The organism is Allocatelliglobosispora scoriae, from assembly GCF_014204945.1.
Taxonomy (GTDB): domain Bacteria; phylum Actinomycetota; class Actinomycetes; order Mycobacteriales; family Micromonosporaceae; genus Allocatelliglobosispora; species Allocatelliglobosispora scoriae.
Genome location: NZ_JACHMN010000002.1, coordinates 685,313 through 915,998 on the forward strand (window position 1 = coordinate 685,313; position 230,686 = coordinate 915,998).

Below are 230,686 nucleotides of genomic sequence, written 5' to 3' on the forward strand. Positions count from 1 at the left end.
GTCGCGCGGCCGGCGTTGAGGATTTCGTCGATGGCGGCGAGCAGTTCGGCCTGCGTGTGGGCGTGGGCGATGTCGCCGGATTCGATCATCGCGAGCAGCGTGTCGAGCATGCCGTTCTTGGTCGCGATCCAGTCGCCGAACAGGTCCATCCAGCGTCGTAGCGCCGCGGGCGGGGAAAGCCGGACGAGGAGCTCGCGGGCGCCGGTGGTGAGCCGCGCGACCTGGTCGTGGTAGACCGCGTCGACGAGGGATTCACGGGTGGGGAAGTGCCGGTAGAGCGTGGCGATGCCGACCCCGGCTTCGCGTGCGATCGCACGCATGGAGGGTTCGGTATCGGCGGACACGAACACACGGGTCGCGACTTCGAGGAGTTGGTCGCGGTTGCGGGTCGCGTCCGCTCGCAGTCTGCGCGCGTCTGACTCCACCAAAACGGATCACGCTCCGATTGTGCTACGTTGGCTCTTGGAAACGGAGCATAGTCCACTTCCGCTCCTTCCATCCACGGTCAGAGGGGACCGCACAGCATGCAAGAAGCCAGCGCCCACACCTCCGGGGTCATGAGCAGGGCGGTCCTGCTCGAGTCGTTCGGCGGCTCCGAGGTTCTCGATCTCCACGAGGTACCCACACCACAGGCAGGCCCGGGGCAGATCCGCGTGCGAGTCACCGCAGCCGGACTGAACCCGATGGACTGGTTCATGACCTCCGACCCGGACACCGCCGGCCGCTTCGGCCTGAGCCTGCCGTCCGGATTCGGAACCGACTACGCCGGGATCGTCGACCAGGTCGGTGCCGGCGTGACCGGGTTCGCAGCCGGCGACCGGGTGTTCGGCGGAGCGCTCTCCCGCGCGGTCGCCGACTACGTGGTGATCGACGCGGCAGGGACCATCGCGGTGGGCGGCGACGCGCACCACACCCCTGACGGCGTCGACGACCGCACCGCCGCCGCGCTGACCATAGCCGGGTGCACGGCCGCCGCAGCCCTCGTCGTCGTCAACCCCGGCCCGGGCGACACCCTGCTCATCGGTGGTGCGGGCGGCGGAGTCGGCGTGTTCACCGTGCAGCTCGCCCGGCTCACCGGCGCGCGGGTGATCGGAACCGGATCGGCGACCTCGGCCGACGCCCTGCGAGCCCTCGGCGCCGAGCCGGTCGTCTACGGGGACGGCCTGGCCGACCGGCTCCGAGCCCTGGCTCCCGGCGGCATCACCGCGGCGATCGACCTGTTCGGCACCGACACGGTGCGGGTGGCACGGGAACTCGGCGTGCCCGACGAGCGCATCACCACCATCGCCGCCCAGGTCGACGGGATCACCCCGGCGAACGGAGCCAACGCCGCCCCGGGCGCCATCGAGGAGATCGCGCACCTGGTCGCCGCAGGCCGGCTGCGCGTACCCATCGCGGCGACCTTCCCCGTCGAGCAGATCCGCGCCGCAGTCGACCTCCAAGCCGGCCGCCACGTACACGGCAAGATCGTCATCGACCTGTAGCTCCCGCCCACCGAGACGCCAGGGATGTGGCGTTCCGGTGGCCCGGCGCCGACCTGTCCTTTCGGAAAGGTCGGGCTTCCCCTGCGGCATGAGTCTTCTCGCCAGGCCGCGACTTGTGCCGAGCCCATCGACGTTCAAGCATTTGCCTATGAAAAAATGGGCAATCCTTTCAGCGGCGGCGGTCCTGGCCGGCGTAGCGATCCAGAGCCCGGCCGAAGCGGTTGCGGGCATCCAGTACGTGACGTCGGCGAGCGCGACCGACAGCTCGGCGGCGAAGACCGTGGTCCTCTACTGCCCGACCGGCACCGTCTCGATCGGAGGCGGGGCGTACCTGACCGGAGCGACCGGGCAGGCCACGATCCGGCAGATCGCACCGACCACGGTCCTCGGCCGCAACGCCCTGGTCGTGATCGGCGCCGAGGACTCCGACGGCTACTCCGGCACATGGAACATCACCGCCACCAACGTGTGCATCCCGACCCCGGCCGGCTTCCGCTATGTCCGGGTCACCGTCAGCGACCCGTCGCTCGTCTGGGCCACCGCCGACTGCACGGGCCAGCGGGTCATCGGTAGCGGATACACCGTCTCCTCGACGGCCAAGGCGATGGCCACCGGCATCGAGATCGACACCCGCAACCGCGCGTACCTGAGCGTCGAGCCCAGCAGCGTCCCCGGCGCCGTCACACCCATCACCGGTACGGTCACCGCCGCCTGCGCCGACGCCCAGCTGCCCGGGACCGTGCAGACCTCGGCGAGTACGCCGCAGGACTCCTCCAACCCGCAGACCGTGACCGTCACCTGCCCGACCGGTACACAGATCGTCCACATCGGCGGCGACCTGTGGCGCGTACGCGGGCACTCGGTCATCGACGACTTCCGGATCATCCAGCCGAACATGATCACCGTGACCGGATACGAGGACGAGCTCGGCAACCCCGACATCTGGGCCACCGAGGCGTACGCCACCTGCGCCGCATAGACCACGACACCCTCGGTGCCGCCAGGCGCACGCAGCCCTGGCGGCATCAAGCCCGAGGTCGCCAGATGGTGGAGTTCGGCACGGTGTCGCGGGAGCCGAGCCCCGGCGGGATCGTCAACCGCCTCATCGTCGCGGGCGGATGACGCACGGGCGGGCAGCTCGACCTTCGGGCAGCGTCCGACCGTCCCATCAGGCCATTGACGGGCATAATCACCGCTGGTGAAGTTGCCGGGTGCATACTCGACACCGCCGCAATCACCGATCCGTCGCCATCCGAGCCGCCAGCCTGGCCGGTGCCGCCCTCCTCCTGCTGCCGCTGGCAGCGTGCGTGAAGAAGGCCTCGACGGCCCAGCCGACGGCGACGCCGACCACCACCACCGATGTCAGCCCCGGCGACACCGGCCCCAGCCCGGTCCCGCGCTCCTCGATCTACGCCTTCGCGGGCACGAAGGCGTTCGGGGTCGGCGAGGCCGGCAAAGTGCTCTACCAGGCGACCTCCGGGACCTGGAGCGAGCCGCAGTGGACGCAGAAGGGCCGCTACGCCGCCGCCGTCTCCCGGACCCTCAACGCCAAGGACGCCCGGCTGGCCGTCATCGACAGCCAGACCGGCAAGGTGATCAACATCCGCTGCGGCTGCGGCTCGGTGGCGCTCGTCGGCGACTCCATCGCCGTCTGGGCCGACGAGAAGGGGCAGCTCTTCCAGCTCGACATCACCAGCGCCGGCGTCGCCCGGAAGTTGAACGTCTCGCTGCCGCAGGGCACGCCCCGGCTCGCCGCCGCCGGGACCAACGACACGTTTCTGCTCATCGCGTCGGACGCACCCGACGGCGACAACGGCAAAGGCGCTGCCTACTCGGTGAAGCTCGACGGGAGCAAGACGCTCGTCCGGGATCTACCGGAGGTGAGCACGCTGCAGTTCGCCGCGGCACGTGCCGGTGGTGGCGAGGGGGCGCGGTGGGCGTACCAGGTGATTGAATCTCAGGGCGATTGCGCGCACCCGGGGCCGATCCTGGTCGTGGACGACGCGGGAGCGGCGACCACACCCGACGTGACGGACCTCCTCGGCGGTAAGACCGCCGAGGAGGTCGACGTCGCTGTGCTCTCCGCCTGGTGGGAGCCGGACGGCAGGCTCTTCGCGGTGATGCAGAGCTGGATCTGCGACCCCTCGGGCGGCACCCCGGTGGTCAAGGCGAGCCTGTGGCGGCTCGACGGCGGGAAGTGGCTCGCGGTGGAGCAGCCGGCGCTGCGGCTCGAGCACGACCTCGCCGCGGACACGAAGATCGTCCTGACCGACGACGACAAGCTGACCCTGGAGACCTCCTCGGGCAGCACCCCGATCGCGGCCGACGTGCTCTCGGTGGTCCTGCCGCCCGTCGTGCCGTAGGCGGCTGTAGCGTCCTGCGATATGGCGGACCAGGAGTTCCTGCAGGATCAGCCGCATCGTGCGGTGGTGCGGGTCGGCGACACGGTACGCCGGCCCGCACTCCCCTGGACGCCGACGGTCCACGAGCTGCTGCGCCACCTGGAGTCGGTCGGCTTCGAGGCCGCGCCGAGGGCGCTGGGCATCGACGAGCAGGGCCGCGAGGTCCTGACCTATCTGGAGGGCGACTCCGGCGGCGACGGCTGGGACCGGGTCGCCGACGAGGCCGGGCTGGTCGCGATGGCCCGGCTGCTGCGCGACTACCACCAGGCCGTGGCGGGATTCCGGCCGACCGCCGAGGCCGGCTGGGCGACGCATCCCGGTCCCGTCGCCGCGGGTGAGCTGGTCTGCCACGGCGACTTCGGGCCGTGGAACCTCGTCTGGCACGGCACGCGGCCCGTCGGCATCCTGGACTGGGACCTCGCCTGGCCCGCCGAACCGCTGCACGACGTCGCCTACGCCCTGGAGTACGTGACCCCGTTTCGCGACGATGCCGAATGCCTGCGCTGGCTGCGGTACCCGTCGCCGCCGGAGCGGCGCCGCCGGATGGAGCTGTTCGCCGACGCCTACGGACTGACCTCGATCGACGGCCTGGTCGACAAGGTGATCGAGCAGCAGGAGGTCGTGCTGGACCGGGCCCGCCGGCTCGCCGCGCAGGGCGTCCAGCCGCAGCTGTCGTGGCTGGCGAGCGGCGCTCTCGACGAGGTGGCGGCGCGGATCCGGTGGAGCCGTGACCACCGGCACCTGATCCAGGAGCCGTGACCGGCGGCGGGTTAGATTTCTCCTCGTGATGATCGAGGAACGGGCCGAGGACGACGCCGAGCTGACCGTGCTGCTGGACGCGGCCTTCGCGGAGCTGGTGCGCCGCTACGGGCTGGAGGGCCGCTCGCACGTCAAGGGCGGCGCCCGGTTCCTGGTGGCGGTCCTTGACGGTCGGGCCGTCGGCTGCGGCGCACTGCAGGCGACCGAGGATCCGCAGGTCGGAGAGCTCAAGCGGATGTACGTCCAGCCGGATGCCCGCGGCCAGGGGGTCGCCGCAGCGGTCCTGGCCGGGGTGGAGGCCCTCGGTCGGGAGCTCGGCTACCGGTCGATCCGGCTCGCGACCGGGCTGCGGCAGCCGGAGGCGATGGCGCTCTACGAGAAGCACGGGTACCGGCCGATGGAGCCCTACGGCAAGTACGTCCACCAGGAGCTCATCCGCTGCTACGACAAGCAGCTCGACCGGTAGCCTGGACAGACGCAGATCTTGGGAGTGCCGCATGCCGTACAGCCTGGACAACCGTCTGGTGGTCGGCATCGCGTCGAGCGCCCTGTTCGACCTCGCCGCCGCAGACGACGTCTTCCGCAACCACGGCGAGCAGGCCTACCGGAAATACCAGGAGGACAAGCTCACCGAGCCGCTGGGCCCCGGGGTCGCCTTCCCCTTCATCAAGCGGCTGCTGTCCCTCAACGACCTCAGCGGCGGCGACGGCCCGCTGGTGGAGGTTGTGATCCTGTCCCGCAACGACCCCGACACCGGGTTGCGGGTGATGAGATCCGTCGAACACCACAACCTCGCCATCACCAGGGCGATCTTCATGCAGGGCAAGTCGCCCTACAAGTTCATGCCCGTGCTGCACATGGCGCTGTTCCTGTCCGCGAACCGGGCCGACGTCCATGAGGCGACGAGCCGGGGCCTGCCGGCCGGGCTGGTCCTGCCCTCCGACTATGTCGACGACACCGACGACGCGGATCTGCGGATCGCCTTCGACTTCGACGGTGTCCTCGCCGACGACGCCTCCGAGCGGGTGATGCAGGCCGGTGGGCTGGAGGAGTTCCACGCGCACGAGCGCGCCAACACGGTGACCCCGCATTCGCCGGGGCCGCTGGCCGGGTTCCTGCGGGAGATCAACCGGATCCAGCGCCGCGAGGAGGACCGGCGGCTCGAGGATCCGACCTACCGGATCCGGCTCCACGTCGCCATCGTGACCGCACGCAGCGCGCCGTCACACGAGCGGCCGATATCCAGCCTGAAGGCGTGGGGCGTGACCGTGAACGACGTGTTCTTCCTCGGCGGCGTCGACAAGGGGCCCGTCATCGGGGTGCTGAGGCCGCACATCTTCTTCGACGACCAGCAGGCGAACCTGACCTCCACCTCGCCGATGGCGCCGAGCGTCCACATCCCCTACGGAGTGGTCAACCTGCCGTCAGGCGCGGGAGAGGCGGCGGGCGGCGAGCCAGCCCCGCACGCCGAGCACGCCGGCGGTCGTACCGATGACCAGTGAAGCTGCGATGAGCAGCGCGTGCACCCAGAGGAACGACGTCGCCGCGCCCTCGCCGGGGTGACCGGAGACCCAGGCGCGCGGGTCGTCCCAGATCGCCACGCCGAAGCGCGGCCAGATCACCCAGGTCCAGACACCCACACCTACCAGGAACAGCGACCACCCGCGCGTCAGCACCATGATTGCGGAGTATGCCAGGGCCGCTATCTGCGCTGCCGCGCGGTCGCGGGATGATTAGGAAGTCGCGCTGCTATACCAGGTTGTGCAGGTCGCCAGCACGACGGGACCGCAGTCGGGACCGCCCGCGGTGCCCGCGAGCAGAACGGACCCTGACCGACAGGTCGAGGAGACAGCGGTCGTGTCTAACATCCAACGATCATTGGTGCCATTCGATCATTCACCTTCGGCCTGCTCGCCTTTCGGTGGGATCTCATCCGCCATACGTGTTCTATTACCCGGCCATAGCGCACCCGACAACCTGATTCACGTGCCGATTAATCCCACTTCTTGGCCCTGACCAGGGCCAGGCGTCTGTCCGTGGATAGGCGACAGGACGATACCCGCCAACTCATCGACGTTGATACGTTGCGGACTTGCCTGCCGATGAGGGGTGCTCGTGTCCAGCAACCTTTCCAGCCTGACCTGCTACGCACTCATCCGTGCCATCGAGCATGATCTGAGAACGCTGCTGTCGACCTTCTGCGGAGAGCATCCCGTCGAGCAGGTGTTCGACGCGGCGATGCTCGCCAAAACAATCGAACGCAGGCTCAACGACCGGCGCAAGCAGACGGATCACACCAGCCTGACCGCGCTACTTCCCTATGTCGACTTCGGGGACGCGCTCGCGTTGATGAACAAGCTGCGCCCCTTCTTCCCGGAGGACACGCGGGAAGGGCTGGTGTCGCTGCGCAAAGCATTGGAAGGAGCTATTCCGGTACGCAATCGGGTAGCGCACTCGCGTCCCTTGGAATTGGGCGATCTCCCGAAAATAGTGGACCTGGCGGAGGAGCTGAGCGGAGTGGCCGGATTCCCCTGGCCGGAGCTCAACAGCACTCAGCGCCAACTTGCCGAAAACCCTGCCTTTGTCATTAGCCTGCGTCCCGACCTGCGCAAGGACAGGCAGAGCGCGGTGTCGCACAATCTCCCGGACGCCGATTTCGACGAAACAGGCCTATTAGGCCGGAGAGTCAACCGCGCCGAACTGCTCGATGAGCTGCTTCACGGTCCCTGGCCTGTAGTGTCGCTGCTCGGCGAGGGAGGGATCGGCAAGACCGCGCTGGCACTGCAGGTAGCCTATGACCTTGTTGATCACCCTGAATGCCCCTTCGAGATAGTGGTGTGGACAACCGCGAAGTCAGAGGTACTGACAACATCGGAGATCAAGCGCATCCCGGGAGCGATTCAGGACTCCATGGGGGTCTTCGAACGGACGGCCACACAACTGGCCGGCCCCGCCGGAGCGGAAAACCCGATCGCCGAGGTACGGACCTATCTGTCGGAGTTCCGCACCCTGCTGATCCTCGACAATCTCGAAACGGTGATGGACGAGCGGGTCCTCGACTTCATTGTCCGGGTACCGCGCGGCTCGAAGGTACTGATCACCAGTCGCTTCGGGGTGAAAGACCAGCGAGGGATCAACTTGGCGCCACTGGATGAGAAGGAGGCCACCCATCTGCTGCGCTCGCTGGCTCGCGCACGGAGGGTGTCGTCGCTGGCCAGCTTGACCGGTGAGGAAGCCTCCCACTACGTGCAGCGCATGAACCGCCACCCTGGTTTCATCAAGTGGTTCGTCGCCGGAGTAGAGCTGGGCAGGGAGTCGCCCGAGCAGTTGCTGCGGAAGGAGGATCTTGTTCTGGACTTCTGCATGCGCAACGTCTTCGACCAGCTCAGCGCAGATGCTCGGACGCTGCTCCAGTCCCTGCTGATCGCCACGGGCAGTCACACGCGGGCCGAGCTTGCCTTCCTCAACGGATTTGACGCCGCACGTACTGAGACCGCCGCCTACGAACTACTACGAACGAACTTCGTCACCCAGATGGCGGCCGGTGTGCACCGCGACGCGTTAGCACTCAGCGACTTCGCGCGAAAATACATGCGGAAGAATCATCCGCCGACACTCGACCAGCAACGCCACATCTCCGCGCGCCAGCGCGAACTGATCAAGATCGGTGGCGAGCTGCAGTACGCACATAGCCGGAACCCGTACGCGCCGGACACCCTGGAGATCCGCGATCCCGGCGACTTCCACGCGGCCGGTCAGCTGCGCATCGCCTTAGACGATGCGGCGGCCGGACAGTTCAGCGACTCCATCGAACGCTGTATACAGGCACGGGCTCTGGCCCCCGGATATCCAGAGCCGCACCGGGTCATGGGTTACATCTTCGACCTCGCCAACAATCTCAGCGAGGCGCAGAACTCCTACCAGAATGCCGTCGAGATGTCGTCGACGAGTCCCTACGTGCGCTACTTCTACGGCAGATTCCTCGTAACCAACCAGCTCAACCCATACGAAGGGTTGCGGATGCTGCAGGAGGCGCACGAGCTGGATCCAGACAGTCTGCTGGTGGAGGTCGGAATCGCTCAGGCTCATCTCGAGCTGGAAGCCTATAACGAGGCAACCCAATTGGCGATGGATCTCCTCAAACGACCGGACATCACATACAATGCAGAGTGGGATTGTATATGCGTGTTACTTGGTGCAGTCGAGGCCCTTGTCCGACGCGCCGAGAGCCCTGCATCTCACGACTCTGCCGCCCGCATGATAGCCAGATTGGTCGAAGCGGTGGAGTTGGTGAATGTGGCAGTCCTTGATGCCTATGTCCTGGACATGTGCCTGTTCTTCGAACACTGGGCACGCAGAACCGCGCGGAGCAACGTCTCATCGAGCGCAGCGCAGGCCTACGCTGCTGCAGCTTCACGGCTGCGGGAACGTCGACGCCAGGCAGACCCGAACCATATGGAACGTCTTGTCGGAACCATCAAGTCCAAGCCCCTCGACAAGACGTTCGGATTCATCGTCGCTGACAGCCAGGAGTACTTCCTGCATGAGAAGGCGATGGACGATCCAAACCATTTCTACGAGATCGACATCAACTCGACTGTGGCCTTCTACCCGGGGCAGCACACCGCCGGCAACCGCCCGCCCGCTCGGAATGTGCGGTGGCTGCTCTGAACCGCGCGTGCCGTACTCAGGCGGGGTAGGCGCGGGTCTCCGTCGCCTTCACCGCAGCCCAGACCACCTGTCCCGGCATCAGGTTCAGGTGGGCTGCGGCATTCGGCGTGATGTCCGCCGCCGCGTCCACCGCCCCCGCCAACTGCACCCGCAGGTTGTCCCCGTGCCGCTGGATCCCGGTAATCGTCGCCGGCCACGTGTTGCGCGGGCTCCCCTCCGGCTGCCGGGGGTGCAGCGCCACCGCCGTCGGCGCGAACGCCACGAACACGTCCCCCTCCAGCGCCTCGGCGAGCGCCAGCGAGAAGCCTCCACTCAGGACGGCGGTGTGGCCGTGAGCCCGAGCGCGGTAGAGGTTCAGCCCGACCAGCCGGGCCACGTAGTCCGTCCGGGGCTGCGCGGTGATCGTCGCCGCGTCCCCCTCCTGCACGATCCGCCCGTCCTCGATGATGACGAGGCGGTCGGCGAGCACCAGCGCGTCCAACGGATCGTGGGTCACCAGCAGCGTCGCCCCCGGCTGCTCCCCCAGGTGCCGGTGCAGCTCGGCCCGGGTCTCCAGCCGCGTACGCGCGTCCAGCGCCGCCAGCGGCTCATCCAGCAGCAGCAGCACCGGATCGACGGCGAGTGCCCGGGCCAGCGCCACCCGCTGCGCCTGCCCACCGGAGAGCTGCCGGGGCTTGCGCCGGGCCTGCTCGATCAGCCCCACCCGTTCCAGCAGGGCGGCGGCGCGCAGCCGGGCAGCGGTCTTGCCCACGCCGTGGCGGCGTGGCCCGAACGCCACATTGTCCAGCGCACTGAGGTGGGGGAACAGCAGGTAGTCCTGGAAGACGACCCCCACGGGCCGCCGATCGGCGGGCACGAAGACCCCGCGGGAGGGTTCGTCGAGAGTCTGACCGCCCAGCACCACCTGCCCGGCGTCAACGGGCAGCAGCCCGGCGAGGGCGCGCAGTGCCGTGGTCTTGCCCGCCCCGTTGGGCCCGAGCAGGGCGACGACCTCCCCCGCCCCGATCGTCAGGGCGATGTCGAGCCGGAAGGCACCGCGCTGCACGACGAGGTGGGAGTCGAGGACCGCGCTCATGGGCTGCCGATCCACTTGTCGCGCAGGCTCGCCAGGATCGCCACCGAGACCGTCAGCAGGATCAGGCTGAGCACGATCGCCGACTCCAGGTCGGTCTCGAGCGCGAGGTAGACGGCGAGCGGCATCGTCTGCGTACGCCCGGGGAAGTTGCCCGCGAAGGTGATCGTCGCGCCGAACTCGCCCAGTGCCCGCGCCCAGCAGAGCACGGCACCGGCGGCGATGCCCGGGGCGACGAGCGGCAGCGTGACGTGCCGGAACGCCGCCCACCGGTTGGCGCCGAGGGTCGCCGCGGCCTCCTCGTAGCGGGAGTCCGCGCCGCGCAGCGCCCCCTCGACGGCGATGACGAGGAACGGCATCGCGACGAACGCCTCGGCGATGACGACCCCGGTCGTGGTGAAGGGCAGCGTGATGCCGAAGGTGCTGTCGAGCCAGGACCCGATGAGGCCGCGGCGGCCGAAGACGAGCAGCAGCGCGACGCCGCCGACGACGGGCGGCAGGACGAGCGGCACGGTGACCAGCGCCCGGACGACGCGACGCCCGCGGAACTCGACGCGGGCCAGCAGCCAGGCCAGCGGTACGCCGAGCAGCACGCACACGACCGTCGCGAGGGTCGCGGTGACGAGGGACAGCCGCAGGGCGGTCAGGATGCCGGGTTCGGTGAGCCGCTGCGGCAGGGTGGCCCAGGGTGCCCGGATCAGCAGCCCGGCGAGCGGCAGCACCAGGAACGCCAGGCCCAGCCCGGCGGGCAGGAGCAGGCCGATCGGGATCCGTCCGCGCACACGCCGCCGGGGCAGCGGTGATGCTGCCTCGGCGGCGGTGCGGGTCTGGGTCACGGTTACGGCGCCAGGAATCCGGCCTTGCTCAGCACGGCCTTGCCCTTGTCGGACAGGACCCAGGCGAGGAAGGCCTGCGCCGCGGTCTTGTTGGGGGCGCCCTTGAGCACGATGATCGGGTAGTCGTTGAACGCCTTGGCCGACTCGGGGAACTCGATGCCCTGGATGTCGGCGGCGGCGGCGATCGTGTCGGTGCGGTAGACGAGCGCCGCGTCGACCTCGCCGAGCTTCACCTTGGCGAGTGCGGCCTTGACGTCCTGCTCCAGGGTGACCGGGGTGATCTTGAGCCCGGCCGCGTCGATCGCCTTCTTCGCGGCGGCACCGCACGGGACCTGCTCGGCGCAGAGCGCCACCTTCAGATCGGACTTGGTGAGGTTCTCCAGCGTGTTGATGCCCTTCGGGTTGCCCTTGGGCACCGCGATGACGAGCTGGTTCTTGACGAAGACGACCGGGGTGCCCTCGCCGTCCCCGGCGTCGGTGACGGTCTTCATCGTGGCCGGGCTCGCGGCGGCGAACAGGTCGGCGGGGGCGCCCTGGGTGATCTGGGTGGCGAGCGCGGAGCTCCCGGCGAAGTTGAAGGTCACCTTCGCGCCCGGGTTGGCCGCCTCGAAGTCCTTGCCGATCTGGGTGAACGACTCGGTGAGCGATGCCGCGGCGAAGACGGTGACGCTGCCGGTCACCCCCGGCGACGTCGTCGGGGCCTTCGGCGTCTCGTCCGAGCAGGCACCCATCATCATCGCCGCGGCCGCCGTGACACCGGCGACCGCCGTGCGCATCCACGAAACCCTCACGTGCTGCTCCTCCCCTTGCTGACAGCGGATGTCTGCGGCCTCTCGACGACCACCGTGGTCGACTTGATCACCGCGACCGCGACGGAACCGACCTGGAGGTCGAGATCGTCGGCGGCCTCCCTGCTCATCAACGACACGACCCGGAACGGGCCGGCCTGGATGTCGACCTGTGCCATCACCGTGTCGCGGATGATGGCGGTGACGATGCCCCGCATCCGGTTGCGCGCCGACGACTGCTCGGAGCCCTCCGGGTCGCCGCCCATGGTGCGGGCGAAGGCGGCGAGATCCTCCCCCGCGATGACCCGGTGCCCGTGCTCGTCACGGCCGGCCGGCAGCCGCCCGGCATCGACCCAGCGGCGCACGGTGTCCGAACTGACCGCGAAGAGCTCGGCGGCTTCGCCGATGCGAAATGACGTCACCCGGTCAGCCTATCGGTCGCAGATGCAAGGGTGTAACCCCATCAGGGCTATCGGTTACCCAAGCGATAGCGTCATCTTCCATGCATCTGCATGATAGTGAGATGATGAGCGCGAGCGCCCGCTGGGACGAGGTCCTCTCCTGCCTGACCGAGGCGATCGGGCCCGGCCCGAGACGTGTCGTCATCGACGGCTATCAGCACGCGGACTGGTTCGCCGACCGGCTCTCGGCCGCCCTGCCACCCGGTGGTCACGAGATCGCCGTCGCCGACGGGACGGGGCCTCCCGAGGGCGGCATCGTGGTCTGGCTGCGGACCCCGCCGCCGCAGCACGCGCCGCACGGGCACCACCGGCGCGACGCGGCGATCGTGGTGGACCTGCACGACACGGGGTGGCCCGTCATCCGCCACATCGATCCGGCGCTCGCCCACCACGACTCGTGGTACCTCGCCGAGACGAGGGCGTTCTTCGCCGCCCGGGCAGCGGTGTGGGACATCCGCTTCGGCGACGACCACCCCGCCTACGCACGGGCGGTGGCCGATCTCGGCGTACCGGCCGGGGGTGTGGTCGTCGACGTGGGGTGCGGGACCGGCCGCGCCCTGCCCGCGCTGCGCGGCGCCGCCGGACCGACCGGGACCGTCATCGGCCTGGACGTGACCGCGGAGATGCTCGCCACCGCACGCGGGCAGGGCCGCGACCGCGACGCGCACCTGGTCCTCGGCGACGCGCGGCGGCTGCCGCTGCGCGCCGGGAGCGTCGACGCGGTCTTCGCCGCCGGGCTCATCACCCACCTGCCCGACGCCGCGGCCGGGCTCGCCGAGCTGGCGAGGGTGACCGCCGGCGGTGGACGGCTGGCGCTGTTCCACCCGTCCGGCCGCGCCGCCCTGGCCGCACGGCACGGCCGGGCACTCGAACCGGACGAACCGCTCGCCGAGCACCGGCTGCGCGACGCGCTCGAGCGCACCGGGTGGTCGCTGGAGACCTACGACGACCCGCCGGAGCGGTTCTTCGCGCTCGCCACCCGCCGCTCCTCACGACCGGCCGACTGATCATGAGAGGACGATGTCCCCGGCCCGACACGGTGGCGTGTCGGCGGCGAAACCAACGCGGCCTGTGATGGGCTCATGCCCATCGCCTTGACCAGCGCCTCCGTCCCCATCGCACCCGCACGGCACGACCTGCCCTGGCGGCGGGCGCGCGAGCTCGCGGCCGCCGCCGCGGGCCCGCTCGCGGCGGAGCAGGTCACGCTCGGCGCGGCGATCGGCCGGGTGCTCGCCGTCGAGCTCCGCTCGGCCGTCACCCTCCCCGGCGGGGACACGGCGGCCATGGACGGGTACGCCGTAGCCGGTCCCCCGCCGTGGCAGGTCACCGGCCAGGTGCTCCCCGGGCAGCCCGCGACCTCCCCGCTGCTCCCCGGCACCGCATGGGAGATCGCCACCGGGGCACTCGTCCCGCCGGGCACCGAGTCCGTCGTCATGTACGAGTCCTGTGAGCGGATCGCCGGCCTCGTCACCGCGCCGCTGCGACCCAAACGCCACATCCGCACGGCAGGCGAGGACCTGCGCCCCGGCGACCTGCTCGCCGAGCGCGGACGGCAGGTGACGGCGGCGCTGATCGGGCTCGCCGCCCACGCCGGGCTGGACACGATCGCGGTCCGCGCCCGCCCCCGCGTCCGGGTGCTGATCACCGGCGACGAGGTGGTCGGGCACGGGCTCCCCGCTCTCGGGCAGGTACGCGACGCGCTGGGCCCGTTGCTGACCGCCCTCGTCGAGGATGCCGGTGCCACCGTGGCCGGAGTGCACCACCTCGCCGACGGCGCCGAGCAGCTGCGCCGGGCGCTGCTCGCCGAGGCCGACCTCGTGCTCGTCACCGGTTCGTCGTCCAAGGGCGCCAGCGACCACCTGCACGCCGTGCTCGACGGCCTCGGCGCGCAGCTGCTCGTGGACGGCGTCGCCTGCAAGCCGGGGCACCCGCAGATCCTGGCCCGCTTCGGCCCGCGCTGGGTCGCCGGCCTGCCGGGCAATCCCTACGCCGCGCTGATCGGCTGGCTGACGGTGGCGCAGCCGCTCCTCGCCGCGATGCTGGGCCGGGCACCGTCGCCGGCGCGGGTGCTGCCGGTGACCGGCAACGTGCAGGCGCTGGACGAAGCGGTGCGGCTCGTCCCGGTGCGGTGCCACGGCGACGGCGCGACGGTGGTGGCGGGTGCCCGACCGGCGAGCCTGCTCGCCGCCGCCGGTGCCGACGCCATCGCGGTCATCGAGCCGCAGTGGAAGCCCGGCGGACCGGCCGAGCTGCTGCCGCTGGGCTGACGGCGATCAGACCCGGTCGAGCACGACGACCGGGATCTCCCGATCGGTCTTCTTCTGGTAGTCGTCGTAGGCCGGCCACACCGACGCCATCTTCTGCCACATCGCGGGCTTCTCCTCCGGCGTCGCGACGCGGGCCCGGGCCGGGAACTTCTCGCCCCAGATCTGCACCTCGACGTCGGGATTGGCCTGCAGGTTGCGGAACCACTCCGGCGGCGCGTCGGCACCGCCCTTGGACGCGACCACCAGGGTGGCGTCACCGTCGCTCTGGTAGATGAGCGGTGTGACGTAGTGCTTGCCGGACTTGCGGCCCGTCGTCGTCAGCAGCAGCGCCGGCACGCCGGGCCGCCACTCGTGACCTTCCTGGCCGTCGGTCTCGATGTAACGACGCACATGTTCCTCGCCATAGAGCATGCAGTCAGTATTGCCTGCTCAGCGGCCGTTCGCGGAGCAAATCGGCCAGGCAGGCGTTTCACCTCGTCCAGGCCCGGGTATCGGACGCTCATGAGTGAAACCGTGCAGACCCGGGGCGATGGCCACGATGAGATCCTCGCCCTCGACACCAACGGCGACGGCAAGCCCGACCTGTGGGCCATCGACACCGACGGGGACGGCAAGGCCGACCTCTTCCAGGCCGACACCAACGGCGACGGCGAGATCAACCTCACCATGGTGGACCTGACCCAGGACGGCAAGATGGACATCATCGTCGACGGCGACGGTGGCATCCCGCTCGTCGAATCGTGACGCCATCACGCTGATCGGACGTTCTGCGGGACGTCCGATCAGCGGTTCTCCTGTCCGCACCCGGCGAGCGGCATAGCCTGCGAGCATGATCCCAGCCGATCGCCTCGACACCCTGCACGAGCTCTACCGCGACCTGCACGAGCACCCCGAGCTCTCCTTCGCCGAGACGCGGACCGCCGCGATCGCGGCCCGCGAGCTGCACCGCATCGGCTTCGAGGTGACCGAGGGCGTCGGGCGGACCGGCGTCGTCGGGGTTCTGCGCAACGGCGCGGGCCCCACCGTCCTGCTGCGGGCCGACTTCGACGCGCTGCCGGTCGCCGAACGCACCGGACTGCCCTACGCGAGCCGGGCCCGAGGCATCGATCCCGACGGCAACGACATACCGGTCATGCACGCCTGCGGGCACGACGTCCACCTGACCTGCCTGCTCGGCGCCCTGGAGGTGCTGGCGTCGGACCGGGACACGTGGCGTGGCACGATCCTGGCGGTCTGCCAGCCGGCCGAGGAGCTCGGCGCCGGAGCGCAGGCGATGATCGACGACGGACTCTTCGAACGGTTCGGACGGCCCGACATCGTGCTCGGGCAGCACGTCGCCCCCGCGCCCGCCGGCATGCTCGGCATCCACCCCGGGCCGGCGTTCGCCGCCACCGACAGCCTGCGCGTCGTCCTGCATAGACGCGGCGGTCACGGCTCCCGCCCCGAGACCACGGTGGACCCCGTGGTGATGGCCGCATACGCGGTCACCCGGCTGCAGACCGTCGTCTCCCGCGAGGTCGCCGGCGGCGAGACCGCCGTCGTCACCGTCGGCTCCCTCGTCAGCGGCACCAAGGACAACATCATCCCCGACGACGCCGTGCTGCAGATCAACGTCAGGACCTACACCCCGGCGGTACGCGACCGGGTGCTCACCGGCATCCGCCGCATCCTCGAGGCGGCGTTCGCCGACCACTTCGGTGCCGGTCGAATCCTGTCCCCGGGACCGGTCACCGGCAGCGAGGACTGCGGCCTCTTCGCGACCGCCGCCGGTGTGCCGTGCTGCTACTGGCTGTTCGGCGGCCTGGATCCCGCGCTCTTCGCCGACGGCATCGAGGCCGGAATGGCCCGGGCGCCCGCCAACCACTCACCGCTGTTCGCACCCGTCGTCGAACCGACGATCTCCGTTGGCGTGGAAGCGATGGTGATCGCCGCGCACACCTGGCTCGCCGACTTCCGCTAGGGTCCTGCGGGTGACTGAAGCGCCTTTCCTCAGCGACACCCGGGCGGCCTACGACATCCTCGCCGCCACCTGCGCCGACCTGTGGCGCCACGAGCTGGACGCACGGCCGGTGGACCGGAGCATGCTCACCGCCTTCGCCGAGCTCGTGCTCGCCGCGGATCTGGGGCCGGTCGCCGACATCGGCTGCGGACCGGGCCGGGTCACCGGTCACCTGCGGTCGCTGGGCCTGGTGAACGCCTTCGGCATCGACCTCTCGCCCGCGATGATCGAGATCGCCCGCCACGACCACCCGGAGCTGCGCTTCGAGGTCGGCTCGATGCTCGACCTGGAGATCGCCGACGGCGCCCTCGGCGGGGTGCTGGGCTGGTATTCCCTGATCCACATCGTCCCCGAGCTCGTCCCGACGGCGCTCGCCGAGTTCGAGCGGGTGCTCGCACCCGGCGGCTACCTGCTGCTCGGCTTCCAGGTCGGCGCGGATGTGAGCGTGCGGACCGAGGCGTTCGGCCACGAGTTCCCACCGCTGCACTTCCACCGGCTCCTGCCCGACCGGCTCGCCGAGCAGCTCGGCGACGCCGGGTTCGTCGTCAGCGCCCGGCTGCAGCGCGAGCGCATCGGCGAGGACAAGACCGAGCAGGCCTTCATCCTGGCCCGCAAGCCGACCGCCCCGGAGCCGGAGCTCGCCGACGAGGCGGAGCAGGCCCGATGACCGACAACCTCATCGAGGCCGTCGGCCTCACCAAGACCTACGCCAAAGCCGGCAGCAGCGGTTTCACCGCCGTCGACGGGATCGACCTCCAGGTCCGCCGCGGCGAGTCCTTCGGCGTCCTGGGCGCCAACGGCGCGGGCAAGTCCTCGGCGATGCGCATGATCGCGTGCGTCTCCCCCATCACCGGCGGCACGCTGCGCATCCTCGGCCGCGACGCCGCCACCGACGGTGCGGAGATCCGGGCCAGGCTCGGTGTCGTGCCGCAGGACGACACCGTCGACACCGACCTCACCGTCCGGGAGAACCTGCTCATCTACGGCCGCTACTTCGGGCTGCCGTGGAAGCTGCTGCGGGCGCGCAGCGACGAGCTGCTGGAGTTCGCCCGGCTCACCGAGAAGGCCGACGAGCCGGTCAGCGCGCTCTCCGGCGGCATGCGGCGACGGCTCACCATCGCCCGCGCCCTCATCAACGAGCCCGAGATCGTGCTGCTCGACGAACCCACCACCGGCCTGGACCCGCAGGCCCGGCACCTGCTGTGGGAGCGGTTGTTCCAGCTCAAGCAGGACGGCGTCACGCTGCTGCTCACGACGCACTACATGGACGAGGCCGAGCAGCTCTGCGACCGGCTCGTCGTCATGGACGCCGGGAAGATCGTCGCCGAGGGCACCCCGACCGAGCTGATCGAGCGCTACACCACCCGCGAGGTGCTCGAACTGCGCTTTCCCGCCGCCGAACGCGAGGTCGCCGCGGAGAAGCTGCGCGGGCTCGCCGAGCGGATGGACGTGCTCGCCGACCGGGTGCTGCTCTACACCGCCGGCGGCGAGCAGACGCTCGCCGCGGTGCACGGCCGCGACGTCACCCCGATCACCGCTCTCGTCCGCCGGGCCACCCTCGAGGACGTCTTCCTCACTCTCACCGGCCGCTCCCTCATCGACTAGGAACCTCATGTCCACGGGCACCCCCCTGTCCGCCCCGGCACTGCGCGAGCTGCGCTACTGGCTCTTCCGCTATCGCCGCACCTGGCGCGGCACGATCGTCATCAACGTCGTCAACCCGCTGCTCTTCCTCACCGCGATCGGCATCGGGCTCGGCCGGCTCATCACCGGCGGCGACGCCCTTCCCGGCTACTCCTACCTGGAGTTCGTGGTGCCGGGGCTGCTGGTGGCGGCGGCGATGCAGACCACCTACATCGAAGCGGCCGGGCCGGTCTTCCAGTCGGTGCGGGGACGCAAGAACTACCTCGCCGCAGCGGCCACGCCGATGAGCCCCTCGGACATCCTCTACGGGCACCTGCTCTACATCGTCATCAGGGTCGCGACGACCGCGCTGGCCTTCGGTGCGGTCGCCGCGGCCATGGGCGCCCTGCCGGTGGGGCGAGGCGTGCTGGTGGTGCTCTCCGGCGTACTCGTCGGCGCTGCCTTCGCGACCACCGTCGCGGCCCTGGCCGTGACGGTGAAGCGGGCCTCCACCATGCAGGCGATCTTCCGCTTCGTCATCATGTCGATGTACATGCTCTCCGGCACGTTCTTCCCGCTGGACGACCTCACGCCCGCGCTGCGCTGGCTCGCCCAGCTCACGCCACTGTGGCACGGGGTGGAGCTGGCCCGGGGCTTCGCGCTCGGCACCGCGACCGCCGGCGGCGTCGCGGTCCACACCGCCTACCTGCTGGTGATGGCGCTGGTCGGGCTGCTGATCGCCCGCCGCACCTTCCGCAAGAACCTCTATGTCTAGTCCGGCGAGGAGCCGACGATGAGTGTCCTGACCGCCACCCCGGCGACCACGCCGCGACTGCGGGGCGGCCGTGCCCGCACGATGGTCGAGCGCAACCTGATGATCTACCGCCACACCTGGATCGTCCTGGTGGCAGAGATCTTCGAGCCGCTGCTCTACCTCGTCGCCTTCGGTGTGGGCATCGGCATGCTCGTCGGCGACGTGCCGGGGCTGCACGACGCGACCATCACCTATCCGCAGTTCGTCGCACCGGCCCTGCTGGCGACCGCCGCGATGAACGGTGCGATGAACGAGACCACCTTCAACATGTACAGCAAGCTCACCACCGACCACACCTACGAGTCGATCCTCACCACGCCGATGACGGTGCGGTCGGTGGCGCTCGGCGAGATCTGCTGGGCGCTGCTGCGTGGGTTCGGGGTCTCCGGCGCCTTCCTCGGCGTCGTCGCGGCGTTCGGGCTGGTCCACTCGCCGTGGGCGCTGCTCGCGCTGCCCGGTGCGCTGCTCATCGGCTTCGCCTTCGCCGCGATCGGGCTGCTGACCGTGACGTTCCTGCGGTCCTACCACGACTTCCAGCTCATCCAGCTGGTGATGCTGCCGATGTTCCTCTTCGCGACGACGTTCTACCCGCTGGGCGTCTATCCCCGGCCGATCCAGATCATCGTCGAGTTCCTGCCGCTCTACCACGCCATCGAGCTGGTGCGGGACCCGTTCCTCGGCGCACCGAGCACCGACATGCTGATCGCCGCCGCCTATCTGGCGGTCCTCGGTGTCGCCGCGCTGCTGCTGGCGATCCGCCGCCTCGGCAGCACGCTGCGCCGGTAGCCGTTGCACCAACTCTTCAAGAGCTGGTGCTGTCCGTGGATGGAAGGCCGACCGCGGCGAGGCTCGCCTCCCACAGGCGGGCGGCGCGGTCGGGGTCGGTGGAGCGGGGCGTCGCGGGGAAGGGCGAGCGGTAGGCGAAGTAGCCGCCCGACATGAGCCCCTCCTCGCCGTCGGCGAGCCAGACCAGGGTGTCCGCGCCACCGGCCGTCGAGCGGATCAGACCCGGGATCACCCGCGCGATGGTGAACAGCACGCTGGTCCGGCCGAAGCGCGACTGCACCAGGCCGGGGAAGAAGCTGGTCGCGGCGATGCCGTCGCCGCCCCACCTGCGGGCCGCCTCGACGGTGAACAGGATGTTCGCCTGCTTGCTGGCACCGTAGGCCAGCCACCGGCTGCGAAACCGCAGCGGGCTCGCGCCGGGCCGGTCCACGTCGAGCCAGCCCCAGGCCTCCGCGAGCGAGGCCGTCGTGATCACCCTGGCCGGCGCGCCGGCCCTGAGCAGGTCGAGCACCAGGTGCGTCAGCAGGAATCCGGCCAGGTGGTTCACCTGCATCGTCAGATCGAGACCATCGGCGGTACGCCGGGTGAGCGGCACCAGCGCACCGGCGTTGTTGGCCAGCACGTCGATGCGGTCGAGGTCGGCGTTGAGGCGTTCTCCGAGCGCCCGCACCTCGTCGAGGACCGCGAAGTCGGCCCGGTAGCTGCGCGGCGTCCGCCCGCCGGCCTCCCGGACCCGCTCGACGGCCTTCGCCAGCCGCTGCGGGTGTCGGCCGATGAGCACCACCTCGTCGCCCTGCGCGGCGAACCGGCGTGCGGCGGCGAGCCCGATGCCGGAGCTGCCCCCGGTGATGACGATCGTTCTCGGGCTGGTCACACCGCATCCTATGCCCCGGCGGGCTCCACGGCGCCGGGACGGAAGCGGCGGGCCAGCCCACCGAGCCCGATCAGGGCCAGCCCCAGCAGGAAGAAGAGCACCGCGAAGACGAGCGAGCTGATGGTGACCCCGAGGTAGCCCAGCTCACCGGCGTCGAGGAACGGGTAGGGGTACTTGTGCACGACGGCGCCTCGGATGAGCGCGAAGGCGAGATAGGCGAGCGGGTAGGCGAGCCAGCTTCCGGCGTACCACCAGGGGGTCTTGTCTCTGTTGAGGAGCAGCCAGTCGACGGCCGCGAGCAATGGTGTGAGCGTGTGGAGCAGGAAGTTGTGCACCGTGTGCGCGCCCGGGTCGACGGTGAAGAACGGGCTCCCCGGGTTCGTCAGCACCAGGTGGTAGACGGTGCCGGTGATGACGATGTAGAGGGTGGCCGCGCCGCGGATCGAGACCGGCACCCGGCCGAGCGCGGCGAGGGCGAAGACGACCGCGACCAGCGCGTTGCTCTGCACCGTGAAGTAGATCAGCGACGCCGGATCGCCGCCGGTGTGGATCAGCAGGAGCACGATCCCGGCGAGGGCGGACAGGGCGGTGAGCCCTCGAAACGAGGCGGCGGCACGCATGCGCGGCAATCTACCGACCGGTAGCACCGGCGACAATAGGCGACCGAGGAACGCCCGTCCCCGACCGTCGTTGATCACTGGAAGTCGAATGGGAATCAACGGGGTGAAGTGATGGCACGACGGGCGAGAACGCTGTTGCACGCGCTGGCGGCGCTGACGATCGCGGTCTCGGCGGGCCTGGTGCTGGAGTCGCCGGCCTGGGCGGCGGCGTTCCCGATCGACGAGCCCTTCAGCGGTGCCACGACCAATAACCCCGACTGGGTCTTCACCGACAAGGCACGCCTCACCGACGAGGGCGACGGCTGGCTGCACCTCACCGGCACCGGCACGTTCGAGGCGGGCACCGCGGTCCTCAACGACGCCTTCTCCACCGAACTCGGTGTCAACGTGGAGTTCGAGTACGCCACCTGGGGCGGCATCGACCTCGGCGGGCACCGCGCCGACGGCTTCTCGTTCTTCCTCATGGACGGCACCTTCCCGCCCTCGATCGGGCAGTCCGGCGGCGGCCTCGGCTACACCGGCATCCAGGGCGGATACGTCGGTGTCGGCTTCGACGAGTTCGGCAACTTCTCCGGCGGCCTCGGCGGACCCGGCCAGCAGCCCGACACGATCGCGATCCGCGGCTCCTACGCCGCCAGCCCCAACTGGGCGTGGCTGACGAACGCGCCGGGGCCCAACGGCAGCGTCGAGACCGGCGACCGGGCCGGGTTCCGCAAGGTACGCATCACGATCACGCCCAACGCACCCGGCCAGACGATGCTGTCGATCTTCTCCGACAGCGGTCCCGGCACGGCCATGGTGCCGGTGATCAGCGACTACAACGTGGCGACCGCGCCGGGCCAGCCCGTGCTGCCGGACACCTTCAAGCTCGGCTTCAGCGGCTCCACCGGCGGCGGCACCAACAACCACGAGATCCGCAACCTCGTCGTCACCGTCCCGACCGACCTCTCCGTCACCAAGACGGGGACCGCCACCGTCGACCCCCGCGGCCAGGTCACCTACACCGTGATCGCGCGCAACGACTACATGAACCCGGTCTCCGGCGCCGTCATCACCGACACCGTCCCGGCCGGGCTCACCGACGTCACCTGGACGTGCAGCGGCGGCGCGGGCGCCTCGTGCGGGCAGCCATCGGGCACGGGCAACGACATCAGCGTCACCGCGGCGATGGAGTCCAACACCGGGGTCACCCTCACCATCACCGGCACCGCGGCCGACGCGGCGGCGGGCACGACCATCACCAACACGGCGGTCGTCACGGCACCGGCCGACCGGACGGACCTCGACCCGACCAACAACACCGCGAGCACGGACACCGCGGTCAACCAGTTCATGGACCTCGTCGTCGAGAAGAAGCTGACGAGCGCGTCACCGCTCGTCTTCGGGCAGGACGCGACCTATGACATCACGGTCACCAACAACGGCCCCGCCGCCGCTTCCGGAGTTGTCCTGACGGACACGATCCCGGCCGCGTTCGACCCGGCGACCGTCACCGCACCCGGCTGCACCGTCTCGGGCACCACACTGACCTGCGCACTCGGCAACCTGCCAGCGGGTGCCACGCGGGTCGTCCACCTCACCGCGACCGTCGGCGGCGACGCGACCGCCTGTGCGGAGCGCGACGTCACGCAGAGCGCGTCGGCGTCCGGGACCAACGCCGACCGGACCCCCGACGACGCCAGCGACACCGTCACCACCCCCTGCGAGGTACCGGTGTCGCTCGCCGTGACGAAGACCGGCGCGGCGTCCGTGACCGCCGGCGGATCTCTCGTCTACACCGTGACGGTGACCAACACCGGCAGCTTCGCGGCACCGGCGACGGCGATCACCGACACGGTGCCGGGCTCGCTGATCGATGTGGTCTGGACCTGCCCGGCCTGCACACCCGCGAGCGGGAGCGGCAACGCGATCAGCACGACGGCCGCAGTTCCGGCGGGCGGCTCGACGGTTCTCACCATCACCGGGACGCCGACGCAGCCCGGGTCCGTGACCAACACCGCCTCGGTGACGCCCTGCGCGCGGTGTGCCGCCCAAGGGGTCGGGCCGCTCTCCGCCAGCGTCACCACCGAGGTCGGCGGGGAGCCGATCCCGATCACGGGTGTGCCGGTGGGCACCATCGCGCTCAGCGGCGCGGGACTGCTCATCGCGGGCACCGCCACCGTCCTGATCACCCGCCGCCGCCGCTCCAGCTGATCCTCCGGTCCGATCCGCTACCGCGCCACCCGCCCCGCGCCGCGCCGCCCGGCCCGCGCCGCCCGCTGGCACCGCAGTGGCGCGGCGCCGCATGCCAAGATCGCCGCAACTCTTGAAGAGTTGGTCCTAAGGGGCGACGGGTGTGGCGGGGTTCAGGGCTCGACGACGAGGGAGCTGGGTGCGGCTCGGAGTGGTTGGCCCGCCCCCGCTTCTTCCCTGGTGATCACGTCCAATTAGGGGAAAGCGACGTGATCACCGCCCATGATCACGTCTGGTTCGGGGAAGGTGACGTGACCGCCGAGCGCCGCGCGCTGCGCCTTCACTGATCACACCGTTTCCCGAAAGAAGGTGCGATCAAGGGCCTTGATCGCACCTTCTTTCGGGAAACGGTGTGATCAACCGCCGTCGCGGTCGGACTGTCCAGGATCTCCAACCGCTCGCGGAAGGCGGCGAGCGCCGGTTCGTCGTGGACGGCCTGGTCGACTGGGGTCCGTCGTCAGCGACGAACCCGGCCGTACGAGCCGGTCGGCCCCTGAACTTAATGCTGGATCGACGGCGTGTCGGAAACGATCCTGACGGTGGTGACGGATTTCGCGGCGTGTCCAGCATTAAAATTCAGGGCAGGCCGGGCCCGAGGTTTGCCACGCCCGCCCCGGCGGGCATGCTTCCATCACTGGCCGCGACAGACGCGGGCAGCCGGTGTGCGAGGAGAAGCCATGTCACGCGAGGCCTGGATCGCGGTCGCCATCGTCGTGGCGATCATCGCAGCCGTCACCATCTTCGGCGCGGTGAAGCTGGCGCGGCGGCTGTGGAAGACGAAAAAGACCCTCAACGAGCTGGGCGCGGGCGGCAACTGGGTGTTCTGGGGAGCGATGGCCTACACGATCTTCCCGATCGACATCCTGCCGGACCCGATCTACCTGGACGACATGGGGGTTCTCGGCGCCGCGCTCATCTACCTCACCCGCCTGGTCCAGAAGAAACGCGCGGCCGGCGCGTTTCCGCACGCCCGCACCGAGACGCGCCAGGTCGAGCAGCGCCGACGCTGACCTACGCCGCGCAGGGCCCGACCGGGATGGTCGAGCCCTGCGCGTCCGAATCAGGAGAGCGTGATCCGTGCGGTTCCGCCGGTGGTGTTGCTGATGAAGCCGAACATCCACCGCTGGCACGAGCCGATGGTCGGGTTGTTGGAGCAGCCCGGTGCGGTGTGGTCCACCCCGACGATCTGGATGCGGTGGTTCGACACGCTCGGGGAGTAGGTGAACGGTGAGCCCACCACCGGGCAGCTGCCGCCGACACCGCTCCACTGCGAGTTGACCACACCGAGGTTGACCCAGGAGCCGCCCGCGTCCATGTCGTTGACCCACATGTTCAGCGGCCGGTAGTCACGGTGGCAGTTGTAGGCGATGACCGTCTTCACCCCGGTCGCCCCCGATCCCGGCGGGGTGACCACGGCGTCGCCGAGCCAGATCAGGTTGACGCCCCAGAACCGGCTGCCGTAGACGACGTAGTCATTGCGGGTCCGGTTGTACAGGGCCTGGCCGGTGGCGGTGGTGATCAGGTTCCACTCGTAGACGGGGGTCGACGACCAGCCGAGGTCGATGCCCCACTCCTGCGGACTCCAGCGCAGGTAGCCGCCGCCAGGCACCTTGATCGCCACGTTGGTGGTGTCGGTGATCGAGCCGTTGGTCGGCAGCCCCTGGCCGTAGACCTCCCACTTGGAGTTGGGCCAGTCGGTCCAGTTGAGGTTGATGCCGTAGTCGCGGACGGCGTACCGCAGCGCCTTGAGTCCGTTGCTCTGGTTGCGCATCGGGCCGTAGCCGGCGCTCCAGGTGGGCAGGCCCTCCCAGTCGACGGCGGCGACGGGCGGGGCAGCCTGCACGGAAGGCGGCGGAGCGGCGGTGGCGGGTGAGCCACTCGCCACCGTGGTGAAGACGACCGCTGCGGCCAGCGCCAGCAGGGATAGCTTCCTGGACATGTATTCCTCCGGAATCGAGGTGTCGATGGACACCCCAAGGGCGTTCCGGACCGTGCCATGCCGTTCCATCCCGTTCCGGCCTGCGGTCAGTAGGCCGCTCCCACCTCGGACGGGATGGTCCGGGCGACCCCCGCGAGCAACTCCAGGCTGCGCCGCAGGGCGACCGGATCGGGTGAGGAGAGCGAGAGCCGCACGGCCTCCGGCGCCGGCGCTACGGCGAAGTCCGAGGCGGGGCTGATCACGATGCCGAGCCGGGCCGCGGCCGAGGTGAAGGCGTCCGAGGTCCACTTCCCGGGCAGCCGCCACCAGACGTGGTAGGCGCGCGGGTCCGACTGCAGATCGAACTCGGCGAGGACCTCACCGGCGATCGCGTGGCGGAAGACGGCGTCTCGCTGCTTGAGCCGGATGATCCGCTCGGCGGTGCCGTCGGCGAGGACGGTGACCGCGCAGGCGAGGGCGAGTCCGGGTGCCGTCCAGGTCCAGGAGCGGATCGCGGCGGCGAGCGGCTCGGTGAGGCGGGCCGGGCCGTGGACGAAGCCCAGGTTGAGGCCCGCCCCGACCCGCTTGGAGAGGCTGTCGACGCCGATCGTCTGCTGCGGGGCGTACGCGGCGAGCGGCAGCGCCTCGTCGTCGAGGAAGGAGTTGATCCCGTCCTCGATCGCGACGAGTCCGAGGTCGGCGAGGCAGGCGCCGAGCTCGGCGCGCCGCTGAGCCGGCATGGTGGTGCCGAGCGGGTTGTGCAGGGTGGGCTGGACGTAGACGGCGGCGAGGGGTGTGTGCCGGTGCGTCTCGGCCAGCGCCGACGGGCTCAGCCCGTGCTCGTCCATCTCGATCGGCACGAGGGTCACCCCGTGTCTGGCCGCGATCGACTTGACCACCGGATAGGTCAGCTCCTCCACGCCGAGACGCTGGCCGGGCCGGGCGAGGGTGACGAGGGCCGCCGCGATGGACTGCCGTCCGCTGCCGGTGAACAGCATCCGGTCGGCCTCGGGCTGCCAGCCGCCCCGGCCGAGGAACCCGGCACCGACGGCGCGGGCCTCGGCTGTCGCGTACACGGGCACCGGGTTGAGAACCGCGGTCAGCGCGGAGGGCTCCAGAACGCGGGCGATCGAGCGGGCGAGCATCGGCACCTGCTCGGCCAAAACGGGGAAGTTGGCCTCCAGGTCGATCATCGCGGGTCCGTGCTCGACGGTCGGCGGCCCGGCCTCGCCGAGGACGAAGGTGCCCCGGCCGATCTCGCCTGCGGTCAGGCCGCGCCGGGTGAGCTCCTGGTAGACCCGGGCGGCGGTGGAGACGGCCATCCCGCGGCGGCGGGCGAACTCCCGCTGCGGCAGCAGGCGCTCACCGGGGCGCAGCCTGCCGGACCGGATGTCGGCCTCGACGTCATCGGCGACGAGTCGGAAGTCGTCCATCAGGTGGCCTTTCGCCCGGGGTCGCAAGTGCTCGCCGCATCGTGCGCCGCGCCCCACGCTCCTGTCAATTGATCCGAGGTAGTGAATAATTGCACCGATCATTTTCGGAGTGGCGTCCATCACATCCGGCAGTGCACACGAGTGACCTGGGCCCGCGTGACCGTCAGATTTCCGCACCATGGCAACCATTGACTCCGCTCTCTCCCCCGGTGCAATACTCCGGTCAATAGCTGAGCTAGCTCGGTGCATTGGGGGATGAGATGGGTCCGACACCATGGCGGGAATCGGTGCGGCTGGAGCCCGGCGGACTCCTGCGCGGCGGCACCCAGGCACTGTGGACGGACGGCGACCTCGCCCTGAGCCGGGACCACTTCGACGCCGCCTACCGCGCCGCCGAGGCGACGGGCGACGGCGAGGCGCTCGCGCTCGCCGCCGCCGGCCTCGGCGGGCTCTGGGTACACGAGCACCGCGGCGTCCAGGTCGCCACCCTCACCCGCGACCGGCTCCGCCGGGCCGTCGCCGCGACCGAACCCGCCTCACCGCTCGGCATCCGGCTGCGCGCCCGGCTCGCCGCCGAGCACGAGTACAGCATCGGCGAGCACGCGGCGACCCTCGCGCTCGTCGACGAGGCCCGCCGCTGCGGCGACCAGATCGCGATCTTCGACACGGCGAGCCTCGCCTTCCACTGCGCACTCGGACCTGGCCTCGGCGAGCTGCGCCGCTCGCTCAGCGACGAGATCATCAGCGCCGCCATCGCCAACGGGTGCCGCAGCGACCTGCTGATGGGGCTGCTGTGGCGGGTCGTCGGTCTCCTGCTCGACGGCGACGCACTGGCCGACCGTGCCCTCACCGAACTGCGTGCGGAGCTCGCCGACCGGGACCACCTCGCGGTCGCCTTCGTGGTCCAGGCGATCGAGGTGATGCTCCGCATCCGAGCGGGCCGGTTCGCCGAGGCGCGGAGCCTCGCCGCCGACTGCGCCGACCTCGGCAGATCGGCCGGCGACGTCGACGCCCTCGGCTGGCACGGCGCCCAGCTCGTCGCGATCGCCTGGTTCGAGGGGCGCCTCACCGACCTGCTGCCGATGCTGCGGGAGCTCGCCGCCTCGCCGACGTTGAGCGCCAGCGACTACTCCTATGTGGCCGCGCTCGCCGTCGCCTGCGCGCAGGCGGGCCAGCGGCGGGAGGCGATGTCCGCGCTGGCGAAGCTGCACGGGCCGGGCCTGGCCACACTGCCCCGCTCCAGCAGCTGGCTCGTCATGATCTACGGGCTGATCGAGGCGGCCGCCCTGCTCGCCGACGGTGAGCTCGCGACGGAGGCCTACAACCTGCTCCTCCCCCACGCCGACCAGCCGATGCTGGCGAGCATGGGCGTCGCCTGCTTCGGATCGGCCCAGCACGCGCTGGGGGTCGCCTCGCTCGCGGCCGGGGAGACCGATCGGGCCGTCACGCACCTGCGGGCCGCCGTCCGCGACAACCTCAAGCTCGGCCACTTCCCCGCCGCGGCGATGTCCCGGGCCCGCCTGGCGCAGGCGCTGCGGCAGCGGTCCGGCGCGGACGACCGCGCCGAGGCCGACCGGCAGCTCGGCATCGCCACCAGCGACGCCGCCGAGCTGGGCGTCGCGCTCCCCGCGGCTCCCGCTCCGCCGCCCGCTCGCGGCGTCCGCCGCCGCCAGCCCGTCGCCTGCCGCCGTCGGGGCCGCGACTGGGAATTCAGCCTCGGTCACCGGGTCGCGGTCGTCGACGACAGCGTGGGTACGCGATACCTGGCCGCCCTCGTCGCCAACCCCGGCTACGAGATCGCCGCAGTGGAGCTCGCCGTCGGCCCGGACCCGGCGTCGAGCATCGCTGCGGCCACCACCACCGGCCAGCCGGTGCTGGACGAGGCGGCGAAGCGCTCCTACCGCCGACGCCTCACCGAGCTCACCGACGAGGTCGAGGAGGCGGAGGCCCGCCACGACCCCGCCCGGGCCGAACGGGCCAGGTCCGAGCGGCAGTGGCTCATCGACGAGCTGGCGGCACGGACGGGGCTGGGCGGCCGGGACAGGACCTTCGCGGGCAACACCGAGCGGGCCAGGATCTCGGTCGGCAAGGCGATCCGCCGGGCCCTGGCGCATATCGCCACCGCCGACCCGGTGATCGGCGAGGAGCTGCGAACCGCGGTACGCACCGGCGTGCGCTGCTGCTACCAGCCGCTCTGACTCGCAGGATCCTCTCAGGGAAGACGGAGTTTGCCGCGAGGGCAAGCAGGGCAAGACCTTTCGCACACCGCAGATCGCTTTCGAAGGAGCCATCATGACGATCACCCTGGACCGGCCGCTGAGCACCGACATCGGCGAGATGCTGCACGACCGGCACCGTGAGGCGGTCGAGCAGCACGCCGCCCAGATCCGCGAGATCGAGGCGAGCCGCCGCAGCGTCCAGGACGTCGGCGACGTGGTGGACCTGGGCAGCCGGGCTGCGGAGACGAGCGAGACCGACATGGTGGCCGAGGCCCTGCACCAACAGGTGCTGCGGTTGGAGGCGGCGATCGCCCGCCACGAGGCCGGCGGCTTCGGCGTCTGTGCGAGCTGCGACGGGGAGATCCCGGCCGGGCGGCTGGAGATCATGCCATGGGCGACCCACTGCGTCCCCTGTGGCCAGTCGGCGGACCGCCGCCGTTAGGCGGCTCGGTCCTTGCGGTAGATCCGGTAGTGCAGGATCAGGAACGGCAGGCCGAAGACCCGGAAGGCGTGCTCCGCGCGCAGCGTGCCGCCTTCGGCGTAGACGTCGAGGCGCTCGGCGAAACCGGGGATCACCAGTGCCGTGAGCCGCCGGGACTTCTCGTCCACGTAGGTCAGATAGTGTCCCGGCTGGTCGAGGTCGCTCTCGCTGGTGAGGATCAGGCCGCCACCGGGACGGGGCTGCGGCGTGAGCGTCGCGGTGAAGCTCGACTGCGGCAGCGGGAAGCCGACGCTGACATAGCCCCGCCCGTCGCGGCGGTAGGTGGTGTAGATCCCGACGTAGATCGGCTCGTCGGTGTCGGCGAAGGACCGGATCCAGCCCCGGACGCCGACCGCACCGGCGGCGTCGCTGATCGTGTCGATGCGGCTGCGGATGCCGCGCTGCGCCTCGCGCTGGTTCATCGGCACGCTCGCCTGGCCGAGGCGCCGGGCGACGAGGTTGCGGTAGAGCAGGTAGCCGGGACGGACCCAGGTCCGCCACTCGGGCACGATGTCGAGTTTGAAACGGGTCGTGTGCTCGTAGAACTCGCGGACCAGCGGGTCCACGGTGCCGGGATCGAGCTCCGGTCCGGCGAGGTCGTCGAGCGAGGCGACGATCCCCACATCGGGCGCGTCATGCCGGTAGCGCCCGCCGAGCGACTCGGCCAACTCCTTCACATAGCCCGTGCCGACATAGGAGCCGCTCGCCGCGAGCGGCACGACGAAGGGCAGGTCGTCGGCGTCGACCTCCTCGGCGAGCAGGCGCACCTGCGGCGACCGGAACACCAGCGCCGCGACGCTCCGCCCGACGACCACCGTGGTGCAGGCGACGATCGCCGCCGGGATGCCCGACCAGACCGCGCCGAGCGTCCAGCCGACCGCCGCGCCGAGCACCGGCCCGAGGATCACCTTCTGCGGGCGGATGCCGAGCAGCCCGACGACCGTGCCGAAGACGAGGCCGACGACGACCGGCGACGCGCCCGTGAGCCCGAGCAGCCAGCCGGCCGGGGCGGCGAGGGTGCCGCTCATGACGATGCGCGACCACAGCGCCGGGATCTCCCCGGGGCGCTGCCGCGCCCGGGCGAGCACCGTCGCGGCGGTGACGACGGCGGCGCCGCAGACCGCACCGACCACGACGGCGAGCGCGCCCCAACGGCCGGCCAGCGCGGCACCGGCGACCGCGCCGCAGATCAGGGGCAGGCCGAGCGAGTCTCGGCGGGGCTGGCGCGGGGTTGGCTCGGCGGTCACGAGCCGAAATCTACCCGGACGGTACGACGGGTGGGTGCCGCCATCGCAGCCGGCGGCACCCACCCGCAGGTTACCTAGCCGGGCCGCGGTTGGCCCGCCTCCGATGGCGTCACCGGCTGGAAAGCTCCGGTCGCCGGGTCGAGCATGTGCACCTCGCTGGTGTCGAGGTCGAAGTACATCCCGACGAGGTGCAGGCTGCCCTGTCCCTCCCTGCGCGCCACCACGGGATGCGTACGCAGGTTGTCCAGCTGCTGGATCACGTTGTGCTGCGCGGACGTCTTCGTGCACGTGGTGCCCGTGTTCGCCCGGCCCGGACGGCGGATGTGGTCCAGCCACCGGTGCAGGGTGATCGTGTGCGCACCGCCCCCGTGCGCGGCGGCGACCGCACCGCAGTGCGAGTGGCCGCAGATGGTGATCGTGGTGACCTCCAGTACTCCGAGCGCGTAGTCCAGCGCCGCCTGCATGGACGGGTCGGCTGCCGGGCGCCCGTGGCGGGCGACGACGTTGCCGATGTTGCGCACGGTGAACAGGTCACCGGGCACGGTGGAGGTGAACAGGTTCGGCACGAGCCGGGAGTCGGCACAGGTGACGAAGAGGTGCCCGGGTTTCTGCCCGGCGTCGGCGAGGTCGGCCAGCATCGGCGCCACGTGGTCCCGGGTATGCCGGTGGAACGACTGTGCGCCACGTTTGAGCTGCTCACGCGTACCGAGGAAGGGTATTCGGCGGACGCCCCAGGGCACCGGCTGGCTGACGGACTCGGGCATCTCGCGCCCATGGATCGCGTCGTGGTACCAGCTGTGGTGGATCTCGTGGATCTCCACGGTGCCACCGGTGCGCTCATGGGCGAGCTGCCAGTCGTGCAGCGCCGACGCCGCCGCGTGATCCATGTAGAGGTTGCTCAGGTCTATCTGGACCGTCGCCTGGTCGGGAATGCGCCGCAGCGTGCGGGTGAGCGTCGGCACAGCGAGGAAGGTCAGCAGGCCGCTGACCGTGACCTGCTCCTGCTCGGCGTGCGATTCGACCGTGATGCGGATGCGGGTGACCCGCCACAGGGCGAGCAGGATGGCCCCGGCGATGCCGATGGCGACCCCCTCCAGGAGCCCGAGCACGACGACCCCCGCGGCCGTCGCGACGTAGATGGCCGTCTCGCGATGCTTGCGGACCTGCCGGGCGTGCGCGATGTCGATCATGCGGATGCCGGTGTAGACGAGCAGCGCCGCCAGCGCCGGCAGCGGGATCAGCTCCATCACCGGGCTCGCCACGCTGACCAGCACCAGGATCCAGCAGCCGTGGAAGATCGTCGACCAGTGCGTACGCGCACCGGCGGCGACGTTCGTCGTCGACCGCACGATCACCCCGGCGACCGGCAGGCCGCCGGCGAGGCCGGAGACGATGTTGGCCGTGCCCTGCCCGACGAGCTCCCGGTGCAGGTTGGCCCGGGGACCGGAGTGCGACCGGTCGACGGCGACCGCGCACATCAGCGTCTCCACGCTGGCGATCAGCGCGATGCTGAGCGCCGCGAGCCCGGCACCGATCACGTCTCCGGGCAGCTCCGGCAGGCCGAAGGAGAACAGCGAGCCGGACAGGCTCACGTAGCGCACGTCCCAGTCCACTGCGACCGTGACGAGGGTCGCCAGGCACACCGCGACGAGCGGCGCGGGCAGGACGGTCCCCACCCTGGGCACCCGGCGCCAGAAGCACAGCACGGCGAGAGTGAGCACCCCGACGTAGAAGGCGTGGCTGTGGTGCTCCAGCACCTTCGCGGGCAGCTCGCGGATGTTGTCGAGCGCCGAGGCCTGCGGCGCGCCGCCGAGCAGGACGTGCAGCTGGGCGAGCACGATCACGACGCCGACACCGGCGAGCATGCCGTGCACGACGGCGGGCGAGACCATCATCGCCACCGGTGCCACTCGAGCGATGCCGAGCACCACCTGCATGACACCGGCGACGGCGACGATCACGCAGGTCGCCCGCCAGCCGAAGGTGGCGATGGTCGTCGCGACGATCACGGTCAGCCCGGCGGCGGGGCCGCTGACTTGGACGGCCGACCCGCCGAGCGCACCGGCGACGATCCCGCCGACGACGGCGGCGATCAGGCCGGCGGCCGGCGGCGCGCCCGAGGCGAGCGCGATGCCGAGCGAGAGCGGCACCGCGACGAGGACGACGACGAGCGAGGCCGGCAGGTCGGACCGCCACACGGGGCCCGGACGGGGGTTCATGGCGGCTCGGAGCCGCTTCAGGTTTGCGTACACCCCTGTTCTAACGATCTCTCCCTGGAAAATCGCTGGCAGAGATCGCGCAGTTGAAGTCTCACGTTTGGACGGCCGGGATCTGCAGGTCGCCCAGCGGCTTCGCCCGCTCGATCCGGTGGTAGAGCAGGACCGCGCCGACCATCACGACGGGGATCGTGACCAGCCGCAGCGGCGTGAACGGGACGGCGAGGATCAGGATCGAGGTGATGCCGTAACCGGTGACGAAGGACCGGTTGCGCCAGGCGTAGCGCAGGTGGTCGCGGAACCGGCGGACGCCCCGGTGGTGCAGCGGGATCGCGAGCACGACCAGCCCGAGCAGGAAGCCGTTGAGCAGCAGCACCAGCGCCGGTGCGATCGCCACGTTGATCGCCGGGATCAGCACGAACGGCAGCGCCAGCAGCCAGCCGAAGGTGGCGAGCAGGGTGACCCGGGATCGTCTGCAGCAGGGTGAAGCCGGTCGCCCGAAGCCAGCCCGGCCGGTGCTCCGGCACGTGGCCGAGCCGCCGGTCCAGCCGCCGCACCAGCAGCAGGTAGAACGGCGCGCCGAGCACGATCGAGGCGGGCAGCGAGATGAATCCGATCACCACGTCGGCGACCCGGTGCATCCCGAACTCCAGCCCGAAGTGCAGTCCGCTGTGGATGAAGCCCGGCCAGCCCGAGGTGAACCCGACGATCCACTCGGTGATCAGGTCGGTGATCGCCATCGCGCCGGCCTCCACGCCCGCGAGCAGCAGCGCGACGAGGACCGCGGGGATCGCCACGATCACCCACAGGACCGGGCTGCGCAGGAACCGGAACGCGGCGAGGAAGAAGTAGCCGATGCCGGTCATGAAGGCGACGAACCCGTGCAGCGTGCTCTTCGCGGCCCGGGTCGCCTGCCGGGCGGCGCCCTGCGCCACGCTCAGCGTCGCGTCCCCGGCGCCTCGGACCACCGTCGCCGATCGCGCCGCCGTCGCCCGGGCCGCAGCCGACGACTGCTCAGCCGCCGACCGGCCCAGCACCGTGGCCTGCTCGGAGGCGACGCGGGCCACCACGCTCGCCTGCTCGGCCGCGACCTTCGCCGTCTCGGCCGTGCGGCTCGCCGCCGACCGGGCCGCCCTCGCCGCCGTCTCTGCGAGCCGCTGCGCCTCGGGCGAGAGCTCCACCCGCTCGGCGACGCCGTCGCGCAACCGCACCGCGGCCGAGGTCACCCGGCGCAGCCGGGAGGGCGTGGCCGGGAGGGCGTGGCCTGGTCGGGCACAAGTTCCATCGACGGGTACGCCGCATCAGGCACCTGCGGCGGCGACGGTTCCTCGATCTCCTCGGTGGTCACGCCTGCCATCCTGGACCGCCCACCGATGCCCAGACATCACCTATTCGGACATCCACTATGCACCGGCGACGAACCTCGCAAGCCGGTCAGTAGGGCGAGACGAGCAGTTGGTCCACGGGCGCGAAAGAGTCGGTCAGCACTCGGGCACGGCCGATGAACGCGTCGAGCTCCGCACCGCTGATGACGATGACCGGCTCGGGCAGCGCGGCGAGCCGTTCGGCGATGCGGGCCAGCGGCAGCGGGTCCGGCCCGGCGACGATGAGGAAGTTCGCGCCGTCGTCCCCGGCGAGCGCCCGGGGCGGTGCGATCAGGGCGACGTGCGGGAAGACCGCGGCGACGGTCGCCGTCTCGGCCCGGATGAAGCGCAGCGGCGGGTAGTCGATGACGTTCTGGACGTAGATCCCGCCCGGCCGGACCACCCGGCGGACCTCGGCGGCCATCTCCCTGGTGGCGAGGTGCCACGGCACGGCGAGGTCGCCGAACGCGTCACCGACGACGAGGTCGGCCGAGGCGTCGGCCCGGTCGGCGATGAGCATCCGGGCGTCGCCGACGACCGGTCGCAGCCCGGGCCCGGGGCGCAGACCGAGCGACCTCTCGGCGAGCTCGACGAGGCGGCCGTCGATCTCGAACACGACGCTGTCGCTGCCCGGCCGGGTCGCGGCGAGGTAGGCGGGCACGGTGAACCCGCCGCCGCCCAGGTGCAGCGCGTCGATCGCCTCCCCCGGCGGCGCGGCCAGGTCGGCGACCGCGCCGATCCACTGGGTGTAGGCGAACTCCAGGTGCCGGGGATCGTCGAGGTCCACGTAGGAGTGCTGGGCGGAGTTCAGGTAGAGCACCCGCCCGCCGGCCCGCTCCGGATCGACCTCGACCGCGGCGCAGCTGTAGGCGGTCTCCACATCGCACGGGGTCGGCGCGACGGCGGAGAGCCCGGCGCCGGCGATGCCGATCACGGCGAGCGTCGCCTTGGCCCGCTGCGACAGGGGCAGGCCGGGCCGGGCCCGATCGCGGTGCAGGTAGCTTCCGACGGCGAGCCCGACCACGCCGAGCGACACCGCCAGACTCACCATGATCACGTTGCTCGGCAGGGCCGCGACCAGCACGAATCCGGTGACGAGGGTGGCGGTGACCGCGCCGAGCGTACCGATGCTGGACAGGCGGCCGACCACCTGGCCGGTGCGGTTCAGGTCGGCGAGCTGGAGCTTGACGACGATCGGCGGCACCGCGGAGAGCAGCAGCGCGGGGATGAAGACCGTGATCGCGGTGACGAGCAGGATCGCCGGTACCGCACCGCCGCGCAACGCCTCCCCGGCGTAGCGCACCAGCGGCAGCGTGAGACCGGTGGCGATGCCCGCGAGGACCAGCGCCGGCGCGATCAGCGTGCGGGGATCGCGCTGGTCGGCGAACCAGCCGCCGAGCCACGCGCCGTAGGCGATCGCGCCCAGCGACACCGCGATCACCGAGCTGGTGACCTGGAGCGAGACGCCGACATAGGGTCCGACCATGCGCAACGCGACGGTCTCCAGCACGAGCACCGCCCCGCTGGCGAAGAAGACGAGGAAGGCGGCGAGCCTGCCGGGCAGCGGGCGGCGTGATGAGTCGCTCATCGCCGCGATGCTACGCGGAAGCCCGCCGCGCCGATGGCGGCCGACCCGGTCAGCCGCCATCATGTCGTGCCGAGGTTTACACGATCAGCACTGGTCGGAGTTCGACGTGCCACTCTCGATGGTGTAGAGCGAGGAGATCCAGCCCTGCTGGGAGGTGCCGCTGCGCCGACCGAACCACCAGACGTTGGAGCCCTGCTGCCCGTTGCTCACGTAGGAGCCGTAGGTGTAGCACCAGAGGTAGAGGTAGTAGCCGCTGCTCTGGTTCCAGGTGCCCAGCGAGGTGCAGGTGTTGTGGTCCGGGCCCGTCCGGTAGTTGATGCCGGTGCCGATGAGCGAGGCCGTGCCGCTGCTCTTGTTGGAGTAGGCGGTCTCACCGGTGCAGTTGCGCAGGGCCGCGTGGGCCGGTGCGGCGGTCACGGTGACGGTGCCTGCGGCGATGGCCGCGGCGGTGGCCAATAAAGCGAGATATTTACGCATGTGGGCAGTCAATCACCGGGCCGCCGCGACCAGCGTCCATCTCACGGTGGAACCTTCACATATGGGTAAACCTGCGGCGTAGCCGTAACGGTGCCATGGGGTCCGGCGCCGTCAGCTCGTAGGCTGACGACGCCGGACCTCAACGCCCCTTCACAGGCGGTCTCAGCCGAAGACCCGCAGCTCGTAGATACGAGCCGCCGCATCGGTCGTCTGGGTCGGCGTGTTGATCGTCAGCCGCACGTAGCGGCCGGAGACGGCGACGGTGTGGCTGGTGTTGGCCGCGGTGTTGGCGGTGACGCTCGCCGCCGGCGACCAGGTGGTCCCGTCGTTGGAGACCTCGATGGTGTAGGCCCTGGTGTTGTAGGCGGCCTGCTCACCGCCCGCTTCCGCGTGCGCGACCTCGAAGCGGACGATGTTGCGCGTCGAGCCGAGGTCGACCCGCAGCCAGGCACCGGCGGCACCGGAGCAGAACTTGTCCGAGTTGCCGCCGCTGACGCTGCCGTTGACCGCCTTCTCCGGCCCCTCCGTCGTGCCGCAGGGGGCGCTGCTGGTGGTGGGCTGGTTGAGGGCGAGGTTGGACGGTGCCGTGCCGGATCCGTAGACCTCGAACTCGTAGATGCGGGTGGCGGTGTCGGTGGTCTGGGTGGCGGTGGTGGTGTTGAGGCGGACGTACCGGGCACCCGTCGTGGCGATGCTGTGCGCCGTGGCGCCGACCTCGTTGTTCGTCACGGTCACCGGGGTGGTCCAGGTGCTCCCGTCGGTGGAGAGCTGGATGTTGAAGGCCCTGGTGTTGAAGGTCGCGCCCTCGTTGCCCGACCCGGCGTGCTTCACCACGAAGCGGTTGACCTGCTGCGTGGAGCCGAGGTCCACCTGCAGCCAGCCCGGTGCGGCGAGCGAGCAGAACTTGTCGGGGTTGCCGCCGGCGACGCTGCCGTTGACCGCCTTCGCCGGGCCCTCGTCGGCGGCGCACGCCGCCGAGCCGGTGGCCGGCTTGTTCAGCGCCAGGTTGACCGGTGCCGCGGGCGGGGTGGTGTGGTTGGACGACGGCGGGGTGTCGCCCGCACCGGTCCCCCAGGACCCGGCGGTGCCGGTCACGGTGTAGTTCAGGGTGGCGCCCTTGGCGATCTCCGCCTGCGACAGCCAGGTCTTGGTGAACCCGGTGCCGTTCAGCGTCGCGGTGCCGATGTAGCGGTTGGCGTCGCTCACTCCCGGCGCGGCGATGTTGAGCGTGCCGCCCTGCTGGGTGCCGTAGGCGCCGATCGTGACCTTCGCGGTCGGGAACTGCGGTGTGGTGACGCCGTAGAAGTTGGCGCCGTTCATCAGCGGGTAGAGGCCCAGCGACGAGAAGACGTACCAGGCCGACATCGTCCCGAGGTCGTCGTTGCCCGTGACGCCGTTGGGCCCGTTGGTGAACAGGGTGTACGCCGCCCGCAGCACCGTCGCCGTCTTGGCGGGCTGCCCGGTCCACAGGTACGTGTAGGGCGCCAGCAGGTCCGGCTCGTTGTTCGGGTTGTAGGTGGTGAAGCTGTAGTAGTCGTATGCGCCGTTGACCCACTTGTCCCGGGCGGTGCCCGACGGGTTGGTCAGCAGGTCGCTGTAGGCGAAGAACTGGTCCAGCCGGGTGTTCGCCGCCGCCTTGCCCCCGAGCAGGCTCACCAGCCCGTCCGGGTCCTGCGGCACGAGCCACTGGTACTGGTAGGCCCCGGCCTCGTGGAACTTGTGCCCGCCGTCGGTCGGCGCGTAGGGGGCGGCCCAGGTGCCGTTGGCGTTGCGGGGCCGGAAGAACCCGATCGACGGGTCGAAGATGTTGCGGTAGTTCTGCCCGCGCGCGTTGAGCAGGTCCGCGTCGGCGGTGTAGCCCAGCGCCCGCGCCATGATCGCCAGTGCCGAGTCGGCCGCCGCGTACTCCAGGGTCGCCGACGCCGGGTACTGGCAGTCGTTGTCGAACGACGCGGTCGGGGTGCAGGTCACCCCGGTCGGGAGGTAGCCGATCGTCGTGTAGTACGGGTTGCCGTTGCGGGCGTTGAGACCGGTGGCGGCGGGCGGCGTACCCAGCGCGTTCTTGCGCAGCGCGGTGTAGAACTGCTGCTCGTAGCCGTTGAGCAGCCCGCGGGCCCACAGGTCGACCAGGAACGGGGTGACCGGGTCGCCGGTCATCGTGTTGGTCTCGGTGTTCATCATCGACCAGCGGGGTAGCCAGCCGAGCTCCCGGTCGACGGCGAGCAGCGACAACGCCGAGTCCCGGGCCACCTGGGGCTCCAGCAGCGCGACGAGCTGGTTCTGCGCTCGATAGGTGTCCCAGAGTGAGAAGGTCTGGTAGGGCGTGTAGCCCGACGCCGTCCGGACCACGTTGTCGAAGCCCCGGTAGGAGCCGTCCACGTCGCCGGCGAGGTTGGGGTGCAGCAGCGAGTGGTAGAGCGAGGTGTAGAAGGCGACCTGGCGGTCGGCGGTGCCGCCGTCGACCTCGGCCTTGTGCAGCTTCGCGTTCCAGGTGTCGCGGGCGGCGTTGCGGACGGTGTCGAAGTTGAACCCCGCCGCGCTCGTCTCGGACGTGAGGTTGTTGCGCGCCCCGGCGAGCCCGGTGTAGGAAAGGCCCAGCTTCACGGTGACGACGCGGTCGGTGCTGGTGTCGAATCGTACCCAGCCGCCGGTCGCGCCGGTGCCGCTCGACGTCCGGCTGCCGCCGGTGAAGGTGCCCCCGGACCAGGTGCCGAAGGAGGCGAACGCGCGGCTGAACTTCGCCGAGAAGTAGACGGTGTGCGCGGGCGAGGTGTTGCAGAAGCCGCTGGAGGTCACCGACCCTTCGACGGTGTCGCTGTTGACGATGGAGATCGACGAGGAGACGGCATTGCCGTTGTCGCCCTTGACCTCGGCGGTGTTGAACAGGATGTTCGCCTGGGTGCTGGCCGGGAAGGTGTGGCGCTGCCAACCGGTCCGCAGGGTCGCGGTCAGCTCGGTGGTGACGCCGTTGGGCATCGCGACCCGGTAGAACCCGGCGCTCGCCTGCTCCTGCGCGTGGTTGAGCGCCTGGCCGTAGGAGTTGGGGTCGCTGGAGTTGACCGCGCCGATCGTCGGCATCAGCGGGATGTCGGTGCCGGAGGCGCAGCCGACCCCGGAGAGGTGGGTCTGGGAGAAGCCCCAGATCTTCGGCCGGTCGTAGTTGTAGCCGGTGCCGTGACCGGTGTCGGGGCTGACCTGCACCATGCCGAAGGGCAGGGCCGCGCCCGGGAAGGTGTTGCCTTCCTTCTGGGTGCCGATCAGAGGGTTGACCAATGTGGTCAGGTCGGCCGGGACGGCGGCCTGGGCGGGTGATCCGGGTACGCCGACGACCACCATGGACGCGGTGACGGCGAAACCCAGCACCACCCGCAATGACCTGGACATTCGTGCTCCCACGGCAACTCCTTCGCTCAGAAGACAACGTTGTCATGTTTCGCTGAAGTTTCGAGTCCATCGATGCACTTGTCAAGTCCAGTCCCGCGGTAGCCCCTGTCACGTTTTGCAGCAAGCGCTGGCACGAGGAGTGAAGGAGCGCAGCGACTGAGCCCCGCAGGACGTGCCAGAAACGCCGTGGCCTCGCTTCGCGATTTGGCCACGCTTTGCTGCAAAACGTGACGGCAGACGTGACGCCGGGCGCTCCCATCAGCGAGAGCGCCCGGCGTCAGAGGGTGCGCGTCAGGCGTACACCTCGACCTCGTAGATCCGAGCGGCACCACCGGTGCCCTGCTCGGCGGTGATCACGTTGAGCCGCACGTAGCGCGTGCTCGCCGTGAGCGTGTGCGTCGTGACGCTCGCGGTGTTGCCGCGGGCCTGGACCACCGTGGTCCAGTTCGTCCCGTCGGTGGAGACCTGCAGGTCGAAGTCGCGGGTGTTCCAGCTCGTCGACTCACCGCCCGCACCGGCGTGCCGGACGGTGACCGTCTTGATCGCCGTCGTGGCGCCGAGGTCGACCCGCCACCACTTGCTCGCGCCGGTGGAGCACCACTTGTCGCTGGTGCCGCCGTTGACCGTGCCGTTGACCGCCTTCGCCGACGACTCGTTGGTGTTGCAGTTGGAGTCCGAGGTCGTCGGCTTGTTGAGCGCGAGGTTCGTGGCGGCGGGCGCGCCGTTGAACGACGGCGGCGCGTCGGCTGCCGCCGAGCCCCAGCCGGTGTTCGCCGTCGTGCCGAGCGTGAAGTCGACGGTGCCGCCGCCGGTGACGAAGGACTCCGGCAGCCAGGCCTTGGTGCTGGTGGCGCCGTTGACCTTCAGGCTCTGCACATAGGGCGAGTTCGTCGCCGCGCCGACGCCGTTGATGGTGAGGTTCTGGCCGCTGGACCGGTGGACCACCGCCGAGGTGAACAGCGGGCTGCCCAGCAGCAGCTCGGCCCGGCCCGGGGTGAGCGGGTAGACACCGAGCGCCGCCCAGACGTACCAGGCCGACATGGCGCCCAGGTCGTCCTGGCCGGGGATGCCGCCGGTCCCCGAGTTCCACAGCGTGTTGACGACCTGCCGGACCGTCTGCTGCGTCTTGTACGGCTGCCCGGCGAAGTTGTAGAGCCACGGCACGCCGATCGACGGTTCGTTGGCGAGGTCGGACTTCGTGCCGCCCCCGCCGGACAGGGACCAGGAGCCGTCGGAGTTGTGGAAGAACGAGTCCAACCGGCTCACCGCCGACGCGTTGCCGCCCATCGCGTCGAAGAGCCCGCGCGCGTTGAACGGGATCATCCACGTGTACTGCGCGGAGCTGCCCTCGGCGAAGCCGCTGTCGCCGGCCGGGTCACCGGCGGGCCAGGAGCCGTCGGAGTTGCGGTCCTGGATGTAGAGGCGGGTCGGGTGGAAAACGTTGCGCCAATTCTGCGCCCGCTGCAGGAACGTGCTCGCCGCACCGGTGTTGCCCAGGCGCTGCGCGAGCTGCGACAGGGCGAAGTCGGCCGACACGTCCTCCAGGGTCTCCCCCGCACCGCCCCAGGCGTTGCCGTTGGTCGGCACATACCCCTTCGACAGGTACTGATCGAGAGAGGGGCGTTCGCCGACGACCATCACGTTCCAGCCGTTGCGGCTCAGGTCGTCGGCGGTGACCGTCGTCGCGGCATTGAGCATCGAGGTCAGCGCCGCCGAGGAGTTGAAAGCGGTGCCGCCGAATGCGTAGATGCTCGGCAGCGCGGCGTGGGCCGGGTCGCCGGTCATCACGTGGGTGCCGCCCTGGTTGTGTGTCCAGCGGTCCCAGACGCCGTTGTTCTGGTTGGCCTGGTTGAGCAGCGACTGCGCGATGTCCGACCCGATGTCCGGACGCAGCAGCGTGACGAGCTGCAGCTGGCTGCGGTAGACGTCCCAGCCGGAGAAGTTGGCGTACTGCGCGGACTGGCCCGACGAGACCTGGTGCACCGCCTGGTCCATGCCCGTGTACTGCCCGTTGACGTCGCTGAAGACGTTGGGGTGCAGCAGCGAGTGGTAGAGCGCGGTGTAGAAGGTGGTGTTCTGCGCCGCGGTGCCGCCGCTGATCTCGATCCGGTTCAGCGCCGCGTTCCAGGCGTCCTTGGCCCGGGTACGCATCGTGTCGAAGCTCGTTCCCGCCGGGTTCTCGGAGGTCAGGTTGGCCTGGGCGTTGGCCGCGCTGACATAGGAGATGCCGACCCGGGCGGTGACGGTCGTGCCGCCGCTGGTGTCGAAGGTGACGTACCCGCCCGACCCCTGGCCGCGGACCGGCCAGCCGTCGGTGCCGTAGGTCGTGCCGCCGCTCGACGAGGTGCTGCCGCCGGTGACCGTACCGTTCTTCCAGGTGCCGGTGCTCGTGAACGCCTTGTCGAAGACCGCGTGGAAGTAGAGCGTGTAGTAGCTGCGGCGGCCGATCTGGTTGATGTAGCCGCAGAAGTTGCCGCTCGTCACCGAGCCGCTGATGGTGCGGTTGGCCGCGTCGATCGTGGTCGTCGCCGCGCTGCTGCCGACCTCCGAGTTGGAGGTGCGCACCAGCATCGTCGCCGCCTGGCCGGTCGGGTAGGTGAACCGGCCCGAGCCCGTCCGGGTCGAGGCGGTGAGCTCGACGTTGACCCCGGAGGCGAGGCCGACGCGGTAGTAGCCCGCCGTTGCGGTCTCGTTGGCGTGGGAGAAGTTGCTGGCGTAGGTCGCGTCCGTCGTGTCCGAGGTCGGCGAGGAGGTGACGGTGCCGGGGATCGGCAGGAAGGGCACGTCGCCGGAGGCGCCGGCGCAGCCCGTACCCGACAGGTGGGTGAGGCTGAAGCCTCTGATCCTGGCCGCGTCATAGGCGTAACCACCCGGCTCGGGCGTGCGGGCCTGGTCCCCGCGGGTGTTCTCCGGGCTCCACGCGACCATGCCGAAGGGGGCGACGGCACCCGGGAAGGTCTCGCCGCTGTTGCTGGAGCCGATCAGGGTGTTGACGGTCGAGGCGGGGTCCGGCACGGCCGCGGCGGCCGGGTCGGCCGCGACGAGCCCGGTCGTGAGGACGAGCAGGAGGCCGAGGGCGGCGGGCAGGCCGCGGGCCGATGGTCGGGACATGGGCATTCACCAACTTCGTGTGATGGGAGTGGCATCGCGCCCGACGCTATTTACGCTATTTACCGGTGTAAATGATTGAAATTTCGATCGGCGCCCTATCCCTTGCCTAGGAGTAGGATGCGCCGCGCGAGGAGGCGCACCATGGCCCACCCACTGAGCTCCGATTCCGATGCCGAGTTCACCGTCACCCTCGGCCTCGGCCCCTTTCACGACGCGCTGCGCGAGGCGATCAGGCGACGCGGCCTGCCGCTGGACCGCCTGCGGGACCGGCTCGCCCGCCGCGGCATCCAGGTCGCCCTCTCCAGCCTCAGCGGCTGGCAGAACGGACGCAGCGTGCCGACCGGCAGCCGGTCGGTCCGCGCCGTCGCCGCGCTGGAGGAGATCCTCGCGCTCCCCCAGGCGTCGCTCAGCACGCTGCTCGCGACCCCGCCCTCCGCACTGGACGAGCACCGCGGACCGCTCGGCGAGCTCCTCGACAGCGTCCCCGGCTCCCGCAGCCGCGACCTCGACGTGCTCAGCCACGACCAGACGCTGATGATCGGCGCGTCCCGGCACTCCGAGGGGCTGCGGTCGCGCTCGATCGTGCGGGCCCGCCGCGACGGCGTCGACCGCTACGTCGCGCGCTCCTTCGGCGAGCCCGGCCAGCGGCCCGACGAGATGAGCCTGCCCCGGGCGCTGCGCAACTGCCGGCTCGGCCGCTTCCAGCAGCACCCCACCCACCCCGTCATGATCTTCGAGCTGCTCTTCACCCAGGTGCTCACGGCCGGTGCGACCTGGGTCTTCGAGTGGGAGACGGTCGCGGCGTCGGACGCCGAGTGCACGGACTTCGCCTACGCCTTCCGCAACCGGGTCGACGTCTGCGTCCTGGAGGTGCGCTTCGACCCGGCCGCCCTGCCCGCGGCGCCGCACGCCTATACCCGGCCCGGCCTCTACGGCGACCGCACGCGCGGTGGCGGGCTCGCGCTCAGCGACTACCACGCGCTGCACCTGTGCGTCTCGGACCAGGACTCCGGCGTCGCCGGCATCGGCTGGGAGTGGCCCCCCTAAACCCCCAAACAATCCGGGGGTACGCCGACCGCCACCCAGCTCGCCGCAACGCTTCACGAGTTGCTCCCACGGCGTTGCGGGTAGCCTGCCCAGGTGATCCTTTCGCTGCCTCCGGGCGAGTTCGGCGCCTACCTCTTCGACTGCGACGGCACCATCGCCGACTCGATGCCGCTGCACCACGTCGCCTGGACGCAGGCCCTGGGTGAGTGGGGCTGCGAGTTCCCCGAGGAGCTCTTCTACGCCTGGGGCGGCCGGACGGTCGCTGACATCATCGCCGACCTCAACGACCGGCAGGGGCTCACGATGCCGGTGGAGGCCGTCGCGCAGCGCCGGGAGGAGCTCTTCGTCCAGCTCCTGCCGCAGATCAACGCCGTACCGGGGGTGCTGGAGCAGATCGAGGACGCCCACGGGCGGATCCCCATCGCCGTCGTCTCCGGCAGCACCCGCGAATCCGTGACCGCCTCGCTCACCGCACTCGGGCTGCTGGACCGGTTCGACGTGCTGGTCTGTGCCGGGGAGTACGCCAGGCCCAAACCCGACCCAGCGGGCTTCCTCCTCGCGGCGCAGCTCCTCGGTGTCGCGCCGCAGTCGTGCCTGGTCTTCGAGGACACAGCGCTGGGCGTCCAGGCCGCGACGGCGGCGGGCATGGCGTCCGTGCTGATCCCGCCGCCCTGGGACCGCTGAAGCTAATCGCGTCAGCCGCGGGTCTCGGTCAGAACCCGGTCCATCAGGGCGACGAACTCGGCGGGCTTCTCGAACATCGAGCGGTGCCCCGCGTCCGGGAAGATCACCCGTTCCTTGTACGGGGCCTGGAGAGCGTCGAACCACGGCTGCATGAGCGCGAGCCGACCAGGCACGTCGTGCGCACCGTCGACGAAGTAGGACGGCACGTCCAGCCTGGTGACCATGGTCCGCAGGTCGATGTCGCGCTCCCGGGGGTAGAGCACGCCGAAGGTGTCGAGGAAGCCGCTGAAGACGTGCACCTTGTCCAGGAGCGAGTGCTCGGGTACCTCGAAGTTCTCGGCCTGCCCGCTGCCGGTGTCGATCGCTCCCGGGTAGGCGAAGGCTCCGCCCTCGTTGAGCAGCATCGGGGCGTACGAGTGGATGTCGCGGTAGGGCGGTGGTCCCAGTGCCGTGAGCTGGTCGGCGAGCGCAGTGTCGCCCTTGGCGCGCGCCCAGGCGAGCGTGTCGGCGTACTGGGACCTGTCGCTCGCGGTCAGGTCGACGGCCTGCGCGGCGCTGACGTAGGCGTGGAAGAGCTCGGGGTGGCGCTGGACGGCGAAGACGCCGGGCAGGGTGCTGCCCGACTGCGCGAGCAGGTAGATCTTGTCCTTGCCGAAGCGTTTCCGCAGGTAGTCGGTGAGCGTGAGGATGCTGGCCGTCTCGTCGTCGAGCGTCAGGGTGCCGGTCGGGTCGAGGCCGCCGTAGGATTTCCCGCCGCCGCGCCGGTCGGCCGTGGCCACGACGAAGTGCTGCTCCAGCCCGGACAGGTGCAGCCGCATCGCACCGAGCTCCGAGCCGCCCGGCGGACCGGCCATGAAGAGCAGCACCGGCGCGTCGGGGTGGACCCCGCGGATCATCAGGCCCAGCTTGCCGACCATGGTCAGCTCCGCGATGCCGCCGGGGATCGCGGCGGTCCCCGCCGGGACAGCGACCCCGACCGCGACCAGTGCGGTCGCGGCGGCGAGCACTCCGACCGTGCCCCGGCCGAGGTAGCGCCGTAACCTGCGGCCCCGGACGGGCTCTCCCCGGCGCGCCAGACCCGCGCCGTAGGCTGCGCCGACCAGCAGCGGGAGCAGGGCGAGCAGCCCGTGGACGCCGCGACCGACGAGCAGCGCGAGGATGCCGAGCGGGTCGAGGTGCGGGAAGTCGACGGTCGGACCGGCATAGCCGACGCGGACCAGCTCGACCGCCGCGGCGAAGGCCACTGGAGCCAGCAGCATGGACCAGCGGGACCTGGTGAGCCGGCCGGCGCCGAGGCCCACGACGAGGCTGACGCCGATCGAGGCGAGCGCCTGTGCGGCGGTCACCGGCCCCCGCGGCGTCCATAGCCCGGCGATGACGCCCCAGACGACGGGGATCAGCAGTCCCCCGATGCGCAGGGTGGAGGCGCGTGGTGCCGATTCCCGGTGGTCCGGTTCCTGGTGGTCCGCTTCCCGCAGCGACATCGCGCAAGTCTATCGATACGACACCGGGCCGGGTCGGCACCGCACGCAGGCGGCGCACGACCCGGCACAGTGGACTGTCGCTATCCCCTGGAGCGCCCGTGGGCAGCGGGCAGGGCGCACGGGGCCGGGGTTTCGTCGTAGGCGTTGGTGCCGGACACGACGAGCGTCGCGGCGGCGATCAGGGCAAGCAGAAGGCGTCGATGGGTACGCATGGCCGATCCCTTCAAGGGATAGAGGATGCAACTGGAGAGTGGCGACTCCCTGGCCCCGAAACGTCGCGACGGACGGGATGCGGCTGGCCTGGCCTTCAGGGGGACGCCGTTCCTTAATGTCAGCTTGACATTAATAAGCTAAGCCCCCACGCACTTTAATGTCAAGCTGACATTAAAGTATGCTGGCACCGTGACCGACCGAGAGCATCTCTACCTGCGACTGACCGTCGATCTCGTGATCCTGACGGTGCGCGCGAACGACCTGCACGTCCTGCTGATCGAGCGCGACAACGAGCCGTTCCGCTTCCGCCCCGCACTACCAGGCGGGTTCCTGCGCGGCGGCGAGGACCTGCGCCAGGCCGCCGAACGCGAACTCGCCGAGGAGACCGGTCTACAGGGGACATCGCTGCATCTGGAGCAGCTGGCCGTCTACGACTCGCCGGACCGTGACCCGCGCGGACCGATCTTCAGCGTCGCCTACCTGGCCCTCGCACCCGACCTGCCCATCCCCACGGCGGGGTCGGACGCCCGCCAGGCGCAGTGGGCGCGGGTCGACGACGTCGCTGGAGAGCTCGCCTTCGACCATGACCGGATCCTCGCCGACGCGGTGGAGCGCGCCCGGACCCGGCTGGAGTTCACGACGCTGGCGACGGCCTTCTGCGGACCCTGCTTCACCATCGGCGACCTGCGCAACGTCTACGAGGTGGTCTGGGGCACGGAGTTGGACCCCCGCAATTTCAGCCGGAAGGTCCTCAGCACCGAGGGCTTCATCGAGCCGACGGGCGGCAAGCGGGTGCAGGAGGTCGGGCGGCCGGCGGCGCTCTACCACCGCGGGCCCGCGCTCACCCTGCACCCGCCGATCCTGCGCACGACCGCCGGCACGGAGTAGCCGACGGCGCCCGACATCGAGCAGTCCGTCAGTCCCTTGAGGCCGCACCCGCTGCCGCCGCAGGACTCGGTCGATCGACAAGGGCGAAACGACATGAACGAGCTCGTCAATGCCGTCACCGGTGTGGTCTGCAACCTGGTGATCATCATCGCCGTCCTGGGGGTGGGACCGTTCCTGCTGAAGGTCTTCCTGCCGTCCATCGGCGAACCGCTGTGGCGCGCGTACCTGCAGGCGGTGGTGTGGGCACTGAAGGCGCCGTTCCGCCTCGTGGCCTACCTCGTCCGGCTGGCGCGCAAGGGCTAGGAGGCATGCTATTTGAACACGTTCAACTCTGCGGTAGGGTGAGCTCAACCCCGACCCCGAGGAGAGCACCATGCGCGGCATCAGCTGGTTCGTCGCATGGTGCCTGGTGGGTACGGCGTACGCGCTGGCGGCGGCCGGTGCGCTCACCATCGGGATCTTCGTCCTGCCGGTGGCGATCGCCGCGACTGTCGCCCTGGCACTGGTCCGCCGCTCGTGGATCGGGCTGCCCGGGCTGATCGCCGGGCCGGCCGTGCTGCTGGGGTACCTCGCCTACCTCAACCGCGGCGGTCCCGGCGACGTCTGCGTGTCCGACGCGGTCAGCCGGTCCTGCACCGAGCAGTACAGCCCGTGGCCGTTCGCGGTCATCGGCTCGGCCCTCGCGATCGGTTCGCTCGCCCTTTTCGCCCTGGTCGGCCGGAAGCCTCGCGACGCGCGGTGACTCCCGCGCCGTTCGGCCGCCCGCCAGACGCTTCATCACCTACCGTGCCAGGTATGGCAACAGTCCTGGACGACTATCTCGACAGCCTCGACGAGCCCGCGCGGGCCGCATTCGAGCACGTCCGCAGGCTCGCTACCGCCTTGGCTCCCGACGCCGAGCAGGGTGTCAGCTACGGCATGGCGGCGCTGCGGTACCGGGGCAAGCCGCTGCTGGGGTTCCGGGCGGCCAAGGAGCACCTGAGCATCTTCCCGTTCAGCCCGGCCGCCATCGACGCGGTGCGTGAGCGGCTGACCGGTTACGAACTGTCCAAGGGCACGGTGCGGTTCACCGCCGCCACACCGCTGCCCGACGACGTCGTACTCGACATCGTCCGCCACCGCATGGGCGAGATCACCGCGCCCTGACAGCGGACCGGGAGGCCACGGCCAGGTCGCCGGTTCCGTGCCGCATCGGATCGACAGGCGTGCGCGGGTCCGGCAGGATCACGGCATGAGCGCGAAACAGCGGCTGCTCGCCGCGCTGGTCCTGCCGCTGCTCGCGGCGTGCGGATCGGCATCCGGACCGGCGGCGCCGACAGTCGCTCCGGGCTCTACCGTCACCGTCGACCTCGACGGCCGACCGTTCCAGCTGCATGTGCCGCGCGCATACGACCCGACGACCAGGCTCCCGCTGGTGGTGCTCCTGCACGGCTACGAGTCCAGCGCCGCCCTGCACGAGGAGTATTTCAAGCTGGCGGGCGAGTCCGAGCGCCGCGGGTTCCTCTACGCCATGCCCGACGGGACCACCGACCGCAGCGGAAAGAGGTTCTGGAACGCGACCGCGGCCTGCTGCGACTTCTATGGCACCGGGGTCGACGACTCGGCGTACCTGAGCCGGCTGCTCGACACCATCGCAGCGTCGTACTCCGTCGATAGCAGGCGCGTCTACCTGATCGGCCACTCCAACGGCGGCTTCATGGCCTACCGGATGGCCTGCGAGCACGCGAAGCAGATCACCGCGATCGCCTCTCTCGCCGGGATGGCCACCGACGATCCCGGGCAGTGCCGGCCGGAACGGCCCGTGAGCATCCTGCACATCCACGGCACGGCAGATCAAACGATCAAATACGGCGGCGGTACGAACGTGGGCGATCCCTACCCCTCCGTGGACACCACGGTCTCGGGGTGGCGCCGCCGCGACGGCTGCGATGACCGCCCCGAAACCTCAGCCGCCCCGCTCGACCTGGACTCCGACCGGCCCGGCCCGGAGACCGCCGTGACGGTCTACGCCGCGGGCTGCCGTGACGGCACCCGGGTGGCGGTGTGGTCGATCGAGGACGGCGGGCACATGCCGAGGCTCACCGCGTCCTTCACACCCGCTGTCCTGGACTTCCTGCTCGCCCAGGTGTCCCCGGCATAGCCGAGTCCATCAGCAGCACGAGCTTCCCCCGCACATGACCGTCCTCGCCGACGCGGTGCGCCTGCGCCACCTCGGCGAGCGGGAAGGTCTGCGCCACCGGAAGCGCGAAGCGCCCGGCCTCGACCAGCTCACCGATCTCGCCGAGCGCGTAGACGGCGCGGCCGGCGTCGCCGCTGCTGAAACGCACTCCGTGCTCGTGGGCGCCGACGAAGTCGGCGATCGTCACGACATGCTCCCGGCTGCCCGCGAGCCCGATCAGTTCGGGCAGAACGCCGCTGCCGGCGACGTCGAGAGCGGCGTCGACGCCGTCGGGAGCAAGCGCTCGGACCCGCTCGACGAGGCCCTCGCCGTAGGCGACGGGCTCGGCCCCCAGGGAGCGCAGATAGTCATGGTTGGCGGGGCCGGCGGTCCCGATCACCCGCGCGCCGCGCGCCACGGCGAGCTGGACGGCGGCACTCCCGACGCTCCCGGATGCCCCGTTGATGAGCACAGTTCCACCGCCGGCGACGCCGAGCTGGTCGAGCGCGCGTGTCGCCGTCTCGACGGCGGCCGGCAATGCGGCGGCACCGGCGAAATCGAGCGACGGCGGGATCGGCGCGTAGAAGGACAGCACCGCGAGCTCCGCCTGGGCCGCGCCCTCGGCGGAGAGGCCGAACACCCGCTCACCGACGGACGTGTCCGTGACTCCGGCGCCCAGTTCGTCGACGACGCCCGCGGCCTCGTAGCCCAGGGTCTGCGGGAGTCCGCTGTCCATCAGGCCCCTGCGCTTCTTCCAGTCGCTCGGGTTGACCCCGGCGGCGTGCACCGCGATCCGCACCTGTCCGGGGCCGGGGTGCGGATCGGGGAGATCCACGATCTCCAGGACCTCCGGGCCGCCGAACCGGCGGAAGAGTGCTGCCCTCATCGTCTGCTCCGATCTGAGCCGCGGGCCTGATGCCTTCCCCGCCTGGTCATGGGCTTGGATCAGCGTACGGTCCCAAGCCCATGACCTGCTCGTTTTCCGTCTCAGTTGAAGCGGGCGAAGGGCTGTTCCGCGACAAGGCCCGTAACGGCTGCGGCACCGACGAACACGCCGATCACGTCGACGAGCACATCCGTCTCACCGGCGTCGTTGTAGATCCAGTACCTGCCGACGGTGCCGCCGTAGGTGCCGAGCGGCGTGACGGCGGCGTTGGCGACGGTCTGGCCGGCGGCGGGATTGAGGTTGGAGGCGATCGACGTGTCCCCACCCTGCCAGACCTTCAGGTAAGTGCTCCTCGTCGGAGCCACCGCGGTCACGTTCACCGCGATCGCCGCCGTGGTTTCGTCGGCCCAGAACGAGAAGTAGTAGGCATCCTTGGGAGTGAACGTGGGCCAGCCGCCGAGGCCGGTGCGGGTGTCGACGACGCGAGCCGGTTCCCGGGGTACGAACCGCGAGCCCTGGAGCGACCCCGTGAGCCTCGTGTAGACGCCGACGACGTCGACGATGACGTGCGTCGCGCCCGAGGATCCGTTGTAGACGTAGAACAGCGGGTGCTCGGGGCACCCGATGCCGTTGCAGAATCCGGTCGGGACGATCGCGAAGTTCGGCACCACCGCGCCCGGCTTGAAGTTGAGCGTGGAGGTGGTCGGCGTACCGACGCCGTTGTCGTCCCATGCTCCCGTGGCCAGGTAGCCGTTCTTCTCCGGTGACACCGCGGTCACCGTCACGGCGTACGACGTGATGTTGAAGTTGTTCGCGCCGAACTCCACGCCGAGCACGACCGCACGCCCCGCAGCCAGCTTCGAGCCGGTCCGGCTGTCCAGCAAGCGGATCGGGGCGGTCAGCGGGACGAAGGACGACGCCGAGTAGGACGGTGTGCCGGTGGCGCTGAGGTAGTACCCCACGACGTCCGCGATGACCTCGACGGTTCCGGCGGCGTTGAAGATCACCACGTGCCCGTCGGTGCCGACGGTGACCGTCACCGAGTTGGCACCGGTCCAGCCCGCGGCGAAGTTGACGGACGACGAGTTCGGCCGGGTCGTCCCGCTGGGGTAGACGGTGAGGTATCCGCTCACCGAGGGCGCGGTGACCGTCACGTTGAGGACGACGGTGGAGACGCCCGAGGCGGGCACCCCGCCCTGGCCCAGGACCTGGAGCTGAAGGGTGCCGGCGGGGCCGATCGGCGCATCGGGGGCGCCGAGACCCGAGCGGGTGTCGAGAATCCGGGTCGGCTGCACCGACTGGTAGGCGCCCGCGGCGTCGATGTGCACCGGCAGCGCGGCGCCCAGCGGGCTGCCGGCTGCGCTCGCCGGGCCGACGAGGGCAGCGGCGGTGAGGGTGATGGCGCAGAAAAGAGCGGTGTGGATGGTACGCACGAACTCCTCCAATCGCGTGGGCGGATGTGCGAGACGATCCACCGTAGGAGGCGCGCGCAGCGCATATCAAGATGTGCCGATGCCTCAGACCCGAACGGGCGACAACGGCGACCGTCCAGTCACGCCACCTGAAGAACCGTCCCGGCGGGTTCTCAGCCCAGCTCCTCGGCGAGCCCGAGGATGATCCCGCTCGGCCCGCGCAGGTAGCAGAGCAGGAAGCTGTCCTCGTAGCGCGTCACCTCGCCGACGAGTTCGGCGCCGTGCGGCCGGAGCCGGGCCAGGGTGTCCTCGATGTCGTCGACGGTGAACATCACGCGGTGCAGGCCCAGCGTGTTCGGCGGGCTGATCTCCGGCTCGGCGACGATCGCCTTCGGGGAGTGGTAGGTCACCAGCTCGAGCCGACCCGCAGCGCCCGGGATCCGCATCATCGCGACCTCGCTTCGCAGGTCGGCGAGCCCGACGACCTTGCCCGCCCAACTTCCCTCGATCGGCGCCCTGCCCTCCAGCTCCATGCCGAGCTCGGTGAAGAAGGCGACGGCGGCGTCGAGGTCGTCGACGACGATGCCGACGTTGTCCATGCGCTGAATCGTCATGCCCCCGAGACTATGGGGCGGCGTCAGCAGGCGCTCGGCACCGCCTCGATGTCATCGAGGTGCTCCTCGGCCCAGGTGCGCAGGGCCGCGAGCGGAGCGACCAGGGTCTCGCCGAGTTCGGTCAGCGAATACTCCACGTGGGGCGGCACCGCCGGATAGACCGTGCGGTTGATCAGGTGGTTGCTCTCGAGGCGCTTGAGGGTTGCGGTCAGGACCTTGGGGGTCACGCCCTGCAACCGCTTCTGGATGACGCCGAACCGCTGCGGCCCGTCCTCGATCGCGCCGATCACCAGCGTCGACCACTTGTTGGCGATGAGGTCGAGGATGTCGCGGCAGGGGCACAGGCGACCGTAGACGTCGTGGTCGTCATGGACTGCTGTGCGGCACGTGATTGTCATAGCGGACCTCCCAAGCTTGATACTATCCGTAGGATAGCAATATCCCTTGACGGTAACTATGTCCCCGGGGATAGCGTCGCTTCGTCGGCACGGCCGTGCCGACGAAGCGAGAGGATATGACCATGACCAAGCTTGCCGGGGGTGCCCGATGAGCACGATGCAGGCAGTCGTCGCAGTCGGCGGCGACCTCGTCGACGCCACCGTCGACGTTCCGCAACCGGGTCCGCACGACCTCCTGGTCGAGGTGCGGGCGGTGTCGGTGAACCCCGTCGACACCAAGGTCCGCGCGGGTGGCGGCACCGACCGGATCCTCGGTTTCGACGCCGCCGGCATCGTGGTGTCGACCGGCAGCGAAGCCACCCGCTTCCGCGTCGGCGATGAGGTCTACTACGCCGGGGACATCACCCGGCCGGGATCCAACGCGCAGTTCCAGGCGGTGGACGAGCGCATCGTCGGGCGCAAACCGGCCGCCCTGACCTTCGCCGAGGCTGCCGCCATGCCGCTGACCACGATCACGGCGTGGGAGTCGCTGTTCGACCACCTTCGCGCCGCGAAGGACACGACCGGCTCGCTGGTCGTCGTCGGCGCGGCAGGCGGCGTCGGCTCGATCCTGGTTCAGCTCGCCCGCGCGCTGACCGGGCTGCGGGTCATCGGAACCGCGTCGCGGCTCGCGTCGGCCGACTGGGTACGCGCGATGGGCGCGCACGACGTCGTCGATCACCGCGAACTGGCGACCGCGGCCGGACGGCTCGTCCCGGACGGCGTGGACTACCTGTTCACGTCCTACTCCAAGGACCAGATCGGCGTCTACGCCGACATCATGCGGCCGTTCGGGCAGATCGTCGCCATCGACGACGCGCGGCAGGACCTCTACCCGCTGAAGTCGAAGAGCATCACCTGGCACTGGGAGTTCATGTTCGCCCGGTCCATGCACCACGCGGCCGACCTGGACCAGCAGGGCCGGCTGCTCGACGCGGCCGCCGAGCTGCTCGACACCGCGACGCTGCGGCACACCATGACGACCGCCATCGGCGACTTCAGCGCGGCCGGCATACATCGGGCACACCAGCTGGTCGACGGCGGCCAGGCCGTGGGCAAGGTCGTCGTCCACCGCTGATCTCCGCACGGCCGGCCGAGGCAGCACGGACCGCGCACTACGCTGAGATCATGGATGACTTCGACGAACAGCGCTTCGCGGGGACGTGGTTCGTGGTGGCGTCCACGTTCCCGCTGTGGCTCAAGGGCAAGCGCCACTCGCCGCGCTTCCAGTACGGCGTGCTGGCACCGGGCCGACTCAGCGACCGTGTCATGTATCGCCGCGACGGCCGCGAGCAGGTCCTCGACGGCGTCGACACCCGGCTCCCCGGCGCGACGCCCGCGTTCCGCTGGCGGGGCACCGGTCTCCTGCGCCTGGTCAAGAGCGATTGGCAGGTCACCCACCGGGACCCGCAGTACCGGTGGGCGGTGATCGGCTTCACCCGGTCGCTGCTGACACCGGCCGGCGTCGACATCATCGCGCGCACGCCCGGCATTCCCGCCGGGATCCCGGCCGACGTGCTCGCCCAGCCCGGCCTCACCGCGATCCCCCATGCGCAGTAACTCCAACAGATGTCGATCTATCAATCTAATGTGGTAGGGTCGTCGGCATGCGTATCAGGATTCTGGCCGTGGCGACAGCCGCCGCCCTCGGTGTGAGCACACTGCTGGCCGGTCCGGCTGCCGCCCAGGGGAACGCGCCGGACTGCATCTCGGGCCAGTGGTCGTACGTGTGCGACGCCGACAGCACCGGTCCGACGACCTGGACGGTGGCCGAGGTCGGCAAACCGGTGCAGACCTTCGTCTCGGGCTCCGCCATCGGCGGAAGCTGCCGCTACATGCTGAAGATCAGCTACAGCTACGTGGAGTGGGACGGGTCCACGGTGAACAGCGCGGTGGCCACCGTCTACTGCCGCAGCGGCATGTGGCCGGCACCCACCGAGCGCTGAACGAGGCTGTACCACCGGCAGGCCGACGGTCAGACTCCCGAGCTCCTGGTTCCGCTCAGGATTGGGTGACTTGATAGGAGACTTGGTCGGAGATGATGCGGGTGTCAGTCGGCAGCCGATCAGTGAACCCGTCCCGTCCCAACGCCTCCTGAAGCACTGCGGACCCTTGGGCGCCGGCCTCCACGACCACCAGCTGCCAGGCGCCTCGGCTGCCGAGACTCGTCGTCACGGTGTCGCTGGCGGAGACAGACTGCTTGGGGTGGAACTCACCGTCGGTGACGGCGCACAGCCAATAGATGCGTCCTGGTGGCGGCGGAAGGCTGCCGGTGATCGTGACCACCACATTGGGACTGCCGGCAGTTTCGCCAGGCCCGGCCTCGACCGATGCGATACGCAGCGGGCTGCCGACGAGCCGGGCGACATCGATCTGAGTGGAGGCTCTGCGGCACGCCTCCTGCCCGGTACCCGCTCCGGACGCCACAGCAAGCGCGGTCATAGGAGACGACGACTTCAGGCTCGCTGGTACGACCCACGGCAGCGAGAATTTTCCGCCGCCGTCTGCCCTCGCGGTTCCCGCGGTAGCCACCGCTGCTGCTGCCGGATCGGACGAGGCGTACAGGTCTATCGCCACGGCGCTGTTCGGGGGGAACCCGTCGCCCTGGAACACCAGGCGGTCCGGCGCTGCGGCAGCGAACACCGCGAGCGTGGGGGCGGACCCGTTCGCGCACACCGGGTCGACGGCGCTCCTGGTCGCTGCCGGGCTTGCGGTCGGCGCGGCTGTTCGGCCGCCCGAGCCGTCGCGGAACGGGATCACATCATTGGCCAACTGCAGGGTGGCGACGAGCAGTGCTGCACCGCCGAGGATGGTCGCCGCCTTGGCGCCGGTATCGAGCCTGCGCCACAGGCCGCGCATACCGCCCGCGCCGGACGCGGACCGAGCTCGGCTCGGCTCGGGTTCCGTCGGCTGAAGCCCGCCCTCTGTGCCAATACCCATCGGCCCATCCTTCACAGCGATGGATCTGCAGACTTGCATCAACGCCATCCACGATATCCATGACACGCACCAGCGCTGCGGGTAACCACCCTCCCCCGTCTATACGATCTTCGTATCCACCGGCCGCAACGCCGAAGGGCTGCGCTCGAACCGGACCTCTGCGGACCCGCCCTGGTCCGACGCGCCACCCCGTTGACGGACCTCGCCCACGGCTCCGTCCCGGGCTGCGGTGAGCGCCCGCACCGGCCCGATGACGCCGAGGTCCCTGGTGAGCGGCGCCCCACCGGCACCCGATGTGCCTGGTGAGCCGGACCGGCTCGGCGGCGACCAGGTCCCCGGCGAAGACGAACATCCGGTCCCGGGTACCGTCGCCGGCGCTGATGTCGCCTGAGCTGGTGCAGCTCACGCTCCGGTAACACGCTGCGTGATGGAGTGGGCGGCAGTGACCGGCAGCGAGCGAGGACGATGATGACGCAGGTGGATGCGGCGGAGACCGGGCAGAGCGGCGGCGCGGAGACCCGCTCCGACGGCGGGCGCCCGGGCACCCGCGGGCAGGTCGGAGCCGGGACCCGGCGCACGGGGATCCGCGAGGCGATCCGCGCCGTCTCCCGGCCTGGCCTGCGGAAACGCGGCCTGGTGCTCACGGCCCTGGCGCTGCTGCTGGGCCTGCTCATGGCGCTGCACGCGAAGATCCCGAACGAGAGCGGCAACCTCGGCAGCCTGGTGGAGAGTTTCCTGCCGTGGTTCGGCCTGTTCGTCCCGGCGCTGCTCGTCGGGGCGCTGTGGCGCCGCTCCGCCGCTGCGGTGGCCGCACTGCTGCTACCTGTCATGGTATGGCTGAACCTCTTCGGCGGGCTGCTCATCGACAAGTCCCACCCGGGCGGCGACCTCACCGTGGCCGAGCACAACGTCGGCGCCGACAATCCCGACCCGGCCGGCACCGCCCGCGCCCTAGCCGCTTCCGGGGCGGACGTGCTGGCCCTGGTGGAGCTGACCGAGCAGGACCGAGGCGTCTACGAGGAGGGGCTGGCCAAGGCGTACCCGCACCACACGGTGCAGGGGACGGTCGGGCTGTGGAGCCGGCTGCCGCTGTCGGACACGCAGCCGGTCGACCTCGAGCTGGACGCCGGGCCGTTGGCGGCCACCATCCCGGCCGACGTCAAGTTGGCCTACAACAGGGGGCTGCGCGCCACCGTGGCCACGGACCGGGGTCCGCTCGCGGTGTACGTGGCCCACCTGGGGTCCGCCCGGGTGACTCCGCGAGGCTTCTCGACCAGGCAGCGGGACCGGGGCGCGCAGGTGCTCGGCGAGGCCGTCGCGGCGGAGCGCAACGAGCGGGTGGTGCTGCTCGGCGACCTGAACGGCACCACGGACGACCGCGCGTTCGCCGGCCTCACCGCGCGGCTGCGCTCGGCCCAGGACGCGGCCGGGGACGGTTTCGGCTTCAGCTGGCCGGCGGCGTTTCCGGTGGTGCGGATCGACCAGATCCTGGTCAGAGGCGTGGAGCCGAAGAGCTCATGGGTGCTGCCGGCGACCAGCAGCGACCACCTGCCGGTCGCGGCCGCCATCAGCTGGTGACCTCCGCGGACCTCAGAAGTAGGTCCGTAGCAGGTCGGTGACGGTGTAGTCCTCGGCGACGACCGGGATCACCCGCCACTTGTCGAAGGCCGTGCAGGGGTGGGAGATGCCGAAGCAGATCAGGTCGCCGGGGCTCACTCGGGCCTCAGGCGGCACCTCGACGTACGCGTGGTGGTCGTTGAGCTTGGCGACGCGCCAGCCGCGCAGCTCGTGGGTGACGCCGTCGGCGGTGCGGTGGCGCAAGGGCACCGGCATGCCCTCGTCGATCGGCGCGTCGCGCTTGCCCAGACCCGCGATCACCAGGCCCGGTTCGGGGGTGGAGCCGACCTGTGCCCAGATCTCCAGCGCCGGGCTCAGCGAGCCCTCCTCGGGCACCCGCAGAAACGGCGTGCGGTCGTGATAGAAACCGTGGTCGTGGCTGAGGTAGGCGCCGCTGCGCAGGACGGTCCGGACCTCGTGCCCGGGAAGCCAGTCGCCGCCGAGCGCCTCGGCCACCACGTCGAAGTAGGTGCTGCCGCCCGCGCTCACGATGACGTGCGGCGGCAGCAGCCCGCGCCGCGAGAGCTCCACCACCGACTCGCGCAGGGCGGTGAGGTAGGCGGCGGCCGCTCCCGGCCCGGGCAATCCGCCCTCGTAGCCCGCGACGCCGACCAGCTCGACCCGCGGCGCCGCGTCGGCCGCCGCGGCGACCTCGGCCAGCTGGTCGACCGTCCGGCAGCCGGCCCGGCCGCCGGCGAAGCCCCACTCCGCGAAGACCTGCATCGACCGGCCGCCGGGCACCTGCTCCATCGCGCGGGCGATGGCCTGCACTCCGGCCACGCTGTCCACGAAGCACAGGAAATCGAAACCCCGCGCGATCTCGCCGCCGATCCAGCGCAGCGCGGTCGAGTCGAGCAGCTCGTTGGCCAACAACACGCGGGGTAGGCCGAACGAGCGGCACGCCAGCACCTGGTTGGCCGTGGCCACCGTGATCGCCCACGCGCCCGCCTCCAGCTGCGCCTGGAACAGCGACGGCGACATGGTCGTCTTGCCGTGCGGGGCGAAGTCGAAGCCGTGCCGGCGGCAGAAGCCCGCAAGCGCCGCGAGGTTGTGCTCCACCGCGGTAGCCCTGAGCACCATCACCGGCCAGGTGAACGCCCCGTCGAAGAGGCCGGTCCGGCCGGCGGCGAACTCCGCGAACGGCACCCCCGCACCGGGCTGCCAGGCTCCCTTGGTCCGCCAGTCCAGCCTGTCCTCGGTCACGTCTTCTCCCAGCCGGTTCGGAAAGCGGGTCTGGCCTGACCGCACCTTATCGGGCGGTACCATTACGAGCCACCGCGCCGAGGTCGGAGTTCGCATGAAACCGTGGGACCTGCTGCTGGCCGGGGGTCGCGTGGTCGACCCCGGCGGCGGGCACATCGGCCGATTCGACGTCGCCGTCCGCGACGGCCGGGTCGCCGCCGTCGCAGCGGGACTCGCCCGCGACGACGCTCACGAGGTGGTGGACGCCGCGGGCCGGTTGGTGACCGCGGGCCTGGTCGATCTGCACACCCACGTGTATCCGGGCGTCACCTACTGGGGCATCGACCCCGACCCCGTCGCCTGGCACAGCGGGGTGACGACGTGGGTCGACGCCGGGTCGGCCGGGGCCTACTCGTTCCCCGCCTTCGACGCGGCGGCCGCACGCATGCGGGTGCGCGTGCCGGCGCTGTTGAACATCTCGGCGGTCGGTCTGATCGCGCCGGTCGGCGAGTCGCGCGACCTGGCCCACTGCGACGTCGGTCTGGCCGTGGCGACCGTGCTGGCACACCGCGACCGGCTCCGCGGCATCAAGGTGCGGATGGACCGGCACAACATCGGCGCGCACGGTCTGGAGCCGCTGCGCAGAGCGGTGGCGGCGGCCGAGGAGTGCGGGCTGCCGGTGATGGTCCACATCGGAGCGGCTCCGCCGACCGTGGGCGACATGCTGCCGCTGCTGCGGCCGGGCGACATCATCACGCACTGCGCCAGCGGCATCGCCGGGTTCACGGCGGACACCGGGCGCGCGCACGACGCCGGCGTCCTGTTCGACATCGGGCACGGCTCCGGCGGCTTCGCCTTCGACGTGCTCGAAGCGCAGCTCGACGCGGGCCTGCCACCGCACACCGTCTCCACCGACCTGCACGCCCGATCGGTGCACGGACCCGCTTTCGATCTGCCCACCACGATGGCGAAGCTGCTCGCGGTGGGGCTCCCGCTCGAGCAGGTGATCGCCGCCGCCACGATCGGACCGGCCCGCGCCCTCGGCCTCACCGCCGGGACCCTCGCCGTCGGCGTGCCCGCCGACATCGCGGTCTTCACCGTCGACGAGGACGGCTGCGAGGTGGCCGACGTGCACGGCCAGCGACGGCACTCCCCGCTGCGGCTGATCAACGAGGCTACCTACGTGGGCGGGAGGGTCCTCACCCCGCAAGCGCCGCCGCCCCCGGCACCGTGGGTGCCGCTCACCGGACCCCAGAACGACGCGCTGCGCCGGCGCCAGCAGGCGGTACGGGCGCTGCTCGGCACACCGCTGGTCGGCCCGGACGGGCTGGCCGAACAGTTCCCACGACACGGAGGTTGACCGCCATGCCCAAGAAAGTGATCTTCGCTGCGGACGCCGCCCCGCCGGGAGGCCCGTACTCGCACGCCGTCGTCGCGGGCGACCACGTCTACCTGTCCGGCGCCTGCCCCGTGCTGGCGGACGGCACCTGGGTCAAGGGCCCGTTCGCCGACCAGGCGCGGGCCGCCTTCACCAACCTGGCGCGGGTCGCGGCGGCGGCGGGGGCCGACCTGAGCCAGGCCGTTAAGGTCGGTGTGTACCTTCGCGACTTCGCCGACTTCCCGGCGATGAACGAGATCTACGTCGAGTTCTTCGGTACCGAGAACCTCCCGGTGCGCACCACGATCCCGGTGGCGCTGGACGGCTTCGACATCGAGATCGACGCGATCCTCTACACCGGGGCCTGACGGTTCCGCTTCGAGCGCCGCCGGCGGTCCGACAACCGCGGCGGCGTTTCGGCGTACTCAGGAGGGATTGTCGACCCGCCGCGCCTGCGGCGCGGGAGCCTCGATCCGGCGCTGCGCCGGACCCGAGACGGCCTGGTCGGTGATCTCGTTGAGGACCGTCTGCACCCGGTCGATGCCGGGGACCGAGCGCAGGACCGACTGGCCCCGCTCGCTGGCGGACTCGATGGTCATCGTGCCGCAGCCGAACATGCGGTCCACGACGGTCTGGCTGGTGGAGTGGTCGTTGATGCGGTTGAGCGGGATGTCGCGGCGATCCCGCGTGGCGATCCCGGAGCGCAGCATCACCCGCTCGTTGGTGAACACGTAATGGGTGCTGCGCCACACGAACCACGGCCAGACCGCCAGCCAGAGCACCGCCACCACGGCGACGATGACTCCGATGCCGACCGCGAGCTGGTTGCCGGTCCAGAGCGTGACGGCGAGGACGACCACCACCGCCAGCAGGGCGAGCAGGAGCCGTCCGATCAGCACCCGCCAGTGCGGGCGCAGGTGCAGCACGACGTGCTCGTCCGCCGTGAGTTGGTCGTCCGGGAACGCCACAGCCACTCCTCCACCTCAGGGACGGCGACGTTCCGCCGCTGACCGAATTCTCCCGTCTCAAGCAGGGATAAATGTCGGAAATGCGAGAAAGACCGCTTCGCGGCCGGAGCCCGCGCTCACAGCGCAGGCCATTTTGCGCGTAGCGTGCGTCTGCGCGGACGCGACGAGAGGGACACGCGATGACATTCACGAAGCGGCGCACGATCGCCGGGCTGGCGATCGCCTTCGCCCTCGGCCTGATCTCCGTCGGCGTCTTCCTCGTCGGCGAGCAGCAGCGGACACGCATCGTCGACCAGGGCCACCAGACCCGGGCCATCGTCACCTCCGACCACGACGACGAATTCGACCACTGGTACACCGTGAGCTACACGGCGCAGGAGCAGAACCGCACCGCCGATCTGCGGTACCCGTGGGTGATCGACAAGATTCCGGTGGGGCGGGCCCTCACCGTCTACGTCGACGCGGACGACCCGGAGCTGATCGCCACCGCCGACGGGTACTCCACCCCGCTGTGGACCTCCGCGCCCGGCTGGTTCGCCGTCCTGGCGGTCTTCGCCGCCTTCATCTCCGTCGTCGACCGGCTGACCTCGTCCCGCAGACAGAAGCCGGAAAACGGGTAGGCACAATCGGCGCGACCCTGTCGTGTCGGGAAGTGGAGGCGCCCTCGCATGTCAGATCTTGATCGCCACATAGGGATACTCATGGCCTTCCACGGCCGTGCGGCCGGCTCGGGCGCCACGTACGGGCCGCCCGCCGGTGCGCAGGACTTCGCGGACTACCGGGCGGCGTTCGGTGAAGACGTCCCGGCCGGCCTGGCGCAGGTGTACGCGGTGATCGGCAGCGGTCCGGTGATGGACAACGATCTCTTCAGCATCGCCCACCTCATCCGGGAACGGCGGCTGTGGGACGGGATCATCGCCGACTCGGACGACCCGGACGACGAATCCCACGGCGTCATCACCTCACTGGACCCCGACGCCGTGTCGGCCAGGTACTGGAAACTCGGCTGGGTCCCGTTCACCAGGGACGGCGGCGGGAACGGCTACGCGGTGGACCTGGTCCCGGAGCCCGGGGGCACGGTGGGCCAGGTGATCAACATAGGACCCGACGAGCAATTCCGTGCCGTAGTCGCGGTGTCCGTGGCCGACTTCTTCGCCCGGGTCGCAGAGCTGATCGGTTCGGGACGGGTCAGCATCTCCGACTCCGGGGATGTGGAGGTGGACGACAACAAGATGCTGCTGACGGCACTCATCGAGGATCCGGACCCCGAAGATCCGGACCGCGATGCGGGGTCTGCGAGCGGCGGACCGCACGGTGTACCGGCCGCACCGAAGCCCACCGGTGGCCGGATCGATCTGCCTGACGAACTGGTGCCGTTGTTGACTGGTTCCATGCACCTCAACGTGTTCGGCCCGACCCCGCCGTGGGTGCCGGCCGACGGGTGGCTCGAGGACACGCGTACCCGCCTGATGGCCATCGCGTCTCGCGCCGAGCTGTCCGACCGGCCCGCCAGCCTGACCAGGCTCAAGCCCGGAACGTCGATGGCGGTGGAGGAAGTGAAGTGGCTGGCGCAGGGGGCGCTGGGCGCGTGCACGTCGGTTTCGGGGCCGCTGGCGCGGATCGGCGACCTGCTCCTGGCCGACCATCTGACAGCGCCGCTCGGACCCACAGCCGATCCGGAGGAGACCTGGCAGACGCTGATCGGGCCGTCCATCCCCGGCAGCCTCGTCGCGGACTCCGACAGCCCGCAGCGGCGGGACGACATCATCCGCTTCTACCGCGACTGCCTCGACGTGCTCGTCGAGGCCCCGCCGTTCGCTGAGCGCGGCCGCGCGCTGGCCGCGCTCTTCACCCGGATCTCCGAGGACCCGGCACTGCTGCAGCAGTACCGGTCGAGCTCGCGGCAGCAGCTCGCGGGCTCGTGGAGATCGAGCATTCTCAACGACGCAGCCCGATCTGCGCTGCCCGACTACGCCGGCCCGACCCACCACCTTTCCTGGGCCCTGACCGGTTTGCGGGCCGCCCACCAGCGGCTCACCGGGACCGCAGGCGCCGGTCCAGGCACTTTCGACGAGTGTGTCGCCGCCATGCTGCTCAAGCTCGACAGAACCGTGCCCACCGCCATCGCCGCCACCGCGCTGGGCCCCGACGGCTACGAGGCGATCGTCCGCGCGTCCGAGGCGCTGCGGCCCAGGTTCGACCACGCCCGCTGGAGCGCCCGGGTGTTCGAGTGGCTGGACCGCGCGATCATCGTCGGCGACGCGGCGACAGCACGGATCTGGGTGGGGTTGGAGTGGACGTCCGCGACCGCGCTGAACGGTTCGCCGGACCTGCACAAGGACGTGAAGAGCGGGCTGTTCTTCTGCCAGGGCTACCTGCGCAGCCTGCGGAAGCTCGGCCAGCCGCAGTTCACCGTCGTCAACCCGCTGGTGTCGGTACTCGCCGACTCCCCGGTGCCGTCCCGGTCGGTGCCCGCCGTGCGGCGAACGGGCGGCTCGCTGGTGGAGGAGACGGTGTCGACCGCCATGCGCCGGCTCGACGAGCTGATCGGCCTGTCCCCGATCAGGCAGCGCGTCGCCCAGATCAACGCCGAGGCCGGCGTCGAGGCGGTACGCCGCGAGTCCGGGCTGCCACCGGCGCGAAGCCGCCGGCACATGGTGTTCGCCGGCAACCCGGGCACGGGCAAGACCACTGTCGCCGCGATCGTCGGCCAGATCTACGCGGCACACGGCGTACTGGCATCCGGTCACCTGGTCGAGGTGGCCAGGGCGGAGTTGCGCGACGGAGCCAAGGTGGCGGCTGCCCTCCACAACGCGCTCGGCGGCATCCTGATGATCAATGTCGGTCGGGTGGTCCAGGGCAGCACCACGTCGGGCGAGGCGCTCGCGACATTGACCAGAATGATGGAGGAGCGCCGCGAGGAACTGGTCGTCATCGTCGCCGGTCAGCCCAGGGACGTGGCGGAGTTCCTGTCGAGCGAGGTCGGACTGGCGGCCAGATTCCCCCGGACCTTCAACTTCGTCGACTTCACCGATGACGAGCTGGTGCAGCTGTTCCAGCAGGCGGCGGCCGAGTCGGGATTCACACCCGCCGACGGGGCGGCCGACCGGGTCCGGAGCCTGGTCGCGCGTATGCCGCGCGCTGCCGGCTTCGACAACGCCTGGGTGATCCGCAACCTCGTCGACGAGTCCGCGTCACAGCAGGCGCTGCGGATCAGTCAGTCGGCGACGCCCACCGTCGAACGGCTGACCGAGCTGCTGGTCGACGACATCACCACGCCGGCATCCATCGTGCTCGCCCCGCCCCGCAACGGCGATCCGATGGCGGAGCTGGCCACGCTGGTCGGGTTGGACGACGTCAAGGCCCAGGTACGGCTGCTGGCCGCCGAGGCCCAGGCGCGAGTCCTGCGGGCCAGGGCCGGGCTGAGGGACGGCGGTCGGTCCCGGCACATGGTGTTCGTCGGCAACCCCGGCACCGCCAAGACCACCATGGCGCGGCTGATCGCCCGGATATACGCCAACCTCGGGCTGCTCGGCTCCGGTCATCTGGTCGAGGTCACCAGGGCCGACCTGATCGGCCAGTACATCGGGCAGACGGCTCCGCGTGTGCACGCGGCGTTCGAACGGGCCCTCGGCGGTGTCCTGTTCATCGATGAGGCGTACTCGCTGTCGATGTCCGACTCGCCGCGGGACTACGGCCATGAGGCGATCGCCACCCTGGTCAAGCTCATGGACGACCACCGCGACGACCTGGTGGTGATCGCCGCCGGCTACCGCGATGAGATGCAGCGCTTTCTCACAGTGAACAGCGGCCTGGCCTCCCGATTCCCGACGATCCTCGAGTTCCCCGACTACAGCGGCGACGAACTGGTGCAGATATTCGCCGTCCTCGCCGAGGACGCCGGATATCGACTCGCCGACGGCGTCGCCGAGCGGGTGCGTTCGCTCCTGGCCGGCATCTCACACGGGTCGTCGTTCGGCAACGGCCGCACGGTCCGCAACCTGCTCGAGGCGACGGTCGCCAATCAGGCGGCGCGCATCATCGAACTGGTCGACGCGCCGGCGAAGGTGATCGGGGAACTGCGCGCCGAGGATCTGCCGATGAGGTTCGGCGACCGCGACGAGACGCTCGCGACCGGCCAATACCTTTGACAGCCGCGATGACGCGCACCCTATTGCCTTTCCGCCCGGCGGAACAACGCCTTGCCCGCGCTGAACCGCCCTTGCAGGCTGGGTCGACCGAGGCACCGTCCATCAGCGTTCCCACACCCCTCGGTATCGACCCTTCGACCTCGCCGCAGTCAACGCAGGGAGGTGACTGCCCGCGGTAGAAGGTGAGTGCGAGGAGAGCGGTGAACCAGCGAAGAGCCCCCGACTCCGTCCGGACCCCGGACTCGGACGTTGCGCACGCCGCGGCAGTGCCCCGGCACATCGCCTTCATGCCCGACGGCAATCGCCGCTGGGCCCGCCGCCGTCAGCTGTCCGTCGGCGAAGGCCATCTGCGCGGCTTCACCCACGTGGCCGATGTCGCCGCCTGGTCCGCGCAGGCCGGGATCGAGTCGATCACCTTCTTCCTGATCTCCGACGAGAACATCCGCCACCGCACGACCGGCGAAATAGCCGGCCTGGCGACGGCCTGCCATGCGCTGCTGTCGCTCCTGGCGGCGGGCCCCTACCGTGTCCGCCACCTCGGCGATCCGGCACTGCTGCCCCCGGATGTGGCCGCCGCCATCCGGAAGGTCACGGCTGGGACGGCAGGACGGGAAGGCCCGCGAGTGAACCTCGCCGTCGGTTACGGCGGCCGCGCTGACATCCTGCAAGCCGCACGTGCCCTCATCAACCGCGCCAGGCTGCACTCCGATGTGCGGGCCGAGCTCACGGAGGACGAGTTCGGTGCGCTGCTCGCCACGGGAGGATCGCCGGATCCGGACCTGGTCGTCCGCACCTCCGGCGAAGTTCGCACATCCGGCTTCCTGGCCTGGCAGGCGGCGTACTCGGAATGGCATTTCTCGCCGCGGCTGTGGCCGGACTTCTCGCAGGACGACCTGCATCAGGCACTGGCCGACTACGGCCGACGGCATCGGCGGCTCGGCTCGTGACCGGGCCCGCAGCGCACGCGCCGATCGCGTTGCTCGATCTCGACGGGACGCTGTTCGACGGCGTGGTCGGCCAGCAGTATGTGCGCAGGCTCGGCGCGCGCAGCGTTCATTCCAGGAGCGTGGCTGCGCGGGCCAATGCCGCAGTCAGCCGATATGTGGCGTCCGGCCAGCGATTCCACCAGATGGCCGAGCATGTCTACAGCCTCTACGGCCGGCTCATCGCCGGACTGCCGACCGCCGACGCTGCCGTGCTGGCCGCCGAGGCGTGGGCGGAGATCCGGACCGGTTTCCTGCCCTGCACCACGGGAATCATGAAGATCCTGCGGCGACACGGTTACCGACCGCTGATCATCTCCGGCAGTCCGAACGAGATCGTGCAGCTGGCCGCCGCAGAGCTCCAGGTCGAGGAGGCGATCGGCGCGGTCGCCCAGCAGCGCGACGGGCTGATGACGGGTCGACTCGACCTGGCGCCCGGCCTGCCCGGCGGCAAGGTCGCCGCGCTGAGGACTCTTGTCGGCCGCACCGAACCCGCCTGGCTCGGTTCGCTGGCGATCGGCAACTCGCCCTCCGACGCCGAACTGTTCGACCTCGTCGGACACCCCATCGCCTTCGAACCCGACGAGGCATTGGCGCGGTTGGCCACGGCCCGGGGCTGGGCGATCGCCAACCGCCGCAACGTGGAAGACCTCGTCGAACACGTCGTCGGCCGGAGCCAGTGATCCCGGGAGCCGACCCTCCAGACGACAGAAGGGAAGATCATGAAGAAGTCATCCACCCGCATCCGTGCCATCCCCGCGCTCGCCCTCGCGATCGTTCTCGGGGCGGTGGGGCTGCCCGCTGCACCCGCCGCGGCATCCCCGACCCTGGTCACCTGCGTCGGCACCGACACGGCGCACTACACGCCAGGCCTCACACACACCACGCAGACGGTCACCGTGACCGGGCAGAACGCCGCGTCCTGCACGAGCCTGACGCATCCGAACCTGCGCTCGGTCGCAGATCCGTACGCGGCGACCTTTCCATCGTCCTGCGAGAATCTGACCACCAACGCCAGCGGCACCGATCAGCTTTACTGGAACGGCGTTCCCGCTCAGAGCAGCACGTGGAACTACACCCTCAACGTCGTGACGGTGGACGGCACGCTGCTGTCGACCTTCTCGGGCCCGATCACCGCCGGAGTCCTCGCCGGATCGACCCTGACCATCGTCACGGCGGAGCCGACCATCGATCTGCTGGCCTGCGGGCACCCCGCCGGGCTGATAGACGTCGGCGGACCATCGAGCTGGACCATCACCGGGCTGTCGTAGGACACCTCCTGGTACAGCAGTCCCGGCTCCTTCCCTGAGGAAGGGAAGGGCGGGTGGCCCGGTCGGCCACCCGCCCTTCGCGGAGCGGAGGTCAGATCTTCTGGCTCTCGTAGAGGGCCATGACGCCGCCTTCGGTCATGGCGCCCTGGTAGACGCGGACGTCGTCGAGGGCACCGGTGAACCAGTCGTTGGGACCGGTCGGAGTCGTGCCCCGGCCCAGGACCAGCGGACCGGACGCCTGCCACGGCTGCCACCCCGAGTAGAGCGGCATCGTCGCGGCGAGAGCACCGTCGACATACAGCCGGATCTCCCGCTTACCGACATCGGTGACACCGACCAGGTGGTGCCACGCGGTGGGGTTGGTCGCGGCGGCGACGGCGAGGGTGGCGTGCGAACTGGCACCGTCGGTCTGTCCCGCGACCATCTTGAAGACCCACTGCCCCCCGTTGCTGTCGCGGTAGTAGAAGTAGTACCCGCTGTGGCCGGTCGAGTCCTGCGAGGCGAAGACCTGCCAGCCGGTGGTCTTGCCGAGCTTCACCCAGGTGGAGACGGTGAAGGACCCATCGGTCCGCAGCACCGGGCTGTCACCCCAGACCGGGGTGCCGAGGGTGCCGGTGTTGCGCTGCGAGCGGCCGTACTCCTGGGTGGTGAGGTTGTAGTAGGGGTCGGCCGGGTCGTCGATCCAGTGCTTGTCGTCGAAGTAGACCGCCTGCCCGTTGCCGTGGCCGAGGTCCACCCACGAACCCTGGCTCAACGCCATCCGCCGACCCCACGCCGCGCCGTCGGGCGCCTCGCACGTGCCGGGATTGCCGACCGCGTAGCACGGGGTGGCGGCCTCCATGTCCCAGCGGCCGACCTCGATCGGAGCGAACATGCCCGGCTCGTCGAAGCCGCCGGAGAGCGGGTCGGATTTGCGCTGGCCGGTGAAGTCGTTGGCGACGAGGACCCGGTTGAACAGCTGCACATCGGCGATGTCGCCGGCCCAGAAGTCCGACCCGCTGTCGTAGTACTGCCAGCGCCCGATCACGACCGGACCGGCCGCCGACCACGCCGTCGCATCGGCCACCTCCGGACCGGCGAGGACGCCGTTGACATAGATCCGCAGCTTTCCGCCGTTGCCCGCCTCCCAGACCCCGGCGACGTGGGCCCACACGTTGAGCTGCGCGGGCGCGGTGGCGCAGGTGTAGGTCGGGTAATCGTAGTCGTCCTGGTTGGGACGCGAGCCGATGCAGTAGTAGCCGTCCCGGGTGACGAGCTCGAACCGGCCCATGCTGTTGCCCTGTTGGGTGGCGATGGCGTGGTAGCCGGTCAGGCTGGTCGGCCGCACCCACGCGGCGACGCTGAAGGACTTCGTCGTGTCGAGCACGGGTCCGGCGGTCTTGAGGTAGCCGGTGGTGCCGTCGAAACGCACCGCCGCACCGTCCGTCAGCCGGGTGCCGGCCGGCCAGGTGACGCCGCCGACAGCCGTCAGCGGCGTGTTGCCCGCCAGGCTGGGTTGCTGGTCCGCCAACGCCATCGTGGTGGTGGTGCCGGGGTAGGTCTCCAGGCCCCATCTGGCCACGGCCGGGCTGGGTCGGGCGATGGCCAGTGAGTATGAGGAGTCGTTGCCTTTGTTGCCGGTGGCGTCGATGGCGTAGACGTAGAGGATGTTCTGCCCGTACTTCGGCACGGTCACCGAGATCGTGGCGGTCTTGGTGGTGGTGCCGGTGGCGGTCGCCTCCAGCAGCGGCGGGCTGGACCACCCGTACCGGAACTTCACCACATCCGAATCGGCCGGCAGTTGGGTGCTGAGGGTGAAGGCGCCGCTGGTGCCGGGCCCGGTGGGCAGTGTGGTCGGGGTGATCGCGACGACACCGGGGACGGTGTTGTCGGTCGTGAACTCGCACCACGCCGACCACGGGCTGACCAGGTTGTACGGTGCCGGGTCGGTGTGCCTGACCCGGTAGGCGTACTTCTTCCCGCTCACCATCCCGCTCAGCGCCGCGGTGGTGCCCCTGGTGTTCGCGGGTGCGGAGACGGCCGGTGGCGCGGTCTTGCGGGGGGTGGTGTCGTTGTAGACGCCGTTGGCGGGGACCTCCAGCCACTCGAACGCCGCGCTCATCGTCTGGCTGCCGTCGGCGTCGGGGAACACGGCGGACAGGGTCGGCGTGAGAGTGCCGATCGACATGACCCCGCTTCCCGGACACGCGACCCCGGCGACCTGCATCCCGGTCGGCTGGCCCGGGTAGGAGCTGTAGTCCACGACCAGCACCGCGTTGCCCGGCAGCCAGCGCTTCCACCGGTTCTGGATCGCCTCCCAGGTGGCGTTGGCACCGGCGACGAACCCGATGGTGATGTTGGTGGCGCTGACTGCGGCGTGGGCCTGGATCGTGCTGGTCACGTTGGGGCCGGTGAAGTTCTTGTCCTGGTCGGGCTGCGGGGAGTCCGAGCAGCCGCCGGCCTCGTTGGCGTGCGACATCGTCGAGGAGAGCCAACTGTTGAGCGACGTCGAGGTCCACGACGTCTTCATCGTCGCGGTGATGCCCTGCGCGTGGTACATGTCGTTCTCGGTGTCGCCGCACGACCACGAGTGGGTCAGCTTCATCGCCACGTACGCGTCGTGGACGTACTTGCCCGCGAGCGCCCCGACGGGGAAGTCGAAGAAGGACCGGAACAGCGCTCCGGTGTCGGGGTTGAGACCGACGCGGGCGACGCTGTAGTCGGTGTTGCTGGAGCCGTTGTTGGTGGCGTAGGCCCACCGGGACTTGACCGTCGACCAGGGCGGGTCGATGAACACCGGGAACGCCGACGCGGGCGCGGCGAGCAGCTTCGCGTCGGGCGTCAGGACGACCTCGCGGGAACTGCTGCGGTGCACCCCGACCGGCGCCTCCCGTGCCGTGTCTCCGGGTGCTCCGTGGGTGGACTTGACGCCCTTGAACACCGGCTTCTCACCGGTCCGGGCGGCGATCTCGGCGTCCGGGCCGGTGACGACCTCGGTGGAGTCCCACATCGAGGCCGGTCCGGCAGTCGCGACGACCCGGGAGCGGATCTTGGCGAGCATGCCGCCGTCAGGGGTCGCCTGGACGGTGGCGTCGCCGCCGATCGCGAAGCGGATCTCCTTGAGCGCCGGGTTCGCCGCCGCCTGCGGTGTCTTCACCACCAGGACATGGGTGAACCCGGTCCGGGTGGCGCGCACGACGAGGTCGACACCCGGCAGCACCTCCGGATACGTCGCCGCATCGTCGACGACGGTCGGCGCGGGCAGCACACCCGGCCACGACATCGTCATTGTCCCGCCCGGCTCGACCAGCGTGACGAGCGGACCACTGCCGCCGGCGGAGAACCGCACATCGGCCACCGACGCACCCGGACGCAGCAGACCCGTCTTGTCCTTACGCAGGGCCAGGTCCACTTGCTTCCACGAACCGTCGGCCTGACGAGCACGCTGCGGCAGGACCGCCGACTCGAACCGCAACCGACCCGACGGCTCCGCATACACCTGCGTCAGCTCGGTGACCTTGCCCGCGACCGTCACCCGCCGGGCACACGAGACCGCCACCGCGATCGCCGCCTCCTCCGACGCGGCCGTGTCCACACACGACGGCTTCGCCACCGCCGCCACCGCGGGCGAACCCGCCGCCACGACCGGGAGCAAACCCGCCAGCAGTACACCTACCAACGGAACAGACCACCGGCGAACCGGCACCCCGCCGCTCGTCAACACATCTCGCATCGCCACTCCCAATGTCACTGGAAACCCGGGACGGAGAATGGACGAGCGGACTTTCAACCCGGTATCAGCCCGGTATCAACCTCGGCCGCGCAGACTCTCGCCGGCCTGGAGGACGTCACCCCGCTGACGACCGGTGGCCGGAACGTGTTGCCGGTCCAGGTGTTCGCCTGGACCGGTCCGCGCCCGTTGCCTTCGTCACCGGTCGCCGGTGGATGTCGGCTCGCTCTGTTCGACCTGCTGGATGAGGTGTTTGAGGTGGGTGATCTCGTCGCGCAGGGCGGCCTGCCCAGCGGCGGTGAGGGTGACCCAGGTACGGGGGCGCTTGCCCTCGTAGCCCTTCTCGATCTGGATCAGCTCGGCCTTCTCCAGGACGGTCAGGTGCTGTCCGAGGTTGCCCGCGGTCAACTGCAGGGTGGTCCGCAGGAAGCCGAACTCCACCTGGCGGGCCTGGTGCGCGATGGCCATGATGCCGAGCCGGACGCGCTGGTGGACGACGTCGTCGAGGCTGTTGGCGGGGTGGTCGGTCATCACGCCGGACCCTTGGTGCTCGGCCGCAGCAGGGCGAAGGCTGCGGCACCCAGCAGCAGGATCCCCGCGGGGACGAGGAGGTAGGGCAGGAAGAACCACGGCGAGGTCGATTGGATGGCCTTGCCGCCCATGGCCAGCCCGATCGCCAGGTAGGCGAGGCTGTAGACCAGCAATGCCCCGTGGCGTTCGACCCAGGCGAGCACGAGCAGCGCCAGCCCGATCACCGCCAGGGGCGAGGTGAGTCCGAGGATGAGCAGTTCGGCTGTTCCGGAGTCGATCGGGTCGGTGGAGAAGGGGTCCGCCGGGAGGGGGACGAGCGGGTGGAACGTCCACCACACCGACGCGGCGGCCATCAGCACGGCGAGCGCTATGCCGGCGACGACGTAGGGGCGGACGGGGGTGCCGACGCCGCGTTGGCGGGCCTGCCTGATGTAGAAGCCGGCGATCGCCGCGTAGGCGAGCATGAGCGCGACTGTCCAGTAGCCGAGCTCCGTCGGGTTGGGAGTCCGGCAGACGGTGTGGTCTGCGCTCGATCGGCAGGTGTCGAAGAGGTCGACGTAGGGGGCGTACCGGTAGACGGGTATCGCGACCAGCGTGACCACCGCGAAGACCAGCAACGGGAACCAGGTCCCGCGCTGGGCGACGCGGACCTGGCGCGTCAGGTCGCGCACGGTCGCCAGCAGCTCCTGCGGGGTATCCGCCTGGGGTACGGATTCGTGTGTCATGCAGTTAGCTTTGCATTACAGACCTATCCGCGCAAGAGACCAATTTGATTTCCATGAAGATCGTTTGCCGCTGCGCGCCCTGAAAGCAGCGGCAGGCCCGGAGGCCCCGCCTTCTCTCCGCACGCCGCGTTGCGGCAAGGCGCCGATTCGCCGGCACGAGCACCCCGGGTCACAGCTCTATCGGATTCCGCCGGGACGGTGGCCTGATGACCGGCTTCGCTCATTTCCGCATCGCCTTCCTTACCCCTTTTATCGAAGCACCGGATTGCTTAGGTTCAGCTTGGAGGTAAACATGTCTGAGCCAGTCGAGCGTCCCGCTATTCATGTCGAGGTCACGGCGGACGGACCCCGGGCGACATTGCCCGGTCAACTCGCCAAGCGTGCGACTGAGATCGTCACGCTCAGCGAGGAGGTACTTGGCAGCAATCTGGCGGTCTTCCTGGAAGAGATGGGCAAGGTGTTGTCCGCCATGCCGCATACGGTGGGGGACTTCGTCGTCGACGAGCTCGAGATCGGCCTGAGTTTCGCCGCAAGCGGAGAGGTCAGGCTTGTCGCTGGCGCATCAGCCAGCGGCAACGCGTCGATCATTGCGCGGCTACGGAGGGTCCAGGCTGATGAGCAGCGCTGAACAGCTGTATGCCCGGCTGCGGGCGGGACACGGATGGCGCGAGCATCCGCCACTGACAGACGCCGACGCTGCGGAACTGAGGCGTCGGCTGGCGGTTGCCGTCGGTGGGTCGGTCGACGCCGTGCGCCTGCCCGTAGCAGGTGAGTCGCGGCGAGGAGGTATCGAGACCATGCTGCAGGCGGATGCCCGCCGCTTGACCGGACTTGGCGCAGAGCAGGGCACAGCCGATCATGTCGATCTAGAGAACATGATCGTGCGAGTCCTGGACGTCGCGGACCTCAATGCCCTTTCATGGCTCTGCGACGACGGCTCCAGTTTGATCGTGGTCAACGACGCACTGATCACACTGCTCTACGATGTCGCGCGGATTCTTGCTGCCCGGAGCAGGCTTGGCGACGCGGTCACCGACTGCGACCTCACCCATGACGCGGCAGCCCGACACCTTCGGGACGCGTTCGAGTGGCTGGTGCAGATCGGCTCGCCCGGGATCCAGGGCTTCGCGATCAGAGACGACACGGCCCATCTGGCAGGAGCCCTAGCAGCGCATGCCGAGCGGTTCCTCGTCGCGCATGAGGTGGCCCATGTACTGCTGGGCCACCACGGGTGCGGCCGAACTCGCGGGTTGCTCGTGGAGCTTGGGATCACCGATGAGGACGAGCAATTCAATCTGCAGGAAGAAGAGTTGGAAGCCGATGGCACCGGGCTTGCGTTGATGCTCGTCGACGCGCAGCGATCCCGCCAGCCGACGTCACTGCCGTTGATCGGCGCGTTCCTGTTCATAGCGGTGTTTCATGAGCTACAGGTCCGGGAGTGGATCCCCAGCATGTCCGGATCCGCGTATCCGTCCATGGAGGAGCGTATGGACGTGCTGCGATTCACCCTGCAGGAATTAGCGGGCGACGACAACGCCGCCGCGATGGAAGCGGCAGCCGCTGGACCCTTGCAGCTGTTTCGGGACCTACTGGACCACCGGGATCACGCCCCTGATCGGTTAGGTGAGGCGATCTGGGACGAGCTTGGCCGCCATTCCACCAGCCCCTTTCCGGACTACATCGGTTTTCGCCAGGCGATGGGCGAGCTCAGTGCAGGCAACCCGATCTTCGAGTTCATGACCGAGTTGGCCCGGGCATTCATAGTGCTGGAGAACCGGATCGCCGAGATGGCGACCCGTCCGCCGGATGGGGATGGCATGACCAGTTTCTCGATGCTGAAACTCATCATCAGCTCGGTAGGGCAGTTCGACCGCATCCTGCGAGCCGGCTTCTGCAGTCGCTACCTCGAGCTGGGAGGCACAAAGCGGGACATAGGCGCGTTGTTCCAGGTCACTGATGACCAGCTCCGATCGGCGTGGGACTAGCCGGGTTCGCCGCGGTCGGCTCGTACCGCCTCCGCCCGCACGTCCGCCAGGTGACATTGTCGTGCGTTCTCGCCGTCAGGAGAGCACGGGGAGGACGAGTTGGCAGACCGGCGCCACTGCGGTCGAGGGGTCGAGGGCGTTGAGGACGAGGCGGATGGCGATGGGGTCGTAGGCCGAACCGAGGTGGTCGACGAGATCCAGGGCGCACAGGTTCTGCAGGAGGATGTTGGTCACCGAGGGCCCGCTGAGGTACTGGTTCTGGTAGGGGGTGACCACTTCGTCGTACTGGCTGACGATCGTGGTGTAGGCGACGCCGGCCACGGTGTCGCCGCCGGAGTCCAGGATGGCGTTGGTGTCGGAGCCCGCCGCCTGCTGCGCCAGGGCCGGTCCGGTGAAGGTCCCGAGCGGGTTCATGAGTTGCAGGGCTGACAGCACGTAGGTGAGGCCGAGAACGTTGGTGCCGTGGTTGGACGGCGAGATGCCGACGAGCCGGTTGACCTTCGCAGCGCCGCCGTTGAACTTGAGGTACCAGCGGGGCATGATGCCGCCGCCCTGCGAGTGTCCGACGAGGTCCACCTTCGCCGCGCCGGTGCTGGTGCGGACCTGGTCGACGAAGGCGCCGAGCGCGGCGGCCGAGGTGGGTATGTCCCCCATGCCCTTCACCGCGTTTCCGGTGGTGGCGCCGAAGTTGACCGCGAACACGCAGTATCCGGCCAGCTTGAGCTTCGGCGACAGCGCCTGCCAGTTGGCGTAGGCGTTCTCGGCCGTGCCGTGGATCAGGACGACGGGGCGAGGATGCGCCGCCGACGGCACACAGCTCCAGTCGTTGGCACCCGGCGGCGACGCTTCGGGCATGGCCAGCGATGCGGCGTACGCGGCCAGCACGCCCGGCGGATCAGCCGCGGCGGGCTGCGCCGGGATCAGGAACGCGGCAACGAGCGCTGCGACACCTGCTGCGGTGGTCAACCGAGGAACACTCAGTCTCATTGCTTCTCCTTATGCGAGGAAGGCGAACCGATTGCCCACGACAGGGCGCGGCAAGCGGCGGTCGGCCTCGGCGACCCGCCTGACGAGAACCGGCTCGGGCGGACGAGGCCCCGTAAGTCTGAAATTCCGCAGTTCAGACGGCAAGCCGGTGTTCCGCCGGCCGGAAACCTCGTTCGCCGGTACGGCGACGGCAGCGTGATCCCGTCCGGGTCGGGCGCGGCAGCACGCGGCCGGGTCCTTCGCAGTCACTCCCTCGTAGGTTGCCGCGTCGGGATGTTCCAGCACATGGAACGGGAGCTTGTTGCTGCGGCCGTGAGCGTTCCACACTCGCAGCAGTTCAGCCCTGTCAGCCGTGCCGCGCCAGCGGATGTCGACGCCTTTGCGGCGGAAGCGAGGTGACGAGAGCACCACCGAACCATGAAGTGATCTACCGGCTCGACGACCCCGCCGCGGCCCTTCCCCGTCCGCCCCCCGGTCGCCGGTCTCCCCGTCGATCGCCACGCCGCCCGCACCGCGGCTCCCCTTGTTGCGCATCAGCCAACAACCAGGACACAGCCGCATTCACCATGCTCCTCGCACACGGCGGGCAGCGGACGGCCGTGTCGGCAGATCGGAGCTTTGATGAACTTTCCAGATCATGTCGTCGGACTCTTCCCCGGTCAGGGCGCCTACGTCCCGGGGCTGCTCAAGCAGCAGTGGACCGAGGGCGTACCCGAGGTGGCAGAGGTCTACAGCGTGGTGGACGCGGTCGCCGAGCGGCGCCTGGGAAGCACGGCGACCGCGGTGGTCTTCGCGCAGGATCCGCCCAGTCTGGAGACCCTCCTGCGGGAGGAGCCGGAGTATCTGCAGCTGGCGATCATGAGTACCTCGGTGATCGCCTTCCGGCGGGCGCGCGGTTCGGGGACGGACTTCTCGGTGCTGCTGGGCCACAGCCTGGGTGAGATCGCGGCCCTGGTCAGTGCGGGCGTGTGGAGCATCGAAGACGGGGCGTCGATCGTCTGCGACCGGGTCGGGGCGTTGCGCGAGCACGCACCGCAGGGCGGGTTGCTGGCCCTGGCCTGTCCGGCGCGGTCGGCACGGAAGATCGTCGACCTGTTCGAGGACGGAGTCCTGGCGCTGGCGGTGGACAACTCCACAACGCAGTGCGTGGTGTCCGGGCCGGCGGAGTCACTGCACCGGATCCGCGGGATAGCCGATCTCCTCGGCATCGCCGCGACCCCCGTCGCCTCGCCGTACGGGTTCCACCATCCCGCTCTGGCGGGTGCCGCGCGCGAGCTCGCCGCCAGAGCGGCGTCCTATCCGGCCGGGCGGCCGGCCCTGCCGGTCTACTCCCCCATCCTCGGCCGGTTCTACCGCGACCACGACGACTTCGCGGACCTGCTGGGCAGGCACCTGGTGCACCCCGTGGGCTTCCGCGACGCCGTCGCGGGCCTGTGGGACGGCGGTGCCCGGATCTTCACCGAGGTCGGGGCCGGCCGGATTCTGACCGGGTTGATCCGCCGGGACTACCCGCTGGCCGTCACCTCCGGCGTATTCGACGAGGCGCGAGCCCGGCCGACCAGGTCGGCCCCGCCGACCCCCGCGGTGCCCGTACCGGTGGCGCCCGCGCAGCGGGAGGCCGCGCCCGCACAGCAGGCAACCGCGCAACAGGAGGCCGCGCCCGCACAGCAGGCAACCGCGCAACAGGAGGCCGCGCCCGCACAGCAGGAAACCGCGCCGGCGCAGGACGGTACCGGTGTGCCGGTCCGGGCAGAGCTGCTGCGGCAGCTGCAGGAGCTGTACGCCGACGAGCTGGAGTACCCCGTCGAGGTGCTGGAGGAGTCCTCGTCGCTGGAGGGGGAGCTCGGGGTGGACTCGATGCGCCAGGTCCAGCTGCTGGCCAAGGTGCGGGCCGTGTTCGACCTCGGTGCCCCGCCGGCGGGATTCCGCACCGCCGACTACCCGAACCTGAGCACGATCACGGACTTCGTGCTGGTGAAGCTCTCGGCAGACGATGCGGGTGCCGGCCATGGCGGATGATCCCATCGCCATCGTGGGTATGGGCCTGGCGGTGCCGGGCGCGAACTCGCCGGAGCAGTTCTGGGAGGTCCTGCGCGACGGGCCCGACCTGTTCGTCGAGGCGCCCGCCGGCCGCTGGCGGACCAACGCCTTCGCCCCGGGGCGGGTCAACGTGGCGGACAAGGGATACCAGCCGCGCATCGGCATGATCGCGGACTTCCAACCCCACCCGCGGCTGGCGGCCGAAGGCGCCGACCGGATGCGCGACCTGGACTTCAACGCGCTGTGGCTGCGCCACTGCCTGTATCAGGCACTCGACGGTGTGGCCCGGCTGCCCGGCGACCGGTTCGCGTTCTGCGTCGGGCTGACCGCCGACGGCAGCCAGCGCCTGATCGAACACCAGCTCGTCGCAGCGGTTCGCGACGGCCTGGACGCCACCGCCCTGGACGCGGAGCAGCGCGCGGCGGCCCTCGAGGCCCTGTTGGACCGGTTCCCCCTGGCCCGCGGGCCGCTGGAAGGCTGCCTGCCCCAGAGCATCGCCGACAGCGCCTGCTCGGGGCTCCTCCCGCCCGGGACACCCGTTCACGTGGTCGACACGGCGTGCTCGTCAGCGCTGTACGCCGTGGACCGCGGCATCTGGGAGATCCGGTCAGGCCGTGCCGAGATGGCGGTCTGCGGCGGCGCCCACACCGAGCAGGTCACCAGCGCGGTGCTGTTCGCCCAGCTCGACGGGTTGACGCACAACGGCACGGTCCGCGCTCTGGATGCCGACGCCGACGGAACCCTGTTCGCCGACGGGGCCTCGCTGGTCGTCCTCAAACCCCTGGCCCGCGCGGTGGCCGACGGCGACCGGATCCTCGGTGTGGTCAGCGGGGTCGGGTTGTCCTCCGACGGCAAGGGCAAGGGCATCAACGCTCCCTCCTCATCCGGGCAGACCGCCGCGTTCGAGGCTGCGCTGCGCGATGCGGGCGTCGGCCCCACGGCGATCGACGTGGTGATCGCGCACGCCACCGGTACCCGCGCCGGCGACGGCGTCGAACTCGTCTCCATCGCCGAGGTGTTCGGACGCGACGACGGCGACCGGGTGATCGTGGCCGCCAACAAGAACGTCGTCGGCCACACCGGATGGGCGGCCGGGACGGTCTCGCTGATCCACCTTCTGCTGTGCCTGCGCCATGCCCGGATCCCCCGCCAGCACCGGTTCGTCGAGGTGCCACCGCAGGTCCGGGCGGCAGCCGGCCGGCTCAGGATCCTGCTGCGGGAGCAGGACTGGCCGACCGCGCCCGGTTCGAGGCCGCGCGCAGGGGTGGTGACCGCGTTCGGGTTCGGCGGGACCAACGCCGCCCTCGTGGTGTGCTCCTACGAACCGGGCCACCGCTACGGCCGGGACGACCCGCCGCCCCGGACGGCCCCGGACGATCCGATCGTCGTCGTCGCGCGGTCGTCGATCGAGCCGGGACCGCAGAGCGGCCTTGGCTTCGGCGTCCACTACCCGTTGCCGTCGCGGCACCAGCTGCTGGTGCCGCCGTCGATGGCCCGCAACATCGATCGAAGCCAGCTCATGGCCGTCGACTGCATGCACCGGCTGCCCGACGTGGTCAAGCGGCTCTGCCGCCTGCGGCCAGGTGCGGTGGGCGTGTTCGCCGCCGTGTTCGGCCCGACGCGGATGATGCAGGCGGCTTCCCTGCGGATCCACTTCGACGACATCGCCGAGGCACTGCAGCCGCTGGCCGCGGCGCAACCGCACCTGCGCGATTTCCTGACCGGCCTGCGACGGCACCTCGACGACACCTCGCCGGTCACCAACCCCTACACCTACCCCGGGGCGATGCCGAATCTCATCGCGGCGCGGATCACCAACTACTTCGACCTGCGGGGGCCCAACCTCGCCATCGAGGGCGGGGAGGCGGCGCTGCTGAAGGCGTTCGACGCCGCGGCCGTCTTCCTGCATACCGGTCGGCTGGAGCTGGCCCTGGTGCTCGGCGTCAGCTCTAACACCCTGCCGGGCTGGACGGCGTCGGTGCGGCCCCTGCTCAGCGGGGCGCACGCCGCCCGGATCGGCGAAGGCGCCTTCCTGTTCGCCGTCACGCGCAGGTCCACCGCCCGGCACGCCGGGCTGCCCATCCTGGCCTACCTGGAAGCCAGCGGCCTGGATCCCGCAGCCACGGCGCAGGTGCCCGCATGACGTCCACGCCCGAGAAGCCAGAGCCGCGGTCCGACCGGCACCTGCTCGCCGCCGAGGGCGCGCACGAGATCATGGCGCTGCTCTCCGGGCAGCAGAGCAGCCTGGAGATCCGCCGCCGCGCCAGCGCCACCCAGCCGTACTCGCTGCTGCGGATGACCCGCACAGCACCCGCCCCGCCGGAGCCCGGCCCCGCACCGCCGGCGGCGAAGGACCCCGACGCCATGCGGCGGCACCTCTACCGCTACGTCCCCGCCCCGGGTGCCGACGGCGGCGAGGGTACGGAGTTCGCCGCACCGGGCACCCTGGTCGTGCTGGGGGCCGGCATCGACGCCGCGGCCCTGCCCCTGCGGGAAGACACCGGGCTGCTCATCGCGGGCACCGGCGGCTGGACGCTCAACGGGCGACCCGTCACCGCCGAGCAGACCGACCTGCGCAACGTACTGACCGGCCTCGGCTACCGGCACGTACGCGCGGTGGTCGACCTCGGCGATGCCGGCAGCTGGCTCGCCGAGGGTCCCGCCGGCGTCCTCGCCGTCCACGACGCGATGCTGCCGGCCGCCCAGGGCGCCGCGGCGGCACTGGCCGACGGCGGCACCTTCCACGTGCTGGCCCTGCGGGGAGCCGACCGCCACGGCGTGCCACACCCCTACGCGGGCCTGTTCACCGGATTCGTCAAGGCGCTGGAGGTCGAGCCGTCGGTCACGGCGTCGGACACCCGTCCCGGCATCGGCTGTATCGCCCTGCTGACCAGCGCGGCCGACCTGCCCACGGCGCTCGCGCAGCTGCGGCACGAGTCCGGCCGCGACCGGGTCCTGCCCGCCGTGATGTACGCCGGCGACCAGCGGCGGATCCCGTCGCTGCTGCTCAGCCCCGCGCATCCGGGGCCGCAGGACGGACTGTCGGAGTCGTCGGTGGTGGTCGGTGCCGGTGCCAGCCGGGGCATCGGCATGGCGATGCTGCGGGGCATCGCCGAGCGGCACCGCCCGCAGATCCACGTCATCGGATCCAACGACCTGTCGGCCTACGATCCCGCGGCGCTCACCGAGCCGCCGGAGGCGTTCCGGCTGCGGCGCACCGCCCACCTGCGCCAGGCCGGGCCCGGGCGGACGGTCGCCGAGCTCAACGCCGACATGAACCGGCTGGCGCAGGCGCGGCGGGTCCACGCGGACATGCTGGCGCTGCGGGAGCTGTGCGGCCACGACCGGGTGCACTACCACGTCTGCGACGTGACCGACGGCGCGGCGGTCCAGGCCGCCGCCGAACGGATCCTGCGGGCTGCGGGCGGCTCGGTCGACCTGCTGCTCAACGTCGCCGGCGTCTTCCGCCCCGCCGAGCTGTCCGGCGCCGGCATCGAGGGCTTCCGCACCACCAGGGACATCAAGGTCGCCGCCTACCGCCACCTCAAGAACGCCTTCGGTCCGCAGGTGCGGCGCTGGATCAACACCAGTTCGATCTCCGCGGTGTACGGCCTGCCGGGCGAGACGGCGTACAGTTCGGCGAACGACTTCCTGCTCACCGCCGGCGCCCACGCGCACCATCACGGCGGCGGACGCGAAACCAGCATCGGCTGGGGCCTGTGGAGCGAGGCCGGCATCGGGGCGGACCCGACCGTGGCGGCGACGCTGGCGGGCAACGGCGATCTGACGCCCATGCTTACCGCCGAAGGGCTGCGGCACCTGTTCGCCGAACTCGCGCAGGACCCCGCCGCGGTGTCGCCGGTGCTGGTCGGCGGCGGCGAGACCCAGGCGATGTCGCGGTACCGCCCGCGGATCGCGGACCTGTGGGCGAGGCAGCCGGACGGCTTCTTCCTGGACGAACCGGCGGAGGTCACCGAGACACGGCTGGTGGCCTACCGCGAGTTCAGCGGCGACCGCGACGGCTACCTCCACGACCACACCATCAACGGGCACCCGACGCTGCCGGGCCTGATGTACCTGGAGATCGGCGCGCAGGCGGCCTGCCGCCTGGTGGCCGCGCGGGTTCCGGTCGCGGTCGAGGACCTGGTCCTGGCACGGTTCCTGCGGCTCTACGACGGCGGCGGGCCCCAGCGGAAGAAGATCACGGCCGAGCTGCTGCGCCACGACCCGTCCCCGCACGGCGAGTCCGAAGTGCTCGTGACGGTCACCACCGATCTGATCACGCCCAACGGGACGGTGCTCGGCCGGGACCGCCTCCACGCCCGGCTGCGCGTCCTGCTGCGCGACCGGCCCCGCCACCCGTCGCGGCTGCCGGCCGGCCACCGCCCGCGCGGCGGCCGCCAGGTACGCAACCCGTACCAGATCGACAGCCCGTTCGCCCGCCTCGACGGGGTGTTCGGGGCCGCCGCGCAGGTGGACGTCGGCCCCCACGGCAACACCGCGGCCATGCGCCTGGACGCCGACCGCACCGCCCGGTGGTTCCACGACGGCCGGACCCCGGCGATCGCGTGCGATGCCGCCGCCCAGATCTCCATCGCCGGCGACGAGGACGGTTGGAGCACCGTGGCCGTCCCGCTGCGGATCGCGCGCGTCGACTTCTACGGCGGCGCCACCGACGGACGGCTCGCCGACGCGCGTACCGAGCTGACGCTCCTCTCGGAGCCCGCCCGGCGCGACCGCAACCGGATCCGCGTCCCGTGGTCGGCGGTCGTCGGCGACGACGGCCGGCTGGCGGCCCGCATCAGCGGCCTGACCGCCGAGATCATCGGATACGTCCACCAGAGCACCGGGCAGTTCCGCGAAGCCGAACCCGACCCCGCCGACGACGCCCCGTCCGCGCAGCAGCCGACCGGCGGGCCCGAGGACGAGCCGGCCGTGCGCGCGCACCTGGTCTGCTACGCGACCGCCGACTACACGCGGCCGGTGGACCGGTTCGCCGTCTTCGCCGAGCCGGCCGCGCTGCCGCCGACGGCCGGCGAGTACCTGCCAGGCAGGGCGGTCCTGCTCATCGGGGCGCACCCGCCGCTGCTGGCGAAGGTCGGGCGACGGCTCACCGAAGCGGGGGTGGCGGTGACGACGGCCGCGACCGTCCGACAGCTCGACGGCGTCGCCGCCACCGCCGCGGCATGGGACGCGATCATCGATCTGAACCTGACCGGCCTCGCCGACTACACCCTCGGCGACCCGTCATGGGAAAGGGCCCTGGAGCTGACCACCTCGGCACTGCAGCTCGTCTACCCCGCCTGGGCCGCGGAGACGGACTTCCACCGCCGCTGCTACCTCGTCGTCACCTGCAGGGACGGCATGCTCGGCCGCAGCGGCGAAGGACGGTCCGGCACGCGCCAGCCGCTGGCCGGAGCCTGGAGCGGGCTGGCGAAGACCGTGCCGATGGAGCTGCCCGCGGCCGCTTCGAAGGTCATCGACCTCGACACGCACGACGACGCGTTCGTCACCCAGACGCTGCTCGCCGAAGCCGGGCAGTGGGACGATCAGGAGGTCGGGTACCGGCACCGGCGGCGCTACCGCTTCCCGCTGCGCCGCCACCCGCTCCCGCCGCCCGTGGACGGCCCGGGAATCGGGCCCGGCGACTGCGTCCTCATCTCCGGCGGCGGGCGCGGCATCGGCTGGAGACTGGCCACAGCCCTCGCCCGTACCGGAGCGAAGGTCGTCGTCACCGGACGCCAGCGCCTGCCCGCCGGGCCGGACGCACCGCCGTGGCTGTCGATGACCGCCGAGCAGTTCCTCGCCTGGCGCGCGCAACACCTCCGCGACGGCGCCGCCGCCGGCGCCGTCAAGGACGCGCTGACCGAGGCGGCGCGAGCCGAGGAGGTCCGCGCGCTGCGGGCGAACCTGGCCGAAGCCGCCGCCGCCGGCCTCGACCTGCGGTACCACGCCTGCGACATCACCGACCCGCGGCAGGTCGCCGACCTCGCCCAAGCCCTCACCACCTCGCCGACCGTGCTGGTGCACAACGCCGGCGTCTACCGCGGGGCCCGCTTGTCCGCCTACACCCCCGACGAGGTCCGGCGCACGGTGGCCGTGAAGGTGACGGGCCTGGCGCATCTGCTGGCGGCCTTCCGCGACGGTCCGGACGGCCGGCCGTCGCTGCGGATGCTGTGCAACGTCAGCTCGATGTCGGCGAAGGTGGGCGGCATGGTCGGCCAGGCGGCGTACGCCGCGGCCAACGAGGCGCTCGGCCAGCTCGGGGCCTGGGCCGCCCGCCGGTACCGGCTCCCGGTGCACACCGTCTGCTGGAACACCTGGGAACGCACCGGCAACATCGTCAACTACATCGGCGCCGCCCAGTACGGCTCGACCATCGATCCCGCCGAGGGCATCCGACGCTGGACGGCCGAGCTCGCCGCACTGGCAGCGCGCGCGCACCCCGCCGGCGGGGCGCAGCCCCCGCGGGCGACGGAGTCGGTCTACTACGGCAGGTTCGGCGTCGTGGCCCCGCCGGGCTGGCTCGCCGCCCTTCCCTGGCCCCCCGACCACCGCGATACCCGCCGTCTGCGCGACCTGCTGGCGATGGCCGGCCAGGTCCGCGAGTTCTCCTCCCATCGACGCCTCGCCTTCGAACACCGCTTCTCACATGATCAGGAACCGACCGCCGGGCAGTCCGAGGTCTCCCTGCCGGTCATGCTGGAGTACGCGCTCGGAGCCGGCGACTGGCTGCCGCCGGAGGGCCGTCCACGCCAGCACCTGCTCGACATCACGGAGATCTCCTGCGACCCCGGAGCGCTCGGACTCGGACCCGGCCGCGATCTCCGCCTGACCTTCCACGCCACCGGGCGGTGGGAGGAGCGCGACCGCGGGTCCGGCGACTGCTGGAACGTCCGTGTCGTGGCCCGGGGCGAGGACGGGCGCGCCGCGCTGTCGTGCGTACTGCGGTACGCCTCGGCACCACCCGACCTGCCGCGGCCCGCGAACGCGACAGCCGCCCAAGCGGTGGCGCGCCATCACGACGCCGAACTGTGGGACAGCGGCCACGCACCGCGGATGTGCCTGCCGCACCCCGGTCTCGACGCGCTGCTGGCCGCCGCCCGGACCGGCCCGCGCGACCGCGGGCGGTGGCTCATCTCCCGCCTGGCCGCCCGCCCCGGCTGCCTCGCCGCAGACCGGCTGCTCACCCTCTGCGGCAGCGGCGGCGACTACGCGCTCGCCGCGGGCTCCGAGGTCGTGCTGGTCGCCGAGAGCGTCCGGTGGAACGAATCCGCTGAGCAAGGAGACGAGAGCATTGCGTGAACACCTCAGAACGGAACTGGCGCAGGTGCTGGGAATCGCACCGCAGGAGATCGCGGGCGACGAGAGCTTCGAGGACCTGGGCCTCGACTCGGTCCTGGAGATTGCCTTCGTCCACAGCCTCAACATGGCCTACGGGCTGTCCGAGCGACGCCACATCGTCGACAGGTACCCGACGCTGGACAGGCTCGCCGACTACCTCGCCACCGTCGTGCCGGGCCGGACTCCGTGACCGCGGACGCCCTGCCGACCGTTTCGCGGACCGTGCGGGTGACGCCGAGCATGTGCGGGGACAACAACATGTTCTACGCCAGAGTGGGCGACTGGACGTGGGAGACCGTCGCCGACCTCTGCGCCGTCGACGTCCTGCGCGCCCAGGGACCAGACGGCCGCCCCACCTACCTGTCCTTCTTCTACTACCGGGTCCGCGGCAGCCGCCTGGCCAACGTCCAGGTGCTCGCCTTCGGCGACGTGCTGGACGTGGCGTCGACGTCTTTCGGTTTCGGCAGCGAAGCCGTTCTCACGCTGCACCGCATCGCCGTCAACCCCGCCGGCGAACCGGCGGCGCTGACCCTGCGCGAATTCTACGAAGCGCCGGACCCGGGATGCCTGTACGTCGAGACCATGAACCGATGGGTCAGCCGCGCCGGCGCCGACAGCAACGAAGGCCTCGTCCTGTCGAGCCCGCCCGATTTCCGGTACACCCAGCTGCCGCTGCTGCCACGCCGGCACTCCCCGCAGGCCGCCTGCACCGCCGCCCGCAAGGACTGCTCGTTCCACGCCAACAGCCTCGCCGGATACGACCTGGTCCTTCCCGACATCCACCAGGTCCGCCCCGTCGACATCACCCGCGACATCAACGGCGCCGGCCTGGTCTACTTCGCGTCCTTCTTCGCCTACCTCGACGGCGCGGTCCTCGCCGCCTGGTCCGAGATCGGCCGCCGGCCCTCCGACTACCAGCGGCGCAGAGTCCTCGACACGCGCCTGTGCTACTTCGGCAACCTCGATCATCACCAGTCGATCCACATCGCCGCGCGCCTGTGGCGGTCGCAGGTCCAGCCGGAGCGGGAGACCGTCGAGGTCGTCCTGCGGGAGGCGGAGACCATGCGGCTGCTCGCCGTGGCCTCCGTCGACATCCTCGTCCCGACGCAGCCGGCCGCGCTTCCCCCCAGGCCGGCCGGGGACCCGCACGGCTGCGGGTGAACGCCGGCTGCGGCGGGTCAGGGCCGCATACGGTCCGGGATCAGCCGCCGCTCGGCCGTCCCGCAGGCCGGTGGGCCGCGACCGGCTTTGCCGCGGTCACCCGGACATGCCCGATACATCCACCCGCCACGCGGTGCCGGGCAGCGGCCGCCCGTTCAGGATCGCCGCCAGGATCTCCGCCCCATCGACTATGCGCGGCCCGGGCCGGTTGAAGTAGGCCGGGCCGTCCACGATCCACACCTGACCCGACCGCACGGCGGGCAGGTCAGCCCAGCCGGGCAGGCCCGCCAGGAGAGGCAGTTCAGCGCGGGTGCGCTCCGGCGGGAAGCCGCACGGTCCGAGAACCACCACCTCGGGACGCAGGGCCGCCGCGGCCTCCCACAGGTGCGGGCTGCTGTGCTGTCCGGCGGTGGTGAGCAGGGACGTGCCGCCGGCGGCGGCGATCTGCTCGGGCACCCAGTGCCCGCCGGGCATCAGCGGGTCGAGCCACTCGATGAACAGCACCGCCGGTCCGTCCGGCCGAGGTCCGGGCAGGGCCGCCAGCCGGGTACGGGCGTCGGCGATCACCCGGTCCGCTTGCCGCCCGGCACCGATCGCGTCGCCGACGGTGCGGATGGTCTGCAGCACGGCGTCGATCGTCGCCGGCTGCAGCGACATCACCGTGGAGTCGAGCTCCATGACCCGGACCGCGTCGTTGACCGACCGGTAGGACACCGCGCACACGTCGCACAGGTCCTGGGTCAGGATCAGGTCCGGCCGCAGCGCGTCCAGCGCGGCGTGGTCGAGGTGGTAGATCGACGAGCCGCGGTGCGGTGCGCCGGTGACGGCGGCGGAGATCTCGCGGCTGCTCAGGCCGTCGGGCAGGGTGGTCGCGGTCACCACCGGGATGCTCTCGACCTGCCCGGGCGGCCAGTCGCACTCGTGGGTGCGGCCGACCAGCTGCGGCAGGGCGCCGAGCGCGGCGACGATGTCCGTAGCGGCGGGCAGCAGCGACACGATCCGCACCGCGCCTCCTCACGTCGACCTACTGCTCAGAGGTTACGGGTCCGTGCCGCAGCGCCGGACACAGCCCGCTCCGATGCCGCGCGGCGTCGACCTCCGCCCCCGCTCGGGTGTGGGGCATGCGCATGGACCACCCCTTTACCGCGGCCTGCGCCGGCGAACAGCCGTGCCCGCCAGCAGGACCAGTCCGGACAGGACGGCCGCCACCCCGGTGGCGGTGATCGGCAGCAGCGACGCCCCGGTCCGGGGCAGTTCGCCGCCGTCTGCCGTGGGGCTCGGCACGGGCGGGGGCGGCGGGGGCGGCGCGACGAAGGTGTTGGTGACGGCGGCGGTGGCCGGTGCCGCGGTGGCGTCCCAGGGAATGATGATCGTCAGCGGGTCGCTCTCGGGGTGGTCGGTGGCGCCGCCGCGCGGGTCGGTCTCGTAGATGACGCAGGTCGCGTGGGCCGGCACCCCGTCGAGTTCCCACGGCTGGTCCGGTCCGAACTCCGCGGTGCCGGTGCGCACCTGGACCGGGTCACCGGTGTCGGGTGTGACGGTGCAGGTGTAGGCGAGCTCGTACGAGCCGGTCGGCACCGTCGCGCCGGGTTCTGCGGTCACGGTCTTGATGATGCGTACGCCGCCGAAGACGAGGCCGATGCCGGCCTTCTGAGGTTCGACCGCGCCGAGCTGCCGGGGTGTCCCGGGGGTGTCGATGAGCTCGGTGTGGCCGAAGGAGTTCCAGGCGATCGACGGGCTGACCGGCTGGTCGAGGTCGGTGGGCGAGGTCATCTGCCAGGTGAGGTCGAAGGCCGCCCCGGGTGCGAGGCCCGGTGCGGGGAACTGCGCGTAGGCCTGCACGCCGGTCGCGGCCGGGTCGAAGCCCGGCACCCACGCGCCTGCGGGGCAGGCGGCGGGCGGGGACAGGTCGTCGGTGCAGGGCGGGCTGGCGGTGGAGTAGGTGAGCTGGGTGTCGATGGTGCTGCCCGGCGTGGGTGTGACGGTCGGCGGGGCGACGAGCTGCGGCGGGACGTCCCACATCGTGCCCCGGTCGCTGGGGTCGATGACGCCGGTGTCGCCGGGTGCGGGCAGCACGTCGACGACGCGGGCGTCGAGGGCGGCGAAGGTGCCGTTGTTGGTCATGCGGGCCAGGAAGGTGAAGTTCTGCCCCGGGTAGACCAGCGGGATGCACGGGTAGCGGGTGAAGACGACGCCGGCGCGGGTCAGGTGGGGGCAGAGCGGGTCGTCGAGAGGGGTGAACTTCGCCCGTACGTTGTCGTAGAGGCCGAGGTCGGGGTTGCCCGCCGACCATTTGCTCGCGCTGAAGGAGGCACCGGCGGTGGTGGTCAGGCTCGCCGGGGAGGTGCAGTTGCGGCCGGGCAGGAACGGGTCGCCGGTGACGGTGCCGTCGGGCGGGCTGCCGCTGCAGTCGAACTGGTTGGTGCTCGACGATCCGGCACCCATGGTGTTGGTGGCGGTCGTCCCCGCGGCGGTGCCGGGGGCCATGCGCATGCCGATGCGGATGACCAGGACACTCGTGGGTGCGAACAGGCCGGGGAACTTCCAGACCAGCCGGGTGACCCGGCCGTCGGCGTCGCGTTGCGGGGTGAACTGCTCCGGTCCGGGCGGCGTGGTACCGGCGGGGACGTCGAGGCGCTGGATGGCGTAGGGCTGGCCGTTCACGCCGGTCTCGTCGAACTCCAGCTCGGCCGGTATCGGGTCGGAGACCTCCAGGTCCGGCAGCGCGGCGGTGCCGGTGCTGGTGACGGTGAGGTCGAAGATCCCGGTCTGGCCCGGCGCGATGCTGGCCTGGCCGACGACCGCCTTGTCGACGTCGATGGCGGGCCGGCCCTCGGTCACTGTCAGGTCGGCGGTGACGGCGGGGATGTCGAAGTCGCCGCCGATGGTGGAGTTGGCCTGCCCGTGGCCGTCAGCGGTGTCGGTGTAGGTGCCCAGGACCGGCTCGCCGGTCTCGCGGTCGGTCGCCCGCGGCGTGACCGTGAAGCACACCGAGGCCTGGACGCAGGGCCCGGTGGTCGGGAAGTTCTCCCCCGGTGTCAGGTTGAAACCGCCGTGGGCGGGGTCCGACGAGGTGAACGTGACCCGGATCCCCCGCACGTCGGCGGGGGACGCGCCACCGGGCAGCGGCGGCGGGTTCGCGGCGGTCGGCGTGCCCGCGATCCAGGTTCCGGCGGCGCAGCCGGTGGTGCACGCGTCGAACTGGACCAGGTCGGCGCCGGGCGGGAACGACACCCCCTGCATGGCGACGTAGTCGAAGGAGCGGAAGAAGTCGGAGCCGGCGCCGTCGTCGTCGGAGTCGGTGACCGTCAGCGATTTCAGGTGGGTGTTGCCGGTGTTGGCGACGCGCAGCTTGACCGCGGCCGCAGGCGGGTCGAGGCCCGGCGTCGGTCGGGGCACGTCGGCGGGTTCGATGAACTTCTGCAGGCTGGCGGCGCTGCGCGGCGGGCTGGTGACCACGGCGGGCGCGCAGTCGGTGGAGTCCTGGATGCTGCCGTTGATCGCCGGGCCGCCACCGGCGAGGACCAGGTAGCAGTTGGTGATGGTGACGCTGTCGGTGATGCCGGGTCGGCGCTCGACCTCGATCTGGAGGTTGCAGTCCGCGCCGGCGGGCAGCGGGTCGGCTCGGACGAAGAAGCCCCGGGCGGCGTCGAGGTCGGCGGCGGTGGCCGTGGCGTAGGGCACCTGCCGCGCCGGGTTGGGCGTATCGGGGATGAGCAGGACGATGTCGGCGGGGCTGGTCGGACAGGACCCGGTGATCGAGTTGATCCGCGCGGTCGCGAACGGCTGGGTGTCCTCGGTGAGGTCCTCCACGTTCGGCGGGTCGACCAGGGCGAAGTCGTTGAGGTCGCCGCCGTCGTTGTGGAAGGTGATCGTGTAGTCGATCGGGGTGTCCTCGGGCAGTTCCTGCTGGCTGACGGTCTTGGTGCCGGGACCGGACGGTCCGGTTCCCGCGGTGACGGTCAGCAGGCCGCAGGCGCTCGCGGTGGCCGAGGTGGAGCCGTTGCCGGTGTTGACGGCGGTGGCGTCGGCGCAGTTGTTGTAGGGCGAGTTCCCCGGGACGGCGTTGTTGTCGAGGGTGCCGTGGAAGTCCAGCCCGGCGGTGGCGTTGGTGTCGATCGCGGCGGTGCCGGGCGGGCTGGCGTAGACGACCTCGATCGAGGTGACCTTCATGCCCGGATCGTCCGGGCCGACGGCCGGGCAGGTGAAGTCGGCGGGGCGGTTGAGCACCGCGGTCGCCGGCGGCGCGGCGATGTCCTTGACCACTGTGGACCCGTCCGCGCAGGTGACCGTCACGTGCGCGGTGGCGGCGCCGTCGGGGAACCGCAGCCGGATCTGGGTCACGTCGACCACCGTCAGCCCGCTCTCCGGGTCGGTCGTCGAGGGCTCGCGGACCGTCATCGTCTCGACCGGGAACGGCGAGGTGTTGGTGGCGGTCACGACCGCCGACACCGGCCAGCGGCGCTGCGCCGGGGCGCTGGGCGGGTTGTCGGGCTGGAAGTCGCCGTCGGCGTCGGCGAACCAGCTCTTGGACATGTCGATCGAGGCGATGTTGGGCACGATCTGGTAGGTGTCGGTGGCCGGGTCGCCGTCGGTGGTGCCGCCGGCGTTGGTGACCGACGGCGTGGCGGAGTCGGTGATCGTCTGCGTCTGGGTCGGCTCGATCGGCGTGGTGCCGTCGACGCGTTCGGTGTCGCGCAGCTTCAGCGTGAACGCGACGCTGCCGGAGGCGTCGTTGGGGATCGGGCCGCCGGTCGAGCTGGAGAACACGAACCGCACGCCCGTCACCGCGGCCAGGTCCACCCCGGCGTCGGCCTGGATCGGCGATCCGGTCTGCACCGCACCTGCCGTCCACCCGCCGCAGGCCTGCGGGTACGGCAGGGTGCAGTACTGGATCTGCACCTGGTCGGCGCCGGCCGGGTAGGTGACCGCGCCGAAGCCGGTCAGGTCGAAGTAGTTCCACGGGTCCGTCGCCGGGTTCCCGTTGGTCTGGTCCGTGAGCGTCATGCTGGTCACTGCCGCCGCACCGGCCGACGCGTTCGTGATCCCGAGCGTGACCGTGCTGGCCTCCCCCGACCCCGCAAGCGCCGACCCGTCGGCCCAGTCCTTCGTCGCCCGGACATCGGGAACCACCGGAACGTTGACCTCGACGTTCACGCTGTCGCTGGCCGGCGGCGCGTTGTCCGCGGAGACCGTCGCCGTGTTGGGGACGACCGTGCCGTCGGGCACCGTCGTGTCGGCCGGCAGTGTCATGCCGACCTGCACCGAGGTCGACGTGCCCGCCGGGACGGAGGCGACGGTGAAGGTCAGGTCTCCCGTCGTCGCGTCATAGGTATAGGTGTAGGCGGGCACGCCCGGGAAGACGGTTCCGCCGGGCGGCACCGTCTCGGGGCCGCCCGACCAGGTGAACGCACCGGGCACGATGTCCGCCGTGAACTCGGCCGGCAGGGTGTCGGTCACGGTGACGTTCTGGCAGTCCTCCGACAGCGACGTGCAGTCCACCCGGATCGCATACGTGAAGGATCCGCCCGGCTCAAGACCGTCCGCGGGTACGCCGATCGTCGACTTGTCGATCCCCAGCACCGCCGCGAACGCCGGAACCGCAGGCAGCAGCACACCGGCGGCGGCCAGCACCAATGCCGCGAGCACCGTGGCGGGACGGCGGAACCGGGTAGACACTCGCGGCACGGCGACACTCCGACGTAAAGGAATAATTCGGATATTTATCCAATCTTGCCTCATCAGCTCCTCTACCCTCGGTAGTGACACGGCTTCGTATGGTGACGCTGTTCTGTCGGGATTGGAGGAACGATCGTGGTGCGGTCCGTCGACGCCGACGCCGTCACACGCATGACCGGCAGCCTGTTCATCGAACGTTCCTGGACCAGCCGCAGCTCCACCCGGTTCTGGGTGCTGCTCGCCCTCGCCGCGGTCATCGCCTCCGCCGGCGTCGTCGCCGACTCCACCGCCACGGTCATCGGTGCCATGATCGTCGCGCCCCTGATGACGCCCATCCTCGGCAGCGCCCTCGCCCTGGTCCTCGTCGACCGCCGCCCGCTGCTGCACAGCGCCCTGCTGGTCCTGGCCGGCGCCACCGCAGTCGTCGCCATCGGATTCCTTCTCGGCGCCATCGCCGCCCCACCCGACGACTTCGCCAGCAACAGCCAGGTCGCGGCCCGCATCAGCCCCCGCCTCATCGATCTCATCGCCGCGCTCGCCACCGGCACCGTCGGCGCTTTCGCCCTGGTCCGCTCCGACATCTCCGACGCCCTGCCCGGCGTCGCCATCGCCATCTCGCTCGTCCCGCCACTCGCCGTCACCGGACTGCTGCTCCAGGTCCACCGCTACCACGACGCAGGGCAGTCCGCCCTGCTGTTCGCCACCAACGTCGCCGCCATCATCGCCACCGGCACCCTGGTCTTCCTCCTCTACCGCGTACGCGCCGCCGCCCGAACCGCCGGGCACCACGTCGGGCGCCTGCGCGGGACGACCCTCGCCGTCGTCGCCGGGCTCGTCCTGCTCGTCGCCGTCCCGCTGACCGTCGGCACCCTCGCCGTAGCCCGCGACGAGCAACTCGCCGCCTCGACCCGGCCCCTCGCCGCCCAGTGGGCCGCCGACGCCCACTGGCAGATCGCCGCGGTCGCAGCCAAGAACGGCGTCGTCACCGTGACCGCCGTCGGCCTGCCCCCGGACCTCGACCCGCTCGCACTGCGCCGCATGCTCAACGACGCCGGCCTGACCGGAAACGACCTGCGCGTGCACCTCGTCGGCGGCAACTCCCGGCTCTGCCCCGCCGACGGCACCGCCTGCACTGTCACCCCCGGCGGATGATCGAAGCGATCCGCTGACTCGGCTGTCGGCACGAGCAGCCGCCGGCCGGCGTACCCATCCGATACTCCGCCGGAGCGGACGCGAGGCTGGGTCTGTGGGCAGGAGCGCGGGCGGCGGCGGCGATCTCCGCCGCCGGGTGACGGACACCGGCCGGCTCGCCGCCTGCGGCTTCGGACCTATGTCGACCGGTACCGTGGCACGGTGACCCGCGGTCCACCACCGCCCGAGCGAAGGCGTGCAACCTTGCCGACACAGCAGTACACGACCACAGCCGCGTCGGCGCCCAACGGCCGTCTGCTCATCCCGGTGCCGTTCGACCCGGACACCGTGTGGGGCGCCAAACCCCGCCACCACATCGCGGGCACCGTCAACGGCGTACGCGTCCGCGGCGTCATCGAGAAAGCGCGCGGCGGGTTCGGATTCACCCTCGGACCCGCGTGGCTGCGCGACTGCGGCCTGCGCGCCGGCGACACCGTGACCGTCGACATCACCGCCGAAGGACCGCAACGCGGCGACCTCGCCGAAGACATCGCCGCCGCCCTCGACGCCAGCCCTTCCGCTGGCGCCTTCTTCGACTCCCTGGCCCAGTTCTACCGCCGCGCCTACCTCACCTGGATCGACGCCACCAAACGCCGCCCCGAACAGCGACCGCAACGCATCGCCGAGATGATCCGCCTCCTGGAGGCCGGGCACAGACGACGCCCCCAGCCCTGACCGGACGGACGGGTCGGCGGCGCCGCAGCACGATCACGGCAGTGGGACTCGGCCTCAGTCCTCCCGACGCGCCCGCCCCGCCGAGCGCAGCAGCATCTCGAACCGGACGGCGATGTACACGAAGAAGACCGCGAACCCTATCGCCGCGATCCGGAAGAGCGGGTCGTCGTCCGGCAGGCCCCAACCACCGACCGCGCACGCCACGACGAACAGCACCAGCAGCCAGCCGAGCACCCGCCACAGCACCGACACCACCAGGGCCTGCCGGCCGACCTTCCGAAGTGGACGCATGACCACCATGATGCCGCCACGACGCCGCCGACGGTAGAGCACCGATGGCCGCGCGGTCCGTCGATGGCCTTCACGCCGGGCCGCGGTGATACTGATGCGTGGGCGATCGTCCGGTCTGGCGGCCGGCGCCGGCTGGAGGTCGGGTTCTGTGAATCGGGACGAGCTCATCCAGGCACTAAGGTTCCGCATCAGCCAGGTCAGTGCCCCGTACCGCACCGCCGAGGGCGTGCTGGACCCGGCCGGGCTGGTCGAGGCGGCAGAGCTCGCACGAACCGCCGGCCCGGACGACCGCGACGTGTTCTCCACCCTCGGCATGTACCACTGGATTCGGTACCGCCTCCTGCCGGCCGACGAGGCGGAGCCGGACCGCAGCGCGGCCGTACGCTGGTACGCGCGGATCTTCCCCGCAAGCCCCCACGACGTCCCCACCGACCTGTACGCCTGGGTCGCCCCGATGGCCGAGCCGAATGGCGACGCCCCCGAGGACTGGAGCAACGAGGCGGCCGACCTCATGTCGGATCCCCGGACGTCATCGCACCCGCAGGTCGTCGCCCGAGCGGTAAGCCTGCTCGAGCGTACGGTCGCGGCCGTCGCACCGGACCATCCGTACCGCGGCGAGTATCTGGCGAATCTGTGCATGTCGGCGCGCAGCCTCTTCGAGCGCACCGGCGACCGGGACGCCGTCGACCGAGCTGTCGCCGCCGGACGAGCCTCCCTCGGCCTCGCCGCCACGCCGGACGTCCGAGCCCGCTTCCTGTCCAATCTGGTGCACGCCCTCCAGCTCCGATACGAAGCAGGCGACGCCCCCGCCGACCTGGAGGAGGCCCTGCAGGCAGCCCGGGAGGCGGTCGCGCTTACCTCCGGTGCGGGGCCAGTCCAGGCGGTCCCGCTCGTGCGGCTCAGCGGCGTCCTCCAGCAGCGATTCCTGCTACGACATGAGCCGGCCGACGTGGATGAAGCCGTCGACACCGCCGAGCGTGCCGTCCAGGCGGCCTCGGCCGAGGACCCGCGGATCATCGACTACCTGACGAACCTGAGCCGGGCAATGGCACGGCGATTCGCCGAAACGCACGATCAGGAGGACATCGACACCGCGGCCGACCTCACCGCGCTCATCATCGAGACGGCCCACGCCGACGACGCGGCGCGGGCCGACCTGCTGGCGAACCGGGCAATGATCCTGCACGGTCGGTTCGAGGACAGCCACGACCCCGCCGACATCGCCGAGGCGGTGGACCTCTACCGCGAGACGCTGACGCTGGTCGCTCTCGGCGAGCCGAAGGCGGCCGACTACCTGCGCGGTCTGGGTACCTGCCTGCGGGAGCGGGCGAGGTACGGCGGCGGCCACGCCGGTGATGATGTCGATGAATCGCTCCATGTCTGGCGGCTGCTGGTCGACGAGGATCGCACCGACGAACACCTGCTCCAACTCGGTCTGACCCTCTACGAGGCTTTCGAGCGAACCGACGACGCCGACAGGCTGGCCGAGGCCATCGACGTCCTGCGGGAGGCGACTGCAGGCGCGGCCCCGGAATTGGGCGCCCTCGGCCTTCTCGCGGGCGCGCTGGGCGAGCGCTTCCGGCGTACCGGTCTGGCAGAAGACCGCCAGGCGGGCCTGGCGGCCGCTCACCGCGCCGTCGAGCTGGCGGGCCCCGACTCCCGGCGGCGGGCCGACGCCCTGGACTCCCTCTCGATCTGCTTGAGGTACGTCTTCGGACGGGCCGGCGACGCCGCTGACATCGATGCCGCGGTGCTGGCCAGTAGGGAGGCCGTCGCCCTGGCGCCCGAGCGCGCGACCTACCTGTCGCACCTGAGCCTCAGCCTGAGCATGCGCTTCGGCCGAACCGGCGACCTGGCCGACATCGACGCCGCCGTGGAAGCCGGCCGGCGGGCGGTGGCGGCTGTCGGCGCACGCGACTTCCGCCGGGCCGGCCACCTGACCAACCTGTGCACCGCATTGGCGATGCGGCACGACCAGCGGGGCGGATTGCCTGATCTAGACGAGGCGGTCTCGGCGGCCCGCGCGGCAGCCGAGCTGACCCCGGTCGACCACCGTGATCACGCCATCCACCTGCACAACCTGGGCGACGTTCTGGACCGGCGCTTCCTTCAGACGGGGGCGAGCGAAGACCTGGAGGAGGCAGTCCGGGCGGCTCACCAGACGATGGTGTTCACCGCACGCGACCATCCAGAGCGCGAGGCACGCCTATCGGTACTCAGCTCGGTCCTGCTCGAGCGCTCTGAACACCAGGGCGACCCCGATGACCTCGACGATGCGATCCTGGCTCTGCGGCTCGCCGTCGAGTCGACGACGCCAGCGCACCCTCGGCATCGGCTGCGCCTGGTCAGCCTGGGCGCGACACTGCTCGCCCGTTACGGCCGAACCGGGACCGGATCTGACCTCGACGAGGCCATCCAGCTCACGGCGGCCGCGCACGGGGAAACGGAGGCGAGCGACCCCAACCTCCCGATGTACACCGGCATCCTCGCCAACTGCTTCGACTTCCGATTCATGCAGAACCGTCGGCGGGAGGACCTCGACGAGGCCATCCGCTTCGGCCGCGAAGCGACGAGCACGCTCGGCGAAGATCACCCGAAGCGAGCCGCCCTCCTCTACAACCTCGGCAGCCGACTGGTCGACCGCATCGCCGCCGAGGTCCATCCCGAGCTCAAGGCGCAGGACGCCGACGAGGCGGTCGGCGCCTTCCGCGCCGGGACCCGCGCAGGCGGATCGACGCCGGCGTCGCGCGTCCGCTGCGGACGGTCCTGGGCGGAGCTCGCGCCGACAGTCGACGGCTGGCCCGAGGCGGGCGGTGCCTGGCAGGAGGTGCTGGAACTGTTGCCCCTGCTCGTCCAGCACGGTCTTGGTCGAGCCGACCGCCAGCGCCACCTCGGCCTGGTCAGCGGGGCAGCCGCCGAAGCGGCCGCGGCCGCGATGGAACTCGGCGACACAGCCCTTGCCTGGTCGGCGCTGGAGCAGGCCCGCGGCGTGCTGCTGAGCCAGGCACTGGAGACGCGGACGGACACCGCGGAGCTGCACCAGACCCATCCGGAGCTGGCCGCCGAGGTCGACCGGCTCCGCGTGGTTCTCAACATGAGCGACCGCGAAGACCGGCCGGCGGCGGCGACGCGGCCGACTCGGCGCGACGCCGCCCGGGACTGGCAGCGGTTGCTGGCAGAGGTCCGCGAGCGGCCGGGCTTCGAGCGGTTCGCGCTGCCGCCGACGATCGCAGAACTCAGCGAGGCCGTCGGCGACGGCGTGGTCGTGGCCGTCAACGTCGCACGCAGACGGTCCGACGCCCTCGTCCTCAGCCGGACAAAGGCCACGACGATCCCGCTGCCCGGCCTGTCGTACGCCGACGCCGCTGACTTCGCCGCCCGATTCATGTCGGCGGCACATGCACCGACGATGCCGGCCGGGCCGCACCTGTCCGCAGTGCTGGCCTGGATGTGGGACACCATCGCCGAGCCGGTCCTCGACCACCTGGGCTGGAGCGCTCCGCCACGTCCCGGTGACCCGCCGCGCCGCGTCTGGTGGATACCGACCGGCCCGCTCGCGGCGCTACCGTTGCACGCCGCAGGCCACCACGATCCGCGGCAGCCCGATTCCGCCGGGCGGACGGTGCTGGATCGTGTCGTCTCCTCGTACGCACCGACTGTTCGCGCCGTCCACCGCGCCGCCCGTGCCCGCGTCGACCGGCCCGGAGAGACGCTCGTCGTCGGGATCGACACGGTGCCCGGGCACCGGCCGCTGACGAAGGCGGTCGAGGAAGGGCGGCTGGTGCACCGGACGCTCCGAGGCGGCCCTGCCCCGCTGTTCAACGAGGCCGCCAGCCGTGATGCCGTACTGGACGCGTTACCGCGCACCGATCTCGCGCACTTCGCATGCCATGCTGCGGCGGGCGAGGACCCCGCGGACAGCCATCTGGTTCTGCACGACGGGCCGTTGACCGTGCGGGAGCTGTCCGGGCTGCAGCTCCCGACGGGGCACCTGGCGTACCTGTCGGCGTGCACGACCGCCTTCGGCGGCGTCGAGCTGGCCGACGAGTCCATCCACATCGCCTCGGCCTTCCAGCTGGCAGGATTCCGCCACGTCGTCGGTACGTTATGGCCCATCGCCGACACCGTCGCCCTCGACTTCGCTCGGCACATCTACGGGGGCCTGCACCGACCCGACGACGCGGCGCATGCCGTCCACGCGGCGGTCCATGCCGTCCGGGCGGCGTACCCGGCGCATCCGCAGTTGTGGGCTTCGCACGTCCACATAGGTCCGTGACCGTCGGAGCGACGCAGGTCCGAGTCACGTCCACGGGCTCGATCCGGTCTTCGGGACCCGATACGGCGATGGCCGCACGTCGACCGTTGAGCCGACTGGGTCAACCGCAACCCATACCGCCGATCCCAGGACGTGCGCTCGTCCGGTTCGCTCGGCACATCTACGGGGGCCTGCACCGACCCGACGACGCGGCGCATGCCGTCCACGCGGCGGTCCATGCCGTCCGGGCGGCGTACCCGGCGCATCCGCAGTTGTGGGCTTCGCACGTCCACATAGGTCCGTGACCGTCGGAGCGACGCAGGTCCGAGTCACGTCCACGGGCTCGATCCGGTCTTCGGGACCCGATACGGCGATGGCCGCACGTCGACCGTTGAGCCGACTGGGTCAACCGCAACCCATACCGCCGATCCCAGGACGTGCGCTCGTCCGGCAAGTCACATCGCCTAAGCCATCCTAGGATAGATGGCTGCTTGCTCGCGGAGACCGCCTGCCTCGGCGCCGTACGCCGAGGCAGGCGGGCGTGGCTCAGTCGAAGATCGCGATGTCCAGGTCGGTGAGCTGCTGCGGGTCGGCGGTGAGGTGGATGCCGGTGATCCGGCCGTCGGCGACGGTGAAGGAGAGCGCGACACGGACCTTGCCGCGGGGGGCCCAGACGGCGCCGACGATGCCGTCGAGCAGCGCGACGCGGGCATCGCGGGCCTTGCCGTTCCAGTAGTCGGCGAGCGTCGACGCGCCGTGGATCTCGGCGGCCGAGCCCAGCCGCACCGCGGCGGCGTCGGAACGCATCACCACGTCCGGGTCGAGCACGGTCAGCAGCGCCTCGAAGCGGCCTTCACGGGCGGCCGACAGGAACGCCTCGACGACCTCGCGGCGGCGGGCCTGGTCCTCGACGGCACCGTCGGGTGCCTGGCCCTGAACCCGGCGGCGGGCGCGGCTGGCCAACTGCCGGGCGGCGTCGGGCGACTTGCCGATGACGGGCGCCACCTCGTCGAACGGCACCGCGAACATGTCGTGCAGCACGAACGCCAGCCGCTCGGCGGGAGACAGGGTGTCCAGCACGACCATCAGGGCCAGCCCCACCGAGTCGGCCAGCAGCGTCTCCTGCTCGGGATCGGTCCCCGCGACCGTGGCTGCGGGTGCGAGGCCGTCGTCCACCCGGTCGTCGAGGAAGTCCTCGCGCCGGGTGCTGCGCGAACGCAGCATGTCCAGGCAGATCCGGCCGACGACGGTGGTCAGCCAGCCGCTGAGGTTGCCGACCTCGGCGACGTCGGTCCGGCTCAGCCGCAGCCAGGCCTCCTGCACGGCGTCGTCGGCCTCGGCCGACGAGCCGAGCATGCGCAGCGCCACCGCGCGCAGCCGTCCACGGTCCTGCTCGAAGCGCTCGGCCAGCCCGTCCTGATCCCGCATACCTCTCCTACCTCCCCGAATCACCATCAAATGTGATGCAGGCCACATCTGTCACATCTCTTGGAAGCGGCCCGTCATACCGATGACGAACGAGATCGGGCCGATGTGACAGGCCCGGTGAATCCCAAGATCCTAATGGAGGATGCCGTGCAGGCACGCATGAACAACCCCGCAGCTCTGCTCCCCGAGGCCGTGAAGGGCATCAACCTGCTCTACAAGGCCGCGCACTCGGCCGGGCTGGCCAAGTCGACACTGGAGCTGGTCCACCTGCGCGCCAGCCAGATCAACGGCTGCAGCGCCTGCGTCGACTCCGGCGCCCGGTCGATGCGCGCCTCCGGCGAGACCGACGAGCGCCTGTTCGCCGTCGCCGCCTGGCGCGAGACCGACTACTTCACCGACGCCGAACGGGCCGCACTCGAACTCGCCGAGGCCGCCACCCGCCTGGCCGACCGGCCGGACCCGGTGCCCGACCACATCTGGGAGGCCGCGGCCAAGCACTTCAGCGAGTCCGAGCTCGCGGCGCTGGTGCTGTGGATCGCGACGACCAACTTCTTCAACCGCATCAACGCCACCACCCGGCAGCCCGCCGGGCAGAACTGAGGCTGACCGGCGGCGGGCCCGCCGTCAGGGCGGGCCCGGCCGGAAACCGGGCCGCCGTCGGCAGTCGGCCCGCAGGCCCGCGCGCCGCGGCGGCCGCCTGTACGCGCGGCCACGGCTACGCAGGCGGTTCGCCGGGCAGGGCGTTCGCGGCCGGGATCAGCCGAGGACGACGCCGCCGATGTCGGCGCCGGGCGGCAGGTCGCGGATCTGCCGATGCAGCTGGCCGGTGATGTTGACGGCCAGGACGAAGTCGTAGACCTCGATCGCGCCGACGCTGACGCGGCCGGTGAAGATGGGCGGCGGAAGGAACGTGTAGACCTGGCCGGGACCGAGGATCAGGCCGCGGTCGGCGGCTGCCTGCGCGAGCGGCCCGGCGAGGTAGCGGTTCTCGCCTGCCGGGGTGCCCAGTTCGGCGGCGAGCGCAGCGGGGCGGTCCCAGAGCATGCCGAGGGAGCCCTCGACGGTGTCGAGGAACCAGCAGCCGTCGGCGGACTGGAGGAAGACGTCACCGAAGAGGTTGGTGAACAGCGGCGTCTTGCCGGTCAGGTCGAGGAAGGTCCACGAGTCGAGGGCCCGGGCATAGGCATCGTCGGAGAACGTCGCGGTCAGCGGCAGCACCGCGCCAGTATGCGCCCCGACGGCGGGGACGGTGGAACCCGCTGCTAAACCCGTCCGAGCCCGCTCCGGCTACCACCAGGCCAGAAGCCGCGGCTCCGGTTCCGCCTCCAGCCGCGAGGTGAGGTACCGGCGGAGCGCCCGCAGCCCGGCGGTGTCGGGCAGACCCATCCGGTCGAAGGCGGCCAGCACCGAGGCGAGCTCCACCGTCACGCCGCTGTCGCCGTCGAGGATCCGGCAGTACGCCGTCCCGCGCCTGGCCAACGCCGACTCCAACGGGCTCTTCGCCGCCTCCGCGCGTGCGTCAGAGCCTCCTGGAAAGCGGCGCGGGCGGCCGCCACGGAGCCCCTGGCGAGGTGGACCGCGCCGAGGTTGCTGTGGACCTCGGCCTGTCCGAGCGCGTACCCGGCCGCCCGGTGGAGGGCGAGCGCCGCGTGCGGGCCTGCGCCGCCGCCGCGTGATCGCCGGTCCGCAGGTGCAGTGTGCCGAGGAAGTTGTGGGCGTTTGCCGCGCCGGGCTGGTAGCCGGCGTCCCTGGTGCAGGTCCAGGGCCGCGCTCAGCGACACGGCTGCCCGGTCGAAGTGGCCGGTGCGCTGGTCGACGTCACCGGCACATGTGTGGGCGACGACCCTTCCCGCATCGACAGCGTGGACTACCAGCGCGGCATCAGCCAGGGCCAGGCACGCCAGTTCGAGGCCGACCTCATCTTCCAGGCGATACGCCGCGGTGATCTGTGCTTGTCCTGCGGCGGCTCCGAAGCATCGATCGGCCATGCCTCCGACTGCTGGTACGACCAGCCCCCACCGGTTCCCCGCGACTTCGACGAGCCACTGGCACCGCCCACGCGGTAGCGCCGAGGTGGACGGACCGGTGGTGGAGCCGGCGTCGACGTCGCGGTCAGTTCGGGTAGACGTGGCAGGCGACGCCCTCGTCCACGTATCCGAGCCTGGCGACCGCAGTGTCCCGCTCGGCTGCCGAGGCGGTGTAGAAATGGTCCATGCTGCTCGGGTTGTACACGCGCAGCAGCGGCGCGGTGCCCGCCCCGGCCGTCGCGAACACATGGCAGGCGATGCCCTCGTCCACGTAGCCGAACCTGGCGACCGCGGTGTCCCGCTCGGTGACCGAGGCAGTGTAGAGGTGGTCCCCGGAGTCCGGGTTGTACAACCGCAGCAGCGGTGTGGTGCCCGTGGCCGCCGTCGCGGACACGTGGCCCGCGACGCCCTCGTCCGTGTAGCCGAACCTGGCGACCGCGGTATCCCGCTCGGTGACTGAGGTGGTGTAGAGGTGGTCCCCGGAGTCCGGGTTGTACAACCGCAGCAGTGCCGTCGAGGTGGCTCTCGTCGCCGGTGGTGCGCCGTGGGGCGACGCCTGAGTGTCAGCGGCGGCCGGCTCCCCGGACGGTTCAGACCCCATCGCCGAGCTCACGCGTGGCTTCGACGGATACGGCACCGAGGGCATGACTTCTCCTCCACATCGCACTGCATTCACCGTCATACATACGCGAGTGGCCGGGTACCGGCAACGGCTCCCCGGTTCGAATCTGCTGCCGTGCGGCGGCCGAGTCGTCCGCGGCCCTGGGACCCGAGCACCAACCCGGCGCGTATGCGGGCGGTGTAGCTTGCTGGTGCGTACGGTGACGGCCGTCCTGGGAGGCCACATGCAGCGACCCGCGATCTTCTCCGCGCTCGACCCGTGCCGGCGTGTCCTGATCGCGGGCGCGGGCGGCGGCTTCGACGTCTACGCCGGCCTCCCCCTCGCCCTCGCCCTGATGAGCGGCGACAGGCAGGTGTACCTGGCCAACCTGTCGTTCTCCGAACTGCACCTTCTCGACCTCGACGTCTGGCTCGACCAGGACATCGCCGCGATCACGCCGGCCACCACCGGCCTGGACGGCTACTTCCCGGAACGCTCCCTCGCCGTCTGGCTCGCCGCCCACGACCTACCAGCCACCGTGTACGCGTTCCCGCAGACCGGCGTGCAACCACTGCGCACCGCGTACCGGACCCTGACCGGCAGCCTCGGCATCGACGCCGTCGTGCTCGTCGACGGCGGCACCGACATCCTCATGCGCGGCGACGAATCCGGCCTCGGCACGCCCGTCGAGGACATGACCAGCCTCGCCGCAGTCGCCGGACTCCCCCACATCCCCGTACGGCTCGTCGCCTGCCTCGGCTTCGGCATCGACGCCTACCACGGCGTCAACCACGTTCAGGTACTCGAGAACATCGCCGACCTCGACCGCGAAGGCGCCTACCTCGGAGCCTTCTCCATCCCGAGCCGCTCGCAGGAGGCCGAGCTCTACCGCGACGCCGTCGCGCACGCCCAGGCCGCGACGCCGCTACGGCCGAGCATCGTCAACGGGCAGATCGCCGCCGCGCTCGACGGACGCCACGGCGACATCCGCTTCACCCGCCGCACCGCCGACAGCAAGCTGTTCGTCAACCCGCTCATGGGCCTGTACTTCACCTTCGACCTCGCCGGCCTCGCCCAGCAGAACCTCTACCTCGACCTGATCGACGACACGATCGGCATGAACCAGGTCGCCGGCCGCATCGAAGCGTTCCGCCACCAGACATCCACCCGCGTGCCCCGCGCCTACCCGCACTGAGCCGGCGACCCGGGCGGCTACCGCACGCCCGAACGCCTCAGCCGCGGCGGCGGCTCGCGGTCCTCGACGAGGTGATCGTCGTAGGCGCGTCCTCGTGCCGTTCCAGCCCGGCACCACGTCGCCAGACCTGCTACCGCCGAGCCGGTGAGCTGCTGGGAGCATGAGGACCTCAGCCCTGGATGTTTGGAGGCGCAACGATGGAGTACCGCACCTTGGGCGGCACCGGCACGGTGGTGTCCGCACAGTGCCTGGGCACGATGACGTTCGGCAAGGAGAGCAGCGAGGAGGTGTCGCATGCTCAGCTCGATCGGTTCATCGAGCGAGGGGGGAACTTCATCGACACGGCCGACGTGTACTCCCGTGGTCTGTCGGAGGAGATCGTCGGTCGCTGGCTGGCCGCCCGGCAGGGCGTGCGGGATCAGATCGTCGTCGCGACGAAGGGGCGTTTCCCGATGGGAGACGGACCCAATGACGCCGGCCTGACCCGCACCAGCCTGTCCCGGGCGCTGGACGCGAGCCTGCGCCGGCTCGGCGTCGAGACCATCGACCTCTACCAGGCCCACGCCTGGGATCCCCTGACACCGATCGAGGAGACTCTGCGGTTCTTCGACGACGCGGTGCGCGCCGGCAAGATCCGATACGCGGGCGTCAGCAACTTCCTCGGCTGGCAGCTGCAGAAAGCCGCACTGACGGCCCAGTTCCGGGGGCTTGTGCCCGTCGTGACGCTGCAGCCCCAGTACAACCTGCTGGTACGCGATATCGAGTTCGAGCTGGTCGATGTGTGCCGCAATGAGAGCATCGGGATTCTGCCGTGGTCACCGCTGGCAGGCGGCTGGCTGACGGGGAAGTACGCCCGTGATCACACCCCGACGGGCGCGACCCGACTCGGCGAGGATCCGCAGCGCGGCATGGAGGCCTATGCACCGCGCAACGCGCAGGAGCGCACGTGGCAGGTCATCGACGCGGTGCGGCAGGTCGCCGACGGTCGCGGCGTGTCCATGTCGCAGGTGGCGCTGGCCTGGGTCGCGGGCAGGCCGGCGATCACCTCGGTGATCCTCGGCGCACGAACGCTCGAACAGCTCGACGACAACCTCGGCGCCGCCGAGTTGCGCCTGTCCGAGCAGGAGAGGGGTCTGCTCACCGAGGTCAGCTCGCCGATCGTGTCCGACTATCCGTACGGCACGCCGGGCGCTCAGCAGCGCTCGCGCGCCCTGCCTCCGTCAATCGGAGGCTGACCAGAGAACTTCGAGTGCACCAGACCTCTCGCCGCGGCCTGGCTTCGTGACCGGGTCAGGCTGTGGATGCCGTGTCGACGACGCGCCGGACCGCAGTTCCGGCGCGTCGTAGCCCAGCACCTCCACGACGTCAGAGCTGTTGACGGTCAGTTACATTCGGTTGACATCTAATTCACGATGAGTAACTACCGTGAATTCTGTTTAATTTCAACGAGATATATAAATAGATCTATGGTCAGGGTTCGCTCACCGATCACGAAGGAGTTCAGCATCCATGTTGCGCAAGATCGGCTTGATGATCGCGCTGTCCGCCACCCTCATCGGCTCTATGGCGGGGCCGGCCACTGCCGCCCCGGCCTCCCCGCCGGCTGCCGTCGCCGCCGGTGACGGTGCCACAATCCAGTCCCTCCACTACGTCTGCGCACAGGACCTCTTGCTGCGCACGCAGCCCGGAGGCTCGACGTATATCGGCACGCTGCACTACGGGTGGTGGGTCGACTACTCCTACTCCGTCACCGGATGGTCCTACGTGTACTCGTACGACTACAGCCGCTGGGGCTGGGTCCAGAGCGGCTGGCTCGACCCCTGCTGAGTTGATCATCGTTCGGGGCCGCATCGACATAGGTGCGGCCCCCCAACCGGCGGAGCGCCGACAGCGCTGAAGGAGGCGCCACCCGGCCTGCAGGCCGGGTGGCGCCTCCTTCATGCACCGCGCACGCTGCGTATTAGCACTTGTACGGGCTGCCGTTGCTGTAGAGGTGGTCGTCGAAGATCCAGCCGTAGAGGTTCTGACCCCGGACCTTCACATAGGTCCAGGTGTGGTCGTAGGAGTTGGTGACATAGCAGTAGTAGTCCAGCGCCGTCGACCCGGGCAGGGTCTTGAGCGACGTGCAGGACTCGTACGGTCCGGTGCGCAGCGGCGAGGAATCCAGGGTGGGGTCTGCTGCACCGATAGGTGACATTCGAGATGGCTTGCCCTGTGGGCAGGCTGGAAGGATGTCGCTGTGCCCAAGCCCTACCCCCGTGAGTTCCGTGACGATGTCGTGCGGGTCGCGCAAAACCGTGATGCCGGCGTGACGGTTGAGCAGATCGCCAATGACTTCGGCGTGCATCCGATGACGTTGTTCAAGTGGCTGCGCGCCGCCGACGTCGACGCCGGGACCAGACCCGGCGTGAGCAGCACCGAGTCTGCAGAGCTCCGCGAGGCGCGCAAGCGGATCAGGCTCCTCGAACAGGAGAACGAGGTCCTGCGCCGGGCTGCGGCCTACCTGTCGCAGGCGCACCTGCCGGGAAAAGGATCTACCCGCTCGTGAAGGATCTGGCCGCCGACGGCATCCCCGTCGCGGTGACGTGCCGGGTACTGAAGATCTCCCGCCAGCACTACTACCGGTGGCTTGCCGAACCGGTCACCCTGGCTGAGTACACGCAGGCGTGGCGAGCCGACGCGCTGTTCGACGCTCACCGCGACGATCCGGAGTTCGGGTACCGGTTCCTGGCCGACGAGGCCGCCGCGGCCGGGCAGCCGATGGCCGACAGGACCGCGTGGAAGATCTGCTCCAGCGGTGGCTGGTTCAGCGCCTTCGCCCGCAAACGGCGTGGCAAGGGCCGCAAGGTCGGTCCGCCGGTCCACGACGACCTCGTGCGCCGGGACTTCACCGCCGCCGGGCCGAACCGGCTGTGGCTTGCCGACATCACCGAACATCGCACCGGCGAGGGCAAGCTGTACCTGTGCGCGGTCAAGGACGTCTGGTCCAACCGGATCGTCGGCTACTCGATCGACTCGCGCATGAAGTCCCGGCTGGCCGTGAACGCGCTGAACAACGCCGTCGCCCGCCGCAACGGCGTGGCCGGATGCGTTCTGCACACCGACCGCGGCAGCCAATTCCGATCAAGGAAGTTCGTCGGCGCGCTGCACCGGCACCGGATGCTCGGCTCGATGGGCCGGGTCGGAGCCGCCGGCGACAACGCGGCCATGGAGTCGTTCTTCGGCCTGCTGCAGAACAACGTCCTGGACCGCCGCACCTGGGCCACCCGTGAACAGCTGCGCACCGCGATCGTGACCTGGATCGAGCGCACCTACCACCGCCGTCGACGCCAGCGCCCGCTAGGCAAGTTGACCCCTATCGAGTTCGAGACCATCATGACCCCACAGGCCAGTCAGGCCGCGTGACTACACCTGTCACCTATCGGTGCAGCAGACCCGTGTACTCGCCGGCACCAGACGGGTCCTTGTTGGTCCCAGCGCTGCCGCAGCCGGCAGCGCTGGCCGGTGAGCCGACGGCGAACACGCCGGCGGCGACGGTGACCGCCACCACGGCCAAGCCCGCGCGGGCTTTGTTGATGAGCATCGCTCCTCCTCGTCAGGTCGTGCGTACCCCGACAAGGCTTGCGGTTGGCTCTATATACGGCCTACATGCAAGATACATATGGGCATGTGTGATGCATGCATCCGTCGTCGGGGAGGGAATCGCTCTTGTCCGGGCTGCGCTTTCGGATTCTCGGACCGACGGCGGCATGCCGGGATGGAGTCGATCTCGACCTGGGCAGCCCCAAGCAGCGAACGCTCCTCGTCGCCCTGCTGCTGGAGCCCGGCCGCGTCCTGCCGATGCGGCGCCTGCTGGAGCTTCTCTGGGGCGATCCGCCGGCATCGGCGACCGCCAACACCCGCACCTATGCCCATGGACTCCGGAAGGTGCTGGGTCCGGTCCTGCATGCGCGCGACGGCGGCTACGTCCTCGACGTGCCGGCCGCCGATTCCGACCTGGGGCAGTTCACCGCTGAGGTCGCGGCGGCCCGGCTGGGCCGGTCTGCCGGTGATCTCGCCGAAGCCGGGCGCCACTACGAGAAGGCGCTGGGGATGTGGCGCGGCGCCTGCGGCGAGGACCTGCCGGACGACACTCCACTCTCCTTTCAGCTCGCATCGGTCACAGACCGGCGCGCGATCGTGATGGAGGAGTACGCCGACCTGCGGCTGTGCCGGGGTCCCGATCCGGGGCTGGCCGAGGAGCTGCACCGGATGGTGGCCGAACACCCGACCCGGGAGAGTCTGTGGGCGCTGCTGATGCGGACGCTGGCGGCCACCGGAGACACGGCGGGTGCGCTGGAGGCGTACCACCGGGCTCGGGAGGTGCTGGCCGAGCGCCTCGGCGTCGACCCCGGTGCGGAACTGGTCGACCTGCAACGGTCGATCCTCGCGCGGGAGTCCGCGGTCCTCGCCCCTCCCCCGGCTCCGTCCCAGCCTGCCGTTCCGCACGAGCTGCCCGCCCGGCCGGCGGTCTTCGTCGGGCGCACGGAAGACGTCGAGGCGCTGCTGCTGGCGGCCGAGAAGCACGACCGCCGCTGCCCGCTGGTGCTGGCGATCGACGGTCCGGGCGGTATCGGCAAGTCGGCTCTCGCCGTCGAACTCGCCCACCGGCTCAGCGAGGGCAGCGGCGAGCAGGCCGACGGCGAGATCTACGTCGACCTGCAGGGCGGGCGCAGCGGGCTGAGGACGCCCACCCCGGACGAGGTCCTGCTCCGGCTGCTGCGGTCGCTGGGCGAGTCGGAGCTGGGCCAGCAGGAGGTGGAGGGCTTGTCGGCCCGCTGGCGCAGCCTCACCCACGCCCGCAGCCTGGTGGTCGTGCTCGACAACGTCCTCGATGCGGAGCAGGTCCGACCGCTGCTGCCCAACGGCGCCGCTTGCACGGTCGTCATCACCTCCCGGCGGCGCCTGGTCGACCTGGACCTGACCGCCCGCCGGACCCTGCCGACCTTGGACGCCGACGACGCGCTCGAGCTGCTCAGAGCACTCATCGACGCCGGGGAGGGCCCACTGCGGCAGATCGCGGAGCTGTGCGGCGGGCTGCCGCTGGCCCTGCGGATGGCGGCCGCACGCCTGGCCAGCCGCACCGACCTGACCGTCGAGGACCTCGCCCTGCGGCTAGGCGACGACCGGCTGCGGTTGAACGAGCTCGGCTATCGCGACACCGGGGTCCGTGCGACGTTCATGTCGAGCTTCGTCGCCCTGTCCGGCAGCGACGACCCGGTGGACCGCGACGCCGCGACCCTGTTCTGCCTGCTGGGCCTGCTGCCCGTGTCGGTATGCGCCGTCGAAGCCGCCTACGCGCTCATCGACACCGGCAGCGACGACGCCTGCGTGGGCCGCCTGGTCGAGCTCCAGCTCGTGACCAGCGACCAGGGGTGCCTGCGGCTGCATGACCTGCTGCGCCTGTTCGCCCGGGAACTCGCCGCCGAGCTGCCCCCGGCCGAGACCGAGGCGGCGATCTACCGGGCCGCCTGGTTCTACGCCGAGTCGGCGCGGCTGGCCTGGCAGCGCGTACGCCCCCTGATCGGGCGGCCGCTGCCGCCCAGCCCGCTGAAGCGGGCGACGGCTGTCGATCCGCCGTCGCGGGCCGACGGGCTGCGCTGGCTGGCCGACACGTCCGGGTCGATGCGGGAGCTGCTGTTCGCGCTGCCCACGCTTCCGGCCGTTCCGGCAGCGGTCGGCGTGGCGATGCTGCGTACCCTCACCAGCCACGACGGCATCGCCGGGACCTTCCGCGACACCGTGGCGGTGGCGGGCCGGGTGGTCGAGCACGCCAGAGACCGCCACGATCCGATGGCCGAGCTGATAGCGCGGCGGCTCGTCGCGATCAACCTCCAGCGGCTGCGCCGGTATCCGGAGGCGCGTGCCTGCATCGAGCCGGCGATCGAGCTGCTGCCCATGGTGAGCGATCCCGTGGAGCGCATCACGACACTGAACACCTTCGGCATCTTCCGGACCGAGTGGGGCGACCTCGACGCCGCCGAGGAGTCATTGCGGGCCGGGCTCGACCTCGCCCGCGAGTACGGCGATCCGCCCTGGACCGCGTTGCTGCTGCACAGCCTCGGCATGCACCAGCGGGTCCGGGGTGAGCTGGCCGAGGCGATCGAGCTGCTGCGGGAGGCTTTCGACCTCCGGCTGGACCTGGCCGATGAGATCGGCGAGACCTATACCCGGATGCAGCTCGGCAAGGCCCTGTCCGCGTTCGGCGGATTGGCCGAAGGGCTGGGGCATCTGGACCACGCGCTGCGGGCGGCGGAGCGGATGAACTCCGCGGAGCTCGCCCGCGAGATCAGGATCGACCGGATGGAGGTGCTGTCGAAGGCCGGCCGGGTCGGCGAGGCGACCGGAGAGCTCCGGGCTGCCTTGGAGATCTGCCATCGGATGGACGACGAAGGGCTCAAGGCCGAGGTCCTTCGCGAGGCCGAGCGGCTGCGAGTGCCGGCCTGAGGCGGAATCCTGGAAGTGCCGAATTCGTGACAAGCCCTGCCCTGCCCTGCCGGTGCTCGTGAAGTGACGCCCCGCTTCCACGCGCACCGTGCGACTCTTTTTGCGCGCTTCGCGTCTTCAATCGACAGCGACTCCATGACGCTGAAGTGCACCCGATCCGGACTCCAATAGCGGGCCGCTACCGCCCTGCCCTGACACACGGCCGACGAGCGCAACGGGTGATCGACGCGCTCGCCGAACCGACCGAAGCCCGCACGCAGCTGGGACAGCCTCGGCTACATCCACCACTTCCATGACCGTGGACGCGCCGTGGCCTGCGACGAACACGCGATCCGCCTGTTCCGAGAGAACGGCAACCGGTACCACGAAGCCGAAACCCTCACCCACCTCGGCGGCACTCACCGCGTCGCAGGCGTCCCGACGCCGTCCGCACCGCCTGGCACCCGGCCCGCGACATCCTCGACGACCTGCACCATCCCGACAACAGACGAGTCCATGCTCTGCTCAAGAGGCTTTACGCCCACAATTCGCCTCGGTAGCGGCTCGGCACTGCACCGCCTCACCCGATCTTGACTCTGGCCGGGCCGGGACGCCGGTCATGCGGGCCGCAGCATCGGCGGGTGCAGCAGCTGGGCGGACCCGCGCCGGAAGAGCTGAGCGGGCCGTCCCCGGTCCGCGGTGACCGACCGGCCGACCGGTTCGACGAAGCCGGGCGTGGTGGTCACCTTGCGGTGGAAGTTGCGCGGGTCCAGGTGCGCGTCCCAGACGGTCTGATAGACCTCGCGCAGCTCGGTGACGGTGAACTCGGCCGGGCAGAACGCCGTGGCCAGCGGCGTGTACTCCAGCTTGGCGCGGGCACGCTCCACACCGTCGGCGAGGATCCGCCCGTGGTCGAAGGCAAGCTCCGGGGCCGGCAGCGCGAGCCAGGCCGCGGAGGCCGCGTCGCCGCCGGCCACCGGGACCGGCTGGTCGGGCAGCAGGGCGAGGTAGGCAACGGTCACCACCCGGCCGCGCGGGTCGCGGTCGGGCGCGCCGTAGCTGGCCAGCTGCTCCAGGTGCCCCAGCGGCGCGGTCAGTCCGGTCTCCTCGCGCAGCTCGCGGGCTGCGGCACCGTCGAGGTCCTCGTCCGGCCGCACGAAGCCGCCGGGTAGCGCCCATCCGTCCAGGTACGGTGCCACGCCGCGCCGGACCAGCAGGACGTGCAGCCGATCGGACCGCACGGTGAGCATCACAAGGTCAACGGTGACGGAGAACACGGGGTATTCGGACATCTTATTTATCACCACCTTGACGAGAATCTATCACGCCGTTTATCGTCGACATGACGAAAAATGGATCTGGGGTTTAGCGAGAGGAACGATCACCATGGCCGACGTTTCGAGACGGCTCTTCCTGCGCCACCTGCGCAGCAACCCGACCAGCTGGGTGCGCCACAGCGTCAAGGGCACAGCCCAGCGGGAGGGCGTCGGCCTCGCCTTCTGGTACCGGCCGCTCACCGCAGTACTGAGCGAGGTGCCCGTCGACGACCGCGAGCTGCCGCTGCTCTTCCACGCCCGCACCAGCGACTTCACCGACGTCACCGTGCAGGCCACCGTGACCTACCGGGTCGCCGAGCCGGCGCTGGCCGTCGCCCGGCTCGACTTCTCCATCGACCCCTACCAGGGTGCCGCCCGGGGACGGCCGCTCGACCAGATCGCCACCCTGCTGGCCGAGCTCGCCCAGCAGCCCGCACTGGACCTGCTGGCCCGGCTGCCGCTGGCTGAGGCGCTGACCGAGGTCGCAGCCGTCCGCGAGGCGGTGTCATCGGCGCTGAGCGGCGAGCCACGCCTGACCGACCTCGGCGTACAGGTCGTCAGCGCCAGGGTCGTCGCGATCCGGCCCGAACCCGAGCTGGAGCGGGCCCTGCAGACCCCCACCCGTGAAGCCGTGCAGGCCGAGGCGGACCGGGCCACCTTCGCCCGGCGCGCCCAGGCCGTCGAGCAGGAGCGCGGCATCGCCGAGAACGAGCTGCAGAACAAGATCGAGCTTGCCCGGCGCGAGCAGCAGCTCGTCGAGCAGAACGGTGCCAACGCGCGCCGCGCTGCAGAACTCGATGCCAACGCCCAGCTCGCCGCCACCCAGGGCAAGGCCGAACGCGGCCGGCTTCTCACCGCCGCCGAGGCGGAGAAGGACCAGCTCCTGGCCGAGGCGAAGGCCGCCGGGGTCCGGGCGCTCGGCGTCGCGCAGGGCGAGGCCGAGGCCGCGAAGCTCGCTGCCTACCGGGAAATTCCGCCGGCCGTGCTGCACGCCCTGGCGCTGCGCGAACTGGCCGGTCAACTGCCCCAGATCGGCCAGCTGACGGTCACGCCGGACGTGGTCACCGGACTACTGGCCCGGTTCGGGGCGGAGAACCCCGGACGATGAGCGCGACACTGGCTCCGAGGGCCGTCGTGGTGTCCCGGCGCAGCGAGCTCGACGAGCTGCTCGGGCGCCACGGCACCCGCGCCGCGGCGGCCTACTTCCTGCACCAGCGGGGCCGCGACATCGCCGAGGTCGATCAGCGGCACGCCGCACTGCACCAGGCCCTCAACGCGGTCGGCGCCGCCCTGCCGTCAGGCTGGCGGCGCGGCCACGTCGACCGCGACGACCTGTCCCGGTTCCTCTTCGCGCGGGAGGACATCGTCATCACCGTCGGGCAGGACGGCCTCGTCGCCAACGCGGCCAAATACCTCGACGGGCAGCCCGTCATCGGGGTCGACCCCGAGCCGTCGCGCAACCCCGGCGTGCTGGCCCGCTTCCCGGCGGCGGCGATGGCGAAACTGCTGCCCTCCGTCGCCTCCGGGACCGCTGGCACGCAACTGCGGGCGATGGCGGTCGCCACTCTCGACGACGGCCAGCGGCTCGCCGGACTCAACGAGATCTACATCGGACATGAGACCCACCAGTCGGCCCGCTACGTCGTGTCCACCCCGGACGGGCGGCGGGAGCGGCACTCCTCGTCCGGCGTACTCGTCGGGACGGGGACCGGGGCGAGCGGCTGGTGCGCGTCGGTGGCCCTGGGCCGCGGCCTGGCCGCGAACCTCCCCGCACCACAGGCCGGCGAGCTGTGCTGGTTCGTCCGGGAGGCCTGGCCCTCCCCCGCGACCGGCGCGGAGCTGACCGCGGGGCGCCTCGGTGCGGGCGAGCAGCTCACCCTGACCAGCGAAAGCGAGCGGCTGGTGGTCTTCGCCGACGGTGTCGAGGCCGACCACCTGGTGCTCGCGTGGGGGCAGCGGGTCACCGTCGGCATCGGACCCAGGCAGTTGCGGCTGGTCACGGACTGAGCAGGAAAGCGACAGAGCCCCGGCACGCGGGAATTCGCGAATGTACCCCCTACCAGGTCACTGACTTCTCCACGAACCGGCCCGCGATCTCGCCCCGGTAGGCGGTCACCCGGATCGGGTAGGTCTTGCCGGCGCCGCAGGTCTGGTTCGTCAATTTCCTGGTGCCGTTGGCGGTGTCGGGAAAGGTGTTTCCGTTGACGAGGATGCGTACGCCGCTAGCGCCCTGTGATTTCCATGCCACCGTGATGTCGCCGAGGCCGATGACGCAGCTGCCTCGGGTCACAGTAAGCGCCGTGGTTCGGGGCAAGTTAGGCCATTTGCCGTGGTAGTCGCGTCGCGTGCCTGACGTTGCCCCTTTCTGCGGGACAGCACTGATGAGGAACGACGTATTCGGCTCGCAGGTGAGCTGGAAGGTGGCGGAGATGCTGCTGGCAGCGTCGTAGCCGCCGAGGAAGTCGGCGGACTTCGGGCCGTAGAGCTGAACGTTGTCGCCGCGGGCGATGCTCCACTTGACGTCGACGTAGCCGATCCAGCCGCCGGCGTCGGTTGACTCGTCGCACCGAATGTTGGTCACCGCCAGGGTGGTGACGGTCGGCCCGGCCGTCGGTGAGGGCAGCGTCTTGACGGTCGGCTGCGGCGAGGCGACAGCCGGGGTCTGCGTGGATGCCGGTACCTCGTCGGGTGCGGCGGAGGGGTCGAGCGTGGTCTGCACCTGGGAACTCCTCGCCACCGGGGCATTGACGCTCCTATATCTGTCAAGTTATGGCTGTGGTGGTGGTGTTCGTGCTGCGTAGGGGGCGCAGGAGTGCCCAGATTTCGCGAGCGAGTAGGCGTTTTAGGCAGCGGATGATCTCTGCTTTGGTCTTGCCTTCGCTGGTTCGGCGGGTGACGTAGGCGCGGGTGGGCTGGTGGTGTTGCATGCGGACGATGACGGAGCGGTAGAGCGCGGCGTTGGCCTGGCGGTGGCCGCCGCGGTTGAGTCGGTGGCGGGTGGTCAGGCCGGACGAGGCCGGGATCGGTGCGACGCCGCAGAGTCGGGCCCATGCTGCTTCGGAGCGAACGCGGTCGATGTTGTCGCCGGCGACGATGAGTAGCTCTGCGGCGGTGTCCGCGCCGACGCCGAACGCGGCGACGAGTTGCGGAACGAGCTGGGTGGTGAGCTCGGTCAGGAGTTTCTCGTGGGTTTTGATCTCGTCGTTGAGCTGCTGCCAGCGGCGTGCGATCGACCGCAGCGTGTGCTTGGTCGCCGCTGCTACGGTGGTGATGCTGCCGGGGCGCAGGGCTGCGCATCGGTTGATCAGGGCCATCTTCGACAAGGGCTGCAGCTGTTCGCGGAGTTCGGGTGCGGCGGTGACGATCACCGCTTTGAGAGTGATCATGGCTGAGGTCCGGGCCTTGACAGCGACGTCTTTGGCGACCTTGATCTGGCGGATCATCTCGACGGTGCCGTCGTTGGTCTTGGGGACCGAGGTGGCGTTGCCAGACAGGGCTGCGCGGGCGGCGTTCTCGGCGTCGAGGGTGTCGCTCTTGCCGCGTAGGCGCCGGTCGCGGCGGTCTGTCCGCAGGACCTCGACCACGCCGATGCCGCGCCTGCGCACGGCCGAGGTCAGCCCGACGCCGTAGGAGCCGGTCCCTTCGATCGCGAAGATCAGTCTGCGGGCGCCGAGGTCGGCCGCCCAGTCGATGAGCTGTTCGTATCCTGCCCGGTCGGCGGGGAAGGAGCGGTCGTCCAGGCGGCCGCCGATGTCGTCGAGGGCGACCGCGACGTGGACGTACTTGTGGGTGTCGACGCCGATGACGACTCGACGCAGTCGCGGGTCGGGGTTCATGCTTGTCACAGCTACCTCCAGCTCAGGCCTGGGCGCGGGTGGCGACGCTGGCCGGCCGGGTGGACGGGACTGTGACGAGACTGAGTTGCCTTCAGGCTCCTATGAGGTCACTGCCCGCCCGGCCAGCACCGCGGGGTGGTGCGCCGGCAGGCGGACGACAGATCAACAGCAAGGACACCCAGACTGCGGGGTCAGTCGTAAGCAAGAGTCAGGCCGCCTACCGGCAACCACCAGTCTCACAGTCGAGGGCGTCGCCGACCGTTCCGATGGAGGCGTCGATGCCGGCGGTGACGAGGTGGGTGGTGAAGCGGAAACTGGTGTATTGCGACCCGGCGTCGCTGTGATGTATCAGTCCTGTCGGACGGTGCGGCCGTCGCGGTCGCGTCGCCACAGGCCCATGTCGAGGGCGTCGAGGACGAGCGGGGTGCGTTTGTTCGTCGCCGCCGACCAGCCCACGATCGCCCGGGAGTACACGTCGACGACGAACGCGACGTAGACGACCCCGGCGAACGTGGCGACGTGGGTGAAGTCCGCGACCCAGCAGCGGTTCGGCCGCTGCGCGGTGAAGTCCCGGGCGACGAGGTCCCTCGCCCGTTCGTGGCCCGCCCTGGACCCGTTGCGCGCCATCGACGGCGACGATCCGGCCGCCGTGCTGCTGGCGTCTTTCCTGCTGATCGCTCATCGCCTAGCCGAAGCCGTGGCCGTCGAGGTCGACAAACGCGTCCGCAGTGCCTACGCCCGCGCGCACCGGCCCGCGCCGGAGGTTCGCCTGATCCAGTTACGGCCCACCGCCAGGCCACACGATTCCGCATCGCCCACGGACGGGAGCCAGCCGTCGGCCCGCCGCGAGCCCGATCACCGCTGGTGGGTGTCACCGTTCACCCGTCTCCAGCCGTGCGGGCCTGGCCGCTCTCAGCGTGAGACCGTCCTGATCCTCCCGTTCGTCAACGGGCCGCGCGGCAAACCGCTTCGCGCCAGCACCACGGTGGGGCTTCTCGCCGCACCGAAATCTACGACCCCGTCAGGAAATCCGATCGCTCAGTCGCATGTGGACGGTGAGCAGTGATGGAAGCCTTCGACCGATACGGCGAACTGATTATCTCCGGCCCCTACGTTCCAGACCTCCTCGCCCGATGTGTCGCGTGCCACCAGAACGTCGAATTCGATCCCCGCCGAGGCACCTACCTCACCGCCTGGCGGCAGCGCTGCACCCCCGAAGCCCGCCGACCACGGTGTGTCTGGGAAGGCGTGCAGCAGTTCGGGCTCAACCCCCGCTACTACCCAGGCCACCACCTGATGTGCCAGTGCCAGACCACCATCAGCCGCGACGTGCGCGGCAGCCGCCCCTATCCGTTCCCGCAGCGCGTACCCTGGCACTGCCGCCAGCCGGCTCAGCTCGCCCGCGATCGGTGGCTGTGCTGATCGCGGCATTGCCGATGGCAGGTACCTGTCGGGCCCACCGGTGCACCGCAACCCGAGGCAGGCCGCCCATGACCGCCAGCGTCTTCCTCTCGGTCGGCATGGGTCTGTACCAATTTGGGAGTGTTGTGACAGGCTACTTATGTCGGTCATGGTTGGATCACGAGTTGTGACGGCACGTGGCGGGCCTGCCTGTCTGCCGGCTGCATTGGCGGGAACCCGATCATCGTTCACTTTGGAGTGGTGACGATCCGGTGCTCCTCGACCTGGCACCGATTCATATCTTTGCCGATCAGCGCGAGGAGTTTCTAGTCCGCTTGATCTGCTAGAGCACGTTACATGAATTTCGCGATATTTGCCCAGTTCTACTCACTGCCGATCAGTGCCACCAATCCGCGACCCAGAAACGGGAGAACGGTGTCTTGTCAGAATTGCCGCCGCGATGGCCTTCACCACCGAACGCCAGCTCCTGACCATTGAGGAGGCGGAAGCAGCTGTCACGGCATACGTTGGGCCATACGCCGCCGAAGGCGATCACCTCATCTGGCAAGAGTTTCAATACAATCTTGCCTTCGGCGTGGTTCTGGTTGGGGTTGACCAGACCTTCCGGGGACTCGGGGTCGGGGATGAAGAAGTTGTCCGCTCCTTCATCCTGCTCATAGGGGACGAATTCTTCACCCTCGCGCAGATTCCCCTTCCAAGAAGGAGGCGCGGAAGTCCCAAAGCCATTGATGGCGATAAGGGTTCTCGAAGTACGGGTCCGTTTGTTGAACACTCCCACGACGACGGTGGCGCCATTCTTGTCCGCGTTGGGATAGTCGTTGCGGATGGCTTGCAGTTCTTCGGCCCGGTCCTGTGCCAAAATGCCGTCATACTCGGACGGTCCGCTGGGGTCTTGGAAAAAGGGTGCCGCGGATTGACCGGCCGTCGGCTGTGCCAGTCCGTCGACGATGGTGAACCCGGTGATGATGCGTTTCTCACGGCCCACCACCACGTAGGCTCGGCCGCCGTCGCTGATGGTGTCGATGAACGCCTTCTGCTCCGGCGTCAGCACATTTTGGGGATCTCGGACGAGTAGCGCCTGATAGGTTTTGTCGTCGTTGCGGGCGGTGCCATCGACCTTCAAGCTGGGCGGGAGGATCCCTGCCTTATCCGTGGGAACCTTGGACAAGGCATCAGGAGAGAGCTTGATCTCGAACTGCCGTTTGTCGATCTCACGATGGGTCTGCTGTTGATAACGGGCAAGAGCAGCACGGCGGGGGGAGCTGGAAACGGGATCACCACCATCCACAGCGGAGCCCGGCCCTGTTGGGCTTGACATCCGCGGGGCATCTCCGCCGGACGCTGAGGCAATCGCGGACATCGCCCGCACGAGATCGTCAGGAACTGCTGCTATTAGCTGCCCCAGATGCCGGCGCTCGGTGGACAACTCTTCGCTCTCACGATCCAATGTGTCGACTTTCCCTTGGATCTCCTGCTGTTGGTCGGCAATTGCCTGCGCTTCCTGCTGGACCGCTTCAGCCTGGGCAAACAGTCGCTGCTTCTCGGCGTTGAGTTGGTCGGCTTCGGCATTGAGCCGGGCCGCGACCGTGGGCGGCGCACCGTTGGGATAGCCCGCTACCACCGCGTTGTGCGCATCGATCTTCTGCTTGTTGGCGTCGAGCTGCGAACGCACGCTCTGTCCTCGCTCGTCATAGGCGTCACGCCGTCGGACAACCGCTGCCTTCTTCGCATCGACCGCAGCCTGGCTGCGCCCATGCGCCGCCAGCCGCTGATCAAACGAAGCGATCTTTGCGTTGAGCGCAGCGCCATAGGTACTTCTGGGTTCCAAAGGTGCTAGCTCACCGCCTGCCGCAGGATTAGCCACGGCCATCGCTGGATAGGCAAGGACCGACAGACTGAGCGTCGTCGCCAGGATCCTCTGTGACATCTTCACCGCTCTACCCCTTGACCTTGTCGGCGAACCGGGCAGCAATCTTCGCTGTGGCCGATGTCGCATCGCCGGCCTCGCACACCACCGCTTGCAGGACTGCGACACCTTTCACTTGTGCATGCCGGTAGCAGGTCCAGCCGTCGCCGCCGTCTTGGATCGCCTTCCAGGCCAACACGTCAGATGTTGCCGAGTCGACCTCGTAGCTCCATTGTGAGTTGGTACCGTTCGCATCCTTGCGCACCGCGTGGGTGCATGCCTTTATGCCATTGGTCAGGATGCCAAACGCCCTACCGGCCAGGTCATTGCTCGCGTACAGGGCGACAACCTGTGTGACCACGTGATCAGCTACCTCCGTCGTATCCTGATGGCTAACCGCCAGAAACGCGGTCCAGGATCGTCCGTACACGGTCCGTGTGGCAGACCCAACAGCTACCGAACAACTGGGGGGGTCCGCCGCCAACGCAGGCGGAGGTTCGTTCGAGCGGGCCTCAGCATTGAGAGTCACGCCAATCAATCTGCTGACCTCATCAGAGCTCAACACCATGGCCTGCACCGTTCCCGGTACCACTCGCGGCTGGGCATTCGGCCATATCCACCACAACACACCGGCCACCAAGACCAGTGTGGTCCCCACCGCACCGGCCCAAATCCATCGCCTTGACCATCGCGCAGAGATCAGCGACCTTAACCGCCGGGCCACCTCTAACGCGTTGATCAGGCCCTTATGTCTGGCCTCCAGTCCCCGGATCGCTGAGCTCCACTGCGCACGCAGCGTGAGGAAGGCGCTAGTCAGCGTGAGTCGATTCCAGGAGAATCTCCGGGCAGAGACCGCTAGGTGGGGTGTAGGGGCTGGCTGCGGCAATAGTGCCGCGCTTTGCGTGGGCTCGGTCCCTACAAGCGGCGGTGGCGTTTGGTCCATCGATGGCACCTCCAGGAATAACGACGGTGATTACACGTGCGGCGCTGCATGTGCACGCTGTGAGAACGGCGGTGTGGGTATCGCTGGCCGGGCTGCGAGAGGCGGGGGTTTGGTCGTCGTTACGGCTACCGTGCGGCCCGCGTTAGACCACCGCCTGGCGAGCACCTGGGACAAATGGGGTGTGGCTCGGTTAACGGCGACACAGCGCCACGAGAACGAGCAGCACAATCACTGCACCGATCACCTTCAGGCAGCCGTTGCCGGTATCGAGACTGGGGCTCGGGCTCTCCTGGCCGATCTCGACCTGTCCCCCGGGCGGAATCCCGGGGTGCCGCTGGGCGTAGTGATAGAGCTGATGCTGCGCGCCTTGAAACTCGGTGAGCCACGCTGTCTTGAACTCGCACTCTCCACACCGGTAGCGGTATGCCACTTTCTGCCTCCTGAAGGTTCCGCTCACCAGTTGCCGGACCTCTCCCGCCCTGCGGCCAAGGCCCGACAGGTGCCAAATCGGCTGGGCCGAAACCCTGATCTCGCCGTCGGCTGACCGCGGTTGCTGCACTTGATGGTGTGCTTGTGCCCCTTGCCGGGACAGGCCAACGCACCGGCCATATATGGCCGGGCGTCAGATAGGCTCCATCGACGGTGGTAAAGCCAGGGGAGGGCGCCGACGTGCCGGATCAACTCGGTGTTCTCTTGCGACGGCTGCGGGATCAGGCGGGGGCGACGCAGGAAGAGCTAGCGCAGCGGTCCGGGGTAAGCGTTCGTACCATCCGTCGCCTGGAGAGCGGGAAGTCCGCCGATTTCCGGCTAGGAACGATGAAGCTGCTGGCGGATGCGCTAGAAGTCGGCCCCGATGACCACCAACTGCTGGTAGCCATGTTGACCAAAACTATGCCTCCTGCGGCAACGCCCGAGCCGGCTGCCGTACCGACTGTGGCACCGCCACGAGTGCAGGGTGTGTTAGCCGAGGCTGCCGGGGAGCTGGCGCGGGAAGTCAGGCGCCGCTGGCAGCACGAGGAGGAGCAGCGCCGCGTTCATGACCCGTTTCCGCTGCCCGTGCGATGGAATCAGGTACCGGCGTCCCTCACGGATCACCCGGACAGCATTCTGAGGCTGGGACCAGGGGCTGCCTCGCCACCTGTGGACCTCAGCGGCGACCTGCGCAGCGTGGCCGAGGTCTACCGGCGAATCCCATCCGGGCGGCTAGTGATTCTCGGCAGGGCAGGTTCGGGTAAGTTGTCAACGCTTCGGGAAAGTTGAGCAGTCCTGAGTCCGGGAAAATTGACCCCCTGCGGGTGGTCAGTTGTTGGTGGCGCGGTTTTCTTTGGCGAGGAGTTCGCGGCGTTGGCGGGTGCGGTAGGAGTCGCCGGTCAGGGTGAGGACTTCGGCGTGGTGGACGAGTCGGTCGATCATGGCTGCGGCGACGACGTCGTCGGAGAATGTTTCTCCCCAGCGGCCGAAGGGGAGGTTCGAGGTGACCATGACGGAGCCGGTTTCGTAGCGTGAGGCGATGAGCTGGAAGAACAGGTTCGCGGCGTCCTGGTCGAAGGGGATGTATCCGACTTCGTCGATGATGATGAGTCGGTAGCGGCGGATCTTCTTGAGTTCGGCTTCGAGGCGGTTCTGCTGGTGGGCGGCGGCGAGGCGGGCGATCCAGTTGCTGGCGGTGTCGAACAGGACGGAGTAGCCGGACTGGCAGGCCTTCATTCCGAGGCCGATGGCGAGGTGTGTTTTGCCGAGGCCGGGCGGGCCGAGCAGGATCACGTTCTCGGCTTTGGCGACGAAGGTGCTGGTGGCGAGGTGGGCCAGGACGTCGCGGCGCAGGGACGGGAGGTGGTCGAGGTTGAAGTCTTCGAGGGTTTTGAGTTGGGGGAAGTGGGCGGTGCGCACGCGCATGACGGTGCCTTTGGACTCCCGGTCGGCGACTTGGCGCTGCAGGAGTGCGGCGAGGTATTCCTCGTGGGACCAGTTCTGATCGCGTGCCTGCTCGGCCAGCTCCTCCCAGAACGCGTTGATGGTGGGGGTCTTCAGGACCCGGGTCAGGTAGGCGATCATGGACGGCATGCCGTCCTTGGTTCCGCCTGCTGGTGGTTTCGGTTTGACGGCTGTGCTCATTCGTTGCTCACTTTCATCGATGGGCTGGTGAAGTCGACGCCGAACAGGGCGTCGTAGTCCGGCAGCGCCCGCATGGCGACGGGGTGCCCGTCGTGGTGGTGGCGGGTGGCTGCCTGACGGCGTTGGCGGTCCTCGGCCAGGGCCTGGCGCATGCGTTCGGCGGTGGCCTTGTGGGCCGGGTCGGTGACCAGGCCTTGCTTGGCCCAGGACCGGTCGTGGCGGGCGGCGACCTGCCCGTCGCAGAACACCGTCACCGTGTTCAGGGACGCGGTGACGTCGACGAACCGGCCGATCATGCGCGGGTCGACGGAGTAGTCGACGGTGTCGACCCGCACGTAGTAATCGCGGCTCAGCCGGATCCGGGTGTTGAGCCCGATCGGCGGGTCGACCGGCGGCAGCGGGACCATCGCCTGGTAGTCGGTCTCCAGCAGGTCCACCGGCCGGCCCTGGACCGACCGGACCGTCCGCGTGTTGGCGCGCGCGAGCCAGTCGGCCAGCTGGGCGTTGAAGTCGGCCGGAGACGTGAACAGCCGGCCGGGCAGGAACGACGTCTCCAGGAACCCGTTGGCGCGTTCGACCATCCCCTTGAACTCCGGATCCCGGCGCGGTGCAAGGCGGATCTGGGTGGCCAGGGTTCCGGCGAACGCCGCCGCCGGCGCCGATACCCGCCCCGTGCCGCCGATCGCGGACTCCCGGTCCCAGACCAGGGTCCGGGGCACCCGCCCGATCCCGCTGACCAGCTGCCACATCCCGGACAGGATGTCGCCGGCCTGCCGCGACGGGATCATCACCGCGGACATGAACCGGGAGAACCCCAACGTCATGACGAGGACCGGCAGCTTCGACCGCGACTGGCCCGACCCGACCGGGACCTTCACCCCGTCCTCGGGGAACCACAGGTCGCACTGGGCGATCTGCCCGGGCTCGTAGACCGTCCGGTCCACCGGATCGATCCCCACGTACTCCGGCCGGATGACCGCCAGCCGCTTACGCAACGGCGCGATCGAGTACGGCCACCTGATCCGCTCCGCGACCACCGGACCCGGCATCCGCGGCCACTCCGCCAGCAAAGCCCGGATCTGCGGCTCGAACGGATCCACCACCGACCCACGCGGCGCACGCTCGTACTTCGGCGGCCGGTCCGACGACAACGCCGCCCGCACCGTGTTCCGAGCGATCCCCAACCGCCGGGCGATCTCCTTGATCGGCACACCCTCCGCCCGACGCAGACGGCGGATCTCAGCCCAGTCCTCCACTTTCAGCACCCTCCAAGATCAGCAGAGGGTCAATTTTCAGCGACTCTCAGGGGGTTAGCTTTCCCGAAGCGGCGACATAAGTCGATCCTGACGATCCGGTTCCTACTCGACGTGCTGGACGCCCCTGCCCTATCGCCCCGAGTTCCGGTGATCGTCGGCCTCGGACCGTGGGATCCCACGGTCACTGCATTGCGTGACTGGCTGGTCGATCGCCTCTTGGTCGATCATCCATACCTTGCCCGCAAAGTCCTCAGTGGTACGACGATGGCTGGCGCTCTGCTCGACTCTGACCTTATTCTGCCGGTCCTGGACGGGTTCGACGAGATCGCAGAAGGCCTCAGGTGCGCAGCACTTGAGGCCATCAACGACACTGCATTTCCGTTGGTGATGACTAGCCGCCGTGACGAGTTCGCCGAGGCGGTACAGGCGTCCGGCTCGCCGCTGGCCTGGGCTGCTGGTATCGAACTGATCGACCTAACCTTGGATGATCTGCAGGCTTACCTGCCGCGCACCGTCCGCACGCCCGTTCGCAACGCGACAGCAACGGTATGGGATGCAGTCCTGCGCGGGCTTCAAACCCAGGAGACCCCAGCCAGCGTGAGTCTGGCCGGGGTCCTGACTACCCCGCTGATGGTTGTTCTGGCGCGCACGATGTACAGCGAAGCCCGCGATAGGGATCCGGCGGAGCTGCTGGACGCTGTGCGGTTTCCTGACGAGCATGCTCTGGAAGAGCATCTTCTAGCGGGTTTCGTACCGGCCGTCTACCGGCGTCGCGTTCGCGAGCGGATCGCCGTAGGCCACCAGCAGCGGCACCACTGGGATGCGACACACGCGCAGCGCTGGCTCGGCTATCTTGCCCACCACCTGGCTCAGGCGGACCACAGTCGTCAGGACCTGGCCTGGTGGCAGATCTGCGGCTCGCTGCCGCGCTCGACGCGCATCATGACGGTGGCGATAGCATCCGCACTGTGTATCGGCGGGTCCAACTGGCTCATCGCTCTGCTCGTATCTGACCTGGCGATCGGTGCGATCTTCATGCAGTGCGCACTGATTGCGGCAGCCGCCGGAATTGCCTTCGGATCCGTGTACGCGATGATGACTGCATTTGGCGGCGGGGTCTTCGAGCCGTCCCGCGTCCGGTTAAGCCTGCCCGGCAGACACAGCATGGGGCGCCAGGCTATCCGGGCTTTCACCACCAGGTTTGCCGTGGTGATGCTGGGCGGTTTCGTCATGGGAGCCGGTTGCGCGTGCGCCCTCGCCCTCCAACATGTGCTGTACCAAGGGACCTCGCTCACCAACCCTGACTTGATCCAAGACGTGCTCATCAACGTGCTGGCCTTCGGCTTGATCTTCGGCTCGGCAGTCGGGCCAGTATTCGGGCTCATGGCTGCACTCGAAGCACCGTTAGATGTCGCCTCCGCGGCAACCCCTGCCGCCCTTCTCGCCTCCAACCGTGCCACCGTGCGCCGACAGATCCTTATCGTCGCGCCGACGATCACTCTCGCAATCGCATTCGGCGGCCCTCTGATCGTCGGCTTGCTGCATGGGTCCATCGGCCCGATGGCCTGGCCGCTGACCGACGGGCTAGCTATCGCTGCGGTAGGCGGGATCGGCTGCGCCCTAGCCTACGCGTTCGGCTTCACCGCATGGGGAAACTGGGTCATCCAATCACGCATCTGGATGCCACTGACCGGCAAACTCCCCTGGAACATGATCAATTTCCTAGACGACGCATACAAGCGGGGAGTGCTACGCCAAAACGGCGCCGTCTACCAATTCCGCCACGCCCGACTGCAGCACCACCTGGGTTATACATTCCGCCAGCGGCAAGCTACATATGTACCAGCCCAATTCGCCACATCCACCTCCACACTCGTCATTTCGGCAACTCAAGACACCTCAGACTGATGGCCGAGCGGGCCGCAATGTCGGAGGCGTTCCACGTCCACCTGATCCTGTTGGCCCGTTATGAAACATGCGCGGGACAGAGCAATGGTTCTGCCACTGCACCCACGCTGCCGGTCATCTACCGCTAACGCCTCGCCGAACGACAGAAACAAGCCAGCTTTGTCGACAAACGGGACCGCCTTCAGTTTGCGGTAGTTCGCGGGCAGCCGGTCGGGGTGCCCGGCCGGCGCCCACCCGGACCCGGGCTGCGGGCGGATGACCAGGGGTCCGAACTCGTCGAACGCGAACACCCGCCACGGCATCGTGGCGGTGACGTACTCGATCCGGGCGAGTTTGGCGTCGCGGTCGGGGTCGGTGGACTCCTTCCACGTCTTGGTCCGCTGGAACGTGATCCGGTGCCGGTGCAGGATCTGCCGCAGCCGTTCCCTGCCCACGCGCACCCGCCGGGCGGAGTGCGTCAGCAGGTGGTCGGCGAGCTTGCGGATACTCCACCGGGTGAAGGGGCGCCCCAGCTTCTCGGGGCGGGTCGTGGCCGTCGCGACGATGAACTGCTCGTCGTCGGTACTGATCAGGCGGGGACGCCCCACCCGCCCACCGAGGGTCCAGGCTGGCCATCCCCATCTGATTGAACCGGTGGATGACCTGCCGGACCGTGTCCTCGTCAGCGGCCACGAGCCGGGCGATCGCCGGGACCGTGTTCCCGCCGGCCGAGGCCAGGACGACAATCGCCCGCCGTAATCGGATCGCCGAACCGGTCCCCCGGCGGGTTATCCGCAGCAGCTGCTGACCCTCCACGTCGCTGAGCCGCCGCACGCGTACAAGATCTGCCACCGCCACAGCATGCCCGCCACAACACCACCCGACCGACAAGACAGACGGCGAGTCATCCAACACCGTGAACGTTCATGGCCACAGCACTAGCTGCCGGCGGGCTCAACCGGTGGTTGCAACAGTCATTAGCTGGGCCATCTTCTCACCAGGGGTGGCCCAGCCGAGTGTCTGGCGTGGTCGGCCGTTGAGTTCGTCGGCGACGGTGTTCAGGTCGGTCTGGGTGGTGGTGCGGAAGTCGTGGGTGCCTTTGGGGAAGTACTGGCGTAGCAGGCCGTTGGTGTTTTCGTTGCTGCCGCGCTGCCATGGGCTGTGGGGGTCGCAGAAGTAGACCGGGCAGTGCGTGGCGAGGCTGAACTCGGCGTGCTGGGCCATCTCGGTGCCCTGGTCCCAGGTCAGCGACCGGCGCAGGTGTGCCGGAAGCCCGGCCATCGCGGTAGTGAGCTGGGCGATGACGTGCTCGCTGACCCGGCTGTCGGGCAACGCGACCAAGACCACGAACCGGGTGGCGCGCTCGACCAGGGTCGCTATCGCCGACCCGCCCCGCGCCCCGATCAGCAGATCGCCTTCCCAGTGCCCCGGTACCGCCCGGTCGGCGGCCTCGGCCGGGCGCTGGCTGATCCTCAACCCCAGCCACGGCCTGCTAGAACGGACCGCCCCGGCCGCCGCCGCCCGCGCCCGCCGGTGCAACCGCCCGCTGCGCAACGCCTTCTGCTCGGCCAGCTCCGCCCGCAGGTTCCCCCGCGACTGCAGATACACCGCCTGATAGATCGTCTCGTGCGACACCCGCAACTCCGGTCGGTCGGCGTACTCCACGGCCAGCCGCCCCGCGATCTGCCGCGGCGACCACCGCGACCGCAGCAGATCCACCACCAACGACCGCAACGGCCCCGCCACCGCCAACCGCGCGACCCGCCCAGGCCGATTGGGCCGCAGAAACGACGCCCACTGCGCATCCGAAGGCCGATAACGCTGCCCGTAACGCTCGAACCGACCCGCCTCCCGACTCACCGTCGAAGGCGACCGACCCAACCGCCGCGCAATCGACCGAAACGACTCACCCGCCGCCCTACCCAAACCGATCTCTTCCCGCTCCAGCGGGCTCAACCTCAACGCCACAACACCCCAACGAAGACCAACAACAAGGGGTGTTGCAACCACCGGTTGAGCCCGCCGCCGGATGTCGTCGAGACAAAGATCGAATACTCGCTGACTCTTCCAGCGCTACTGCTGGCAGGTGAACGGACGTCGTTCGACAAGGCACTGCCGATCTGGATGGAGGACAACGACCGGATGCGTCCTTCACCGTCCAGCGGGACGACCGGCTCCGCGACGCGTTGACTAGGGCGACAGCACCGCACCTATGAGGAGTCCTGACTGTTGTTCAGACAGCCAGGACTCCTCTACTGGTCGAATAGTGCTAGACCTTGAACGTCTATCGCGTCAGCTTAAGGTCGTGCTTTCGCGGAGGTTCCCGATCGAGTATCCGCGCCAATCCGTCGGCGAGTTCAGTGAACTCCCGATCAGATATTTGCAGAGGGAACGATATTCGGGACTCTCTGACCTCAAATATCTGAGCAGCGATCTCCGAAAACGACAGCAGAAGGCGATCGCGATTTAGAAAACATTCGACGACGCCGCCGGTGCTTGTCCTATGTCCCTCATCGGTGACGCTATAGATGTAGTCGTCACCTTCGTCGGGCAACGCGTCGGTAAGGATTCCGAAGATGACCGAACGCCCGCCTCCATCCGAATTCTCGGCGATTCCGACAGAGAACGAATAGCCGCCGGACTCATCGACTACGCCGACGCATTTTACTTCGAAGGGCGTCATCTCAACCTGCCAGTTTGAGTGTAAGTTTTCGCACCTAGATGAACCAGGCCGACGACGCAACGGATTGCGCAATGGTGCCCGCATCGTACTCGGTACCGATCATGTGAATCGTGTTATCGGCGCCTGGCCCGTCGATCTGTAGTTGAAAATCCTTTGACGTTGTCGCTATCCACTCGGCTAGCGCATCTCCTATTTTCGGGCAATCGTCGATCGAGTCAAGTCCAAGAACTATACGGGAAGCATCGCTGTCTGCATTTCTGATTAGATGGCCCGCGCCGTGCAATGTCATCAGGTCAAATATGGCCTGTTCAAACACTGCCGAGCCTCCTGTCAGTGTCACCGTTACGACTATTTCGCCCATCTCATCCGCTCCTGGGTTGACTATCTCGGGTTGGCCTGGCGGTTGATCAGTCGGGCCAGTTTCGCGCCGCTGGCTCGTGGTGCCGCCATCCAGATCCGCCCGTCCCATCTGTATACGATGACGCGGTTTCCCCTCTGGGCTGCTTGGCGCATGTCACTTTTGCAGCTTGTGCAGGGGTCGTAGCTGCCTTCGATGACGATGTAGGCCGCGTTCTGCGGAACTACCCTAACCGCACGCGTCTCCGTATGGGTGATGAGGGTGTTCTGTGGGAACTTCAGCCCTAGCGCCCTCTCTTGCGCTGTGATGTTACCGCTCTTGATCGTCCTCGACAGAATGACGTTGCCATTTTTGTCGAAGTAGGTCACAACCGCGGTGTGGGGCGGCTTTCCTGGAGTTCCGAATTGCTGGTATCCAACGTTTCCGACCCCGGCAACAAGGATACCCATACTGATTTCAGGGTTTTTGCACCATGACGGATGGTTATCGCAAACCTCATGATAAATAGTTGATTCAACAAGGTCGCCGGTCTTGGGGCAGGTGCCGCCGCAGTATTTGTCGACAGCGGCTTGCAGGGCTTCTTTGAGCTCCTCCTCGCTCGGGGCCGCGATAAACGAGCCGCCGAGGATGATGAGGTAGGTCGGCTTGGCCTTCTCGCAGAATTCGGTCCGGCCGGTGCTGCAGTAGGTGGTCTGGCTTCCAGGCGCGTTGTCGTCTGAGCCGCCCCCGTCGTCCTTGGGCTTGGGACCTGGGTCGTAGTCGCCGGGGTCGCCCTTGCATGACTTCTGGCCGTCTTCGAGCATGCAGGTGCCGGTGGCGTCGCTGCCTGTAGTCGGGCTGTTGTTGGCGTATGCGTACCCGTTCCAGGACTGCGGGTCTTCGGCCATGAAGACGGGGTCGACGCTGATGAAGCGGCCGGTGGCGGGGTCGTATTCGCGGGCGCCGAGGTGGATCAGGCCGGTCGGGTCTGTGGTGCCCCCGACGAACCCCTTGGTACCGAACCCGGTGGGCTGCGCGCCCCGTTCCTGGCCGTAGGGCAGGCTCCGCCGGCGTTGGCACACCATGGTGCCTGCGTCGATGGTGACGGTTCCTGTGGCGTGGTGGTCGCTGATCGTCCAGGTGAGTTTATTGCCGTTGGTCGGGTTGCCCGCGCCGTCGGTGTTGACGGCTCGGACCGCTGTTCCGGCGTAGTACCGGATTCCGGCTACGGCTCCGGTGGAGTTGGCTCGTAGTTCGGTGCCGTCGGGGAGGGTGAGAGTTGCCCAGGAGCCGGGGTCTTTGCGGAGGAGCCGAGCGCCGCCGGCGTCGTAGATGAAGGTGGTGACGTTGCCGTTGACGGTGGCCTTGTCGAGGTGGCCTTCGGTGTCCCAGTCGAGGTTTTGCGTGCCCGTCACTGGCGCGGGGCGGGTCTTGGTGTTTCCGGCCGCGTCGTAGGTGTATGACGCGGTTCCAGCACCGGCACCGGTGGTGGTGACCTGGCCCAGGGTGTGTGGTCCGGCTCCGGGTGCGGGGTAGGTGTAGGTGGACTTGGAGTATTCGGTGCCGTTGGTGTTGTAGGTGGTCTGCGACTTGCGGTTGCCGGTGACGTCGAAGGACCAAGCCATCCAGTACGGGTCAGCGCCGGTCTTCTGCGGCGTGGTGCAGGCCCCGGATACCTGAGTCCAGGCCTTGTCGAGCCGCCGCAGGTGGTCGTAGCCGAAGCACTCTTCTTGGTCCGCCGTCCCGTTCGTCTTGCCAGCGATCGATTTAAGGTTCCCGGCGAGGTCGAAGCTGTAGTCGTCGGTGGTCTGGTTCACCCAGGCACCGGGACTGGACTGATCCTCGGTCTCGAGCTGCGATCTCGAAAGACGCCTCGACGCCGCCTCATAGGTGAACGTCTGACGGACGGACTTGCCGGCGTTGCCGAGGATTCTCTGGTACGCCTGCCCGTCATATTCGTAGGTCGTGTCAGCCGCGTACGTCTGCGATCCGCCGACCCAGGTGCTGGCCATCGATTTCTGCTGGCCGACAGCGTTGTAGATGTAGGTGATCGTTTCGGCTGGGAGGCCGCCGACCGCCGGAAGCACCGTTGTTGCCGGCGCACCGTTGACCTTGTATGTGGCCGAGGAGAGGTAGGTTCCGGCGAGTGCGTTCTCCGCTGTGGTTCCACCGAAGATCGTGGGAATGGTCAGCTCGGTCGACAGCGGCAGGTACGAATCGTCGTATGCGGTGACTCTGCTTGTGTATGCCGCACCCGCCGCACCTCCCACATAGCGTGTCGATGTGGCGAGCTGGCCTTTCGCACCGACGGGGTCGTAGGTGTACCCCGTGAGCTGGTTGGCAGGCGCCAACGACCCGGCATAGGTACCCTTCGTGCGGCCCAGCACGTCGTAGTCGCTGACGACGACCTGGGTCAGGCTGTCCTTGGTAGATACCACCTGTCCTGCATTGTCGTATTCGGTTGTCGAAGTGCCCGAGTCCGGGTCGACCGTCGTCGTGTTGCGGCCGAGCAGGTCATATGTGTAGTCCCAGTGGTTGCCGGCTGCGTCGGTGATCTTCGTTCGCTGGCCGAGCTCGTCGTAGTCGTACGTGGTGGTGTCGGCGGGACCGGTCGGAGCGGTGCCCTGATACTGCAGAGTGCTTGTGGTCCTGCCGAGGGCATCGACGATCACGGTCGTATCTGTGCCTCCGGTAGGTTGGTCGGCCGTGACGCGGTCACCGTCGAAGGTGTTGGAGGTCCTGGACTGCTCAATGTTGAGCGACCACAGTTGCTCGGTGAGTTGCCGACCGGTTCCGTCGTAGGTGAACCGCTGTTGGATCTCGATCGTCGTATCCGCTGCCGCCGTGGCGAGCGTTGAGGACGGTGCGGACGCCGAGTTGGGGTAGGCGGACGATTTGACCACCAGGCCGCGTCCGTCGTAACTGGTCTCGGTGACGACCCGCTTGCCGTTAAGGGTCGGGTTGGGTGACTGGGTCTGGCGGGACCGTAGTAGGCCATCGAGGATCTCGTAGGAGGAGATCTGTTGCCCATCAGGGCCCAGCGCCTTGGTGAGGATGTATGGTGCAGCGGCTCCCCCGGCAACCCCGTAGGCGTATTCGACGTCGGGCGTACCGGAGGTCAGGTGGCCCGGCTGCCAGACTTTCAGCAGCCGGCCCAGGGCGTCGTACTGGCCGGTGGTGACCTTGCCGTTGGGGTCTGTGACGGTTACTGGCAGCGATCGTCCTGGGTTCAGTACCGACGTGACTCGGTGGGAAACACCCAGAGCGTTGTCGACCTCAAGTTTCGTCGTCAAGCCGGATGTCTCTGTGTAGGTCATCTTGGTCGAGTGGTCCAGAGCGTCCTTGACCTCGGTGGACCTGCCGAAGGCGTCGTAGCTGAAGACCGTGCCAGTCTTGATCCAGTTCGGGGTGAGGCCTGTGTAGTCACGGACCTGGTCGGTCTGCGTCACTACCCCCTTCGTCGGCGCAGTGGCTAGGACCGGGCTTGCTGCTCCCGCCTGGTCGTAGTAGTACCGGGTGTCGGCGCGGGCGTCAGCGGGATACGCCGGGGTGGTGGTGCAGGCGACGCCTAAGGTTTCGGCTCGCTGCGGGAACGAGACCAGGTAGTACGCGGCCCCGCCATATGTGCTGCCAGTGGTCTTATGGTTGTAGGTGGTCTTCAGGCAGGAGTCGTCGCTGGCGGTGGAGATGTCACCGAGGCGGTCTTGGGAGGTGATGTTGCCATACTGGTCGTAGGTGTACTGGGTCGCAGCGGTCCGCCACGATGCTGACCCGGCCAACCAGGTCAGGTTGCGTTCTTGTGAGGTGTCGACCATGTACGCGGCCTTGGGGTATGACACCGCCCATGCTGTGGTCAGCGTACGGGTACCGGTCTGTACGGCCACCGGGTCGAAGATCGTTTTGCTGAGAATGGTGTCGGTGTTGCCGTCGTAGGTCAGCTTCTCCCTTGTCCGACCGCCGGACCAGGCCGAGTCGGTCGAGACAGTGCCGAGGCTGTCGGTGATGCTTGCTGTACGGGTGTTGTCGCCGGAATCTGTGCGCCCGCCGTGCAGACCGCGGAAGTACAGGGTGCGGACCTTGGACTGAGTACCGCCGACAGGGCCGGTGACCTCGGTGACTACGGGGTAGCCGCGCCACTCCGACCAGGAGCGGTAGGCAGTTGCCCCGCCGAATGCGTTAAGCCCGTAATGCCACAGGATGTCCTGTGAAGTGCCGCTGGTCGTACCACCAACGGTCTGGCCGGCGGTGGTGACCCGTACGGCGTAATCGTAGGAGTGCAGGATGTCCGGGCTGCCACCGACAAGGTCCTTCTCCACGACGCTGGTCACGAGATACTTGTGCCACCAGGACCAGCCCGCCGGGGCTTGCTGCGGGCTGTAGTACTGCGGGAAGCAGCGCCGGGTGTTGTTGTCAGGGTCGGGAAAGGATCCGCCGAACTGGCAGTTGGCATCCTGCGCGCTGTAGGTGACGTCGATCTGGCCACCGGTCTCCGTGGCGATGTGGTCGATGCGGTACTTGCGGGGTGCAGCCATCCCGCCGTTGGGATCATAGTCGGCGCGGTTCATCTTGTAGGTGCCGGTGAACGACACCGCAGGCAGAGTGATGTTTGCCCCGGTGACGCCGACGCCTGTACCCGATCCGGTCCGGGTGATCCCAGTCAGCCACAACACCGGTTTCGTGCCGTTGTTCGTGGTCGGGAACTGCCCGCCCAGTGCCCAAGAGTCGACGGTGTTGTAGGTGGTGCCGGTCCCGGACCAGATCTGGGCTGAGATAGTCGCCAGCCGCTTCTTCGTCCAGAAGGTGGGATTCGGGTTGTTGGGGCAGGTGGTTCCTGACTGGCAGTCAAGGTCCCACGGTGTGTCCGGCCAGTTCGTCCCGTCGTGGGTGCCGCAGGAGGCGGTAAAGCAACGGTCGCCCATGCCGAAGACGATCTTCGCTGGCGGAGTCGCATTGGCCAGCTCAGTTCCGGCGCGCATGCCGTACTCGATGTGGTCGAGCCAGCCTCCGTGGTCGTACCACGTCTTCGTGGCGTTGTTACGCAGACCGGTATATCCCTGGTCCTTGGTGTAGAAATACGCCATCGAGTTACCGTGGCGATCCACTACGTAGTCGAGGTTCCAGCGCCAGATCTGCGAGCACCAGGAGGACGTCCAGGTCGTGGCGTTGAAGCACGGCTCGCCGGTGTGGTTCGCGAAGACCGGCACGCCCCACGCTGATTGGGTTTCCCGCTTCCCCGACGTCCAGCCCGGCAGTTGGTTCAACCCGAAGTAGTACTGTGTGCCGTCCTGCGTCGTGACCCGCCAGTACTCCTTGTCATTGTCATAGTTGGTGCGGCCATCTGTGAGCTTCAGCCACTCCACCCGCACACCGGGATCGTTTGCGAGGTGCCACACCGTCGGGTTGGCCGAATTCGGGGCAGCGCTGGCATCGTCTGGTACAAGGTCCGTCGCGACGCCATTCCACACGATCGACGCGTTCGGCAGCCGCCAGCAATTGTCGAAGAGCGGATCCATCTGGGTGGCCCACGCAGGTGAGTTCGCGGTGTCATCGTTGCATGGCCGGTAGGTCCGTTCAATGAACCCCGGCTCGTACGACCAACCCTCGCCGATGGCGCCCGGTTGCACGTTCTTACCGGCAGTCTGCCCATCGACAGAGCCCGAGCTGTAATCCAGACTCACCGCAGGTGCAAGGCCGCCAGGAACTGGCGGTGCCAGGATGGGGTACGACCAGCTGAAGTCACCGCCCGATCCACCCGCCTGCCACGAGAACGACTGCGACAGCGGCGTCTGACGGAAATCCCCGGAGTCGGACGCCCCTGCTGCGGCCAAGGCCACTATCAGTCCGAGATCATCGAACTCCGGGTTCTCGCTTACCGATGCATCGGCAGGCTGTACGGAGGTGGCCGAGGTCCGAATTCCGGCAGCATCGATGTAGACATCAGCCGACACCGTTCCGGTGTCCGCCCGGTTCACCGACGACAACCACGTCCGTTGCTGGCACTCGGCAAGTTCAGGTGTAGTCGCAACACATGAAGGCAGCAGCACGAGCCCGAGGCGGTTGTCCCAGTCTGCTCCGTAGGCGTCGCGGAATGCGTTGTAGTCCAGCGTCACCCGTACCTGACCTGCCTCAGGCTCACCATCGGCACGAGCCAGGCGCACGGCCACCGCCGCTCCAGCCGCTGTGAACAATCGACGGTTGAGCACGTCCACTCGGACGCTCGCCGGCTTCGTAAGCTTTGCTGCCGCAGAAGTCTTACTCGCGCGCTCCTGATCGGCATCGACGGACAGCTCCACCGTCACCGGCAAGCCTCCGACCCGAACCGTTGCGGCCCGCCTAGCACCGCTACCGATCGCAGATGGCACAGCTATCGTTGCCGACGCAGGCATCGGCCAGACTACCGGCCGGGCTTTCCAATCCGGGGCATGCTTCCCGCTTGCGGGTTTAGGTTTCACTGCCTTCATCGGCACCGAGCTGTCACGTGCGGCAGCGGCACTCACCCCCACCGGTGGTGCCGCTGCGGCGGCCTGTACCCAGCCCAGCAACGGCGTGATCAGTGCGACCGAAAGCAACCCGATCCAGGGCAGCCTGCGGCTATGGCTGGTTTTGGCTAAAACAGCGGCGTTGGCCGATGTTCGATTCACGAGGTCCCCCAACTCTGACGTGCAATGTTCCACGGACAGTAGAGATCCACATATGCGGAGCACAAGAGATTTGCATACATATTCGAACGTACGTTCGATGGATTGCGTGTGGATGTATCCCGCCAGCTAGACGCCGACCACGCTCTGACGATCGAAGCTTGGACTCATTCGGACGCCCGCTCGATGATCAAGGCTCGGCTGGCCCACTGGCGCACCGTGCAGGGGAACGGCGCCAGGAACGAGTGTGCGCACTTGCATCCCTCACAGAAGCCGGTGCCGTCGTCCACATGGAGCAGAAGAGTGGCGCGGGTGTGGCCAATAGCCGGCGACTCGATCGGATTGGTTGGCTCGGTCCTCTCCGGATGCGCGCCCACGCCTACGCCAACGACCGACGGCTGCCTACGTAGCCGCGGACGTCGTCGCCCGCCGACTCATACTCGACCCTGACCCGCAGCAGCCGTGAACGACGACCTGAACCAATCCGGAAACGGAAGTAGACAGCCATGACCACGGTATCCCCGCAATGGCTCGCGAAGGTGTTCGTCGAGATCGCCGACACCCTCGTCGGCGGGTTCGACCTGATCTAGTTCCTCCAGCTGCTCGCCGGCCGCATCGCAGACCTCCTCGACGACTCACCCGTCGGTCCGCTCCTATCCGACCACCAAGGCCGCCTGGAGTTCATGGCCGCGTCGGACGAGAACGTCAAACTGCTGAAGCTGCTCCAGGTCCAGAACCAGGAAGGGCCCTGCACGGGCGCGTTCCGCACCGGCATCCCGGTCGTCAATGCCGACCTGCGACACGCCGCCGACCGGTGGCCGCTGTTCGCGCCCCGCGCGGGGGCGGCTACGGCGGGGTCATCCTGCTCCGGCGCGGCGCGGCGGCAGGAGCGGGCATCCCGCCCAACCCGCCAATGGGTCAACCCGTACCCGCCGCACCTCGCGTGCCGGGGGTACCCAAGCAGTCCGACTTCGTTCTGGTGAGCTGAGTGTCAACCAATAAGGTGGTCGAAGTGAGTGAAGAAAACCTTGACCTGCCGAATCTCGACGCCCTTGAGCAAGTACCCGCAGGCCCTATAGCCAAGACCGTGGCTTCAGTGTTCTTCGGCTCCATGGTGATCGAACGATTCGGACCGGCCCAGATCTCCGTCTGCGTCGACGACTCTCAGGTCGAAGCCGACATCGTCTACTGGCAAGGTCCCGGACTCGCCGCGACCCCTGAAATCTTCTGGGTCTGGTCCACAGTCGGAGCCGACGGCTCACACTGGGGGCAGGGACTCGACCTCGACCATCAGCTCAAGGTCGCAGAAGTCGATCCCCTAGCCCAGGGGCGCCGTGCGGTGCCCGGGCCACCCCTCGACGCGTCATTTGCCGGTGCGAACCTGGTACTGATGAGCGATGTCGTCGTCATCGAAAGCCGTGAGCCTGGAATCGTTACCTTCCAGTCCTACCACCTCGATGAAAAACCGGGCTCGGAATCTGTTAGAAGCATCCGCTTGAACGACCGTGCGACGGCGGCACGGTGAGCCGTCGGGATAGCCAACGCCTCATCCCATGCCGTTCGTGAGAACACTAGACCGTAGAACCAACAGCGGTATGCGCGAAATGGATTGATCGCGCATACCGCTGGCTACTGTTTGTCCGAGTGCAGGATCTGGCTTCACGGCATTTGGGGCTTGCTGCCTCTGACTCGGAGTTGCGAACGGCACGCGCCGGCTACATCGAACGCCGATACGTGAGCTGCCGGGACGACCAGGCGGGTACGCACAACAACACCATCAAGACCGGCGATCAGTGCTGGCGCTCCGACAACGCCACCCTGAGCATGAGCGGCCAGGGCGGTGAAATGGTCTTCGAGACGGGCAAGGGCTGGCACCTGCGCAACGACAACGGCTCCCGCATCGAGAAGACCACCTGCACCGGCAACGGCGACGGCGACGGCGACGCTGAGTGCTGGAAGCTCATCGGGACCGACGGCACCCAGTACTTCTTCGGCCTCAACACCCTGCCCGGGCAGGTGCCCGCGACAGATGCCGTGCGGCGGCGAACGGGGCACAACTCCCACGTGGCCCAACGGCAAGGGCTTCGGCGGCGGTGACATCGACCCCACCGGGCTCGTCCATGTCGGCGCCCGTGAGTACGACCCGGCCACTGGTCGGTTCATCTCCGTGGGCCCGATCTTCGATCTGAAGAACTGCCAGACTTGGAACGCGTATACCTACTCGAACTCCAGCCCGGTCACCCACAGCGACCCGTCGGGGTTGAAGATGGTCGACCCTGATGACGGCCGCCTACCAGGCAAGACCCTCGTGCACATCACCGCCGTCGCATTGCGCATGCACGCCCTCAAGATGACCTGCCCGGGCGCGCACATCACCGGGGAGATGTGGGGCAACGCAGGCGGCCCCGACCTCGTGGGCTGGAACTGCTCAGCCATCGCAGGCGGACCCGATGTCGTCTGGGTCTGGGAGGTCAAAGCCATCGGAAGGGTCACACAGCCGGCCCAGAAGATCGCCGCGGCGACCGAGATCGCCAAGCACGTCGCTCAGGTCAACGCCGATCCCCGAGCCGAGGGCCGCGCACCGCTGTCGCCAATCCATCGGAGATGGTCCTCGTGGCCAGCTCACCCGACGTCCCCGGCCTCGAGATCTACGGGGTGGAGAATCAGGACAAGAAGTCGGCGAAGCCAAGATGAACAAGCAGTACACCTACACTGCCGTCGACGGGGCCGACGACATGAACAAGTACTCGGAGCGCCAGGCTCAACTATCTGCGCAACCCGACCTCGGACGCCGTGTACGCGGAACCGGGAGGCGAAGACCCGATCACCTGGGTCGTCGTCGCTGTCATCTCCGGCGGAGCCGGTATACGGTGGCTGCTCCGACGCCGTGCGGTGCTGTACACGCCCTCGGGCCGGGCGCGCCCATCCGTTACAAGTGTGACTACGCGCTGTGCGCTAGCTCGGCAATCCGAAGGGAAGAAGTGGATGACCGACGACCACCACGATGTCGACCTGACATCGCTCGGCCCGCGCGTTGACGGCGGCGACATGGCCAAGATCACCGCGGCGATCCTGTTCGGCTCCGCGGTGCTCGCACGATACGAGGGTTCCCTCGTGTCGGTGCGCACGAACCCGGAGGTGGACGAACCCGACGTGGTCTGCTGGGACGGCTCGTCAAGGTCCGGCGGCCATGACGTGATCTGGGTCTGGCGTGTCCAACCCCAGCACGGGTCCCATAACTGGAGCCCTCCGCTGGAACAGCAGATCCGGATGGCCGAACTCGACGTGCTGGCTCACGGTCGAACGGCGGTTCCGGGACCGCCGGTCCCCGGCACGCCGGCAGGAGTGAACATCGCCATACCCTCGCAGGTGGTACTCGTGGAATCGCCCGCACCGGGAACCGTCACGTTCGAATCATTCGAATGCGACAAGAAGTCCCCGGCGGGCACGAGATTCAAGAAGACCTCTGACGAGGCGACCTACGCGGTATCCGACGCCGCCGACCTGGTCAGTGCCAGCCGTCAGGCGTCCGGACGATGATCGCTCCGCTGGCCGCCTGATCGGCGAGACCGACTGGCGAACTGCGTAATCGAATGGGAGCGGCACTACCTGCCGCTCCCACTCACAGCGTGATCCTTGCCATCAGTCATGGTGCTCCTCTTGGGCAGGTCGTGGCTGGTGATTTGACCGGCGCGCCGAGCGGCAGTGGACAGAGCGCTGCTGCCGATGTCCGGGTGCAGGCGCGGCGACCGGCTCCGTAATCACCTTTCGGTGACGTTCTGGCATCCTGGCGAACCGACCGCCTGACCGGATCGCAGCGACGGAGGGACATTATGGGCCTGCTAGATGACGTAGCAGCGGCATTACCGCAACGGTTGGACGGTATGCCCATCATGCCGACAGAAGAGGCGACTAATCGTTAATGGAGAACGCGGCGACTGTATCGTCGTCGGCTTGCAGCGTTCTACTGGCAGCACAAAAGAACGCTCGGCCTTCTTCGTCAATATCACTCTCAACCCGGTTCCGTGGGTTGCCTGGACTCGGCGGACATCATTATCCGAAGTCCGGGCAACCCCGCCGGCTGAGAACGAAGGCGTGTGGGATGGGCGACTGGCCTCGACGTCGAACTGGCATGGGGTGTGGGAGGTGACGGCGGCGACGCTGGACGACGTCTGCGAGCAGCTGGCAGGCGCACTGCGAACGGAGCTGGCCGAGAAGTGGATTCCGCTGCTGCCGAGAGACGCTTTCAGGGCACTCCTGCGGGAACGCCGGAATGCTCCCGGCATTGTGGGAAGCCCTCGTATCGCAGATCTTCTATGCAGGATTGAGGATGTCAGCGAGGCGGACCGCAAAGAACTCATCTCCCTGTTCGAGCGCCGAGGTCGAGAAGGCGACCAAACACTGGGGGAGCTCGCAGAATGGATGCGAAGGGCGTTTTGAACATGGCGGACGGATACTTGATCAACGATCTGCCTGTCCGAGGTCCGAAGGAAGATCGCTATTTTGTTCCCCATGCGTCGCGTCGGGATAGTCGTGGTGGCCCGCGGCGGTTTGGCTTGCGGGTTGTGACTTGGTCACGCCTGCCGGGCCAAACGGCGTACTGATCGAGAGTGCATCCGCACTCGGCGCTGGGCTGCTGCCCGCTGGAGAGGTGGATCTCGTCGATCGCCGTCGTCCTCGGAGAAACCGGACCGTGATCGTTGCGCCGCCGATCAGGATTCGGGTCTGTGGTTCATGGAGACGCCCAGTGCGCCCGACCAGGAGTGGCAGCGGATGCTTGGAACGGGGGCATCGCCGCAGGGTAGAGCCGCGGTATTGAATCGAGTCCGAGACGCTAGGTTCGTCAAATGTTGTGGATGTCAAGGTGACGCGCCAGGCGCAGGACCACCTGCCGACCGTTGCGGCCGAGTTCGAGTTCCTGGTAGCTGAATACGGCTACACCGCAGGCGATCAGCGGCGCGAACTCGGTGGATTCACGCTGTACTACTCTCGCGGCGAGGTGGGCGTCGCGGTCGACTGGCACCCCCGAGATCCGCTGTCGGTATGGCTCGTCAGACTGGTTGACGGGGCGTTCCCTCCAAAGGGTCAGACCGTCATGCGCGCGGACGCGACGCTCCACTACTTCGACCTGGGTCACCTTGAGGCTTTCTCCGGGGATGCGAAAACAGGGCAGCTCGGGCCGCACTCGCCCAGCGTCGAGAACGCCCAGCTTCTCGCGCGCAGCCTACGAACCTGCGGCGCCGCTATCCTGTCGGGATACACCGGGCATTTCGACGCCCTGCAGGAATACACCAAGGAACGCGCTCGCCAGGTGACGATCGCTCGCTACGGGGCGGAGTACGCCAGAACCCTCGGGTGGTGACCTCGCTGAGCACCGTGCCGTGCGCGATGATCCGTCGCAGCGGCCACGAGCGTGGTCCTCGGCGACCTCGCGCCGACCCGCAGCGACGACCTCGCTTCGGTGGACGCCCCTACTCGTGAAGCAGGCGGGGATGTGTGCCAGGCGAAGGGCACTGGGCCCGCTGCCGGCACGAGCACCCCGCGGCCACCGAGGTGTGAAGCGGCATCACCGCGATGCCCGCGGCGGCATAGCGCAACGCTAACCACCAAACCCTTATCCATGACCGATTCCACCGCCCTCCTCCCACCGAATTCTTGCCTCGGCGGGGCCGGAGCGGAACCCAAATACGACATGTGTCCGTGGCGGCCCTACTACTCCTTGCGGACGTGGTAGCGCAGATGGGTGACCTCCGTACCCTGGACCACGGTGAAGGGCCCCGCGAGCTGTGCGGGGACGGCGCCGAGGCCGGCGAAGAGCGGCGTACCCGAGCCCAGCAGGACCGGGGCCAGATCGATGCCGACCTCGTCGAGCAGCCAGGCCTCCAGGCACTGTCGGGCGATCTGACCGCCGTTGAACACTACGTTCTTCTCACCGGCGATCTGCCTGGCTTTGGCGACGGCCGCTTCGATGCCGTCGGTGACGAACACGAAGTCGTCATCGTCGTCGGGCCGGTCGACGGGGCGCTGGTGGGTGAGGACTACGGTCGTGACGTCCAGCGGGTGGTGGCCGCCCCAGGCGTTGGTGAGGTCGTAGAGGTGCCGGCCGACCACCAGGCAGCCGATCGAGGCGTACTCCCTGGTGACCAGTTCGGCGCTGGCGGCCGAGACGTGGCTCGGCGGGACGGTGGGGCTCGCCGACGGCAGCTCGACTCCGCCGTTGCCGTACCACTGGAACAGCAGGTCGAATCCGCTTTCGTTCGGTCCGGCAATGTAGCCGTCCAGCGACATGGTGGCGCCGGTGATGACCTTGCCCATGATGTTCCCTTCGCTCGGACTTGCTTACCTGTGCGTCGAACGCAGAGCCGCCGGTTCGACAGAAGCCCTGCAGGATTCTTCCACCGTCGTGCGAGGGTAGGGCGGCAATCGCGATCATGGCCCACGTCGCTCACAGCAGGCGGCGGACGCATCTTCCCCGCCGTGAAGTGACCGATCCCTGACAGAGTGTCAACAGCCCTGGTGACAAGCGTTCGCCGTGACCGTACGATCGTGGGTTCGGTCGGCGGCGGGGAGGTATGCGTGGAGTTCGACGATCTGGAGGCACTCCACCGCAACAGTGCGGCGTGGCGGCTCCTGCGCGCAGACAACGCGCCCATGATCTTGTCGTTCCTCGCCTCGGTGTTCCTGGACACCAATACCGGAGCCGTCGCAGCCCCGGAGATCACCGGCCGCCTCGACGACACGCTGGCCGTGCTCAACGAGCGCCACCCCGTCGCCCGCTACCCGCGTACCGCCAAGGAGTACCTGGACGAGTGGTCCAAACCGGAGGTCGGCTGGCTGCGTCGCTACTACCCGCCCGGCTCCGACGTCGTTCACTTCGATGCCACACCGGCCGTCGTCAAGGCGTTGGGCTGGGCGTCGTCGCTGGTCGCTCAGCCGTTCGTCGGTACCGAGTCCCGGCTCTACATCGCCGTGGACCTGCTGCGGCAGATGGCGTTCGGCGCGGAGGAGGACGCCGAGGCCCGGCTCGGGGAGCTGTACCGGCGGCGCTCCGAGATCGACGCGGAGATCGCCCGGGTCCAGTCCGGCGATATCGCCGTCATGGACCCCGCCGCGCAGCGCGACCGCTACCAGCAGTTCTCCACCACCGCGCGCGGCCTGCTCGTGGACTTCCGCGAGGTCGAGGCGAACTTCCGCGCCCTGGACCGGCAGTTGCGCGAGCGGGTCGCGCTGTGGGACGGGTCGAAGGGCGCCCTGCTCGACGAGGTGCTGGGGGACCGGTCGTCGATCGCGGACTCCGACGAGGGGCGCAGCTTCCACGCCTTCTACGACTTCCTGCTGTCCGAGCGCCGCCAGCGCGAGTTCGCGGAGCTCCTGGCCGCGGTGCAGGCGCTGCCGGCGATCGCCGAAACCGATCCGCGGATGCGCCGCGTGCACTACGACTGGCTCGACGCGGCCGCCCGCACCCAGGCGACGGTGCGGCAGCTGTCGGAACAGCTGCGCCGCTTCCTCGACGACCAGGTGTGGCTGGAGAACCGGCGGGTAATGGACATCCTGCGCAGCATCGAAACCCATGCCCTGCGCCTGCGCGGCCGCAGCGATGTCGATATCGTCACGGCGATCGACGGGGTGGTTCCGGCGATCGCGCTGCCGATGGAGCGGCCTCTGTACCGGCTGCGGGCCAAGGCCGCCCTGGACAGCACGCCGACCGGCACCGGCGGTGCCGACGTCGACGTGTCGGCGCTGTTCGAACAGGTCTACGTCGACCCGGCGCCGCTGCGCGAGCACGTGGTGCGGGCTTTGGCCCGCCGGTCGCAGGTGATGCTGGGCGATCTGCTCGCCGAGCGTCCGGTCGAACGCGGCCTGGCCGAGCTCGTCGCGTACCTGTCGCTGCACGGCCCGGAGTTCGAGATCGTCTTCGACGAGGCCTACCAGGAGCACGTCGAGTGGGTGGACGAGGGCGGGGTCCGGCGGCTGGCGACCCTGCCCAGGGTGACGTTCCTGCGCAGCGCCGAGCTGGCGGCCCGGTGAGCGCCCGCCCGCACGAGACCGCCCCGGACCTCTCGGTGGCGGTGACGCAGCTGATGAAGGGCGTCGTCTACCGCGACACGCACGAGGTGGCGTGGCGGCACCTGCTGGCGCTGCAGCCGCAGGTCCGCGACCACGTCGCGGTGGTCGGGCTGCAGGTCGTCGTCGACGATGCGGAGGGGTACGCGTTCCTGCGCTCGCGGCCTGACAGCGGCGACGGCGACGAGCCCGCGATTCCCCGGCTGATCGCCCGCCGTCAGCTGTCGCTGCACCTGAGCATCCTGCTGGCCCTGCTGCGCAAGCGCCTGGCCGAGTTCGACGCCCGGGCCGCCGACACCCGGCTGGTGCTCACCCGGGCACAGATCATCGACACGGTGACGGTGTTCATGTCGAACACGAAGTCCGACGCCCGCGTCGTCGACCAGATCGATGCCAACATCGCCAAGGCGGTGGATCTGGGTTTCCTGCGCCGGATGGGCGACGCCGAGGGCTCGGTCGAGGTGCGGCGCATCCTCAAGGCGTTCGTCGACGCGCAGTGGCTGTCGGACTTCGACGCCCGGCTGGCCGCGTACGCGCAGGAGTTCGCGGACCCGGACGGAGGCGGCGGGAATGAGTAGCGGCGTCGAGCCGGCAGACCGGCAGCTCGGGTGGCGGCTGCACCGCCTGGAGGTGCGCAACTGGGGGACGTTCGACGAGCGGGTCTGGTCGCTGGCCCTCGACGGCGCCAGCGGCCTGCTGACCGGGGACATCGGGTCGGGCAAGTCGACCCTCGTCGACGCGGTCACCACCCTGCTGCTCCCGGCGCACCGGATCTCCTATAACAAGGCCGCCGGGGCCGAGACCCGCGAGCGCAACCTTCGCTCGTATGTGCTGGGCTTCCATAAGTCCGAGCGCAACGAAGACACCGGGACGTCGCGGCCGGTGGCGCTGCGCAGGGCCAGCACCTTCTCGGTGATCCTGGGGGTGTTCGCGCGGGGCGGGGCCTCGGTGTCGGTGGCGCAGGTGTTCTGGCTGCACGACGGCAACACCGGCCAGCCTGACCGGCTCTACCTGGTGGCTGACCGGCCGCTGGGCATCGAGGCCGACTTCATGGAGTTCGGCACGGACATCGGTGCCCTCCGCAAGCGCCTGCGGGCGGGCGGGGCGCGGGTCCACGACCACTTCCCCGACTACGGCCGCGACTACCGCAAACGCCTGGGCATCGCCTCGGAGCAGGCGATGGAGCTGTTCCACCAGACGGTGTCGATGAAGGCGGTGGAGAACCTCAACGAGTTCGTGCGCAGCCACATGCTCGAGCCGTTCGATTCCGACAGCTGGATCCGGCAGCTCATCGACCACTTCGACGACTTGAGCCGGGCCCATGAGGCGGTCGTCGCGGCTCGCGCCCAGCTGGAGGCGCTGCAACCGCTGCTGCGGCTATGTGCCGACTACGACAAGCACGGCGACCTGGTCGCGCGGGCCGAGCGTCGCCTGGCCGCGCTGCCGTATTTCTGCGCGCAGGGCCGGGCGCAGGCGTGGTCGGGGCTGATCGGCGGCCACCGCCAGGACCTGGAGGCTGCGCAGGCGCGGTTGGGGGAGGTGGCAGCGGAGCTGGTGGCGCTGCGTACGGAGCAGCGGCGGCTCGATCTGGAACGCGCCGGGCACGGCGGGAACCGCCTGGCCGAGATCGACCGCGAGGTCGTCGACGCCGAGCAGTCGCGCCAGGAGCGCCGCCGGTCCTTCGACCGGTACCACACGCTCCTGAAGGAGGTCGAGCTGGCGGCGGTGGGCTCGAGCGAAGCGTTCGCCGCGCGCCGACGGCAGATCGACGACTACGGCCGGGCGGTGGAGGCCGGCCTCGCCGAGAACGCGGCCCGGCAGGGCGATGCGGTTGGTGCTTTGAAGGAGGTAGAGGGCGAGATCAAGGAGGTCAACGCCGACCTGATGAGCCTGCGGGCCAGGCCGACCAACCTCCCGCGGCAGAGCCTGGAGCTACGCGGACGCTTGTGCGCGGAGTTGAAACTGGACGAGGACCTGCTGCCGTTCGTGGGGGAGCTGATCCAGGTACGGCCCGACGCGCTGGAGTGGGAGGGCGCCGCCGAGCGGGTCCTGGGCGGGTTCGCCCTGTCGATGCTGGTGCCGCAGGCGCACTACGGCGCGGTCTCCGACTGGATCGACAGCCGCCACCTGGGCGGCCGGCTGGTGTACTACCGGATCCCGCCCCGGGTCAGCACCGTACCCGCCGTTCCCGCCGACCCGCGGCTACTGCTGGCTAAGCTTGACCTGCGCGAGGGCCCGATGCGGGACTGGCTGTCGGCGGAACTCGGCCGGTGGGCGACCTACGAGTGCGTCGACTCGATGGAGGAGTTCCGGCGGGCCGAGCGCGCGGTCACCCGCGCCGGCCAGGTCAAAGGCGACCGGGGCCGCCATGTGAAGGACGACCGGCGCCGCATCGACGACCGCAGCACCTTCGTGCTCGGGTGGACCAACCAGCAGAAGATCGACCTCCTGCTGGCGCGAGCGGTACGGCTCACCGAGGAGGTGAAGACCGCCCGGGCGGAAGCGGTTCGGCTGGCGGAGGTCGGCCGGCAGCTGGTCGGCCGCAGCAACCAGGTCGCCCGGCTCCAGGAGTACGGCGATTTCACCGCACTGGACTGGCAGTCCATGGTGAACCGGATCAACGACCTGGAAGCCGAACGTGCCGCCCTCGTCGCCAAGGACGGCGAACTGCGACGGCTGTCGGACCGCCTCGACGAGATCGGAGCCAAGATCACCGAGTGCGAACAGGAGAAGAGCCGCTGCGACCGTGCCCGCGGCTCCGCCGGACAGGCCCTGGCGCAGGCCGAGCAGGCCCTCGCCCGGGAACAGGAACTCCTCGCCGATCCTGTGTCCGCCACCGCGCAGGACACCTTCGCCGACCTGGCGGAGCTCACGGACGGCGACCCAGCGACGGTTGAGGACTTCACCCGCCTCGAAACCCACCTGCGCGATCTCCTCAGCCGGGCCAGGGACACCGCAGCCAGAGCCCGCAGCAGCGCCGAGACCAGAGCCGTCACCGCCATGACCCGGTTCCGCGCCGCCTACCCACTGCTGACCAGGGACGTCGACGACGACATCGAATCGGCCGCCGAGTACCGCACGCTGCACAGCCGGCTCACCGCCGACGACCTGCCCCGGTTCGAACGCGAGTTCAAGCAGTACCTCAACACCAACACCATCCGCGACATCGCCACGTTCCACTCCAAGCTCAACGAGCAGCGTGACCTCATCCGCGACCGCATCGACGTCATCAACACCTCCCTCGTCGACATCGACTACAGCCCCGGCCGCTACATCCGCTTGCAATGCGACCCCAGTCCCAGCACTGACATCCGCGACTTCCGCACCGACCTGCGAGCCTGCACCGACGGTGCCCTGCAGCCCGACGACAGCGACACCTACTCCGAACAGAAGTTCCTCCAGGTCAAAGCCCTCATCGAACGCTTCCGGGGGCGAGAGGGGTTCAGTGAGGCCGACCGGGCCTGGTCGCGCAAGGTCACCGACGTCCGCAACTGGTTCGTGTTCACCGCCTCCGAGCGCTACCGCGAGGACGACACCGAGTACGAGACCTACAGCGACTCCGGTGGAAAATCCGGCGGCCAGAAGGAGAAACTCGCCTACACGATCCTCGCCGCTTCGCTGGCGTACCAGTTCCGCCTCGACAGCGGCCCCCGCCGGCGAAGACACGTTCCGCTTCGTCGTCATCGACGAAGCGTTCGGCCGCGGCTCGGAAGAATCCGCACGGTTCGCCCTGCGGCTGTTCCAACGCCTCGGCATGCAGATGCTCATCGTCACCCCTCTGCAGAAGATCCACGTCATCGAGCCGTTCGTCGCCGCCGTCGGATTCGTCGACAACCCCGACGGGTCCAGCTCTCGCCTGCAGAGCCTCACCATCGAGCAGTACCACGCCCGGCGCATCGCCCACCAGCAGACCCGCCACATCGCCGACCAGGTCCTCACATGAGCGCCACCCGGCAGTGGACGACCTACAGCGACGTCGTCGCTGCCCTGCGCAAACGGTGGACCACAGGAGACCTGTTGCGGCGCATCGCCGAAGGTACCCCGTGGGAGGCTGTCTGCATCCCTGTGCGCGGACCGTCGGCGGCTGAAATCGGCGCCGACTTCAGCCGAGCCCAGGACTGGGTCGCGCGGTGGGCCGCCAACCAGCGCCAGCTTCGGGTCGAATACCGCGCCGTGGGCGGACGCGCCATCGGCACCAACCGCATACCGCACCAAGCCTGGATCGACACACCCGAACAGGCATGGGCACTGCTCGACGTGGCCCGCCAAGCCGACCGGTTCCAGGAACTCGTCGAACTCACCGCCCGGCGGGCGCCCGCACTGGTCGCCCGGATGTCGGCCCACCCTCACCGGGTGCTCGACAACGAGCGGTGGTGGGCCCAACTGCTCGATACCGCCACCTGGATCAGCGAGCACGGCACACCTGACACCTACCCGCGGCAGGTCGACGTGCCCGGCGTCGACACCAAGTTCATCGAAGCCCACCGCACGGTGCTGTGCGACCTGCTCGACGCGTACCTGCCCGCCGACCGGGTCGACACGAGCCGGCCCCCGGCCGACTTCGCCGGACGCTACCGGCTGCGCCGCAAACCCTCCTACGTCCGGCTGCGCTACCTCGACCCGCGCCATCCTGGTCCGTACACCGAGATGACCGTCCGACTCGATGAACTCGCCGCCCACCCGCCGACCCAGATTCGGGTGTTCGTGGTGGAGAACGAGACCACCTACCTCGCCTTCCCCGCCGTCGGCGACGCGATAGCCGTCCTCGGTGGCGGATACGCGGCGTCAACCCTGCGCGCCCTCACATGGCTGCGCGACCGTGAACTGATCTACTGGGGCGACATCGACACCCACGGAATGCGAATCCTCCACCGGGTACGTGAGATCTTCCCGCACAGCCGGTCCATGCTCATGGACCGGGCCACGCTGCTCGCGCACCGCGATCACTGGGTCGTCGAGGACGTTCCGACGGCAGAGGCACTGCCGCATCTTGACGGCGACGAGGCGCGCCTCTATCAGGATCTTGTCGAGGATGCGTTCGGCGCGTCGATACGGCTGGAACAGGAACGAGTACGGTACTCAGCTCTCGCGGCAGCGGTCCGTCAGTGACGGATGTCGCCGCGCGCGTGGTATTTCACCGGTGTAGCTGGCCGCCCGCTACGAATACGTCGTCTCCGTTGCTTCGTCCGGCCGGTGCCGTCGCATGATGCTGCCTGGACCAGATCGGAGCATGCCACTATGGCAATAGTGTGGGGGGAATGCGAAGTTCGCGCCCTGGGCTCTGGTTCTATCCAAGTCTGACTTCTATTGTCGAGCGGTGCCGTCTGACCTGGGCCGTGACGGGTCGTGAAGTACCTATCGTCTCGGGGCATACGCGGGCTGTGGAGTTGCGGCATGATCGTCACCGTGATGCGACCCGCCGCCGACGATGCCGAACGACTCGAACTCCTGGCCCTGCGGGTTTGCGGGACAGCGCAGACCGCAGCATTGCCCCCTGATCTCCGGGTCGCGATCGCTGACCTGGCAGCGTTCCTGGCGCAAAACGACCAAGCTGCATCACCGCAGGTAGATCTGCCCGACAGGGTCAGTATCGACCTGCTCTTCGAAGCCGCGATGCGGACACCGGACCTGCTGCGCAGCTCCGCCCTTGCCCCCCTGCTGCCTTACTCGACTCCGCAGCAAGTCGCCGATCTGCTGGATCATGCGCGAGGGCTCGCCGATACCGACGCGCGTAGCCGGCTCCTCAGCGTTCTGGCGCCGTACCTCGACGCAGATCAGGCAGGCCAAGGGCTCGCTATGACCGCCGACATCGTCGTCCGCGGACAGCTCATCCACTGTTTGACGGCTCTCCTGCCCCGCCTGGCACCCGCACCCAGGTCGGAGGCGATGGCCAGAATGCTGCATCTCCTGAGCGAACTGCTACACCTGATGAGAGAAGTCGGAACCCACGACTCGCAGCTGTTCTGGACACTCGCACCCCACCTGCGCTTGCCGGAGATGGAGGCGGCACTGGTCGTCGTCCACGACATGACCACACCGGTTGAGCGGGTGTCGATGCTGGCCCTGGTCGGAGAGCACCTCACCCCGGCGCAGCGCGACCACGTACTTTCCGACATGAACCACGTCGACGACGGCAACCTGATCGCACATAGGCTGTCCAGCTTGGCCCCATGGCTCGACGAGCGTCAGATGACCACAGCCCGCAGCATCGCCGAAGGAATCAGCGACCCCGGCTGCCGGGTGAGAGCACTGACAGGGTTGGTCCCGCACCTTCCACCGCAGCAGCAGTCAGGCGCCATCGCGTCGGCCGCTGCCGCAGCCCGGACGGCTGGCGCCGACGACAGCATCGCCATCATCGCGTTGCCGCAGCTGGTGGAGATGCTCGATCACGAGCAGCTGGGAGTGCTGTTGTCCGCCGTTCCCTCTGCCCGCTGGGAGAACACCCAGGCTTACCAGATCGGGCTGCTCGCGCCGCATCTGGCGCCCCGGCAACTCGACACCGCGCTCGCCATCGCAGGAGGCCTCGGCGATCCTTCGTGCCGGGTCACAGCGTTGGCCAGCCTGCTGCCGCACCTGGCAGCCGAACACCGCGAGCCGGCCGCAGCTGCGGCCCTCGCTGCGGTGACAGCGGTCTCCTTCCCATGGGACTCCCTCATCGGCATCGCGGCCTGGCTCACCCGAGACCAACTCGACACCGCCACCGACATCGTTGCGGGCATGGACGACGCGTACCGCGGCACCGCGCTCGCCGGACTCATCGCGCACCTGGACGCTGCGCAATCGGACAGGGCGCTCGGCATGGCGATGAGTATCAACGATGAACACTCCCGGGCTGAGGCCTTCGTCGCCCTCGCGGGACACGTTCATTCCGATTCTCTGGTCCTGATCACAGCAGCGGCTGCCGAACTCGAGGACCTGGAGCTGCGAATCGACACCACCATCGCGATAGCGCCTCACATCGCGCCGGCCGCGCGGGACGAGGCTATATCCAGCGCCGTCAGCTGGGCGCGCACCGTCAACGATCCGGGTACGCGGGCCAAGGCCCTCATCCTGCTGGCAGAGCACCTTCGCGACGATCACCGGCGAACGACTCTCGTCGACGCGTTCGTCACGGCGGACGCCGTTGAGGAAGATCTTGAGCGCTTGATGCTGCTCAAGGGGATCATTCCGCGAGTCCTCACGGACTGAGGTGAGTAGGGTCGTGCGGCGGTAGTGCATATGTGCCCGGGGCGTGTCGGGCGATCGGGCAACCGCTGCCACACATGGAATCGACCGTGACGTAGACGGCCTGTGGCTGCTGCAGCCCCATGGGCCCGTCGCCGACCCGGGCGGTAGGTGTGCGCCGAGGTAGGCGATGGGGCACCACAAATCGAACGTGCGTACGAATCAAGCCGAATTGCTCTTGCGGCGAACCGTAGTGGATCACTAGCGTACGTGCCGCGGAGCCACCACCTGCTCCGAGTCGAGTCCGATGTGGCTTCCTGTCGCCTCGGTTAGCGGGGAGAACCATTTCATGGATTTTGCGCTGCGCCATGCCCTTTTTCAGGCTCCGTGGTCTCTGTTAGGTGGCTCGTTGTAGCTAACCTCGGTGTCTCGATCTTGCTCTTGCCGGGTCTACCTTGTCGGCACGGGGAGTTTGGGTGTCTGGTCGTCTTACTACTGCGCGTCGTGTGCTTTCTGGCCACCGTGTGGTTGTGTCGTTTGTCGCGGTGGCGCTCCTGGCCGGTGTGGTGCGGAGGAGGGCCTGAACATAGGCAAGAGCGTCCTTGGTGCAGCGGGAGTGAATTTCGGATGAGCGGCTTTCGTGAACTAGTCGAGACTGACCTAGCGTCGCTCGTGGCATGGCTTAATTCTGATTGTGCTCAAGTTGCCCAGTTCCAGCCAAGTCAATGGCTTGCACTGGTGGAGCTGGTTACTGCGAAAATGACAGATGTAGTAGTGCATCCCGATGTCGATTGGCGTCACCTATCTGATGCCTACTATCGTAGTCTTTCCATGGCGAAGGAATCGGGCGTTTTAAGTGACTCTGATTCGGTAGTCAGATCGCTGAATTTGACTTCAGTTCTACTGAGGCGAGCGGGTGCCGAAGAATCCGTGCGAATTCTCAATCCGAAAACGGCCATCGAGTTGTTCTTCCAATATGTTCCTCTAACCTTGGTCGAGGCAAGGAGATTGGCAGATGATTGGCGAGGAATAGACATGCAGTATATTCGCGTTCTCAGGGTGGTGAAGAATCTGCTGACCCCCACTTTGAGAATCCGGCTCTTCGTCGGCGATGAACAAGTCCTTTCCGTGTTGAGTGACTGGGAAGCCGTATATCTAAAGCTCCCGTAAGATCGGTTTTGCTTCCTTTCACATACCCGCCCGTGCCATCATGGTTGGTTGATTCACCTAAATGTATGACAGCGACATCGGCAACTGGTTCCCTATCTTGCAGGATGTGTGAGTCGAAGGAGATTAGTTCGGTATGAGCGAAGGTTACGTGCCGCCCATTCGCCTTGGCCCCGACGTCGCGCGGGCGTGGAGCTTGGGGCCGACTGGTGATGCAATCTGGGATGAGTTCCCCGAGGTGCGTCCCGCGATGAAACAGCTCATCTGCGAGGGAATCGAATATTCAATCAATGCCAATAAGGCGTTGGCACCAGTGGAACCGTATGCGTTCTTAGTCCACTGTTTGGGGCCCTATCTGGATTCGCATACTGGTGGGCCGTCCTATTGGGGAGCTCTCGCGCGGATGCTCTGGCGATGTCTTCGATACGAGGGGCCGGCAAACGAGTCGGAACGTTATAACATGCAGGTGTATGTGCTTGATCGGTTTGACCCGGGAGTGCTGCGTGAGAATCTGAGAAAGGTTGATCCTGCAGTGGCGGACTACGTCGATTACATCTTCCCAGAATGGTGGACCGCAGAGTAAAGGACAACCAACTACGGGGTCATGCGGTTGTGGCGGCCTGAAGTGGGCTTAATGCTCTGCCTGCGAAGGCCGCGCAGAGGCGTGCATCGGCTGACGTTGTGTAGCCGGGTGGTGATGAGGTGGGAGCGGATGCGGGAGCGTCGTTCAGGAGTCGAAATTCCGAACTGATGACTCCAGCAGCTGCAGGGTCAGCAGCAGGGTGGGGACGCTCTTGCCCGCGCAGGGTGCGTCGAGGACTCGTCCCGCCACTGCTGCCCCATGGCGGAGGCCAACCGGTCGAGCAGCGGACCAGGCGGGCTTCGCCGATTTCGACGGGGTTCTGCGTCCGTAGACGCCGGTACTCGGCGAGTTCGACCACCATGATCGGAACGGCCAGCACCGGCGCGGTCAAACACCCAGCCGCGGACCTCAACCCATGAACGTCGGTAGGTGCCAGCACCGATGTCGTCGCGACCTTGGCTGCCTAGAGTTCGGCATGCCGATGAGGGGCGTAGGGGAGTGCAGATGAGACCGCGGTACGATCGGCGGCTACGGCCGGGGTGTGATGTGGCCGGATCCCGGCCGGGCAACCGAGACGTCACGTCCGGGCCGCGTCGGCTCGGTCCGCTGGAACTCGTCTCGGCCGCCGTGCTGACGCTGATGCTCGGCGCCTGCTCCGACTGTGAGACTGGTGGTTGCCGGTAGGCGGCCTGACTCTTGCTTACGACTGACCCCGCAGTCTGGGTGTCCTTGCTGTTGATCTGTCGTCCGCCTGCCGGCGCACCACCCCGCGGTGCTGGCCGGGCGGGCAGTGACCTCATAGGAGCCTGAAGGCAACTCAGTCTCGTCACAGTCCCGTCCACCCGGCCGGCCAGCGTCGCCACCCGCGCCCAGGCCTGAGCTGGAGGTAGCTGTGACAAGCATGAACCCCGACCCGCGACTGCGTCGAGTCGTCATCGGCGTCGACACCCACAAGTACGTCCACGTCGCGGTCGCCCTCGACGACATCGGCGGCCGCCTGGACGACCGCTCCTTCCCCGCCGACCGGGCAGGATACGAACAGCTCATCGACTGGGCGGCCGACCTCGGCGCCCGCAGACTGATCTTCGCGATCGAAGGGACCGGCTCCTACGGCGTCGGGCTGACCTCGGCCGTGCGCAGGCGCGGCATCGGCGTGGTCGAGGTCCTGCGGACAGACCGCCGCGACCGGCGCCTACGCGGCAAGAGCGACACCCTCGACGCCGAGAACGCCGCCCGCGCAGCCCTGTCTGGCAACGCCACCTCGGTCCCCAAGACCAACGACGGCACCGTCGAGATGATCCGCCAGATCAAGGTCGCCAAAGACGTCGCTGTCAAGGCCCGGACCTCAGCCATGATCACTCTCAAAGCGGTGATCGTCACCGCCGCACCCGAACTCCGCGAACAGCTGCAGCCCTTGTCGAAGATGGCCCTGATCAACCGATGCGCAGCCCTGCGCCCCGGCAGCATCACCACCGTAGCAGCGGCGACCAAGCACACGCTGCGGTCGATCGCACGCCGCTGGCAGCAGCTCAACGACGAGATCAAAACCCACGAGAAACTCCTGACCGAGCTCACCACCCAGCTCGTTCCGCAACTCGTCGCCGCGTTCGGCGTCGGCGCGGACACCGCCGCAGAGCTACTCATCGTCGCCGGCGACAACATCGACCGCGTTCGCTCCGAAGCAGCATGGGCCCGACTCTGCGGCGTCGCACCGATCCCGGCCTCGTCCGGCCTGACCACCCGCCACCGACTCAACCGCGGCGGCCACCGCCAGGCCAACGCCGCGCTCTACCGCTCCGTCATCGTCCGCATGCAACACCACCAGCCCACCCGCGCCTACGTCACCCGCCGAACCAGCGAAGGCAAGACCAAAGCAGAGATCATCCGCTGCCTAAAACGCCTACTCGCTCGCGAAATCTGGGCACTCCTGCGCCCCCTACGCAGCACGAACACCACCACCACAGCCATAACTTGACAGATATAGGAGCGTCAACGCGTTGATGGAGTCCACGATCGGCCTCTACAAGACCGAACTGATCAAACCCCGACGACCGTGGCGGACCCTGGCCCAGGTCGAACTGGCCACCGCGGAATGGGTCGACTGGTACAACCACAGCCAGCTGCATTCGACCATCGGGCACCTGCCACCCGCCGAATACGAATCGATGTTCTACGCTCACACCACCCCCGACACCAGCGGGCCTGTAACGATTTCCGTGTTTGAACCTTGATGTGATCGATGATTGTTAGTGGGTGATCCGATCGCCGTAGGCGAGGATCAGGGCGTTGAGTGCTTTGGCCCAGCCGTAGATCCGGCCGGTGATGCTGCCGCCGTTGCGCTTTTCTCGGACAACGAGGTAGAGCACCTTCATGGCGGCCTGTTCGGACGGGAAGTGCCCTCGTCGGCGGGACGCCTGCCGGAACCGGGCGTTGAGCGACTCGATGGTGTTGGTCGTGTACAGGACCTTCCTGACCTCGGCGTCGTAGTCGAGGAACGGCACGAACTGCGGCCAGGCCTGCCGCCATAGCCGGATCACGGCCGGGTACTGGGCGCCGAAGTCGTCGGCGAACCGTTCGAAGCGTTCCTCGGCCGCCGCGACCGTCGGAGCGGTGTAGATCTCCGGCAACGCCGGGGTGATCTTCTGCCAGTCCTTGCGGTTGGTGTACCGCAGCGACGCCCGGACGAGGTGGACGACGCACTGCTGGTGGACCGCGAGGGGCCAGACCTGTTCGATCGCGTCGGTCATGCCTTTCAACTCGTCGGAGCAGACCATGAACACGTCCTGCACGCCGCGGTTGCGCAGCTCGGTCAGGTACGCCGCCCACTGCTTGGCGCCTTCACCGCCGGTCCCGGCCCACATGCTCAGGACGCCGCGTTCGCCGTCGAGGCTGACCCCGACCGCGACGTAGACCGGTCGGTTCGCGACCTGACCGTCCCTGATCTTCATGATCAGCGCGTCGACGAACACGGTGGCGTAGACCACGTCTAGGGGCCGCTGCCGCCACGCCTCCATCTCGCCGAGGACCGCGTCGGTGACCTTGCTGATCAGCTCCCGCGACACGGTCGCGTCGTAGACGTCGGCCAGATGCGCCTCGATCTCGCCCGTGGTGAGCCCTTTCGCGTACAGCGACACGATCGTGTCGTTGAACCCGGTCAACCGGCGGGCGTGCTTGGGCACGATTCGCGGCTCGAACGTGCCGGCCCGATCCCGCGGGACCTGGATACGAACGGGCCCGACATCGGTCTGCACCGTTTTCTCGCCGTGCCCGTTGCGGATGTCGGCCCGCCGACTCGTTCCGGGATCGACGCCATCGGCGTCGTCGAGGTGCTCGTCGAGTTCGGCGTCCAACGCCGACTCGAGGACCGTCCGGGTGATCCCGGCGAGCAGGCCCCCTGGCCCTACCAGCGACAACCCCTCCGCGCGGGCCTTGTCGACCAGTTGCCGGGCGAAGTCCGGCTCCGCCTGCGACGCGGGCTCCACCCGAGCCGGCACCGTTTTCCTCGCTGCCATGAACATGATCCTTTCCAACCGGGCAACGCCCGGTTCAACGGATCACATCCAGGTCAAACACGGAAATCTACACACTCCCGAATTCGCCGATGCGGGGGATTCGAAGGGCCTGCTCATTTGCTACATATCGGACAGTATTCGAGCCGCTCAGCGACGAGGACGAAGCCTCGTGCGCATCCGGTGGCGCCGCAGGAGCCATTTGCACCGTCCAGCGGATTGCTTATACGTGGCTCGGCTTCGGGCTCAGGGCTGCGGCAACGAGCGCAGCGAGGTTGCCCGTCGCGACGCCGCCTTCGACTGTTGCCGTGCGAGCACCTGCCGCTCGTGTTCGACGTGAGATCATCGGTCGTTTTCGTGGTGGGGTCGTCGCGGCCGCTCGCGCGCGTAACGGTGACGGCCGTACGGAAAGCACCCCTTCTCTCCTGTGATAGCTCCTCCCGTGGTTCCTCTTGGTTCCTAGGGTGGACTCCGACGGTCCCCCTCTCGTGCCTGCCGGTGTCCCCCTGAGGGGGACCGATGGTGTCCGTCTCAGGGGGACCGCCACGGTCCGGCCGGTCCGGGCTTTCCACACGGGAGCGGTCGGTGCCGGGTCGGCGGTCGAGGGTGAGCTGGTAGACCTGGTTGCTGCCAGCGCGGGCGGTGTTCACGCGGTGGACGGCTCCTTGGCGGATCAGCTCGGCGACGGCCCGTTGGACGGTTTTGAGGCGCGACTGCGGGGTGCCGCCGGGCGCGATCACGGTGGCGAGCAGGTCGTGGCCGCCGAAGTACCGTCCGGCGGGGGTGGTGGGTGCGTTGTTGTCCAGGGCGGTGTGGGCCATGCGGATGAGGACGCGGAAGGCACGGTCGGTCAGGTGCGTCCAGCTCATCAGTGCTTCGGTGACCAGGCGTGCTCCCACGGTGTCTCCAATCTGTCGGCGGGTGGGCGAGGGTGTGAACAGGGGCGGGGTCATGCTGGGTGGCTCCCACTGGTCAGGAGTCGTCGTGGTCAGGGTCGCGGCTGGGCAGCTCACTGAGCCGCAGTCGTGGACCCTGTCGGCCGTGGAGCCACCACACCTGGTCGGCGACGGTGAGCCGGGTGCCGGCGATGTGGTCGGCGGCGGTGGTCGCGACGATTGCTTCGAGGGGTTGGGTGTCTGCGAGCCGCTGGCGGAGGGCCTGTTCGCGGCGCAGGGTGGGCAGGTAGAACAGGACTGGCCAGGACCGGTTGGTGAGCGTCGCGACGGCGGTGTACCGCCCGATCTTGCCGATGAGGATGGGCAGCTTCTCGGTGCCGGTGTCGTATTCGAGGAAGAACGGAACGGTGCGGTCGTGTTCGACCCAGATGCCGTGGCCGTCGGGGCGCGGCAGCGGGGCGATCATGATCTGCGGGTCGTCTCCGTCCTGGTAGAAGACGCCGCGGTCGCGGAAGGCCGATTCGGGCCACCAGCGCTGTAGTTCGGTGCCGGGGTGGGTGCGCTGGTGTCCGGCGAGGTCGGTGAAGAACTGGTTGGTGCCGAGCAGATGCGGCAGGTTGGCCCGGGACAGCAGGTGCAGGCGCCGGGTGCGGGCCTGATCGCGGCGCGGCATGGGGTCGCGGCGTTGGGCTGCAACGAGTTCGGTGCCGAGCTGGTCGAGCAGGTAGTGGTACGGGTAGGAGCCGCCGTCGGGTTTGAGGGGCCGGAACCGGGTGATGACCTGCAGCGCCGTGAGCCTGCGCAGGCGTCGCTGGGCGTAGTCGGCGGACGGGAACAGGGCGTGGGCGATCTGGGCGCTGGTGAGGACGCCGTGGTCGTAGAGCCAGGACAGCAGTTGGTGGTCGCGTGGGGTGATGGCTGATTCGAGGCGCAGGAGCGGGTCGAGGCGTGGGCTGATCATGCCGCCGGCCCCTGTTGGGGAAGACCCCTTGGGTCTGTCGGGGCGGGCCCGGTGCGGGGCGTCTGGTCCTTGGCCTGCTGGTTCGTCGAAGTGTGGGGGTCCGGTTGCGGGTGCGGTTCAAGGCGGACCCGCAACAGGATCCCGATCCGGCTACCGAAGCGGACCCCGATTCCGGGTCGGCGGTCAGCGTCGGCACCGACTCTGCTTTGGATGTCCACGAGCGGGGTCGCGGAGCCGGCGGTGTCCCCGACCCGCGGTGAGGTGTCGCGGTCCGGTGACGGAGTGGGCGATGAGCTGGCAGGGGCGGTGTCGGTCATGGCGGTGCTCCTTCTGTCGGAGGCGGTGCCGGTGCGGTTCACGGTGCGGACCGTGACGGCTCGGCAGGGGTGCCCTGGTCTGCCGGGTGGTCTCCGTCCGTCGCGGTGGCGGGGTCCGGGCCGTCGCGGAGGTGGGCGAGCAGCCGGGACGCCGTGGCGTTGGACATCTGGTATCCGTGCCGGCGCATCGCGGTGGCGAGCGCGTGCCGGGTGAGCGGTGTGCCCTCGTCGTGGAGTTCTCGTGCGGCCGCGGCGGCCGCGGGCAGGAGCTGGTCGAGGTGGGTGGCGCGGTGTGCGGTGTGGCGGGTGGTCCGGGACCGGTCCCGGACCACACGGCGGGTTCCGGCAGGTGGGGCCGTTGCCGGGTGCGCGTGGTCTGCGGGTTCGGGGGTGTCGGGTCCGGGACCAGTCCGGGACCGTCCCCGCGGACCGCTGGTGGTGCCGACTGTGTCGGTGCGGCCGAGGGCGATCTTCACCATGGCGAGGAACCCTGCGGCCGGTAGCGCGGCGGCGATCCAGCCGATGGTGGACCGTTCGGCTTCGACGACCTGCGCGGCGAGCGACAGCACGACTGCGGTGCCGAGGACCCAGGCGGGGAATCCGGCCTGTCCGTGCAGGCGCCGCCGGCGGCGCAGTTCGAGCCCGGACGCGATGGACATCAGCTCCAGGACGACGGCGTCGGCCCACGCCAACCAGCCGGCCTGGCCGTGGGCGACGGCCACGTTGTGGACGTGGGTGAACGACGCCGCCCCCGCAGCGACGCCGATGGTGAGCATGATCGCGACCTGGACCGCGCCTTCGACCCGGCCGACCCGTTCAGCCCGCCCGACGCGCCCGGCGCTCACGGACAGCCCCGCAGAAGCCGCCCGGTGGTGCGCATGCCGCCGCGCGGCGGTCGGCCATGGCTCCGAAAAGGTGCTGACAGACGCCCACGACGGCGCCTCAGGTCGGGCCGGCCACCGGCTGTCAGGTGAAAGCCGGGTCTGTGAGCAGGCCTGTCAGGCGCTGTCAGGCGCTGACAGGTCGTGTCAGGTCGCGACCTCTTGTATTTGTGGCTGGACCAGGAAAAATAGACGGTGAACGACACGGATCGACTCCCTCCCAACAAGTACCGGGCCTCCGGCTGTCGCTTCTGGACCGACCGCGACCGGATACCGGACGAGCGGAGACCCGCTCACCTATGGGATAGGTGCCTTGATCGATGGATCTGGACAGCCTGTGTCGTACGTCATATCCCCGTCGCGTCCGGCGACAGGGCCGCACACGGGGAAAGGCAGGCCGCATGCGACCACGACCCGACAGCACCGAGCCGCTGTTCACCGGGCCCGGAGCGTTGCTGGACTGGTACCCGCAGCGGTTCGCCGCCCTCCCCTGGGTCGTCGCCGCGGGCGAGTTCGCGCCGGACCTCCCCCACCGGGACATGTCGGTCCGCGCCCTGGAGATGTACCTGCTGAACCAGGCCGGGTACGCAGAACGGGACCTGATCTGGGCCGGTATCGCCGGTGGCGCCCGCCGCTCCGCCACCGCCGCCCGGTGCCAGGTCATCGCGGTCGGGGCGGCCGTCAAAGGCCTGCTCGGCTGGCGCAACCGGCTGCATCTGCGCAGCCCCGACGACCGGGCCGATGTCGACGCCGACCTCGCCTACGGTCTACTGCGCCACCTCCACGACATCGACCTCGGGCGCCGCAACATCGCCGGACGGCTCATCGGCAGCGCCACCGGCTACGCCCAACGCCGCTGGAACCAACACCTGCACCGGCCCGACCCCGTCGACCTCACCACCGACACATCCCCAGAGGAAGCCGGCCCCGACGGCGGCCTGCAGGCGGCGCTTCACGCCCTCGCGCTGCGGCTGCAGCAGGACACCGGGACCAGCACCGACCGCACCGACCTGGAACTGCTCGCGGCGACACGACTGGACGGGCAGAACATGGCCGACGTCGCGGCGCGCCACGGACTGACCGTCGAGGCCGCCTACAAGCGCCGCCGACGCCTCGAGTCGCGGCTCGCCGCGCTCACCGGCCGGGTGCCGGCACCGGCGGAGCAGCCGACGACGCCGGTCAGTCCTTGTGCCACGGCATCCGCGGCGGCGGCGGGAGGGAGTTCTCGTCGAACGGCGGACGACCCAGCGCGTTGTCGACCAGGTCTGCCACCAAACCCACGACCTCGAAACGATGCCCTTCGTCATTCTGGTCCACCAGCAGAATCCCGGCGAAGCGCTCCGACATGACCAGCATCGGGCCGCCGCCGGAACGCACCACCACCGACCAGTCCGAGCCCTCCGCGAGGACCACCGCGCCCGCCGTCCCGGGACGGACCGTCACGTGGACCCACGGCTCGCGGACCCGGTTGTCACACCACACGTCCGAAATTACTTCGGCGATCTCTGTGCTGTCATCGAAGCGTCCCAGGTGCGACATCGCGGCACCCCTGGACCGCAACAGCCATACCGAAGCTGGCATGGTGCACAGCTCCTCGGCGAACAGCTTGGCCAACGCACGGCGCCGCTCCGGCGCCGACGGTGCCAGAGCGGCGACCTCTCCACGGCGGGCAGCATCGGCAGTCACCCTTACAGGATCCCATTGGCAGGCCGCCAGCGCGACGTTCCCTGCCTATCAGAAACGCGCCCCCAGACGCGGGCGGCAACGCGCATCGGTCTCACGGAGCGCTCAGATGCGAGATCATGCAGCCAATACGAGTCGGCGCTATCCTCGTCGACGGGCTCGTCTACCACGTAAATCAGCCCATGACGGAGGAGGTAGTCGGCCTTGAGCACGCCCCCGGTCCCCCTCGATGGGGAGAACGCCCGCGTCGCCCTTCGAGCGGCTTGCTCCGTCGTCGGCATGGATCCAGATGACGCGGAACTGATTCGTATCGGCGAGAACGCGGTGTTCCGACTGACCGGCTCTCGGGTAGTTGTCCGGATCGGACGAGACGATCGGCACCATTCGACGGCCGAAGTCGAGGTTCGCACATCGCGTTGGCTGGCCGATGAGGGAGTTCCAGCGGTCCGGGCATTGGAATTCGACCAGCCAGTCTCAGCCTGCGGCCGCGTGGTGACCTTCTGGGAGTCCGTCGGGGATCGCGCAGAGTACGGAACGCCGGCCGAGCTCGGGACGCTGTTACGGCAGTTGCATGCCTTGAACGCGCCACCATGGCTACCGAGCTTCGACCCATTCACCCAGAACCGCGATCGCTTAGCAGCGTCAACCGGTTTGGGCGACGCTGACCATAGCCTTCTCCTATCCGAACTGGAACTCCTGCACGATGAGTACAAGCTATTGAATTTTGCACTAGCGCCAGGGGTCGTCCATGGAGACGCCAGCGTGGGCAACGCGTTCCGCACGAGGAACGGCGCGGTGGTACTTGGTGATCTTGACGGATTTGCGGTCGGGAACCGCGAGTGGGATCTAGTTCAGACAGCCATGTATGCGGACTCGTTCGGTTGGCACACCGAGGCCGAGTACGGCGCATTCGTGGAGGCCTACGGGTTTGACGTGAGGTCGTGGTCGGGCTACCTCGTGATGCGTAACGCACGTGAGTTGATGATGGTGATCTGGTTGGCGCAAAATGCCGCCGATCCGTCCGTGGCGGCTGAACTGGCGAAGCGGCTTCATGCAGTGCGGACGGGCGCGAGCCGACGAGATTGGGTGCCTTTCTAAGGCTGCACCGAACTGCTGGCGATCCATAGCCGGTGTTCGGCGGCCCATTCGTCGAGTGCCGCGACTAGACCCGGGCTGTCGGCTTCCGCCAGGGCTGCTCTGAACGTGCGGAGGTACTCGACGCAGCGGACTGACTGTACTTGCTCACCGATGGTGAGCGCCGATTGCACGACATGGCAGGCCTGCTCGATCTCACCTTGCTGCAAGTGGCCGGTGGCGAGGACCATCGTGACGAAGAAGTCGCTCCGAGGCGAGGTGCCGACGTTTGCCAGTGCCCGTTGCGCGTAGGTCACCGTATCTTTCGCCCGCCCGATGTCGCGGAAGCAGTGGCTGAACTCGGCGGCAAGTTCGGCGTCATCGAAATAGCTGATCCAGTTGGGGTCGTCGCCAGGGCTTCGGCGTTCGAACGCCCGAACGGCTTCGCCGAGGGCACGTTGCGTGGCGACGGAGTCCCCGCCTACCGCCGTCGCCCTCGCCTCCATGGCGTGGAAATGAGCAGTCAGTGTCGCCGTGGCCAGTCCTCGTGTTCCGGCTCGCGCAGCTCGGGCTAAGTTCGCGGCTTGGTGCCATTGACCGAGATATGTGGCTTGGTGGCTCATAGCGTCCAGAACGCTACCGGCGAGAAGTACATCACCGCTGATCTGGGCTAGTTGTAGAGCCTGGATGAAGTATCGCTGCGCAAGACCCTGGATGCCCGCGTCATACGACATCCAAGCTGCCAGAAGAGTCGCCTCAGCGGCCGCTCCGAAGAGTCCTCGTCCCGATTCTGCAGTGTAGTTCCCAGCCAGCAGCGTACTAACCTCGGTCTCGAGGTATTGAACGAGCGAGCGTCTGGAGTGCACCCCTCCGAACCGGTTGTCGAGCTGGGCGAACAGCTCGGTTGTGGCACGTAAGCGCAGGACATCGGAGGCCCCCACACGCTGGGTACCCCCGAGCTTCGGCAGTGGGTCCGTGTCATCCCGGACGAGCCAGTTTAAGGAGGCTTCAGTCCACGCCGCACTGTTCGCGGGAGCCGTGATGACGGCACGTACGGCATCGAGGTCAGCACGCCACAGCCTTCCTACGGCGCCGATCACGGCCTCGGCATCAGCACCGTACTCGATACCGGTTCTGGCATCAGGAACCTCTGTGGATGTGAAACCAGCTTCAACGAGGCCCACGGTCCTCCCCAATATTTGGCCGAGGATCTGAACAACCATCCGGGCTGTGTCATGCCGTGGATGGACGCCGGCAAGCCACCGCGAGACCGAGGTGTGATCGCAACTGACCTGGCCTTTGGAAAGATCGCGGACCAATCGCGCGAGGGCCTTCCGCGAGATACCTGCTCGCCTTATCAGCTCGGCAAGCCGTTCGTTCGGCTGCGTGCTTGGCACAACTTCCCCCGTTCTCACTGGTAGCGCGTGTCAGTGCACATCTGCGCCCCCATATGCGCCCTCCCCAGAGCGCAACTCCAGAGCGAAGCTGAACTCCTCAGCGACGCACAGATCGATTATCGCAACTGCGGTCTGAGCGCCGAATAGAGACCCGCCGAGCATTCAGATTGCCGACTGCGATTTGCCTTAGCTCTGGGCCGAGTGGTTGCTCCCCAGGGCAGACGCCATGCACAGCAACGACTCCGCACAGAAGGACGGGCGATGTCTATACAGGACCTTGAATCGACGCCCGCCGAGGCCCGACGACACCACAGCCGTCAGGCTGAAGTGGCCACCTGCCCGGTCAGGGACCGAGCCGGGATCACCCGGCTCGCCTTCATCGAAGCTTCGCCGACTGAGCACGCGGCGCAGGGGCCTTTATCCTCCTCATTCGCCAATCCGAGGAATTCTGCCGTTCGGCAAAGGGCGTTCGTCCAACTTGTCCACGTCGAGCCGAAACCGAATCCCGTTATACAGGTGCATGAGGCAGGCGCGCCGATTTCCCAGGTCGATATCCTCGGCGTTCTTCCAACGGCTTCCGGCACGGTCGCGCCGCATGTGGTTGCAGTGCAGCGATGAGCGCCTCGAACGACTACCTGCTCGACGGGTTGCTGGTGTGTCTCGAAGGAACACCAATGGTCCCGGTCGTTCGGACTTCCCGCAGGTACCAGTGCCCCACCTGCTTGGTCGAGATCGACGCCGAGTTTGCGGAAAGCACTGTCTGGGAACAGCTGAGGCGACTCCGTCCCACGCTCCTACCTGAGCACATACCAGTAGCTGACCGTGGTGATGTCATGCGCGGTGTTGTCCGCTCGATGACGTTCATGCCGCAGTCCATGACCTTCCGAACCACCTGGCTCCCCCACGCCGCATCCCGGGCGCTCCGCGCCGATCCCGCCGCAGGAGCACCGGATGCTTGACCAGACCGGATTCGTCGGACGCGTCAGCATCCACCCGCCACCCGCCGCCTACACACGCCGAGCCGGGGAGCTGGCCGTCGCCGACGACCTGTTCCTGGTCGCCCTCGACGACCGCACCGGCCACCACCTCGCCGACCCTGGACTGCTCGCACTCGGTCTGGCCGCCGGGCTGCTGGCGGAGCTGGTCAACGTCGGCGCCGTGATCGTCGACGGCAACGACCACGTGGTCCCGACCGGCGGCCTGCTTGCCGCCGCAGACGACACCGGGCGGGTGGTCGCGAGCCTCGTCATCCGGGAACGCGCCCACGACCTGCCGACGTGGCTGTCCTACCTCGCCCGCGACGCAGTGAAGGCCGTCGCCCGGCGCCTCCGATCCCAGGGCCTCGTCACCGTTCACCGCCACCGGCGCCTCATCGGGTCCGCCACCACCCGCTACGAGGCGACCAATGCCAACACGGTGGCGTACCGGGCGGTCCGCCTGACCGCCATGCTCACCGCCCACGCCCACGTCCCCGGTGACGACGTCGACGCCAGGGCGCTGCTGATGATCGCCCACGCGCTCGGGCTCACCCCGCACCTGACCCGCGATTTCCGCGACCACCACGAGCGCGCTCGCGACCGCGTCGACCAGATCCATCTCGAAGCCCTGATCACGCAGCCGTCCCTGCACCGCCTCGCGGTGGCTCTGGGCCGGCTCGTCGGCGCCCACGCCACCGCACCGCGCCGGTAAACCCAGCGCCCCTTCCACACACCTGTCTGGAGTACCCCCATGCCTGACCGACCGTCCGTCGTGACCGCGACCCTCGCCCGGGACAAGCTCGGCGCACCCGCCGTCACCCAGTTCGTCCTCACCGCCGCCACCCCGCTGATGGTCGGCGCGGGCCTGGTCCCCGCCGGTCTCGCCCTCACCGGCGTCGTCGCGATCCCGGTCGCGTTCATCGTCTTCGGGGTGGTCCTCGCCGTGTTCTCCGCCGGGTACACAGCGATGTCGCGCGAGGTCACCAACGCCGGCGCCCTCTACACCTACATCACCCACGGCCTGGGCCGCCCCGCCGGAGTCGCCGCCGCCGTCACCGCCCTGTGGTCGTACAACCTGCTGCAGATCGGCCTCTACGGCATCACCGGCGCCCTCGCCTCGTCCCTGGTCGAGCAGGCCACCGGCACCGCCCGCCCGTGGTGGTGGTTCGCGCTGCTCGCCTGGCTGCTCACCGCCGCCCTCGGCCACCGCCGCGTCGACGTCAACGGCCGGGTCCTCGCGGTCCTGCTCACCGGCGAACTCGCCGTCATCACCGCCGTCGACGTCGTCGGCTTCCTGCACCCCGCCGGCGGACACGTGCAGCTCGACGCCCTGGACCCGGCCGGGCTGCTCACCGGCGCCGCCGGGGCGGTGTTCGCGGTCGTCGCGACCGCGTTCGTCGGGTTCGAGCTCGCTCCCGTCTACGCCGAGGAGTCCCGCACCCCGTCGCGCACGGTGCCCCGCGCCACCTACCTGGGCCTGGCCCTGATGACCGCCGTCTACACCGCCACCAGCCTCGCCACCACCGTCGCCGCCGGGCCCGGCCATGTCGTCGACGCCGCCCGCGAGCAGGGCATCGGCCTGCTGTTCGGCATCACCGACCCGGTCCTGGGCCCCAGGTTCACCACCACCGCGCAGGTCCTGTTCCTCACCAGCATCGTGGCCGGGCTGATCAGCTACCACAACGCCGTCGCCCGCTACACCTTCGCCCTGGCCCGCGAAGGCGTCCTGCCCCGGGCCCTGGCCCGGACCTCCGTCGCCACCGGTGCGCCCGCCGCCGCGTCGCGGGCCCAGAGCGCCGTCGGGCTCGCCGTCATCGCCGTCTACGCCGCCGCTGGCTGGGACCCGCTGTACCGGCTGTTCTTCTGGCTCGGGACCCTCGGCGGCATCGGCATCCTGCTGCTCACCGCCGCCACCTCCGTCAGCGTCACCGTCTACTTCGCCCGCCGCCGCCGCACCCGCATGGACCCCGCCTGGTCGACCGCGGTCGCTCCCGCGACCGCCGCGGTCCTGCTCACCGGCGCCGTCGCCCTGTGTCTGACCCACATCCCCGAGCTCCTCGGCATCGACCCGGGCAGCCCGTGGGCGATCGTCTGGCCGTGCACCTACCCGGCGCTCGCCGCCGCCGGGATCGTCTGGGCCCTAGTGCTCCGCCGCAGCGACCCGGCCACGTACCGCCGGATCGGCCTCGGCGGCACCGTCTCCCCCGCCGACCGCGCCACCCAGTCCGCCGGGGTGGCGTCATGACCGGCCCGGCGGCGACCGGCACCGGCGCGGTCCCCGGCGTGGACGTCGTCGAGCAGGCCGCGGGGATCATCGGCGTCGCGTTCGCCGACCTGCCCCTGAGCGGCTACCTGATGCCGGGCACCGACCGGATCACCAAGGTCGGGATCCTCGCCGGGCACCTGCGGCTCGCCGTGGCCCACGCCCACCGGCACGGCAGCGTGCAGACCGACCCGGGCGGCGTCGCGGCCGCCGCGTGGATGGACCTCTACCCCGTTCCCCCGCCCGAGATCGCCGGCTACGCCGCGAAACGCGCAGCGGTCTGCGGCGTGTTCACCGACCGGTTCGCCCGGTTCGAGGACGCGATGCACGCCCACCACCAGCGCTACGTCGGCGCCACCGCGCATTCCCACCTGGCGCTACTCGGCGTCGTCCCCGCCCGCCAGGGCCGCGGCCTCGGCTCGGCGCTGATCCGGCAGCGGCTGCTCCACCTCGACATCGCCGCCACCGGGTGCTTCGTCGAAGCGTCGAGCACGCGCAGCCGCGACCTCTACCACCGCCACGGCTTCCGCGCCCTCGGCGACCCGTACCCCGTCGGACCCGACGGTCCGCTCATGCACCCGCTCTGGCGCGACCCCGGCGCACCCGCCCAGCCGCCCGCCACACGGCGGCTGCCATGACGATGACCGCGGCGCTCGGCGAGCCCGCAGGCCCGCCGGTGCTCCCGGCGCGGCTGCCGCAACGCCGCCACCACCCCCGCCCCGTCGGCGAATCGACCCGGTCCGACCGGGTGACACCGCGCATCGACACAGTCAGCGCCTGCGCCGGATGCGATGACCTCGTCGTCTACGACGAGGTCATCGGCTGGATCCACACCGGAGCCTCCACGGCCGGCGACGAAGCCGACCTCGCCGAGACCTCCACCGGCACCACGGTCACGCCACCCGCCGCCTGCAGATAGGCGGCCGTGGCGCGCCCGGCACACAGGCCGGCCTTCCGAGGTGAGGGACCCCGGGAGGAAGCGGTCCTGCGCTGTCCAGGTCTTGCTCGCTCTTTCACCCCAAGGAGACACACATGACGTACGCGCAGCAGCCCACCACCATCCCCACCTCCTACACCGACTTGCTGTGGTGCGGGCTGTGCCGACGGCACCTCGTACCCGCCACCGTCGGCACCGCGCAGGTCTACCAGTGCACCCCCGGCTGCCGGCCGCCGATCCACACCGAACGGGTCGACGCCCAGGTCCGGGCCGCGCTGGGTACAAAGGTCCCCCTCGACAGGGCGTTCCACGTCCTCAACGCGGTCACCGTCCGCGAAGGCACCCAGGTCTGGCTCGCCTGGTACAGCCCGCCCCGCCCCTACCAGCCCCCGGCGACGACGCCGCCGGCCGAGGGCTTCCAACGCCCGCGGACAGCGACGGCCACAGCCCGATGACGACGCCGGCGAGGGCCCGCGCACCGACGAGACGACCGCACGCCCGCGATCAGCGGCGCGCAGACGCCGCACCTCAGGACGGCCGCCGCCGACGTTCTAGGGCCTTGTCCACACAGGCGACACCCGGCCAATCATCACCGGCAGCGCCAGCACCGTCATAGACGCCCGCGCATTCGTCGACAACGGCGGCCGACTCAGCCCCGACTGGGGGGCGCCTGCCACAGCCCGCGCCGTGGTGCCCGGCAGCCGCCTCGCTGACAGGCAGCGCCACTCAATCCCGCCTAACCGCCAGACCGCCGTCACCTCCACGACTACAGCACGCGACGCTCCCGAGCCGGGAACCAGCGCCACACCGACCAGAAGGCCCTCATGACACGCCCTCGCCTGTTCGCCACCGCCACGCTCACCGCACCGTTCCCCATCCTGCTGCTCACCGCGGCCCTCCAGCACGCGCCGCACCTCCGACCCACGGCGCTGCTCGCGGCGATCCTGCTGACCGCGCTCGGTGCCGCGTTCGTCTACCGGCACCGCACCGACGCCGCCGACCGGACCGTGGCCCGACTGGGCGCGACCAGCCCCGCGCTCGGGGTCGCCTTCACCGCGGTCACGTGCGGCGCGTTCCTCGCCCTGGAGCTCGCCACGCTCGCGCTGGCCGACCGGGTCCTACGCGAACTCAGCACCTCCCCGACGCCGCCGCGGTGGCCGATCGCCGCGCTGTGGCTGACCGCCGTGGTGCTCGGCTGGTCGCGGTGGCGGACCGGGGTATGGCCCCTGGCCCGGCTGCTGCTGCCCGCGCTCGGCGTCGCACTGTGGCTGTGGGCGCAGGCAGCCGTCGGCGACCGGCTCGCCGTCGGGCTGCTCGGCGACCGGTGGCCGGTACGGGCAGGGATCGGCGGCCTGCTGCTGCTCGTGCTGCTCGCCGGCACGCTCGCCTACAGCGGCGGCGAGCCGCAGCGGCGGATCACCAACCAGATCACCACCGGCGCCTGCGCCGTCATCCTCGCCCTCGGCTACCTCGGCGCGGTCCTCGAGTCGTTCCGCCGCCTCGGCCCAGGACCGGTGCTCCCCGCCCACCAGATGGCCGAAGGCGAATCGTGGACCACCGCCGGCCCTACCGGGTTCGACGCCGCCGAGGCCGCGGTCTCCGGCGTCTACCGGGTCTTCGGCACCGGCATCGTGCACACGACCACCGACCTGTGGCTGTGGCCGGTCCTCGCCGCCTTCACAGCCGCCGTGGTCCTGTTCGGACGCGCCGCGACCGACCGGATCGACGCTCTCGGCCTCGCCGCGACACCCGCCCGGCACCCCGAGGACCTCGTGCGGGTGCACTCGCACCGGGTCTCGCGCCTCGCGCACACCCTGCTCAGCGGAGGTCTCCTCCTGCTGGTCGTCACCCGCCCCGAATCCCTGCACCTGGCCTACCTGGCGTTCGCGGTCGGCACGGTCGGCATCGCGTTCATGGCAAGCCTCACCCTGATCGCGGTCGGCGTCGCCCGGCTCGACGACACCGGCACCCTGCCCCGCACGCAGTGCGGGGCGCTCCTGGGCGCCGCCGCGGTTCCGGCCGGCGCCGCGGTCTGCCTCCTGCCGCAGGTCCTCGGCTGGTCGTGGTCTACGCCGCGGCTGTGGGCCGTCTCCGGCGGCTACCTGGCCGTGGCCGCAGCGGCCGCCCTCGGCAGCCGGTGGCTGCCCAACCACGCAGCACACATCAGCCGGGCCCTCGCCGGACCGCAGGAAGACGTCTACCACTGGGCGCCCCAGGTGGTAGCAGCCCGGTGGGAGACCCGCGACGGGTACACGGTCGGCATCGGCGACGAGATCAGCGTCACCGAACCGAGCGGCGAAACCCTGTCCGGCGTCATCGAGGCCGTCGACCACTGCCACGGCTGGCCGGTCATGCGCACCCGCCAGGGACCCGAACCTCTGCGCGCGGTGCAACCCCGCGACATCCTCACCCCGACCCGCACACCGGCTGGAGCCCAGGCATGACCGACCCGGCCTCCGCCACCGCAGCACCGCACCTGGCATTCCCCGCGGTCGACGTCACCGCTTCGCGGCACCGCAACACGCGGCGACGACGGATCCGCGCCACCGCCGCCATCGCGGCGACCACCGCAGCCGTGCTGCTCGCCGCGAACGCCGTGATCTCAGAGTCCACGGCGGCACCCGCCCCGGTGTTCCAGCCAGGAGCCGTCGGGATGCGGTCCGCGCCCGACCCGGGCCTCATGGCGCTCGCCGACACCGTCCAGGCCGGACCCGCCGACCGCGCGTCCGGCCGGTACGCCTACGTCACCGCCGTACGCCTGACCCGCCACCAACCGGAACAGATCCTCGTCGAGGACCTCCAGCGATGGACCGCCGCCGACGAATCCGGTGCCACCTTCTCCCGCCGGTACACGGTCCCGGCCTGGACCGTCACCGAGGACACCGCACCGCCCACCGACTTCAACGCCGTCCCCGCCACGGTCACCACGAACTCCGGGTGGCCGCAGCACCTCCCCCGCACTGAATCCACCTGCCCGCCAGGCTCCGTCCTGCGCGACCGGCTGCAGGGCCCACGACCGGAGAAGGAGCCCTCCGCGAGGGTCCTCGAATCGGTCGCCAACACGCAACTCCGCACCGGGCTCACCCTCGCCTGCCGCAAAGCCGCGCTACGCACCCTCGCCATCACCGCCGGCACCGTACTCACCGGACCCGTCCGCGACCCGATCGGCCGCCCCGGCACCGGGATCGACACCACCGGAGACGGGATCCGGCACCGGCTGATCGTCGACACCCTCACCGGAACCCCGCTCGCCTACACCGCATGGCACGACGGCACCGGCCCCGACACAGGCCTCCTCACATGGACCGTCGTGACCAGCAGCACCCGCACCGACCAGACCTGGCCAGTCACCGCCCCGACCGCCCAGCCGCGTCCTGCCACGGGGTAGCAGAGCCGGTTGACAGCGACGACGCCCCGCCACGCGCGATGGACCGCTACGGGTCGGCAGGAAGCCCGGCCGGTCCGGTATCCGCGACGCAGCGGTGCGGTGCGGTTCGGGCGCCCCCGATGGTGTGCCCGCACGGCACACGCTCAGCGGTACTTGCAGACCTTCCCTACCGGCCGGCCCATGAGCTCCGCGATCTCCCCAGCCGAGGTATCCAAGCCGTCGACCCGCTCGTTGACGGCGGCTGCCAGATACTCCGGCATCCCGGTGTGGCCGTGTCATCCCCGCTCTCACCGCGGTCCTGATTGTCGAACAGGAACGATTCCGCTTCCGGCTAGGGACACCAAACCCACGAAAGCTCGCGCGACGCCGCCGCAGGACACGCCGCGACCCGCAGACACAGAACCCGCAGGACACGCCGTGCTCGCCGTAGCGGCATCCGCAGGACACGCCGTGTCCGCACCGCAGGACACGCCATGCCACCCCACCTACCAATGACCGGTTCACAACACCTACCCCCCAACGATGACTGGGGTTGTCGATCAGCTTGCGGTTACGCGCGCGAGCGGCTCGCCGACCGCCGATGTCGTTCTGGGAACCTGCCCGGCAGGTTCCGCTACCGCCGGCAGGAAGCCCTGGGGCGAAGCGGCTCGCCATGCGGGACATCCTCGCCGCGACGACGCGCCGTCCGTGTTCCGGCGGCTGACGCTTACGGCCACCGCTGATGCCGTTGACGACGCGACAGGAGCCGCAGCACCGCAGGACCGCTGGTGCAACCGCCACAGCTTCGGCCATTCGGTGTCGCAGATCGAGGGATCCCAGGAGCACCTCAGGAGCGGTGGACGCAAGGTAGCGTCTCATCGGTCGTAGGACCTCAGGCCTCGTCGGGAGTGCAGGGTGTCGGCGTGATCGGCGCCCAGTACGCGGGCCCGGTCGGCGACCAGTTCCTGGTAGAGCCGTACCGCCTCCGCCGCGGCGCCACACCCGCATCGGTGACGGCTTGTCCTCAGTCGCTCCCAGCGGTGTGGCGTCGGCGGCTCGGAGTCGGGCTGAGGTGACCGCCGACCACGGTGTATTGCACATCCTTCGATCGCGTCAACCGCCCGGGCGAAGCGCCACCGACGCGTCCGTACCGGCCCGGCACATCCTTGCGGCAACCCGGCGTCAGCGGGTCATCTGCTCCAGGAACGCCTGGGTCTCCGGGTCGGTGGAGTACACGACCACGCCGCGCATGCCGCGCGTGAGCAGCACCCGGTAGGTGTTGCGGATCAGCTCGGTGAAGGAGCCGCCGTCGGCGCGCCTCACCGCAGGATCCTTGCAATGCGACAGCTGCGCCACCCAGGCGTCACCGCGGCGCACGAAGTCAGGGCCGAAGATGACACCGGCCCAGTCGTACTCGAAGCCCTGCGCGGTGTAGATGCAGCCGACCTGCCCGAACCCCCGCGTGTCGGTCGCCCAGAAGTACGAAGCCGGCGCGTCGGGAACCTTCTCCTCCGGTTTGACGTTCCACGGCCGGGCCCAGTCGCCGATGACCACGTCGGCGACGAGGACCTTGCGACCCTCGCGCAGCACCGGGTCGCTCCAAGGCCAGCAGTACCCCGCCGCGATACGCGCGGTGGTTCCGTCGTGGCCGGACTGCTGGTGCAGCAGCCACGACTCGAGCTCGACCGGAGAAGCAGCGGACCGGACGAGGAAACGCCCATCGTCACCGGAAGCCGACACAGACCAGGGCTCGGGCGGATCCGGGTGCAGACCCAGCAGGCGGACCGACCAGGCGTCGTAGGCGTCCGAGCCACCGGAACGGTACTGCCCCTGCAGGCGCACGGTCTCCACCTTGCACCCCAGCGCCTGCGCCGCATGCCGGATCGCGACCTCCGAGCCCATCTCCCCCGGACGCACGATCTGCTTGTCGTCGAGCAGGAACACCGGCACCTGCGCGACGTCGATCAGCTCGTCGACCTGCTGGCGGGCCGCAGCCCGCCGGTCCTTGGGCGTGAACCTGTTGACACTGGTCTCGCGCAACCGGTGCGCCTCGTCGCACAGCAGCACGTCCAGCGAGCGCGGCTTGGCGCCGATGAAGTTGTTGAAGTAGACGAACATCTTCTGCACCGCGGTGTTGCGGGTGCCGGCGACCTTGCGCATGGTGTTGGTGAAGGCGCTGGACCCGGTCGCGTGCAGCACCCGCAGGCCCCGGCGGCTGAGCTCGCCCAGCAGGCTCAACGCGATCACGCTCTTGCCCGAACCCGGGCCGCCCACGACGATGACGACGGTCTGCTGCCGGGCCGTGCGGGAGCGCTCGACAGCCGCCCTGACGGTGGCGAACGCCACCTGCTGCTCGTCGAGCAGGACGAACTGCTGGCGCTCGCGCAGCTCGCCGGCGGCGACCGCGAGCAGCTTGCGCGACGGGGCGAGCTCCGCGTTGAGCAGCGTCTCGGCCGCGGCGCGGGCCGGGCCCCGGCCGGCCGCGGGGTCGAGACGGGCACGCAGCCTGTCGACCAAGGCCGCCTTGCTGTCGAGGGTGTAGAGGCTGCCCCAGTCGTCGGTGCGGTACTGGCGGATGTTCCACACGCCGGCGTCGCGGGCGTTGTGCAGGTAGGCGAGGCCGTGCACCGCGTCGGGCTGCTCGGCCAGCACCGGAGTGAAGTCCACGAGCTGCTGGCAGTACCGGCGCACCTGCTCTGCCGGGTGCAGCACCGGCTGGGTGTAGCGGTCGATCTGGACCAGGTCCTCGTCGACGGGCTCGGCGTGGCTCCACTGCTTGAGCTCGACCATGACGAACGAAGGCGCCCCGGTACGCGGGTGGGCGCCGCAGAGGATCAGATCGGCTCGCTTCGGGCTGTAGGGCAGCTGGTGCTCCAGCAGGACCTCGACATCACCCAGCCCGGCATCGGCCATGTCGGCGAGGAAGGCCGGCAGACTACGGTCCCAGGACCGGATCTCCGGGGCGCCGACACCGCTGTTGAGCGCGAATCGCGCCTGCTCTGCGAGCACGGCGACGAGCCTGCCTGCGCGGGCGTCCTCCAGCAATACCGCAGCAGAATTGCGCACAAGCGCCACTGATTTCGTCTCCCACCTGGGCACGTGTCATCACGTGCGGGTGGGGGCATCAACGCTGTGGCAGCGGTGCCCGGCGGGCCGCTCACACAGCGTAGCGGCCGCGATGCTGGCGCCCGGATCCGGCTATCGATCGAACCAGCGCACGCTGATGCTCGTCGCCTCAGACGCGCAGGTGGTCGACTCTGTGGAAGCAAAACTCGCTGGCACACCTCTACCTGCCAGCAGATATCGAGATGATCTTCCTGGACCGGCCGCGTAGGATCCGCCGCATGCATGACCGGCCCGACCTCCTCGAACACACCCAGCGACTGCGCACGGCGCTGGACACAGCCGATCATGCCTTCGTCGATGTGCCACTCGTCGGCGCCGTGGACGGCTGCGCCTACTGCTACTCGCCCCGCGATCTCGAGCTCCTCGGCGGCGACCTGGCGGCGGTACCCGACGACCTGGTCCGCCAGTTCGCCGCCGAAGTCCCCGAGCACTGGACCGCCGAACAGTACGGGCTGATGTGGCGCGGCCTCGCACCGCGGATCCTGCACATGGCCGCCGAGCAACCGGAGTTGATGATCATCCCGTGGGCGCTGCGGGGCCCCAGTGCACCGCAGGCCTGCTTTCACGATTGGCCGCAGGCGCAGCAGAACGCGCTCGTCGAGGCGTACTCCGCACTGCTCGCCGCCTCCTTCGTGACCAGGCAACCCGCCGACGTCATCGAACTACTCGGCCCACTGGCACAACTCCACGACGACGTCGGGCCCTGGCTCGCCCAGATCGACGAGATGAGCGGTCCCGCCGCGGATGCCGGCTTCGTCCGCCTGGCCGCCCACTGGAGCAACGAGATCGCGAGCGGCAGACAACCGCACTGGTACTGGTACCCCGACAACCCCGTAGGCCTCGTGACCGCATGGCTGAGTTCGCCCCCGGTGCTGGACCGCCTGCGCCACTTCGCAGAGCAGCACCCAGGCTGCACCAACGCCGCTGGCACCCCGTCCGTCATCGAAGCCCTAACGACCGATACGGAACCGTCATGGGACGTTGTCGGCAGCTTGGGCGGTTGCAAGGCATGCATCATCTGATCCAGCCCGGCCCATCACGGGCAGGTCAACGGTCACCGTCACCCGTCCAGAGGGGGAGCAGTTTTGGGATGTATCCCGCCATGGAGATCGACCTGCACCTCGACCGTGTTTAAGCAGCTCAGCAGCCATAGGGTCGTGCGGTTGGGTACGCGTTTCGGGCGTCGAGGATGGCCCGACCGAGGTCGCCAACCTGCGCCATTGCTCTCGTTGACGATGAAGGGATCTCTCGGATGACGACCAGCCCGTCGGCGCACGCTTCGCGGCATGGGACCCGAACGCCGAAAGTTAATTCAGCACGACCTGTCGACACACGATCGACGGCAAAACGTACAGCGGGGTTCTGGATCAAACGGGTGGCAGGTGACGGTTGCCTTTGGCTCCATATAGCGCTTGATCGACTCGTCGAAGTGATTCGCCGGTCCGATCAGACACGTCGCGACACGCTCGCAGATAGGGAAGCCATGTACGCCGATCTTGCGAGTCCGGGGGTACGTCGGTGTAACCAATCGCGTTGATCGACGCCACAGCGCGTTCGTCGAGGACGGTCCACCGTAGTGGAACCATTGTCATTAGCATCGCGCTGCCGAGGGCTGGCCCAACGCCCTGAAGTGTACGTATCACACGCATCGCCGCCCCGTCATCCAGGCAGCCTCGCGCTGCGGCAGTGATATCCAGGATGGCTTGGTCAGACTCCCGCGCGAGTCCCCTCAGGGCGTTGGTCCGGCGGTGCGCCATGGCGTCGAACTTCCAGGCGACAACTGTAAGAGCAGCCGCGCGATCGAGTTCCCTCGCCCCAGAGACCGGCTTCAGGATCTGGTCGTGCCCGGCCGGGTAGAGCTGGGCCCATGCCCGTACCCAATGAGTCAGGTCATCGTCGATCACGGATAAATCCTACTTACGATGGGCTTTCGATGCGAAGAGCGGTTGATCTCTCAGCGAGCTAACAGCGGCATGAGAGTAAGCACTTGTTGGCGGCTCGAGCCATCGCCAAGCACGCAGCCGCGCGGCGGGGCTATTAACCCACGATTGTCGCTGCTCACATGAATCCGTGAGCGCAGACCCACTACTGCTTGAAGGCCTGAGGCCGTCACATCGCGAGTTGCCAGATCAGCTCGTCCCAGGTTTCCTCGCGAACCGCCCGCGACGCCGACTCCGTCAGGTCGACGGCGATCTGAGAACACAGGAACTGCGTGATTCCCATGATTGTGAGCCGGATCTGTTCCCATTCGCGGGCGTGCTCCTTGACGTCGATGAATCGAGGCCGGCCCGGCATATCGGCAACGTGCGATAGCGTGTTTCGGCGTTCCGCGAACTGCGTGAAGTGTTGGCCGATCTGCTTGCCCAAGTGTTCGGGTAGGCCTCGTCGCACCGCGACGACGAGTTGGGTGATGGCGGCGCTGCCGTTCGGCGCCTCGGGCTGCATGCCTTCGGCCAGGCCGGTTCCCCGCCAGAACGTAGAAGTCCCCATTATCTCCGGCCACGGTGGCGTGACCGTCGAGAGATGGAGTACGTGTTCGACGAGCCCTTCGTAGGCGGTCCGGACATTGGGGTCCTGAGGAAGCATCGCTGGCGCGACAGGAAGGTTCTGGTCGATGTTGCCCATGACCGTGCCGAGAGTCCAGCCGACCACGACCGGCTTCCACATGGCTAATAGCTCGGACGGGGTCTGCGGAACCTCCGCGAAGACGCGCTCGGTCACCTGAGTGCGAAGATCGACGCCGAAGTCGTAACTCGGTCCGCTGTCCCGCATTGATGCGAGCACCCAGCTCGCGAGAAGTGCGTGGGCATTGTCGAGTGCGACGAAGTCCTCCGGCCCGGTCGCGGACACGCGGTCACGCTGCCACGTCTTCTCGTACCGATCAGCCGCGTCCTTTAGCCATGAGAGATCTCGGCCGATTTCGCCTAGCCGCTCCATGAGCAGATCCGAACGAGCTGAATCCCGGGAGAGCATGCGGTAGAGCACGGCGAAGACCAGGGGTGATAGTTCGCAGGTCAGTCCCACAGCGCGTGCTCCAGCCGGACATCGAGTGACACCTGCGGTTCACTGCTGCTGGTGTGCTCGAGGGCCTCGGGCGGCACAGGCAGGCGTGCCAGCATATCCTTGCGCATATTCGGGATGTAGGCCCCGGTCAAAAGGACCTGCCGCAGCCCGTATCCGGTCTGGCCGTTGAGGTAACGCACTAGAGCCGGTCCGGCGGACCGTTCCCGCAGGCGCAGTACGAAGAGGTTCCGGTCGACAGCGCTCGTCGTGGTGGCCAGCACGGCGTGCGGACGGTTGCCCACCGCGGCGACGAAGATGTCACCGGGTTCGGCCACCACTGTTCTCGGTTCAACCGGAGTCCACCGGCGGGTCGGCCTGCCACCGAGCACGGCTATATCTGTCACCGGCAGAAGTTCCGGTCCGGGTTCGACGTGGTACTCCAACGGCTGCATGCTATATCCCCGGGCGATCTCCCTGCATAGTTCGCCAAGTGGGACGCCGGCGTTCAGCGCGTGCGGGTCCGGGCTGACGAGCGCGATCTGCCAATCGCCGCTGGATAGGTCAGCGATGCGCCACCAGGTTTCGCGGGCCTCCTCCTCCTCGTGCCGGGTCGTCAGCTCGACGCCGTCCAACCGGTGTCGGAGCCGCGCCATTTCGGCGAGCGGTGGCAGCGGGATCTCCAAGTCGAGCAGCGCCGATTTGGCGGTGGCCCGGCTGGCGACGCCCGTCGCAATATGAGTGCGGAACATGCGACCGGACCGGCTGGTGAGCACCGCCCAGATCCACGGCCCGAGCTGTTCATCCGCTGCTCGTAAGGCGAGGAAGGAGGATGAGACGAGGGAGCCAACGTGCTCGGGCCCTACCAGCAACAACGGGAGATCCGGCAACATCGGCACCAGCACATCGCCCGGCCGCAGACCCGTGCCGGAGTCCCTGACCTGATAGGCGGCGCCCCGGTATTTCAGGCTGCGTTTACGTATCCCGCCGCTGATCGGGTCGAGGCTCGCCGGGGTGATGACCGGTACGTCCCGCTCAACCCAACTCTCCGCCAGTAGTGTCGAGGTCACGTCACGGAGTCGCACCAACGGAGTGTCGCGGCCAGGCCAGCTGAGCGCCGCCGCGGTCAGGGCGACGGGGTCCCAAGTGCGGGCGTCGCGCAGCGACGTCACCGTTGACGCGATCACAGCTTCTCCCCGTCGATGTGCTTCAGCGCTGCTTCAAGCGCTGCGCCGTCTGGGGCGAGCTGTGTCTCCCAGTCCTCACCCAGTTGCGCCACAAAGGTGTCACCAGCCTGGGATACGTCGATCACCAACAGCACGGTCCGAACGCTGGCGCCCGGAACGGCACCTACCGGAAGGCCGAGGATGGCCGCGACCCGGAAGTTCGTCGCGATGTAACGTCGATAGGGCTCAGCATTGGCGCGGAATGCGACGTTCAGCGGAAGGTGTAACACCGCTCGCCCACCGGCCTTCAGCAGACGGAGTATGCGGTCCAATACGACGAGATCTCCGTCTCGGGTCTTCGAGCCGTCCAGCAACTCGTGGTGGTCGGAGAACTTGAGACCGAACGGCGGCGCGGAGACGACACAGGCCGACCGCGCAACATCCGTTTGCAGGGCGTCAGCGGCTATGATCTCGACCGGAATCGGCGCGACGTCAGCGATGGACCGTGCCACGTCGGCCGTCCTTTGGTTGAGGTCGTACCCCCGGACGGTGCTCAGTCCCGTGCCGTGCCGCTCGGCGTGCTCTATGGAGTCCCAGAGAAACGAGCCGGCTCCGCAGAACGGATCGAGCAAATCGTCGGTGAGTTTGGCGCCAGCTAGCTCGGCAACCGCTCGGGCGACCGTCTTGTGGCTGGTGAAGAGCTCGCCCTCCCGCCCCCGGCGCTCGAAGTCGACGAGGGCTCGGCGGCGTGCCTGCCAGAGGGTCTCCTTCCGGATCGGAACCCACGTGCCGGTGTGAGTACGGAAGCCAGCCAACTTGAGGAAGTCCTCAGGGTTGACTGGATGTCCACCGCGAATCGGTGCCCTGCCTCGGTTGCGGTCGGCCGCTTTCCACAGCTCATCGCTGAGCAGCGTCACCGCAAAGTCGACGTCGGCGATCTCGCCATGACCGCCATACGGTGGCGGCTCCGGGCCGTCGACCCGGACGAGTCGCTGGATGCCAGGATCAGCCCGGTACCAGTCCGTGCCGTCGACCACGACGTAGTGGTCGGTGGTGCCGAGAAGGTCGCGAGACCGCGCCAACGCCGCAAGTCCTACCTCGGGACGAGCTGGGGCGCTCGCCTTCTTCATTTCTACCGCCGCCCATGGGACGAGCGTGCCGTTGATGTCAGCAGCCCAGGCGACGACATCCGGACGCCACCCCCTTCGGGCATCCGACATGGGCGGCTCCTGTGGTACGAACTCGTAGCCTGCAACGACAAACGCGTCGCGGATCGTCTCGTAACTCATGTCTGTTCGTGTCTCCATCTGGCACGCCGGCGGTCTCCACCGTAATCCGCGCTAGTGTCTGAGATCCGCCTCTGGGCACGGTATTTCGAAGGCACTCACCTCGGCATAAGCAGACGTAGCGCCCAAGATCGCCGTGGGCGCCTGGGATCGGTGGGAGGCGCGCGCGGGGAGCAGCGGAGGTTGGCCCTGGCACGCCGTACGCCCTTTCTGGGCCATGTTTGATCTCGCTGATCAAGTGTAAATCAGCAGTTCAGCCGCTATGGCCAGGCGTCCCGATCGGGAGCAGTTTAGGGATGTATCCTGCCGGGGGCACCTTTTGATTCTATTTGCCAAATTTGCCTGATCACTCGTCCCTATTGAGTGTGCGTTGACCAGGGCAAACATCCAGCCGCTCCCGATCGGGATCGATGCACAGGTCGGGATCGCCCAGACACGTTCGGGAACGGGCGGGAGCGCGGTCGGCGGGCATGAACGACGCTCCGTGTGCCTTCGGGCGCATCGACGTATCAGGGCGAGGCGTACGTGGATCTGCTCTGAGCTATCACAGCGTTGACTCGATCGACCCACTGTTGAGCGGCTGTCTCCTTGGTCGACGCCAGCCACCACACGTGCAGCGGGCGCTGATGGTGCTCCGCATCCTGGAACACGATCCTCGTTCCGTAGTAGGTGCCGCCCCGCCCGCTGTGCCCCGTGTAGACCTCCGCCCCGATCACCGAGTGCCATGGGATGATCCTGGTCCGCACCAGACCGCGGATGAGAAGTCCCCGCGGACGGTCGCCGTAGACACCCATCCGCGCGCACCGCAGTGCCAACAGACCGAACACCACGACGCTGAGAAGGATCCCGACCAGGCCGACCGCCACCTTCGCGGCAGCGGTCGCTGCCGTGTCCACACTGGCGAGGGCGACCGATATCCCGAGAATCATCATGAGGACCATCGCCACCGCGCCAGACACACCTTGCCAGCGGGACCAGACACGCACACGTGGCCCCGGACCCGGCCCGCCCGAGATGTTCGACGATGTCATCAAGGCTTCCCTTCCAGCAGGTGGACAGCAGTCTCGCATACTCGCTCCGGTACCAGGCGCACCTTGAACCGCCTGGTACCGGAGATCTCCGCTGACGTCGTCAGCGGACGAGCATGAAAGGTAAATCTACGAGCACGATGAAACCGGGTTGATCCCGCAGTAGGCGGAGCCGATCGCATAGGACGTCAGCCCGCCTTGGACCCAGCCTGCCGCCCTCTGGACCTTTTCGAACCTCGCTGCGGCTGCCAATGTCGGACCGGCGTCGGCAACAACCGCGGCAGCCTTCGCGGCTGTCACGCTCAGCGGGGCCACCTTTGTGGTTGCGATGAGCGTGACCTGTGTCGTTCCCAACATCGCACCCCGTTCGATCGCTGCGAAGGCTGCGGCCCCGGGGATCAGGCCGACAGTCGTCGCCGCAGCCTGCAAGGCAGCCGCATTCTTGTCACCCGCAAGGTAATACAAGCCGGCAGAAGCGTACCCAGCCAGCGCGCTGACCGCGGTGCAAGCTGGTAGGGGGCAGAACGACACTGCCAGACTGACCACCGACAGCACGACGGCCAGATTCTTGGTGTCCGAGATCCAGTTCCCCGCAGCCTTGGCCGCGTTCTTCGTTCGGCACCAGAGACTGGCGTCGCAATTCTTCTTTTCCTTCTCCGCATTCTTGCGGTTCGCCTCGGACTTATTGAACTTTTCTATGTTGGCCTGACATGTGCTGTCGCAGTAGCCGTCGTTGACGTCCTTGGTGTGGAGACCAGTGGGGTCCGAGAGTGTGGCGGGGTTGTTGGTGCTGTAGGAGTAGCCATGTATCTGCTGGACGTCGCTGATGTCGAGAATCGGATCGCGGCTGATGAAGGAGCCCAGTGCCGGATCGTAAACACGGGCGCCGAGGTGAGTGAGGCCCGTGGGGTCGAGGGTTCCGTTGACGAACCCCTTGTCGCCGGCCCACGACCCGGGCGGAGTGCCGCGAACACTGCCGAAGGGATCGGTCCGGCGACGCGTGACCGTCAGCGTCGAGGCATCGATGGTCGCCTCACCGGTGTTGTGGTGGTCGACGCAGGTCCACGAGAGCTTCGTCGGTGTCCTTACGGCGATCGCGGCGCCGCCAAAGGTGTAGTAGTGGGTTCCGGTGGCCGTTGTCTGGCCGGTGAGGCGGCGCAACTCTAGGCCGCCGGGCAGGTAGAGGGTGGTGCCGGCGGAATCACTGCGCAGGAGGCGGTTGCCATCAGCGTCGTATTTGTAGCCGTCTGTGCCAGTGGTGGCGAGGTGGCCTTCCTTATCCCAGGTCAGGCTCTTCTGTACGCCGCCGATGGTGCGGGTCTTCATGTTCCCGGTCTCGTCGTAGACGTAGGTGTCGGTTCGGGTCAGACCTCCGGTGACCACGACCTGCGATGTGGTGTGGGGCCTTGTGCCGGCCGCTCCTGCGGGAGCCGGCTGGGTGTAGGTGTAGACCTTGTCCGTGCCGACATTGTCGGTGGCGGTGGTACGGCTGCCTGACTTGTCGTATCGGTACGACCACCAGTACGGCGCGGTGGTGCCCAGGAGGGCGTCGGACCGGGTGGCGTCGCAGTCGCCGGTGATCTGGGTCCAGGCTTCTTCGAGCCGCCGTAGGTAGTCGTATTTGTAGCATTGGTGGTCGGTGGCTTGGCCGCCGTTGGGCGTGTCGGCGACTTTGGTGAGGTTGCCGGTGTTGTCGTAGGTGTAGCCGAGGTTGAAGACCTCGTTGCTCAATTCCGGTACGACGGAGGTACTGGTGAGCCGCCCGGTGGGTTCGTCGGTGCTGTAGGTCTGCCAGATCCGGGAGTTGTTCATGCCAAGGATCCGCTGGGTTGTCTGGCCGAGATGGTTGTAGGTGTTGGTGTTGACGTAGACCTGTGTGGAGGAGAACCCGACCGGAAGGCCAAGGTCGTTGCTGTAAGAGGTGGTCAGCGTCTCCGCAGCGAGGCCGCCAGCGGCAGGCGTGACGGTCTGGGAGACCTGCCCGTCCTTCTTGTAGGTGGCGCTGAAGGCATAGGTGCCGGCCAGGCCGGTGCCTTCATTGCCGGGGATGGTCACCTGAGTGGCGGTGGGCCGCCCGAACGTGTCATATGCGGTGACCTCGGAGACATACTCGTTGAGCGCGGTGTCGTAACGGATCGACTTCGCTGGTTTGCCGACGCCGTTGAGGACCGTGTCGAACGTCCACTCGGCCAACTTCGCCCCCGCGACGCCACCGTCGCGTTCGCTAGTCTTGCGGCCCAGGAGGTCGTAGGTAAAGCCCAGCGTTGTCGTGCGGGCGTCGGTGGTGGTCTTCAGCGCCCCGTCGTCGTAGTAGGTCATGGTCGAGATGCCTTTGTCGGGGTCCTCGTCCTTGATCTTGTTCCAACGCTGGTCGTAGGTGTATTTCCAGAGATTGAGCATCGGGTCGGTGATGGTGGCCAGGTCGCCGTGCGGGGTGTACGTGTAGTCGGTCTTGTCGAAGGTCGACCCGGTGTAATCGGTGTACTGCCGCAACTGGGCCGTCTTGCCGCGGGCGTCGGTGAGGGTTTCGGTCTTCGTGCCACCGGTCGGCGGCGTGACGGTCACCCGATCACCACCGTAAGACGTCTTCGTCCGCCATTTTTCGACTCCAACGGCGAGGAAGATCACGTCGGTGTTACGGCCCGCTCCGTCGTAGACGTTCTGGGTGACGGCGGGGATAGTGACCGTCGGCACCGCGACGGTTTTCTGCGGTGCGGTGGTGTCGTTGTAGTAGGCCGCTGACGACCAGTCGAGCAGGCCGCGCGAGTCGTACACCGTGTCGGTGATGTTGCGGCCACCGCCGACCGCGTCGGCTTGGACCTGACGCGCTCGCAGCATCCCGTCGAACAGGGTGATCGACGTCGAGTACTTGTCGGACAGCGCGTAGGGAAGCAGTTTCTGCGTGGTGACCGCTGTCGGCGCGTTATTGCGCACGTCGTAGGCGAACTTCATGGTCGCGCCCTTGCCAGCGGCCTTATCCTGGGCGGGCAGCCATACGCCGCTCAGACGGCCGAGCCCGTCGTACGTCAGGTCGGTCTTGGCATTGTTCGGGTCGAGGATCTGCGAGGGTGCACCCCACGCGATATCCATCGTCGTGGTCGTCGCCTGCAACTTCGGATTCTTGACAAGTTTCGACGTCACCGGCCCCGCCTTGACCGGGGTATAGGTTGTCAGCGTCTCCCTGGCCAGCGCATCCTTCGTTGAGGTAGGACGGCCGTTCTCGTCATACACGGCAGTCGACGTGGGGATGTAGGTCGGGGTCGTGCCGGACCAGGACGCGACCTCGTCAGTCTTGACGACTAGGCCGCGGGTGGGAGCGGTACCGACCGGTAGCGTGGCGTTGTCGTAGTAGGTGCGCACGTCGGAGACGACGTCCTTGGGCGACCCATCGGCGTTGGCGCCCCGGGTCGGCGTGGTGGCGCAGTCGACCTTGACGGTTTCGACGCGGGAGACCTTGTCGCGCATCCATGCCGTGGTGTTGGCGTCGGCATACTCGGTGCGTATGCAGAGGTTGTCGTTGGCGGTGCTCTCGTCGCCGAGATCGTCTACCTCATAGGGCAGGTTGTCGCCGTTGACCTTGGTTTTCGTCGCGATCCAACGGGTGGAGCCGTCCCATTTGACGGTACGGTCGTATTGAGCGGCGGTGGAGACCATGTAGGCCTTGATGGTGGCGCCGTTGGCGGGGGTGCCGGTCTGGACCGCTGCGGGTTCGGACAGGCTGCCGGAGATCACCGGACCGTTCACGCCGGGTGAGACGACACCGTTGTAGGTGATCTCCTCGCGGAGGGTGCCGGACAACGCTTCGGCGTCTTCGATGGACTTGGTGTGGGTGTCGCCGGTCCCGGCGAGGGAGTCGGTGATCCACACGTCCTTGACGCCGGAGGGGGCGGCCTTGTCTCCGTCCATGCCGCGGAAGTACCGGTACTGGGTGACCGACTGGGTCCCGGCTTCGAGGCCCTTGCGGACCTGGACACGGCCGTAGCCGCGGAACTCGCCCCAGGTGCGCTTCTTGGCCGGGGTGAGCTCCGAGTCATCGTAGTGCCAGGCGGGCGTGTCGAGGTAGTCGTAGTTGGTCTGCTCGTGGCTGAACCCGCCGGTGTTGTCGTACACGTCCACCCGCGAGACGACGTACTTGTGGAACCAGTCCAGGGTCGCGGTCTGCCCGGGTGGCGCGTAGTACTGCGGCATGCACCGCTTGTCGTTCGTGGCCGCGGTGGGAGGGCTGGTCCGGGAGCAGTCGCCACCGAGGTAGCTGATGCCGATCTGCGCACCGGACTCGGTGACGATTGACGTGATCCGCCACCGGTTCAAGGCGGTGCGGCCGTCGCTGGGGCCGTCGATGCGGTTCGGGAACGGCTCCGCGCCGGGACTGAGCACGATCTCCGGGTCGGACACGCTCGTGCCGTTCTTGATGCCCGAACCCGTGCGCGTGATGCCCGACAGGAACATGGGGATGCCCTCACCCGACAGCGACCCGGCGTCGAGGTAGTCGTGGCGAAGAGCCCAGCTCTCCACCGTCCGGAAGGCGGCGGGAGCCAGAGAGGTGTCCCATACCTGGGCGTTGATCGACGCCAGGCGCTTCTGGGTCCAGAACGTCGGCGATCCCTGCTCGGTGCACTGGTCACCCGGGTAGCAGTACTGGTCGAACGGGGTGTCCGGGAACGACGCGGCGATGGCTTTATTGTTGGCGTCGTAGCAGGTCGCAGAGGGCTTGCACCGGTCGGCGACGTTGAAGACGATCCGGGCTGCGGCTTGCGCCTGGTCGGTACGGGTCCCGTACTCGATCTTCGTCAGGTAGCCGCCCCGGTCGTACGTGGTGCGCTTGGCGGGATCGCCTTCACGTCCGTAGGCTCCGGCCTCCTTGGTGTAGGTGTAGTTCATGGTGTTGCCGTGCGGGTCCAGGACGTAGTCGAGATTCCACCGCCACGCCTGGGTCTGCCGCGACGCCGCGAAGTCCCCGGAGACGTACCCGGGTTCACCGGGGTGGTTGCCGTACACCGGCGTCGTCCACACCGACGACGACGCGGCGACCTTGCCGAAAAAGTACTGGATGCCGTCGATCGTGGTGACCTTGAAGTACTCGCCGTCGGCGTCGCCGTTGCCGATCGACACATCTTTGATCAGCTCGATGCGCGAGCCGTCGTCCGAGACGCCCTTCCATTTGCCGCCACCGACATCGACGAGTTCGGTGGAGCGGCCGTTGAGCGACATGGTGGCGTTGCTGCGGTACCAGCACTGGTCACCGGTCGGCTGCGTCTTGTTGTTCGGGTCGTTGCCACCGACCTGGTCCCTGTCCTCCGAACAGGTGTCGTACCTGCGCTCGATGTAACCGGGCCACATGTCCCAGCCGTCACCGATCCACGAACCCTGCGTGTTTGTACCACCGGTACGACCGTCGACCGACTGCGACGAGTACGCCAGGGACAGCGACGGCGCCGGGCCGCCCACCGCCGACGGCATCCGCAGCGGGTACGACCACGAGAACCCACCGGTCTGCTGCGACACATTCCACGTCGACGCCGGGGTCAACGATGTCGCCTTATAGTCCCCGTTGTCGCCCGACGCACCAGCCGTCGCGGCGAGAAGCGTCGCCGCCCCGTCTCCAGCCAAGGTCACGTCTGCGGTCAGCGTCCGGGCTGTCGCGAGGTTGCGGGAATTGACCTGCCGTGCGTCCGACAGCCGGCACCCAGCCAGCTCCGGGGTGGTCAGAGCGCAAGCGGGAAGCTTGACCAGCATCAGCCGGGTCGCCCAGTCCCCACCGTACGCCTGCGCGAACGCCGCATAGTCGAGCTCCACGTGGACGGTGCCCGACGAACGCACCCCATCGGCACGGGCCACACCCAAAACCACACCCGATACCCCAGCCTTGGCTGCGTCGGCACGGTCGTGCATGCGCACCGCGACCTTGCCGACCGCGTCAGGAGCCGTGCGGGAGGACTTGACCTCGTCGGCCAGGGACACGTCCGACACCCACACCGGCTGGACACCGGCCTGAACGCGGCGGCTGGCCGAAGCCGCCGATACGTTACGACCAGACGCCCCGGGCACTGCGGCCGACAGGTCAGCGACGGAACTGCCCGCCGCCGGCCACACCGCCTTCGTCGGCCCGGTCACCCTCGGCGCACCAGCCACCGACAGCTTCGCCCCAGGCTTGCGATCCACCACCGGGATGCTCGGAACATCGGTCGGCTTGGGAGCCTTCCATTTCGACGCCGCCAGCATCACCCGCACCGCAGGTGATGCAGCGTTCGCCGGCGCCGCACCCATACTCGTGGCCACCAGCACCGCAGCCGCCGTCGCGGCGATCACCCTGCCGACGACACCCAGCTTCACATTGAGCATGCTTCGCCCTCTTCCCGCCATCACGGCGTCGCCTTGTCAACGTTGAGTTCAGAGCCGCTGAGCGCTGTCGCGAACAGGGCGACCCGGTCAATGGAACCGTTGAAAAACTGCCCGTCACTGCTGCCTTGACGCGCCCGACCGATCGCCAGCGCACCCGTGGCGGACCACACGTTCGTGAATGCGGTCGCCGGGTCGAACATCACCATCTCGCCGTCAGCCTCGATCCACATCTGCACCTGGTGACTGCCCGCGTCATACACGCCCGCCAGATTGACCCAGTCCGAGGTGGTCTGCTGCGCGTCCAGGCACGCCCTCGTCGACGCTGTATCGGTGGCCCCGTCAGCGGTGAACATGACAAAGCACCACGCCCTGGTGCCACCGTCGACCGGCACATCAGTGCGGTACTGCAGCCGGAACCCCGAACCCGTCGGACCGTCCTGCGACACGATCGTCATCATCGGCCCGGCAGGCGTGATCGTGCCCAGCTTCACCCGGGCCGTCACCGTGAACGACGCCATCGTGTTGACCACCGTATTCGTCGTGCCCAGCGCCTGCGAGGTCCCGTTGAACGTGACCGCCTTCGACGTGCCGGCACCTGTCACATACGGACTGGGCGTGAAGCCCGACAACAGCTGGACACCCGGGCTCGTGACCGTCGAGCCGACGGTATCGATCGATGACAGGGAATCATTCAGTTCCCACCGCCACGACTTGTTGGCTGCCGGAGCCACCAGGAACACGTAGTCGGCACTCCATGCGCTCGTGGTACCGAAAGCATCCTTCGACCGGGTGGCCAACGTATTCGGGCCGTCTCGCGGCGGAGTGACCGAGCCGGTCCACGCCCCGCCAGAAGCCGTCTTCCAGCCCAGCGAGGACCCGTTTAGCCTGACCTCGACACTCGCCGCGTCGGACGAGGAGGTGAAACTGAAGTTGCCGGCGACATTCTCGCCGCCGAGCCAGTTGCCGGTGGACTTCGGCTGGTAGGTCGCCTCCCCGCCGGAGGTCGCCGCGATCACGGGCACCGGTGGCGGCGTCGTGTCCACGGTGAACGACAGCCACGACGACCAGGTCGTGCCGCAGGCAAAGGAGTCGCAGCTCTGCACTCGCAGCGCATGAACGCCGTCGGCGAGATCGACCGGTGGGGCCCAGGAAGCAGCCGATCCGACCGTCCGATTGGTCACCGAACCGTTCGAGTAGGTCTGGCGAGTCGCGTGCGCGGAATCCCATACCTCGAACTCGACCCGGTTCGTCCCGCCGTCGACATCCTGCGGAGTGGCGCAGAACGTGGGCCGCTTCGCATTCGTCCCGGGCACAGACGACGTGGCGCAGTCAGTCACCCCTGAGGCCAGCACCTTCACCGCCGTGGAGGTCGCCGGCGCATGATTCCACTGCACGTAGAGCTGCGTCTTCGTGGGGTCGAACTTCTTCCACCACGACGCGGTGCCCTCTCCGCCGCCATCGCTCTGACGGGTCGAAAGGGCGAAGGCAGAACCACTCCAGCCGGCATCGACAGCGCTCTGAATATACGTCTTAACCGCATTCTGGTCGAAAATGACCGCTGCATCGGATTGCGGATCATCTGCGCACTGTCCCGTTCCCTTGTGCGCGTGGGCCGACCGCTCTCCCATCCAGGCGCCCAGCGTCGGCGTGCCCCACGTGTTCTTACCCGAATGGAACCCGCCCGCCGTCCACAGATTCACCGGAGTGTTGTCGCAGTCGTACGAGTGGGTCATCAACGTGCGCACCTCGGCGGCGACGACCGTGGCGGGCCCGCCGATCGCCGTGCCCGACGGGAAGAACCAGAAGGAGCGGTAGGTGCCGCTACCGTCGGTATTGACGCCCACCCGGGCAACCCCGTCATCACGTGTTGCGTTCGTCGAGTTCACATAACCCCAGTAGGCGCCGTTCGACGTGTCGATCGTCGCAACCGGATCGATGATCACCGGGAACACCGTCTCCGGACTGCTCAGCATCGCCTGATCAGGAGTCACCACAAGACTTGTCGCAGTCGCCGTCGCCGCGATCTCAGCGGTAGCCGAACCTTCCGGCGTCTCCGCCGCCAACTCAGCAACGTCCACGTCAGCCGGCACACTTTCCGACCGAGCCTCCATGACACCCTGCACCCCAGACCCCACCAGGCCGCTCGCGTCCCACATCGCCGCGCCACCGACCGTGATAGCCGGCACTCCAGCACCATCCACCGCGTCGAACCCGCCCGACGCCTTCGGCCGAACAGTCAGACCCGAGGCCGCCAGGTTCAACGTGACCGTACGCAATGCCGGATTGGCTGCCGCCTCGACGGTTTTCACGACGAGGACGTACCGGAAACCGTCTGCCAGTGCACGCACCCGTAGGTCAACACCGGGGAAGACCTCCGCGTACTGAGCCGAGTCCCCCTCGATGGCGGGGACGGGCAAACCCGTCGGCCATGAGTACGCAACCTCTCCGCCGCCCGCCTTGAACGTCGCGAGCGGCGTCGCACCACCACCCGAAAAACGCACATTCGCCACCGACGCCACAGGCCCTAACGAACCGTCCGACGCACGCTGGAGCGTCGTGTCCACCGGCTGCCATGACCCGTCCGGACGGTGCACCCGCACCGGCACGGCCGAGATCTCAGCCGTCAACCCACCAGTCGGCTGCGCGAAGACCAGGGTGTTCTCCGAACGCTTCGACAACACCTCAACCGGGCTTCCACACCGCACAGCCTCAGCCAACGCCGTGGACTCACCCACCGACTCGGTGCTACACGGCGTCGCCCCGGCTGCCGCGGCCGGGCTAGTCAATCCGAGCAGTGGAACTACTCCCCCCGCGACCATGACAGATGCCAGAACGCCGGCAATGCGACCACCAGTGCGGCCCCGCGCGGTGTGGACGCGCCTCGAAACTCGGCTGAACAAATCGTCTCCTCGATCAACATGATGATGCGGATCGAGACCCTAACCTCACCCATACGACGCCCGTGGCCCATCGGGCCACGCGACATAGACATCTACCAGGTATTATTCCGGCAACCCATTCCATGATCATCGATAGGTCAGGGCTCTGGTCCTGCGATGATCACAATGAGTTACCGAACACCGGCGATAACTATCAGCCCTGGAGCAGCCGACACCCCTGAGGAACGTTATGAAACCGTGATCATATTGGCGGCGTTCTTGAAGGCTGAAGATCGCGTGGCTAGCGTGGATTTTCGGCTTAAGAGTTCCTAACGCAATGGGGTGAATGATCGCCGTTGTTCGTCATGACGGCCGTGGTCACGGGTCTTGCTGGTATGAAACGTGGGGCTCTGATGCAGATTTGATGATCGATGGGAGCTAATGAACGTCGGCTGTGGCGGCGTTCTGCTGCTGTGGATGGAGAAGTCTCAAGATCTCACAGGACGGACCAGCCGCCTTCTTCGGCATGCCGGAGCACGAGGGGAACGACCTACCGAGCGACGCCAAGGCCACGGAGACCAAGACTTTGGGCCAGCCACGCGATCCCAACGCCGCACAGGCCCGCGTCACCGAACACATCCGGGCCGCGCGCATCCGATAGCACCACCGATGCTCCTCACGACCATCAGCGAGCTCGAAAATTGGGGGCGCTCGGTCTGGTACTTCGAGGTCGACGGCGGGGTCTACCTGCAGGGCCGCCATGCGCAGGTGGTGACCGAGGGACGGTACGTAGGCCACCAGCGACAGATTCCGCAATGTCCCTTCCCAGGACTGACTCCGGAGGAGATCCTCCGACGGTTGGAGTCCGACGAGACGGAAATCCGAGAGCGGCATTGGTTCGCGAAGTGGAGCGAAATCCTCGACAACGTGTCAGGCTACGCGTACCTCGACGACGAGCTGGCCATCGTATTCGCGGTGCGGGAATCCGAGCGCCCCGCTCTCCACGACTTCAGCAAGGTCTTCGTCGCCAGGATCCCGCCATGACAATTCGTGGCCGCCATCCTTGAAGCAGCTAACCCGCTGGGCGCTGAGTAGAAGGCTGTGACGCGGATTGGCCTTCGTCACGCGTTGGCCAGGCCCTCTAGGTCGACAGCCCCGACAAGCGCAGTGATATCAGGTTCTGCGGTCAAGTCGACTGGAGCCAGCTCCTTGCTACGCCCCGCCTGGGCTAACAGCTTCTCCAAAGCTATGGCGTTGAGGATGTCGACCGCATCGGCGTCATTCCAGTGCACGCCGAGCAGTGACGCACGGGCGACCCTGGCCGCAACCAGACACGGCATGTTGGGGCGTCCGTACACGTCGCGGCCATCGTTGCGGAGCACTACGACTCGGGCGAATGCCAGTCCAGGGGCGACTGCAAATGCTTCTCGGATAGTCACCAGGATCTGCCCGCACACGAAGTGTTTGTAGAAGTCGGCTTTGTCTGATTGTTTGATCTTCTTAAGCGACAGGTTGCCAGCCGCCGTGCGGCTCGGCATCTGCTCGGGAATCACCTCCGATACCGGTGGGACGAGCAGAACCAGCGACACTTCGTCACCTTCGACGCCCACAGCGGCGGATGGGGCCTCGTTGTCCTCAAACGCCTCCGCCAGGGTCTGAAGGACCACGTCGGGGTCGTTACCGCAAAGAAGCTGCCACTGCCGGTCGAGCGTTTGCTGCCACTCTGCCTGCTGATTCTTGAGACTTGACCAATGGCGGGCGACTTCGATTTCAGTCCACGAGACTGCCCTTTGCTTCGCCGCTGTGCGCTCTGTCCGCTTGAATATGCCGACACCCGCCAACGCCTGCTTCTCATAATGGGCGTAGATGGAAGCTCGGTCGGGCACAGGCGGTTCCGGTGCCAGTGGGCGTTGGGCCGCCGGGAAGTCGACCCGGTGCAGTGCCAAAATCCGCATGAACGCGTCTGCGAGCTGTTGCGCCAGGACCGCCTTCTCGGCCTGAGTGGCCTGCCGTTGTTGAGCAGCCAGCTGCCGCTGGTACGCGGCCTGCGCCGAAGTAGCGCCGCGACGCCCGCCGGTACTTCGAGCGCCAACAGACGTGTAGAAACCGACTGGTCCGACCCCGGTTGAGATTCCAGTACGACCACCGCCTATGTGTACTCGGGCAGCACGGGGACCTATGCTCGTTCGAAGGCCGCGCGAGGATGCCCTGATACGCACGCCTGGAGCAAGCTTGATTGAGAAGCCCACACATCACACCCTAAGTCGCATCTGAGGGCAGCAGCCCCGCTTTACAGCCCAGTCTGGGTCCACCACCTGTCCAGTTGGACCTGAACCCTTAGCCAGATCCGGCTAGGTCGTCGATTTCGGGTGCTGTCCAGCCGTGGCGGAGCACACAAGTCGCAGCTTGATCTGATGGTTGTGCTCGGCACGCCAGATCACCTCTCCGGACATAGTCGTCCCAATTTCCGGCAGGACGGCGTCGCGTGGCATGGCGGTGATCTCGGCGAGTCCTAACGCGTCGGGCGCACCTTTGATGCGGACGAAGACTCCGAATGGCTGTCGCGCTACGACCTCGCCGCGAACGTGGGTTCCGATCGGAAGATCGCGGGTAACCATCGGCCACGCCTGAGCCAGCCGGTTGGGATCGAAGGCATCTCGGTCAGGCCAGGAGTACGTCGTCATAGCTATCTCGTCAGCGTTGCATCACGCGATCGGCCCGCCAGTCGCCTTCTCGTATTGCAGTACTTGGCTGAGACCGACCCGTCGCCCGGCTGGCAGGCTCCGGCACGACGGCCACATGATCGACCGAAGCTGCGGGCTGAACGCCGCGAAGTGGCTTGCTCGGCTCCAGCTCGACATCGTTCTCATCGCACCAGGTGACGACATCGTGCCAGAAGCGGATCTACCGTCTCCCAGCCGGCAACCGTCCGTGGACCTCGCAGGGGAAGCAGCTCATCGATGGTGAGCAGGTCTGGTGCGCGGCGCGACGCCGCATTCTGAAGCACCTCCAAGAACTTCGTTTAGGGAAGTGTCCCGCCACGGAGATTGACCTGCGCCTCGGTCGTGTTCGCCGAGGTCAGAGTTAGGAGCGATGTGCGTTCGGGGGCGCGTTTCGGCCCCGCGGAGCAAGCCCGAGAGCGAACACCAACCTGCTCCCCCATCGGCTTGACGCACGGTTCGCAAGGCCGAGTCTGCGCGGACAGTCCTTCAGATCCGCCGCAGACTCGGCAGGGGACCCTAGATGCAGCCGTTGCGGCGGACGTGGTCGATCTCGTCGCGGTGGGGCGAGACGTCGAAGATGGAACGCCTTGAGCTGCTGAGGCTGAACAGCACGGTGTCGCCGACGTGGTCTGCCTTGCCGTGGTTGATGAAGTCGACGGATCCGTAAGGCAGGTTGTAGGCGATGGATCTCGCGCGGTCATACCACTTGGGGTAGAGGTCCTGCCAGCCGCAGTCGCGGAAGATGGCGCGGGGGAAGACGTAGTTGACGCTCTCGTAGAGGCAGAAGTAGCCGTAGGGGCAGTCGGCGGTCATGGCGGAAGTCGTAGCGCCGGGCTTGCGGAAGGTGACGATCATTGCGCCGTCGCGGTAGCTGAGCTCGTTGGCGTTGATCTGGACGCCGTCTGGGGATGTGGCGAGGTAGGCGTCGATCTGCTCCTGCACACTGAGGTCCGCGGTGCGGGTGGCTGCGGTGGGCGGCGTCGAGGGGACACCGCCGGGGTCGGCGGCGAGGGCAGCGGCGGGCGGTGCGAGGGCGATGATCGCGACGGCGATGGCGGCGATCTGGCGGCAGGTGCGTGCCGTGGTGCTCACGGTGCCTCCTAGCGGGTAGGCGCCGGCGGGCGTGAAGTGGTCGCTATCTGCCCGCATTGACCTTGGGTAGGCATGTCGGCGCTCTTAGTAACGGTGACCTGAAGGTAAGTACCCCGGAGATCGATAGCCATACATCGTTATGAAGTTGTCAGTGAGTGAGCTGTAACGGAATCCGCTCATGCCCGCGGCTAGTCGATCAAGGGGAGCGACCTCATGGTCAAGATATCGATCACTGTTGCACCCCTTGGGCTGCAAAGACGGAGATCGTCCTGGTAGGAGGGCCGTGATCAAACTGTGGCCGACGCCTGTCACATCGAAGCCCCGTAGGCACAACTGCTATCCGTAAGGGCGAGGGTGGATGTCTCACCGAAGCACAGCAGGCGATCAGAGGTCATTCCGTGTCAGGAGCAAGAATTTGTCCGGCGAGTGCACGACAGATGCGCAGTGGTTCGACCAGCTCTGGAAAGACCACAACCAGTCTCTTTACAGATACTGCCTGCACCTCGTGCACATATACCTATACCGGGGTCGGACGGGCAGCTTCAGGTCAGAAGCAGCCGACCTCGCACAGCTCACGTTCGCGTCGGCCTGGGAAAAGCGGGAAAGCATCCGCTGCGAAGAGAAGGACCCGGGGAACTGGCTGCGCAACACCGCCCGCAACCACGTCCGCAACCTCAGCCGCCGCAGCTCGCACACCAAAGAGAGTCCGTCAGACAACAACGAGCTCGTCAACCTCGACGGCACGACCCTCGAAGACACCAGTCCCGGGCCTGAGTACTCCGAGATCTGGCCGGTGCTGCGCGAGCTGTCGATACCGGACCGAGAACTGCTCATCCTCACCTACTGGGCGGACCTGTCCATCGGACAGCTCGCACAGCTCTACGGCATCAGCGACGCTGCCGTACGCGCTCGCCAGACGCGAGCCCGTAGCCGCTTCCGGGACGCCTTGGAAGCCAGCGGCATGACGCACCTGATCCCGTCGACAGCTGCCACCCACGGAGACAACAATGAATGAGGCAACGCCGAACGACACCGAACGTCTCGTGGAAGCGGTCATGACCGCTCACCGCCCGCCAGACGAGGCCATCGTCTGGCCGTCGCACATCAACCCGGCGGCCATCATGGCGAAGGCGCAGGCCGCCAAGCCCTGTACCGCGACACCGCAGCCTCCGACGCCCTCACGGCGTTCGAAGCTCAGGCGCCGGGCGATCGCATGCGGGCTCGCCGTCACCACCCTCACCGGCGGGGTCGCCTTCTTCGCCAGTCCCGCCAGCGCCAGTCCGCCGGCGATTCCGGGCACGATCGATTTCGATGCCGCCAGCACCGAGTCCGCGTACCGCTCACTCACAGACCTCGCCGAGGCGGTCTCCCGCCGGCAGGAACCGACCGCGGTGGGCGCGTACAGCTTCACCCGCTCCCAGATCTGGAGCCTGGAGTCCGACCGGCACCGGCCAGGCGCCGACAAGCACGTGATGGCCCAGGACGAACAGCTCTGGTGGTCCCCCACCACCCGCAGCCGGCTGCTCACCACCCTCCCACCGCAGCAGCCCGACACCGTCCGGGCGGAGTGGACCGGGGACCTGCCGCCGCAGTCCGAGGCGCCGCGCGCGATGGACCAGCTCGGCGTCAACGAGATCTCCCTCGTCCTCGACCAGACACCTGCAGACGACGCCGACCGGCTCCTCGCCCAGGTCGCCGCCAAGGAGCAGAAACCGAGCCCGCTGCCACCGATGTCGGTCCTGCGGACACTCGCCGACATGTGCCGCTACCACGTCCTGAACCCCACCCAGCGGGCTGCGGTCCTGCTCGCACTCGCCAAGGCCGGCGGGCTCATCTACCGCGGCATCGTCACCGACCGCGGCGGCCGCCGAGGCCTCGCCGTCAGCCTCGACACCGACGACCACACCCTCCGGCAGGTCCTCGTCTTCGACCGGGACAACGGCTCCCTGCTCAGCCGCGAGCAGATCACCCTCGTCGCCGACGACGACCTCCGCCTGCCCGCCGGCAGCGTCACCGCCTACGTCCTCTATCTCGAGCACCGCACGATCAACAAGGTCGGCTGACCCCACGCGCTATTTCCCGCCCGGCAGCAGCCGACACGGGTGCCATCACCATGCCCGAAAATCCGGCACCCCCTCCGCGAACCGAGCGCGGAGCAGCCCAATCAGACGAAGGAATCCCACCGTGCACCTCCCCACCCCCGACAGCACACCGCCCACGGCTCCGGTCACCACCCCGCACTACGCGCTCATGGTCTTCCTGCCCGCAGCAGCCGCGACCTGCTCAGCCGGCGCAGCCGCCAGCCACGGCACAGCCCAGATCCTCTGGGGCATCGGCGCCGCCACAGCAACCACCGCCGCCGTCACCTTCTCCGTGTGGCGCGACCGCAAGGCCACCAAAGCAGCCGACACCGCCGCCCGAGCAGCGGACGCAGCCGCGGAATCCCGCACCAGGCTCGCCACGACTCTCAGCCGGCTCGCCGAACCCGTCGTCACCGCCCTCAACACCGTCACCGCCGCACCCGACACCGCCCAACGGCACACCGCCCTCGAGGTCCTCATCAGCCTCGTCGTCGACCACGCCCACACCCAGTGCTGGCTCCCCCAGCCCTCCACCGCCGACGTACGCGCCACCCTGTACGAACTCCACGGCGACCACCTCGAACGCCGCCGCACCGCCGGACGCGCCGACACACCCCGCCCTGACTTCCACGACCAGCGCAGCCTCCACGACCACGAAGCCATCAGAATCGCCAAAGGCGAACACCCGCTCATCGTCAACGACCTGCACACCGCACCCCCCGCCCACTTCCAGGACAGCAAAGGCCGCAGCTACCGGTCATTCCTCGCTGTTCCCGTCCGCGGCGGCACCACCAGCTACGGCATGCTCGTCGTCGACTCCGACCAGCCCAACACCTTCACCGCGATCGACAAACACCACCTCCTGCTGATGAGCGCCATCCTCGGCGCCGGCTACGCCCACGTCGCCGCCACCGTCCCACCCACCATCAGCCCATGCCCTCTCCACTTCACCCCCACCTGCGAGCAGACCCGCCACGCCGCAGCATCACTCGTGTCCGCGTGAGCCCCTCCCTATCGAGCGGATGGTGACCGGAGACTTCGAAGATCACGATGACGGGTACGGACGGATGGTTATGAGGCACCGGGTGGCAGCGAATATCCCTGCCACCCGGTGCCAAGCCGGATCACATCTTCTCCGACTTCTCGCAACATTCAGATGGCAGCGAAATGGGAAATTCGAAAGCTCAGGAATGGGTCCTGGTTTGCACGGGGACCGGATAGGCCTCCGGCCACGTCGTCCGCCCGTCGCCCTTCACGCCGCCGTCGGATCTCACCATGGTTAAGTTCGTACGGCTTGGATCCGCCTCGCGCAGGTCCACTTCGCGCACGTCTGCGTCTGCCACCCCGTCCAGGTCCACATCGCGTAAGCCCTCGCCGCTCAAGAGCAAGCCCTTCAGGCTCGCACGGCTCGAGTCCGCACCGCTCAGGTCCGCCCCATGCATGCTCACTTCACGGAAGCCTCGCAAGTCAGGTCAGCGCCGCCGCCGATTCGGTGAGGCCGACAGGCCCATGCGTTACGCGTGCGGAACGTCGCCCGATGACTGTGATGACGGCTCGCCGGTCGACCAGCGCAGGTGGCCAGGCGAGCAGCGCGCGCTGGGCCCGGTGAGCCGCCGCCACCGGGTGATCGAGGTCGCGGCTCATCGGTCGGTCGATCTCAGTCGAGGTCGAGGTCGAGGTCGAGGTCGAGGTCGAGGATGTCGTCCTTGTCGAGATGGGGTGCGTACACGCCGCGGTGGTACGTGCCCAGCATGGCCGCATGGGTACGGGCCTCGGCCAGCGCGTGGGCCTGCCCGATGCTCATGCCCGACATCCGCTTGGCGACCGGCAGCGTGTCGCCGGCGAGCAGAGGCAGGATCACCGCGACGCCGTCGGTATCGGTGAGCAGGTCCTCCAACCGCGTCCGGCCGTCCAGGTCGAGCTCGGCAAAGGCGTCAAGGACACACGCCGCCGGTACACCGACGATCCCCTGGTTCTCGTGCACCGACGTCAGCAGCTCGGCGACGGCGAGCTGTTCGGTTCCGAGGAGCGCGTACGACAGCAACGCGGACCCGTCCATGACGACGTGAACGCTCACGCCGCCTCCCCTGCGCCGCGACGCGCGCGAAGGCGGGACTGCTGAGCCTCGATACGGGCACCCATCGCCGCGACACCTTCCGGGGTCACCTCAACGCCATGACGTGCGAACACGGCCTGGAGGCGGTCACCGCGGCGACGCAGACGCAGCGCCTCCGTAACGTACGCCGACACGTTCTCAACGCCTTCCAGCTGCGCCGCGACGTCCTCGGGGACGCTGATGCTGTATTTGGTGACCGCCATAACCCGGTAGGAAGAACAAGCGCCAGAAGTAGGACAGATCAACATCTGCCCGGGCGGGACGCCACCCTGCACGTCAGCGGACCGACTTGCGACCGCGATATCGCCGACCTGGTTCGAAACAGCCGGTAATCGGTGCTGGCCGCGAACACGAAGCAGTCGTGTTCGCGGCCAGCGCTGTCAGGGCACCGCTCGTTCGATGACCTGGCCGTCGGCGAGGTCGGCAAGGTTCGACTCGACCCATCGGTCGAAGGAGCCCCGGACGCCGAGGCGGAGCCCGAAGTGCCACGTCGGATCGGCGAAGACGCAGTTGCCGCCGTCGAAGACGAATTCGAGGCACTTGAACAAGCCTTGCTCAGGTACAGACTCGGCGTCGACAACCGCACGAACGCCTCGGCATGACAACTTCGGCCAATCGGCGAAGAAGATCGACTCGCACGACGACAGGGCGAATTCGAAGTCCTCGTCGCCTGCGGCCCAGTGCGGTGGCGACGTCGACACGGGCAGGCTCACCCGGACCTGGGCGAGGTTACGATCCGCATCCAGCCGCACCAGGCCGCCGTCATGCCGAAGGTACGCGTGGTCAGGCATCTGCTTGAAGACACCGCCGGCCCCTGGTCCCGGTCGATGTAGCCCGGGACCAGCACGTCGAGAAACACCCGGCCCTCAACGGCGAGAATCAGCCGGTCGAGGCTGACGGTCTCGTTGCCCACCTGGACGTCCTCCTGCGCGCTCGCCACGTCGTTTACCAGTGGAACTCATCGCGGTGTCGGTGATCACGGCAGCTTGTTGACACCCGAATCGACATCTTGCAAGAACGTGCGGACCTCTCCCACCTGGTCAACGACCAGGGCGAGGCCCTCGACTCACAACACAGCCCGCGCGAGCCTGGTGGAGCTGCTCGGCGAGCACCGCCTGCCCTTCGACGACCACCCGCAGCAGCAACCGGATCCAAGGACTGACCGCCATGCAGTCGATCACCGGCACCCGACGACCAGAAGCAGGGTCCTGATGAGCCGTCCTGTCCTATACCCGGGCGACGCCGACCATGATGCTCCTGTGGCAGGACGTCCGCCACAACGCCGGGCACCCTCGCCGACCGGCGTCCGCGCTGCTGGACCCCCGCCGTGACCGTCTCTCCAGCAGCACCCTCAACACCGACCTGGGACACTTCGACTACTCCAGGTACGGGCCTGTATCGAACCGTCGAAGTCCGGGGCGCGGACATGGAGCCTCGAATACGGCTACGCCGAACCGTATTCCGAGCGCGACCGTTCCAGCTGAACAGTACAGTGCCGTGGTCGCGACATACGCCCACGGCGCCAAAAACGGAGTAGCAATGAACTTCGCGGTAACCGCATGAACGCCCGGCGATCAGTGACCGTCGAGAAGCATGGCGATAAGATCGTCGTAGTACCCTACCTGCGCACCACTAGCGGATACTACATTTCCGGTGAACAGCTAGCGATTTGCCCCAGCGATGTCGCCGATAAGTCGCTCGGGGATCTCGTTAAAGAAGCCTTCCGGCACACCGATATGGATTTCCTACCTGTAGATTCGACAACGCTAAAAGCACGGTTTGCAAAACACAAAAAGGCCATCGGTGTTCGCAACATGCGGCAATATATGGAGCAAGCTCTTGCGGTGCAATTGCTGCTGGACGCTGATGAAGTGCTAGCTGTTTCACCGACTCGCAACGAGGGATCGCGTGGAGGATTTGCGTTCCGCGAGCACGAAGGTCGGCAGATCAAGTTCGGTGACGCTTCGTCCAGCGAAATCGGTGAGGCAGTACGTGCGGTACTAGCGCTTTCCGACTGATCACAGAAAAGTCGGCTGCCTATCCATACCACGCGAGATCCAGACTGAAGTCCGCGAATGCAACTGCTCAACTACCTGATGGGTAGTGCGGGCTTGAGAACCGCGAGCCTCGGCGCACGTGCGGTTGCAAGACGTATCGGCCCTGACAGGAGACACATGGCGGCGGGCAGGCACGATAATCCAGGCGAGGGTTTCGTTTCGCGTGAGCCGGCGTCAGCGGGTGGCGGATCTGCTGCCCGCAGTGCTGGACATGGCTGACTGGGAGCTGGCGGAGGCGCTCTACCGGGAGGCGATTCAGGGAACAGAACGGCTCGCCTGATCTGCCACAATGTCTTCATGTCGATGCCCCCGGAGTCGGCGCCACAGCCGTTTGCCCATCTTCAAACACCCTTAACGCCGCTCTACCGGGAGATTTTGACCGCATTTGTTCGAGCGAAGCAGCGTTTCGTCGTTCACCTGCGCCCCGAGGATGTAGCCGTCGACCTCGGCCGGCCGGCTGACGTCGGCGCTATCGGTTCGGCGCTGGAGAGCCTGTCCGCGTGGAAGAATCTGCGGCAGGACCCGGATACCAGTCGGGTCACCACGGTGGAGGATTTCCAGCGAGCCCGCTACCTCTACCAGCTCACGGCGGAGGGCCACGCCGCCGAGCAGGCGATCTCCGTCTACGAGGAGTCGATCGGCCGACGGGGCTCGCTGCAGTCGGTGGCCCTGGCCGATATCGCCGGGCAGTTGCAAGCGCTGCTCGTCATCGCTTCGGAATCTGCCGGCGGCCATCCACCGGACGCGGCCAAGTGCCACCTGTTGCTGATCGGGGTGGTCGATCGGTTTACCGGTCTGGCAGACAACGCTCAGGCGTTCATGGCGTCGTTGCGGCGGGCGATCGACTTCGCCGATGCGGACATCGAGGCCTTCGTGGCGTACAAGGAGCGCTTGATCACCTACATCGAGCGGTTCATCGCCGATCTGGCCAACCTCGGCGCGGAGATCGCGGGCTTGACTCAGCAGATCGAGGCGGCCGGGGTGGAGTCACTACTGGGGGTCGCCGCGCGGCGAGATGCGGCGGACGCTGTGCCGGAGGACAAGAGCGATGAGGCGTTCGATCAGGCATTTGAGGACTCGCTCGCTGTCTGGCACTCGCGGTGGCGGGGTCTTCGGGAGTGGTTCGTCAGTGCCGACGCGCGGCGGCCATCGCAGGCGAGGCTGCTGCGTTCGGCGGCGCTCGGGGCCATCACCCAAATGCTCGGCGCGGTCAACGCCATCAACGAGCGCAGGGCGGGCCGGTCGGATCGCGCCGCCGACTTTCGCACGCTGGCCGTCTGGTTTGCTCAGAGTCCCGACGATGAGGCCGCGCACCGGCTGTGGCGGGCCGCGTTCGGGCTGACCCCGTCCCGGCACTTGTCCGTGACCGCACCGACGCTGGAGAAGTGGGAAACCGAACGGGTGTCATCGGCAACTCCCTGGCAGCAGGCGCCCCGGCTGGCGATCAGCCCGCAGCTGCGGCGTACCGGATCCTACGAACGGCGCGGCCAGCCCAACCGCGTCGTCGACCGCACTGAGGCGCGCCTGTTCCTGGCAGACCAGGCCGAGCAGGAGTCCCGCCAGACCGCTGCTGCGCGGGCGACACTGGCGACCACGCAACCGGTCCTGCTGTCCCAGCTCGGCGACCTGGATCCGATAGCTTTCCGTCTCTTCCTCCAGCTCCTGGGAGACGCGCTGGCAGCGCGTGGGCCCCGGCAGGACGAGGTGGTGACGACAACCGGCGATGGGACGATGCGCGTGGGCCTCACCGCCGTCCCGGGAGCCCGATGGGTTCGCATCGCCACTGCCGACGGCGTGCTGGAAGGCCCGGAACACTACATCGAGATCACGGACCTGACCGCCGAGAGGTCCCTGCCGTGAGGTCGACTGCTGATGCGACACAGCACCTTCAGCGCGCCGCGCGGGCGTTGCTGGCCTCTCCGATGCTCGTGCGGGGCATCGCCGACGACGACACCTTCCGCCTGGTACGCACATACGCCGCCGACCTGCGGGAGTGGTTCGATCGAGAGACCGGCTGGCGGTTGCGGGTGGACGCCGAGGTGGCCCGCCTGTTCAAGGTTGCGGCGACGACGCGGGATGCGACGTATCCGGCCCGCGACCCCCGGCACAAGGTCGGGTTCGGGCGCCAACGGTATGTCCTGATCTGCCTCGCTCTCGGGTGCCTGGAGCGAGCCGATGGCCAGATCACCCTGGGCAGACTCGCCGACCAACTGCTTCTCGTCGGGGCCGATCCCGACCTCGCCGCGGCCGGGTTCCGGTTCGCCCTCGACGGCGTCGACCGCCGCGAGCGCCGCGGCGACCTCGTGGCCGTGGCCCGGCTGCTCATCAGCTGGGGTGCCCTGCACCGGCTCGCCGGTGCCGAGGAAGCCTTCCTCGGCAGCAACGGCGACGTCCTCTACGACGTGGACCGCCGAGTCGTAGCGGGCATCCTCGCCGGCACCAAAGGACCCTCCCTCATCACCACTGCCGACCACGATCGACGGCTGGTGGAGCTGACCAGCGAGATCACGGCCGACACCGACGACAGCCGCAACCGTGCGCTGCGCCACGCCCTCACCCGCCGTCTCCTCGAAGAACCCGTCGTCTACTACGACGAACTCAGCCCCGACGAACTGGCCTACCTGACTCGCCAGCGCGCAGCGATCATCGGACGGATCACCGACCTCACCGGCTTGATCGCCGAAGTCCGCGCCGAGGGCATCGCCATGGTCGACCCCGACGACGAGCTCACGGACCTGCGCATGCCGGCCCAGGGCATGCAGAGCCATCTCACGCTGCTGCTGGCGGGAGCGATCGCGGCCACACCCACCGGGCAGTCCGTTTCCGACCTGCATCTCCTGACCCGGCGGCTGGCGAGCGAGCACAAGGCGTACTGGCGGAAGAATGCGACCGACCCGGGAGCGGAGGTCGACCTCGTCGCCGAGGCCCTCGCAACGCTGCGCGCTCTCAAGCTGATCGCGGTCGAGGGCGAGTCCGTCGTGCCTCGACCGGCGATCGCCCGCTACGCGGTAGCACCACCTACCGTCTCCGCTCGCCGGGAGGAACAGTGACGACAATGCCCGCCCCTACGGTAGAGCGCTGGCGGCCGCTGCGCGCTGGGCTCGTGGATCTGTTCTACTACGACAACGAGGAGTTCCACTTCCACCGCGGCAGCCTGCTACTACGCGGCAACAACGGCACAGGCAAATCCAAGGTGCTCGCCCTGATGCTGCCCTTCCTCCTCGACGGGGAGCTGACGCCGTACCGGGTGGAACCCGACGGTGACAAGGGCAAGAAGATGGAGTGGAACCTGCTGCTCGGCGGCAAGCACCCCCATCCGGAGCGGCTCGGTTACACGTGGCTGGAGTTCGGCCGCCGCGACACCGACGGCACGGAGCACTACCTGACCCTGGGCTGCGGGCTCAAGGCGGCCACCGGACGCGGCATCACCCGACACTGGTTCTTTGTCACCAGCCAGCGCGTCGGCACCGAATTGGCGCTGCTGACCCCATCAGGGACCGCGCTGACCCGGGAACGGCTCCGCGAGGCAGTCGGGCAGCACGGCCTGCTCTACGACCGGGCCGGCGACTACCGGCGAGCGATCGACGAGGCGATGTTCGGCCTCGGCCCGCGGTATGAGTCTCTGGTAGACCTGCTGATCCGGCTGCGCCAGCCGCAGCTGACCAAGCGTCCCGACGAGCAGAAACTGTCGCAGGCGCTGACCGAGGCCCTGCCCCCGCTCGACGAGAGCCTCATCGCGCAAGTCGCCGAGGCGTTCCGCAGCCTCGACGAGGAACGTGAGACTCTGGCCGACCTCAGCGACGCCAAACGGTCCGCCGATGACTTCCTGACGGCCTACCGGCGGTACGCACAGATCGCGGCCAAGCGGGCCGCAGCGTCACCGCGGCAGTTGCATAGCCGGTACGAGCAGATCGGCCGCGACCTCGGCGACGCCGAACGCCAGTTCACCCAGGCCGACCAGGCCATGCAAACCGCCGCCGACTTACGCACCCGCTTGGGCGCCGAGTATGAGGAACTCACCGCACAGAAGAACGCCCTGGTGAGCAGTCCCGAGGCCCGCGCCGCCGACAACCTGCGACGGCTCGCCGAGCTGGCCACCGGCCTGACCGAGCTTGCCCAGAGCCACGGGACCACCCTGCAGATGTTGACGTCGCGGGCGGCGGAACTGGAGCGCCGGCTGGTCAGCGCACGCACCGAGCTGGAAGCCACGACCGGCGGCGAGACGAAGGCGCACGAGAACGCTAAGGCCGCCGCCCATGCGGCCCGCGTGAGCAGCGGGCACGCCGAACGTGTCGTCCCTGCCCTGGCTTCGGCGCACCCCCCTTTCACCAGTGCCGCCGAAGCCGCCCAGCAGCTAGCAGATCGACGCGCGTCTTCGCTGCGGCAGATCAAACTGCTCCTGGAGGTGCAGGCCACAGCCGCCCGGCTGGTGCAGGCGGCACGGGCAGCGGCAGACCGGCTGGCCAGCGAACTCGCCACCGCGACGGAACACATCACGCTCGCCCAGGAGAAGGCCGACGCGCAAGGAACCTCACTGCTCGCCGAGATGCAAACCCACCTGACCACGACCGTCGAACTACGCGTGGCGGACCTCGATCAGGTACTCGCGGCACTCGAAGGCTGGGTCGAGACCCTCGACGGCGACAATCCCGCCGAACGAGCGATCACCGAAGCAGTCACGGCGGCTACGACGGACTTCGCCCGCTCAGATGCCGCCCTGGAAGTCCAGGAGCGGGCAGCCACAGCCCGTATCGCGGAGCTCGACTCCGAGCGCCAGCGGCTGGCCGAGGGCGGTCATGAGCCGCCGCCGCAGCCGCACACCCGCGATGTCACAGCCAGGCAGGCCCGGCCCGGCGCGCCGCTATGGCGAGTTGTCGATTTCGCCGAGACCGTGAGCGACGCAGATCGCGCCGGTCTCGAAGCCGCCCTGGAGGCCGCCGGAATCCTCGACGCCTGGCTCAGCCCGGACGGGGAACTGCGTGATCGGATCACCGACGACGTGATCCTCCGGCCGACCCCGACAACGCAGCCGCACCTGGGCGCGGCTCTGCGCCCGGTCGTCGGCCCGGCCGACGCGGCAGTAGTCACCGAGGAGGCGGTATCCCGAGCCCTGGCCACCGTCGGGCTCGGAGTCGGGCAGGGTACCTGGGTCGACACCGATGGACGGTTCGCCAACGGCGTTCTCGCCGGTCACTGGCACAAGGACACCGCGACCCACATCGGCGAAGGCGCCAGGGAGCGTGCCCGCCGCGTTCGGCTGCGCCAACTGGAGAATGAGCGCGATGAACTGCGCGCTGTGCTGGAGAACCTCCACGAGGCGCGAGCCGACCTCGCCGGACGCCGAGAGGTCCTGCTCACCGAGCACCGGGCCGTGCCGAGCGACCGCGCCCTGCGAGAGGCGTACACCCTGGTGGGAGCGGCACAGCAGGCTCGTCGCGACCTTGACCGGAGCCTCGGTGAAGCACAGGCCCACCAACGCGCAGCCGAAACAGCACTGACCGAACGCCAAGCTGCCGTTCGGGAATACGCCAGCGACACCGGCCTGCCCACAGACCCCGAGGAGCTGGACTCCGTCCGGGCCGGCCTGGAGGACTACCGGGTGGCACTCGCCGCGCTGTGGCCGGCCGCGAAAGCGCGATTCGATGCGGTGAAGGCACATCGAGACGCCGACCGCGACCGCACCGAAGCCTACGAACAGATCGAACCCGTAGCCGAGGCGCATGCCGAGGCCGACCTCAAGGCGACCGAGGCCAGGCAGGAGCACGCCGCACTGCAGGCCACCGTCGGCGACTCCATCGCCGAACTCGAAACCAAGCTCGCGACGGTCGAGGTACAGATGAGGGGGTGCGCACAGGCGCGGCGAACCGCCGAGACCGACGAGCGCAACGCCGCGGAGCAACGGGGCACGGCCAACGGCGTGCGGCAGACACTCACGACCGACCTGGATACTGTCGCCGAACAGCGGGACTCCGCCATCAACGGTTTCCGGTCCTTCACCGGCACTGGGCTGCTGGCCCTGGCCTGCCCTGAGGTGAACGCACCCGATGCGGCACAACCGTGGACGGTCACGTCGGCGATCCAGGTCGCCCGCGCCGTTGATCGAACCCTTGCCGAGATCGACGAGGCCGGTCCCCGCTGGGAACGCAGCCAGCAGGCGATCACCACCGGGTTCAAGACGCTCGCCGACAGCCTGAGCCGCTACGGCCACAACGCGATGATGACGCTCCGCGAGAACACCATGATCGTCGATGTTACCTTCCAGGGCCGCACGCAACCGGTGATGCAGCTCGCCGCCTCCCTCGTCGACGAGATCGCGGAACGTCAGCGGCTCCTGTCGGCCCGGGAGCGGGAGGTCCTGGAGACACATCTTGTCAACGAAGTCGCCGGGGCGCTACAAGAGCTGGTGACAACGGCGGAGTCCAGGTGAACGCCATGAACGACGAACTGGAGCAACGCCCCACCTCTACCGGCATGCGCCTGCGGTTGAAATGGGACGTCGCCCGCAACGCCCCGGACGGGCTGGCCGAACTGCGCAAACGGCAGCTACGCCAGAGCACCGACGTCTGGAGCGAGAGCGACCGGCGCAACGTCGGAGACTTCCTGCAGCAGCAGATCGCCCGTGAACGCGCCCGCGACGACGCCGGAACCTGGTCCGAGCAGCTCAGTCGAGCCCTGGACTACCGCGCCTGGCACCAGTTCGCCATCCAGCGCTACCGCGACGGGCAATGGGTCCCAGCCAGCGGACCGGCCTCTGGCGGCGAACGCGTGCTGGCCGCCAGCATCCCGCTCTTCGCCGCCGCGTCCTCCTACTACGGCTCGGCCAGCAACCGGCACGCACCCCGGCTGATCGCCCTCGACGAGGCCTTCGCCGGAGTCGACGACGACTCACGAGCCAAATGCCTCGGGCTGCTGGCCAGCTTCGACCTCGACGTCGTCATGACCAGCGAACGCGAATGGGGCTGCTACCCGCAGGTCCCCGGCCTGGCCATCGCGCAGCTGTCACGGCGCGAGGGCATCGACGCTGTCCTGGTCACCCCCTGGCGCTGGGACGGGCACGGCCACCGCTACGCCGTGCCCCGGCCACGCAGCCAAGCCGGGTCGGCGTCAGCGGCGGAAGCCGATGACTGACCCCGACCGGCTACAGCGAACCCTCGGCGGACCACACACCGCTTGGATCATGGACCGGATCGTGTCCCGCCTCCGCCAAGGCAACGACCTGACCGGGTCGATCACTCTGACCGACCCTGACCCCGAGCAGCGCCGCGCCACTGAGCTGCTGCTCGGCCGGGCACCGCGACGGGCCTCGTCGATCAGCGTCTCCCTCGACGACCTCGACACGATGCTGCGCCGCAGCGGCATCCACCCCGACGGCCTACGGTCCGCCGCACTGGCCCTCCGCGGCCCGGTCACCGCCGTCGCCGACCAGCGCGCCGCAGAAGAACTCGCCTGGCGCGAGGCAACCGCTCCCCTCACCGACCTGGTTGACCAGAAACCGCACCTTCTTGGCTGGTACGCCGACCCGCGTACTCAACCACTGCTGCGCCGCCTCGGGGCACCCGACATCTTCGCCGACCTCGCCCGGACCCTGCAACGACTGCCGACGGCACCCCTGCCACTGGCCCAGTTCGCCGCGCTCACCACCGGCAACGCGCACGCCCTCGACCACGGCACTCCGCTGTCTACCCTCACCCTGTCCGCGATCCGCGCGACCTGGTGGCCTCCCGGAGCCGACCTGACCACCGCACCAGCCGAGCAGCGCCGCGAACTCTGGGACACCGTCGGCGTCCTTGTCGACGAACTCTCCACCACCGTGCTGACGCTGGACCTGCCCGTCACCGACGGCCCGCTGACGTATCTGGCGGCCCTGCCCGGCGAACCCGCCGTGCTCACCCTGCGCCAACTGGTCCGGCAGCCCAGCACCTTCGCTCCGACCGCGGTGTACATCTGCGAGAACCCGACCGTGCTCGCCGCTGCGGCCGACCTACTCGGATCGACCTGCCCGGCCATGGTGTGCACTAACGGGCAGCCAACGACAGCGGTCATCCGGCTCCTGCACGATCTGCACCGCGACGGCTGCGAACTCTTCTACCACGGTGACTTCGACTGGGGCGGGCTACGTATCGCCAACCGCATCCGCACCCGAGTGCCCTGGCAGCCCTGGCGTTTCGACACGCGGGCATACACCCTGGCCTGCGCGAACTTCGAAGGTCAACCACTGGCAGACCAGCCGGGCGAGGCCCACTGGGACCAAGATCTGGCTAACGAGATCCGGGCACAGCGTAAGCGGATCGAAGAGGAACTCGTCCTCAGCGACCTCCTCTACGACCTCACTGACGCGGGTCCGACACGCAGGGTGTGAAGACAGATCTTGATCAGGGCACCAAACTGGCGGGTGTCCGGAGTTCGTAGCTGGTGGTGGTGCTGCTGGCGATCAGGTCGGCCTGTTCCTGGATCTTGTCGCGTTTGCGTTCCCAGCCGAGATAGGCCCCTTGGCGCGGGCTCCAGGTCGTTCCCGGAACAGGACCGCGCACGCCGGCTCGGCCCGTTCGGCGTTGAGGGCTGCGATCCCGGCACAGAGCGCGGCCCGGTAGGTCTCGCCGGTGCCGAGCGACGGCGTCGCGCTGTCCGCGAAGTCGTCCAGCACCAGGTGGAGGGCCAGACCGCCACCGGCCTCCCGCCGGACACCTCGGACGCTCTGGGTGTAGATCACGCACGCGGTCGGGTGCGGGTCCCGGCCGGCTTGGCGCGAGCGAGGCCGACGAGGTCGTGGTTGAGGTCGGCGAACACGTTGTCGCTGGTCCAGGCGGCGAAGTACCAGTAGACCGTCTGCCACAGCGGCAGGTCGTGGGGCAGGTATCGCCAGGCGATGCCGGTGCGGTCGACGTAGAGGATCGCGTTGAAGATCTCCCGCAGGTCGTGGGTGGCGGGACGGTCCTTGACGCCGGCGTCGGTACGCGCCTGGCGCCAGGCGGTCAAGCGGGGTGCGATCAGCGCCCCGCGGGCGTCGGACTCGAACAATCTGAGAGCGTTCGGAAGCGCATGATCATAGGTGAGCCCGTCCGCCACGGTTGCTCCGTGCTGCGACGACGCCTCGCCTGCTTCGATGAAGAACCAGGCGAGGCGTCGTCCGACTCTGTTAAGCGCGAGCATCGTCCAGTACGAGCAGATTCGGCACGTCGGGATTGGGTTCGCGGGTGTGGGAATCAGCCCACCTCGTTAGAAGCGATGGTCGTCCAGCAGGTAGAACCGGGCGCACCGCTTCGAAGACTCGCCGTATCGCCGTATCGTCGTAGTCGGAGAAGCGTTCTGTTGCCTTCAGCCAGTAGCCGCCATTGCGTAACGGGACGACCTCGTGGAACGCCTGGGTCTGCTCAAGTCCGGCTAAGCCGCCAAGGCTGTCGCCGAGTTCCTGCGGCATGACGGTGACCCATGAGTACCCGCGCAAGACCTGGCGGCTGCCGGCACGGTCGAAGGCCAGCGAGCTCTCGAAATCCGCTTCCTTGAGGGCCTTACTGAAGACCGTGAGGCTGGTAGGAGTAGGCCCGATGTTGATCTCGCCGTAGGCCGGGTTGGCTTCGTGAGCGACAGCTCGTAGGAACTCACATAGTGCCTGCTGGCGCTCGGGAGTCCCGAAGAGGAATCGCGGGTGGGCGGAGACCCGTAGGAACACGGTGGTCGTGTCGCAGCGGCCGTCCTCGTCGACGTTGCCATAGACCATCGGATATAAGGTATCCGACATATGGACTTTAGCGGCAAATTCTGGTTGGCCCCCTGGGCCCACCTCTACCTCGGGGCAGGCGGGATCGCGTGGCAAGAGGTACTCGGCCACAAGTTGCGATCCGTCGTCGTGGTCACTCACTGCGGTGAGAAATTCCGCCCAGTTCTCGTCGGTCATGGTTCGGCTGAAGACGACTTCGTGGTCTCGCCACTCCCCTCCAAACAGTGCGATTGTGACCCAGCGGTCGCCCGCTGGGAGCCTCGACTGCTGGATAGCCCCTGCCTCCGTTATTTCGAGGAGGTCGTAGCCCGGTAGCGGCCGTAACGCGAGGGCCTCTTGGAATTCCCGAGCGATGGATTGCCATGCTCTTTCGAACCAGGAGCGGATGATGCGGGTCGGGATCTCGCCTCCGAGCGGCAGGTCGAGGTAGAGCAGCGCGTTCGCCCAGAGGGTGGTGTCGGGCGGCGCAGCAATGGCGTCAGCAATGGTGATTTTCATCATGCCACCAAAACGTAGTCAGCTTTGTAACGGATAGAAGCGACGCCGAAGACGACAGACATGAAGCAGGCGAGTATCCCGGCGACAGCGAACCCAATAGCAAGCGAGAAGATCAGACTACCCAGGTCTCCCCAGCCGCCGCCCCTGACGCCGTCGCGCCATGCCCCAGTTCCGGACCCGCTGCGGGAGAACTTGTTGTGGCTCCGGCCGCGGTTGGGGCGGTGCTTGGCGGCTGGCGCCTTGGCCTTGACCTTCGGTTTGGCTTTCGGAATCGTCGGCTTCTTCCGCGCGGCTACCTTGTCCTCCGCCTGCCGGTGGGTCTGTTTTGCCGTGTCGGTGTCCTCTTGGTCGTCGTCGGTGCTGTAGAGCTCCAATCCCTTCCAGCTTGATGTCCTCACGGTGACCTTCTGCTGGAGGAGGAACGAGTACCCCGTCTGCGGCAATCCGAGCGGCGGCCCAGCCTGGACGTCCCGGCCCCACAGCTCCCCGAAGTCGTCTGCGCTGATTTCCACATCGGGTTGTTTGTTCAGGGCGGACCTTCTGGTTCGACCTCCCAGATATAGACCGTACCGCCGGGACCGCAGTCCCAGCAGACGATGTCGGGTACGCCGCCGCCCTCGGGAGTGTGTATATTTCCGTGTTTGACCTGGATGTGATCCGTTGAACCGGGCGTAGCCCGGTTGGAAGGGATCATGTTCATGGCAACAAGGAAGACCACGCAGGCTCGTGTCGAGCCCGCGTCGCAGGCGGAGCTGGACTTCGCCAGGCAGTTGGTAGACAAGGCCCGCGCGGAGGGGTTGTCGCTGGTCAGGCCGGGTGGCCTGCTCGCCGGTATCACCAGGACGGTCCTCGAGTCGGCGTCGGGGTGCCGAACTGGACGAGCACCTCGACGACGGCGGCGGCGTCGATCCCGATTCGGGCCGGCGGGTCAACGTCCGCAACGGGCACGGTGAGAAGACCGTGCAGACCGATGTGGGTCCGGTGCGTTTCCAGGTCCCACGGGACCGGGCCGGGGCGTTCGAGCCGCAGATCGTGCCCAAGCATGTCCGCAGGTTGACCGGGTTCAGCGACACGATCGTGTCGCTGTACGCCAAAGGACTGACGACCGGTGAGATCGAGGCGCATCTGGCAGAGGTGTACGACGCAGGCGTGTCGCGGGTCGATCCCGCGGGCTTGCCTGTGCCGGTCCCCGCGAATGTCGCCGATGGCGGTAGCCGCGTGGAGTCTGATCCCACGATCCAGTGTTTCCGCTGCTGGAATACATAGCACGGCCCCGTTCCGTCGCGGAACTCCATCACAGCACGGCTGAGCTGCCGGCCGACCTGATTCACCCGAAGACCTTTATCTGTAACCATCGGTGGCTGCGTGGCGACCAATGCCACGGTCGGATTAGTCCACCCGCTCCGATCAGGCTGGCCGACTGGTGATCCGATATGCCGGACGGCGAGCCACCGCATCGTAACGCCCCGTGATATAGACCGAATCGCGGCTGTGCTGCCCGCGCGGAGTGGACAGGATGAACGGGTCCGCGGCAGCGAAAGCACGCCACCGCAACACATTCAAGGAGCAGACAATGTCCATGATCGACGTTGAATCAGCCGAACTGCGCCAGCAGTCCGATGCCGTCAACCGAGGCGCGGCCACTGTCGACGAGACGGTGCAGCAGCTCACAGGGCAGGTTCGCGACCTCTCTGGACGCTGGCGCGGGTCCGCGGCGGAAAGTTTCCAGAGCCTCTGGGACGAGTGGCAGCGCAGCGCCACCCAACTGCACGAGGCGATGACCGGCATCGGCGACTTCCTCCGCCAGGCCGCCGACACCTACGAGAACGCCGAGGACTCTATCAAGTCCTCCTCGGGACGCTGAGTCCTATGACGAACGGCGAGACGGTCGACTTCACGGTCGACCTCGTCGCCCTCGTCGACCTGCATCGCAGCCTGGTCGCGATCCAGCGCGACCTGGAGGCGTCCAGCGGAGTTACGGCCGCCGCCGACAGGGAGTCGATGGGCGGTCATGACGTCGCCGACGCCGTCCGGGACTTCATCGATGGCTGGCGTGACGGCAGGCAGCAGGTCAGCGAGAACCTCAACGCCTGTGTCGGCATCCTCGCTCAGGCGATCGAGGTCTATCGGCAGGCCGAGGAGGCCTTGCACAACGCCGCGGCTGGCAGCAGCACGCCCGCGTCGACTCACCCCTGATCTCATGAGGAGTACCCCAGTGGTCGACTGGAGTGCGCTAGGCGAAAACCCCGTGCCCGGCGAGGTCTGGACCGTCCGCGACGTATCACGGCAGATCCGCCGAGTCGGGTCGGACGCGATAGAAGCCCTGCACCACCTGGAGCTGATCCAGACGAAGTGTGGGGAGGGGATCTGGACCGGAGACGCCGCCGACACCTTCCGGAAACAGCTCACCGAGGTCATCCCCGACCTGCGAAAGGTCGCCGACTCGCACGACCGAGCCGGGTGGGCGCTGAGCACCTATGCCGACAGCCTCGATCACGCGCAGGCCACCGCCCGTGACGCGGCGATGCGAGCCGTCGAGGCCCGCGACGGCATCCGGCGCTGCGAGACCACAACGGAGCAGGCCCGCCAGCACCTCTCCGGGTGCCAGACCGCTGCGGGGCTCATCGCCAGCCAACTCCGCAGCGCACGGCTGGATTCGCTCACGAGCCTGCTCGACCCGGCCCAGCACGCCATCGCCGAGCAGCACGTCCGAGATCTGGAGATCCGCCGTCACCGCGCCGATGACAGAGTCTCGACGGCACGGACCGAAGTCGCCACGCAGGAGAGGCACGTCGGCGAGGCACACGCGCTGCTGGACGCGGCTCGGCGGCTGGGCGGGCAGGCCGCCGCGCTCCGCGCCGATGCCGGCAGCGTCGCGGTCCGCGAACTGCGTACCGCGAGCAACGAAGGCATCCACAATAAGGGCATCCTGGAACGCACCTTCAACGCCGCCGTTGACCTCGCCACCTCCATCATCGACTCCCCCGCTTTTGCGGAGTTCATAGATCGACTCGCGGACGTGGGCACGATTCTGACCGCGGTGGGTGTCGTGCTGTGCTTCATTCCGGGCCTTCAGGTCGTCGGCGGCGGGCTGCTCGCGCTCGGCAAGGCGGTTAACGTCATAGTCCTGGTCGGCACCCTCCTCCTCGCCGCGCGCGGTAAGGCATCGATATGGAAGGTTGGCGAGGCAGCCTTTGGCGTGGTTGGGTTTGGCCGCGGCCTGAAGATCATGAAAGGCGCCAACGCCGCTACCGGCAGCATGATCAAGCGCGCCCTGTACTTCAAGGACGCCCGGCGCGCGACCGGGTTCATCCGCAGCTTCCGCGCGACCACACGGCCTGCCGACGGCGGCCTCATCGGCAAGATGTTGAAGCTGAATCCGCAGCAGGCATTCCAGGTAATGACCGTGAAGCAGGTCATCAGTGACCTCAACAGCGTCCGGAAAGGCGCCGGTGTCGTCATCGAGAAAGGGCTCGACTACTCGGGCCAGAGGGGGCAGAAGTGACCATCATCGCACCATCGTCGGTCGGGCTTCGCCTGCCGGAAGGCTGGTTGGAGCTCGACCCCCGCGCCGACGACCTCATGGTCGAGCTGCGCCGGGCCGTCCGCACGGTCTGGGACACCGAACTCGATGACAAACGTCTCGTCGGACTGCTGACCCCGCTCGCGGTGGAGGTCCGCCGGTTGGCCGCCACCGAGGAGATCGTCCTGGTGGGGGTCTACGCGGACGTCATCCCCGTAGAGGGCGGCGACCCACTCATGATCACCGCGCATGCGGTCCTCGCGATCTCGCCGCCGCTGGGTGATGCTCGAGTCGCCTGCCTGGAACTGCTGGGCAACCCCACCGCCGAGGCGACGATCGCTCCAGTCACTCTGCCCGCCGGCGACGGCGTCCGTGATCAGGGCACCACGATGATCTCGCATCCCGACTGGGATGAAGCAGTTCCGGCATACCATCAGCGGTTTTGCGTGCCTGTGCCCGGCGTCGAGCGGCTCGCCGTGCTCACCTTCCTCACCCCCAACCTCGCGCTGCGCGACGCGTTCACCGAGGTGTTCGACGCGATCGCCGAGACTCTCACCTTCTACGGCTGATCGGGACACGCGAAAGGGGCCCGCCGGTCGGCGGGCCCCTTTCGCTCGGTTTAGCCAACCATCGGGATCTGCACCACCTGGGTATGGCCATCGAGGTCGAGGTGAGCACGGCCGGGCGGACCGGTGATGCTCGTCGGATTGTCGGCGTTGACGCTGCGCATGCCGAGCCGGTCGGCGGACCCGAGCATCACCCGCGCCGTCGTGGAGCCACGAAGCGCCAGCAGCGCCCTCGGCACCATCGCGGCGAAGCTCTCATAGCGAGCGGTCGCGATCACCGTCCGGGAACCGGAGCCAGAACCGAGCAGGGCGAGCACGGTCGGGTCCTCGGCGACCGCTTCCAGATCATCGATCACCACCACCACCGCTTCGACGAGGGTCGCGTCCGGTCGGTCGTGGACGGTGACCCCGGACCGGGCGGCGAGGTCGTGGATCGGGCGCCGCCGCGCTGCGATGAGCTGGACCGGAACACCCTGCTCGGCCAGCGCGATCGCGTAGGCGACGGCAGCGGTGCTGCGGCCGGATCGCTGCGGGCCGACGACGAGCACCCGCTGCGATCGATCCAGCGGCAGCCAGTGGACGCCGAGCCGGTCGCCGCCCACGCCTAGCGGGATTCGCGCCGACGCACCGAGGGGCGGCGCCAGCAGCGGGTCCTTCAGCAGGATCGTCTCCGGCAGCGCGTCCAGCCGCATCGGCGCGAGGCCGGCCGCGACGGGCTGACGGCCAGCGAGTTCGTTGGCGAGCACGGTGAGCGCGCCGTTCTGGGTCGGCCCGTCTGCCGGGGTGGCGAGCAGCGGCACCTGGACCTCGGTGCTGTCAGCGCCCCAGATTCCCCGGCCAGGCGGCAGCCCGGTGGGCTTGAGCTTCAGTCCGAGATAACTCGCGACGTCGGCGGGATTGTTGCTGTTCAGGGTGAGGGTGTGCTTGATCTTGCTGAGGACGTTGGTACGAAGATGGCCAGGGTCACCGGCGACGATCATCGTGACACCCGCAGACCCGCCGTTGCCGAGCATGTCCACCAGCCGCTGCCGATTGTCCTCGCTCGTCTCGGCGACGCTCTCCCAGCCATCGACGAGCACCACGATGTGCGGTGGCGCGTCGGCGGGACGGGTGTCCCAGAGCTCGTTAACGCTCCCGGCGGCGTGGGTGGCGAGCATCCGCCGACGCCGGATGACCTCGTCGTGGAGCCGGTCGATCAGCCGGGTCACCCGCTCCGGGTCACCGACCGGGCAGCTCACGCCGCAGTTCGGCAGCTCGGCGAGCCTGCCCAGCGCACCCGTCCCGTCGAGCACATGCAGGTGCACCTCGGCCGGGGTGTAGCGGCTGGCGACGTCCACCGCGATCGCCCGCAGGGTCGACGTACGCCCGCTCTGTGCGCTGCCGACCACCGCCAGTGAGCCGCCGCCCAGCGCGATAGCGAGCGTCGCGCGGGACTGCTGCTCCGGGAGGTCCTGCAGTCCGACAACGAGGTGGAATCGACTCGTACCGGCCGACGCCGGGGGCAGTTGAGCCCGGGTCAGCAGGGTCGGCAGCGCCGGCTCCAGTACCGGGAAGGGTGCGCGCAGTCCGTCGAGAGCCGAGGCTTCGGCAACCACCCGGACGAGCTCCATCAGATCGGTCCGAGCGCCGTGAACCGCTGCGGCCGGCTCCGGCATCGCCCGGTCGTACCAGTGCAGCGGCACCGCTCGCCGGACGGTCGCGGATCTCCCGGTCGGCGTGGTGATCTGCGCGGTCTGGATCAGCCGGGGCGCCTTCTCACCCTTCTGGACATAGGCACGACCGGGGCGGTCCATCGGGATGTGTGCCGCGTCCGGTCGGTTGATCACATCCATGCTGTTCTGCTCGTCCACCATGCGCAGGCTGATCGCGAGGCTGGCGTTGGACCGGATCTGCGGGCTGATCACGCCGGACGGCCGCTGAGTGGCGAGTACCAAGTGCACGCCCACCGAGGCTCCGGTCCGTGAGACGCTGACCAGCTCCTCCAGCAGGTCGGGCAGGTTCTGCTTCAGCTCGGCGAACTCGTCGATGATGATCACGAGGCGGGGGAATGGCGGCAGGTCCGGATCGGCGACCCGCAGCCGCAGATATGAGCCGACGTTCTCGGCCCCGACGCTATTCAGCTGGACCTGCCGGCGCTTCAGCTCCGCCCGCAGCGACGAGATCGCCCGGTTGGCGAGTGCCGGATCGAGGTTGGTCACGGTCGACACGACGTGCGGCAGATCCTGGAAGTCCTTGAAGGTCGGTCCGCCCTTGTAGTCGACGAAGAGGAAGTTCAGCGCCTCCGGACTGTTGTGCCTGGCCAGCGCGCCGACCAGGGTCTGCACCAGCTCGCTCTTCCCCGACCTGGTGGTCCCCGCGATGATCGCGTGCGGACCGTCGTTGACCAGGTCGATCGCGAACTCTCCGTCGGTGCCTCGGCCCAGCACCACCTCGGAGTTGAAGGGGACCAGGCGCCATGCGGCCCGGAGCCCGTCAGTCGTCGGCTGACCGGCCAGGTCGGTGTAGCGGACCCGATCGGGAATCCTCCCGACCGCCTCGGCACCGACGACGGCGAGCGGAGCCAGCGCCCGGGCCACCCGCTCCGCGTCGACCTGGCTGAGCTGGTCGGGCTGCACCCGCTGCTGACCGCCACGGGCCTTGACGATCGCGCTCTCCGCAGTCCGGACGAAGAGTGCCTGGCACTCCGAGGGCAGGTCACGCTCGTCACCGGCGAGGCAGAGAAAGGTCACCCCGGCACCGGGTCCGCGCTGGATCAGCTCGGCGACGGCGCCGCGTTGCCATAGCGCCTCACCGGCCAGAACCACTACCAACCGGGGGGTACGCCGAGGCTGCGCCGCGTCCAGCCGCTCAGTGACGAGATCGCGGATGTGTTTGAGGACCGCATCCACCTCGTCCTCGGTCCACGCGGCCATGACCTGGTCGGCATCGTCGTGCAGGTGCGGCAGCCAGCGCAGCCAGCCGAACTCCGCCTCTTTCGCACCCGGCGCGATCAGGACCATCCGCAGATCGACGGGCGTGTGCAAGGCGGCGAGCTGCACCAGTGCCCACCTGATGCTCTCCTGCGCCAGCGACGCCGGGCCGGCGATCCCGACGACGCCGCAGAGTTCCAGCGAGACGTGGATCGGCGCTCTGGGCAGGATCGGCACGGACCATCCGGGCGGCCGTTTGCCGGTGATGGTCAACCCGGCGTTCTGGTCGGCGGCTCCCAGCCGCAGGCTCAGCCAGTCAGGATCGTCCGGGCGCCTCTGCCACAGCTCTACGCGTGGCGTGGTCGCAATGCTCACCACCGAGGCGGGGTCCGGCCAGAGGGCGCGATGGTAGGCGTCGGCCTCGTCGACCGCCTGGTCGCACAGGTGGCTTGCCTCGGACACAGCAGCCTGGTAGTCCGCCTCCCGCACAGCCGCCCGCCTGGCCTGCTGCTTGCGCTCGTTGTAGTAGCTCGCGACGGCCGAGATCGGGCCCAGCGCGGCACCGAAGAGGAAGTAGAGATGTCCGGTGAAGATCGCGAAAGCGCTGGAGGCGACCACCGGCAGCACCAGCATCAGCCAGGGAAAGGGGTGCTTCTCGTCGGTCGATGGCAGCTGCGGAAGGGAGATCGTCGGCGGCTTCGGCGGCTCCACGAGGCGCGGCCGACGGTTGACCCGGAACCGCCCGGTCTGTCCGTCCCGCGTGAGCGACGCGTGTCCGGCACCGATCGCCTCCACCGCGATCCGGGACGCGCCGAGCTGGACGATCTCCCCGCTGCGCAACACTGCCTTCTCGACGATCGACAGGTCCTCGAGCTGCAGCTTGTTCGCCGAGTCCAGATCGGTGAAGACGACGGTGTCCCCCTGGACGGTCACCGAAGCATGCATGCGGCTGACATCCGGGTCGGCGAGGACCAGATCGGCCTCGGTGGAGCGGCCGACCCGTACCGTCCGGTCCGGCCCCACAGCGATCTCGGCACCGGCCGTCGGGCCGGAGACGGCACGCAGCAGGTGGCTCCCCGCCGATGCGACCGGCGGCACGGACGGCCCGCCGAAGAAGAGCACAGCACCGGAGCGGATCCGTGAGGAGCCCAGCGACGCGATCGGATCAATGACCGCACCGTCCACCGTGGGCAGTTCGGCCGACAGCCCTGGCATGGCCTGTCGCACCAGCTCGAGGACCGAGGCCACAGTATCCGTGGGGGAGCAGTCCACCGATACATCGCCGGACTGTCCGGTTCGGACATCACTTGCGGTCAGTCGGATACGCATACGAAACTCCTATCTGGGACTGCATGATCGGATGCCACGGCTGTCCGAACCGGACTGTTGCCGATCGGTGACAATGGGTAGCGTCACGCGAATGATGAGCCGCGCTGTACCGCAGGTCCCGGGCGTGACGGACCTGGTAGAGATCGGCAAAGGTGGCTATGGCCGGGTCTACCGGGGCACCTGGACGGCGACCGGGGAACTCGTGGCGGTGAAGGTGCTCCACGCCTCGCTCGCCGGGCGCGACGCGCACCGCCGGTTCGACCGGGAGAAGAAGCTGCTGCGGTCGCTCAGCGACAAGAGCACGCACATCGTGCGCTTGCGCGACGCAGGCGTCCTCCCCGACGACCACCCATACCTGATCACGGAGTACTGCTCGGGCGGATCGCCGACCCCGGGACTGCTGAGCCGGGAAGAGGTCCTGCGGATCGGCCACTCTGTCGCCACAGCCCTCGTCGCCGTCCACGCCGCAGGGGTGGTCCACCGCGACGTCAAACCGGCCAACATCCTCTGCCGGTCGGACGGGGGGATCGTGCTCGCCGATTTCGGCCTCGCCATCTATCAGGACCCGGACCAGTCCCGCGGCATGGATGCTCTCGTCCCGCAGTACGCGGCCCGCGAAGTGCTCCGCGGCGACGACCCGACCGCAGCCGCCGACATCTACTCCCTCGGCGCGACCATCTACGCGCTGCGCGTAGGCAATCCGCCCTACCAGCAATTCCCCGACGAACCGGACCTGCAGTACCTCGCGCGGGTGCTCAACGCGCCGCCCCCGGACCCGAGCCAGATCCTCGCCTCCCCGGAGGTTCAGCAACTCCTCGGTCGGATGCTCGACCCCGACTCGGCCAACCGGCCGACCGCCGCCGAAGTGGCAGAACATCTCGCGATCTACGCCGAGACGCCCTTCGCCACCCATCAGGACCCGTCGGCGGTTCACCGGGATGTGACCCGGATGCGGATGGAAGGCTCGCCGTTCACCGCGCCGCCCGCGTCCGTCGGCGACACACGGATGCGAGCCAGGAAAGACCCGGTGACCAGAACGGCGGAGATGCGTGCGGAGCCTTCCTCGATCGGGCGGCTGCTCCGGTCGAGGAAAGTGCTCGCCAGCACGGCAGCCGTGCTGGTCACCGGTGGGGCCGTCGCCGTCCTGCTAACTAACAGTCCCGACCCGGCGCCGGTGAGCGCGCCGGGAACACCGGCGGTGACCGGATCGGGCGTGCCGAAGCCGTCGATCACGCCCTCAGCCCCCGTGATCGTCCTGACGAAGCCGAAGGACAACACCACCACTGTCGACCTGACCTGGACCGGGCCCGAGGGTGTCGAGTACGCCGTAGTCGTCTCCGCACCCGCCGCCTCGCCGACCACGACTCTTGCCGGTCGGCAGCACACGATCCGCATCCGGGTCACCCCCGGCGTGGCGTACTGCTTCCTCATCCAGGGGACGAACGGCGCGTCGGTCTGGCAGAGCAGCGCACAGGGAATCCGGAACGCCGTCTGCCAGGGCACCTTCTGATCCCCGATCACGCCCCACCGTCGCTGCGGTAGCGAAGGCTCGCCGTCGACAGGGCCGCCCTCAGCCGTCGCCGGAGACGGACTCCCCGGCTCAACCGGCGCAGTACCGCCCCTGCCGCCTGCCAGGCCTGATCGCCGAGGCCGGGCGGCACCGGCTCGACCGACCAGCAGGCCCGGTCCAGGGCCGCCCGGAGCTTGTCCAACTCGGCGGAGGCCTCAGCATCCAGCAGCCCGTCCGGCCGACGGGAGAGGTCTCGCGGGGTCAGCCCGCGCACCTGCCCCACGCCGTGATCGGTGAAACCGTCGCGAACCTCGTGCCAGGCGCCCACGACCATGGCGCGCGAATCACCGCTCCGCCGACGCCGGGCCCGCAGCCGCTTGCGGATCAGGGTGCTCAGTGGCCAGGCCAGGCCGCCGCCGAGCAGGACCCCGCCCAACGCCACGCCCAGGCAGGAGAAGCAGAACCTCGGCCCGTCCCCTGCCGAGCCCGTCGCCTCGGGGGAGGCCACCGGGGCTGGTGTCTCGACCGGCGGCAAGGCCGCGTCAAGCGACGGCTCGACCTCCGGCTCCGCTGGCTTGGTCGTCGGCTTGGCGCCAGTCTCGGGGGTGGGATCGAAGCCGACCCAGCCGACGCCGGCCACTCGCACCTGCGGCCAGGCCAGCGCGTCGGCGTTGCGGACCACATAGCCGCCGTCGCCCTCGGCCTGAGCCGGAGCACGGAAGCCGACCACGAGCCGGGTGGGCAGGCCCACCGCCCTGGCCAGCACCGCATACGCCGTGGCGAACTGCTCGCTGGTCCCTCGATGCGAGCGGGTCAGGAAGTGCTCTAGCTGCGCATATCCATGACCGGTCGGCAGATCCTTGCCGGTGGCGAGCTGGTTGTGCGTACGCAGGTAGGTCTGCAGGGCTCGGGCCGCCGCGACCCCGCGCAGCGGCCCGACGGCCTCCACGGCGATCTCCTGCAACGCGGGCGGAATACCGGGCGGCGTCAGCGCCTCCGGCCCGGTGATCACGCCGGTGGAGTCGGCGATCGAGGTGGGCGTGATCAACAGATCCCGCCATGCCACCTGATAGGTGGCCCCGCCGACACCGGACTCCGCGACCAGCGTGCCGGTGCTGGCACTGACCATCGGCTGGACTCCGGTCACCTCGACGACCACGCCGGGGGCCGGCAGCCAGGGTCCGTCCAGGCCGGTGATCCGCACCGAGGCGGTACGCCGACCCGCCGCGGCGCCGTCGACCGGCGCGCCGAGCCAGCGCAGCTCGCCGGACGTGCTCCACCGACTGCCGTCGAAGGCATCGAGCACGACCTGCGCCCACCGGTCCGTGGCCGCGTCGGCCCGATAGTCGAAGACCTCCTGATCTGGGCTCGTCAACCGGTCGCCGAGCTGGTCCAGCGGGTTGGCCGCGGTGGCAGGATGCCGGGCTGCCTGGTAGTCATCGCGCAGCGAGTAGGGGTCCGCAGACGCGAAAGCGGTACCGGCGACGACGGTGGCGGCGACGACGGCCGTCATGGTCATCAGCAGCGGGCGGGCGGGCGACCGCTGCGGTGCCACCGGCCCGGCAGGGCTTCGGCGCTCCGCCCGCAGGACCGTTACACCGGCCAGCAGGCAATAGGCGAGCCCTGCTGCGATCGCCGCCAAGCCGAGCGCGGCTACGTAGACCTGGGCGAAGAGCATCACGGCGAGCCCCGGCAACTGCGCGGCGAGCGGCCGGTGGTGGCGTAGGAGTTCGGCCGCGACCAGGCTCGCCAGGAGCAGCACGAGACCGAGGAATAGGATCGCTGCCGGGTCGGGGCGCACCGGCCAGGTGAAATCCAGCACCCGCCGCCAGCCATCGACCAGCGCGTCTCGCAGCGCGGCTGACAGAGCCGATGGTGTGCGCTCGGTGCCGTGGCGCAGTGAGACCAGGGCGAGCAGGCCGCCCGTACCCAGCAGCCCGGCGACGAGAGGCCGCCACGCCGCCAGCGCACGGCGGGCGGAGACCAGCTCATCGGTGATCAGCACCGCACCGAGCACCACCCCGATCGGGAGCACGACAACCGCAATCGTGAAGACCGGGAAGAAGAGCGCACCACCGATCGCCACAGTCAGCAGCGTGGTGACGAGGGTCCATCGTTGTCTCACCGGCCCACCAACGCATTCCATTGAGCCACGGCCGCGTCGGCGGAGGTGGCGGCGACATAGGGAACACCGGGTGCCTCACCGGACGACGCGAGATCGACCACGATAACCAGATCGGCCCGGCGTTTGAGCGTGCTCAGCGTGGCCCGGTCGACGGCGGACTCACCGCCACTGACGAAGACCAGGCACGAGGCGCCGCCGGTCGGCACCGCTACGGCCGGAGCGTCCTGCTGGGCGACGAGACATAGCCGCTGCATGTCCCGGTCCAGGTGGTGCCGAGCACCGGCAGGGCCGCCGGGATCAGGCGCGGTCAGCGCAAGGGTGACCACGCAGTCGGCCCGAACGGCGGCCCGGTGCACGGACGCCGCCACCTCGACCGCCTCCTCGAAGGCGTCCGGTGACAGCGCCAGGGCCCGGTTGTCCAGCAGGATCGTGACGGACGGCCGCCACGGGTCGGTGAACTCGCGCACCATCAGCTGACCCGCCCGTGCAGTGCTCTTCCAGTGCAGGTTCTTCACCTCGTCGCCGAGGACGTACTCGCGCAGCGACCGGAAGTCGGACGAGCCCCGGAACAGCGTCTCCGCAGTGGCAGCCCCATGACCGGAGCCCCGACCACTCGGCACCCGCCGCACCGGGTGCAGCTTAGGCAGCACCCAGAGCTCCTCCACAGTCGCCATCACCGCCGAGCGCCGTGCCAGGCCCAACGGATCCTCCCGCCGGATCGTCAGCGGCCCGATCTCATACCGGCCACGGCGCTGCGTCGGCAGCGGGTAGGTCCGGAAGCGGGTGCCGCCCGGATCCAGTGCTACCAGCGCTACCGGCACGGCCAGCTGACCAGAGACCGCGTCATAGGCCGTGACCGCCGGGGTCCGCGTCCGGCCGGTGTTGCGGAACGTCACCCGGCCCAGCGCGCTCTCACCTCGTTCGACCTGGTCCGGGCCGACCTCCCTGCTCACCTGCCAGCGGGGTTGCCGCCCGACCAGCACCACTGCGGTGACGAGCGCGGCGGCCATACCGCTGCCCACCACGAGCAGCAGAGGGTAGCCGAGCGCCAACCCGACGGCGACGGCCGTCATGCAGGCGCACCCCAGCGCCACTCCACGTCCGGTGAGTCGCACGGTCAGACGAGGCTTCGCGTCGTCGGGGGCACCGGGGTCGCGCGGAGAGCCTCCTCGATAACCGACCGGGCGGTCACTCGGCTGAGTTCGGCGTTTGGGGTGAGAATGAGCCGGTGCTCCAGGACTGCGACCGCGACGTCCTTGACGTCGTCCGGGGTGACGGCGTCTCGCCCGTCGGTAGCCGCGAACGCTCGGGCGGCGCGCATCAGGCCGACGCTGCCACGCGGGCTCGCCCCCAGCGAGATGTGCTGATGGTCGCGAGTAGACCGGCAGAGCTCGACCGCGTATTCGCAGATCGCCGGGGCAACGTGCACCCGCCGCACCATCGCGATGACGGCGCGGAGCTGCTCGAGGTCGAGGACTGGGGCCAACTGCTCCGGGCCGTTGCCGGCCGCCTCGTCGAGCAGCACCTGTACCTCGGCACGCGCGTCCGGGTAGCCCATCGCTACCCGCATGAGGAACCTGTCCAGTTGCGCCTCGGGCAGCCGGTAGGTGCCGTCCATCTCCACCGGGTTCTGGGTCGCCAGCACCATGAACGGGCGCGGCACCGGCCGGGTCTCCCGGTCTACGGTGACCGTACGCTCCTCCATCACCTCAAGCAGCGCGGCCTGGGTCTTCGGCGTACCCCGGTTGATCTCGTCAGCGAGCACGATGTTGGCGAAGATCGGACCCTCGTGGAAGGGAAAGGTCTGAGTCGCCTGATTGTAGACAGCCACGCCGGTGACGTCGCTGGGCAGCAGGTCGGGGGTGAACTGGATCCGCCCCCACGCGCCGGAGATGCTCTTCGCTATGCAGCGCGCCAGCCGAGTCTTGCCCAGGCCGGGCACGTCCTCGATGAGCAAGTGCCCCTCGGCGAACAGACACGCGACGGCGGTCCGGATCACCTCCGGCTTACCGTGGATGACGCGGCTGACGTTGCCGGCGATGCGCTGGTAGGCCTCGCCCGGATTGATGGAACCGTTCATCATGAAGCCTTTCCTTCGAGAAACTGTCGCTACCAGCGATAGTGGTTGGACTCGTAGGGCCCGACGGTGACCCACACGTCGCTGCCGGTGTAGCCGAAGATGCAGAAGTCGGAACCGTTGACGATGTCGAAGTTGCCGTTGCCGTCCGTGGTCCGCTGAACCGTCCAGTACGGGCCGGAGTCTCCTGCCTTGCCGGAGACGCAGGTCACGTCGAAGCGGGTGTTAGCGGGCAGGTTGCGGGCGTTGACGTTGACGTTGGCGCAGGCAGCACCTGCGCAGCCCGTGACGTTGTGTCGCGCACCCCTGGAGACGGACACGCTCGGCGGCGGGGGCGGCGGGTTGTTGGTGCGGAAGCTCTGGAATCCGCTGATCGACCCGTACCCGTAGGCGTTGCCGACCTGGACCTGCACCTGGTAGTCGGTGGCGTATTCGAGGCCGCCGATGGTGATGTCCTGGGTGCCGCAGCCGCCACGCCAGCGCTCCGCGCCGTTCATGATGACCTGGCAGGTCACGGGTCCGCTGTTGTGGTCGTTGACAGTGACGTGCATGGTGCCCTGGCGGTCGCCGTTGGCCCTGGCCGAGTCCAGAACCACCGACGGCGGGATGCCCGGTGCCGCGTTGGCAGACGCATCGGCGCCGTTGACCTGGCCTCCGCCGGCGCGGCCACGGGTGACAGCGTGGACGGTGAAGGTGTGGCTCTGCCCGTTGGTGAGTCCGGCATAGCGAGCCGTGGTGCCGCTGATCGTCTGATCCGGCAGGCCGGAACCGCTGACCAGGTAGTGCACCAGGTCGCCGCCGCGCAGGTCCGGCTCGCCCCAAATTAGGTCGACCGTGGCGTCCGTGCCGGTGGCGCGCAGCCCGGGAGGTGCCGCCGCCGGGCCGTAGGGTGCTACTCCATTGCTCTGCCCTGACGATCGGCTGCTCAGACCGAGCTCGTTCGTCGCGACCACCGAGAAGGTGTACGTGATGCCGAGCGTCAATCCATCCCCGGTGCCCATCGTGGCCGTGGTCCCGCCGGTCGTGTTGAACGACGCCGAACCGCCGTCCGAGCCCCCTGCGGTCACCGTGTAGCCAATGATTGTGTGCCCCTCGCCGTTGGCGGCCGGCCAGTTCGCGGTGACGGTGCCGTCGCCATTGGCCGTCGCCGTCACCCGGGCGGGCGGTGAGGGCACCTCGGAGCTCGGTGTTACCGGTACCGAGGTCGCCGCCTGGCCGCGCCCGGCGCGGTTCACCGCCACGATCTGGAAGGTGTACGCCGTCCCGTTGGCCAACCCGTCGACGGTCTCCGTTCGACGGTTGCCACGGACAGACGCAGATCCGCCAGGCCAGGTGATCTGGTACTCGGTGATCGCGGCTCCGTTGGCGAGGGCCGACTGCCAGGACAGGACGACAGAGGCGTTACCGGGCCGGGCGGTGAGAGCGCGAGGCGCGCCAGGAGGGTTGGCGGGCTTCAGGTTCGGTGCCGGACTAGGCTTGAGGCTCGGTGATGGTGACGCCGACGCGGAGGGAGTCGAGCCGGCCATGTCACCGCTGGCGTTCACCGAGGTGACCTTGCCATCGGTGTCCACCACGAGGGTGTGCTCACCTCGGGAGTCGTCCACATATACCCGGCCGTCACCGCCACGGGTGAGCCGCGCGCTATCCGCAGGGGCAGGGACCTTCACGGTGCTCTTCGATTCGCCGTTGCCTTGGAAAGTGAGAAGCTGCGATCGGGTCTTGTCGAGCAGGGCGACCGAACCGTCGGTGGCGACCGGTGGGGCGTACTGGCCGGCTTTGAGGGCGACCTCGACGGGCGAGGCGGGCGACTGGCTTGTGCCGCGCTCGACCCAGCTCGTGTCGGCGAGGATCAGTCTGCTGCCCGCCGAGTCCAGCACGGCGAGCCGACCGGCACCGTCGGTGGCGGCGACCTGCCCCCCGCCGCTTAGCGGTCGCATCACGGTGACCGGCTTGCCAATACCCTGCTCACCGATGACGGTGAGAGTGCCCTGCGTCGGGTCGATGAAGCCTGCCTGGCGGCCGACCGAGACCAGGCTTCCTCTACTGGTGCCGCGATTCTTCTCGTCACATCGGAAGCTGCGGGCTGCGCGATCGAGCGAACAGAGCACGTCGGAGTCGGCGCGCTGCACCCAGATCACCCCGTCCCGGGTGGCGACGGCGCTGCGGACCGGGCTGCCGATCTGGATCGTCGTCGGCGGCACACCGAGTTGCACGAGCGTACCGAGCTGCTTATAGACGAGGAACGGGCCAGCCGGTGCCTCCAGCCCGAGCGGCTGCTCGCCCGTCGGCACCTGGACGGTCGTGGAGACGCGCAGATCGGACTTACCGAAAACGATGGCCTGGCCGTTGTCGACCATGTAGCCGTTGGCGTCACCCTGGACGATGAGGCCACCCTGCTCCACTCCGGAGATCCGGATCCGCGCATCGGCCTTCTTGGAGCCGCCGTGAATGTGGAAGATAGCCTTGTCGACCTCGTTGTAGACCCAATGTCCGGCCTGGCTGAAGTCGAGCCGCTCGGTGGGCGAGCCGTTGGCGAACAGCAGCGGCACCGCGACGAGTGCAGCGAGGCAGAGCGCCCATAGAGTTCTCGGGTTGCGTAGCTTCCTGAACAGTGTGCGCATCGCGTCCTCCGGGCGGGCCCGAAATCGGGCGATGGAAGGAATGTGGTGGCGGCCCAGGCGAATACCGGGACAGGCCGAGCACGACCGTAATCACCGAGCGAGCATTGCCGCTACCCCCGGCGACTGGACGGTTACGCATACGACCTGTTCGGAATGGGCGGGGCGACGACCATCTACCAGACAGGTCGGACTGACGGGAGCCGATGAATGATCAGCCGCCGGTTGGCAAAATGGTGGAGTGCCAGTGCGGCTGCTCCGGTCGTCCTCATCGCGGATCGGAGGTCCCTGATCGTGTCAGTGCACCTCGACACCGGCACGTCACGATTCACCCCATGACATCTGCACCATGCGTCTTCACGGTGGCTACGCAATGTGGAACCTCAAGTCCTGGCAGGGGCTCAGCCTGCCGCAGACGATCCCGCAGAATTAGGGGTCGCGAGCCTATGCCGACTGGTGCAACGCGGTCGAGGGCGACACAACGTTCTACGCGACGCCCGCGCGGCACACCGCGGAGTCGTGGGCCCAGCAGGCCGACGACGACTTCCGGTTCGTGGTCAAACTGCCCAAGCCGATCACGCACGAGCGCCGCCTGGATGACATCAACAGCGAACTTCGGTCGTTTCTCCAAGTCATGGAGCCGCTCGAACTCTGCGCACAGCTCTGGGTGCAACTGCCGGGATCGCCCTCGCCTGCCGACGTCGGCGCGCTGCCGGACTTCCTGGGTTCCGCGGTAGTGAACGCACGGTACGCCGCTGGGTGCCCAGCGGCGAGCATGACCAAGATGCGAGCCCCTGTCCTGATCCTCAACCCCGGTCCGGGCGCGCCGCGCCCGGACCGGTTCCCACCCTTACTGGACCTTGAACAGCGAGATGTGCCGGTGCGGTCATGACACCGTCGAGCACGACAGTGCATGGGCTGCATCGCACCGGAACGATCGAAGACGGCGGGTCGGCGGATGTGAACCCGACGGACTAAGGTTCTGACTCTGTCCCTGGAGATGGGTCGGTCGAGTCGAGCTGCGCTCGGGCGCTGTTCAGCCAGAATTCGCACATGAACAGCCGGCTGTCGGTATCGGGGTCGTCCGGCGCCTCGGCTCCAGTCGCGACTGCGGCCTCGGTCAGCGCCACCACGGCTTCTGCGGGCCGGCCCGAGAACAGCAGCGCCTCGCCCAGATGGTAGAGATCGTCAGCGTAATCCCGAGGTGACAGTACTTCGCCGGTGATCCGGTGTAGCCGGACCAGCTCGGTGTAGAGCGGTACGGCGGGCGCCGGTTGGTCCGAGAGTGCGAAGGTCCCCGCAGCCAGGCGGATCGCCAGCAGGACGTCAGCAGACGGCGGCCGGTCCGGCGACGGGCGCAGTTCGGCCGCCATCTGTGCGAGCTGGTCACCCAGGAACTCGGCGTCGACCACGCTGCCGAAGTCCAGGCACTGGCGTAAAGCCAGAGCGATCGGGATGAGGGCAGACGGGTCGAGCCCATCGGGCCTGTGCGACGCCAACCGACGGAGGATCTCGGTTGCCTCGTAGAAGGCGGGAACCGACCGCGGCGCCTCCTCCTCATCGGTGCGCCAACGTCGCCAGCGCCGATGGCCGTCCTCGTCGAGGGCCGCCAGGCTCAGCTCGGCCAGGCCGTCGAGGAGCAACATCTGGGCCAACGACAGTTCTGTGGCCGCCGGATCGAGCGGCACGCGGGAGCGCAGGAGGGCCACGGCCTCCCGGGTGAGGCGCCGGGTATCGGCGTACCGGTTCAGGGCGGCACTCACGTTCGCCGCAGTACAGATACTTCGTACCAAGTCCGCCTGGTCGCCGTCCGGGTCGATCGCGACGGCGCGGCGGTGGATCGCCACGGCCCGCAACGCGAGATCCAGCGCCTCTCCGTTGTCGTCGAGCAGGCCGGCGATCCGGCTGCGTTCCCCGATTATCGAAGCCAGCTGGTGCACCTCGTCGACAGCTCTATAGTCCATGTACTCCTGGAGGATCGCCTCGGACTCGGCCAAAACCGAGCCGGCCTCGACCAGTAGGCCGGCATTCTGAAGCAACTGCGCATACAACGACTGCAGGTTCACCAGGGTCGGCCGGGCCGCCACCGGCTCAGCAGCCGCCCAGAGACGGCACTGCTCGATGAGGGCCTCGGCTTCTGCCAACGCGGTCGGCTGATCATCCAATGCCGCTGTCAGCGCAGCCAGGCCGGCGAGGACGGCGACTTTCACCGCAGTCATATCGGCATCGCCGTCCTCGTGGAGAAGGCGGGCATACCGCGCCGACTCGGTCAGGGCGGACTCGTAGCCGGGCGTACCGGAGGCGCGGTCGACCAAATTCATTGCCTCGTGGAAGAGATCACGCGCAAGCGGCTCGGTCGACCCCTCCGACAAGTTCTTCAGCCAGCCCAGCCGTTCGACGGCCACGGCGTGGGCCTCTTCGGCTCGGCCGAGGCCGGCGGCGAGCTGCCGATATGAGTCCAACATGGACATCAGGTCCTTCACCTGCTGCCGCCACTCGGGACCGACCCGCAGCGGATCGTCGGCAACGATCTGCCGACCGAGGACGACCGCCTCCCGAAGCGCAGGCAGCGCCTCTCGCTCCTGGCCGGATCCCGCCAGCAGGTGGGCGTGCAAGGAGAGCGCGGATGCCAGCATCGGTACGACCACCGGCAGGTGCGAGCTCACCCTGCGCAGCAGAAATACCGCCTCGGTGACGAGCACGTTCGCCTCATCGAGTCCACCTGCGTCCGCCCGCTGCCGAGCGAACTCGGTCAGGGCCACGGCGAGCGCGTACTCGAAGTCGATCCGGTTGCCCACCGCCAATGAGCGGAATACCTCGATGCCACGTTCCAGCAGTGTGGCAGCGTCATCGACGTGTCCGTCGGACCACAGCGCCTCGGCCCCGTCCAGGAGTGCGTTGCTGAGCAAGATCGCGGCATGCTCTCCATCGCCGACCGCCAGTACCTGAGCGAGCGCGTCCCGCACGCCGTTCAGCGCGGCGGCAGTGGGCTCCCGGCGCGCGAGCAAGTCCCATGCCTCACGGAAACAGCCCGCCAGAGCGGCCACACCTGCGGCATCGGCCGCAGCCCGCTGTCCGGCGGCCGGTACTGGCGCCTCCTGATCGAGGGCCGACGATGCTCGGTCGCCCCGCGCATCCTCATCCTCGAATGCCTGGATCGCGTCGGTCATGGACTCCCGGATGCCCGTAATGTAACCAGGCTCGTCGTCCAGCGTGGTCCCCTCAAGGACGGAGATCACGCGGCGTGCGTGGATGATCGCCGCCGGCACGTTGCCCGACCCTGTCAGCGCCGCGGATAGGCGGGTGAGCGCGACGACCAGTAGGTACCGGTCATCGAGCCGGTCCGGCTGTCCGAAGGCATCGCAGAGCGCGACCGCTTCCTGGGCGACTGGGATTGCGTCGAGGAACTGCGCGGCGTCGCCGTACAGCTCCGCGAGCCGCATCAGCGACCGGACGAGCGGGTCGGTGAAGGCCTCCGGGTCCCGGCCGAACGCGGCGCGGCCGACACCGACTGCCTCCCGCAGCAGATCGAGAGCGCCCGGCAGACGATCGGTGGCGCTCAGGCGATCGCTCATATCCAGCAGGACGTGGATGAAGGCCAGTTCGCCGTGGACGGGCACGGTCGAGGCCAGCAGCCGGCTCCGTACGACGATCTCGTCCATGAGGGCGTCGAGCTGGTCGCCGGGTGCGTCGGTGCTCTGCAGCGCCACGTATAGATGCGCAAGACTGTGGCTGAGGAGCGCGCCGAAGTATTCGGGATCGTTTTCGGCAAGCGCGCGGTGCAGGACAATGGCTTCGGCCGCGACGGCGGCGTAGCGCACGAACTGACCCGTGGCGGCGTAGAGATCGGCCAACAGCATCAGGCAGTCGGCCATTGGGACCCGCACGTCGGCGCCCAAGTCCTCGGCCAGACGCTGGAACAGCTCGCGGGCCTCCTCTGCGGCTGCCTCTGCCGGAGCGTACCGCTGCTGATCGGCGAGAATCCTGCCCGTCGTGACCAGCGCTTCCGCCAGGCCGCGTCCGGTGGCGCCGAGGGCCACGGACAGCAAGGGTCGCTGCAACTCGGCCGACTCCGTCAACGCGGTCAACGCCTCGTCGTCACGGCCCGCGTCGTGGAGTAGGTAGCCGAGGAAGGCGAGAAGCGAGGCAAGGATGGATTCGTACCGTGAGGGGTCGGCGGGCACGAGGTCACGGTAGATCTGGATCGCCTCGGCCACCGCGCGGGCGGCGTCCCGCGGGCGCCGCGTCTGCTGCAGCCACTCCGCGAGATTGACCAGCGCGCCGCCCAGTCCAGGCCTGAATTCAGCGTCCCGCGCCGCCAGCCGCCGGTACAGTCCGACAGCCTCGTGGGTCGGGCTGAGCGCCTCGTCCGGGCGTACCCGGTGATGCGCCAGCACCCACGCAAGATCACTCAGTGTGTGGGCGAGCACGGGCTCGATGGTCGCCGGTGCATCACCGGCGAAGCTGCGCAACAGGTCCACAGCCGCGCGCAGGTCTGATTCGGCCTCCGCGAACCTACCGAGCTGCACCAGCCAATTGCCGCGCCGCTGCAGCGTACCGGCTCGCCGCTCGGCGTCGGTCCGCGTGCCCGCGTCCCGACTGGTGAACTCGGCGGGCAGCATTGCAAGGAGGAGCCGCGCGACCTGCTCGCCGAGCGGGGCCACGGCCTGATCGTATCGGTCCAGATCGTCCTGCATAGCCGTCAGGGTGTCGAGGTCGGCCTGCTCGGCGTGCCGTTGCAGGACCGCGAGCAGCTCGGGAGCCTCGGCCGACTGCAGGGCCGTACGGCATCCGGTCGGTAACACCACGTTGGGCCGGCTGGTCGCGAGCGCGTCGACCGCGTCAGCGACGAGACCCCGCTGCTCGGGCGCCGCGCCCGACCAGGCTCGCCACAGGATGACCATGATCTGCTCGAGCTGCTCCGCGTCCACATCGGCCAGCACTGCGGTGACGTAGCGCCGCGCGGCGCTCTCACCCATCTCCTGCAGTACGCCCACCACGAGCGTCTCGCCAAGTCGGTCCGGGGTCAGCGATGCCCATACCCCAGCCGGGTCAGGGTAAAGCCGCCGCAGCACGTGCACCAGACCGGCAGCCTCGTCGACCGGTCCCCCGCAGGAAATCAGCGCTCGACTCATGGCCGCCACGGCGGCGTCGACCGACCTCGCGGGGTAGAGCGTGGCCACGGCGAGTACTGGTTCGAGCAGCCAGTCGGCGGCGGCCGTGCGCAGGCCGGACCGGTCCGCAACGCGCTGCCAGTTCCGCGCCTCTCTATCTACCATGGACCGCAGCGACCCCGGCCGGTACACACGACGCGGCCTCACGGGCTCGGGCTCAGCGCGTCGCAGCACCTCGTCCAGCGCCAACACGTGCAAAGTCAGGGCTGAGTCGCCGGCGCGAGCGTGATTCAGGACGCCTTCGGCCAACGGCTCCTCGACCTGGCGGATCGCCAGGCTGAAGTCGCGAAACGCGGCGGTGAGCGTACGTCGAGCCGCCGCCTCGTCGCCGCCGATCGCCCGCAACGGCAGTACGGCTTCGTGGTCGACCAACGCCTGGTGCCCGGCGGCGAGCCGGTGCCACCAGCGCCCATCCGACCGGGCCAGCAGCAGGACG

General features: G+C 68.8%; 183 protein-coding genes and 6 pseudogenes (2 of these 189 cut by a window edge). 104 read left to right on the forward strand and 85 right to left on the reverse strand.

The window, feature by feature from the left end:
* On the reverse strand, positions 1-344 hold the 5' portion of the coding sequence (locus tag F4553_RS08865; protein WP_376776198.1) for a TetR/AcrR family transcriptional regulator. It extends 145 nt beyond the left edge of the window; only the first 344 of its 489 coding nucleotides appear in the window; the start codon lies at positions 342-344; its stop codon lies beyond the left edge, outside the window.
* 213 nt (positions 345-557) lie between these two features.
* Here F4553_RS08865 and F4553_RS08870 point away from each other — a divergent pair, with 213 nt between their 5' ends.
* The 6 genes from F4553_RS08870 to F4553_RS08895 all read left to right on the forward strand — a co-directional run bounded on the left by F4553_RS08870 (position 558) and on the right by F4553_RS08895 (position 6,147).
* Positions 558-1,484 (forward strand): NADP-dependent oxidoreductase, encoded by a 927-nt coding sequence (locus tag F4553_RS08870; protein WP_246466251.1) that lies wholly within the window; start codon positions 558-560, stop codon positions 1,482-1,484.
* A gap of 148 nt (positions 1,485-1,632) precedes the next feature.
* Positions 1,633-2,463 carry a hypothetical protein gene (locus tag F4553_RS08875; protein ID WP_184834363.1) on the forward strand — a complete coding sequence of 277 codons (831 nt, stop codon included), beginning with the start codon at positions 1,633-1,635 and terminating at the stop codon, positions 2,461-2,463.
* Between the two features lie 232 nt (positions 2,464-2,695).
* Complete coding sequence (locus F4553_RS08880; RefSeq protein ID WP_184834365.1) at positions 2,696-3,847, forward strand: hypothetical protein; 1,152 nt, start codon at positions 2,696-2,698, stop codon at positions 3,845-3,847.
* A 21-nt stretch (positions 3,848-3,868) separates the two neighbouring features.
* A complete protein-coding gene (locus F4553_RS08885; protein ID WP_184834367.1) occupies positions 3,869-4,645 on the forward strand; it encodes an aminoglycoside phosphotransferase family protein in 777 nt (258 codons plus the stop codon).
* 28 nt (positions 4,646-4,673) lie between these two features.
* Positions 4,674-5,111: a GNAT family N-acetyltransferase gene (locus F4553_RS08890; protein WP_246466693.1), complete on the forward strand. Its 438-nt coding sequence runs from the start codon at positions 4,674-4,676 to the stop codon at positions 5,109-5,111.
* A gap of 31 nt (positions 5,112-5,142) precedes the next feature.
* A complete protein-coding gene (locus F4553_RS08895) occupies positions 5,143-6,147 on the forward strand; it encodes a 5'-nucleotidase (RefSeq protein ID WP_184834371.1) in 1,005 nt (334 codons plus the stop codon).
* Here the strand turns inward: F4553_RS08895 and F4553_RS08900 are convergent.
* Positions 6,070-6,324 (reverse strand): SCO4848 family membrane protein, encoded by a 255-nt coding sequence (locus tag F4553_RS08900; RefSeq protein ID WP_184834373.1) that lies wholly within the window; start codon positions 6,322-6,324, stop codon positions 6,070-6,072. The two genes, F4553_RS08895 and F4553_RS08900, sit on opposite strands and share 78 nt — an antisense overlap.
* A 436-nt stretch (positions 6,325-6,760) precedes the next feature.
* Between F4553_RS08900 and F4553_RS08905 the strand changes: the two genes are divergently transcribed.
* Positions 6,761-9,316 (forward strand): NB-ARC domain-containing protein, encoded by a 2,556-nt coding sequence (locus F4553_RS08905; protein WP_184834375.1) that lies wholly within the window; start codon positions 6,761-6,763, stop codon positions 9,314-9,316.
* A gap of 16 nt (positions 9,317-9,332) precedes the next feature.
* Here the strand turns inward: F4553_RS08905 and F4553_RS08910 are convergent, their stop codons facing one another.
* The 4 genes from F4553_RS08910 to F4553_RS08925 are packed head-to-tail and all read right to left on the reverse strand — an operon-like array spanning position 9,333 to position 12,434.
* Positions 9,333-10,391, reverse strand: a complete 1,059-nt coding sequence (locus F4553_RS08910) for an ABC transporter ATP-binding protein (protein WP_184834377.1) — start codon at positions 10,389-10,391, stop codon at positions 9,333-9,335.
* Positions 10,388-11,185, reverse strand: a complete 798-nt coding sequence (locus F4553_RS08915) for an ABC transporter permease (RefSeq protein WP_221470060.1) — start codon at positions 11,183-11,185, stop codon at positions 10,388-10,390. Before F4553_RS08915 ends, F4553_RS08910 begins: the two co-directional genes overlap by 4 nt.
* Positions 11,186-11,226: 41 nt before the next feature.
* Positions 11,227-12,000: a molybdate ABC transporter substrate-binding protein gene (gene modA, locus F4553_RS08920; RefSeq protein ID WP_184840540.1), complete on the reverse strand. Its 774-nt coding sequence runs from the start codon at positions 11,998-12,000 to the stop codon at positions 11,227-11,229.
* 11 nt (positions 12,001-12,011) lie between these two features.
* Positions 12,012-12,434 (reverse strand): TOBE domain-containing protein, encoded by a 423-nt coding sequence (locus tag F4553_RS08925; protein WP_184834381.1) that lies wholly within the window; start codon positions 12,432-12,434, stop codon positions 12,012-12,014.
* A gap of 104 nt (positions 12,435-12,538) precedes the next feature.
* On the opposite strand from F4553_RS08925, the gene F4553_RS08930 reads away from it, so the two are divergent.
* Both F4553_RS08930 and F4553_RS08935 read left to right on the forward strand, forming a co-directional pair.
* Positions 12,539-13,480, forward strand: coding sequence for a class I SAM-dependent methyltransferase (locus tag F4553_RS08930; protein WP_246466253.1), 942 nt, complete (start codon positions 12,539-12,541; stop codon positions 13,478-13,480).
* Between the two features lie 75 nt (positions 13,481-13,555).
* Entirely contained in the window at positions 13,556-14,740 is a 1,185-nt protein-coding gene (locus F4553_RS08935; RefSeq protein WP_184834386.1) for a molybdopterin molybdotransferase MoeA, read from the forward strand.
* A 6-nt stretch (positions 14,741-14,746) separates the two neighbouring features.
* On the opposite strand, the gene F4553_RS08940 is transcribed toward F4553_RS08935, so the two are convergent.
* On the reverse strand, positions 14,747-15,151 hold the full coding sequence (locus F4553_RS08940; RefSeq protein ID WP_184834388.1) for a nitroreductase family deazaflavin-dependent oxidoreductase: 405 nt from the start codon (positions 15,149-15,151) through the stop codon (positions 14,747-14,749).
* Positions 15,152-15,241: 90 nt separating this feature from the next.
* Here F4553_RS08940 and F4553_RS08945 point away from each other — a divergent pair, with 90 nt between their 5' ends.
* The 6 genes from F4553_RS08945 to F4553_RS08970 all read left to right on the forward strand — a co-directional run bounded on the left by F4553_RS08945 (position 15,242) and on the right by F4553_RS08970 (position 19,962).
* The gene (locus F4553_RS08945; RefSeq protein ID WP_184834390.1) at positions 15,242-15,484 is read left to right on the forward strand and encodes a hypothetical protein; all 243 of its coding nucleotides are present in this window, start codon (positions 15,242-15,244) and stop codon (positions 15,482-15,484) included.
* Positions 15,485-15,569: 85 nt separating this feature from the next.
* Entirely contained in the window at positions 15,570-16,700 is a 1,131-nt protein-coding gene (locus tag F4553_RS08950; RefSeq protein WP_184834392.1) for an amidohydrolase, read from the forward strand.
* A gap of 10 nt (positions 16,701-16,710) precedes the next feature.
* Positions 16,711-17,406 (forward strand): class I SAM-dependent methyltransferase, encoded by a 696-nt coding sequence (locus F4553_RS08955; RefSeq protein WP_184834395.1) that lies wholly within the window; start codon positions 16,711-16,713, stop codon positions 17,404-17,406.
* Positions 17,403-18,344: an ABC transporter ATP-binding protein gene (locus F4553_RS08960; protein WP_184834397.1), complete on the forward strand. Its 942-nt coding sequence runs from the start codon at positions 17,403-17,405 to the stop codon at positions 18,342-18,344. Before F4553_RS08955 ends, F4553_RS08960 begins: the two co-directional genes overlap by 4 nt.
* 7 nt (positions 18,345-18,351) lie before the next feature.
* Positions 18,352-19,137, forward strand: coding sequence for an ABC transporter permease (locus tag F4553_RS08965; protein WP_184834399.1), 786 nt, complete (start codon positions 18,352-18,354; stop codon positions 19,135-19,137).
* An 18-nt stretch (positions 19,138-19,155) separates the two neighbouring features.
* Positions 19,156-19,962 carry an ABC transporter permease gene (locus F4553_RS08970; RefSeq protein WP_221469826.1) on the forward strand — a complete coding sequence of 269 codons (807 nt, stop codon included), beginning with the start codon at positions 19,156-19,158 and terminating at the stop codon, positions 19,960-19,962.
* A 16-nt stretch (positions 19,963-19,978) separates the two neighbouring features.
* On the opposite strand, the gene F4553_RS08975 is transcribed toward F4553_RS08970, so the two are convergent.
* Both F4553_RS08975 and F4553_RS08980 read right to left on the reverse strand, forming a co-directional pair.
* Positions 19,979-20,836, reverse strand: a complete 858-nt coding sequence (locus F4553_RS08975; protein WP_312875142.1) for an SDR family NAD(P)-dependent oxidoreductase — start codon at positions 20,834-20,836, stop codon at positions 19,979-19,981.
* Positions 20,837-20,844: 8 nt separating this feature from the next.
* Complete coding sequence (locus tag F4553_RS08980; RefSeq protein WP_184834401.1) at positions 20,845-21,456, reverse strand: Pr6Pr family membrane protein; 612 nt, start codon at positions 21,454-21,456, stop codon at positions 20,845-20,847.
* 111 nt (positions 21,457-21,567) lie between these two features.
* Between F4553_RS08980 and F4553_RS08985 the strand changes: the two genes are divergently transcribed.
* Together F4553_RS08985 and F4553_RS08990 are read left to right on the forward strand one after the other, a co-directional pair.
* Complete coding sequence (locus F4553_RS08985; RefSeq protein ID WP_184834403.1) at positions 21,568-23,649, forward strand: lectin-like domain-containing protein; 2,082 nt, start codon at positions 21,568-21,570, stop codon at positions 23,647-23,649.
* A 716-nt stretch (positions 23,650-24,365) separates the two neighbouring features.
* Positions 24,366-24,698, forward strand: coding sequence for a YkvA family protein (locus F4553_RS08990; RefSeq protein WP_184834405.1), 333 nt, complete (start codon positions 24,366-24,368; stop codon positions 24,696-24,698).
* 50 nt (positions 24,699-24,748) lie between these two features.
* Here the strand turns inward: F4553_RS08990 and F4553_RS08995 are convergent, their stop codons facing one another.
* Entirely contained in the window at positions 24,749-25,627 is an 879-nt protein-coding gene (locus F4553_RS08995; RefSeq protein ID WP_184834407.1) for a hypothetical protein, read from the reverse strand.
* Positions 25,628-25,713: 86 nt separating this feature from the next.
* The gene (locus F4553_RS09000; protein WP_184834409.1) at positions 25,714-27,039 is read right to left on the reverse strand and encodes an aminotransferase-like domain-containing protein; all 1,326 of its coding nucleotides are present in this window, start codon (positions 27,037-27,039) and stop codon (positions 25,714-25,716) included.
* A gap of 260 nt (positions 27,040-27,299) precedes the next feature.
* Here F4553_RS09000 and F4553_RS09005 point away from each other — a divergent pair, with 260 nt between their 5' ends.
* On the forward strand, positions 27,300-29,237 hold the full coding sequence (locus tag F4553_RS09005) for a hypothetical protein (RefSeq protein WP_184834411.1): 1,938 nt from the start codon (positions 27,300-27,302) through the stop codon (positions 29,235-29,237).
* 94 nt (positions 29,238-29,331) lie between these two features.
* Entirely contained in the window at positions 29,332-29,700 is a 369-nt protein-coding gene (locus F4553_RS09010) for a TraR/DksA family transcriptional regulator (RefSeq protein ID WP_184834413.1), read from the forward strand.
* On the opposite strand, the gene F4553_RS09015 is transcribed toward F4553_RS09010, so the two are convergent.
* The 3 genes from F4553_RS09015 to F4553_RS09025 form a co-directional block, all read right to left on the reverse strand.
* A complete protein-coding gene (locus tag F4553_RS09015) occupies positions 29,697-30,986 on the reverse strand; it encodes a hypothetical protein (protein ID WP_184834415.1) in 1,290 nt (429 codons plus the stop codon). The genes F4553_RS09010 and F4553_RS09015 overlap by 4 nt on opposite strands.
* A gap of 74 nt (positions 30,987-31,060) precedes the next feature.
* The gene (locus F4553_RS09020) at positions 31,061-33,205 is read right to left on the reverse strand and encodes a SulP family inorganic anion transporter (RefSeq protein ID WP_184834417.1); all 2,145 of its coding nucleotides are present in this window, start codon (positions 33,203-33,205) and stop codon (positions 31,061-31,063) included.
* A 91-nt stretch (positions 33,206-33,296) separates the two neighbouring features.
* Positions 33,297-33,659, reverse strand: a complete 363-nt coding sequence (locus tag F4553_RS09025) for a hypothetical protein (protein ID WP_184840546.1) — start codon at positions 33,657-33,659, stop codon at positions 33,297-33,299.
* A gap of 149 nt (positions 33,660-33,808) precedes the next feature.
* Here F4553_RS09025 and F4553_RS09030 point away from each other — a divergent pair, with 149 nt between their 5' ends.
* Positions 33,809-34,054: a hypothetical protein gene (locus F4553_RS09030; RefSeq protein WP_184834419.1), complete on the forward strand. Its 246-nt coding sequence runs from the start codon at positions 33,809-33,811 to the stop codon at positions 34,052-34,054.
* Between the two features lie 582 nt (positions 34,055-34,636).
* Here F4553_RS09030 and F4553_RS09035 read toward each other — a convergent pair.
* From F4553_RS09035 to F4553_RS09050, 4 genes are all read right to left on the reverse strand, one after another.
* Entirely contained in the window at positions 34,637-36,154 is a 1,518-nt protein-coding gene (locus F4553_RS09035) for a fused MFS/spermidine synthase (RefSeq protein ID WP_184834421.1), read from the reverse strand.
* 84 nt (positions 36,155-36,238) lie between these two features.
* Entirely contained in the window at positions 36,239-36,631 is a 393-nt protein-coding gene (locus F4553_RS09040) for a hypothetical protein (protein WP_184834423.1), read from the reverse strand.
* 162 nt (positions 36,632-36,793) lie between these two features.
* Entirely contained in the window at positions 36,794-40,015 is a 3,222-nt protein-coding gene (locus tag F4553_RS09045) for a GH92 family glycosyl hydrolase (protein ID WP_184834424.1), read from the reverse strand.
* Between the two features lie 291 nt (positions 40,016-40,306).
* Complete coding sequence (locus F4553_RS09050) at positions 40,307-43,126, reverse strand: GH92 family glycosyl hydrolase (RefSeq protein ID WP_184834426.1); 2,820 nt, start codon at positions 43,124-43,126, stop codon at positions 40,307-40,309.
* Between the two features lie 141 nt (positions 43,127-43,267).
* On the opposite strand from F4553_RS09050, the gene F4553_RS09055 reads away from it, so the two are divergent.
* Complete coding sequence (locus tag F4553_RS09055) at positions 43,268-44,173, forward strand: hypothetical protein (protein ID WP_184834428.1); 906 nt, start codon at positions 43,268-43,270, stop codon at positions 44,171-44,173.
* Between the two features lie 93 nt (positions 44,174-44,266).
* Positions 44,267-44,857, forward strand: a complete 591-nt coding sequence (locus tag F4553_RS09060) for an HAD family hydrolase (RefSeq protein WP_184834430.1) — start codon at positions 44,267-44,269, stop codon at positions 44,855-44,857.
* Between the two features lie 11 nt (positions 44,858-44,868).
* Here F4553_RS09060 and F4553_RS09065 read toward each other — a convergent pair whose 3' ends face one another.
* The gene (locus F4553_RS09065) at positions 44,869-46,341 is read right to left on the reverse strand and encodes an alpha/beta fold hydrolase (protein WP_246466255.1); all 1,473 of its coding nucleotides are present in this window, start codon (positions 46,339-46,341) and stop codon (positions 44,869-44,871) included.
* 80 nt (positions 46,342-46,421) lie between these two features.
* On the reverse strand, positions 46,422-46,553 hold the full coding sequence (locus F4553_RS41775) for a hypothetical protein (protein WP_281394997.1): 132 nt from the start codon (positions 46,551-46,553) through the stop codon (positions 46,422-46,424).
* A gap of 190 nt (positions 46,554-46,743) precedes the next feature.
* Between F4553_RS41775 and F4553_RS09070 the strand changes: the two genes are divergently transcribed.
* The 5 genes from F4553_RS09070 (at position 46,744) to F4553_RS09090 (ending at position 49,582) form a co-directional block, all read left to right on the forward strand.
* Positions 46,744-47,442 (forward strand): NUDIX hydrolase, encoded by a 699-nt coding sequence (locus F4553_RS09070; RefSeq protein WP_312875143.1) that lies wholly within the window; start codon positions 46,744-46,746, stop codon positions 47,440-47,442.
* Between the two features lie 93 nt (positions 47,443-47,535).
* Positions 47,536-47,745: a hypothetical protein gene (locus tag F4553_RS09075; protein ID WP_184834432.1), complete on the forward strand. Its 210-nt coding sequence runs from the start codon at positions 47,536-47,538 to the stop codon at positions 47,743-47,745.
* 70 nt (positions 47,746-47,815) lie between these two features.
* Positions 47,816-48,184, forward strand: coding sequence for a hypothetical protein (locus F4553_RS09080; protein WP_184834435.1), 369 nt, complete (start codon positions 47,816-47,818; stop codon positions 48,182-48,184).
* Between the two features lie 53 nt (positions 48,185-48,237).
* Positions 48,238-48,588, forward strand: a complete 351-nt coding sequence (locus tag F4553_RS09085) for an iron chaperone (RefSeq protein WP_184834437.1) — start codon at positions 48,238-48,240, stop codon at positions 48,586-48,588.
* An 85-nt stretch (positions 48,589-48,673) separates the two neighbouring features.
* Entirely contained in the window at positions 48,674-49,582 is a 909-nt protein-coding gene (locus F4553_RS09090; RefSeq protein WP_184834439.1) for a CE1 family esterase, read from the forward strand.
* Here the strand turns inward: F4553_RS09090 and F4553_RS09095 are convergent.
* The 4 genes from F4553_RS09095 to F4553_RS09110 form a co-directional block, all read right to left on the reverse strand.
* Positions 49,533-50,486, reverse strand: a complete 954-nt coding sequence (locus F4553_RS09095; RefSeq protein ID WP_184834441.1) for an NADP-dependent oxidoreductase — start codon at positions 50,484-50,486, stop codon at positions 49,533-49,535. The genes F4553_RS09090 and F4553_RS09095 overlap by 50 nt on opposite strands.
* A gap of 101 nt (positions 50,487-50,587) precedes the next feature.
* Positions 50,588-51,919 carry a hypothetical protein gene (locus tag F4553_RS09100; protein WP_184834443.1) on the reverse strand — a complete coding sequence of 444 codons (1,332 nt, stop codon included), beginning with the start codon at positions 51,917-51,919 and terminating at the stop codon, positions 50,588-50,590.
* A 152-nt stretch (positions 51,920-52,071) separates the two neighbouring features.
* On the reverse strand, positions 52,072-52,512 hold the full coding sequence (locus tag F4553_RS09105; RefSeq protein WP_184834445.1) for a VOC family protein: 441 nt from the start codon (positions 52,510-52,512) through the stop codon (positions 52,072-52,074).
* A 23-nt stretch (positions 52,513-52,535) separates the two neighbouring features.
* The gene (locus tag F4553_RS09110; protein WP_184834447.1) at positions 52,536-52,910 is read right to left on the reverse strand and encodes a winged helix-turn-helix transcriptional regulator; all 375 of its coding nucleotides are present in this window, start codon (positions 52,908-52,910) and stop codon (positions 52,536-52,538) included.
* A gap of 148 nt (positions 52,911-53,058) precedes the next feature.
* On the opposite strand from F4553_RS09110, the gene F4553_RS09115 reads away from it, so the two are divergent.
* The 3 genes from F4553_RS09115 to F4553_RS09125 are packed head-to-tail and all read left to right on the forward strand — an operon-like array spanning position 53,059 to position 54,895.
* Positions 53,059-54,027, forward strand: a complete 969-nt coding sequence (locus tag F4553_RS09115) for a zinc-binding alcohol dehydrogenase family protein (protein WP_184834449.1) — start codon at positions 53,059-53,061, stop codon at positions 54,025-54,027.
* A 50-nt stretch (positions 54,028-54,077) separates the two neighbouring features.
* Positions 54,078-54,509: a lipocalin/fatty acid-binding family protein gene (locus F4553_RS09120; protein WP_184834451.1), complete on the forward strand. Its 432-nt coding sequence runs from the start codon at positions 54,078-54,080 to the stop codon at positions 54,507-54,509.
* 47 nt (positions 54,510-54,556) lie between these two features.
* Positions 54,557-54,895: a hypothetical protein gene (locus F4553_RS09125; RefSeq protein WP_184834453.1), complete on the forward strand. Its 339-nt coding sequence runs from the start codon at positions 54,557-54,559 to the stop codon at positions 54,893-54,895.
* Positions 54,896-54,950: 55 nt separating this feature from the next.
* Here F4553_RS09125 and F4553_RS09130 read toward each other — a convergent pair whose 3' ends face one another.
* On the reverse strand, positions 54,951-55,889 hold the full coding sequence (locus F4553_RS09130; RefSeq protein ID WP_184834455.1) for a hypothetical protein: 939 nt from the start codon (positions 55,887-55,889) through the stop codon (positions 54,951-54,953).
* A gap of 468 nt (positions 55,890-56,357) precedes the next feature.
* Between F4553_RS09130 and F4553_RS09135 the strand changes: the two genes are divergently transcribed.
* Complete coding sequence (locus tag F4553_RS09135) at positions 56,358-57,467, forward strand: endonuclease/exonuclease/phosphatase family protein (RefSeq protein WP_184834457.1); 1,110 nt, start codon at positions 56,358-56,360, stop codon at positions 57,465-57,467.
* A gap of 12 nt (positions 57,468-57,479) precedes the next feature.
* On the opposite strand, the gene F4553_RS09140 is transcribed toward F4553_RS09135, so the two are convergent.
* Positions 57,480-58,709, reverse strand: coding sequence for an alanine racemase (locus tag F4553_RS09140; RefSeq protein ID WP_312875144.1), 1,230 nt, complete (start codon positions 58,707-58,709; stop codon positions 57,480-57,482).
* A gap of 94 nt (positions 58,710-58,803) precedes the next feature.
* On the opposite strand from F4553_RS09140, the gene F4553_RS09145 reads away from it, so the two are divergent.
* Together F4553_RS09145 and F4553_RS09150 are read left to right on the forward strand one after the other, a co-directional pair.
* The gene (locus F4553_RS09145) at positions 58,804-60,048 is read left to right on the forward strand and encodes an amidohydrolase/deacetylase family metallohydrolase (RefSeq protein ID WP_184834461.1); all 1,245 of its coding nucleotides are present in this window, start codon (positions 58,804-58,806) and stop codon (positions 60,046-60,048) included.
* Positions 60,049-60,053: 5 nt separating this feature from the next.
* Positions 60,054-60,434: a RidA family protein gene (locus tag F4553_RS09150; protein WP_184834463.1), complete on the forward strand. Its 381-nt coding sequence runs from the start codon at positions 60,054-60,056 to the stop codon at positions 60,432-60,434.
* Between the two features lie 57 nt (positions 60,435-60,491).
* Here F4553_RS09150 and F4553_RS09155 read toward each other — a convergent pair whose 3' ends face one another.
* On the reverse strand, positions 60,492-61,034 hold the full coding sequence (locus F4553_RS09155) for a PH domain-containing protein (protein ID WP_184834465.1): 543 nt from the start codon (positions 61,032-61,034) through the stop codon (positions 60,492-60,494).
* A gap of 179 nt (positions 61,035-61,213) precedes the next feature.
* On the opposite strand from F4553_RS09155, the gene F4553_RS09160 reads away from it, so the two are divergent.
* The 5 genes from F4553_RS09160 to F4553_RS09180 all read left to right on the forward strand — a co-directional run bounded on the left by F4553_RS09160 (position 61,214) and on the right by F4553_RS09180 (position 67,439).
* Positions 61,214-61,654: a DUF3592 domain-containing protein gene (locus F4553_RS09160; RefSeq protein WP_184834467.1), complete on the forward strand. Its 441-nt coding sequence runs from the start codon at positions 61,214-61,216 to the stop codon at positions 61,652-61,654.
* 81 nt (positions 61,655-61,735) lie between these two features.
* A complete protein-coding gene (locus F4553_RS09165; RefSeq protein ID WP_184834469.1) occupies positions 61,736-65,185 on the forward strand; it encodes an AAA family ATPase in 3,450 nt (1,149 codons plus the stop codon).
* Between the two features lie 200 nt (positions 65,186-65,385).
* Positions 65,386-66,132: a polyprenyl diphosphate synthase gene (gene uppS / locus F4553_RS09170; RefSeq protein ID WP_184834471.1), complete on the forward strand. Its 747-nt coding sequence runs from the start codon at positions 65,386-65,388 to the stop codon at positions 66,130-66,132.
* Positions 66,129-66,851 (forward strand): HAD family hydrolase, encoded by a 723-nt coding sequence (locus F4553_RS09175; protein WP_184834473.1) that lies wholly within the window; start codon positions 66,129-66,131, stop codon positions 66,849-66,851. Before uppS ends, F4553_RS09175 begins: the two co-directional genes overlap by 4 nt.
* A gap of 39 nt (positions 66,852-66,890) precedes the next feature.
* Positions 66,891-67,439, forward strand: coding sequence for a hypothetical protein (locus F4553_RS09180; protein ID WP_184834475.1), 549 nt, complete (start codon positions 66,891-66,893; stop codon positions 67,437-67,439).
* A 91-nt stretch (positions 67,440-67,530) separates the two neighbouring features.
* Here the strand turns inward: F4553_RS09180 and F4553_RS42315 are convergent, their stop codons facing one another.
* The 3 genes from F4553_RS42315 to F4553_RS09195 form a co-directional block, all read right to left on the reverse strand.
* Complete coding sequence (locus F4553_RS42315; protein WP_184834477.1) at positions 67,531-71,061, reverse strand: LamG domain-containing protein; 3,531 nt, start codon at positions 71,059-71,061, stop codon at positions 67,531-67,533.
* 285 nt (positions 71,062-71,346) lie between these two features.
* On the reverse strand, positions 71,347-71,679 hold the full coding sequence (locus F4553_RS09190; protein ID WP_184834479.1) for a winged helix-turn-helix domain-containing protein: 333 nt from the start codon (positions 71,677-71,679) through the stop codon (positions 71,347-71,349).
* Positions 71,679-72,404: a hypothetical protein gene (locus F4553_RS09195; protein WP_184834481.1), complete on the reverse strand. Its 726-nt coding sequence runs from the start codon at positions 72,402-72,404 to the stop codon at positions 71,679-71,681. Before F4553_RS09195 ends, F4553_RS09190 begins: the two co-directional genes overlap by 1 nt.
* A 292-nt stretch (positions 72,405-72,696) precedes the next feature.
* On the opposite strand from F4553_RS09195, the gene F4553_RS09200 reads away from it, so the two are divergent.
* Together F4553_RS09200 and F4553_RS09205 are read left to right on the forward strand one after the other, a co-directional pair.
* Positions 72,697-73,032, forward strand: a complete 336-nt coding sequence (locus F4553_RS09200) for a Pepco domain-containing protein (protein ID WP_184834483.1) — start codon at positions 72,697-72,699, stop codon at positions 73,030-73,032.
* Positions 73,019-74,389, forward strand: coding sequence for a phage exclusion protein Lit family protein (locus F4553_RS09205; RefSeq protein WP_184834486.1), 1,371 nt, complete (start codon positions 73,019-73,021; stop codon positions 74,387-74,389). Before F4553_RS09200 ends, F4553_RS09205 begins: the two co-directional genes overlap by 14 nt.
* Positions 74,390-74,464: 75 nt before the next feature.
* Here F4553_RS09205 and F4553_RS09210 read toward each other — a convergent pair whose 3' ends face one another.
* Positions 74,465-75,376 (reverse strand): esterase/lipase family protein, encoded by a 912-nt coding sequence (locus F4553_RS09210; RefSeq protein WP_184834488.1) that lies wholly within the window; start codon positions 75,374-75,376, stop codon positions 74,465-74,467.
* 621 nt (positions 75,377-75,997) lie between these two features.
* On the opposite strand from F4553_RS09210, the gene F4553_RS09215 reads away from it, so the two are divergent.
* The 5 genes from F4553_RS09215 to F4553_RS09235 are packed head-to-tail and all read left to right on the forward strand — an operon-like array spanning position 75,998 to position 85,921.
* A complete protein-coding gene (locus F4553_RS09215; RefSeq protein WP_184834490.1) occupies positions 75,998-77,395 on the forward strand; it encodes an acyltransferase domain-containing protein in 1,398 nt (465 codons plus the stop codon).
* Entirely contained in the window at positions 77,385-79,559 is a 2,175-nt protein-coding gene (locus tag F4553_RS09220) for a beta-ketoacyl synthase N-terminal-like domain-containing protein (protein ID WP_184834492.1), read from the forward strand. The genes F4553_RS09215 and F4553_RS09220 overlap by 11 nt, the downstream gene beginning before the upstream one ends.
* Positions 79,556-84,721, forward strand: a complete 5,166-nt coding sequence (locus F4553_RS09225; RefSeq protein WP_184834494.1) for an SDR family NAD(P)-dependent oxidoreductase — start codon at positions 79,556-79,558, stop codon at positions 84,719-84,721. The genes F4553_RS09220 and F4553_RS09225 overlap by 4 nt, the downstream gene beginning before the upstream one ends.
* Entirely contained in the window at positions 84,714-84,950 is a 237-nt protein-coding gene (locus F4553_RS09230) for an acyl carrier protein (RefSeq protein WP_184834497.1), read from the forward strand. Before F4553_RS09225 ends, F4553_RS09230 begins: the two co-directional genes overlap by 8 nt.
* Complete coding sequence (locus F4553_RS09235; protein ID WP_184834499.1) at positions 84,947-85,921, forward strand: LnmK family bifunctional acyltransferase/decarboxylase; 975 nt, start codon at positions 84,947-84,949, stop codon at positions 85,919-85,921. Before F4553_RS09230 ends, F4553_RS09235 begins: the two co-directional genes overlap by 4 nt.
* A 96-nt stretch (positions 85,922-86,017) precedes the next feature.
* On the opposite strand, the gene F4553_RS09240 is transcribed toward F4553_RS09235, so the two are convergent.
* On the reverse strand, positions 86,018-86,926 hold the full coding sequence (locus F4553_RS09240) for a cobalamin-binding protein (RefSeq protein WP_184834501.1): 909 nt from the start codon (positions 86,924-86,926) through the stop codon (positions 86,018-86,020).
* Between the two features lie 135 nt (positions 86,927-87,061).
* Positions 87,062-91,609, reverse strand: a complete 4,548-nt coding sequence (locus F4553_RS09245; RefSeq protein WP_184834503.1) for a DUF5979 domain-containing protein — start codon at positions 91,607-91,609, stop codon at positions 87,062-87,064.
* A 126-nt stretch (positions 91,610-91,735) separates the two neighbouring features.
* Between F4553_RS09245 and F4553_RS09250 the strand changes: the two genes are divergently transcribed.
* Positions 91,736-92,752, forward strand: a complete 1,017-nt coding sequence (locus F4553_RS09250; protein ID WP_221469827.1) for a DUF389 domain-containing protein — start codon at positions 91,736-91,738, stop codon at positions 92,750-92,752.
* Between the two features lie 243 nt (positions 92,753-92,995).
* Complete coding sequence (locus F4553_RS09255) at positions 92,996-93,466, forward strand: YdeI/OmpD-associated family protein (RefSeq protein ID WP_184834505.1); 471 nt, start codon at positions 92,996-92,998, stop codon at positions 93,464-93,466.
* A 54-nt stretch (positions 93,467-93,520) separates the two neighbouring features.
* On the opposite strand, the gene F4553_RS09260 is transcribed toward F4553_RS09255, so the two are convergent.
* The gene (locus F4553_RS09260; RefSeq protein WP_184834507.1) at positions 93,521-93,757 is read right to left on the reverse strand and encodes a hypothetical protein; all 237 of its coding nucleotides are present in this window, start codon (positions 93,755-93,757) and stop codon (positions 93,521-93,523) included.
* Between the two features lie 148 nt (positions 93,758-93,905).
* On the opposite strand from F4553_RS09260, the gene F4553_RS42320 reads away from it, so the two are divergent.
* Positions 93,906-98,033, forward strand: a complete 4,128-nt coding sequence (locus F4553_RS42320) for a CHAT domain-containing protein (protein WP_184834509.1) — start codon at positions 93,906-93,908, stop codon at positions 98,031-98,033.
* Between the two features lie 525 nt (positions 98,034-98,558).
* Here F4553_RS42320 and F4553_RS09270 read toward each other — a convergent pair.
* Positions 98,559-99,440 carry a sigma-70 family RNA polymerase sigma factor gene (locus F4553_RS09270; protein WP_184834511.1) on the reverse strand — a complete coding sequence of 294 codons (882 nt, stop codon included), beginning with the start codon at positions 99,438-99,440 and terminating at the stop codon, positions 98,559-98,561.
* A 147-nt stretch (positions 99,441-99,587) separates the two neighbouring features.
* On the opposite strand from F4553_RS09270, the gene F4553_RS09275 reads away from it, so the two are divergent.
* On the forward strand, positions 99,588-100,040 hold the full coding sequence (locus F4553_RS09275) for a carboxymuconolactone decarboxylase family protein (RefSeq protein WP_184834513.1): 453 nt from the start codon (positions 99,588-99,590) through the stop codon (positions 100,038-100,040).
* 156 nt (positions 100,041-100,196) lie between these two features.
* Here the strand turns inward: F4553_RS09275 and F4553_RS09280 are convergent, their stop codons facing one another.
* On the reverse strand, positions 100,197-100,658 hold the full coding sequence (locus F4553_RS09280) for a hypothetical protein (RefSeq protein ID WP_184834515.1): 462 nt from the start codon (positions 100,656-100,658) through the stop codon (positions 100,197-100,199).
* Positions 100,659-100,727: 69 nt separating this feature from the next.
* Positions 100,728-100,919, reverse strand: a complete 192-nt coding sequence (locus F4553_RS09285) for a hypothetical protein (RefSeq protein ID WP_184834517.1) — start codon at positions 100,917-100,919, stop codon at positions 100,728-100,730.
* 35 nt (positions 100,920-100,954) lie between these two features.
* Here F4553_RS09285 and F4553_RS09290 point away from each other — a divergent pair, with 35 nt between their 5' ends.
* Positions 100,955-101,116 carry a hypothetical protein gene (locus F4553_RS09290; RefSeq protein WP_184834519.1) on the forward strand — a complete coding sequence of 54 codons (162 nt, stop codon included), beginning with the start codon at positions 100,955-100,957 and terminating at the stop codon, positions 101,114-101,116.
* Positions 101,117-101,191: 75 nt separating this feature from the next.
* Positions 101,192-101,506, forward strand: coding sequence for a hypothetical protein (locus tag F4553_RS09295; RefSeq protein WP_184834521.1), 315 nt, complete (start codon positions 101,192-101,194; stop codon positions 101,504-101,506).
* 46 nt (positions 101,507-101,552) lie between these two features.
* Here the strand turns inward: F4553_RS09295 and F4553_RS09300 are convergent, their stop codons facing one another.
* The gene (locus F4553_RS09300; protein ID WP_221469828.1) at positions 101,553-102,068 is read right to left on the reverse strand and encodes a hypothetical protein; all 516 of its coding nucleotides are present in this window, start codon (positions 102,066-102,068) and stop codon (positions 101,553-101,555) included.
* A 244-nt stretch (positions 102,069-102,312) separates the two neighbouring features.
* Between F4553_RS09300 and F4553_RS09305 the strand changes: the two genes are divergently transcribed.
* The 3 genes from F4553_RS09305 (at position 102,313) to F4553_RS09315 (ending at position 105,090) form a co-directional block, all read left to right on the forward strand.
* Positions 102,313-103,263, forward strand: a complete 951-nt coding sequence (locus F4553_RS09305; RefSeq protein ID WP_184834525.1) for a DUF1152 domain-containing protein — start codon at positions 102,313-102,315, stop codon at positions 103,261-103,263.
* A gap of 197 nt (positions 103,264-103,460) precedes the next feature.
* Positions 103,461-104,498, forward strand: coding sequence for an aldo/keto reductase (locus F4553_RS09310; RefSeq protein WP_184834527.1), 1,038 nt, complete (start codon positions 103,461-103,463; stop codon positions 104,496-104,498).
* A gap of 274 nt (positions 104,499-104,772) precedes the next feature.
* Positions 104,773-105,090, forward strand: coding sequence for a hypothetical protein (locus tag F4553_RS09315; protein ID WP_184834529.1), 318 nt, complete (start codon positions 104,773-104,775; stop codon positions 105,088-105,090).
* A gap of 133 nt (positions 105,091-105,223) precedes the next feature.
* On the opposite strand, the gene F4553_RS09320 is transcribed toward F4553_RS09315, so the two are convergent.
* Positions 105,224-105,460, reverse strand: coding sequence for a hypothetical protein (locus F4553_RS09320; RefSeq protein ID WP_184834532.1), 237 nt, complete (start codon positions 105,458-105,460; stop codon positions 105,224-105,226).
* Positions 105,461-105,502: 42 nt separating this feature from the next.
* Between F4553_RS09320 and F4553_RS09325 the strand changes: the two genes are divergently transcribed.
* A protein-coding gene (locus tag F4553_RS09325) for an IS3 family transposase (protein ID WP_184830570.1) occupies positions 105,503-106,668 on the forward strand; the annotation gives its coding sequence in 2 pieces (ribosomal slippage) (positions 105,503-105,787 and positions 105,790-106,668; 1,164 coding nt in all).
* A 13-nt stretch (positions 106,669-106,681) separates the two neighbouring features.
* Here F4553_RS09325 and F4553_RS09330 read toward each other — a convergent pair.
* Positions 106,682-106,846 carry a hypothetical protein gene (locus F4553_RS09330; protein WP_184834534.1) on the reverse strand — a complete coding sequence of 55 codons (165 nt, stop codon included), beginning with the start codon at positions 106,844-106,846 and terminating at the stop codon, positions 106,682-106,684.
* Positions 106,847-106,971: 125 nt separating this feature from the next.
* On the opposite strand from F4553_RS09330, the gene F4553_RS09335 reads away from it, so the two are divergent.
* A complete protein-coding gene (locus tag F4553_RS09335) occupies positions 106,972-109,749 on the forward strand; it encodes an AfsR/SARP family transcriptional regulator (protein ID WP_184834536.1) in 2,778 nt (925 codons plus the stop codon).
* Positions 109,750-110,345: 596 nt separating this feature from the next.
* On the opposite strand, the gene F4553_RS09340 is transcribed toward F4553_RS09335, so the two are convergent.
* Positions 110,346-111,020, reverse strand: a complete 675-nt coding sequence (locus tag F4553_RS09340; RefSeq protein WP_184834539.1) for an NUDIX hydrolase — start codon at positions 111,018-111,020, stop codon at positions 110,346-110,348.
* A gap of 94 nt (positions 111,021-111,114) precedes the next feature.
* Between F4553_RS09340 and F4553_RS09345 the strand changes: the two genes are divergently transcribed.
* Both F4553_RS09345 and F4553_RS09350 read left to right on the forward strand, forming a co-directional pair.
* Positions 111,115-112,152 (forward strand): SPFH domain-containing protein, encoded by a 1,038-nt coding sequence (locus F4553_RS09345; RefSeq protein ID WP_184834541.1) that lies wholly within the window; start codon positions 111,115-111,117, stop codon positions 112,150-112,152.
* A complete protein-coding gene (locus F4553_RS09350) occupies positions 112,149-113,051 on the forward strand; it encodes a diacylglycerol kinase catalytic domain-containing protein (RefSeq protein WP_184834543.1) in 903 nt (300 codons plus the stop codon). The genes F4553_RS09345 and F4553_RS09350 overlap by 4 nt, the downstream gene beginning before the upstream one ends.
* Positions 113,052-113,100: 49 nt before the next feature.
* Here F4553_RS09350 and F4553_RS09355 read toward each other — a convergent pair whose 3' ends face one another.
* From F4553_RS09355 to F4553_RS09365, 3 genes and pseudogenes are all read right to left on the reverse strand, one after another.
* Complete coding sequence (locus F4553_RS09355) at positions 113,101-113,763, reverse strand: hypothetical protein (RefSeq protein ID WP_184834545.1); 663 nt, start codon at positions 113,761-113,763, stop codon at positions 113,101-113,103.
* A 43-nt stretch (positions 113,764-113,806) separates the two neighbouring features.
* The gene (locus tag F4553_RS09360) at positions 113,807-114,880 is read right to left on the reverse strand and encodes an IS110 family RNA-guided transposase (protein WP_184840554.1); all 1,074 of its coding nucleotides are present in this window, start codon (positions 114,878-114,880) and stop codon (positions 113,807-113,809) included.
* Between the two features lie 241 nt (positions 114,881-115,121).
* Positions 115,122-115,504 (reverse strand): annotated as a pseudogene (locus F4553_RS09365) (DDE-type integrase/transposase/recombinase); the annotation flags it as partial.
* Between F4553_RS09365 and F4553_RS09370 the strand changes: the two are divergent.
* Both F4553_RS09370 and F4553_RS09375 read left to right on the forward strand, forming a co-directional pair.
* Positions 115,497-115,946: a hypothetical protein gene (locus F4553_RS09370; RefSeq protein WP_184834549.1), complete on the forward strand. Its 450-nt coding sequence runs from the start codon at positions 115,497-115,499 to the stop codon at positions 115,944-115,946. The pseudogene F4553_RS09365 and the gene F4553_RS09370 overlap by 8 nt on opposite strands.
* Positions 115,946-116,302 carry a hypothetical protein gene (locus tag F4553_RS09375; RefSeq protein WP_184834551.1) on the forward strand — a complete coding sequence of 119 codons (357 nt, stop codon included), beginning with the start codon at positions 115,946-115,948 and terminating at the stop codon, positions 116,300-116,302. The genes F4553_RS09370 and F4553_RS09375 overlap by 1 nt, the downstream gene beginning before the upstream one ends.
* A gap of 376 nt (positions 116,303-116,678) precedes the next feature.
* Here the strand turns inward: F4553_RS09375 and F4553_RS09380 are convergent, their stop codons facing one another.
* From F4553_RS09380 to F4553_RS09390, 3 genes are all read right to left on the reverse strand, one after another.
* On the reverse strand, positions 116,679-118,235 hold the full coding sequence (locus F4553_RS09380; protein ID WP_184834553.1) for a hypothetical protein: 1,557 nt from the start codon (positions 118,233-118,235) through the stop codon (positions 116,679-116,681).
* Positions 118,236-118,239: 4 nt separating this feature from the next.
* Positions 118,240-119,151 carry a sensor domain-containing protein gene (locus F4553_RS41780; RefSeq protein WP_281394998.1) on the reverse strand — a complete coding sequence of 304 codons (912 nt, stop codon included), beginning with the start codon at positions 119,149-119,151 and terminating at the stop codon, positions 118,240-118,242.
* A 190-nt stretch (positions 119,152-119,341) separates the two neighbouring features.
* Positions 119,342-119,581 carry a hypothetical protein gene (locus tag F4553_RS09390; RefSeq protein WP_184834557.1) on the reverse strand — a complete coding sequence of 80 codons (240 nt, stop codon included), beginning with the start codon at positions 119,579-119,581 and terminating at the stop codon, positions 119,342-119,344.
* A gap of 239 nt (positions 119,582-119,820) precedes the next feature.
* Here F4553_RS09390 and F4553_RS09395 point away from each other — a divergent pair.
* Positions 119,821-120,387: pseudogene (locus F4553_RS09395) on the forward strand (helix-turn-helix transcriptional regulator); the annotation flags it as partial.
* Positions 120,388-120,450: 63 nt separating this feature from the next.
* On the opposite strand, the gene istB reads toward F4553_RS09395, so the two are convergent.
* Together istB and istA are read right to left on the reverse strand one after the other, a co-directional pair.
* Positions 120,451-121,266: an IS21-like element helper ATPase IstB gene (gene istB, locus F4553_RS09400; protein WP_184830703.1), complete on the reverse strand. Its 816-nt coding sequence runs from the start codon at positions 121,264-121,266 to the stop codon at positions 120,451-120,453.
* Positions 121,263-122,531: an IS21 family transposase gene (istA, locus tag F4553_RS09405; protein ID WP_184830701.1), complete on the reverse strand. Its 1,269-nt coding sequence runs from the start codon at positions 122,529-122,531 to the stop codon at positions 121,263-121,265. The genes istB and istA overlap by 4 nt, the downstream gene beginning before the upstream one ends.
* Positions 122,532-122,669: 138 nt before the next feature.
* Between istA and F4553_RS09410 the strand changes: the two genes are divergently transcribed.
* The gene (locus tag F4553_RS09410; RefSeq protein ID WP_184834561.1) at positions 122,670-124,430 is read left to right on the forward strand and encodes an NACHT domain-containing protein; all 1,761 of its coding nucleotides are present in this window, start codon (positions 122,670-122,672) and stop codon (positions 124,428-124,430) included.
* A gap of 167 nt (positions 124,431-124,597) precedes the next feature.
* On the opposite strand, the pseudogene F4553_RS09415 reads toward F4553_RS09410, so the two are convergent.
* The 5 genes and pseudogenes from F4553_RS09415 to F4553_RS42325 form a co-directional block, all read right to left on the reverse strand.
* Positions 124,598-125,261, reverse strand: a pseudogene (locus tag F4553_RS09415) (IS630 family transposase); the annotation flags it as partial.
* A gap of 102 nt (positions 125,262-125,363) precedes the next feature.
* A complete protein-coding gene (locus F4553_RS09420) occupies positions 125,364-126,377 on the reverse strand; it encodes an IS30 family transposase (RefSeq protein WP_446680432.1) in 1,014 nt (337 codons plus the stop codon).
* A gap of 316 nt (positions 126,378-126,693) precedes the next feature.
* On the reverse strand, positions 126,694-127,092 hold the full coding sequence (locus F4553_RS09425) for an Imm10 family immunity protein (protein ID WP_184834565.1): 399 nt from the start codon (positions 127,090-127,092) through the stop codon (positions 126,694-126,696).
* 34 nt (positions 127,093-127,126) lie between these two features.
* On the reverse strand, positions 127,127-127,453 hold the full coding sequence (locus tag F4553_RS09430; RefSeq protein ID WP_221469829.1) for a hypothetical protein: 327 nt from the start codon (positions 127,451-127,453) through the stop codon (positions 127,127-127,129).
* Between the two features lie 20 nt (positions 127,454-127,473).
* Positions 127,474-133,728, reverse strand: coding sequence for an RHS repeat-associated core domain-containing protein (locus F4553_RS42325; RefSeq protein WP_184834569.1), 6,255 nt, complete (start codon positions 133,726-133,728; stop codon positions 127,474-127,476).
* A gap of 1,351 nt (positions 133,729-135,079) precedes the next feature.
* Between F4553_RS42325 and F4553_RS09440 the strand changes: the two genes are divergently transcribed.
* The 6 genes from F4553_RS09440 (at position 135,080) to F4553_RS09465 (ending at position 139,429) form a co-directional block, all read left to right on the forward strand.
* On the forward strand, positions 135,080-135,592 hold the full coding sequence (locus tag F4553_RS09440) for a hypothetical protein (RefSeq protein WP_184834571.1): 513 nt from the start codon (positions 135,080-135,082) through the stop codon (positions 135,590-135,592).
* A gap of 170 nt (positions 135,593-135,762) precedes the next feature.
* On the forward strand, positions 135,763-136,164 hold the full coding sequence (locus tag F4553_RS09445) for a hypothetical protein (protein ID WP_184834573.1): 402 nt from the start codon (positions 135,763-135,765) through the stop codon (positions 136,162-136,164).
* Positions 136,097-137,008 carry an RHS repeat-associated core domain-containing protein gene (locus F4553_RS09450; RefSeq protein WP_184834575.1) on the forward strand — a complete coding sequence of 304 codons (912 nt, stop codon included), beginning with the start codon at positions 136,097-136,099 and terminating at the stop codon, positions 137,006-137,008. The genes F4553_RS09445 and F4553_RS09450 overlap by 68 nt, the downstream gene beginning before the upstream one ends.
* 44 nt (positions 137,009-137,052) lie before the next feature.
* The gene (locus tag F4553_RS09455; protein ID WP_184834577.1) at positions 137,053-137,607 is read left to right on the forward strand and encodes a hypothetical protein; all 555 of its coding nucleotides are present in this window, start codon (positions 137,053-137,055) and stop codon (positions 137,605-137,607) included.
* A 402-nt stretch (positions 137,608-138,009) separates the two neighbouring features.
* Positions 138,010-138,507 (forward strand): DUF4304 domain-containing protein, encoded by a 498-nt coding sequence (locus F4553_RS09460; protein WP_512698874.1) that lies wholly within the window; start codon positions 138,010-138,012, stop codon positions 138,505-138,507.
* Positions 138,508-138,919: 412 nt separating this feature from the next.
* A complete protein-coding gene (locus tag F4553_RS09465) occupies positions 138,920-139,429 on the forward strand; it encodes a hypothetical protein (protein ID WP_184834581.1) in 510 nt (169 codons plus the stop codon).
* Positions 139,430-139,779: 350 nt separating this feature from the next.
* Here the strand turns inward: F4553_RS09465 and F4553_RS09470 are convergent, their stop codons facing one another.
* Positions 139,780-140,382: a dihydrofolate reductase family protein gene (locus F4553_RS09470; protein WP_184834583.1), complete on the reverse strand. Its 603-nt coding sequence runs from the start codon at positions 140,380-140,382 to the stop codon at positions 139,780-139,782.
* Positions 140,383-140,643: 261 nt separating this feature from the next.
* Here F4553_RS09470 and F4553_RS09475 point away from each other — a divergent pair, with 261 nt between their 5' ends.
* The 8 genes from F4553_RS09475 to F4553_RS09515 all read left to right on the forward strand — a co-directional run bounded on the left by F4553_RS09475 (position 140,644) and on the right by F4553_RS09515 (position 153,276).
* Complete coding sequence (locus F4553_RS09475) at positions 140,644-142,095, forward strand: DUF3375 domain-containing protein (RefSeq protein ID WP_184834585.1); 1,452 nt, start codon at positions 140,644-140,646, stop codon at positions 142,093-142,095.
* Entirely contained in the window at positions 142,092-142,709 is a 618-nt protein-coding gene (locus F4553_RS09480) for a DUF4194 domain-containing protein (RefSeq protein ID WP_221469830.1), read from the forward strand. The genes F4553_RS09475 and F4553_RS09480 overlap by 4 nt, the downstream gene beginning before the upstream one ends.
* Complete coding sequence (locus F4553_RS09485) at positions 142,702-147,240, forward strand: Wadjet anti-phage system protein JetD domain-containing protein (RefSeq protein ID WP_221469831.1); 4,539 nt, start codon at positions 142,702-142,704, stop codon at positions 147,238-147,240. The genes F4553_RS09480 and F4553_RS09485 overlap by 8 nt, the downstream gene beginning before the upstream one ends.
* Positions 147,241-147,525: 285 nt before the next feature.
* On the forward strand, positions 147,526-149,319 hold the full coding sequence (locus F4553_RS09495) for a hypothetical protein (protein WP_184834589.1): 1,794 nt from the start codon (positions 147,526-147,528) through the stop codon (positions 149,317-149,319).
* Between the two features lie 648 nt (positions 149,320-149,967).
* Positions 149,968-150,465 carry a hypothetical protein gene (locus tag F4553_RS09500; RefSeq protein ID WP_184834591.1) on the forward strand — a complete coding sequence of 166 codons (498 nt, stop codon included), beginning with the start codon at positions 149,968-149,970 and terminating at the stop codon, positions 150,463-150,465.
* A gap of 133 nt (positions 150,466-150,598) precedes the next feature.
* Entirely contained in the window at positions 150,599-151,045 is a 447-nt protein-coding gene (locus F4553_RS09505) for a hypothetical protein (RefSeq protein ID WP_184834593.1), read from the forward strand.
* 901 nt (positions 151,046-151,946) lie between these two features.
* Positions 151,947-153,020: an IS110 family RNA-guided transposase gene (locus F4553_RS09510; RefSeq protein WP_184840554.1), complete on the forward strand. Its 1,074-nt coding sequence runs from the start codon at positions 151,947-151,949 to the stop codon at positions 153,018-153,020.
* A 25-nt stretch (positions 153,021-153,045) separates the two neighbouring features.
* Positions 153,046-153,276, forward strand: a complete 231-nt coding sequence (locus F4553_RS09515; protein WP_184834595.1) for an integrase core domain-containing protein — start codon at positions 153,046-153,048, stop codon at positions 153,274-153,276.
* A 15-nt stretch (positions 153,277-153,291) separates the two neighbouring features.
* On the opposite strand, the gene F4553_RS09520 is transcribed toward F4553_RS09515, so the two are convergent.
* From F4553_RS09520 to F4553_RS09535, 4 genes are all read right to left on the reverse strand, one after another.
* Positions 153,292-154,557 (reverse strand): IS256 family transposase, encoded by a 1,266-nt coding sequence (locus tag F4553_RS09520; protein WP_184834597.1) that lies wholly within the window; start codon positions 154,555-154,557, stop codon positions 153,292-153,294.
* 113 nt (positions 154,558-154,670) lie between these two features.
* On the reverse strand, positions 154,671-155,453 hold the full coding sequence (locus F4553_RS09525; RefSeq protein WP_184834599.1) for a hypothetical protein: 783 nt from the start codon (positions 155,451-155,453) through the stop codon (positions 154,671-154,673).
* Between the two features lie 73 nt (positions 155,454-155,526).
* Positions 155,527-156,411: a replication-relaxation family protein gene (locus F4553_RS09530; RefSeq protein WP_184834601.1), complete on the reverse strand. Its 885-nt coding sequence runs from the start codon at positions 156,409-156,411 to the stop codon at positions 155,527-155,529.
* 355 nt (positions 156,412-156,766) lie between these two features.
* Complete coding sequence (locus F4553_RS09535) at positions 156,767-157,573, reverse strand: DUF2637 domain-containing protein (RefSeq protein ID WP_312875146.1); 807 nt, start codon at positions 157,571-157,573, stop codon at positions 156,767-156,769.
* Positions 157,574-158,010: 437 nt separating this feature from the next.
* On the opposite strand from F4553_RS09535, the gene F4553_RS09540 reads away from it, so the two are divergent.
* Positions 158,011-158,958, forward strand: coding sequence for a hypothetical protein (locus F4553_RS09540; protein WP_184834603.1), 948 nt, complete (start codon positions 158,011-158,013; stop codon positions 158,956-158,958).
* 613 nt (positions 158,959-159,571) lie between these two features.
* Entirely contained in the window at positions 159,572-160,390 is an 819-nt protein-coding gene (locus tag F4553_RS09545) for a phosphotransferase enzyme family protein (RefSeq protein ID WP_184834605.1), read from the forward strand.
* On the opposite strand, the gene F4553_RS09550 is transcribed toward F4553_RS09545, so the two are convergent.
* Positions 160,387-161,781: an NsdA family TPR-like regulatory protein gene (locus F4553_RS09550; RefSeq protein WP_512698869.1), complete on the reverse strand. Its 1,395-nt coding sequence runs from the start codon at positions 161,779-161,781 to the stop codon at positions 160,387-160,389. The genes F4553_RS09545 and F4553_RS09550 overlap by 4 nt on opposite strands.
* A gap of 243 nt (positions 161,782-162,024) precedes the next feature.
* On the opposite strand from F4553_RS09550, the gene F4553_RS09555 reads away from it, so the two are divergent.
* From F4553_RS09555 to F4553_RS09590, 8 genes are all read left to right on the forward strand, one after another.
* Positions 162,025-162,381 (forward strand): hypothetical protein, encoded by a 357-nt coding sequence (locus F4553_RS09555; RefSeq protein WP_184834609.1) that lies wholly within the window; start codon positions 162,025-162,027, stop codon positions 162,379-162,381.
* A 333-nt stretch (positions 162,382-162,714) separates the two neighbouring features.
* The gene (locus F4553_RS09560) at positions 162,715-163,452 is read left to right on the forward strand and encodes a GOLPH3/VPS74 family protein (protein WP_184834611.1); all 738 of its coding nucleotides are present in this window, start codon (positions 162,715-162,717) and stop codon (positions 163,450-163,452) included.
* Positions 163,453-163,491: 39 nt separating this feature from the next.
* Entirely contained in the window at positions 163,492-164,985 is a 1,494-nt protein-coding gene (locus F4553_RS09565) for an APC family permease (RefSeq protein WP_184834613.1), read from the forward strand.
* Complete coding sequence (locus F4553_RS09570) at positions 164,982-165,641, forward strand: GNAT family N-acetyltransferase (protein ID WP_184834615.1); 660 nt, start codon at positions 164,982-164,984, stop codon at positions 165,639-165,641. The genes F4553_RS09565 and F4553_RS09570 overlap by 4 nt, the downstream gene beginning before the upstream one ends.
* Positions 165,638-165,922, forward strand: coding sequence for a hypothetical protein (locus tag F4553_RS09575; protein WP_184834617.1), 285 nt, complete (start codon positions 165,638-165,640; stop codon positions 165,920-165,922). Before F4553_RS09570 ends, F4553_RS09575 begins: the two co-directional genes overlap by 4 nt.
* Before the next feature lie 113 nt (positions 165,923-166,035).
* Positions 166,036-166,395, forward strand: a complete 360-nt coding sequence (locus F4553_RS09580) for a hypothetical protein (RefSeq protein WP_184834619.1) — start codon at positions 166,036-166,038, stop codon at positions 166,393-166,395.
* A gap of 369 nt (positions 166,396-166,764) precedes the next feature.
* The gene (locus tag F4553_RS09585) at positions 166,765-168,384 is read left to right on the forward strand and encodes a hypothetical protein (protein WP_184834621.1); all 1,620 of its coding nucleotides are present in this window, start codon (positions 166,765-166,767) and stop codon (positions 168,382-168,384) included.
* Positions 168,381-169,328, forward strand: coding sequence for a hypothetical protein (locus tag F4553_RS09590; RefSeq protein ID WP_184834623.1), 948 nt, complete (start codon positions 168,381-168,383; stop codon positions 169,326-169,328). The genes F4553_RS09585 and F4553_RS09590 overlap by 4 nt, the downstream gene beginning before the upstream one ends.
* Positions 169,329-170,489: 1,161 nt before the next feature.
* Here F4553_RS09590 and F4553_RS09595 read toward each other — a convergent pair.
* Complete coding sequence (locus F4553_RS09595; RefSeq protein ID WP_312875147.1) at positions 170,490-172,316, reverse strand: DNA/RNA helicase domain-containing protein; 1,827 nt, start codon at positions 172,314-172,316, stop codon at positions 170,490-170,492.
* 299 nt (positions 172,317-172,615) lie between these two features.
* On the opposite strand from F4553_RS09595, the gene F4553_RS09600 reads away from it, so the two are divergent.
* Entirely contained in the window at positions 172,616-173,455 is an 840-nt protein-coding gene (locus tag F4553_RS09600; protein ID WP_184834627.1) for a hypothetical protein, read from the forward strand.
* A gap of 1,087 nt (positions 173,456-174,542) precedes the next feature.
* Here F4553_RS09600 and F4553_RS09605 read toward each other — a convergent pair.
* The 6 genes from F4553_RS09605 to F4553_RS42330 form a co-directional block, all read right to left on the reverse strand.
* The gene (locus F4553_RS09605; RefSeq protein ID WP_184834629.1) at positions 174,543-175,457 is read right to left on the reverse strand and encodes a hypothetical protein; all 915 of its coding nucleotides are present in this window, start codon (positions 175,455-175,457) and stop codon (positions 174,543-174,545) included.
* Positions 175,448-176,620: a restriction endonuclease subunit S domain-containing protein gene (locus F4553_RS09610; RefSeq protein ID WP_184834631.1), complete on the reverse strand. Its 1,173-nt coding sequence runs from the start codon at positions 176,618-176,620 to the stop codon at positions 175,448-175,450. Before F4553_RS09610 ends, F4553_RS09605 begins: the two co-directional genes overlap by 10 nt.
* Positions 176,617-177,888: an HsdM family class I SAM-dependent methyltransferase gene (locus tag F4553_RS09615; protein ID WP_184834633.1), complete on the reverse strand. Its 1,272-nt coding sequence runs from the start codon at positions 177,886-177,888 to the stop codon at positions 176,617-176,619. The genes F4553_RS09610 and F4553_RS09615 overlap by 4 nt, the downstream gene beginning before the upstream one ends.
* Before the next feature lie 506 nt (positions 177,889-178,394).
* On the reverse strand, positions 178,395-178,814 hold the full coding sequence (locus F4553_RS09620; protein WP_184834635.1) for a hypothetical protein: 420 nt from the start codon (positions 178,812-178,814) through the stop codon (positions 178,395-178,397).
* Between the two features lie 228 nt (positions 178,815-179,042).
* Positions 179,043-185,255, reverse strand: coding sequence for an RHS repeat domain-containing protein (locus F4553_RS09625; protein ID WP_184834637.1), 6,213 nt, complete (start codon positions 185,253-185,255; stop codon positions 179,043-179,045).
* A 20-nt stretch (positions 185,256-185,275) separates the two neighbouring features.
* The gene (locus F4553_RS42330; protein WP_184834639.1) at positions 185,276-187,990 is read right to left on the reverse strand and encodes a LamG-like jellyroll fold domain-containing protein; all 2,715 of its coding nucleotides are present in this window, start codon (positions 187,988-187,990) and stop codon (positions 185,276-185,278) included.
* Positions 187,991-188,803: 813 nt separating this feature from the next.
* Here F4553_RS42330 and F4553_RS09635 point away from each other — a divergent pair.
* On the forward strand, positions 188,804-189,178 hold the full coding sequence (locus F4553_RS09635) for a hypothetical protein (RefSeq protein ID WP_184834641.1): 375 nt from the start codon (positions 188,804-188,806) through the stop codon (positions 189,176-189,178).
* 77 nt (positions 189,179-189,255) lie between these two features.
* Here F4553_RS09635 and F4553_RS09640 read toward each other — a convergent pair whose 3' ends face one another.
* The 3 genes from F4553_RS09640 to F4553_RS09650 form a co-directional block, all read right to left on the reverse strand.
* Positions 189,256-190,020, reverse strand: a complete 765-nt coding sequence (locus tag F4553_RS09640; protein ID WP_184834643.1) for a hypothetical protein — start codon at positions 190,018-190,020, stop codon at positions 189,256-189,258.
* Positions 190,021-190,485: 465 nt separating this feature from the next.
* Complete coding sequence (locus tag F4553_RS09645; protein ID WP_246466261.1) at positions 190,486-190,818, reverse strand: RNA-binding protein; 333 nt, start codon at positions 190,816-190,818, stop codon at positions 190,486-190,488.
* 555 nt (positions 190,819-191,373) lie between these two features.
* Positions 191,374-191,949, reverse strand: coding sequence for a hypothetical protein (locus F4553_RS09650; protein ID WP_184834645.1), 576 nt, complete (start codon positions 191,947-191,949; stop codon positions 191,374-191,376).
* Positions 191,950-192,364: 415 nt separating this feature from the next.
* Between F4553_RS09650 and F4553_RS09655 the strand changes: the two genes are divergently transcribed.
* The 3 genes from F4553_RS09655 (at position 192,365) to F4553_RS09665 (ending at position 195,033) form a co-directional block, all read left to right on the forward strand.
* Positions 192,365-192,964 (forward strand): RNA polymerase sigma factor, encoded by a 600-nt coding sequence (locus F4553_RS09655; protein WP_184834647.1) that lies wholly within the window; start codon positions 192,365-192,367, stop codon positions 192,962-192,964.
* Positions 192,965-193,004: 40 nt separating this feature from the next.
* The gene (locus tag F4553_RS09660; RefSeq protein WP_184834649.1) at positions 193,005-194,012 is read left to right on the forward strand and encodes a CU044_5270 family protein; all 1,008 of its coding nucleotides are present in this window, start codon (positions 193,005-193,007) and stop codon (positions 194,010-194,012) included.
* A gap of 121 nt (positions 194,013-194,133) precedes the next feature.
* On the forward strand, positions 194,134-195,033 hold the full coding sequence (locus F4553_RS09665; RefSeq protein ID WP_184834651.1) for a GAF domain-containing protein: 900 nt from the start codon (positions 194,134-194,136) through the stop codon (positions 195,031-195,033).
* A 181-nt stretch (positions 195,034-195,214) separates the two neighbouring features.
* Here F4553_RS09665 and F4553_RS42920 read toward each other — a convergent pair whose 3' ends face one another.
* From F4553_RS42920 to F4553_RS09685, 5 genes are all read right to left on the reverse strand, one after another.
* A complete protein-coding gene (locus F4553_RS42920; RefSeq protein ID WP_376776199.1) occupies positions 195,215-195,496 on the reverse strand; it encodes a pentapeptide repeat-containing protein in 282 nt (93 codons plus the stop codon).
* A gap of 191 nt (positions 195,497-195,687) precedes the next feature.
* A complete protein-coding gene (locus F4553_RS09670) occupies positions 195,688-196,107 on the reverse strand; it encodes a hypothetical protein (RefSeq protein WP_184834653.1) in 420 nt (139 codons plus the stop codon).
* Entirely contained in the window at positions 196,104-196,349 is a 246-nt protein-coding gene (locus F4553_RS09675; RefSeq protein ID WP_184834654.1) for a hypothetical protein, read from the reverse strand. The genes F4553_RS09670 and F4553_RS09675 overlap by 4 nt, the downstream gene beginning before the upstream one ends.
* Positions 196,350-196,526: 177 nt before the next feature.
* Complete coding sequence (locus tag F4553_RS09680; protein WP_184834655.1) at positions 196,527-196,898, reverse strand: hypothetical protein; 372 nt, start codon at positions 196,896-196,898, stop codon at positions 196,527-196,529.
* Entirely contained in the window at positions 196,856-197,086 is a 231-nt protein-coding gene (locus tag F4553_RS09685; RefSeq protein ID WP_184834656.1) for a hypothetical protein, read from the reverse strand. The genes F4553_RS09680 and F4553_RS09685 overlap by 43 nt, the downstream gene beginning before the upstream one ends.
* Positions 197,087-197,723: 637 nt before the next feature.
* Here F4553_RS09685 and F4553_RS09690 point away from each other — a divergent pair.
* The 6 genes from F4553_RS09690 to F4553_RS09715 all read left to right on the forward strand — a co-directional run bounded on the left by F4553_RS09690 (position 197,724) and on the right by F4553_RS09715 (position 206,562).
* Positions 197,724-198,164, forward strand: coding sequence for a hypothetical protein (locus F4553_RS09690; RefSeq protein WP_184834657.1), 441 nt, complete (start codon positions 197,724-197,726; stop codon positions 198,162-198,164).
* A gap of 336 nt (positions 198,165-198,500) precedes the next feature.
* On the forward strand, positions 198,501-200,063 hold the full coding sequence (locus tag F4553_RS09695; RefSeq protein ID WP_221469833.1) for a TIGR02677 family protein: 1,563 nt from the start codon (positions 198,501-198,503) through the stop codon (positions 200,061-200,063).
* Positions 200,060-201,253 (forward strand): TIGR02678 family protein, encoded by a 1,194-nt coding sequence (locus F4553_RS09700; protein ID WP_221469834.1) that lies wholly within the window; start codon positions 200,060-200,062, stop codon positions 201,251-201,253. Before F4553_RS09695 ends, F4553_RS09700 begins: the two co-directional genes overlap by 4 nt.
* A gap of 5 nt (positions 201,254-201,258) precedes the next feature.
* Complete coding sequence (locus F4553_RS09705) at positions 201,259-204,630, forward strand: TIGR02680 family protein (RefSeq protein ID WP_281395138.1); 3,372 nt, start codon at positions 201,259-201,261, stop codon at positions 204,628-204,630.
* A gap of 5 nt (positions 204,631-204,635) precedes the next feature.
* Positions 204,636-205,331, forward strand: coding sequence for an SbcC/MukB-like Walker B domain-containing protein (locus F4553_RS09710; protein WP_184834660.1), 696 nt, complete (start codon positions 204,636-204,638; stop codon positions 205,329-205,331).
* Positions 205,332-205,380: 49 nt separating this feature from the next.
* The gene (locus F4553_RS09715; RefSeq protein ID WP_221469835.1) at positions 205,381-206,562 is read left to right on the forward strand and encodes a TIGR02679 family protein; all 1,182 of its coding nucleotides are present in this window, start codon (positions 205,381-205,383) and stop codon (positions 206,560-206,562) included.
* A gap of 72 nt (positions 206,563-206,634) precedes the next feature.
* Here F4553_RS09715 and F4553_RS09720 read toward each other — a convergent pair whose 3' ends face one another.
* The 4 genes and pseudogenes from F4553_RS09720 to F4553_RS09735 all read right to left on the reverse strand — a co-directional run bounded on the left by F4553_RS09720 (position 206,635) and on the right by F4553_RS09735 (position 208,931).
* Positions 206,635-206,913: a hypothetical protein gene (locus F4553_RS09720; protein ID WP_184834664.1), complete on the reverse strand. Its 279-nt coding sequence runs from the start codon at positions 206,911-206,913 to the stop codon at positions 206,635-206,637.
* A pseudogene (locus F4553_RS09725) lies at positions 206,890-207,221 on the reverse strand (transposase); the annotation flags it as partial. The pseudogene F4553_RS09725 and the gene F4553_RS09720, both read right to left, overlap by 24 nt.
* 118 nt (positions 207,222-207,339) lie before the next feature.
* On the reverse strand, positions 207,340-208,422 hold the full coding sequence (locus F4553_RS09730; protein WP_184834666.1) for a hypothetical protein: 1,083 nt from the start codon (positions 208,420-208,422) through the stop codon (positions 207,340-207,342).
* Entirely contained in the window at positions 208,419-208,931 is a 513-nt protein-coding gene (locus tag F4553_RS09735) for a hypothetical protein (protein WP_184834668.1), read from the reverse strand. Before F4553_RS09735 ends, F4553_RS09730 begins: the two co-directional genes overlap by 4 nt.
* Before the next feature lie 343 nt (positions 208,932-209,274).
* On the opposite strand from F4553_RS09735, the pseudogene F4553_RS40855 reads away from it, so the two are divergent.
* From F4553_RS40855 to F4553_RS09760, 5 genes and pseudogenes are all read left to right on the forward strand, one after another.
* Positions 209,275-209,574, forward strand: a pseudogene (locus tag F4553_RS40855) (transposase); the annotation flags it as partial.
* A gap of 418 nt (positions 209,575-209,992) precedes the next feature.
* A complete protein-coding gene (locus F4553_RS09745) occupies positions 209,993-210,283 on the forward strand; it encodes a WXG100 family type VII secretion target (RefSeq protein ID WP_184834669.1) in 291 nt (96 codons plus the stop codon).
* 5 nt (positions 210,284-210,288) lie between these two features.
* Entirely contained in the window at positions 210,289-210,615 is a 327-nt protein-coding gene (locus F4553_RS09750) for a hypothetical protein (RefSeq protein WP_184834671.1), read from the forward strand.
* A gap of 19 nt (positions 210,616-210,634) precedes the next feature.
* Entirely contained in the window at positions 210,635-211,924 is a 1,290-nt protein-coding gene (locus F4553_RS09755) for a hypothetical protein (RefSeq protein WP_184834673.1), read from the forward strand.
* Positions 211,921-212,511: a hypothetical protein gene (locus F4553_RS09760; RefSeq protein ID WP_184834675.1), complete on the forward strand. Its 591-nt coding sequence runs from the start codon at positions 211,921-211,923 to the stop codon at positions 212,509-212,511. The genes F4553_RS09755 and F4553_RS09760 overlap by 4 nt, the downstream gene beginning before the upstream one ends.
* 50 nt (positions 212,512-212,561) lie before the next feature.
* On the opposite strand, the gene F4553_RS09765 is transcribed toward F4553_RS09760, so the two are convergent.
* Positions 212,562-216,632: a type VII secretion EssC family protein gene (locus F4553_RS09765; protein ID WP_184834677.1), complete on the reverse strand. Its 4,071-nt coding sequence runs from the start codon at positions 216,630-216,632 to the stop codon at positions 212,562-212,564.
* Between the two features lie 238 nt (positions 216,633-216,870).
* On the opposite strand from F4553_RS09765, the gene F4553_RS09770 reads away from it, so the two are divergent.
* Complete coding sequence (locus F4553_RS09770; RefSeq protein ID WP_184834679.1) at positions 216,871-218,256, forward strand: serine/threonine-protein kinase; 1,386 nt, start codon at positions 216,871-216,873, stop codon at positions 218,254-218,256.
* A 7-nt stretch (positions 218,257-218,263) separates the two neighbouring features.
* Here the strand turns inward: F4553_RS09770 and F4553_RS09775 are convergent, their stop codons facing one another.
* The 4 genes from F4553_RS09775 to F4553_RS09790 are packed head-to-tail and all read right to left on the reverse strand — an operon-like array spanning position 218,264 to position 225,079.
* Positions 218,264-220,381, reverse strand: coding sequence for a transglutaminase TgpA family protein (locus F4553_RS09775; RefSeq protein WP_184834681.1), 2,118 nt, complete (start codon positions 220,379-220,381; stop codon positions 218,264-218,266).
* Positions 220,378-221,454 carry a DUF58 domain-containing protein gene (locus F4553_RS09780; RefSeq protein WP_184834683.1) on the reverse strand — a complete coding sequence of 359 codons (1,077 nt, stop codon included), beginning with the start codon at positions 221,452-221,454 and terminating at the stop codon, positions 220,378-220,380. The genes F4553_RS09775 and F4553_RS09780 overlap by 4 nt, the downstream gene beginning before the upstream one ends.
* A gap of 44 nt (positions 221,455-221,498) precedes the next feature.
* Positions 221,499-222,461, reverse strand: coding sequence for an AAA family ATPase (locus tag F4553_RS09785; protein WP_184834687.1), 963 nt, complete (start codon positions 222,459-222,461; stop codon positions 221,499-221,501).
* A 29-nt stretch (positions 222,462-222,490) separates the two neighbouring features.
* Positions 222,491-225,079 carry a fibronectin type III domain-containing protein gene (locus F4553_RS09790; RefSeq protein ID WP_184834689.1) on the reverse strand — a complete coding sequence of 863 codons (2,589 nt, stop codon included), beginning with the start codon at positions 225,077-225,079 and terminating at the stop codon, positions 222,491-222,493.
* 448 nt (positions 225,080-225,527) lie between these two features.
* Here F4553_RS09790 and F4553_RS09795 point away from each other — a divergent pair.
* Positions 225,528-225,968, forward strand: a pseudogene (locus tag F4553_RS09795) (DUF72 domain-containing protein); the annotation flags it as partial.
* Positions 225,969-226,050: 82 nt separating this feature from the next.
* On the opposite strand, the gene F4553_RS09800 reads toward F4553_RS09795, so the two are convergent.
* Positions 226,051-230,686 carry the 3' portion of a S1 family peptidase gene (locus tag F4553_RS09800; protein WP_184834691.1) on the reverse strand. The gene runs 1,076 nt beyond the window's last position, so the window shows 4,636 of its 5,712 coding nt (coding positions 1,077-5,712); the start codon falls outside the window, past its right edge — the gene reads right to left on this strand; the stop codon is at positions 226,051-226,053.

Excerpts from the sequence above, each read along its gene's own strand:
- F4553_RS09005 (WP_184834411.1), top strand. The coding sequence starts at position 27,300 with ATGGGTCCGACACCATGGCGGGAATCGGTGCGGCTGGAGCCCGGCGGA.
- F4553_RS09305 (WP_184834525.1), top strand. The coding sequence starts at position 102,313 with ATGCAGCGACCCGCGATCTTCTCCGCGCTCGACCCGTGCCGGCGTGTC.
- F4553_RS08960 (WP_184834397.1), top strand. The coding sequence starts at position 17,403 with ATGACCGACAACCTCATCGAGGCCGTCGGCCTCACCAAGACCTACGCC.
- F4553_RS09085 (WP_184834437.1), top strand. The coding sequence starts at position 48,238 with ATGGCAACAGTCCTGGACGACTATCTCGACAGCCTCGACGAGCCCGCG.
- F4553_RS08980 (WP_184834401.1), bottom strand. The coding sequence starts at position 21,456 with ATGCGTGCCGCCGCCTCGTTTCGAGGGCTCACCGCCCTGTCCGCCCTC.
- F4553_RS08995 (WP_184834407.1), bottom strand. The coding sequence starts at position 25,627 with ATGTCCAGGAAGCTATCCCTGCTGGCGCTGGCCGCAGCGGTCGTCTTC.
- F4553_RS09130 (WP_184834455.1), bottom strand. The coding sequence starts at position 55,889 with ATGGGTATTGGCACAGAGGGCGGGCTTCAGCCGACGGAACCCGAGCCG.
- F4553_RS09470 (WP_184834583.1), bottom strand. The coding sequence starts at position 140,382 with ATGGGCAAGGTCATCACCGGCGCCACCATGTCGCTGGACGGCTACATT.
- F4553_RS09215 (WP_184834490.1), top strand. The coding sequence starts at position 75,998 with ATGAACTTTCCAGATCATGTCGTCGGACTCTTCCCCGGTCAGGGCGCC.
- F4553_RS09045 (WP_184834424.1), bottom strand. The coding sequence starts at position 40,015 with ATGTCCAGGTCATTGCGGGTGGTGCTGGGTTTCGCCGTCACCGCGTCC.
- F4553_RS09560 (WP_184834611.1), top strand. The coding sequence starts at position 162,715 with ATGCTTGACCAGACCGGATTCGTCGGACGCGTCAGCATCCACCCGCCA.
- F4553_RS09520 (WP_184834597.1), bottom strand. The coding sequence starts at position 154,557 with ATGGCAGCGAGGAAAACGGTGCCGGCTCGGGTGGAGCCCGCGTCGCAG.
- F4553_RS09310 (WP_184834527.1), top strand. The coding sequence starts at position 103,461 with ATGGAGTACCGCACCTTGGGCGGCACCGGCACGGTGGTGTCCGCACAG.
- F4553_RS09495 (WP_184834589.1), top strand. The coding sequence starts at position 147,526 with ATGATCGTCACCGTGATGCGACCCGCCGCCGACGATGCCGAACGACTC.
- F4553_RS09450 (WP_184834575.1), top strand. The coding sequence starts at position 136,097 with ATGCCGTGCGGCGGCGAACGGGGCACAACTCCCACGTGGCCCAACGGC.
- F4553_RS08945 (WP_184834390.1), top strand. The coding sequence starts at position 15,242 with ATGAGTGAAACCGTGCAGACCCGGGGCGATGGCCACGATGAGATCCTC.
- F4553_RS08990 (WP_184834405.1), top strand. The coding sequence starts at position 24,366 with ATGTCACGCGAGGCCTGGATCGCGGTCGCCATCGTCGTGGCGATCATC.
- F4553_RS09165 (WP_184834469.1), top strand. The coding sequence starts at position 61,736 with ATGGCCTTCCACGGCCGTGCGGCCGGCTCGGGCGCCACGTACGGGCCG.
- F4553_RS09220 (WP_184834492.1), top strand. The coding sequence starts at position 77,385 with ATGGCGGATGATCCCATCGCCATCGTGGGTATGGGCCTGGCGGTGCCG.
- F4553_RS09570 (WP_184834615.1), top strand. The coding sequence starts at position 164,982 with ATGACCGGCCCGGCGGCGACCGGCACCGGCGCGGTCCCCGGCGTGGAC.
- F4553_RS09120 (WP_184834451.1), top strand. The coding sequence starts at position 54,078 with ATGGATGACTTCGACGAACAGCGCTTCGCGGGGACGTGGTTCGTGGTG.
- F4553_RS09020 (WP_184834417.1), bottom strand. The coding sequence starts at position 33,205 with ATGAACCCCCGTCCGGGCCCCGTGTGGCGGTCCGACCTGCCGGCCTCG.
- F4553_RS09095 (WP_184834441.1), bottom strand. The coding sequence starts at position 50,486 with ATGAGGGCAGCACTCTTCCGCCGGTTCGGCGGCCCGGAGGTCCTGGAG.
- F4553_RS09035 (WP_184834421.1), bottom strand. The coding sequence starts at position 36,154 with ATGAGCGACTCATCACGCCGCCCGCTGCCCGGCAGGCTCGCCGCCTTC.
- F4553_RS09515 (WP_184834595.1), top strand. The coding sequence starts at position 153,046 with ATGGAGTCCACGATCGGCCTCTACAAGACCGAACTGATCAAACCCCGA.
- F4553_RS41780 (WP_281394998.1), bottom strand. The coding sequence starts at position 119,151 with ATGGACCAAACGCCACCGCCGCTTGTAGGGACCGAGCCCACGCAAAGC.
- F4553_RS09540 (WP_184834603.1), top strand. The coding sequence starts at position 158,011 with ATGCGACCACGACCCGACAGCACCGAGCCGCTGTTCACCGGGCCCGGA.
- F4553_RS08900 (WP_184834373.1), bottom strand. The coding sequence starts at position 6,324 with ATGGTGCTGACGCGCGGGTGGTCGCTGTTCCTGGTAGGTGTGGGTGTC.
- F4553_RS09705 (WP_281395138.1), top strand. The coding sequence starts at position 201,259 with ATGCCCGCCCCTACGGTAGAGCGCTGGCGGCCGCTGCGCGCTGGGCTC.
- F4553_RS08910 (WP_184834377.1), bottom strand. The coding sequence starts at position 10,391 with ATGAGCGCGGTCCTCGACTCCCACCTCGTCGTGCAGCGCGGTGCCTTC.
- F4553_RS09180 (WP_184834475.1), top strand. The coding sequence starts at position 66,891 with ATGAAGAAGTCATCCACCCGCATCCGTGCCATCCCCGCGCTCGCCCTC.
- F4553_RS09455 (WP_184834577.1), top strand. The coding sequence starts at position 137,053 with ATGACCGACGACCACCACGATGTCGACCTGACATCGCTCGGCCCGCGC.
- F4553_RS41775 (WP_281394997.1), bottom strand. The coding sequence starts at position 46,553 with ATGCGTACCCATCGACGCCTTCTGCTTGCCCTGATCGCCGCCGCGACG.
- F4553_RS09565 (WP_184834613.1), top strand. The coding sequence starts at position 163,492 with ATGCCTGACCGACCGTCCGTCGTGACCGCGACCCTCGCCCGGGACAAG.
- F4553_RS09350 (WP_184834543.1), top strand. The coding sequence starts at position 112,149 with ATGAGCGCGACACTGGCTCCGAGGGCCGTCGTGGTGTCCCGGCGCAGC.
- F4553_RS09590 (WP_184834623.1), top strand. The coding sequence starts at position 168,381 with ATGACCGACCCGGCCTCCGCCACCGCAGCACCGCACCTGGCATTCCCC.
- F4553_RS09510 (WP_184840554.1), top strand. The coding sequence starts at position 151,947 with ATGAACCCCGACCCGCGACTGCGTCGAGTCGTCATCGGCGTCGACACC.
- F4553_RS08890 (WP_246466693.1), top strand. The coding sequence starts at position 4,674 with ATGATCGAGGAACGGGCCGAGGACGACGCCGAGCTGACCGTGCTGCTG.
- F4553_RS09765 (WP_184834677.1), bottom strand. The coding sequence starts at position 216,632 with ATGCCAGGGCTGTCGGCCGAACTGCCCACGGTGGACGGTGCGGTCATT.
- F4553_RS08935 (WP_184834386.1), top strand. The coding sequence starts at position 13,556 with ATGCCCATCGCCTTGACCAGCGCCTCCGTCCCCATCGCACCCGCACGG.
- F4553_RS09000 (WP_184834409.1), bottom strand. The coding sequence starts at position 27,039 with ATGGACGACTTCCGACTCGTCGCCGATGACGTCGAGGCCGACATCCGG.
- F4553_RS09785 (WP_184834687.1), bottom strand. The coding sequence starts at position 222,461 with ATGAACGGTTCCATCAATCCGGGCGAGGCCTACCAGCGCATCGCCGGC.
- F4553_RS09200 (WP_184834483.1), top strand. The coding sequence starts at position 72,697 with ATGTCTGAGCCAGTCGAGCGTCCCGCTATTCATGTCGAGGTCACGGCG.
- F4553_RS09315 (WP_184834529.1), top strand. The coding sequence starts at position 104,773 with ATGTTGCGCAAGATCGGCTTGATGATCGCGCTGTCCGCCACCCTCATC.
- F4553_RS08950 (WP_184834392.1), top strand. The coding sequence starts at position 15,570 with ATGATCCCAGCCGATCGCCTCGACACCCTGCACGAGCTCTACCGCGAC.
- F4553_RS09040 (WP_184834423.1), bottom strand. The coding sequence starts at position 36,631 with ATGCGTAAATATCTCGCTTTATTGGCCACCGCCGCGGCCATCGCCGCA.
- F4553_RS08970 (WP_221469826.1), top strand. The coding sequence starts at position 19,156 with ATGAGTGTCCTGACCGCCACCCCGGCGACCACGCCGCGACTGCGGGGC.
- F4553_RS09600 (WP_184834627.1), top strand. The coding sequence starts at position 172,616 with ATGATCTTCCTGGACCGGCCGCGTAGGATCCGCCGCATGCATGACCGG.
- F4553_RS08985 (WP_184834403.1), top strand. The coding sequence starts at position 21,568 with ATGGCACGACGGGCGAGAACGCTGTTGCACGCGCTGGCGGCGCTGACG.
- F4553_RS09105 (WP_184834445.1), bottom strand. The coding sequence starts at position 52,512 with ATGACGATTCAGCGCATGGACAACGTCGGCATCGTCGTCGACGACCTC.
- F4553_RS09750 (WP_184834671.1), top strand. The coding sequence starts at position 210,289 with ATGACGAACGGCGAGACGGTCGACTTCACGGTCGACCTCGTCGCCCTC.
- F4553_RS09260 (WP_184834507.1), bottom strand. The coding sequence starts at position 93,757 with ATGCGTCCACTTCGGAAGGTCGGCCGGCAGGCCCTGGTGGTGTCGGTG.
- F4553_RS09555 (WP_184834609.1), top strand. The coding sequence starts at position 162,025 with ATGTCTATACAGGACCTTGAATCGACGCCCGCCGAGGCCCGACGACAC.
- F4553_RS09050 (WP_184834426.1), bottom strand. The coding sequence starts at position 43,126 with ATGTCCCGACCATCGGCCCGCGGCCTGCCCGCCGCCCTCGGCCTCCTG.
- F4553_RS08930 (WP_246466253.1), top strand. The coding sequence starts at position 12,539 with ATGAGCGCGAGCGCCCGCTGGGACGAGGTCCTCTCCTGCCTGACCGAG.
- F4553_RS09790 (WP_184834689.1), bottom strand. The coding sequence starts at position 225,079 with ATGCGCACACTGTTCAGGAAGCTACGCAACCCGAGAACTCTATGGGCG.
- F4553_RS08875 (WP_184834363.1), top strand. The coding sequence starts at position 1,633 with ATGAAAAAATGGGCAATCCTTTCAGCGGCGGCGGTCCTGGCCGGCGTA.
- F4553_RS09115 (WP_184834449.1), top strand. The coding sequence starts at position 53,059 with ATGAGCACGATGCAGGCAGTCGTCGCAGTCGGCGGCGACCTCGTCGAC.
- F4553_RS09065 (WP_246466255.1), bottom strand. The coding sequence starts at position 46,341 with ATGTCGCTGCGGGAAGCGGACCACCAGGAACCGGACCACCGGGAATCG.
- F4553_RS09430 (WP_221469829.1), bottom strand. The coding sequence starts at position 127,453 with ATGGGCGAAATAGTCGTAACGGTGACACTGACAGGAGGCTCGGCAGTG.
- F4553_RS08895 (WP_184834371.1), top strand. The coding sequence starts at position 5,143 with ATGCCGTACAGCCTGGACAACCGTCTGGTGGTCGGCATCGCGTCGAGC.
- F4553_RS09270 (WP_184834511.1), bottom strand. The coding sequence starts at position 99,440 with ATGCGGGATCAGGACGGGCTGGCCGAGCGCTTCGAGCAGGACCGTGGA.
- F4553_RS08885 (WP_184834367.1), top strand. The coding sequence starts at position 3,869 with ATGGCGGACCAGGAGTTCCTGCAGGATCAGCCGCATCGTGCGGTGGTG.
- F4553_RS09110 (WP_184834447.1), bottom strand. The coding sequence starts at position 52,910 with ATGACAATCACGTGCCGCACAGCAGTCCATGACGACCACGACGTCTAC.
- F4553_RS09300 (WP_221469828.1), bottom strand. The coding sequence starts at position 102,068 with ATGGGGTCTGAACCGTCCGGGGAGCCGGCCGCCGCTGACACTCAGGCG.
- F4553_RS09620 (WP_184834635.1), bottom strand. The coding sequence starts at position 178,814 with ATGATTCTCGGGATATCGGTCGCCCTCGCCAGTGTGGACACGGCAGCG.
- F4553_RS09150 (WP_184834463.1), top strand. The coding sequence starts at position 60,054 with ATGCCCAAGAAAGTGATCTTCGCTGCGGACGCCGCCCCGCCGGGAGGC.
- istB (WP_184830703.1), bottom strand. The coding sequence starts at position 121,266 with ATGAGCACAGCCGTCAAACCGAAACCACCAGCAGGCGGAACCAAGGAC.
- F4553_RS09745 (WP_184834669.1), top strand. The coding sequence starts at position 209,993 with ATGTCCATGATCGACGTTGAATCAGCCGAACTGCGCCAGCAGTCCGAT.
- F4553_RS09010 (WP_184834413.1), top strand. The coding sequence starts at position 29,332 with ATGACGATCACCCTGGACCGGCCGCTGAGCACCGACATCGGCGAGATG.
- F4553_RS09545 (WP_184834605.1), top strand. The coding sequence starts at position 159,572 with ATGGATCCAGATGACGCGGAACTGATTCGTATCGGCGAGAACGCGGTG.
- F4553_RS09780 (WP_184834683.1), bottom strand. The coding sequence starts at position 221,454 with ATGACGGCCGTCGCCGTCGGGTTGGCGCTCGGCTACCCTCTGCTGCTC.
- F4553_RS09710 (WP_184834660.1), top strand. The coding sequence starts at position 204,636 with ATGAACGACGAACTGGAGCAACGCCCCACCTCTACCGGCATGCGCCTG.
- F4553_RS09340 (WP_184834539.1), bottom strand. The coding sequence starts at position 111,020 with ATGTCCGAATACCCCGTGTTCTCCGTCACCGTTGACCTTGTGATGCTC.
- F4553_RS09160 (WP_184834467.1), top strand. The coding sequence starts at position 61,214 with ATGACATTCACGAAGCGGCGCACGATCGCCGGGCTGGCGATCGCCTTC.
- F4553_RS09715 (WP_221469835.1), top strand. The coding sequence starts at position 205,381 with ATGGACCGGATCGTGTCCCGCCTCCGCCAAGGCAACGACCTGACCGGG.
- F4553_RS09580 (WP_184834619.1), top strand. The coding sequence starts at position 166,036 with ATGACGTACGCGCAGCAGCCCACCACCATCCCCACCTCCTACACCGAC.
- F4553_RS09675 (WP_184834654.1), bottom strand. The coding sequence starts at position 196,349 with ATGGCGGTCACCAAATACAGCATCAGCGTCCCCGAGGACGTCGCGGCG.
- F4553_RS09030 (WP_184834419.1), top strand. The coding sequence starts at position 33,809 with ATGAATCCGATCACCACGTCGGCGACCCGGTGCATCCCGAACTCCAGC.
- F4553_RS08870 (WP_246466251.1), top strand. The coding sequence starts at position 558 with ATGAGCAGGGCGGTCCTGCTCGAGTCGTTCGGCGGCTCCGAGGTTCTC.
- F4553_RS09625 (WP_184834637.1), bottom strand. The coding sequence starts at position 185,255 with ATGCTCAATGTGAAGCTGGGTGTCGTCGGCAGGGTGATCGCCGCGACG.
- F4553_RS09330 (WP_184834534.1), bottom strand. The coding sequence starts at position 106,846 with ATGCTCATCAACAAAGCCCGCGCGGGCTTGGCCGTGGTGGCGGTCACC.
- F4553_RS09635 (WP_184834641.1), top strand. The coding sequence starts at position 188,804 with ATGCTCCTCACGACCATCAGCGAGCTCGAAAATTGGGGGCGCTCGGTC.
- F4553_RS09145 (WP_184834461.1), top strand. The coding sequence starts at position 58,804 with ATGAAACCGTGGGACCTGCTGCTGGCCGGGGGTCGCGTGGTCGACCCC.
- F4553_RS09055 (WP_184834428.1), top strand. The coding sequence starts at position 43,268 with ATGGCCCACCCACTGAGCTCCGATTCCGATGCCGAGTTCACCGTCACC.
- F4553_RS09225 (WP_184834494.1), top strand. The coding sequence starts at position 79,556 with ATGACGTCCACGCCCGAGAAGCCAGAGCCGCGGTCCGACCGGCACCTG.
- F4553_RS09345 (WP_184834541.1), top strand. The coding sequence starts at position 111,115 with ATGGCCGACGTTTCGAGACGGCTCTTCCTGCGCCACCTGCGCAGCAAC.
- F4553_RS09530 (WP_184834601.1), bottom strand. The coding sequence starts at position 156,411 with ATGATCAGCCCACGCCTCGACCCGCTCCTGCGCCTCGAATCAGCCATC.
- F4553_RS09135 (WP_184834457.1), top strand. The coding sequence starts at position 56,358 with ATGACGCAGGTGGATGCGGCGGAGACCGGGCAGAGCGGCGGCGCGGAG.
- F4553_RS09375 (WP_184834551.1), top strand. The coding sequence starts at position 115,946 with ATGGAAGCCTTCGACCGATACGGCGAACTGATTATCTCCGGCCCCTAC.
- F4553_RS09320 (WP_184834532.1), bottom strand. The coding sequence starts at position 105,460 with ATGTCACCTATCGGTGCAGCAGACCCCACCCTGGATTCCTCGCCGCTG.
- F4553_RS09125 (WP_184834453.1), top strand. The coding sequence starts at position 54,557 with ATGCGTATCAGGATTCTGGCCGTGGCGACAGCCGCCGCCCTCGGTGTG.
- F4553_RS09190 (WP_184834479.1), bottom strand. The coding sequence starts at position 71,679 with ATGACCGACCACCCCGCCAACAGCCTCGACGACGTCGTCCACCAGCGC.
- F4553_RS09425 (WP_184834565.1), bottom strand. The coding sequence starts at position 127,092 with ATGACGCCCTTCGAAGTAAAATGCGTCGGCGTAGTCGATGAGTCCGGC.
- F4553_RS09210 (WP_184834488.1), bottom strand. The coding sequence starts at position 75,376 with ATGAGACTGAGTGTTCCTCGGTTGACCACCGCAGCAGGTGTCGCAGCG.
- F4553_RS09485 (WP_221469831.1), top strand. The coding sequence starts at position 142,702 with ATGAGTAGCGGCGTCGAGCCGGCAGACCGGCAGCTCGGGTGGCGGCTG.
- F4553_RS09695 (WP_221469833.1), top strand. The coding sequence starts at position 198,501 with ATGTCGATGCCCCCGGAGTCGGCGCCACAGCCGTTTGCCCATCTTCAA.
- F4553_RS09090 (WP_184834439.1), top strand. The coding sequence starts at position 48,674 with ATGAGCGCGAAACAGCGGCTGCTCGCCGCGCTGGTCCTGCCGCTGCTC.
- F4553_RS09575 (WP_184834617.1), top strand. The coding sequence starts at position 165,638 with ATGACGATGACCGCGGCGCTCGGCGAGCCCGCAGGCCCGCCGGTGCTC.
- F4553_RS09195 (WP_184834481.1), bottom strand. The coding sequence starts at position 72,404 with ATGACACACGAATCCGTACCCCAGGCGGATACCCCGCAGGAGCTGCTG.
- F4553_RS09615 (WP_184834633.1), bottom strand. The coding sequence starts at position 177,888 with ATGAGTTACGAGACGATCCGCGACGCGTTTGTCGTTGCAGGCTACGAG.
- F4553_RS09505 (WP_184834593.1), top strand. The coding sequence starts at position 150,599 with ATGAGCGAAGGTTACGTGCCGCCCATTCGCCTTGGCCCCGACGTCGCG.
- F4553_RS09075 (WP_184834432.1), top strand. The coding sequence starts at position 47,536 with ATGAACGAGCTCGTCAATGCCGTCACCGGTGTGGTCTGCAACCTGGTG.
- F4553_RS08940 (WP_184834388.1), bottom strand. The coding sequence starts at position 15,151 with ATGCTCTATGGCGAGGAACATGTGCGTCGTTACATCGAGACCGACGGC.
- F4553_RS09585 (WP_184834621.1), top strand. The coding sequence starts at position 166,765 with ATGACACGCCCTCGCCTGTTCGCCACCGCCACGCTCACCGCACCGTTC.
- F4553_RS09360 (WP_184840554.1), bottom strand. The coding sequence starts at position 114,880 with ATGAACCCCGACCCGCGACTGCGTCGAGTCGTCATCGGCGTCGACACC.
- F4553_RS09080 (WP_184834435.1), top strand. The coding sequence starts at position 47,816 with ATGCGCGGCATCAGCTGGTTCGTCGCATGGTGCCTGGTGGGTACGGCG.
- F4553_RS09730 (WP_184834666.1), bottom strand. The coding sequence starts at position 208,422 with ATGATGAAAATCACCATTGCTGACGCCATTGCTGCGCCGCCCGACACC.
- F4553_RS09645 (WP_246466261.1), bottom strand. The coding sequence starts at position 190,818 with ATGACGACGTACTCCTGGCCTGACCGAGATGCCTTCGATCCCAACCGG.
- F4553_RS09660 (WP_184834649.1), top strand. The coding sequence starts at position 193,005 with ATGACCGCTCACCGCCCGCCAGACGAGGCCATCGTCTGGCCGTCGCAC.
- modA (WP_184840540.1), bottom strand. The coding sequence starts at position 12,000 with ATGCGCACGGCGGTCGCCGGTGTCACGGCGGCCGCGGCGATGATGATG.
- F4553_RS08965 (WP_184834399.1), top strand. The coding sequence starts at position 18,352 with ATGTCCACGGGCACCCCCCTGTCCGCCCCGGCACTGCGCGAGCTGCGC.
- F4553_RS09205 (WP_184834486.1), top strand. The coding sequence starts at position 73,019 with ATGAGCAGCGCTGAACAGCTGTATGCCCGGCTGCGGGCGGGACACGGA.